The sequence below is a fragment of the Streptomyces sp. NPDC002104 genome, assembly GCF_053593795.1.
Genome location: NZ_JBSFDF010000002.1, coordinates 1 through 225,003, shown reverse-complemented (window position 1 = coordinate 225,003; position 225,003 = coordinate 1). Strand labels below are relative to the sequence as shown.

220 protein-coding genes, 6 tRNA genes, 1 other RNA gene and 4 pseudogenes (1 of these 231 only partly in view) are annotated in these 225,003 nt (G+C 71.3%); 142 read left to right on the top strand and 89 right to left on the bottom strand.

Annotated features, from left to right (window positions below):
- From ACWCP2_RS03340 to ffs, 4 genes are all read right to left on the bottom strand, one after another.
- Positions 1-1,015: the 5' portion of a hypothetical protein gene (locus ACWCP2_RS03340; RefSeq protein ID WP_450906880.1), read on the bottom strand. Its footprint begins 590 nt before the window's first position; only the first 1,015 of its 1,605 coding nucleotides appear in the window; its start codon is at positions 1,013-1,015; its stop codon lies off the left edge, out of view.
- A gap of 310 nt (positions 1,016-1,325) precedes the next feature.
- Entirely contained in the window at positions 1,326-2,579 is a 1,254-nt protein-coding gene (gene purD, locus ACWCP2_RS03335) for a phosphoribosylamine--glycine ligase (protein ID WP_450906879.1), read from the bottom strand.
- A 60-nt stretch (positions 2,580-2,639) separates the two neighbouring features.
- On the bottom strand, positions 2,640-4,892 hold the full coding sequence (locus ACWCP2_RS03330; RefSeq protein WP_450906878.1) for a DNA polymerase III subunit gamma and tau: 2,253 nt from the start codon (positions 4,890-4,892) through the stop codon (positions 2,640-2,642).
- A gap of 162 nt (positions 4,893-5,054) precedes the next feature.
- An RNA gene (gene ffs / locus ACWCP2_RS03325) (signal recognition particle sRNA small type) lies at positions 5,055-5,153 on the bottom strand.
- Between the two features lie 141 nt (positions 5,154-5,294).
- Between ffs and ACWCP2_RS03320 the strand changes: the two genes are divergently transcribed.
- From ACWCP2_RS03320 to ACWCP2_RS03285, 8 genes and pseudogenes are all read left to right on the top strand, one after another.
- Positions 5,295-5,382 (top strand) — tRNA-Ser (locus tag ACWCP2_RS03320).
- A 57-nt stretch (positions 5,383-5,439) separates the two neighbouring features.
- Complete coding sequence (locus ACWCP2_RS03315) at positions 5,440-5,604, top strand: hypothetical protein (protein WP_450906877.1); 165 nt, start codon at positions 5,440-5,442, stop codon at positions 5,602-5,604.
- Positions 5,605-5,684: 80 nt separating this feature from the next.
- Complete coding sequence (locus ACWCP2_RS03310) at positions 5,685-6,416, top strand: histone deacetylase (protein WP_450906876.1); 732 nt, start codon at positions 5,685-5,687, stop codon at positions 6,414-6,416.
- Between the two features lie 9 nt (positions 6,417-6,425).
- The gene (locus ACWCP2_RS03305; RefSeq protein WP_450906875.1) at positions 6,426-7,319 is read left to right on the top strand and encodes an RNA polymerase sigma-70 factor; all 894 of its coding nucleotides are present in this window, start codon (positions 6,426-6,428) and stop codon (positions 7,317-7,319) included.
- Positions 7,320-7,392: 73 nt separating this feature from the next.
- A complete protein-coding gene (locus ACWCP2_RS03300) occupies positions 7,393-8,172 on the top strand; it encodes an SDR family oxidoreductase (protein WP_450906874.1) in 780 nt (259 codons plus the stop codon).
- A gap of 101 nt (positions 8,173-8,273) precedes the next feature.
- Entirely contained in the window at positions 8,274-9,974 is a 1,701-nt protein-coding gene (gene aspT, locus ACWCP2_RS03295) for an aspartate-alanine antiporter (protein ID WP_450906873.1), read from the top strand.
- A gap of 82 nt (positions 9,975-10,056) precedes the next feature.
- Positions 10,057-10,140: pseudogene (locus ACWCP2_RS03290) on the top strand (type II toxin-antitoxin system VapB family antitoxin); the annotation flags it as partial.
- A 20-nt stretch (positions 10,141-10,160) separates the two neighbouring features.
- On the top strand, positions 10,161-10,934 hold the full coding sequence (locus ACWCP2_RS03285; RefSeq protein ID WP_450906872.1) for an ATP-grasp domain-containing protein: 774 nt from the start codon (positions 10,161-10,163) through the stop codon (positions 10,932-10,934).
- Here ACWCP2_RS03285 and ACWCP2_RS03280 read toward each other — a convergent pair.
- Positions 10,931-11,812: a universal stress protein gene (locus tag ACWCP2_RS03280; RefSeq protein WP_450906871.1), complete on the bottom strand. Its 882-nt coding sequence runs from the start codon at positions 11,810-11,812 to the stop codon at positions 10,931-10,933. The two genes, ACWCP2_RS03285 and ACWCP2_RS03280, sit on opposite strands and share 4 nt — an antisense overlap.
- Before the next feature lie 132 nt (positions 11,813-11,944).
- Here ACWCP2_RS03280 and ACWCP2_RS03275 point away from each other — a divergent pair, with 132 nt between their 5' ends.
- Positions 11,945-12,346, top strand: a complete 402-nt coding sequence (locus ACWCP2_RS03275; protein ID WP_450906870.1) for a TOBE domain-containing protein — start codon at positions 11,945-11,947, stop codon at positions 12,344-12,346.
- A 20-nt stretch (positions 12,347-12,366) separates the two neighbouring features.
- Here the strand turns inward: ACWCP2_RS03275 and ACWCP2_RS03270 are convergent, their stop codons facing one another.
- Positions 12,367-13,854 carry a helix-turn-helix domain-containing protein gene (locus ACWCP2_RS03270; protein WP_450906869.1) on the bottom strand — a complete coding sequence of 496 codons (1,488 nt, stop codon included), beginning with the start codon at positions 13,852-13,854 and terminating at the stop codon, positions 12,367-12,369.
- 279 nt (positions 13,855-14,133) lie between these two features.
- On the opposite strand from ACWCP2_RS03270, the gene ACWCP2_RS03265 reads away from it, so the two are divergent.
- The 4 genes from ACWCP2_RS03265 to ACWCP2_RS03250 all read left to right on the top strand — a co-directional run bounded on the left by ACWCP2_RS03265 (position 14,134) and on the right by ACWCP2_RS03250 (position 18,818).
- Positions 14,134-14,970 carry an FAD binding domain-containing protein gene (locus ACWCP2_RS03265; protein ID WP_450906868.1) on the top strand — a complete coding sequence of 279 codons (837 nt, stop codon included), beginning with the start codon at positions 14,134-14,136 and terminating at the stop codon, positions 14,968-14,970.
- Positions 14,967-17,771 carry a molybdopterin-dependent oxidoreductase gene (locus tag ACWCP2_RS03260; RefSeq protein ID WP_450906867.1) on the top strand — a complete coding sequence of 935 codons (2,805 nt, stop codon included), beginning with the start codon at positions 14,967-14,969 and terminating at the stop codon, positions 17,769-17,771. The genes ACWCP2_RS03265 and ACWCP2_RS03260 overlap by 4 nt, the downstream gene beginning before the upstream one ends.
- Positions 17,772-17,887: 116 nt before the next feature.
- Positions 17,888-18,334, top strand: coding sequence for a molybdopterin-dependent oxidoreductase (locus ACWCP2_RS03255; protein ID WP_450906866.1), 447 nt, complete (start codon positions 17,888-17,890; stop codon positions 18,332-18,334).
- A gap of 136 nt (positions 18,335-18,470) precedes the next feature.
- Positions 18,471-18,818: a DoxX family protein gene (locus ACWCP2_RS03250; RefSeq protein WP_450906865.1), complete on the top strand. Its 348-nt coding sequence runs from the start codon at positions 18,471-18,473 to the stop codon at positions 18,816-18,818.
- A gap of 40 nt (positions 18,819-18,858) precedes the next feature.
- Here the strand turns inward: ACWCP2_RS03250 and ACWCP2_RS03245 are convergent, their stop codons facing one another.
- The gene (locus tag ACWCP2_RS03245; RefSeq protein WP_450906864.1) at positions 18,859-19,671 is read right to left on the bottom strand and encodes a VOC family protein; all 813 of its coding nucleotides are present in this window, start codon (positions 19,669-19,671) and stop codon (positions 18,859-18,861) included.
- A 108-nt stretch (positions 19,672-19,779) separates the two neighbouring features.
- Between ACWCP2_RS03245 and ACWCP2_RS03240 the strand changes: the two genes are divergently transcribed.
- Positions 19,780-20,454 carry an HhH-GPD-type base excision DNA repair protein gene (locus tag ACWCP2_RS03240; RefSeq protein ID WP_450906863.1) on the top strand — a complete coding sequence of 225 codons (675 nt, stop codon included), beginning with the start codon at positions 19,780-19,782 and terminating at the stop codon, positions 20,452-20,454.
- Positions 20,455-20,508: 54 nt separating this feature from the next.
- Positions 20,509-20,985: a cupin domain-containing protein gene (locus ACWCP2_RS03235; protein WP_450906862.1), complete on the top strand. Its 477-nt coding sequence runs from the start codon at positions 20,509-20,511 to the stop codon at positions 20,983-20,985.
- Here the strand turns inward: ACWCP2_RS03235 and opcA are convergent.
- Both opcA and ACWCP2_RS03225 read right to left on the bottom strand, forming a co-directional pair.
- A complete protein-coding gene (gene opcA / locus ACWCP2_RS03230; RefSeq protein WP_450906861.1) occupies positions 20,931-21,866 on the bottom strand; it encodes a glucose-6-phosphate dehydrogenase assembly protein OpcA in 936 nt (311 codons plus the stop codon). The two genes, ACWCP2_RS03235 and opcA, sit on opposite strands and share 55 nt — an antisense overlap.
- A gap of 77 nt (positions 21,867-21,943) precedes the next feature.
- Entirely contained in the window at positions 21,944-23,527 is a 1,584-nt protein-coding gene (locus ACWCP2_RS03225) for a helicase HerA-like domain-containing protein (protein ID WP_450906860.1), read from the bottom strand.
- A gap of 88 nt (positions 23,528-23,615) precedes the next feature.
- Between ACWCP2_RS03225 and ACWCP2_RS03220 the strand changes: the two genes are divergently transcribed.
- Both ACWCP2_RS03220 and ACWCP2_RS03215 read left to right on the top strand, forming a co-directional pair.
- Entirely contained in the window at positions 23,616-23,912 is a 297-nt protein-coding gene (locus ACWCP2_RS03220; RefSeq protein WP_112446725.1) for a type II toxin-antitoxin system VapB family antitoxin, read from the top strand.
- A 133-nt stretch (positions 23,913-24,045) separates the two neighbouring features.
- Positions 24,046-24,699 carry a LytR C-terminal domain-containing protein gene (locus ACWCP2_RS03215; RefSeq protein WP_450906859.1) on the top strand — a complete coding sequence of 218 codons (654 nt, stop codon included), beginning with the start codon at positions 24,046-24,048 and terminating at the stop codon, positions 24,697-24,699.
- A gap of 62 nt (positions 24,700-24,761) precedes the next feature.
- On the opposite strand, the gene upp is transcribed toward ACWCP2_RS03215, so the two are convergent.
- Positions 24,762-25,397 carry a uracil phosphoribosyltransferase gene (gene upp / locus ACWCP2_RS03210; RefSeq protein WP_450906858.1) on the bottom strand — a complete coding sequence of 212 codons (636 nt, stop codon included), beginning with the start codon at positions 25,395-25,397 and terminating at the stop codon, positions 24,762-24,764.
- Positions 25,398-25,590: 193 nt separating this feature from the next.
- Between upp and ACWCP2_RS03205 the strand changes: the two genes are divergently transcribed.
- The 10 genes from ACWCP2_RS03205 (at position 25,591) to ACWCP2_RS03160 (ending at position 32,828) form a co-directional block, all read left to right on the top strand.
- Complete coding sequence (locus tag ACWCP2_RS03205; RefSeq protein WP_450906857.1) at positions 25,591-26,589, top strand: universal stress protein; 999 nt, start codon at positions 25,591-25,593, stop codon at positions 26,587-26,589.
- 137 nt (positions 26,590-26,726) lie between these two features.
- A complete protein-coding gene (locus ACWCP2_RS03200; RefSeq protein ID WP_405490721.1) occupies positions 26,727-26,900 on the top strand; it encodes a hypothetical protein in 174 nt (57 codons plus the stop codon).
- A 345-nt stretch (positions 26,901-27,245) separates the two neighbouring features.
- A complete protein-coding gene (locus ACWCP2_RS03195; protein WP_450906937.1) occupies positions 27,246-27,821 on the top strand; it encodes a tRNA adenosine deaminase-associated protein in 576 nt (191 codons plus the stop codon).
- A gap of 77 nt (positions 27,822-27,898) precedes the next feature.
- Positions 27,899-28,327, top strand: coding sequence for a tRNA adenosine(34) deaminase TadA (tadA, locus tag ACWCP2_RS03190; protein ID WP_450906936.1), 429 nt, complete (start codon positions 27,899-27,901; stop codon positions 28,325-28,327).
- A gap of 89 nt (positions 28,328-28,416) precedes the next feature.
- Positions 28,417-28,503: transfer RNA gene (locus ACWCP2_RS03185), tRNA-Ser, on the top strand.
- Between the two features lie 155 nt (positions 28,504-28,658).
- Positions 28,659-28,946 carry a hypothetical protein gene (locus tag ACWCP2_RS03180; RefSeq protein WP_450906856.1) on the top strand — a complete coding sequence of 96 codons (288 nt, stop codon included), beginning with the start codon at positions 28,659-28,661 and terminating at the stop codon, positions 28,944-28,946.
- Between the two features lie 367 nt (positions 28,947-29,313).
- The gene (locus tag ACWCP2_RS03175) at positions 29,314-29,475 is read left to right on the top strand and encodes a hypothetical protein (protein ID WP_450906855.1); all 162 of its coding nucleotides are present in this window, start codon (positions 29,314-29,316) and stop codon (positions 29,473-29,475) included.
- A 217-nt stretch (positions 29,476-29,692) separates the two neighbouring features.
- Complete coding sequence (locus ACWCP2_RS03170; protein ID WP_450906854.1) at positions 29,693-30,748, top strand: SigB/SigF/SigG family RNA polymerase sigma factor; 1,056 nt, start codon at positions 29,693-29,695, stop codon at positions 30,746-30,748.
- 246 nt (positions 30,749-30,994) lie between these two features.
- A complete protein-coding gene (locus ACWCP2_RS03165; protein WP_450906853.1) occupies positions 30,995-31,861 on the top strand; it encodes an RNA polymerase sigma factor SigF in 867 nt (288 codons plus the stop codon).
- 112 nt (positions 31,862-31,973) lie between these two features.
- Entirely contained in the window at positions 31,974-32,828 is an 855-nt protein-coding gene (locus tag ACWCP2_RS03160; RefSeq protein WP_450906852.1) for a hypothetical protein, read from the top strand.
- 6 nt (positions 32,829-32,834) lie between these two features.
- On the opposite strand, the gene ACWCP2_RS03155 is transcribed toward ACWCP2_RS03160, so the two are convergent.
- Positions 32,835-33,074 (bottom strand): hypothetical protein, encoded by a 240-nt coding sequence (locus ACWCP2_RS03155; protein WP_450906851.1) that lies wholly within the window; start codon positions 33,072-33,074, stop codon positions 32,835-32,837.
- Between the two features lie 194 nt (positions 33,075-33,268).
- Here ACWCP2_RS03155 and ACWCP2_RS03150 point away from each other — a divergent pair, with 194 nt between their 5' ends.
- Together ACWCP2_RS03150 and ACWCP2_RS03145 are read left to right on the top strand one after the other, a co-directional pair.
- Entirely contained in the window at positions 33,269-33,727 is a 459-nt protein-coding gene (locus ACWCP2_RS03150; RefSeq protein ID WP_450906850.1) for a MarR family winged helix-turn-helix transcriptional regulator, read from the top strand.
- Between the two features lie 14 nt (positions 33,728-33,741).
- Complete coding sequence (locus ACWCP2_RS03145; RefSeq protein WP_450906849.1) at positions 33,742-35,346, top strand: MDR family MFS transporter; 1,605 nt, start codon at positions 33,742-33,744, stop codon at positions 35,344-35,346.
- Between the two features lie 9 nt (positions 35,347-35,355).
- On the opposite strand, the gene ACWCP2_RS03140 is transcribed toward ACWCP2_RS03145, so the two are convergent.
- The 12 genes from ACWCP2_RS03140 to ACWCP2_RS03085 all read right to left on the bottom strand — a co-directional run bounded on the left by ACWCP2_RS03140 (position 35,356) and on the right by ACWCP2_RS03085 (position 46,002).
- Complete coding sequence (locus tag ACWCP2_RS03140) at positions 35,356-36,003, bottom strand: TetR/AcrR family transcriptional regulator (protein ID WP_450906848.1); 648 nt, start codon at positions 36,001-36,003, stop codon at positions 35,356-35,358.
- 60 nt (positions 36,004-36,063) lie between these two features.
- On the bottom strand, positions 36,064-38,265 hold the full coding sequence (locus tag ACWCP2_RS03135; protein ID WP_450906847.1) for an ArnT family glycosyltransferase: 2,202 nt from the start codon (positions 38,263-38,265) through the stop codon (positions 36,064-36,066).
- On the bottom strand, positions 38,265-39,530 hold the full coding sequence (locus ACWCP2_RS03130; RefSeq protein WP_450906846.1) for a glycosyltransferase: 1,266 nt from the start codon (positions 39,528-39,530) through the stop codon (positions 38,265-38,267). The genes ACWCP2_RS03135 and ACWCP2_RS03130 overlap by 1 nt, the downstream gene beginning before the upstream one ends.
- 25 nt (positions 39,531-39,555) lie before the next feature.
- Positions 39,556-41,274 carry a sensor histidine kinase gene (locus tag ACWCP2_RS03125; RefSeq protein ID WP_450906845.1) on the bottom strand — a complete coding sequence of 573 codons (1,719 nt, stop codon included), beginning with the start codon at positions 41,272-41,274 and terminating at the stop codon, positions 39,556-39,558.
- Positions 41,274-42,041, bottom strand: a complete 768-nt coding sequence (locus ACWCP2_RS03120; protein ID WP_450906844.1) for a response regulator transcription factor — start codon at positions 42,039-42,041, stop codon at positions 41,274-41,276. The genes ACWCP2_RS03125 and ACWCP2_RS03120 overlap by 1 nt, the downstream gene beginning before the upstream one ends.
- Before the next feature lie 76 nt (positions 42,042-42,117).
- Positions 42,118-42,999 (bottom strand): amidohydrolase family protein, encoded by an 882-nt coding sequence (locus ACWCP2_RS03115; protein WP_450906843.1) that lies wholly within the window; start codon positions 42,997-42,999, stop codon positions 42,118-42,120.
- Entirely contained in the window at positions 42,980-43,321 is a 342-nt protein-coding gene (locus ACWCP2_RS03110; RefSeq protein ID WP_450906842.1) for an antibiotic biosynthesis monooxygenase family protein, read from the bottom strand. Before ACWCP2_RS03110 ends, ACWCP2_RS03115 begins: the two co-directional genes overlap by 20 nt.
- Positions 43,322-43,496: 175 nt before the next feature.
- Positions 43,497-44,390, bottom strand: coding sequence for a DUF2797 domain-containing protein (locus ACWCP2_RS03105; RefSeq protein WP_450906841.1), 894 nt, complete (start codon positions 44,388-44,390; stop codon positions 43,497-43,499).
- On the bottom strand, positions 44,387-44,821 hold the full coding sequence (locus ACWCP2_RS03100) for an Lrp/AsnC family transcriptional regulator (protein ID WP_450906840.1): 435 nt from the start codon (positions 44,819-44,821) through the stop codon (positions 44,387-44,389). The genes ACWCP2_RS03105 and ACWCP2_RS03100 overlap by 4 nt, the downstream gene beginning before the upstream one ends.
- Positions 44,822-44,935: 114 nt before the next feature.
- The gene (locus tag ACWCP2_RS03095) at positions 44,936-45,301 is read right to left on the bottom strand and encodes a PH domain-containing protein (RefSeq protein WP_254381969.1); all 366 of its coding nucleotides are present in this window, start codon (positions 45,299-45,301) and stop codon (positions 44,936-44,938) included.
- A gap of 249 nt (positions 45,302-45,550) precedes the next feature.
- Positions 45,551-45,623, bottom strand: a tRNA-Arg gene (locus tag ACWCP2_RS03090).
- Positions 45,624-45,911: 288 nt separating this feature from the next.
- Positions 45,912-46,002 (bottom strand) — tRNA-Ser (locus ACWCP2_RS03085).
- Between the two features lie 185 nt (positions 46,003-46,187).
- Between ACWCP2_RS03085 and ACWCP2_RS03080 the strand changes: the two genes are divergently transcribed.
- The 3 genes from ACWCP2_RS03080 to ACWCP2_RS03070 all read left to right on the top strand — a co-directional run bounded on the left by ACWCP2_RS03080 (position 46,188) and on the right by ACWCP2_RS03070 (position 50,813).
- Positions 46,188-46,631, top strand: a complete 444-nt coding sequence (locus ACWCP2_RS03080; RefSeq protein ID WP_450906839.1) for an SSI family serine proteinase inhibitor — start codon at positions 46,188-46,190, stop codon at positions 46,629-46,631.
- A 119-nt stretch (positions 46,632-46,750) separates the two neighbouring features.
- Entirely contained in the window at positions 46,751-50,221 is a 3,471-nt protein-coding gene (locus ACWCP2_RS03075) for a PAS domain-containing protein (protein WP_450906838.1), read from the top strand.
- A gap of 13 nt (positions 50,222-50,234) precedes the next feature.
- A complete protein-coding gene (locus ACWCP2_RS03070; protein ID WP_399451783.1) occupies positions 50,235-50,813 on the top strand; it encodes an antibiotic biosynthesis monooxygenase in 579 nt (192 codons plus the stop codon).
- A 19-nt stretch (positions 50,814-50,832) separates the two neighbouring features.
- Here ACWCP2_RS03070 and ACWCP2_RS03065 read toward each other — a convergent pair whose 3' ends face one another.
- From ACWCP2_RS03065 to ACWCP2_RS03050, 4 genes are all read right to left on the bottom strand, one after another.
- The gene (locus tag ACWCP2_RS03065) at positions 50,833-52,482 is read right to left on the bottom strand and encodes a long-chain fatty acid--CoA ligase (protein WP_450906837.1); all 1,650 of its coding nucleotides are present in this window, start codon (positions 52,480-52,482) and stop codon (positions 50,833-50,835) included.
- 71 nt (positions 52,483-52,553) lie between these two features.
- Positions 52,554-54,305, bottom strand: a complete 1,752-nt coding sequence (locus ACWCP2_RS03060; protein WP_450906935.1) for a recombinase family protein — start codon at positions 54,303-54,305, stop codon at positions 52,554-52,556.
- Positions 54,306-54,413: 108 nt separating this feature from the next.
- On the bottom strand, positions 54,414-54,815 hold the full coding sequence (locus tag ACWCP2_RS03055) for a hypothetical protein (protein ID WP_450906836.1): 402 nt from the start codon (positions 54,813-54,815) through the stop codon (positions 54,414-54,416).
- A 19-nt stretch (positions 54,816-54,834) separates the two neighbouring features.
- On the bottom strand, positions 54,835-55,251 hold the full coding sequence (locus ACWCP2_RS03050; RefSeq protein WP_450906835.1) for a helix-turn-helix domain-containing protein: 417 nt from the start codon (positions 55,249-55,251) through the stop codon (positions 54,835-54,837).
- A gap of 344 nt (positions 55,252-55,595) precedes the next feature.
- Between ACWCP2_RS03050 and ACWCP2_RS03045 the strand changes: the two genes are divergently transcribed.
- The 22 genes from ACWCP2_RS03045 (at position 55,596) to ACWCP2_RS02940 (ending at position 68,857) form a co-directional block, all read left to right on the top strand.
- Positions 55,596-55,808, top strand: a complete 213-nt coding sequence (locus ACWCP2_RS03045; protein WP_450906834.1) for a helix-turn-helix domain-containing protein — start codon at positions 55,596-55,598, stop codon at positions 55,806-55,808.
- Positions 55,805-56,023 carry a hypothetical protein gene (locus ACWCP2_RS03040; protein WP_450906833.1) on the top strand — a complete coding sequence of 73 codons (219 nt, stop codon included), beginning with the start codon at positions 55,805-55,807 and terminating at the stop codon, positions 56,021-56,023. Before ACWCP2_RS03045 ends, ACWCP2_RS03040 begins: the two co-directional genes overlap by 4 nt.
- Before the next feature lie 24 nt (positions 56,024-56,047).
- The gene (locus tag ACWCP2_RS03035) at positions 56,048-56,377 is read left to right on the top strand and encodes a hypothetical protein (protein ID WP_450906832.1); all 330 of its coding nucleotides are present in this window, start codon (positions 56,048-56,050) and stop codon (positions 56,375-56,377) included.
- Positions 56,374-56,610 carry a hypothetical protein gene (locus tag ACWCP2_RS03030; protein ID WP_450906831.1) on the top strand — a complete coding sequence of 79 codons (237 nt, stop codon included), beginning with the start codon at positions 56,374-56,376 and terminating at the stop codon, positions 56,608-56,610. Before ACWCP2_RS03035 ends, ACWCP2_RS03030 begins: the two co-directional genes overlap by 4 nt.
- Positions 56,607-57,722, top strand: a complete 1,116-nt coding sequence (locus ACWCP2_RS03025) for a Rad52/Rad22 family DNA repair protein (protein WP_450906830.1) — start codon at positions 56,607-56,609, stop codon at positions 57,720-57,722. The genes ACWCP2_RS03030 and ACWCP2_RS03025 overlap by 4 nt, the downstream gene beginning before the upstream one ends.
- On the top strand, positions 57,719-58,333 hold the full coding sequence (locus ACWCP2_RS03020) for a hypothetical protein (RefSeq protein ID WP_450906829.1): 615 nt from the start codon (positions 57,719-57,721) through the stop codon (positions 58,331-58,333). The genes ACWCP2_RS03025 and ACWCP2_RS03020 overlap by 4 nt, the downstream gene beginning before the upstream one ends.
- A complete protein-coding gene (locus ACWCP2_RS03015) occupies positions 58,330-59,016 on the top strand; it encodes a hypothetical protein (RefSeq protein ID WP_450906828.1) in 687 nt (228 codons plus the stop codon). Before ACWCP2_RS03020 ends, ACWCP2_RS03015 begins: the two co-directional genes overlap by 4 nt.
- Before the next feature lie 220 nt (positions 59,017-59,236).
- Positions 59,237-59,470 carry a hypothetical protein gene (locus ACWCP2_RS03010; RefSeq protein ID WP_450906827.1) on the top strand — a complete coding sequence of 78 codons (234 nt, stop codon included), beginning with the start codon at positions 59,237-59,239 and terminating at the stop codon, positions 59,468-59,470.
- The gene (locus tag ACWCP2_RS03005) at positions 59,467-60,282 is read left to right on the top strand and encodes a helix-turn-helix domain-containing protein (RefSeq protein ID WP_450906826.1); all 816 of its coding nucleotides are present in this window, start codon (positions 59,467-59,469) and stop codon (positions 60,280-60,282) included. Before ACWCP2_RS03010 ends, ACWCP2_RS03005 begins: the two co-directional genes overlap by 4 nt.
- A gap of 5 nt (positions 60,283-60,287) precedes the next feature.
- Entirely contained in the window at positions 60,288-60,986 is a 699-nt protein-coding gene (locus ACWCP2_RS03000; RefSeq protein ID WP_450906825.1) for a zinc finger domain-containing protein, read from the top strand.
- Positions 60,983-61,135 (top strand): hypothetical protein, encoded by a 153-nt coding sequence (locus ACWCP2_RS02995; RefSeq protein ID WP_450906824.1) that lies wholly within the window; start codon positions 60,983-60,985, stop codon positions 61,133-61,135. Before ACWCP2_RS03000 ends, ACWCP2_RS02995 begins: the two co-directional genes overlap by 4 nt.
- Positions 61,136-61,236: 101 nt before the next feature.
- Positions 61,237-61,764 (top strand): single-stranded DNA-binding protein, encoded by a 528-nt coding sequence (locus tag ACWCP2_RS02990; RefSeq protein ID WP_450906823.1) that lies wholly within the window; start codon positions 61,237-61,239, stop codon positions 61,762-61,764.
- A 164-nt stretch (positions 61,765-61,928) separates the two neighbouring features.
- Positions 61,929-62,144, top strand: a complete 216-nt coding sequence (locus ACWCP2_RS02985) for a hypothetical protein (RefSeq protein ID WP_450906822.1) — start codon at positions 61,929-61,931, stop codon at positions 62,142-62,144.
- The gene (locus tag ACWCP2_RS02980; protein WP_450906821.1) at positions 62,141-62,275 is read left to right on the top strand and encodes a hypothetical protein; all 135 of its coding nucleotides are present in this window, start codon (positions 62,141-62,143) and stop codon (positions 62,273-62,275) included. The genes ACWCP2_RS02985 and ACWCP2_RS02980 overlap by 4 nt, the downstream gene beginning before the upstream one ends.
- On the top strand, positions 62,272-62,820 hold the full coding sequence (locus tag ACWCP2_RS02975) for a hypothetical protein (RefSeq protein WP_450906820.1): 549 nt from the start codon (positions 62,272-62,274) through the stop codon (positions 62,818-62,820). Before ACWCP2_RS02980 ends, ACWCP2_RS02975 begins: the two co-directional genes overlap by 4 nt.
- 51 nt (positions 62,821-62,871) lie before the next feature.
- Positions 62,872-63,666, top strand: a complete 795-nt coding sequence (locus ACWCP2_RS02970; RefSeq protein WP_450906819.1) for a hypothetical protein — start codon at positions 62,872-62,874, stop codon at positions 63,664-63,666.
- Between the two features lie 145 nt (positions 63,667-63,811).
- Positions 63,812-64,591: a hypothetical protein gene (locus ACWCP2_RS02965; RefSeq protein WP_450906818.1), complete on the top strand. Its 780-nt coding sequence runs from the start codon at positions 63,812-63,814 to the stop codon at positions 64,589-64,591.
- 66 nt (positions 64,592-64,657) lie between these two features.
- The gene (locus ACWCP2_RS02960) at positions 64,658-64,951 is read left to right on the top strand and encodes a helix-turn-helix domain-containing protein (RefSeq protein ID WP_450906817.1); all 294 of its coding nucleotides are present in this window, start codon (positions 64,658-64,660) and stop codon (positions 64,949-64,951) included.
- A gap of 68 nt (positions 64,952-65,019) precedes the next feature.
- Positions 65,020-65,433, top strand: coding sequence for a hypothetical protein (locus tag ACWCP2_RS02955; RefSeq protein ID WP_450906816.1), 414 nt, complete (start codon positions 65,020-65,022; stop codon positions 65,431-65,433).
- A 113-nt stretch (positions 65,434-65,546) separates the two neighbouring features.
- A complete protein-coding gene (locus ACWCP2_RS02950) occupies positions 65,547-66,059 on the top strand; it encodes a helix-turn-helix domain-containing protein (RefSeq protein ID WP_450906815.1) in 513 nt (170 codons plus the stop codon).
- 9 nt (positions 66,060-66,068) lie between these two features.
- Entirely contained in the window at positions 66,069-67,319 is a 1,251-nt protein-coding gene (locus tag ACWCP2_RS02945; protein ID WP_450906934.1) for a PBSX family phage terminase large subunit, read from the top strand.
- Positions 67,320-67,378: 59 nt separating this feature from the next.
- Complete coding sequence (locus ACWCP2_RS02940; RefSeq protein ID WP_450906814.1) at positions 67,379-68,857, top strand: phage portal protein; 1,479 nt, start codon at positions 67,379-67,381, stop codon at positions 68,855-68,857.
- Between the two features lie 37 nt (positions 68,858-68,894).
- On the opposite strand, the gene ACWCP2_RS02935 is transcribed toward ACWCP2_RS02940, so the two are convergent.
- On the bottom strand, positions 68,895-69,470 hold the full coding sequence (locus tag ACWCP2_RS02935) for a hypothetical protein (protein WP_450906813.1): 576 nt from the start codon (positions 69,468-69,470) through the stop codon (positions 68,895-68,897).
- A 148-nt stretch (positions 69,471-69,618) separates the two neighbouring features.
- Between ACWCP2_RS02935 and ACWCP2_RS02930 the strand changes: the two genes are divergently transcribed.
- The 20 genes from ACWCP2_RS02930 to ACWCP2_RS02835 all read left to right on the top strand — a co-directional run bounded on the left by ACWCP2_RS02930 (position 69,619) and on the right by ACWCP2_RS02835 (position 85,713).
- The gene (locus tag ACWCP2_RS02930; protein ID WP_450906812.1) at positions 69,619-71,571 is read left to right on the top strand and encodes a phage minor capsid protein; all 1,953 of its coding nucleotides are present in this window, start codon (positions 69,619-69,621) and stop codon (positions 71,569-71,571) included.
- Positions 71,572-71,832: 261 nt separating this feature from the next.
- A complete protein-coding gene (locus tag ACWCP2_RS02925; protein WP_450906811.1) occupies positions 71,833-72,513 on the top strand; it encodes a hypothetical protein in 681 nt (226 codons plus the stop codon).
- Between the two features lie 12 nt (positions 72,514-72,525).
- Positions 72,526-73,374 (top strand): N4-gp56 family major capsid protein, encoded by an 849-nt coding sequence (locus ACWCP2_RS02920; RefSeq protein WP_450906810.1) that lies wholly within the window; start codon positions 72,526-72,528, stop codon positions 73,372-73,374.
- A 3-nt stretch (positions 73,375-73,377) separates the two neighbouring features.
- On the top strand, positions 73,378-73,518 hold the full coding sequence (locus ACWCP2_RS02915; RefSeq protein WP_450906809.1) for a hypothetical protein: 141 nt from the start codon (positions 73,378-73,380) through the stop codon (positions 73,516-73,518).
- Positions 73,519-73,521: 3 nt separating this feature from the next.
- Entirely contained in the window at positions 73,522-73,911 is a 390-nt protein-coding gene (locus ACWCP2_RS02910) for a hypothetical protein (protein WP_450906808.1), read from the top strand.
- 2 nt (positions 73,912-73,913) lie between these two features.
- Complete coding sequence (locus ACWCP2_RS02905) at positions 73,914-74,225, top strand: hypothetical protein (protein ID WP_450906807.1); 312 nt, start codon at positions 73,914-73,916, stop codon at positions 74,223-74,225.
- The gene (locus ACWCP2_RS02900; RefSeq protein ID WP_450906806.1) at positions 74,222-74,572 is read left to right on the top strand and encodes a hypothetical protein; all 351 of its coding nucleotides are present in this window, start codon (positions 74,222-74,224) and stop codon (positions 74,570-74,572) included. Before ACWCP2_RS02905 ends, ACWCP2_RS02900 begins: the two co-directional genes overlap by 4 nt.
- Positions 74,565-75,011 (top strand): minor capsid protein, encoded by a 447-nt coding sequence (locus ACWCP2_RS02895; RefSeq protein WP_450906805.1) that lies wholly within the window; start codon positions 74,565-74,567, stop codon positions 75,009-75,011. The genes ACWCP2_RS02900 and ACWCP2_RS02895 overlap by 8 nt, the downstream gene beginning before the upstream one ends.
- Positions 74,992-75,456, top strand: a complete 465-nt coding sequence (locus ACWCP2_RS02890) for a phage tail tube protein (protein WP_450906804.1) — start codon at positions 74,992-74,994, stop codon at positions 75,454-75,456. The genes ACWCP2_RS02895 and ACWCP2_RS02890 overlap by 20 nt, the downstream gene beginning before the upstream one ends.
- Positions 75,453-75,932: a hypothetical protein gene (locus ACWCP2_RS02885; RefSeq protein WP_450906803.1), complete on the top strand. Its 480-nt coding sequence runs from the start codon at positions 75,453-75,455 to the stop codon at positions 75,930-75,932. The genes ACWCP2_RS02890 and ACWCP2_RS02885 overlap by 4 nt, the downstream gene beginning before the upstream one ends.
- 68 nt (positions 75,933-76,000) lie before the next feature.
- A complete protein-coding gene (locus ACWCP2_RS02880; RefSeq protein WP_450906802.1) occupies positions 76,001-76,138 on the top strand; it encodes a hypothetical protein in 138 nt (45 codons plus the stop codon).
- 54 nt (positions 76,139-76,192) lie between these two features.
- Positions 76,193-78,586 carry a phage tail tape measure protein gene (locus tag ACWCP2_RS02875; RefSeq protein WP_450906801.1) on the top strand — a complete coding sequence of 798 codons (2,394 nt, stop codon included), beginning with the start codon at positions 76,193-76,195 and terminating at the stop codon, positions 78,584-78,586.
- Between the two features lie 3 nt (positions 78,587-78,589).
- Positions 78,590-79,483, top strand: coding sequence for a phage distal tail protein (locus ACWCP2_RS02870; protein ID WP_450906800.1), 894 nt, complete (start codon positions 78,590-78,592; stop codon positions 79,481-79,483).
- A gap of 13 nt (positions 79,484-79,496) precedes the next feature.
- Entirely contained in the window at positions 79,497-80,498 is a 1,002-nt protein-coding gene (locus tag ACWCP2_RS02865) for a hypothetical protein (RefSeq protein ID WP_450906799.1), read from the top strand.
- A 10-nt stretch (positions 80,499-80,508) separates the two neighbouring features.
- Positions 80,509-81,612 (top strand): hypothetical protein, encoded by a 1,104-nt coding sequence (locus ACWCP2_RS02860; RefSeq protein ID WP_450906798.1) that lies wholly within the window; start codon positions 80,509-80,511, stop codon positions 81,610-81,612.
- Positions 81,612-82,460 (top strand): hypothetical protein, encoded by an 849-nt coding sequence (locus tag ACWCP2_RS02855; protein ID WP_450906797.1) that lies wholly within the window; start codon positions 81,612-81,614, stop codon positions 82,458-82,460. Before ACWCP2_RS02860 ends, ACWCP2_RS02855 begins: the two co-directional genes overlap by 1 nt.
- Before the next feature lie 17 nt (positions 82,461-82,477).
- The gene (locus ACWCP2_RS02850; protein ID WP_450906796.1) at positions 82,478-84,214 is read left to right on the top strand and encodes a hypothetical protein; all 1,737 of its coding nucleotides are present in this window, start codon (positions 82,478-82,480) and stop codon (positions 84,212-84,214) included.
- 67 nt (positions 84,215-84,281) lie between these two features.
- On the top strand, positions 84,282-85,196 hold the full coding sequence (locus tag ACWCP2_RS02845) for an N-acetylmuramoyl-L-alanine amidase (protein WP_450906795.1): 915 nt from the start codon (positions 84,282-84,284) through the stop codon (positions 85,194-85,196).
- A 23-nt stretch (positions 85,197-85,219) separates the two neighbouring features.
- The gene (locus tag ACWCP2_RS02840; protein WP_450906794.1) at positions 85,220-85,453 is read left to right on the top strand and encodes a hypothetical protein; all 234 of its coding nucleotides are present in this window, start codon (positions 85,220-85,222) and stop codon (positions 85,451-85,453) included.
- The gene (locus tag ACWCP2_RS02835; RefSeq protein WP_450906793.1) at positions 85,450-85,713 is read left to right on the top strand and encodes a hypothetical protein; all 264 of its coding nucleotides are present in this window, start codon (positions 85,450-85,452) and stop codon (positions 85,711-85,713) included. Before ACWCP2_RS02840 ends, ACWCP2_RS02835 begins: the two co-directional genes overlap by 4 nt.
- A gap of 60 nt (positions 85,714-85,773) precedes the next feature.
- Here the strand turns inward: ACWCP2_RS02835 and ACWCP2_RS02830 are convergent, their stop codons facing one another.
- Together ACWCP2_RS02830 and ACWCP2_RS02825 are read right to left on the bottom strand one after the other, a co-directional pair.
- Positions 85,774-85,992, bottom strand: a complete 219-nt coding sequence (locus ACWCP2_RS02830; protein ID WP_450906792.1) for a DUF397 domain-containing protein — start codon at positions 85,990-85,992, stop codon at positions 85,774-85,776.
- Complete coding sequence (locus ACWCP2_RS02825; protein WP_450906933.1) at positions 85,989-86,834, bottom strand: helix-turn-helix domain-containing protein; 846 nt, start codon at positions 86,832-86,834, stop codon at positions 85,989-85,991. The genes ACWCP2_RS02830 and ACWCP2_RS02825 overlap by 4 nt, the downstream gene beginning before the upstream one ends.
- A gap of 258 nt (positions 86,835-87,092) precedes the next feature.
- Here ACWCP2_RS02825 and ACWCP2_RS02820 point away from each other — a divergent pair, with 258 nt between their 5' ends.
- The 5 genes from ACWCP2_RS02820 (at position 87,093) to hemC (ending at position 90,034) form a co-directional block, all read left to right on the top strand.
- Positions 87,093-87,545 (top strand): ATP-binding protein, encoded by a 453-nt coding sequence (locus tag ACWCP2_RS02820; protein ID WP_450906791.1) that lies wholly within the window; start codon positions 87,093-87,095, stop codon positions 87,543-87,545.
- Positions 87,542-88,012 carry a hypothetical protein gene (locus ACWCP2_RS02815; protein ID WP_450906790.1) on the top strand — a complete coding sequence of 157 codons (471 nt, stop codon included), beginning with the start codon at positions 87,542-87,544 and terminating at the stop codon, positions 88,010-88,012. The genes ACWCP2_RS02820 and ACWCP2_RS02815 overlap by 4 nt, the downstream gene beginning before the upstream one ends.
- On the top strand, positions 88,009-88,488 hold the full coding sequence (locus ACWCP2_RS02810) for a hypothetical protein (protein WP_450906789.1): 480 nt from the start codon (positions 88,009-88,011) through the stop codon (positions 88,486-88,488). Before ACWCP2_RS02815 ends, ACWCP2_RS02810 begins: the two co-directional genes overlap by 4 nt.
- Positions 88,489-88,628: 140 nt before the next feature.
- A complete protein-coding gene (locus ACWCP2_RS02805; protein ID WP_450906788.1) occupies positions 88,629-89,069 on the top strand; it encodes an NUDIX domain-containing protein in 441 nt (146 codons plus the stop codon).
- Entirely contained in the window at positions 89,066-90,034 is a 969-nt protein-coding gene (gene hemC / locus ACWCP2_RS02800) for a hydroxymethylbilane synthase (RefSeq protein WP_450906787.1), read from the top strand. Before ACWCP2_RS02805 ends, hemC begins: the two co-directional genes overlap by 4 nt.
- 100 nt (positions 90,035-90,134) lie before the next feature.
- Here hemC and ACWCP2_RS02795 read toward each other — a convergent pair.
- The 9 genes and pseudogenes from ACWCP2_RS02795 to ACWCP2_RS02755 form a co-directional block, all read right to left on the bottom strand.
- Positions 90,135-90,365 (bottom strand): annotated as a pseudogene (locus ACWCP2_RS02795) (AMP-binding protein); the annotation flags it as partial.
- A 153-nt stretch (positions 90,366-90,518) separates the two neighbouring features.
- On the bottom strand, positions 90,519-91,052 hold the full coding sequence (locus tag ACWCP2_RS02790; RefSeq protein ID WP_250738541.1) for a SigE family RNA polymerase sigma factor: 534 nt from the start codon (positions 91,050-91,052) through the stop codon (positions 90,519-90,521).
- 194 nt (positions 91,053-91,246) lie between these two features.
- On the bottom strand, positions 91,247-92,413 hold the full coding sequence (locus ACWCP2_RS02785; protein WP_450906786.1) for a lipid-transfer protein: 1,167 nt from the start codon (positions 92,411-92,413) through the stop codon (positions 91,247-91,249).
- Positions 92,410-92,808 carry a MaoC family dehydratase gene (locus ACWCP2_RS02780; RefSeq protein ID WP_450906932.1) on the bottom strand — a complete coding sequence of 133 codons (399 nt, stop codon included), beginning with the start codon at positions 92,806-92,808 and terminating at the stop codon, positions 92,410-92,412. Before ACWCP2_RS02780 ends, ACWCP2_RS02785 begins: the two co-directional genes overlap by 4 nt.
- A gap of 86 nt (positions 92,809-92,894) precedes the next feature.
- Entirely contained in the window at positions 92,895-93,941 is a 1,047-nt protein-coding gene (locus ACWCP2_RS02775; protein ID WP_450906785.1) for an acyl-CoA dehydrogenase family protein, read from the bottom strand.
- A complete protein-coding gene (locus tag ACWCP2_RS02770) occupies positions 93,941-94,912 on the bottom strand; it encodes a bifunctional MaoC family dehydratase N-terminal/OB-fold nucleic acid binding domain-containing protein (RefSeq protein WP_450906784.1) in 972 nt (323 codons plus the stop codon). Before ACWCP2_RS02770 ends, ACWCP2_RS02775 begins: the two co-directional genes overlap by 1 nt.
- Entirely contained in the window at positions 94,909-96,066 is a 1,158-nt protein-coding gene (locus tag ACWCP2_RS02765; protein WP_450906783.1) for an acyl-CoA dehydrogenase family protein, read from the bottom strand. The genes ACWCP2_RS02770 and ACWCP2_RS02765 overlap by 4 nt, the downstream gene beginning before the upstream one ends.
- Before the next feature lie 181 nt (positions 96,067-96,247).
- Positions 96,248-96,559 (bottom strand): hypothetical protein, encoded by a 312-nt coding sequence (locus ACWCP2_RS02760; protein ID WP_250738547.1) that lies wholly within the window; start codon positions 96,557-96,559, stop codon positions 96,248-96,250.
- 847 nt (positions 96,560-97,406) lie between these two features.
- On the bottom strand, positions 97,407-97,817 hold the full coding sequence (locus tag ACWCP2_RS02755; RefSeq protein WP_450906782.1) for a DUF6344 domain-containing protein: 411 nt from the start codon (positions 97,815-97,817) through the stop codon (positions 97,407-97,409).
- 351 nt (positions 97,818-98,168) lie between these two features.
- Between ACWCP2_RS02755 and ACWCP2_RS02750 the strand changes: the two genes are divergently transcribed.
- Positions 98,169-99,377 carry an FAD-dependent monooxygenase gene (locus tag ACWCP2_RS02750; RefSeq protein ID WP_450906781.1) on the top strand — a complete coding sequence of 403 codons (1,209 nt, stop codon included), beginning with the start codon at positions 98,169-98,171 and terminating at the stop codon, positions 99,375-99,377.
- A gap of 104 nt (positions 99,378-99,481) precedes the next feature.
- Positions 99,482-100,252, top strand: coding sequence for an alpha/beta fold hydrolase (locus ACWCP2_RS02745; protein WP_450906931.1), 771 nt, complete (start codon positions 99,482-99,484; stop codon positions 100,250-100,252).
- Between the two features lie 95 nt (positions 100,253-100,347).
- On the opposite strand, the gene ACWCP2_RS02740 is transcribed toward ACWCP2_RS02745, so the two are convergent.
- The 5 genes from ACWCP2_RS02740 to ACWCP2_RS02720 all read right to left on the bottom strand — a co-directional run bounded on the left by ACWCP2_RS02740 (position 100,348) and on the right by ACWCP2_RS02720 (position 104,838).
- Positions 100,348-100,435: transfer RNA gene (locus tag ACWCP2_RS02740), tRNA-Ser, on the bottom strand.
- A gap of 85 nt (positions 100,436-100,520) precedes the next feature.
- Positions 100,521-101,579: a YeiH family protein gene (locus ACWCP2_RS02735; RefSeq protein ID WP_450906780.1), complete on the bottom strand. Its 1,059-nt coding sequence runs from the start codon at positions 101,577-101,579 to the stop codon at positions 100,521-100,523.
- Entirely contained in the window at positions 101,579-102,133 is a 555-nt protein-coding gene (locus tag ACWCP2_RS02730; RefSeq protein ID WP_450906779.1) for a cysteine dioxygenase, read from the bottom strand. Before ACWCP2_RS02730 ends, ACWCP2_RS02735 begins: the two co-directional genes overlap by 1 nt.
- 118 nt (positions 102,134-102,251) lie before the next feature.
- Positions 102,252-103,157 (bottom strand): LysR substrate-binding domain-containing protein, encoded by a 906-nt coding sequence (locus tag ACWCP2_RS02725; protein ID WP_450906778.1) that lies wholly within the window; start codon positions 103,155-103,157, stop codon positions 102,252-102,254.
- An 85-nt stretch (positions 103,158-103,242) separates the two neighbouring features.
- Positions 103,243-104,838, bottom strand: coding sequence for a S1C family serine protease (locus ACWCP2_RS02720; RefSeq protein ID WP_450906777.1), 1,596 nt, complete (start codon positions 104,836-104,838; stop codon positions 103,243-103,245).
- A 259-nt stretch (positions 104,839-105,097) separates the two neighbouring features.
- Between ACWCP2_RS02720 and ACWCP2_RS02715 the strand changes: the two genes are divergently transcribed.
- The 3 genes and pseudogenes from ACWCP2_RS02715 (at position 105,098) to ACWCP2_RS02705 (ending at position 107,702) form a co-directional block, all read left to right on the top strand.
- Positions 105,098-105,886, top strand: a complete 789-nt coding sequence (locus ACWCP2_RS02715; RefSeq protein WP_450906930.1) for a glycerophosphodiester phosphodiesterase — start codon at positions 105,098-105,100, stop codon at positions 105,884-105,886.
- Positions 105,887-105,970: 84 nt separating this feature from the next.
- Positions 105,971-106,572: pseudogene (locus tag ACWCP2_RS02710) on the top strand (ATP-binding protein).
- A gap of 155 nt (positions 106,573-106,727) precedes the next feature.
- Positions 106,728-107,702: a DUF5926 family protein gene (locus tag ACWCP2_RS02705; RefSeq protein ID WP_450906776.1), complete on the top strand. Its 975-nt coding sequence runs from the start codon at positions 106,728-106,730 to the stop codon at positions 107,700-107,702.
- A 221-nt stretch (positions 107,703-107,923) separates the two neighbouring features.
- Here ACWCP2_RS02705 and ACWCP2_RS02700 read toward each other — a convergent pair whose 3' ends face one another.
- A complete protein-coding gene (locus ACWCP2_RS02700; RefSeq protein WP_450906775.1) occupies positions 107,924-108,526 on the bottom strand; it encodes a hypothetical protein in 603 nt (200 codons plus the stop codon).
- 127 nt (positions 108,527-108,653) lie between these two features.
- Positions 108,654-109,352 (bottom strand): bifunctional DNA primase/polymerase, encoded by a 699-nt coding sequence (locus ACWCP2_RS02695; RefSeq protein ID WP_450906774.1) that lies wholly within the window; start codon positions 109,350-109,352, stop codon positions 108,654-108,656.
- Positions 109,353-109,759: 407 nt separating this feature from the next.
- On the opposite strand from ACWCP2_RS02695, the gene ACWCP2_RS02690 reads away from it, so the two are divergent.
- Both ACWCP2_RS02690 and ACWCP2_RS02685 read left to right on the top strand, forming a co-directional pair.
- A complete protein-coding gene (locus ACWCP2_RS02690) occupies positions 109,760-111,367 on the top strand; it encodes a PP2C family protein-serine/threonine phosphatase (RefSeq protein ID WP_450906773.1) in 1,608 nt (535 codons plus the stop codon).
- Between the two features lie 173 nt (positions 111,368-111,540).
- Positions 111,541-113,007, top strand: coding sequence for an aminopeptidase P family protein (locus ACWCP2_RS02685; RefSeq protein WP_450906772.1), 1,467 nt, complete (start codon positions 111,541-111,543; stop codon positions 113,005-113,007).
- Between the two features lie 121 nt (positions 113,008-113,128).
- Here the strand turns inward: ACWCP2_RS02685 and ACWCP2_RS02680 are convergent, their stop codons facing one another.
- Positions 113,129-113,617 (bottom strand): ATP-binding protein, encoded by a 489-nt coding sequence (locus ACWCP2_RS02680; protein WP_450906771.1) that lies wholly within the window; start codon positions 113,615-113,617, stop codon positions 113,129-113,131.
- Positions 113,618-113,864: 247 nt separating this feature from the next.
- Here ACWCP2_RS02680 and ACWCP2_RS02675 point away from each other — a divergent pair, with 247 nt between their 5' ends.
- The 9 genes from ACWCP2_RS02675 to ACWCP2_RS02635 all read left to right on the top strand — a co-directional run bounded on the left by ACWCP2_RS02675 (position 113,865) and on the right by ACWCP2_RS02635 (position 123,745).
- Entirely contained in the window at positions 113,865-114,668 is an 804-nt protein-coding gene (locus tag ACWCP2_RS02675; RefSeq protein WP_450906770.1) for a hypothetical protein, read from the top strand.
- Positions 114,669-114,777: 109 nt separating this feature from the next.
- A complete protein-coding gene (locus ACWCP2_RS02670; protein ID WP_450906769.1) occupies positions 114,778-115,509 on the top strand; it encodes a YcnI family copper-binding membrane protein in 732 nt (243 codons plus the stop codon).
- 103 nt (positions 115,510-115,612) lie between these two features.
- Positions 115,613-116,266 (top strand): SCO family protein, encoded by a 654-nt coding sequence (locus tag ACWCP2_RS02665; RefSeq protein WP_450906768.1) that lies wholly within the window; start codon positions 115,613-115,615, stop codon positions 116,264-116,266.
- Entirely contained in the window at positions 116,263-116,763 is a 501-nt protein-coding gene (locus tag ACWCP2_RS02660; protein WP_450906767.1) for a copper chaperone PCu(A)C, read from the top strand. Before ACWCP2_RS02665 ends, ACWCP2_RS02660 begins: the two co-directional genes overlap by 4 nt.
- Positions 116,764-116,785: 22 nt before the next feature.
- Positions 116,786-118,786 carry a copper resistance CopC/CopD family protein gene (locus tag ACWCP2_RS02655; protein WP_450906766.1) on the top strand — a complete coding sequence of 667 codons (2,001 nt, stop codon included), beginning with the start codon at positions 116,786-116,788 and terminating at the stop codon, positions 118,784-118,786.
- Positions 118,787-118,791: 5 nt separating this feature from the next.
- Complete coding sequence (efeB, locus tag ACWCP2_RS02650; protein WP_450906765.1) at positions 118,792-120,153, top strand: iron uptake transporter deferrochelatase/peroxidase subunit; 1,362 nt, start codon at positions 118,792-118,794, stop codon at positions 120,151-120,153.
- A gap of 42 nt (positions 120,154-120,195) precedes the next feature.
- On the top strand, positions 120,196-121,131 hold the full coding sequence (gene pheA / locus ACWCP2_RS02645) for a prephenate dehydratase (protein ID WP_450906764.1): 936 nt from the start codon (positions 120,196-120,198) through the stop codon (positions 121,129-121,131).
- A 527-nt stretch (positions 121,132-121,658) separates the two neighbouring features.
- Complete coding sequence (gene serS, locus ACWCP2_RS02640) at positions 121,659-122,936, top strand: serine--tRNA ligase (RefSeq protein WP_450906763.1); 1,278 nt, start codon at positions 121,659-121,661, stop codon at positions 122,934-122,936.
- Positions 122,933-123,745 carry an HAD family hydrolase gene (locus ACWCP2_RS02635; RefSeq protein WP_450906762.1) on the top strand — a complete coding sequence of 271 codons (813 nt, stop codon included), beginning with the start codon at positions 122,933-122,935 and terminating at the stop codon, positions 123,743-123,745. The genes serS and ACWCP2_RS02635 overlap by 4 nt, the downstream gene beginning before the upstream one ends.
- 141 nt (positions 123,746-123,886) lie before the next feature.
- On the opposite strand, the gene ACWCP2_RS02630 is transcribed toward ACWCP2_RS02635, so the two are convergent.
- The 5 genes from ACWCP2_RS02630 to ACWCP2_RS02610 all read right to left on the bottom strand — a co-directional run bounded on the left by ACWCP2_RS02630 (position 123,887) and on the right by ACWCP2_RS02610 (position 128,196).
- Positions 123,887-124,528, bottom strand: coding sequence for a rhomboid-like protein (locus tag ACWCP2_RS02630; RefSeq protein WP_450906761.1), 642 nt, complete (start codon positions 124,526-124,528; stop codon positions 123,887-123,889).
- A 112-nt stretch (positions 124,529-124,640) separates the two neighbouring features.
- Positions 124,641-125,360 carry an ABC transporter permease gene (locus ACWCP2_RS02625; RefSeq protein WP_450906760.1) on the bottom strand — a complete coding sequence of 240 codons (720 nt, stop codon included), beginning with the start codon at positions 125,358-125,360 and terminating at the stop codon, positions 124,641-124,643.
- Positions 125,361-125,373: 13 nt separating this feature from the next.
- Complete coding sequence (locus tag ACWCP2_RS02620) at positions 125,374-126,285, bottom strand: ABC transporter ATP-binding protein (protein WP_450906759.1); 912 nt, start codon at positions 126,283-126,285, stop codon at positions 125,374-125,376.
- Positions 126,282-127,169: an ABC transporter permease subunit gene (locus ACWCP2_RS02615; RefSeq protein ID WP_450906758.1), complete on the bottom strand. Its 888-nt coding sequence runs from the start codon at positions 127,167-127,169 to the stop codon at positions 126,282-126,284. The genes ACWCP2_RS02620 and ACWCP2_RS02615 overlap by 4 nt, the downstream gene beginning before the upstream one ends.
- Entirely contained in the window at positions 127,159-128,196 is a 1,038-nt protein-coding gene (locus tag ACWCP2_RS02610) for an ABC transporter ATP-binding protein (RefSeq protein WP_450906757.1), read from the bottom strand. The genes ACWCP2_RS02615 and ACWCP2_RS02610 overlap by 11 nt, the downstream gene beginning before the upstream one ends.
- Positions 128,197-128,423: 227 nt before the next feature.
- Here ACWCP2_RS02610 and ACWCP2_RS02605 point away from each other — a divergent pair, with 227 nt between their 5' ends.
- The 4 genes from ACWCP2_RS02605 (at position 128,424) to ACWCP2_RS02590 (ending at position 132,997) form a co-directional block, all read left to right on the top strand.
- Positions 128,424-129,293 (top strand): M24 family metallopeptidase, encoded by an 870-nt coding sequence (locus tag ACWCP2_RS02605; RefSeq protein ID WP_450906756.1) that lies wholly within the window; start codon positions 128,424-128,426, stop codon positions 129,291-129,293.
- Between the two features lie 5 nt (positions 129,294-129,298).
- A complete protein-coding gene (locus tag ACWCP2_RS02600) occupies positions 129,299-131,071 on the top strand; it encodes an SDR family oxidoreductase (RefSeq protein WP_450906929.1) in 1,773 nt (590 codons plus the stop codon).
- A 74-nt stretch (positions 131,072-131,145) separates the two neighbouring features.
- On the top strand, positions 131,146-132,072 hold the full coding sequence (locus tag ACWCP2_RS02595) for a metal-dependent hydrolase (RefSeq protein ID WP_450906928.1): 927 nt from the start codon (positions 131,146-131,148) through the stop codon (positions 132,070-132,072).
- A 10-nt stretch (positions 132,073-132,082) separates the two neighbouring features.
- Positions 132,083-132,997, top strand: a complete 915-nt coding sequence (locus ACWCP2_RS02590) for a MerR family transcriptional regulator (RefSeq protein ID WP_450906755.1) — start codon at positions 132,083-132,085, stop codon at positions 132,995-132,997.
- A 105-nt stretch (positions 132,998-133,102) separates the two neighbouring features.
- On the opposite strand, the gene ACWCP2_RS02585 is transcribed toward ACWCP2_RS02590, so the two are convergent.
- Complete coding sequence (locus tag ACWCP2_RS02585; protein WP_450906754.1) at positions 133,103-133,915, bottom strand: aquaporin; 813 nt, start codon at positions 133,913-133,915, stop codon at positions 133,103-133,105.
- A 135-nt stretch (positions 133,916-134,050) separates the two neighbouring features.
- On the opposite strand from ACWCP2_RS02585, the gene ACWCP2_RS02580 reads away from it, so the two are divergent.
- From ACWCP2_RS02580 to ACWCP2_RS02565, 4 genes are all read left to right on the top strand, one after another.
- Positions 134,051-134,590, top strand: coding sequence for an RNA 2'-phosphotransferase (locus tag ACWCP2_RS02580; RefSeq protein ID WP_450906753.1), 540 nt, complete (start codon positions 134,051-134,053; stop codon positions 134,588-134,590).
- A 162-nt stretch (positions 134,591-134,752) separates the two neighbouring features.
- Positions 134,753-136,675 (top strand): HSP90 family protein, encoded by a 1,923-nt coding sequence (locus ACWCP2_RS02575; protein ID WP_450906752.1) that lies wholly within the window; start codon positions 134,753-134,755, stop codon positions 136,673-136,675.
- Positions 136,672-139,740, top strand: coding sequence for a tetratricopeptide repeat protein (locus ACWCP2_RS02570; RefSeq protein ID WP_450906751.1), 3,069 nt, complete (start codon positions 136,672-136,674; stop codon positions 139,738-139,740). Before ACWCP2_RS02575 ends, ACWCP2_RS02570 begins: the two co-directional genes overlap by 4 nt.
- 108 nt (positions 139,741-139,848) lie before the next feature.
- Entirely contained in the window at positions 139,849-140,751 is a 903-nt protein-coding gene (locus tag ACWCP2_RS02565) for an LLM class flavin-dependent oxidoreductase (protein ID WP_450906750.1), read from the top strand.
- Positions 140,752-140,810: 59 nt separating this feature from the next.
- On the opposite strand, the gene lepB is transcribed toward ACWCP2_RS02565, so the two are convergent.
- Complete coding sequence (gene lepB, locus ACWCP2_RS02560) at positions 140,811-141,596, bottom strand: signal peptidase I (RefSeq protein ID WP_450906749.1); 786 nt, start codon at positions 141,594-141,596, stop codon at positions 140,811-140,813.
- 101 nt (positions 141,597-141,697) lie between these two features.
- A complete protein-coding gene (locus ACWCP2_RS02555; RefSeq protein WP_450906748.1) occupies positions 141,698-141,877 on the bottom strand; it encodes a hypothetical protein in 180 nt (59 codons plus the stop codon).
- A gap of 137 nt (positions 141,878-142,014) precedes the next feature.
- Here ACWCP2_RS02555 and ACWCP2_RS02550 point away from each other — a divergent pair, with 137 nt between their 5' ends.
- Positions 142,015-142,950 carry an HAD hydrolase family protein gene (locus ACWCP2_RS02550; protein WP_450906747.1) on the top strand — a complete coding sequence of 312 codons (936 nt, stop codon included), beginning with the start codon at positions 142,015-142,017 and terminating at the stop codon, positions 142,948-142,950.
- A gap of 63 nt (positions 142,951-143,013) precedes the next feature.
- Here ACWCP2_RS02550 and ACWCP2_RS02545 read toward each other — a convergent pair whose 3' ends face one another.
- From ACWCP2_RS02545 to ACWCP2_RS02530, 4 genes are all read right to left on the bottom strand, one after another.
- Complete coding sequence (locus ACWCP2_RS02545) at positions 143,014-144,693, bottom strand: sensor histidine kinase (RefSeq protein ID WP_450906927.1); 1,680 nt, start codon at positions 144,691-144,693, stop codon at positions 143,014-143,016.
- A gap of 79 nt (positions 144,694-144,772) precedes the next feature.
- Positions 144,773-148,339, bottom strand: coding sequence for a thiol reductant ABC exporter subunit CydD (gene cydD, locus ACWCP2_RS02540; protein ID WP_450906746.1), 3,567 nt, complete (start codon positions 148,337-148,339; stop codon positions 144,773-144,775).
- A gap of 67 nt (positions 148,340-148,406) precedes the next feature.
- Positions 148,407-149,408 (bottom strand): cytochrome d ubiquinol oxidase subunit II, encoded by a 1,002-nt coding sequence (cydB, locus tag ACWCP2_RS02535; protein WP_450906745.1) that lies wholly within the window; start codon positions 149,406-149,408, stop codon positions 148,407-148,409.
- Between the two features lie 18 nt (positions 149,409-149,426).
- Positions 149,427-150,932, bottom strand: a complete 1,506-nt coding sequence (locus ACWCP2_RS02530) for a cytochrome ubiquinol oxidase subunit I (RefSeq protein ID WP_450906744.1) — start codon at positions 150,930-150,932, stop codon at positions 149,427-149,429.
- A gap of 189 nt (positions 150,933-151,121) precedes the next feature.
- On the opposite strand from ACWCP2_RS02530, the gene ACWCP2_RS02525 reads away from it, so the two are divergent.
- Positions 151,122-151,490: a cyclophilin-like fold protein gene (locus tag ACWCP2_RS02525; RefSeq protein ID WP_450906743.1), complete on the top strand. Its 369-nt coding sequence runs from the start codon at positions 151,122-151,124 to the stop codon at positions 151,488-151,490.
- 42 nt (positions 151,491-151,532) lie between these two features.
- Here ACWCP2_RS02525 and hisC read toward each other — a convergent pair whose 3' ends face one another.
- Positions 151,533-152,615, bottom strand: a complete 1,083-nt coding sequence (gene hisC, locus ACWCP2_RS02520; protein WP_450906742.1) for a histidinol-phosphate transaminase — start codon at positions 152,613-152,615, stop codon at positions 151,533-151,535.
- A 362-nt stretch (positions 152,616-152,977) separates the two neighbouring features.
- Between hisC and ACWCP2_RS02515 the strand changes: the two genes are divergently transcribed.
- The 3 genes from ACWCP2_RS02515 (at position 152,978) to ACWCP2_RS02505 (ending at position 156,537) form a co-directional block, all read left to right on the top strand.
- On the top strand, positions 152,978-154,093 hold the full coding sequence (locus tag ACWCP2_RS02515; RefSeq protein ID WP_214954921.1) for a LacI family DNA-binding transcriptional regulator: 1,116 nt from the start codon (positions 152,978-152,980) through the stop codon (positions 154,091-154,093).
- 214 nt (positions 154,094-154,307) lie between these two features.
- Entirely contained in the window at positions 154,308-155,576 is a 1,269-nt protein-coding gene (locus tag ACWCP2_RS02510; protein ID WP_450906926.1) for a metallophosphoesterase, read from the top strand.
- 148 nt (positions 155,577-155,724) lie between these two features.
- A complete protein-coding gene (locus ACWCP2_RS02505; RefSeq protein ID WP_450906741.1) occupies positions 155,725-156,537 on the top strand; it encodes a hypothetical protein in 813 nt (270 codons plus the stop codon).
- Between the two features lie 7 nt (positions 156,538-156,544).
- Here the strand turns inward: ACWCP2_RS02505 and ACWCP2_RS02500 are convergent, their stop codons facing one another.
- The 3 genes from ACWCP2_RS02500 to ACWCP2_RS02490 all read right to left on the bottom strand — a co-directional run bounded on the left by ACWCP2_RS02500 (position 156,545) and on the right by ACWCP2_RS02490 (position 159,229).
- Entirely contained in the window at positions 156,545-157,429 is an 885-nt protein-coding gene (locus ACWCP2_RS02500; protein WP_450906740.1) for a hypothetical protein, read from the bottom strand.
- A gap of 247 nt (positions 157,430-157,676) precedes the next feature.
- Positions 157,677-158,726 carry an aldo/keto reductase gene (locus ACWCP2_RS02495; protein WP_450906925.1) on the bottom strand — a complete coding sequence of 350 codons (1,050 nt, stop codon included), beginning with the start codon at positions 158,724-158,726 and terminating at the stop codon, positions 157,677-157,679.
- A gap of 113 nt (positions 158,727-158,839) precedes the next feature.
- Positions 158,840-159,229 carry a hypothetical protein gene (locus tag ACWCP2_RS02490; protein ID WP_450906739.1) on the bottom strand — a complete coding sequence of 130 codons (390 nt, stop codon included), beginning with the start codon at positions 159,227-159,229 and terminating at the stop codon, positions 158,840-158,842.
- 1,565 nt (positions 159,230-160,794) lie between these two features.
- Here ACWCP2_RS02490 and ACWCP2_RS02485 point away from each other — a divergent pair.
- Positions 160,795-161,907, top strand: a complete 1,113-nt coding sequence (locus ACWCP2_RS02485) for a glycosyltransferase (protein ID WP_450906738.1) — start codon at positions 160,795-160,797, stop codon at positions 161,905-161,907.
- Positions 161,908-161,976: 69 nt separating this feature from the next.
- Here ACWCP2_RS02485 and thiC read toward each other — a convergent pair whose 3' ends face one another.
- Positions 161,977-163,764: a phosphomethylpyrimidine synthase ThiC gene (gene thiC / locus ACWCP2_RS02480; protein WP_450906737.1), complete on the bottom strand. Its 1,788-nt coding sequence runs from the start codon at positions 163,762-163,764 to the stop codon at positions 161,977-161,979.
- A 210-nt stretch (positions 163,765-163,974) separates the two neighbouring features.
- Between thiC and ACWCP2_RS02475 the strand changes: the two genes are divergently transcribed.
- Complete coding sequence (locus ACWCP2_RS02475) at positions 163,975-165,411, top strand: YibE/F family protein (protein ID WP_450906736.1); 1,437 nt, start codon at positions 163,975-163,977, stop codon at positions 165,409-165,411.
- 209 nt (positions 165,412-165,620) lie between these two features.
- On the opposite strand, the gene ACWCP2_RS02470 is transcribed toward ACWCP2_RS02475, so the two are convergent.
- From ACWCP2_RS02470 to ACWCP2_RS02455, 4 genes are all read right to left on the bottom strand, one after another.
- Positions 165,621-166,070: an SsgA family sporulation/cell division regulator gene (locus ACWCP2_RS02470; RefSeq protein WP_450906735.1), complete on the bottom strand. Its 450-nt coding sequence runs from the start codon at positions 166,068-166,070 to the stop codon at positions 165,621-165,623.
- Positions 166,071-166,167: 97 nt separating this feature from the next.
- Complete coding sequence (locus ACWCP2_RS02465; RefSeq protein WP_450906924.1) at positions 166,168-166,905, bottom strand: IclR family transcriptional regulator; 738 nt, start codon at positions 166,903-166,905, stop codon at positions 166,168-166,170.
- Positions 166,906-167,195: 290 nt separating this feature from the next.
- Positions 167,196-167,423, bottom strand: a complete 228-nt coding sequence (locus tag ACWCP2_RS02460; RefSeq protein ID WP_450906734.1) for a DUF5326 family protein — start codon at positions 167,421-167,423, stop codon at positions 167,196-167,198.
- A gap of 155 nt (positions 167,424-167,578) precedes the next feature.
- Entirely contained in the window at positions 167,579-167,896 is a 318-nt protein-coding gene (locus tag ACWCP2_RS02455) for a cupin domain-containing protein (protein ID WP_450906923.1), read from the bottom strand.
- Between the two features lie 90 nt (positions 167,897-167,986).
- Here ACWCP2_RS02455 and ACWCP2_RS02450 point away from each other — a divergent pair, with 90 nt between their 5' ends.
- The 4 genes from ACWCP2_RS02450 (at position 167,987) to ACWCP2_RS02435 (ending at position 170,632) form a co-directional block, all read left to right on the top strand.
- Positions 167,987-168,370 carry a phage holin family protein gene (locus tag ACWCP2_RS02450; RefSeq protein ID WP_450906733.1) on the top strand — a complete coding sequence of 128 codons (384 nt, stop codon included), beginning with the start codon at positions 167,987-167,989 and terminating at the stop codon, positions 168,368-168,370.
- Positions 168,371-168,382: 12 nt separating this feature from the next.
- A complete protein-coding gene (locus ACWCP2_RS02445) occupies positions 168,383-168,874 on the top strand; it encodes a low molecular weight protein-tyrosine-phosphatase (RefSeq protein ID WP_450906732.1) in 492 nt (163 codons plus the stop codon).
- Entirely contained in the window at positions 168,871-170,034 is a 1,164-nt protein-coding gene (locus ACWCP2_RS02440) for a cystathionine gamma-lyase (RefSeq protein ID WP_450906731.1), read from the top strand. The genes ACWCP2_RS02445 and ACWCP2_RS02440 overlap by 4 nt, the downstream gene beginning before the upstream one ends.
- A 118-nt stretch (positions 170,035-170,152) precedes the next feature.
- Positions 170,153-170,632 carry an NUDIX domain-containing protein gene (locus ACWCP2_RS02435; protein WP_450906730.1) on the top strand — a complete coding sequence of 160 codons (480 nt, stop codon included), beginning with the start codon at positions 170,153-170,155 and terminating at the stop codon, positions 170,630-170,632.
- A gap of 29 nt (positions 170,633-170,661) precedes the next feature.
- On the opposite strand, the gene ACWCP2_RS02430 is transcribed toward ACWCP2_RS02435, so the two are convergent.
- Positions 170,662-171,876 (bottom strand): globin domain-containing protein, encoded by a 1,215-nt coding sequence (locus ACWCP2_RS02430; RefSeq protein ID WP_450906729.1) that lies wholly within the window; start codon positions 171,874-171,876, stop codon positions 170,662-170,664.
- Positions 171,877-172,018: 142 nt separating this feature from the next.
- Complete coding sequence (locus ACWCP2_RS02425; protein WP_450906728.1) at positions 172,019-172,669, bottom strand: HAD family hydrolase; 651 nt, start codon at positions 172,667-172,669, stop codon at positions 172,019-172,021.
- A gap of 157 nt (positions 172,670-172,826) precedes the next feature.
- Here ACWCP2_RS02425 and ACWCP2_RS02420 point away from each other — a divergent pair, with 157 nt between their 5' ends.
- From ACWCP2_RS02420 to ACWCP2_RS02410, 3 genes are read left to right on the top strand one after another with little or no spacing between them, the layout of a single operon-like run.
- Entirely contained in the window at positions 172,827-173,714 is an 888-nt protein-coding gene (locus ACWCP2_RS02420; RefSeq protein ID WP_450906727.1) for a GNAT family N-acetyltransferase, read from the top strand.
- Between the two features lie 17 nt (positions 173,715-173,731).
- Positions 173,732-174,196, top strand: a complete 465-nt coding sequence (locus ACWCP2_RS02415; protein ID WP_450906726.1) for an N-acetyltransferase family protein — start codon at positions 173,732-173,734, stop codon at positions 174,194-174,196.
- 51 nt (positions 174,197-174,247) lie between these two features.
- Positions 174,248-175,423, top strand: coding sequence for a winged helix DNA-binding domain-containing protein (locus tag ACWCP2_RS02410; RefSeq protein WP_450906725.1), 1,176 nt, complete (start codon positions 174,248-174,250; stop codon positions 175,421-175,423).
- 10 nt (positions 175,424-175,433) lie between these two features.
- Here ACWCP2_RS02410 and ACWCP2_RS02405 read toward each other — a convergent pair whose 3' ends face one another.
- Both ACWCP2_RS02405 and dnaB read right to left on the bottom strand, forming a co-directional pair.
- A complete protein-coding gene (locus tag ACWCP2_RS02405; RefSeq protein WP_450906724.1) occupies positions 175,434-176,819 on the bottom strand; it encodes a serine hydrolase domain-containing protein in 1,386 nt (461 codons plus the stop codon).
- Between the two features lie 10 nt (positions 176,820-176,829).
- Positions 176,830-178,293, bottom strand: coding sequence for a replicative DNA helicase (gene dnaB, locus ACWCP2_RS02400; protein ID WP_254382415.1), 1,464 nt, complete (start codon positions 178,291-178,293; stop codon positions 176,830-176,832).
- A 452-nt stretch (positions 178,294-178,745) separates the two neighbouring features.
- Here dnaB and ACWCP2_RS02395 point away from each other — a divergent pair, with 452 nt between their 5' ends.
- A complete protein-coding gene (locus ACWCP2_RS02395) occupies positions 178,746-180,083 on the top strand; it encodes an MATE family efflux transporter (protein ID WP_450906723.1) in 1,338 nt (445 codons plus the stop codon).
- A 92-nt stretch (positions 180,084-180,175) separates the two neighbouring features.
- On the opposite strand, the gene rplI is transcribed toward ACWCP2_RS02395, so the two are convergent.
- From rplI to rpsF, 4 genes are all read right to left on the bottom strand, one after another.
- Positions 180,176-180,622 carry a 50S ribosomal protein L9 gene (rplI, locus tag ACWCP2_RS02390; RefSeq protein WP_243331152.1) on the bottom strand — a complete coding sequence of 149 codons (447 nt, stop codon included), beginning with the start codon at positions 180,620-180,622 and terminating at the stop codon, positions 180,176-180,178.
- 18 nt (positions 180,623-180,640) lie between these two features.
- Positions 180,641-180,877 carry a 30S ribosomal protein S18 gene (gene rpsR, locus ACWCP2_RS02385; protein ID WP_005315025.1) on the bottom strand — a complete coding sequence of 79 codons (237 nt, stop codon included), beginning with the start codon at positions 180,875-180,877 and terminating at the stop codon, positions 180,641-180,643.
- A gap of 43 nt (positions 180,878-180,920) precedes the next feature.
- Entirely contained in the window at positions 180,921-181,523 is a 603-nt protein-coding gene (locus ACWCP2_RS02380) for a single-stranded DNA-binding protein (RefSeq protein ID WP_266956744.1), read from the bottom strand.
- 72 nt (positions 181,524-181,595) lie between these two features.
- Entirely contained in the window at positions 181,596-181,886 is a 291-nt protein-coding gene (gene rpsF, locus ACWCP2_RS02375; protein WP_015034882.1) for a 30S ribosomal protein S6, read from the bottom strand.
- A gap of 249 nt (positions 181,887-182,135) precedes the next feature.
- On the opposite strand from rpsF, the gene ACWCP2_RS02370 reads away from it, so the two are divergent.
- From ACWCP2_RS02370 to ACWCP2_RS02360, 3 genes are all read left to right on the top strand, one after another.
- Positions 182,136-182,447: a hypothetical protein gene (locus tag ACWCP2_RS02370; RefSeq protein ID WP_450906722.1), complete on the top strand. Its 312-nt coding sequence runs from the start codon at positions 182,136-182,138 to the stop codon at positions 182,445-182,447.
- Positions 182,448-182,575: 128 nt separating this feature from the next.
- Positions 182,576-183,694, top strand: coding sequence for a lipid II:glycine glycyltransferase FemX (locus ACWCP2_RS02365; RefSeq protein ID WP_243331146.1), 1,119 nt, complete (start codon positions 182,576-182,578; stop codon positions 183,692-183,694).
- Between the two features lie 84 nt (positions 183,695-183,778).
- The gene (locus ACWCP2_RS02360; RefSeq protein WP_450906721.1) at positions 183,779-184,810 is read left to right on the top strand and encodes an alanine racemase; all 1,032 of its coding nucleotides are present in this window, start codon (positions 183,779-183,781) and stop codon (positions 184,808-184,810) included.
- 1 nt (position 184,811) lies between these two features.
- On the opposite strand, the gene ACWCP2_RS02355 is transcribed toward ACWCP2_RS02360, so the two are convergent.
- Both ACWCP2_RS02355 and ACWCP2_RS02350 read right to left on the bottom strand, forming a co-directional pair.
- Positions 184,812-186,272, bottom strand: coding sequence for a glycosyltransferase family 87 protein (locus ACWCP2_RS02355; RefSeq protein ID WP_450906720.1), 1,461 nt, complete (start codon positions 186,270-186,272; stop codon positions 184,812-184,814).
- A gap of 113 nt (positions 186,273-186,385) precedes the next feature.
- Entirely contained in the window at positions 186,386-188,926 is a 2,541-nt protein-coding gene (locus tag ACWCP2_RS02350; RefSeq protein WP_450906719.1) for a transglycosylase domain-containing protein, read from the bottom strand.
- Between the two features lie 274 nt (positions 188,927-189,200).
- Between ACWCP2_RS02350 and ACWCP2_RS02345 the strand changes: the two genes are divergently transcribed.
- The 3 genes from ACWCP2_RS02345 to ACWCP2_RS02335 all read left to right on the top strand — a co-directional run bounded on the left by ACWCP2_RS02345 (position 189,201) and on the right by ACWCP2_RS02335 (position 192,321).
- A complete protein-coding gene (locus tag ACWCP2_RS02345; RefSeq protein ID WP_250738617.1) occupies positions 189,201-189,803 on the top strand; it encodes a PadR family transcriptional regulator in 603 nt (200 codons plus the stop codon).
- Positions 189,804-189,852: 49 nt separating this feature from the next.
- Complete coding sequence (locus tag ACWCP2_RS02340; protein ID WP_450906718.1) at positions 189,853-190,935, top strand: inositol-3-phosphate synthase; 1,083 nt, start codon at positions 189,853-189,855, stop codon at positions 190,933-190,935.
- Between the two features lie 105 nt (positions 190,936-191,040).
- Positions 191,041-192,321, top strand: a complete 1,281-nt coding sequence (locus tag ACWCP2_RS02335; protein WP_450906717.1) for an MFS transporter — start codon at positions 191,041-191,043, stop codon at positions 192,319-192,321.
- Positions 192,322-192,371: 50 nt separating this feature from the next.
- On the opposite strand, the gene ACWCP2_RS02330 is transcribed toward ACWCP2_RS02335, so the two are convergent.
- Positions 192,372-193,814: a CCA tRNA nucleotidyltransferase gene (locus tag ACWCP2_RS02330; protein WP_450906716.1), complete on the bottom strand. Its 1,443-nt coding sequence runs from the start codon at positions 193,812-193,814 to the stop codon at positions 192,372-192,374.
- A 187-nt stretch (positions 193,815-194,001) separates the two neighbouring features.
- Here ACWCP2_RS02330 and ACWCP2_RS02325 point away from each other — a divergent pair, with 187 nt between their 5' ends.
- From ACWCP2_RS02325 to trxA, 7 genes are all read left to right on the top strand, one after another.
- Positions 194,002-196,269, top strand: a complete 2,268-nt coding sequence (locus ACWCP2_RS02325) for a DUF6049 family protein (protein WP_450906715.1) — start codon at positions 194,002-194,004, stop codon at positions 196,267-196,269.
- Positions 196,270-196,315: 46 nt separating this feature from the next.
- A complete protein-coding gene (gene murJ, locus ACWCP2_RS02320) occupies positions 196,316-198,493 on the top strand; it encodes a murein biosynthesis integral membrane protein MurJ (RefSeq protein WP_450906714.1) in 2,178 nt (725 codons plus the stop codon).
- Positions 198,494-198,610: 117 nt separating this feature from the next.
- Positions 198,611-200,335 (top strand): protein kinase family protein, encoded by a 1,725-nt coding sequence (locus tag ACWCP2_RS02315; protein WP_450906713.1) that lies wholly within the window; start codon positions 198,611-198,613, stop codon positions 200,333-200,335.
- A gap of 25 nt (positions 200,336-200,360) precedes the next feature.
- Positions 200,361-201,062: an RNA polymerase sigma factor SigM gene (gene sigM / locus ACWCP2_RS02310; RefSeq protein WP_450906712.1), complete on the top strand. Its 702-nt coding sequence runs from the start codon at positions 200,361-200,363 to the stop codon at positions 201,060-201,062.
- Complete coding sequence (locus ACWCP2_RS02305; protein ID WP_450906711.1) at positions 201,059-202,012, top strand: anti-sigma factor family protein; 954 nt, start codon at positions 201,059-201,061, stop codon at positions 202,010-202,012. The genes sigM and ACWCP2_RS02305 overlap by 4 nt, the downstream gene beginning before the upstream one ends.
- A gap of 125 nt (positions 202,013-202,137) precedes the next feature.
- The gene (gene trxB, locus ACWCP2_RS02300) at positions 202,138-203,097 is read left to right on the top strand and encodes a thioredoxin-disulfide reductase (protein ID WP_450906710.1); all 960 of its coding nucleotides are present in this window, start codon (positions 202,138-202,140) and stop codon (positions 203,095-203,097) included.
- Between the two features lie 53 nt (positions 203,098-203,150).
- Positions 203,151-203,489: a thioredoxin gene (gene trxA / locus ACWCP2_RS02295; protein ID WP_450906709.1), complete on the top strand. Its 339-nt coding sequence runs from the start codon at positions 203,151-203,153 to the stop codon at positions 203,487-203,489.
- Between the two features lie 105 nt (positions 203,490-203,594).
- Here the strand turns inward: trxA and ACWCP2_RS02290 are convergent, their stop codons facing one another.
- The 9 genes from ACWCP2_RS02290 to rpmH form a co-directional block, all read right to left on the bottom strand.
- Positions 203,595-204,212: a GNAT family N-acetyltransferase gene (locus ACWCP2_RS02290; RefSeq protein WP_399376024.1), complete on the bottom strand. Its 618-nt coding sequence runs from the start codon at positions 204,210-204,212 to the stop codon at positions 203,595-203,597.
- A 102-nt stretch (positions 204,213-204,314) separates the two neighbouring features.
- Complete coding sequence (locus ACWCP2_RS02285) at positions 204,315-205,409, bottom strand: ParB/RepB/Spo0J family partition protein (RefSeq protein WP_450906708.1); 1,095 nt, start codon at positions 205,407-205,409, stop codon at positions 204,315-204,317.
- Complete coding sequence (locus ACWCP2_RS02280; protein WP_450906707.1) at positions 205,406-206,497, bottom strand: ParA family protein; 1,092 nt, start codon at positions 206,495-206,497, stop codon at positions 205,406-205,408. Before ACWCP2_RS02280 ends, ACWCP2_RS02285 begins: the two co-directional genes overlap by 4 nt.
- Positions 206,498-206,749: 252 nt before the next feature.
- Positions 206,750-207,460: a 16S rRNA (guanine(527)-N(7))-methyltransferase RsmG gene (rsmG, locus tag ACWCP2_RS02275; protein ID WP_450906706.1), complete on the bottom strand. Its 711-nt coding sequence runs from the start codon at positions 207,458-207,460 to the stop codon at positions 206,750-206,752.
- A 146-nt stretch (positions 207,461-207,606) separates the two neighbouring features.
- Positions 207,607-208,116 carry a Jag family protein gene (locus ACWCP2_RS02270; protein WP_450906705.1) on the bottom strand — a complete coding sequence of 170 codons (510 nt, stop codon included), beginning with the start codon at positions 208,114-208,116 and terminating at the stop codon, positions 207,607-207,609.
- 15 nt (positions 208,117-208,131) lie between these two features.
- Positions 208,132-209,241, bottom strand: a complete 1,110-nt coding sequence (gene yidC / locus ACWCP2_RS02265) for a membrane protein insertase YidC (protein WP_450906704.1) — start codon at positions 209,239-209,241, stop codon at positions 208,132-208,134.
- Between the two features lie 3 nt (positions 209,242-209,244).
- Positions 209,245-209,526 (bottom strand): membrane protein insertion efficiency factor YidD, encoded by a 282-nt coding sequence (gene yidD, locus ACWCP2_RS02260; RefSeq protein ID WP_076043740.1) that lies wholly within the window; start codon positions 209,524-209,526, stop codon positions 209,245-209,247.
- Complete coding sequence (gene rnpA / locus ACWCP2_RS02255; protein WP_382748376.1) at positions 209,523-209,897, bottom strand: ribonuclease P protein component; 375 nt, start codon at positions 209,895-209,897, stop codon at positions 209,523-209,525. Before rnpA ends, yidD begins: the two co-directional genes overlap by 4 nt.
- Before the next feature lie 22 nt (positions 209,898-209,919).
- Positions 209,920-210,057 carry a 50S ribosomal protein L34 gene (rpmH, locus tag ACWCP2_RS02250; protein ID WP_008741645.1) on the bottom strand — a complete coding sequence of 46 codons (138 nt, stop codon included), beginning with the start codon at positions 210,055-210,057 and terminating at the stop codon, positions 209,920-209,922.
- Between the two features lie 769 nt (positions 210,058-210,826).
- On the opposite strand from rpmH, the pseudogene dnaA reads away from it, so the two are divergent.
- From dnaA to ACWCP2_RS02195, 11 genes and pseudogenes are all read left to right on the top strand, one after another.
- Positions 210,827-212,233: pseudogene (gene dnaA / locus ACWCP2_RS02245) on the top strand (chromosomal replication initiator protein DnaA); the annotation flags it as partial.
- A gap of 891 nt (positions 212,234-213,124) precedes the next feature.
- Positions 213,125-214,255 (top strand): DNA polymerase III subunit beta, encoded by a 1,131-nt coding sequence (gene dnaN, locus ACWCP2_RS02240; protein WP_243331110.1) that lies wholly within the window; start codon positions 213,125-213,127, stop codon positions 214,253-214,255.
- Positions 214,256-214,584: 329 nt separating this feature from the next.
- The gene (gene gnd / locus ACWCP2_RS02235) at positions 214,585-215,460 is read left to right on the top strand and encodes a phosphogluconate dehydrogenase (NAD(+)-dependent, decarboxylating) (protein WP_450906703.1); all 876 of its coding nucleotides are present in this window, start codon (positions 214,585-214,587) and stop codon (positions 215,458-215,460) included.
- 126 nt (positions 215,461-215,586) lie between these two features.
- The gene (gene recF / locus ACWCP2_RS02230) at positions 215,587-216,723 is read left to right on the top strand and encodes a DNA replication/repair protein RecF (RefSeq protein WP_450906702.1); all 1,137 of its coding nucleotides are present in this window, start codon (positions 215,587-215,589) and stop codon (positions 216,721-216,723) included.
- The gene (locus ACWCP2_RS02225; protein WP_450906701.1) at positions 216,720-217,265 is read left to right on the top strand and encodes a DUF721 domain-containing protein; all 546 of its coding nucleotides are present in this window, start codon (positions 216,720-216,722) and stop codon (positions 217,263-217,265) included. Before recF ends, ACWCP2_RS02225 begins: the two co-directional genes overlap by 4 nt.
- A 406-nt stretch (positions 217,266-217,671) precedes the next feature.
- A complete protein-coding gene (gene gyrB / locus ACWCP2_RS02220) occupies positions 217,672-219,729 on the top strand; it encodes a DNA topoisomerase (ATP-hydrolyzing) subunit B (RefSeq protein WP_450906700.1) in 2,058 nt (685 codons plus the stop codon).
- 40 nt (positions 219,730-219,769) lie between these two features.
- Complete coding sequence (gene gyrA / locus ACWCP2_RS02215; RefSeq protein ID WP_450906699.1) at positions 219,770-222,385, top strand: DNA gyrase subunit A; 2,616 nt, start codon at positions 219,770-219,772, stop codon at positions 222,383-222,385.
- Between the two features lie 86 nt (positions 222,386-222,471).
- On the top strand, positions 222,472-223,014 hold the full coding sequence (locus ACWCP2_RS02210) for a DUF3566 domain-containing protein (protein ID WP_450906698.1): 543 nt from the start codon (positions 222,472-222,474) through the stop codon (positions 223,012-223,014).
- A gap of 107 nt (positions 223,015-223,121) precedes the next feature.
- Positions 223,122-223,195 (top strand) — tRNA-Ile (locus ACWCP2_RS02205).
- A 145-nt stretch (positions 223,196-223,340) separates the two neighbouring features.
- Positions 223,341-223,475 carry a DLW-39 family protein gene (locus tag ACWCP2_RS02200; RefSeq protein WP_208809277.1) on the top strand — a complete coding sequence of 45 codons (135 nt, stop codon included), beginning with the start codon at positions 223,341-223,343 and terminating at the stop codon, positions 223,473-223,475.
- A 124-nt stretch (positions 223,476-223,599) separates the two neighbouring features.
- On the top strand, positions 223,600-224,907 hold the full coding sequence (locus tag ACWCP2_RS02195) for a hypothetical protein (RefSeq protein ID WP_450906697.1): 1,308 nt from the start codon (positions 223,600-223,602) through the stop codon (positions 224,905-224,907).
- Here the strand turns inward: ACWCP2_RS02195 and ACWCP2_RS02190 are convergent.
- Positions 224,904-225,003: integrase core domain-containing protein (locus ACWCP2_RS02190; RefSeq protein WP_450906922.1), on the bottom strand; the 100-nt coding region annotated here is incomplete at its 5' end. The two genes, ACWCP2_RS02195 and ACWCP2_RS02190, sit on opposite strands and share 4 nt — an antisense overlap.

The following is a 225,003-nucleotide window of genomic DNA, read 5'->3' as shown; positions in this document are numbered from 1 at the left end:
CCACCGCGCCCGGCTGGTCCAGCAGATCGCACGCCGGGCGCTCGCCGAGGCGGGAGGTGAACCCGTCGGCCAGCCGGTCGCGCCGGGACAGCTCGGTCAGTGCGGAGACGACCCCCGCGTCCAGGTGCGCGGGCCAGCGGCCCATCCGCCAGGCGGGCAGGGCGACACGGGTCAGCAGCCGGTCCCAGCCGGCGTACGCCAGCCCGACCTGCTCCTGGGCGGCGATGCGCAGCGCGTAGTCCACACCCTGTGCGCGGTCCGAGGCGGCGGCGGCGACCCCGCGCTCCATCTCGGCGGCGTCCACCCGGCACAGCCGCAGCAGCAGCCGGGCGGGGGCGGCGATCCAGCCGAGGAAGCGCCGGCCGCCCACGTCCAGGGCGGCGTCCAGGCCCCGTACGAATCCGCGCGCGTCGGCTATGTCCGGGTGCGCGGAGGGTCCCGTACCGGCGACGACGGGCGCGAGGACGGCGCGGAGCTCCGCGACCCGCATCCACCACAGGAACGGCGAGCCGATCACCAGCACGGGGGCCGCGCCGGGCTCGGACTCCGGGCCGCCGGCTCCACCGGATATGTGCGCCCGGCCGCGGGCACGGCGGTGCGCCGGGTGCGTGCGGTCCTCCAGCCAGCTGTCGCAGTCGGGGGTCAGGGCTATCGCGGAGGGCGCCGGAACGTCCATCCGGTCCGCCAGGTCGCGCACGAGCCGGTAGAGATCGGGGGCGGCGGCTTCCGACAGCGGAACGGTCGGGGTCATGGCGGGGCTCGCCCGCAGCACGACGGCGGCGAAGATCCCGCCGACGAGCAGGACGAACGCGGCGACGGCGCACACGGCGAGGGTCACGGCGGGCCAGGGGTCACCGGCGAGCCGGCCCGTCGAACGGGCGCTCACCAGCACCACGGCCACGGCGGCGGGCAGCAGCCCGACGGCCAGTGCCCTGCTGCGCACACGCAGCACGGCCAAGGCACGGGAACGCGCGGACGGCGTACCCACTTCAGCGATCGAACCTGTTCCGGACACGGCCGGACCTCACCCCCTTTGCCATGCGGCGGCGTTGCTCACTCCCCCACTGTGACACCAGCCACTGACATCGCAATGCCGGTGGGCCATGTGCCGGAAATGAGTGCCGGAATGCTTGCGCCGCACCCTAGTTGGGGCGCGGGCGAACGTCAGGCAGACGGGGTGACGATCACCCGATGGAATGGCTTTGGGTAAAGCTGGGTGCGTTCGAACGCGGCTGGATGCACTCGTACGCGAGCATGCGCGCGGGCCCGGCCGCACCGAGTGCGCACCGGGCCCGCTTGCGTGGAATCGCGCCGAACGCCGCCGGTCAGCGGGATTCGGCCGCCTTGGCCGCAATGTCCGTGCGGTACTGCGAGCCGTCGAGCCCGATCCGCGCGACGGCCTTATACGCCCTGTCCCGGGCCTGCGCCAGATCGGAACCGGTCGCCGTCACCGACAGCACGCGTCCGCCCGCGCTGACGACCTCGTCGCCCTCGGTACGGGTGCCCGCGTGCAGGACGTACGCGTACGGGGCGTCCTGCTCGGCCACCTCGGCCAGGCCCGTGATGGGGTCCCCGGTGCGCGGGGTCTCCGGGTAGTTGTGGGAGGCGATGACCACGGTGACGGCCGCGTCCTCGCGCCAGCTCAGCGGCGGCAGGGTGTCCAGGGTGCCGTTGGCGGAGTTCAGCAGCACGCCGGCGAGCGGGGTGCGCAGCCGGGCCAGGACCACCTGGGTCTCGGGGTCGCCGAAGCGGGCGTTGAACTCGATGACCCGTACGCCGCGCGAGGTGATCGCGAGGCCCGCGTAGAGCAGCCCGGAGAAGGGGGTGCCGCGGCGGCGCAGCTCGTCCACGGTCGGCTGCAGGACGGAGGCCATGACCTCGTCGACGAGCTTCGGGTCGGCCCAGGGGAGGGGGGAGTACGCGCCCATGCCGCCGGTGTTGGGACCCGCGTCCCCGTCGAGCGCGCGCTTGAAGTCCTGCGCGGGCTGGAGCGGGAGCACGGTGACGCCGTCGGTGATGGCGAAGAGGGAGACCTCGGGGCCGTCGAGGAACTCCTCGATGACCACCCGGTCGCAGCCCAGCGCGTGGGCGCGGGCGGCGGCCCGGTCGTCGGTGACCACGACGCCCTTGCCGGCGGCGAGCCCGTCGTCCTTGACCACGTACGGGGCGCCGAAGGCGTCGAGGGCCTCGTCCACCTCGTCCGGGGTGGTGCACACGTAGCTGCGGGCCGTCGGGACGCCGGCCGCGGCCATCACGTCCTTGGCGAAGGCCTTGGAGCCCTCCAGCTGCGCGGCTTCGCCGGACGGGCCGAAGACGGGGATGCCGGCCGCGCGCACGGCGTCGGCGACACCGGCGACGAGCGGGGCCTCCGGGCCGACGACGACCAGGTCGGCGCGGAGCTCGGTGGCCAGGCGGGCGACGGCTTCGCCGTCGAGCGGGTCGACGGGGCGGAGCTCGGCCACCTCGGCGATGCCGGCGTTGCCGGGAGCGCAGTACAGCGCGTTGACGTCGGAATCGAGGGACAGAGAGCGGCACAGGGCATGTTCGCGGGCGCCGCCGCCGATGACGAGGACCTTCACGCCATGAAGACTAGCCCGGGTTCCCGGGCGGGCTTCGTGCGGGCACCCAAGTCGGACCCCCTAGTCGTTCGTGTATTCCTCCACAACGGTGGCTCCGAGCTCGCGCACGATCAGGTCGTGTCCGCTCAGTGCGGTGTCGACGAGGTCCGGGTCGTCGGCCTCCGCGACGTCGTCCTCGGGGGCGACCGGCGGGGGTGCCTGGTGGCTGGGCGGCTGGTGCTGCTGGGACTGCTGCTGGTACGACTGCTGCGGCTGCTGGGATTGCTGTGACTGCTGCGGCGGCTGCTGCTGGTACGACTGCTGGGGCTGCTGCGCCTGCTGGGACTGCTGGTACGACTGCTGCGGGGCCTGCTGGGCCGGCGGCTGGTGGTGGGCGGGCGCGGGCGGAGCCCCGTAGGAGGACGCGGACACGGGTGCCATGGGCTGGGCTCCGCCGCCGACCACGGCCTCGATCTTCCAGGTGACCTGGAACTGCTCGGCGAGCACCGCCTTGAGGACGTCCTCGCTGCCGCTGCTCGCGAAGTTGTCGCGGGCGCCTGCGTTGGGGAAGCCCAGCTGGAGGGTGGTGCCGTCGAATCCGGCGACCTGGGCGTTCTGGCTCAGCAGGATCCAGGTGAAGCGGCGGCGGTTCTTGACGGCGTCCAGGACGGCCGGCCACATCGCCTGGATCTGCCCGGCGCCCGCGGCCATACCGGGGTCGGGGGCAGCGGCGGCCGCCGGAGCGGAGCCCTGGCCGCCCTGGGCCGGGGCGGCCGGGGGAGCGGCCGGGGCCGCCGGGGCGCCGGGGGTGGCCGCGCCGGGCCAGGCACCCGCGACGGGGGCGGCGGCCGGGGCCGGGGCGGGAGCCCCGGGGGTCGCGGCGCCGGGCCACGCACCGGGGGCGCCGCCACCGGGCTGCGCGGCGCCGGGCCAGGCGCCGGGGGCGGCGGCCGGGGCCGGAGCCGCGGCGGGGACGGGGGCGGCGGCGGGGGCGGCGGGCTCGGGCGGAGCCACGGGGGCCGGTGCCTGCTGCGCGGGAGCCTGGTGCGCCGGGGCCGGCTGCGCGGGGGGCCGTACCGCCGCGGGGGCCATGGCGTGGGCCTCCGGCCCGGGTACGTAGCCCATGGCGGGGGCGGCCGGGGCCGCGGCGAAGGCGGCCGCGGCGGCCGAGGCCGCGCCTCCGCGCTCCAGCCGGTCGAGCCGCGCCTGCACGGAACGCTCGTCGTCGAAGGCGGCGGGCAGCAGCACGCGGGCGCAGATCAGCTCCAGCTGCAGCCGCGGCGAGGTGGCTCCGCGCATCTCCGTGAGCCCCGTGTTGACGAGGTCGGCGGCGCGGGACAGCTCGGCGGCCCCGAACACGGAGGCCTGGGCCTGCATCCGCTCGACCACGTCGTTCGGGGCGTCGATGAGCCCCTTCTCCCGGGCGTCGGGCACGGCGGCCAGGATCACCAGGTCGCGCAGCCGCTCCAGCAGGTCGGCGACGAAGCGGCGCGGGTCGTTGCCGCCCTCCACCACCCGGTCCACGATCTCGAACGCGGCGGCCCCGTCCCCGGCGGCGAACGCGTCCACGACGGCGTCCAGCAGCGTCCCGTCGGTGTACCCGAGGAGCGAGGTGGCCATGGCGTACGTCACACCCTGATCGGTGGCGCCGGCCAGGAGCTGGTCCATGACGGACATGGAGTCACGGACGGATCCGGCGCCGGCGCGCACGACGAGCGGCAGCACGCCCTCCTCGACGTGGGCGCCCTCGCGGCCGCAGACGTCGCCGAGGTAGTCCCGCAGGGTGCCGGGGGGCACGAGCCGGAAGGGGTAGTGGTGGGTCCGGGACCGGATGGTCCCGATGACCTTCTCGGGCTCGGTCGTGGCGAAGATGAACTTGAGGTGCTCCGGCGGCTCCTCGACCACCTTCAGCAGGGCGTTGAAGCCCGCCGGGGTGACCATGTGCGCCTCGTCGATGATGTAGATCTTGTACCGGCTGGAGGCGGGGCCGAAGAAGGCCTTCTCGCGCAGGTCACGGGCGTCGTCCACACCACCGTGCGAAGCGGCGTCGATCTCGATGACGTCGATGGACCCCGGTCCGTTGCGCGCCAGGTCCCGGCAGGACTGGCACTCGCCGCAGGGCGTGGGCGTGGGGCCCTGCTCACAGTTCAGGCAGCGGGCGAGGATGCGCGCGCTGGTGGTCTTGCCACAGCCTCGCGGCCCGCTGAACAGGTACGCGTGATTGACCCGGTTGTTGCGCAGGGCCTGCATCAGCGGGTCAGTGACATGCTCCTGCCCGATGACCTCGGCGAACGACTCGGGGCGGTAGCGGCGGTACAGCGCAAGGGACGACACGTATACGAGGTTATCCGGGCCCACCGACAACGGTGGCCCGCAGACCCGCCGGGTCCGCCGAGGGGGCGCCATGGAGCGCTGCGGGGCGCCGGAGGACGCCGTGGAGCGCCGGAGGGCGCCGGAGTGCGGCAGAGCGGCCCGGCCGGCCCGACCCGTCCCGGAACGCAAAGCGCCCCCCACGCACCCACCAGAGCTCACTTACCCTTGCTGCCTTCCGGCCCTGGGGGAGTTGGGTGAGATAGCGCCACGTGAGGGGCTGGGCCCCACCCTAGCGGATGGAAGCCCCCGGAATCGACCCGCACCCCGACCCGGACCCCGCCGCGGACCCGACCCGGCCCCCGCCCCGGTCCTCCCGACGATCACGTTCGCGAGCACCCCTCAACGTCTTGTATTGTTTGCCCCGGAGGATTCGCCTAGTGGCCTAGGGCGCACGCTTGGAAAGCGTGTTGGGGGCAACCCCTCACGAGTTCGAATCTCGTATCCTCCGCCATTGCTCTCACCGGGCAATACGTCGAAGAGCCCCACCGCTTGCGGTGGGGCTCTTTGCGTGCGCCGCCCCGTGGGTTCCGTTGCCGCCGACGGGACGGGGTTCGATCCCTGGGCGCTCCAGGTCCTCGACGTCCGCGCCGACCGGGTCACCGGCATCAGCTTCTTCCGCGACACCGGGCGGCTGTTCCCGCTTTTCGGGCTGCCCGCCCGCGTGGACGGATAGGAATCACCTGGTGCGTGCCGGCCGGGCCGCCCGCGGCCGGCCGGGCCGGTGCCGCTCCCTTCCCACAGGCGAGGAACTGCATGGTCGTCCACAGCGTGGTCCCGCTCGGCGCCGAGGCTCCCCGTGTCCACGGGCGGGTCTGGTACGCCTCGTACGGCTCCAACATGCACATGGACCGGCTGGCGGCCTACATCGCCGGAGGGACGCCGCCCGGCGCGGCGCGCTCGTATCCCGGCTGCCGGGACCGCCGGGCGCCGGAGCGGTCGATCGGCGTGCAGCTCGCCGGCTGCCTCTACTTCGCCACCGAGTCCCCGGTGTGGACGGGTGGGAGGGGCTTCTACGATCCGACGGCGCCGGGCCGCCTGCTGGGGCGCGCCCACCTCGTGACGGTGGGCCAGGTGTCGGACATCGCCGCGCAGGAGATGTACCGGGAACCGGGAGCGGACCTCGACCTCGGCACGGTGCTGCGCGAAGGCCGTGACGCGTCGGGCCCCGGCCGGTACGAGACCCTGGTCTGCCCGGGGACGGTCGAGGGCATCCCCGTGCTGACGTTCACCGCCCCGTGGTCCCTCCGGGACGTCGAGCCGCGCGTGCCGTCCGCCGCGTACCTGCGGTACCTGGCGGGCGGGCTGCTGGAGTCGGGGCCGTGGGGGGAGCGGGAGATCGCCGACTACCTGGCCGGCTGCCCGGGCGCGGCCGGGCACTGGACCGCGGCACAGGTGCTCGGCCTGCTGTTCGCGGCGCGGCCCGGCGCGGACGCCGACGGCCGTCCGCCGGGGGCCCGGTGGGGAGTCGGCGGGCCCCCGCACTAGCGTGGCGCCATGGACACGGCACAGGGTTTCGAGGAGCACCGGCCGCGGCTCTTCTCGCTGGCGTACCGGATGCTCGGCTCGGCCGCCGAGGCCGAGGACGCCGTGCAGGACGCGTACCTGCGCTGGCACGGGACCGAGCCCGGCCAGGTGGCGGCGCCGGGGCCGTGGCTGTCCAAGGTGGTCACCAACCTGTGCCTGAACCGGCTCACCTCCGCCCGGGTGCGGCGCGAGGAGTACTTCGGGCCCTGGATCCCGGAGCCGGTGGAGACCGGTGCCGGGGTGCTGGGGCCGATGGAGACGGCGGAGCAGCGGGACTCGGTGTCGTTCGCCGTGCTGACGATGATGGAGCGGCTGTCGCCGCCCGAGCGGGCCGCCGTAGTGCTGCGCGACGCCTTCGGCTACAGCCACCGGGACATCGCGGGCGTGCTGGACTGCACCGAGGCGAACGCCCGCCAGCTCCACCGCCGGGCCAGGCAGCACCTGGCCGACGGCCGGCCCCGGTTCAGCAGCTCGCGGGAGCAGGACGACGAGCTGCTCGCCCGCTTCCTGGCCGCCGCGTCCGAGGGTGCGATGGACCGGCTGGAGCAGCTGCTCTCCGAGCAGGTGGTCGTCTGGTCGGACGGCGGCGGCAAGGCGAGCGCCTCGACCCGGCCTGTGGCCGGGCGGGACAATGCGGCCCGGTTCCTGGCCGGGCTCTTCGCCCGGTGGGTCGACGCCGCGCGGATCTCCTTCGCCGAGGTCAACGGCGTTCCGGCGGTGGTCGGCTGGGCGGACGGCGAACTCACCGCGTTCGGGGCCCTGGAGCTCGGCGAGGGCGGGATCACCGGCGTCCGGCTCGTCCTGAACCCGGACAAACTCGCCTTCCTGGCGACTCAGCTCCGAAAGCTGTCACAGAACGGCTGACCCGTCGGTTCTTCCCCGGTGACGGCGGCCGCGGCGGCCGCGGCGGCGGCTTCGGCCGGGAAGGCTGGGACTGATGGAGAACGACACGATCATGGTGACCGGTGCGACGGGCATGCTCGGCCGCGAGGTGCTGGAGCGGGTCCGGCGCACCGGCCGTCCGGTCCGTGCGCTGACGCGCCGGACCGCCCTGCCGGAGGACCCCGGGGTGGACTGGTGCACCGGAGACCTGACCACCGGCGCCGGGCTCGACGCGGCGCTCGCGGGCGTCGTCACGGTCATCCACTGCGCGAGCGACATCCGGCACCACAAGAACGACCTCCCGGGCCTGCGGCACCTGGTGGAGGCCGGGAAGCGGGCCGGCGTCGAGCACGTCGTCAACATCTCGATCGTCGGTGTCGACCGGATCCCCTACCCCTACTACCGGGTCAAGCTGGAGGGAGAGCGGCTGCTCGCCGGCTCGGGGATCGGCTGGACCACCCTGCGGGCCACCCAGTTCCCGGGGCTGCTCGACCTCGCCCTCGGCGCCCTGTCCAAGCTCCCGGTGGTCCTCGTACCGTCCGGCACCGACTGCCAGCCGGTCGACGCGGGCGAGGTGGCGGACCGGCTGGTCGAGCTGGCCCTCGGCGCCCCGGCCGGCCGGGTGCCCGACGTCGCCGGACCGGCCGTGCACCCCGCCGGCCGGCTCGCCCGCGACTGGCTGCGTGCCGCCGGCAAGCGCCGCGCCGTGCTGCCCGTCCGGATCCCCGGAAAGGTCGGGGCCGCCTGGCGGGCCGGCCACCTGACCGCCCCCGCGAACGCGGTCGGGGTGCGCACCTGGGAGCAGTACCTCGCCGAGCGGGTCGCCGCCCGCTGACCCGCCGCGGCCCGGGTTGCTGGACGTGCGGGGGGACATACCCGCACATACCGTTGCCCGAGACGGCCGAGGAGGCACGGGAGGCACCGGAGGAGGCAGGGATGGACTGGCTCAGGAAGGAGATCTTCCAGCCCTATCCCGAGCTGCTGATCTTCCTGACCATCGCCGTCGGCTTCCTGCTCGGCCGCGTCCGGTACAAATCCATCGCGCTGGGCGCCGTCACCGGCTGCCTCGTCGCCGGCCTGGTCATCGGCTCCCAGGCCAAGGTCGAGATCGACGGTCCGATCAAGTCCGTCTTCTTCCTCATGTTCCTCTTCGCCCTCGGCTACGACGTCGGCCCGCAGTTCTTCCGCGCCCTGCGCAAGGACGGCCTCCCCCAGGTCGTCCTCGCCCTCATCGTCTGCGTCACCGGACTCGCCGCCGCCTGGGCCTGCGCCACCCTCGCCGGTTACGGGACCGGCCTCTCCGCCGGTCTGCTCGGCGGCGGCCTCACCCAGTCGGCCGTCATCGGCGTCGGCTCCGACGCCATCGCCCACCTGCCCGGCGTCAGCGCCGCCGAGGCCCGGGACCAGTCGCATCTGATCGCCGTCGCCTACGCGGTCACGTACCCCCTCGGTACGGTCCTGCCCGCGCTGCTCCTCGCCGGGATCCTGCCCCGCCTGCTGCGCCGCGACCTGGCGGAGGAGAGCGTCGTGCTCGCCGCCGACCTGGAGGCCGCCGAGGACGACCCCGACGCCGGGGAGGGCTACTACAAGCACGTGCTGCGCGCGTACGCCGTCGACGTGGCGGCCTTCGCCGGGCGCACGATCGGGGACTTCGAGGCGGAGCAGAAGGCCGCGGGGCGGCGGCTCTACATCACCCGGCTGCGCCGCGCCGGGGAGATCCTGGAGCACACGCCCAGCACCCGGGTGGAGCTGGGCGACATCCTGGCCGTCAGCGCGGTCCGCGGCGACCTCGTCGCGTACGACGCGCGCACGCACATCGGGATGGAGACGGACGACTTCGAACTGCTCGCCTACCGCACCGAATCCCTCCACGTGGTCATCACCGACCGCAACCTCAGCGGCCGCACCATCCGCACCCTGCGCCACGAGGAGTTCATGCCGGGCGTCTTCGTCGAAGGGCACTGGCGGGCCGGCGCCGACCTGCGGGTGCGGCTCGACAGCACCGTGGAGCGGGGCGACACCCTGGTCCTCACGGGGCCGCGCAACCGGGTGGACGCGGCCGCGGCGGTGCTGGGCAAGCCGGTGCCGACCAGCTTCGCGACGGACATGGTGTGGATCGCGCTCGGGCTCTTCCTCGGCGGCTGCCTCGGCATCCCGGCGCTGCACGCGGCCGGCGCGCCGCTGTCGCTGTCCACCTCCACCGGGGCGCTGCTGATGGGGCTGGTCTTCGGCTGGATCCGGAGCAAGTACCCGACCTACGGGAACCTGCCGTCGGCGGCGCAGTGGCTGATGGGCACGCTCGGGCTGTGCGTGTTCGTCACGGTCGTCGGCCTCAACGCCGGCCCGAGCTTCGTCCCGGGCCTGCGCGAAGCCGGCTGGCCGCTGCTGCTCTGGGGCGCCGCCGTGACGACCGTGCCGCTGCTGGCCGGATTCGCCTACGGGCACTTCGTGCAGCGCCTGCCCCTGCCGATCCTGCTCGGCGCCCTGGCCGGGGCCCAGACCACCACGGCCGCGCTGGGCGCCCTGACGGAACGCGCGCGCAGCCAGATCCCGGCCCTGGGGACGACGGTCCCGTACGCCCTGGGCAACGTCCTGCTGACGATGTGGGGGTCGGTGATCGTGCTGCTGCGGCGGTGAGGGTTTCCGCCACGCCACCCTCCCTCGGCAGGCACACTCGGAGACGTCGACCGCATCCCCGCCACGGTGAAGGAGGTGGCACGTGAGCCGGACCGTCATCGACCTCGACGACGAACTGCTCGCCGGCGCCGCACGAGCACTCGGCACGAGCACCGCGCAGGACACCGGCAGAGGGACCCGTCGGTGGTGAGCCGCCCCGTGGACGACCCGGTGTTCCTGGTGCCCGCGCAGCGCACCACGACCGCCGGGCTGCTCGCCGGGGCGGCCGGGCGGCGGGGGATGGAGGTGCGGGGGCTCGACGAGGGTGCCGGGGGGCTGGCCGGGCGCCGGGTGCACTGGTGCGGCGGGCCCGCGGCCGGGGCGCGGGTGGCCGGGGCGCTCGCGATCGGGCTGCTCGAGCCGCCGGACGGCTGGCTGGCCGGGCTGCCGGAGTGGGCCACCGGGCGCGGGATCCGGCTGACGAGCCTGGGCGAGGCCCGGGAGACCCTGCGCGAGCCGGCCTTCGTGAAACCGCCGCGCGAGAAGTCCTTCCCCGCCGCCGTGTACGCGGACGGCGCCGCGCTGCCCGAACTGCCGCCGGACACCCCGGTGCTGGTCTCCGGGGTGGTGGACTTCGCCGCCGAGTACCGGCTGTTCCTGCTGGACGGGGAGATCGCCGCCGGGAGCCGCTACGCCGTGCACGGGCGGCTGGACCCCGCCGCGCTGGACGAGGATCCGCGGGCCGGGGAGGTACGCGCCTTCGCGGCCCGGCTGCTCGCGGTGGCGGGTGCGGCCCTGCCGAGCGCCGTGACCGTCGACATCGGCTTCGCGGGCGGGACCGTGGTGGCCGTGGAGGCCAACATGGCGTGGTTCTCGAACTGTTACGCCGCCGATCCGGAGCGCGTCCTCGACGTGGTGCTGCGCTCGGCCGGCCCCCGGAACCTGGTCACGGAGGCCGACCTCGGGTTTCTGACGGCCTAGCCGTGGGGGATCAGGGCGACCGGGCTGTGGGCGTGGTGGGCGGCCGCGTGGTCCGTGGGGCCCATGCCGTGGAGGGGGCGGTGGTGGCGGCGGCCTACGACCAGGAGGTCGGCCCCGTCGGACTCCTCGAGGAGGAGCTTCGCCGGGTCGCCGGGGCGGGTCACGCAGGTGGCCGCCACCCGCGGGTGGCGCGCGCCGGCCGCGGCCACCGCCGCTTCGAGGGGCTCCGGGTCCGCCGGGCCCGAGGGCACCGCGTGCACCGCGCGCAGCGGGAGGGCGTGCCGGGCCGCCCAGGCGTACGCGAAGTCGAGCACCGCGCCGTGGTCGCCCGCCGGGTCCACCCCGACCACGACCCCGCGTCCGTGGGGTGCGCGCGCGACGGGCTCCCGTACCAGGACGACCGGCACCTGGGCGTGCCCCGCGACGTGCAGCGCGGTGGAGCCGAGCTGCGGCACCACGTGCCGGTCCTCGCCGCTCGCGCCGAGCACGATCAGCCCGGCCTTCGTCTCGGCGGCCGCGCGGGGGATCTCGTTGCCGGGTCCGCCCTCGGCGGTGGCCGTCTCGACGGTCAGGCCCGGGTGGGTGGCGCGGAGTTCCTCGGCGAGGGCCGACAGCGCGGTCCGCGCCGCGTGCTCGCTCGCGCCGAGCACGGGCTGGAACTCCATGGAGATCGGCTGCACGGTCGGCCAGGCCTGGCCGACGTGCAGGAGCCGCAGCGGCGCCCCGGCCGTCAGGGCCTCACGGGCGGCCCACCGGGCGGCGGCGAGACTGCGCGGCGACCCGTCGAACCCGGCGAGGACGGGGAGCGCGGGGAGCCCCGGCGGAGTGGTCGGGGTGGGCGGGGTGGTCGGTTCAGGCTGGGCGGACGGGACGGACATCGGCGGCACCCTCTTTCGCATTTCCGGTCGCTCCTACGACGCTACGCTCATTGCCCCCTTTGCCCCGTGAGGTGACGTTTGCTCCTGATCGGAGCGGCCCGCCGGGGCCGGGCGCGCCACTAGGCTGCGCGCGTGCCTTCGTACTCGATGGGGCAGGCCGCCGGCCTGCTGTGCGTGAGCCCCGAAACCGTCCGCCGATGGGCCGACGGGGGGCGTCTGCCCGCCCTCCGGGCGCCCGACGGGGCGCGGACCGTCGACGGGGTGGCCCTGGCCGCCTTCGCCAAGGAGCGGGCCGCCGGACTGCATCCGGTGCCGCGGAAGGCGGCCGCCACCTCCGTGCGCAACTCCTTCGCCGGGATCGTCACCGCCGTCCGGGTCGACGAGGTCGCGGCCCTGGTCGAGATCCAGTCGGGCCCGCACCGCCTGGTCTCCGTGGTGACCCGGGAGTCGGTCGAGGAGCTCGGCATAGCGGTCGGGGTCACCGTGACGGCCCGGGTGAAGTCCACGGACGTGCACATCGACCTGGCCTTCTAGTCCGCCGTCCTGCTCACGGCCTAGCAGCGCAGCGCCGCGTACAGGTCCAGCTTGTGGTCGAGGCGGGACAGGTCGCGGCCGGTCAGGGCCTCCACGCGCTCGATCCGGTAGTGGACCGTGTTCACGTGCAGGTGCAGTGCCTCCGCCGTCCGCGTCCACGAGCAGTTGTTCGCGAGGAACACCTCCAGGGTCTCCCTCAGCATCCCGTCCCCGAGCGAGCCCAGCGTCCGCGCGCCGAACACCCCCCGGACCTCCGGCGGGACGCCCGACAGCAGTTCGGCCAGGGTGTCCAGCTGCTCGACCCCGCGGACCGCGACCTCCGCGTCCGCCGCCGTCAGCGCGAAGCGCGCCTGGCACAGTGACGCGCGTAGCCCCTCGGCCGAAGCCGTCCGCGCGCCCACGCCGAGCCGCAGGTCGGCCCCCGGTGCCGCGCACGCCTGGAGCAGCGGCCACACCGCGCGCAGCCGGTCGGCGACGGCATCGGCCGCACCGGCCCCCGCGGCATCGGCCGCGTCCGGGCACCCCTCCGGGCCCTCGTACAGCACCGCCCCGCCCGGGCCCGCCGCCCACCGGGCGCCCTCCAGGTGCTCCAGTGCCTCCGCCAGCGCGTCCCCGTCGGTGGCCGTCACCACGCGGTACGGGCCCCCCGCGGGCAGACCGGCCGCCTGGAGGGCTGCGCCGAGGAGGTCCGGTTCGGCCTCGGCCGCCACCAGGGCGAGCAACTCCCCCGCGGCGGCCCGCCGCGCGGCCGCCGGGCGGGCCCGGCCGTCGCGGTACTGCGCGAACACCTCGGCGATCTCGTGCAGCACCCGCGGCGGCGCCGCGTCCGCGTCCGGGACGTGCAGCAGCCAGGCGTCGTACGGGGAACCCTCGCTCTCGACCCCCAGCGAGACCCCGCCCTTGGCGGCGGAGGCGGCCCGCTGCGCCGGGATCGCGGGCGCCGAGGGGGTACGGGCCACCGTGCGGCCGCTCGCGGTCAGCAGGTAGCAGGGCAGCCGGCCCAGGTGCGCGCACGCCCGGTCCAGCAGCTCCGCCGGCCCGGCCCCGCCCTCCAGGAGCCGGCTGAGCTCGCTGCGCACGTTCTCGGGAAGCGCGAAGTGCCGGGTCGGGCGCCTGCTGAGGTCGCCCCACTGGCGCAGGTACACCGCTTCGGTGACGGCCCGGAAGCTGGTCTGCGCGGGGACCGCGACCAGCGGCATGCGGTGGGCGCGGCAGGCGGCGACGAGTTCCTCGGGCACCCCGCCGTGCGTCTCCTCGCCGGCCAGCAGCGCCCGTGCTCCGGCGTCGGCGAGTGCGGCGACGAACCGGTCGGTCCTGGCGGCGGCCGAGGCCCCCGGACGCCACCAGACGAGGCCGCTGAGCACGAGCTCCCCAGGGCCCAGGAACCGGCCAGGGTCCTCCAGGTCGGTGGCGGTCACCCCGCTGACCTCCTGGCCGAGAAGGGACTGCTCGCCCCACAGCAGGGTGAGGCCGAGGTTGTCGGTCTGGAGTAGGTCGAGGACGTGCATGGCGGGGACTCCTTGCGGCGGGTGGCAGCCCACAATCGCGAGGCGAATATGAGGCTTGCCATGGTAAATGCAAGGGCAACCATCCGAACAGCCTCTTGGATGATCCACCAGGGACACCCCGTCGGCCCTGGTGTTTTTCCGTGCCGGGGACCAGTCGTCCCGGAGCCCGGCCCGTTGTTTCACTGAAGCGGGCGGCGAGAACGGCGAGAAAACGACGGCGGACCGCAGCGGCCCGCGAGACGGCGGACGACGAGACGGCGACGGAAAGGTTGGCGGGAAATGGATCTCAATACGGTGCTCGACGTACGCGACGCACGCCGCCGCGAACCCTGGCGTCCGGGTGACGCCTGGCTCGGCGGCGGGACGTACCTCTTCTCCGAGCCCCAGCCCCACATCCGCCGCCTCGTCGACCTCTCCCGGATGGGCTGGCCGCCCCTGTCCTGGCAGCCCGACGGCTCCCTCGACATCGCCGCCACCTGCACCATCACCGAGCTGTCCCGCTTCGCCCGGACCCTGCCCACCACGGCCGCGCCGCTCTTCGAACAGTGCTGCCGGGCCTTCCTCGCCAGCTTCAAGATCTGGAACATGGCGACCGTCGGCGGCAACCTCTGCAACGGCCTCCCCGCCGGGCCGATGATCTCCCTCACGGCCGCCCTCGACGGAACCGTCCTCCTCCAGGGCCAGGACGGCTCCACCCGGCGCCTGCCCGTCACCGACTTCATCCTCGGAGCCGGCGTCAAGGACCTGCGCGACGGCGAGCTGCTGCGCTCGGTGCGGCTGCCCGCCCGCGCCCTGGATTCCCGTACGGCCTTCCGGCAGGCCTCCCTCTACGGACTCGGCCGCTCCGGCGCCCTCGTGACCGGCGCCCACGACCCCCAGGACGGCTCGCTCGCCGTCACGGTCTCCGCGGCCACCACCCGCCCCTTCCGCTTCTGGTTCGCGCTGCCGCCCACGGCGGCCGAACTGCGCCGGGCGATCGACGACACCGTCCGACCCGACGAGTGGTACGACGACATCCACGGACTGCCCGCCTGGCGGCGCCACATGGGCCTACGCCTGGCCGAGGAGGTCCGCCGCGAACTGACGGGCGACGACGCTCCGGAGGGACTGCGATGACCAGCAGCAGTAGCAACAGCCGCAGCAGCGACTACGCGATCGACATCAACGAGCAGCGTTTCACCGAGGAGCCCCGCGCCGGCCAGTGCCTGCGCACCTACCTGCGCGAGCGCGGCTGGTTCGGCGTGAAGAAGGGCTGCGACCAGGGAGACTGCGGCGCCTGCACGGTCCACGTCGACGGGCAGCCGGTCCACAGCTGCCTCTACCCGGCCGTCCGCGCCGAGGGCCGCTCCGTCACCACCGTCGAGGGACTCTGCTCGCCCGGCGGCGAACTCCACCCCGTCCAGCAGCAGTTCCTCGACGCCCAGGGCTTCCAGTGCGGCTTCTGCACCGCCGGGTTCCTGATGACCACCTCCGCCCTCCAGGCCGAGCGGGGCAGCGCCCACGACGACGGCAAGCTCGACGACCTCCCCCGCGCCTTCAAGGGCAACATCTGCCGCTGTACGGGGTACCGCGCCATCGAGGACGCCGTACGCGGCGTGAAGCACGTCGAAACCCCCGAGGCGGGCCAGGCCGTCGGCAAGTCCCTCGGCGCTCCGGCCGGCCCGCAGGTGGTCACGGGCACGGCCCGCTACACCTTCGACGTCAACGTCCCCGGCCTGCTCCACATGAAGCTGCTGCGCTCCCCGCACCCGCACGCCCGCATCGTCTCCATCGACACCGCCGACGCCCTCCAGGTCCCCGGCGTGCACGCGGTCCTCACCCACCACGACGCCCCCGACCACCTGTATTCCAGTGCCCGCCACGAGCACCCCACCGAGGACCCGATGGACACCCGTGTCCTGGACGACGTGGTCCGCTTCGTCGGGCAGCGCGTGGCGGCCGTCGTCGCCGACTCCGAGCAGGCCGCCGAGGAGGGCTGCCGCCGCGTGGTGGTCACGTACGAGGAACTCCCGCACGTCATCGACCCGGAGGAGGCGATGCTGCCCGGTGCGCCCGTCATCCATCCCAAGGGACCCGAGTCGGGCATCTTCCGCGCCGAGAACAACGTGTGCGGCGAGGTCCACAACACGCTCGGCGACATGGAGAAGGGGTACGCGGAGGCCGACGTCGTCTACGAGGAGACCTTCCAGACGCAGCGCGTGCAGCACGCCAGCCTGGAGACCCACGGCAGCGTCGCGTACTTCGAGCCGAAGGAGGAGGGTGACGGCGAGCGGATCACCGTCCGCTCCTCCACGCAGGCGCCGTTCCTGACCCGGCGGGCGCTGTGCGCCCTCTACGGCCTGAACGAGGACGAGGTCCGCGTCGTCGCGGGCCGCGTGGGCGGCGGGTTCGGCGGCAAGCAGGAGATGCTGACCGAGGACATCGTGGTCCTCGCCGCCCTGAAGCTGCGGCGCCCGGTGAAACTCGAATTCACCCGGGCCGAGCAGTTCTACGGTGCCACCACCCGCCACCCCTTCAAGATCACCATCAAGATCGGGGCCAAGGCCGACGGCACCCTGACCGCGCTGCGCATCCGCGTGCTCTCCAACACCGGCGCCTACGGGAACCACGGCCCGGCCGTCATGTTCCACAGCGTCGGCGAGTCCTTCGCGGTGTACAAGGCGCCGAACAAGGAAGTGGAGGCGTACTCCGTCTACACCAACGGCGTGCCCGCGGGCGCCTTCCGCGGCTACGGACTGGGCCAGGTCCTCTTCGCCCTCGAATCCGTCATGGACGAGCTCGCCATCCGGCTCGGCATGGACCCGCTCGAACTGCGCGAGAAGAACGTCATCGGCCCGGGCGACCACATGGTCACCCCGATCGGCCACGAGGAGGACCTCTTCATCGCCTCGTACGGCATGAAGCAGTGCATGGACGTCGTGCGCAAGGCCATCGCCGAGGACCGCAGCCACGAGGACGTCCCCGCGGGCTGGCTCACCGGCACGGGCACGGCCGTCGCGATGATCGCGACCGGCCCGCCCGGCGGCCACTACGCCGACGCCCGGATCAGCCTGCTGCGCGACGGCACGTACGACATCGCCGTGGGCACCGCGGAGTTCGGCAACGGCACCACCACCGTCCACAAGCAGATCACCGCCGGCGCACTGAACACCACGGTCGACCGGATCGCGGTGCGCCAGTCGGACACGGACGTGGTCCGCCACGACACGGGGGCCTTCGGCTCGGCCGGCACGGTGGTGGCGGGCAAGGCCGTGATGCTGGCCGCCGACTCCCTCGCGGAGCGCCTCAAGACCTTCGCGGCCCGCCACACCGGCGTGGCCCGGCACCTGTGCACGCTGGGCGCCGAGGCCTTCGACTGCGCGGGCCGGGTCGTCACCCTCAAGGAGCTGTACGAGGCCGCGTACGACAAGGGCAGGCTGGACGAGATCGCCGCCGACGGCCACTGGGGCGGCTCCCCGCGCTCGGTGGCCTTCAACGCCCAGTGGTTCCGCCTCGCGGTCGACCCGGACACGGGGGAGATGAAGATCCTGCGCAGCGTCCACGCGGCGGACGCCGGCAAGGTCATGAACCCGATGCAGTGCCGCGGCCAGGTCGAGGGCGGCGTGGCCCAGGCCCTGGGCGCCACCCTCTTCGAGACCGTACGGGTGGACGAGCGCGGGGAGGTCACCACGGCCGCCTTCCGCCGCTACCGCCTCCCGCAGTACGCGGACGTCCCGCGCACGGAGGTCCACTTCATGGAGACCTCCGACTCGATCGGCCCCCTCGGCGCCAAGTCCATGTCCGAGAGCCCCTTCAACCCGGTGGCCCCCGCCTTCGCCAACGCGCTGCGGGACGCGACGGGGATCCGTTTCACGGAGATGCCGGTGACGCGGGACGTGGTCTGGCAGAAGATGCACGCGGCGGGCGGCCGATCCTGATGCGTGCGTGATCTGCCAGGCAGATGTGACCAACTCCCGCATAGTTGCGGCTCATATCATGCCACCAACCTTGCAGATGAGGTTCCGCGGGACACGGCGCCGGGAATGAGTGACCCATGGCCAAACTCATGCTGCACGGAGACCTGGACCACCCGGCGACGCTCAGCGTCGCGGACCTGCGGGACTGGGCACAGCACCGTGCCGCGGTCACGTTCGACTGCGCGACGAACGGTCCGCAGCACCACGTGTTCGAGGGCCCGCTGCTCCGGGAGGTCATCTCGGACGCCGGCCCGGCCTTCGACGCCCGCCGCCGCAAGGACCGTTCGCGGTTCCTGCTCGCCGTGACGGGCGGGGACGGACACCATTCGATGCTGTCCTGGGCCGAGCTGGACGCCGACTTCGGCGCGAACCCGGTGCTGCTGGCGACCCGCCTCGACGGTGAGGACCTCGACGAGGCGGGTGCGCAGCTGGTGGTCCCGTCGGACCGGTGCGGGGCGCGCTACGTCAGCGCGGTCACGCACGTGTGGTTCGGCGCGCTGTCACCGCCGAGCCTGGGCCTGTAGGGGGTAGGCCACGGAGGGCACGTAGGGCGCGGAGGGCAGAGGGCGGGAAAAGAATTCTCGCGGTTCCTGTCACACCCGTGCGGCGGCGCGGGTCAGTGCGGTGAGGAACGAAAAAGCACCCACCAAGGAGCCCGCCATGCAGATCGCCGCCACCGTCGTCACCGTCCTCGCCGCCGCCATGTCGGGCTTCTCGGGCTACTCGCTCCTGCGCCGCGCCCCCTGGGTCGTGGAGGCCATGGAGCAGTACCGGGTCCCCCGGGCCTGGTGGACCCCGCTCGGCGCGGCCAAGGCCGCCGGAGCCCTGGGCCTGCTGGCCGGCCTGTTCGTCCCGGCCCTCGGCGTCGCCGCCGGCATCGGCCTGGTCCTCTACTACACCGGGGCCGTGATCACCGTGGTCCGGGCCCGGGCCTACGCCCACGTCCCCTTCCCGGTGATCTACGCGGCCCCGGTCGTCGCCGCCTTCGCCCTCGGCCTCGCCGCGTAGGGCTCCGCCGGACGAGGGCTCCGTCAGGCGCGGGGGTCCATCAGGCGAACTTCGGCATCTCGCCGACCGTCTTCGCCACGTCGATCACGGCGAAGGCGGCGCCCTGCGGGTCCGCCACCGCCGCGAAGCGGCCGAAGGGGCTGTCCATCGGGCCGAAGTGCAGCGTGCCGCCGTGGGCCCGGGTCTTCGCGACCGCCTCGTCGCAGTCCGGGACGGCGAAGTAGACCTGGACGTACGAGGGGATCTCCGGCGGGAAGTCGGTGCCCATGTTCATCCGGCCCAGCACCGGGTTCTCCGGGCCGCCCAGGCTGAAGACCTTGAAGTCCATCCCGGCCGCCTCGGGGTCGTCACCGAGGTCCATCTGCTGGGCCCCGTACGGGAAGACCTGCGGGAGGAACGCGTCCGGCTTGGCCACGTCGCGCGAGAAGAACTCGGCCCAGCAGTACGCGCCCGGCTCGCCCATCTTCTCGAAGCCCTTGTGGTCGCCCGGCTGCCAGACCCCGAAGACGGCGCCGCTCGGCTCCTGCGCGATGGCCATCGAGCCGAAGGAACCGACCTGCATCGGCTCCATCAGGACCTGTCCGCCGGCCGCCTTGATCTTCGCCGCGGTGGCCTCCGCGTCGGGCGAGGCGAGGTAGAGGCACCACTGCGACTGGCCCTCCGCCCCCGGCATCGGCGGCACCACGGCGGCGACGGCCTTGCCGTCGGAGTAGGCCTGCGTGTAGTTCCCGTACTCGCTGCTGGACTCCCCGAAGGTCCAGCCCAGCACGTCGGCGTAGAAGGTCTTCGCGCCCTCCAGATCGGAGAACATCGCGTCCACCCAGCAGGGCGCGCCTTCCGTGAACTCAGCCATGATCGATCGACTCCTGTGTCGTGTACGACGTGACCCGTCTCGGTACTCACGCTAGGCGCGGGGTCCGACAATCGCGCGGGGAGCACCCGCGCGCGGGACCCTGGAGTCATGAACGACAGCGACAGCAAGAACGGCAAGGACACGACCGTCACCATCCGGCTCGCCCAGCAGCCGGAGGCCGACGAGCTGCTGGGGCGCAGCCCGCTCGCCGCGCTGGTCGGGATGCTGCTGGACCAGCAGGTGCCCATGGAGTGGGCGTTCTCGGGGCCGTACACGATCGCCCGGCGCCTGGGCTCCGACGACCTGGACGCGCACGCGATCGCCGCCCACGACCCGGAGGCCTTCGCCGCGCTGCTCTCCGAGAAGCCGGCCGTGCACCGCTACCCGGGCGCGATGGCGAAGCGGGTGCAGCAGTTGTGCGCGTACCTGGTGGAGCACTACGAGGGGGACGCGGCGGCGGTGTGGGCCGACGCGGGGACCGGCGCCGAGCTGCTGGCGCGGCTGCGGGCGCTGCCCGGCTTCGGCGAGCAGAAGGCGCAGATCTTCCTGGCGCTGCTCGGCAAGCGGTTCGGGGTGCGGCCGCGCGGCTGGCGCGAGGCGGCCGGCGGGTACGGAGCGGCGAACGTCCACCGGTCGGCGGCCGACATCACCGGCCCGGAGTCGCTGGCCAAAGTACGGGCGCACAAGCAGGAGGCGAAGGCCGCCGCGAAGGCCACCGCGAAAGCCGGGCACGCCGAGAAGGCCGAGAAGGCCGCCACCAGCCGTACCGCCAAACGGAATTGACGGTTCGTGCGCGTTCCGCGCCCGTTGTCAGACCCTGCCCCTAAGCTCGTGATCATGACTGAGAACCTGACGCGCGCCGCCGCTGCCGAGATCATCTCCGACGGCCCCGGCAGCCTGATCACGCTGCTCACGGACACCGCCGAGCTCACCTGCAACACGGCCACCTTCGAGGTCGGTGCGGCGGGTGCCCCGGTGCACTACCACACCAAGGCGACCGAGTTCTTCCACGTCACGGACGGCACGCTCGACGTCCTGCTCGGCGACGAGATACACACCCTGACCAAGGGCGACTTCCTTGCCGTGCCCCCCGGCGTGAAGCACGCCTTCGCCCCGGCCGCGGACAGCACCGCCGAGGTCTTCGTCGGCTTCACGCCCGGCATGGGCCGCTTCGACTACTACCGGCTGCTCGGCCGGGTCCGGGCCGGCGAGGCCACGGTGCAGGACATCATCGACAGCCAGCCCGTCTACGACAACCACTACGCGGAGAGCGACGCCTGGGCCGGCCGCCTGAAGCGCAGCGCCGAAGCGTAGATCTCGTCGGCGTCGAGCCTGCGCAGTTCCTCGGCTATCAGCTCGGCGCTGCTGCGGATCTTCAGCGCGACCTTGCGGTCGGGGCTGCCCGGCAGGAGCAGGGTGGCCAGGACCCCGTCCGGGCGGTCCACGCGGATCTCCCCGGCCGAGGTCGTCAGCCGGACCCGGGTGATGACCGGGCCCCCGGTCTCCACCCGCTCCACGGGCACGCCGAGCCGGTCCTCCAGCCAGCGGGCCAGCAGCTCGGAGCTCGCGTTGCCCGGCTCGCTCTCCACCGCCGCGCCGGTCACCGGGAGCGGCTTCTGGTCCAGGGCGGCGGCCAGGAGCGAGCGCCACGGGGTGAGCCGGGTCCAGGCCAGGTCGGTGTCCCCGGGCTCGTAGGCGCCGGCCCGGGCGTCGAGCGCGGCGACCGGGTCGGCGGCCGCCTCGGCGTCCGTGATCCGCCGCTGCGCGAGCGCGCCCAGCGGATCCCGGCCGGGCGCGTCCGGGGCGTCGGCGGGCCACCAGGCCACCACGGGCGCGTCCGGCACCAGCAGCGGGAGCACCACGGAGCCCGCGTGCTCGGTGAGCGTCCCGTGCAGCCGGAGCAGCACGATCTCCCCGGATCCGGCGTCGGCGCCGACCCGCAGCTCGGCGTCGAGCCGGCTGCGGCGCAGCCGGTGCGAGCCGCGCGCGGTGCGCTTGATGACCGCGATGATCCGGCAGGGATGCTCGCGCGAGGCCTCGGAGGCCGCGCGGACGGCGTCGTAGGCGTTCTCCTCGTCCGTGACGACGAGGAGGTTGAGCACGAGCCCCATCGTGGGGCTCCCGACGGCTCGTCGCGCGTCGAGCAGGGCCCGGTTGACCTTGCTGGAGGTCGTGTCCGTGAGTTCGGTCCGCATGCTCCGAGTCTCGCAGGCCCCGCGGGGCCCCGGAGCGGGAATGCCCCGCGAGCGGGGAATCCCCGCCCGCGGGAGCGTCAGCGGCGCCGCCTGGCCGTGCCGAAGATGGAGCGGGAGATCTCGCGGCCCAGTTGCGTACCGATCGACCTGGCCAGGGAGCGGAAGAGGCCGCTGCCCACCACCTGTTCCGCCAGCGAGGGGTCCGGCTTCGGAGCGGCCTTCGCGGCCGCCTTCGCCTGCTTCTCGGCCTCCGCCGCGGCCGCCGCCGCCTCGGCTTCCGCCTCCGCCGCCGCCTGCTCGGCGCTGATCTTCTCGTACGCCGATTCCCGGTCGACGGGCTCCGCGTAGCGCGAGTAGAGCAGCGAGGACTTCACCGCCTGGTCCAGCGCGCCGGCGTCGATCGGCCCCATCAGCGACTGGGGGGCCCGCAGCCGGGTCGCCGCCACCGGGGTCGGCGCGCCGTTCTCGCTGAGCACGGTGATCACCGCCTCGCCCGTCCCGAGCCGGGTCAGCAGCTCCTCCAGGTCGTAGGCGGAGTTCGGGAAGGTCTTCACCGTCGCCTTCAGCGCCTTCGCGTCGTCCGGGGTGAAGGCGCGCAGGGCGTGCTGCACCCGGTTGCCGAGCTGCGCCAGCACGTCGGCCGGCACGTCCTTGGGGGTCTGGGTGACGAAGAAGACGCCGATGCCCTTGGAACGGATCAGCCGGACGGTCTGCGTGATGGCTTCGAGGAAGGCCTTGGATGCGCCGTTGAACAGCAGGTGCGCCTCGTCGAAGAAGAAGACCAGCTTGGGCTTCTCCAGGTCGCCGACTTCCGGAAGGTCGGAGTACAGGTCCGCCAGCAGCCACATCAGGAAGGTGGAGAAGAGCTGCGGTTTGTCCTGGACCGCCGGGAGTTCCAGGACGGAGACCAGTCCGCGCCCGTCCGCCCCCGTCCGGAGGAATTCACTGGTGTCGAATTCGGGTTCCCCGAAGAATTCCGCGGCCCCCTGCTGTTCGAAGGCGGTGAGCGCCCGCAGAATCACTCCGGCGGTCACCGTGGAGAGTCCGCCGATGCCCTTGAGCTCCGGCTTTCCCTTGTCCGACACGAGGAAGGCGACGACGGCCCGCAGGTCCTTGAGGTCGATCAGCTCCAGGCCCTTGGCATCGGCGTAGTGGAAGATCAGTCCCAGCGACTGCTCCTGCGTCTGGTTGAGCTGGAGCACCTTGGACATCAGGACCGGGCCGAAGCTCGTCACGGTGGACCGCAGCGGGATTCCGGGGCCGATCCCGCCGAGCGAGTAGAACTCGCTGGGGAATCCGGTGCCCTCCCATTCCTGGGCCACCTCCTCTGCGCGTTCCCCGATCTTCTCGTTGGCCGCGCCGGGCGCGGAGATCCCCGAGACGTCGCCCTTGATGTCCGCGAGGAACACCGGAACGCCGTTGGCCGACAGCTGCTCGGCGATCAGCTGCAGCGTCTTGGTCTTACCGGTTCCCGTGGCGCCCGCGACCAGTCCGTGCCGGTTGAGCATCGACAGCGGGATGCGGATCTGGTGCTCGGGCAGACAGGCCCCGTCCCAGAGCAGTGCCCCCAGATCGAGCGCGGGTCCGGTGAAGGCGTACCCCGCGGCGATCTGGTCGGCGGGGGACGTGGCAGGGGACGCGGAGTCGGTGCTCTGGCTCATTTATCACTCCCGAAATAGCACTGTCTGCCACCTTTGCACCGTCATCGCAAGGCTGCGCCCGCAGGCCCGTGCCCGGTAGGCTTTCCGTGTGATCTTCAAGCGCATCGGAAATAGGCGGCCGTACCCCGACCACGGCAGGGAAACCACCCGTCAGTGGGCGGATGTCGCCCCGCGCCCGGTCCGGCTCGACCAGCTTGTGACCACCAAGGGCCAGCTCGACCTCGAAACGCTGCTCGCCGAGGATTCGACCTTCTACGGGGACCTCTTCGCCCACGTCGTGAAATGGCAGGGCGACCTCTACCTGGAGGACGGACTGCACCGCGCCGTCCGCGCCGCGCTCCAGCAGCGCCAGGTCCTGCACGCGCGCGTCCTCGAACTGGGCTGAACCGCCCCCACGGCCGGGCCGACCCACCCCGTCCGGTTGTCGGATAGGTCCCGGTTGCGCCTTTCGGGTCAGCCTTGCCCTATCAACAGATGATTCGGTGGGCATCGGCAGCGGTCGGCATTACGCTGCGCACATGAGCATGCTCACTCCCCCTGGCATGGGCGGAAAGTACAAGGTCACGGGAGCGGCTTACCCCCGCATGACCCGCCCTCGACGCCGCCGCCGGATCGTCCTCGTGGTGCTCGGATCGATCATCGGGCTCGCCCTGATCGCTTACGGGGCCGTGCAGCTCATCGACGTGTTCGGCGGTGACGCGGACAAACGCAAAACCGCCGCCGCGGCCAAGGACTGCGCCACCCCCGCCCCCAAGGCGGGCTCCTCCGCCGCGCCGGCCTCCGCCGCGCCGCAGGTCGCCCTCCCGCCGCCCGGCGGCATCACGGTCAACGTCTACAACGCGACCCCGCGCGCGGGGCTCGCCAAGGCCGTGGGCGATGAGCTCAAGAGCCGCGGGTTCACCATCGGCAAGGTCGGCAACGCCCCCGCCGACTTCGACAAGAAGGTCCCGGGCGCCGGGATACTGGTCGGCTCGCCGCAGACGGACAAGGCCGCCTTCTCCGTCCTGGGCACCAACCTCGCCGGCGCCACCCAGCAGACCGACACCCGCGAGACCGGCGACATCGACCTGATCCTCGGCGACGCCTTCAAGGAACTCACGCCGAAGGCCGACGCGGACAAGGCCCTCGCCCTCCTGGCCAACCCCAAGCCCGCGCCCGCCAAGAAGTGCTGACCGCATGACGAAGCCCGGCCCCCTCGGGGACCGGGCTTCCTCACAACTGCCCCGCTACTGCGCTACTCCGCCGAGCCGTACATGCGGTCGCCCGCGTCGCCCAGCCCCGGCACGATGTAGCCCTGCTCGTTGAGCCGCTCGTCCACCGCGGCCGTCACCACCGTCACCGGCGTGCCCGCCAGCTCGCGCTCCATGACCTCGACGCCCTCCGGCGCGGCCAGCAGCACCACCGCGGTCACGTCGTCCGCACCGCGCTTGATGAGCTCCTGGATCGCCGCGACGAGCGTGCCGCCGGTGGCGAGCATCGGGTCCACCACGTAGACCTGGCGGCCCGAGAGGTCCTCCGGCATGCGCGTCGCGTACGTGGAGGCCTCCAGGGTCTCCTCGTTGCGGACCATGCCGAGGAAACCGACCTCGGCGGTCGGCAGCAGCCGCACCATGCCGTCGAGCATGCCGAGACCGGCGCGCAGGATCGGTACGACCAGCGGCCGCGGGTAGGAGAGCTTCACACCGGTGGTCGGGCCGACCGGGGTGACGATGTCGGCCTGCTCGGTGCGCACGTCCCGGGTGGCCTCGTACGCGAGCAGGGTCACCAGCTCGTCCGCGAGGCGCCGGAAGGTGGCGGAGTCGGTGCGCTTGTCGCGCAGAGTGGTGAGTTTGTGCGCCACCAAGGGGTGATCCACGACCTGCAAACGCACAACATCCTCCAAGACTTGGCTGCCGCGGCAAAAGCTGCGACCCGCACCGCCGCTACCTGCGAAAACGGCCGCAAACACGCGACCCACACCCAAAAGGCTACGCGCTGCGCCCACCCCTTCGCGCCCGAAGCGGCGGCCACGCCCGGAAAGCGCTGGAGATGCGACCCGCCCGGACCCCCAGCACGCTGGACTGATGACCCACGCAATGGTGATCGCCGCCGTAGACGGATCCGAACACAGCCTCAAGGCCCTGGAGTGGGCAAGGGCTGCGGCAGTGCGCCACGGCACCGGGCTCGTCGTCGCCCACGTGCTGTCCGACAGCGCGCAGTTGTACGCGGCACGCCGTTCCTCCCTGCAGGACCGCACCGAGCCGGAAGAGACCGAGGACCCCGTCAGCGTACGGATACGGGCCCATCTGGCCAAGGGGGGCGAGCTGCCCTCCGAAGTCCGCTACGAGTCCCTGGAGGGCTCCGTCCCGGAAGCCCTGCGGGACATCGGGGAGGGCGCCCGGATGCTGGTGATGGGCTCCCGCGGCCGCGGCGGTTTCGCCGCCCTGCTGCTCGGCTCCAACAGCCGGGCCGTGGCCACCAGCGCGGCCTGCCCCGTGGTCGTGGTCGCGCACGAGGCGCGCGGGGTGGACGCGGCCGCCGAGGCCTCGGCGGGGCGGGTCGTGGTGGGGCTGCACGCCGCGGAGACGCCCGACAACGTACTGGAATTCGCCTTCGCCGAGGCCGCCGCGCGGGGCACCACGCTCCAGGTGGTCTCGGCGTACAGCATCCCGCCGTCGCCGACGATGGTGATCGACAGCCCCTTCGCGGTGATCCCGCCGGAGGCGCTGGTGGGGGAGGACGAGAACGCGGTGCCGGCCGAGCGGGAGATGCTCCGCTCCCAGACGGAGCGCCTCGCGCCGTTCCGGGCGCGGCACCCGACCGTGCCCGTCGAGCAGGCCGCGGTGCCCGGGGACGCCGCCGGGCGCCTCGTGGCCACCTCGAGATCGGCGGCCCTGGTCGTCGTGGGCCGCCACCACCCGCGCCGGCACATCCGGTCCCTGATGATCGGCTCCGTCGCCAACGCGGTGCTGCAGCACGCGCACGGGCCGGTGGCGATCGTCCCGACGCTGGCGGAGTCTCCGGAGGCGGCCGAGGGGTCCACGGGGCCGGCGGAATCGACGGAGTCCACGGAAATCCGCTGAGTCCGCCGAGCCGGGTTTGTCGGAATCCGACTGAATTCCTGCCGAGCCGTGGCAGAAGGTGGCATCAAACGGCCGGTCCGAGGGAAGGTGGGGTTCGGGGGGACGGACCGGACCGGACCAGCCAGGGGCGGTGACCCATGCCCGACGACGATCACGAGCCACTGGAGACGACGGCGCAGCGCAGAGCCCGGCGCGCGCAGTTCCTCCGTGACCTGAACGAGGCACGGGAACTGCGCGACCGGGTGCAGCCCAGGCGTGCCCGCGCCGCCCGCATGCGCCAGCAGATGCGCATGCGCACCTTCCGCTGGTGAGACCTGGTGAGCCCCGTGGTGAGCCGTGTCGTGCGCCCTAACGTGCGCCCTGTCGTGGGGGCCGTCGTGAAGGCTGCGGTGAGCCCCGCCGAGGGCCCCGCCGGGGTCCCTCCCGGCCGCCGCCCGGCCCCCGCCCGGCCGCCGTCCCGCCCCCCGCACGAGGCCCCGTACAACACGCGCGGCCAGCGCCACGGCGCGGAAGACCTCTCGCATTGGCTCCGTTTCTGCCACGATGCCGACTGGGCGGGGTACGAAACGGTGAGCACGGCGACCGTTCCACCCCCCACCCACCTCCGGCCGGGGGGAACTCCAACCGGCACGCCTATGACCAGTGGGAGAGTCACGGTGTATTTCGCCGCACTGCTCGCGCGCACCGAAGACGGGTGGGAAGCGAGCGACATGGAACTCGACGATGTCGAGTCTCTGAGTGATCTGATCGATCTCGCCCGCTCCGCCTCTGTCGACGACGACACGGTGGTAGCCCTCATCGAACAGGAGGACGCCTGGTTCGGGGTCGTCCGGGTGGACGGCGAGGAGGACCCGCGTTTCTACGTGTCCAACGCCTCCGCCGCCTCCCGCAGCTCCTACGGCTCGATGCTGACCGACGAGCTGCTGGGCAAGGACGACGAGGACGACGAACTCGACGAGCTGGACCTCGACGGCACCGAGGACGGCGAGGACGAGGTCGTCGCCTCCTACCCGGACGGCGGATCCGCCGACAGAGACCAGGAGGATGACGACGAAGACGCGGACGACGTACGGGCCGGGGCCGAACCGGCGCCCGCCGGCCCGCTCGGCGACCCCAGGCTGCTCGACGACCTCGGGGTGAGCAACAAACAACTGATGACCCTGGACGGGGACGCGCTCTCGGAGATCGCCGAATCGCTCGGCGCCACCGAGGTCCTGGAGGCCGTCCGCTAGTGATCCCCGCGCACCACCACACCCCGCACCCCACCCCGTACACGCCCGATCCCGTACGGGACCCGTGGCAGGACTCCATGCGCCTGGCGCTCCGGGAGGCCGCCCGGGCGGTGCCGGCCGGCGACGTGCCGGTCGGCGCCGTGGTGCTCGGCCCGGACGGCACGCTCCTCGCCACCGGGCACAACGAGCGGGAGGCGACCGGAGACCCGACGGCACACGCCGAGGTACTGGCGCTGCGCCGGGCCGCCGCCGCCCTCGGGGAATGGCGGCTCCCCGGGTGCACCCTCGTGGTGACCCTGGAGCCGTGCGTGATGTGCGCGGGCGCCCTCGTGCAGTCACGGGTGGCGCGGGTCGTCTACGGGGCGTCCGACGAGAAGGCGGGCGCGGCCGGGTCCCTGTGGGACCTCGTACGGGACCGCCGGCTCAACCACCGGCCCGAGGTGATCGCGGGCGTGCTCGCGGGGGAGTGCGCGCGCCGGCTCACGGACTTCTTCCGCGACCTCTGAGGGGTCCGGAGGGGTTCCGGGCGGGTTCCGGGCGGGTTCCGGGCGAATGGATTTCAGAGCACGGGTCTCCTTGGGCTAAGCTCTCTCTCGGTAGCGTGTCCGAGCGGCCGAAGGAGCACGCCTCGAAAGCGTGTGATGGTGCAAGCTATCCGTGGGTTCAAATCCCACCGCTACCGCTCTGATCGAGAGCCCCGCCCCGCAAGGGTCGGGGCTCTCGGCATTTCCGGGGTGCACGGGGTGCCTGGGGTGCACGGGGTTCCCGGGGTTCCCGGGGATATGGCGTCCGAGGGACATCCGCGTGACCGCCCGCGCCCTGGGCCGTTGTCACGGCATGACCAAGACCAAGCGCATCCTCGCCGCCCTCGCCCTCGCGGGGGCCGCCGCGGGCCTCGCGGCTCCCGCCGCCTCCGCCGCCCCGGTCTCCCCGCTCACCCTCCCGGACCTGCCGGCCCCGCAGGGCATGCCGGAGGGGGCCAGCCCGTCCTCGGTGCAGGAGATCGGCGGACAGGTCAGCGGCGGCCTGAACCAGCTCAACCAGCTGATGGAGCTGCCGAACCAGCTCGCGCCCGTGATCGCCCCGGTCCAGCCGATCGCGGACCTGGCCGGCGGGCTGGAGTAGCGGACCGTCCGGACAACGCGAAGAAGGCCCCGGCCTGAGCCGGGACCTTCAACGGTTGGGACGGGGGAAGTGGCATCGGGGGGACAAGCCACTTCCCCCGATGAGGACGGAACCTGCCAGTCCAAGCCGCAGTCAGGGGGGAAGCTTGCGGCTCGGACCCCGCAGTGAGGTCCTGTCCCTCGCTCACCGATTTCCTGCCAGAACCGGTGGGCTTGTGTTCAATCCTGCGCCTTCCGGGGCCGCCGGCACACCGGCAAAGGGCCTGTGCGGCGAGGCCATTGGTCCTTAAAGGCCAGGTGAGTGTTCGAACACGACGGGCTAGACTCTGCCGACCTTGCAGGACCGGTTGGGGAGGCCGACAGCGCACGTGGAAACCAAGAAGCTGATCTCGGGGGCCCTCGTCGTCTTCGTCCTCTTCGTCATCATCACTCAGCCCGAAAAAGCCGCCGATATGGTGAAAATAGGCTTCCAAGGAATCTCGGATGCCGCAACGGCGATCGGCGAGTTCATGACCGAACTGGTGCGCTGAACCCGTACGCTGAAGCGGTTTCCGGACTTCCCGGCCCCCCACTCCGACGGGTGGGGGGCTTTTTGCGTTCCCGCACACGGGGCAAGATGCCCTGTTACGCCCAACTTGCCCTCAACACGGCGATATACGGTGCTTGCACACAGTGCACATGTCTTGTGATGCTATGACCGCTTTTGACGGATGAGTTGATGACGTGAAGTGAAGGGGTGGCGTGACCGTGCCGGCCAGTACTGCGCCCGAGGTGCCGCCCCAGCAGGATCCGCAGCAGGAGCAGCCCCACACACCACACGAACCGCCCAGGGACTCCACTCAGGCCCCGCACCAGGGCGCGCACCAGACACCGCACCAGGCCTCGCCGCAGGGCCCGCACCAGGGCCCGAACCAGGCTCCGCACCAAGGCGCCCCCCAGGCCCCGCACCAGGCCTCCCCGCAGCCCCAGCCGCAGGAGTCCCACGTACCGCCCCAGCAGGAGGCTCCGGAGGAGCCCCCGGTCGCCCCCAGGCCGCAGAGCCGGGGCGCCGACACCCGGGCCCTCACCCAGGTGCTGTTCGGGCAGCTGAAGGACCTCCAGCCGGGCACCAGCGAGCACACCCGGGTCCGCGGGGCCCTCATCGAGGCCAACATCCCGCTCGTCCGGTACGCGGCCGCCCGCTTCCGCAGCCGCAACGAGCCGATGGAGGACGTGATCCAGGTCGGCACGATCGGGCTGATCAACGCGATCGACCGGTTCGACCCCGAGCGCGGGGTGCAGTTCCCGACCTTCGCGATGCCGACCGTGGTGGGCGAGATCAAGCGGTACTTCCGCGACAACGTCCGCACCGTGCACGTCCCGCGCCGCCTCCACGAGCTGTGGGTCCAGGTCAACGCCGCCACCGAGGACCTCACCACCCTGCACGGCCGCACCCCGACCACCCCCGAGATCGCCGAGCGGCTGCGCATCAGCGAGGAGGAGGTGCTCTCCTGCATCGAGGCCGGCCGCAGCTACCACGCGACCTCCCTGGAGGCCGCCCAGGAGGGCGACGGACTCCCCGGCCTGCTCGACCGCCTCGGCTACGAGGACCCCGAGCTGGCCGGCGTGGAACACCGCGACCTGGTCCGCCACCTCCTCGTACAACTGCCCGAGCGCGAGCAGCGGATCCTGCTCCTGCGGTACTACAACAATCTGACCCAGTCGCAGATCAGCGCCGAGCTCGGGGTCTCCCAGATGCACGTCTCGCGCCTCCTCGCGCGGAGCTTCGCCCGGCTGAGATCCGCAAACAGGATCGAGGCCTAACCGGATCGAGTGGAGATCAATCTCCGCGTTTCCTGACAGAGCGGCAGATTCCCGTCCTAGAGCAGGCCTAACGTGTTCTGTCGCTGGAGATACTTGTCGACATGGCGCTACAGCGTGTTGCCGACATGTGACATTCTGCTGGAACCGCGTTTGCCGCAGCCCCGCCTCCGGTATTCAGGTGGAGGCTGCGTTCCTCCGACGGGCGCGCAGATGAAGCGCGACCGTCCGCGACCTCAAGGGGGTGGCATGTCCGTAGACCAGGGCAGCTCACAGGTGCTCACGCTCGTCAAGCAGCGTGAAGTGCCGGCAGTGTCCCACCGCTCGGAAGCCATCGACACCCGGATCGACACCCGGATCGACACCCGCACGCTCTCCCGCTCGCTCTTCAAGCGGCTCGCCGGCCTCGACGCCGACAGTCCCGAGCGGACGTACGTGCGCGACACCCTGATCGAGCTGAACCTCCCCCTCGTGCGCTACGCCGCGGCCCGCTTCCGGAGCCGCAACGAGCCCATGGAGGACATCGTCCAGGTCGGCACGATCGGTCTGATCAAGGCGATCGACCGGTTCGACTGCGAACGCGGGGTGGAGTTCCCGACCTTCGCCATGCCGACGGTCGTCGGTGAGATCAAACGGTTCTTCCGGGACACCTCCTGGTCCGTGCGCGTCCCGCGCCGGCTCCAGGAGCTGCGGCTCGCCCTCACCAAAGCCAGTGACGAGCTCGCCCAGAAGCTCGACCGCTCGCCGACCGTGCCGGAGCTCGCGGCCGTGCTCGGGGTCTCGGAGGAGGACGTCGTCGACGGCCTCGCCGTGGGCAACGCGTACACCGCCTCCTCGCTCGACTCGCCCTCCCCCGAGGACGAGGGCGGCGAGGGCTCGCTCGCGGACCGGCTCGGGTACGAGGACACCGCGCTGGAGGGCGTCGAGTACCGCGAGTCGCTCAAGCCCCTGCTGGCCAAGCTCCCGCCCCGGGAACGGCAGATCATCATGCTGCGGTTCTTCGCGAACATGACGCAGTCGCAGATCGGCGAGGAGGTCGGCATCTCCCAGATGCACGTCTCCCGGCTGCTCACGCGCACGCTCGCGCAGCTCCGCGTCGGCCTGATCGGCGAGTAGCTTCCGCCGGCTGCCCCGCAGACTACCCCGCGGGCTGTCCCGTGGGCTGTCCCGTGGGGACGATCCTCCCCGTCCGCTTCACAATTGACGGCACGTCAGTAAAACTGCCGGGATGCGAAAGGTATCCCGGCAGGCCGCCGTCCTCGCCCTGTGCGCCACGGCGTGCGCCGCCGCCCTGACCGGCTGCGGCGGACCGGCGCGCGAGGGCTACGTGGCCGTGGGCGCGGCCGCACCGGGACCGGAGCGGGGCGCCGGGGAGAACGTCGCACCCGGGGCCCGGGTCGAGTTCCAGCCGCTTCCGCAGGCCTCGCCCGGATCCTCCGCGCCCGGCAGCGGCACGTCGGGGAGCACCTCGGCGGACATTCCGGCCGGCGTCCCGGGCACCACCCCCGGCGGGGCCTCGGGCAGCGCCTCGGGCGGGGTCCCCGGCGGTACGCCGCCCGGCGCCCCGGGGTCGCAGCCCCCGGCCGGCTCCGCCTCGGGCGGAGGCACGGGGGGTGGCACGGGCGGAGGCGCGGGGACGCCTTCCGGGGGCCCGGGGAGCCCGCCCGGCACCGCACCGGGCACCACGCTCCCGACCGCCCCGGGCGGCAGGCCCGGGACACCGTCCAGCCCGCCCCCGAAGCCCGGGCCGTCCGCGCCGCCGAAGCCTCCGGCCACGCCGGCGAAGCTGAGCATCGGCGCGCCGACCCGTACCGCCACGGCGGAACGCTGGTGCGAGCAGGTCACGGTGGCCTTCACCAACACCGGCGGCACGGCGGCCCGTTCGGGCACGGTCGGCTTCGCGACGCACATCATCGGCGCCCTGGGCGTCGACTGGAACACCATCGAATCGACCCAGCCGCTGCCCGCCCCCATCGCGGGCGGCACGACGAAGACGCAGACCTACCGGATCTGCGTCGAGGCCTGGCGCGTCCCCCTGGGCATGCACGTGGAGACCCAGAGGGTCACGGCCACCTGGAACTGACGGCCCTCAGAGCGCCAGCCAGGCCACCACGGCGATCAGGACCACCGCGGCGAGGCCGACGCCGATCCACAGGCCGGCGCCCGGGCCCGACTTGCGCGCGGCGCGGTTCTGCATGCGGGAACCGGGGACGGCGGGGGCCGGTACCGGCTCCTCGACGAACGCCCGGAACATCTGGGTGCTGCCCGCGGGGTCGTAGTCACCAGCGGGAGCCTGTGAGTTGTGGTTCGAGTCGTGATTCGCAGCCATGCGCAGGACCCTAGCCGGTTTTCCGATTCCTTTACCGCCCGGGCCCCCGATTCATTTGCCTGTAACAACCATCTGCTTCTATGGTTGCCCGAAGCAACGACATTCGGAGGGGAGTCCCGGTGACCACAGCGCCCGCAGCGCCCGCAGCGCCCGCAGCAGCCGTAGGGCCAGTAGCTCCGGCTCCCGTGGCCCCAGTGGCTCCCGAAGAGCCCGCGGCGGCGACGCCCGCCACGCGTTACGCCGAGCTGGCCCGCCAGCTCACCGGCATCGGCGCCGTCAAGCGTGACCTCGCCCGGCTCCTGCCCTCCGACTGCCCGCCCGGCTCGGCGGCCGTGCTCACCGTGCTCGACCGGCACGGCGAGATGCGGCTCGGGCGCCTGTCCGAGTACCTGGCCATCGACATCTCCGTGACCAGCCGGCACGTCGCGCACACCGCCGACCGCGGCTGGATCACCCGCGACACCGACCCCGTCGACGCCCGCTGCCGGATCCTGCGCCTGACCCCGGCCGGCCGCGCGCTCCTCACCGAGCTCGGCACCCGCCACACCACCGCGTTGGCGAAGGCCCTGGCCGACTGGTCCGACGCGGACGTCGACCACCTCAACGTCCTGCTGGCCCGGCTCCGGTCGGGCTTCACGCTTCCAGACAGCTAGACCGAAGGAAACACATGGCTACGACCACACCCACCGGTGTGCGGGGAGGCGGCCGGCCGGAGACCACGTCCGACAGCGCGCCCATGACCCACCCGCAGATCATGAAGGCGCTCTCCGGGCTGATGCTCGGCATGTTCGTGGCGATCCTGTCCTCCACGATCGTCTCCAACGCCCTGCCCCAGATCATCGGCGACCTCGGCGGCACCCAGTCCTCCTACACCTGGGTGGTCACCGCCGCCCTGCTCTCGATGACGGCGGCGACCCCGCTGTGGGGCAAGCTGTCCGACCTCTTCAGCAAGAAGCTGCTGGTCCAGATATCCCTGGTGATCTACGTCCTCGGCTCGATGGTCGCGGGCATGTCCCAGAACACCGGCATGCTCATCGCCTGCCGCGTGGTCCAGGGCATCGGCGTCGGCGGGCTCTCCGCCCTCGCCCAGATCGTGATGGCCGCGATGATCTCCCCGCGCGAGCGCGGCCGCTACAGCGGCTACCTCGGCGCCGTCTTCGCCGTCGCCACCGTCGGCGGCCCGCTGCTCGGCGGGGTCATCACCGACACGAGCTGGCTCGGCTGGCGCTGGTGCTTCTACGTCGGCATCCCCTTCGCGATCATCGCGCTGATCGTCCTCCAGCGCACCCTGCACCTGCCGGTCGTCCGGCGCGACGTCAAGGTCGACTGGCTGGGCGCCTTCCTGATCAGCGGCGCCGTCTCGGCCCTGCTGATCTGGGTGACGCAGGCCGGCACCTCGTACGACTGGATGTCCTGGCAGACCGCGGCGATGACCGGCGGCGCCGTCGTGCTCGGCCTGCTCTTCCTCCTGGTCGAGTCCAAGGCGAGCGACCCGATCATTCCGCTGCGCCTCTTCCGCAACAAGACCATCAGCCTCGCCTCCGCGGCCTCCCTCTTCGTCGGCATCGCGATGTTCTCGGGGACCGTGTTTTTCAGCCAGTTCTTCCAGTTGGCCCGCGGTGAGTCCCCCACGATGTCCGGAATCCTCACGATTCCGATGATCGGCGGGCTCTTCGTCTCCTCCACCGTTTCCGGTCAGGTGATCACCAAGACCGGAAAGTGGAAGGCCTGGCTCGTCTCCGGCGGCGTGCTCCTGACGGCGGGCCTCGGCCTGCTGGGCATCCTGCGGTACGACACCCCGTACTGGCACATCGCGATCTTCATGGCGCTGACCGGCCTCGGCCTCGGCATGATGATGCAGAACCTGGTGCTCGCCTCCCAGAACCAGGTGGCCCCCGAGGACCTCGGCGCCGCCAGCTCGGTCGTCACCTTCTTCCGCTCGCTCGGCGGCGCGGTGGGCGTCTCCGCCCTCGGCGCGGTCATGGCCAACCGGGTCACCCACTACGTCAAGGACGGCCTCGCCGAGCTCGGCCCGAAGGCCGCGGCCATGGGCCACGGCGGCACCGGCGGGGGCGGGATCCCCGACCTCGACAAGCTGCCCGCACCCTTCCGCACGGTCGTCGAGTCCGCGTACGGGCACGGCGTCGGCGACGTCTTCTTCTACGCCGCCCCCACCGCGCTGCTCGCGCTGGTGCTCGTGGTGTTCATCAAGGAGGTCGCCCTCCGGTCGAAGCCCGCGGCCCACGCTCCGGTGTCCACCTCGGCAAAGTAGCGGGCCGCCCTACGGGGCCGCGCCCGGGGCGGCCGCCCCGGGCGCGGTGTGGGCCTGGATCCCGGCGATCAGGACGTCGAGCGCGAGGCAGAACTCCCCGTCGGGCGGCCGCCGGACCGTGCCCCCGCAGCCGTGCAGGAACTGGGAGACGGCCAGCCGCGCCCCGGCACGGGTGGCGTCCGGCAGGCCCGTGGCGTCCAGCAGCCGGTGCAGGGCTGCGTCGAAGGCCCGCGCGTGCGGGCCGATGTTCGGATAGGCGGCGGTGAGCGGAGCCACCCACGGGTGGGCCACGAGCAGCTTCCGGTAGCCCCGGGCCAGCGAACGGAGCCGGCCGGGCCAGCCCTCCACGGGCGGCCCGGCCGGCTCCTGCCGTTCACCGAGCTCGCCCAGGGCGCTGTCCAGGGCGAGTTCGAGCAGATCGTGCTTGGTGTCGACGTACCAGTACAGGGACATCGCGCTGACCCCGAGCCCGGCGGCGAGCCGCCTCATGGAGAACCGGGCCAGCCCCTCGGCGTCCAGCAGCCGCACGGCCGCCTCCGTGATCCGTTCCCGGTCCAGTCCGGCGGGGGCCTCGCTGCGCCGCCGGGCGGGTGCGGCCAGCCGCACCGCCAGCCAGACGCTGGTCCGGGCCGTGCCGGAATCGGCCGGGGTGACCATGGAGGCATCCTCCTCACGCGCACGGGACCGGCCCGCAATGTCCGGTCCGCCCCCTTGATGCTAGGGGGTGGACGTGAGGTCGTAGAAGGTGGCTCCGCCGATCGTGGAGGCCTTGAAGGTGGCCTTGACCCAGGTCTCGATGGAGCTGCTCACGCCCCCGCCGGGGCCGCCTCCGCCGCGGGCCGCCGCGGGGGTCCCGGCGCCGGCGCCGGTTTCGCCGCCGGCCGTGGCGCCGGCGGCCCCCGCAGTGCTCTGGGCGATGAAGTAGTGGATCTTCCCGGCGCTCACGTACGCCTTGAACTGCTCCAGGGTCGGAGAGGGGTCGCTGCCGTTGAAGCCTCCGAGGGCCATCACCGGCCGCTGCGAAGCCAACTGGTAGCTCGCCGCGTTCTGCGAGCCGATGGCGGCCGCCGCCCACGTGTACCGGTCCGCGCCGGCGCGCAGCGCGGCCGTGGCCTCGGCGCTGGTCCGCGTCCCGCCGAGCAGGCCGCCCATGCCGCCTCCGCCCATGCCGCCTCCGCCGGGGCCTCCGGGGCCGCCGCCGGTCCTCGTGCCCCGGCCGCCGTCGGTGGGCCGGCTGCCGCCGGGAGCCTGGCCGCCGGGGGCCTGGCCGCCCGGGGGCATGCCCTGCGGTGCGGCTCCGCCTCCGGGCATCCCGCCGCCGCCCGGCATCTCGAAGCCGCGCATCCCGCCGCCGGGGCCGCCGCGGCCGCCCGCGACCGCGGGGCCCGCCGTGACGATCGAGCCCGTGTGCGGGGTGGTCACCGTGGTCAGGCAGTACGCGAGGGGTCCGGCCAGGGCCGCGCCCAGGCCGACTGCCGCCACGCCGAGTGCGGTACGGCGGCCCAGCCGCGCGGTGAACGGCAGCAGCAGGGCGGTGCCGAGTCCGACGGCGAGGACCGACCAGCGCAACCACGGCACGTACTCCGCGGAGCGACCGAGCAGCACGAAGGCCCAGTACGACGTGAGAGCGAGGGTCCCCGAGAGCGTGAGGGAGGCGGCCCGGCTGCCCCGCTCCTCCCACAGCACGGCGATGCCCATGCCGGCCAGGGCGGCGATGTACGGCGCCAGGGCGACGGTGTAGTACTCGTGGAAGATGCCCTGCATGAAGCTGAAGACCACCGCGGTGATCAGCAGCGCCCCGCCCCAGGCCAGGAAGGCCGCGCGGGCCATGCCCTCCAGGGTGTCGGTGGCCCGGCCGGCCCGCCAGGTGACCACGAGGCCCGCGACGAGCAGGATCAGCGCGGCGGGCAGCAGCCAGCCGATCTGGCCGCCGATGGAGGCGGAGAACAGCCGGTCGATGCCGGTCTCTCCCCAGGCCGTTCCGCCACCGCCGCCGCCGGGGCCGCCGCCGGTCATGCCCTCGGCGACCGCCCTGCGGGCTCCGCCGCCGACGCTGCCGGTCTCCTCGCCGTTGATCCGGCCGAGGCCGTTGTAGCCGAGGGTCAGTTCCAGGAAGGAATTGGTCTGTGAGCCCCCGATGTACGGGCGCGAGGAGGCGGGCCACAGTTCGACGATCGCCACCCACCAGCCGCCGGCCAGCACCATGGCGAGGGTGGAGAGCAGAAGCTGGCCGAGGCGCCTGCGCAGCCCGGTCGGCGCGCAGACCGCGTAGAGCAGGGCGAGGGGCGGCAGGATGACGAAGGCCTGCAGGGTCTTGGTCAGGAAGGCGAAGCCGACCGCGACCCCGGCCCAGACCAGCCACTTGGTGTGCGCGCCGTCCAGGGCCCGGAGCACGCAGTACACGGTGACCGTCATGAGGAGGGTCAGCAGCGCGTCGGGGTTGTTGAAGCGGAACATCAGCGCGGCCACGGGTGTGAGCGCGAAGACGGCTCCGCTGATGAGGGCCGCCACCGGGCCGAACTGGCGGCGTACGGCCGCGTGGAGCACGGCGGTCGTACCCACGCCCATGAGGGCCTGCGGGACGAGGATCTGCCAGGCCCCGAGCCCGAAGAGCCGGACGGACAGCATCATCGGCCACAGGGCGGCCGGGGGCTTGTCGACGGTGATGGAGTTCCCGGCGTCGGAGGAGCCGAAGAAGAAGGCCTTCCAGCTCTCGCCGCCCGCCTGGACCGCGGCGGAGTAGAAGGAGTTGGCGTAGCCGGAGGCGCCCAGGTCCCACAGCAGCAGGACGGCGGTGGCCAGGAGCAGCCCGAGGAGGGCGGGGCGTTCCCAGCCGGCCCTCGCGGTGTGCGCGCGGGCGGCGCCGTGGGACGGGGCGGCCGGGGAGGGCGGGTGGAGCGGCAGGGCTGCCGTGGTCATCAGGAGTGGTCCTTCGCGGGAGTGGCGCGCCGTTCGGGGAAGACCCAGGCGCGGAAGAGCAGGAACCGCAGCACCGTGGCGGCGAGGTTGGCGGTGACCAGGACGGCCAGCTCGGTGCTGTGCCCCGGGGTGGAGCTGGCGGCCCCGAGGGCGGCGAGCGATCCGCTGGTCAGGGCCAGTCCGATGGCGAACACCACGAGCCCCTGGGCCTGGTGGCGCACGGCGCGGGCCCGGCCCCGGACGCCGAAGGTGAGCCGGCGGTTGGCGGCGGTGTTGGCGACGGCGGAGAGCAGCAGCGCGGCGGCGTTGGCGAGCTGGGGTCCGGCGGCGGTCCGTGCCGCGGAGTACAGGAGCAGGTAGAGGAGGGTGGACAGGGTGCCGACGGCGCAGAAGCCCAGGAGCTGGCGGGCGAGCCCGCGCGGGACCCCGGGCAGGGCGGTGCGGTCGCGCGGGTCGTCCCCGAAGGGGCGGGCGAGGCGGTCCAGCGGGAGCGCGCCGACGGCCAGCGCCCTGCCCACCCGCCAGACGCCCTTGAGGTCCTCGGCGGCGGTGCGGGCGATGTGCACGGTGGAGTCGGGGTCGTCGACCCAGTCGACCGGGACCTCGTGGATCCGCAGCCCGGCCCGCTCGGCGAGGACCAGCAGCTCGGTGTCGAAGAACCAGCCGGAGTCCTCCACGAGCGGCAGCAGCCGGCTCGCGACCTCGCTGCGGATCGCCTTGAAGCCGCACTGGGCGTCGCTGAAGCGGGCGGAGAGCGAGGAGCGCAGCAGCAGGTTGTAGGCGCGGGAGATGAACTCCCGCTTCGCGCCCCTGACCACCCGCGAGGAGCGGGCCAGGCGGGTGCCGATGGCGAGGTCGGAGTGGCCGGAGATCAGGGGGGCGACCAGGGGCAGCAGGGCGTTGAGATCGGTGGAGAGGTCCACGTCCATGTACGCCAGGACGGGGGCGTCCGACTCCCCCCACACGGTGCGCAGGGCCCGGCCGCGGCCCTTCTGCTCCAGCCGGGTGCTGCGTACCCCGGCCACGGAGGCGGCGAGGGCGGCCGCGACCTCGGGGGTGCGGTCGGTGCTCGCGTTGTCGGCGATGGTGATGCGGAAGGGGTACGGGAAGGTCCGGGTGAGGTGCTCGTGGAGCCTGCGCACGCAGGGGCCGAGGTCCGTCTCCTCGTTGTAGACCGGGATCACCACGTCGAGGACGGGCTCTCCCGGTACGGGCGCGAGGGGCGCCCGTACCGGGAGCGCTCCGGGAGAGGTGTCGGTAGGCATGCCCCGACCCTCCCGGTCCGGGCTGTCACCGCTGTGTGCTGACCCTGTGGCCCGTCTGTGAGTGCGGCGGCGCGGCGGCGATGGGGGCTCCGCCGGCCAGGGGGAGCAGGACCTCGAAGGAGGTGTGGCCGGGGGCGCTGCGGACGTCGACGTGGCCGCCGTGGGCCGAGACCACGGCGGCCACGATGGCCAGGCCGAGGCCGGTGGAACCCGCCGAGCGGGAGCGCGATGCGTCGCCGCGGGCGAAGCGTTCGAAGACGTGGGGCAGCAGCTCGGGCGGGATACCGGGGCCGTCGTCCTCGACCCGGAGCCGGACGAGCGATGTTTCACGTGAAACATGGGCCGTGACGGTGGTGCCGGGCGGGGTGTGCGTCCGGGCGTTGGCCAGCAGGTTCACCAGCACCTGCTGGATCCGCGCCGGGTCGGCGTGGACCGGCGCCGGATCCTCGGGCAGTTCCAGGCGCCAGTGGTGGTCGTGGCCGGCGGCCCGGGCATCGCTGACGGCGTCCACGACCAGCGGGGCCAGATCCGTGTCGCAGGTGGACAGCGGGCGGCCCGCGTCGAGCCGGGCCAGCAGCAGCAGGTCCTCCACCAGCCCGGTCATCCGGGTGGCTTCGGACTCGATCCGCCCGAGGGCGTGCCGGGTGTCGGGGCCCTGCTCCTCGCGGCCCCGGCGGGTCAGTTCGGCGTAGCCGCGGATCGAGGCGAGGGGGGTGCGCAGCTCGTGACTGGCGTCGGCGACGAACTGCCGGACCCTGGTCTCGCTCTGCTGGCGTGCGGTCAGGGCCGAGGAGACGTGGCCCAGCATCCGGTTGAGGGCGGCGCCGACCTGCCCGACCTCGGTCCGAGGGTCGGCCTCGGCGTCGGGGACCCGCTCGTGGAGGGCGGGCTCGCCGCTGTGCAGGGGGAGTTCGGAGACCCGGGTGGCGGTGGCGGCGACCCGGCGCAGGGGGCGCAGGGCGACACCGACCAGGACCTGTCCGGCGAGGGAGGCCGCGATCAGCCCGGCGAGGGTGACGAAGACCTCCACCGCGATCAGGGTGTGCACGGTGGAGTCGACCTCGGTGAGCGGGAATCCGAGTACGACGCGGCCGCCGCTGCCGGGGCTGCTGGGGTTGCCGCCGTCGCCTTCGCCGGCGGCGTTGGCGTTGGCGTTGGCATTGCCGGCGGCCTTGAGGGGTGAGGCCAGCACCCGGTAGTCACCGAGACCGGGCAGGTGCAGGTCGACCGGATCGCCGGCCCGGCCGTCGGCGGCCTTGCGGGCGGCCCCGGCGAGGGCGGAGGCCTGCCCCTCGGTGAGATGCGGATGGTCGGAGACCCCGGGCCCGGACCCGTACCCGCCGACGCCCGCGCTGCGCTGGCTGCGGACGCTGTCCACGGCCTTGCCCGCGGCGTCGAGGCGGACCCCGACGGCCGCCAGCGGCGATCCGGGGCCCGTGACGACGCCGAGGACGTTCTCCCGGGGGAACTTGCCCGCGCCGGGGCGGGCGGTCATCTCGACGGCGGCGCGCAGCTGCTCGTCGACCTTGTCGACCAGGTACGAGCGCAGCGCGACGGTGGTGACGGTGCTGATGGACGCGCCGACCACGGCGATGAGGGCCACGGCCGAGACGACGAGCCGGGTCCGCAGCGACCAGGGCCGCCGGCTCCACCGGCTCCACCGGGGGCGGCGGGGGCCGGGGGGACGCGCCGGACGGGCCGGCGGGCGCGGACGGCGGGAGCGCCGGGGCTCGCCGGCCGCCACTAGTCGGCCGGCTTGATCAGGTAGCCGGCGCCGCGGCGGGTGTGGATCATCGGCGGGAGGCCCGTACCGCCCTCCAGCTTGCGCCGCAGGTAGGAGATGTACAGCTCGACGACGTTGGCCTGGCCGCCGAAGTCGTACGACCACACGCGGTCCAGGATCTGCGCCTTGCTCAGCACCCGGCGCGGGTTGCGCATCAGGTAGCGCAGCAGCTCGAACTCGGTGGCGGTCAGGTGGACGTCCTGACCGCCCCGCGTCACCTCGTGACTGTCCTCGTCGAGCCGCAGGTCGCCGACCTGCAGCACCGACCCGCCGCGCGCGGCCTGCGCGGCCCCGGAGCGCCGGACCAGGCCGCGCAGCCGGGCGACGACCTCCTCCAGGCTGAACGGCTTGGTGACGTAGTCGTCGCCGCCCGCCGTCAGGCCCGCGATGCGGTCCTCGACCGAGTCCTTCGCGGTCAGGAACAGCACCGGGACCTGCGGGAGCTCCCGCCGCAGGCGGCCGAGGACGGCGAGGCCGTCCATGTCGGGGAGCATGATGTCGAGCAGGACGACATCGGGGCGGAACTCCCGTGCCGCGCGGACCGCACCCGCGCCGTCGCCCGCACTGCGGACCTCGCAGCCCTCGTAGCGCAGGGCCATGGAGAGCAGTTCGGAGAGGGCTGCCTCGTCGTCCACGACGAGGACCCGGCAGGGGCTGCCGTCGGGCCGGACGAGGGCCGTGTGGCTGCCGGTGGACGTGGACGCGTGGGATGTGGTCGTCGCAGTCATGCGTACACGCTGGCCGCCGCCCGTGAGAGGGCTCTTGCCTGAAGCTGTGAATTCCCTGAGAAACCCCTCCCGCTCCTCAGGCCAGGCGGAAGAGCCGGGCTCCGTTGTCGTGGCAGACGGCCCGCAGCCAGGCGTCGCCGAGGCCGAGGCGTTCCAGGGCTTCGAGCTGGTGCTCGTAGGGGTAGGGGATGTTCGGGAAGTCGGTGCCCAGCAGGATCCGGTCGCCGAGATCGGCGAGGCGGCCCCGGTCCTGCGGCGGGAAGCCGCTGAACTGCTCCGAGAAGTCGGTGAAGGCCATGGTGGTGTCGAGGCGGACCTCGCAGTAGCGGTCGGCGAGGTCGAGGAAGTCGGTGTACTCCGGCATCCCCATGTGCGCGACGATCAGTGGCAGCCGGGGGTGGCGGGCCAGCAGCCGGGCGATCGGCTCGGGGCCGGTGTGCTTCCCGGGGACGGGCCCGGAACCGCAGTGCACCACCGTGGGGATCCCGGCCTCGGCGAGGAGCCCCCAGACCGGGTCGAGCCGGTCGTCCGTGGGGTCGTAGCCGCCCACCTGGAGATGTGCCTTGAAGACCCGGGCCCCCGCGTCGACGGCCTGGGCGACGTACTCCCGCACCCCGTCCTCCGGGAAGAAGGTCGCGGTGTGCAGGCAGTCGGGGGTGCGCGCGGCGAAGTCGGCGGACCAGGAGTTGAGCCAGGCGGCCATGGCGGGCTTGTGCGGGTAGAGCATGGCGGTGAAGGCCCGGACCCCGAACTCCCGGAGCAGCGCGACCCGCTGCTCCTCCTCGTGCCGGTAGGTGATGGGCCACTCGACCCCGGTCAGCGGGCCCACCGCGTCGAAGTAGTCCCACACCTTGTCCAGTACGCGCTCCGGCATGAAGTGCGTGTGCACGTCGACCAGCCCGGGCACCCCGAGCCGTTCCCGGAACGCCCGGACGGCCTCAGCCGTCTTCGCGGACAAAGCCGTGGCTCCGCTCGACCGTCGCGACGTGCAGGGTGTAGCTCTCGTACCAGTCGGCGCGGCCCTGCTTCATCGCCGCCTGGTGCTCCATGTCCTTGCGCCACAGGGCCATGGACTCGTGGTCGCGGAAGTAGGCGACGGTGATGCCGAGCCCGCCGGGGGTGCGCGCGGACTCGTAGCCGAGGAACCCCGGATTGCCGCTGACGAGCTCGCTCATCCGGTCGAGCGTCTCGGGATAACCGCCGTCCTCGGCGGTCCGGACACTGGTGAACACGCTCATGACATAGGGCGGTTCGAAGGCCTGTACGGGCTGGATGCTCATGCCCACCACCCTCTGCGGCCGATACGTGGCATGTCCACTGGAAAACGGCCCGGAGAGTCAAAGGGATCCAAGTTTTGACCATGCCCCCTCCCCTCCCGGTCGGCGCGGACCGGTCGGTGTGGACCGATCGGTGTGGATCAGTCGGTGTGGATCAGTCGGGGGCGGACCGGTGGGGTCAGAACAGCCCGTCCTGCGCCGCCGAGGCGTCGCGCCCCGGAGCCGGGATCGCCGCCACCGGAACATCAGTGACACCGCCCTCCCCGGGCGCCACCAGCTCCCACCCCGCGAGCAGCCGGGTGTCCACGACCAGCCCGTCGGCGAAGTGCAGATCGGGCCCGGCCGCGCCGACGAGCCGGCCGGTGACGCTCCCGCCGGGCACCATCTCGGTGAGCACCCGGGCAGGCGCGGGCAGCGCGTCGAGCCCGAACACCCCGGCGTGGTCGGTCACCTCGCACTCCAACCGCTCCAGCGACTCCGGCCACCCCTCCAGCGCGGCCGCCCGCGCGTGCAGTGCCGCGACCTCCGCCGCCCGCTCGGGCGCCGGCGGCACGTCCCCCCGCACGGACCGCTTACGGGCATAGGCGATCCGGTCGGGCACGCCCAGCGCGGCCCGCAGCAGCTCCTCGGTCCGGCGGGTGGCCATCAGCGGCCCGCGCCCCAGCCAGGCCCAGGCCAGCGCGCCCTGCTCCAGCAGCCGGACGGAGCCGCGCTCCTCGGCGGTGATGCCCACCTTGACCAGCCCGGCCCCGAACCAGGCGAGGTACACCCGGTAGGTGCGCGGATCACCGGCGTTGGTGTCGGCCGCCACCGAGAACGACCGGTCCAGGCCGGCGCACTCGGGGCACTGGGCGTTCCCGGCCCGGCCGGGCACGGCCCGCCCCGCCGGGCACGGCGTCCGCCGTCCGGCCCGCCGGATGCCCAGGCAGTGCCGCTCCCCCCGGGCGGCGAAGGCGAGCGGCTGCCCGTACCCGAGGAGGCTGGTGCGCTCGATCCGTCCCGGCCCCTGCCCGTACCAGCCCATGGCGGGCCGGCCGTCGTTCCACCGCAGGCCGGTGCACCACCAGGTCACAGGGGGAGCGGTCGCTCGAAGAAGGTTTTCACGACGACGGTGGCCTGCGTCCCGCTGACACCGTCGATGGCGTAGAGGCGGCGCAGGACGTCCTGCAGCTGCTCGGTGGTTCCCGTGCGGACCTTGACCATCACCGAGGCGCTGCCGGCGATGATGTGCGCCTCCTGGATCTCCGCGATCCCCTCGAAGGCGGCCCGCGAGTCGCCCATCCAGGCTGTGGAGTCGACCATCACGTAGGCCAGCACCCCGCTGCCGACGGCCGCCGGATCCACCTCGACCGTGGTCCGCCGGATGACCCCGCGCTCGCGCAGCTTGCGCACACGCTCGTGGGTGGCGCCCGCGGAGAGCCCCACGGAGGCCGCCAGCGCCGCATACGGCTGGGCCGCGTCCTCCTGGAGGCACTGGATCAGCGCCCGGTCGATGTCGTCCACCGAACTCCTCCCACGTCCCTGCACACCCTGGCGGAGACGCTACCGGATCCTGATTTCACCCCCTGCGGCCGAACAGCATTCGGCCACCCTTGTCCTCGGTCTCCCCCGGACGGGCTAGCGGGCGACGAACTGCGTCAGGATCGCCTGCACCTCGTAAATGTCGACGCCCTTGGTGAAGGTCTTCGCTATCGGCGCCGAGCTCCCGGACAGCCATATCTTCAGCTCCGCGTCCAGGTCGAAATGGCCTGCGGTCTCCACGGAGAAGTGCGTGATGCTCCGGTACGGAATCGAGTGGTACTCGACCTTCTTGCCCGTGAGCCCCTGCTTGTCGATGAGCACGAGCCGCCGGTCGGTGAACAGGATCGTGTCGCGGATCAGCAGGTACGCCGCGTGCACCTGCTCCCCCTGCCCCAGCAGCCGCGCGTACTCACGGTGCGCCGACGCCGGATCCACCGCGTGCGCGTTCCCGAACAGTCCCATGTGAGCTCCCCCTGCTTTCCCGGTGGACCGATCTCCGGTGAGTCGATCTCCGAGAAACCGTAGCCGCGCCCTTCCTCACCCCGCGTCCCCCGGCAGAGCCATCTCGTCCCCTAACCCCCCGGAGCCAGGCCTCATCACTGAGGAGGAGAAGACGGCGAGGGAGGAACGGAGAGGGAGGAAGAGGAAGAAGGAAAAGGAGGAAGGGCAACGCAAGAGGCCCCCCGGTGAACCGGGGGGCCTCTTGGGCTGTGCACTCGGCAGGATTCGAACCTGCAACCTTCTGATCCGTAGTCAGATGCTCTATCCGTTAAGCTACGAGTGCTTGGCTGGCCGGGGTTTTGCGCCCCGTTGGCCTTGCGAGAACAACAATACATGGACCTCGCCGGGACGCGAAATCCATTAGGCCCACACGGCCTGACCTGCGGAAACAGCCTGGAAGAAGATCATCCGGTTGGGTGTCGCGGTGTCCTTGGCGCGGCTCCGCGCGGGCAGATCGCAGGCAGATCCCGCCCTCTCCCGGATCCCGAACACAAAGACGGACCCCGAACGCACTGGCGGGCCCCGAACGCACCAAAGCCCCGGTCCGCAAGGACCGGGGCTTCGTGAAGTGCGGAGGCGGAGGGATTTGAACCCTCGATGGGGGGTAAGCCCCAAACCGCATTAGCAGTGCGGCGCCATAGACCGGACTAGGCGACGCCTCCAGCACACCCCCGCGTACGAGGGTGCGTGCAGATGATGACACAGGCCAGGGGCCGGTCACCAATCCGCTCCCACGGTACAAGGAGGGCGGCCCGCAGAGCAAAGCCTTAAGCACCCCGTGTGCGGAACGTCGGAGCCGGCTCGTCGTTGGGCTGTCGTACGACGTACGGACGACCTGGAGTTCCCCATGCTGCGTCTCGCCGCTTTCGCCGTCGCCTCCGCTCTGGCCGCGGGGGCGGCGGGCCCCCTGCCCCCGCTGCCGCCCCTGAGCCGGCTCCTGTCCGCCCCACCCGCACCCGCACCCGACCGGCTCACCATCGTCGTGGCCGACACGGGCAACCCGCGGGCCGACGGCGAGTACCGGCTGGAGTGCGGCCCGCCCGGCGGGAACCACCCGCAGGCCGAGGACGCGTGCGCCCGGCTCGAAGCCCTCGCGCGCGAGGGGAAGGATCCCTTCGCTCCCGAGCCCGCGCATCAGCTGTGCACCATGCAGGACGGCGGCCGCGCCACCGCCCGGATCACCGGAACGTGGCGTGGCGACAAGGTGGACTCCCGGTTCCGCCGGACGAACGGATGCGAGATCCGCCGGTGGAACGACTTGGAACCTGTGCTTCCGAGTGGGCGTTCCTGACCTGGGAGGATGCGCCGCTCGGGCGGTATGCGCCGGACATCCGCCCCCTTGCCGGGAGCCCGTGCGCATAGACTCCTCCCGTGACATGCCGGTAGTTGTGGTCAGGGAGGAAGCTCGTCGTGAGCAGCAGGCCATCCCGAGGCGCTGCTCGCCTCGCAGCAATACTCGACGCTCTTCCGGACGCGCTGTTGCTCGTCAACGCCAACGGCACGGTCGTCAACGCCAATTCGATCGCCCTCGAGGTCATGGAGAGCCCCGGAACGGGGCTCGTCGGACGGGGCGTGCTCGACCTCCTGCCCGAGTTCGACTCCAAGCTGATCCCCGGCTCCATGCGCCGGCCCGGCGAGGACGAGGGCGGCCGTGCCCGCCCGAAGCGGATGGTCGCCCGCCGCACCGACGGCAGCGAGTTCCCGGTCGAGGTCACCGCGGCCCATCTCGACGGCCGTGACGCCTACCGCGAGCCGCAGCCCTCGTACACCGGCGACGAGCTGCTGATGCTCGTCGTACGGGACCTCTCGCAGACGGTGGACACCGAGGCCGAGCTGGCCCGCTCCCAGCGTCAGACCGAGATGATCCTGCGCGCCGCCGCCGAGGGCGTCGTCGGCACGGACACCGACGGCAGGGTCGTGCTGGTCAATCCGGCCGCCGCCCAGATCCTCGGCTACCGCGCCACCGACCTCGGCAACCGCGAACTGCACGGGCTGGTCCAGCACTCACGGGCCGACGGTTCGCCGTTCCCCTTCGAGGAGTCCCCGCTCGCCGACACCCTGCGCAGCGGTCGCAAGCACCGGGTCCGCGGCCAGGTGCTGTGGAACAAGTCCGGGCAGCCCGTCGCCGTGGACCTGACCACCTCTCCCGTACGGGACGGGGAGCAGCTCGTCGGCGCCGTCATGACCTTCACCGACCGGCGTTCCTACGACGCCCTGGCCGCGCGCCACGCCCAGCTGCTGTCGGTCCTCGGCGACTCCCTGCGCGGACCGCTGGAGGAACTGCGCGGCGAGCTGGCCACCCTGGCCGCCGACGACGCGGGACAGCTGTGGCCCGAGGCCAACCAGCTCCTGCACCACCTGGCGGCCGGCTACTCGCGGATGACCACGCTGGTCGACAACGTGCTCTCCTTCCAGCGCCTCGACGCGGGCGGCGAGAAGCTCGACAAGAAGAAGGTGCTGATCGACGGGGTCGTCAAGGCCGGTGTCGACGGCGCGGTCGAGCTGATCGGGCCCGGGCGGGCGCAGTTCGCCGTGCACGCCCCGACCATCGAGGCCGAGGTGGACGCGGAGCGGATCGCGACCGCCCTCGCGCACCTGGTCGCGGACGTCGCCGGGGTGGACGCCACCGGCAAGACCCCGCAGGGCAGCGGGTACATGGACTCGACGATCGTGGTGGCCGCCGCGCAGCGCGGCGAGGTCGTACGGATCGAGGTGCGCGGCCCGTACGAGGGCGGCAACCCGGTGCACGAGCCGATCGTTCGGGGCATCGTGGAGGCGCACGGCGGTGTGCTGCAGACGGTGGAGGTGCCGGGCGCGCCCGGCGGGGCGTACGTGCTGGAGCTGCCGCTGGGTGCGGGAGCCGGGACGGTCACCCTGCCCGAGCCGGAGGAGGCTCCCCCGGCCGAGCCGGGTACCGAGGGCGGCCCGGGGCAGGTCTCCGGCGGCCGGCGGGCCCGGCGCGGCGTGGACGCGTTCCTCGCCGACGACACCGACGAGGCCGCGGGCTCCGAAGCGGCCACCGGGAAGGGCAGCGGCTCCGGTACCGGCACCGCGAAGGCGGGGCAGGCTTCCGACGGCGGGAGCGCGCTCGCGCTGCCGTCCGGGCGGCGCCGGGGCGGCGAGGCCACAGCCGTGGCCCGGCCCGGCGACGGCGCTCCCGCGGAGCTCGCCCAGTCCCCCGTGAACCCGGCGGGTCTGGGCGGAAGCGGCACGGGGCGGCGGCGTGGCCAGAACGGCGACGGCGGCAGTGGCGCCGACTCCGGTGGCGGCGACGAGCGCCCGGGCGGTTCCGGGCGGCCCGTGCCCCCGCAGGGGACCGGCGTGCCCGCGCTCCCGCCCATGCCGGTGGCTCCCGTGCCGGTGCCCCCGTTCCCCGGGCTTCCCGTTCCGCTGACCGAGCACCCCGCCGGGCGGCGGCGTGCCCTGGGCGCGGCGGGACCGGCGCAGCAGCCGGGCGGTCCGGTGCCGGCGACCGGGCTCGGGCCGACGCCCGCATCCCCGCCCGCGCCCCCGTCCTCCCCCGCTCCCGCACGGCCCATCGCCCCGGAGGGCGGCTTCGCGCTGCCCGCCGGGCCGACGCCGGCCCCGCAGCCGCCGCAGGCCCCCGCCATGGCCGGCTCCGCCACCGCCACCGCTGCCGACGCCGAGGCCGACGCCGCGGGCGGGCGGCGCGGGCGCCGGGTCCTGGGGGCCCCGCCCGTCACCGACTCCGAAGGCGCCGAAGCCGCCGCCGGGGGGCCGGACGCGGGCGCGCAGGGCCCCGTAGCCCCCGAGACGCATCCCACCGGGCGGCGGCGTGCGCTGCCCGCCACCCCGGCCTGGCCGGTTCCGGCGGCCCGTACGGCGCCCGAGGACTCCGACGGCAGCGGGCAGATCGCCGTCCCCGGAGCCCGGCAGCCGCAGGACGCCCCCGCCGAGGCCACCGGGGCGCCGATCAGCGTCCGCGCGCTGGGCAGCCTCGGCCAGGGCGGCGGGGCCGGCGACACCAACGGCTCCGGCCGGCGGCGCCGGCTCGCGGAGCCCGCGCCCGAGGGCCGCGCCTTCGCCATAGGAGCCCCCGAGGAGGGCTCCGCCGAGGGCCCGGAGCCGCTGGACGGGCCCGGTGGCGCCGTCGAGGTGGTCAACCGGACCGTGCCGCGTCCCGTGGACGACGAACTGCCGCCCGAGCCGCTGGACAACCCGCGCCGGCTCCTGGTGTGGCCGGCTCCGGACGCGCAGACGCAGGCCGCGCTCAGCGACCGCGGCTACCGCCCGGTGATCGTGCACTCCCGCGAGGAGGTCGACGCCCAGATCGCCGCCTTCCCCGCCGCGCTGTTCGTGGACCCGCTGACCGGGCCGATCACCCGGACCGCCCTGCAGTCGCTGCGTCAGGCCGCGGTGGCCGCCGAGGTGCCCGTGCTGGTCACGGCCGGGCTGGGGCACGCCACGCGCGAAGCCGCGTACGGCGCCGATCCGGCCGTGCTCCTGAAGGCGCTCGCGCCGCGCGACAGCGAGCAGCACCCTTCCCGGGTGCTGCTGATCGAGGAGCACGACGAGATCGCGACCGCGCTGACCGCCGCCCTGGAGCGCCGCGGCATGCAGGTCGCCCGCGCCGACGCCGATACGGACGCCGTGGAGCTGGCGACCAGGATGCGGCCGAACCTGGTGGTGATGGACCTGATGCAGGTGCGCCGACGCCGGGCCGGGATCGTGGACTGGCTGCGCGCCAACGGGCAGTTGAACCACACCCCGCTGGTGGTCTACACGGCCACCGGGATCGAGCCGTCCGAACTGCCGCGGCTGGCCTCGGGCGAGAGCGTGCTGTTCCTCGCCGAGCGGTCCACCACGGCGGACGTGCAGGGCCGCATCGTGGACCTGCTGGCCAAGATCGGCACCAACTAGTCATTCTGGCCGCATGGCCATCACCGACACGAGCGAGCAGACCGTCCCCGCCGACAACGGGGAGGTCAGCCTGCTCATAGCCCGGCAGGTCGACCCGGGCCACGAGGAGAACTTCGAGGCCTGGGCCCACGGGATCCTGGAGACGGCCGCGGCCTTTCCCGACCACCTGGGGTACGGCCTGTTCCGCCCGGCCGTGGAGGGCGGGCCCTGGTTCCTGGTGCACCGGTTCCGCAACCAGGCGGCCTTCCAGCGGTGGCAGGACTCCGCCGAGCGCGCCGCCTGGTTCTCCAACTGCCTCGGGCACCACCACACCGAGATAGCCCGGCGCGAACTGCACGGGATGGAGACCTGGTTCGCGAAGCCGGGTACGGCCCGGCCCGCGCCGCCGCGGTGGAAGATGGCGATCAGCTCGGGGCTGGCCATCTTCCCGATCTCGCTCGCGGGCAACGCGCTGCTCGGGCCGTACCTGGTGAACCTGCACTTCGTCCTGCGGACGGCCGCGTTCGCCGTCGTCTTCAGCACCCTGATGACCTACGTGGCCATGCCCGCGATCAGCAAGCTGCTGCGGCCCTGGCTCACGCGCGGGCAGTAGCCGCGCGGGGGCCGGTGACTCAGTCGAGCTTCGTGACGTCGAGGACGCCGTCCGCGTACTGCTTGCGGATCACCTTCTTGTCGAACTTGCCGACGCTCGTCTTCGGGACCGCCTCGACGAACGCCCAGCGCTCCGGCAGCTGCCATTTGGCGATCGACTGGCCGAGGAAGGCGCGCAGTTCCGCGTAGTCCACGGTGGCGCCCTCCTTCAGGACGACGGTGGCCAGCGGGCGCTCGTCCCACTTGTCGTCGGGGACGGCGACGACCGCCGCCTCGGCGACGCCGGGGTGGGCCATCAGCGCGTTCTCCAGTTCCACGCTGGAGATCCACTCGCCGCCGGACTTGATGACGTCCTTGGCCCGGTCCGTGAGGGTGAGGAAGCCGTCGGGGCTGATCACGCCGACGTCGCCGGTCTTGAGCCAGCCGTCCGCGCTGAACTTGTCCTCGGGGCGGAAGGGTTCGCCGGCCGCGCCGCCGTAGTAGGCGCCCGCGATCCAGCTGCCGCGGACCTCCAGCTCGCCCGCGGACTCGCCGTCCCAGGGCAGGACGCCGCCACCGGGGCCGACCAGGCGGGCCTCGACGCCCGCCGGGAAACGGCCCTGGGTGATGCGGTACGGCCACTCCTCCTCGGGGGTCAGACCGGCCGGCGGGTGGGCCATGGTGCCCAGCGGGGAGGTCTCGGTCATCCCCCAGGCGTGGTTGAGGCGCACGCCCAGCTTGTCGTAGGCCTCCATCAGGGCCGGCGGACAGGCGGCGCCGCCGATGGTGACCTGCTTCATCGAGGTCAGATCGCGCGGGTTGGCGGTGACCTCGGCGAGCAGTCCCTGCCAGAGGGTGGGGACGGCCGCGGCATGCGTGGGCTTCTCGCGCTCGATCATGTCGGCGAGCGGTGCGGGCTGCAGGAAGCGGTCCGGCATCAGCATGCTGATCCCGGTCATGAAGGTGGCGTGCGGCAGGCCCCAGGCGTTGACGTGGAACTGCGGGACGACGACGAGGGAAGTGTCCTTGTCGGTCAGGCCCATCGACTCGGTCATGTTGACCTGCATCGAGTGCAGGTAGATGGACCGGTGGGAGTAGACGACGCCCTTGGGTTCCCCGGTGGTGCCGGAGGTGTAGCACATGGCCGCGGCCTGGCGCTCGTCCAGCTCGGGCCAGTCGTAGGTGTCCGGGCGGCCCGCCAGGAGCTCCTCGTACTCGTGCACGCGCACGCCGAGGCCCTCCAGGGCGGAGCGGTCGCCGATGCCCGCGACCACGACGTGCTCGATCGTCGGCAGGTGCGGCAGGAGCGGGACGAGCAGCGGCAGCAGGGTGCCGTTGACCAGGACGACCTTGTCGGCCGCGTGGTTGACGATGAAGACCAGCTGCTCGGGAGGGAGCCGCAGGTTCAGGGTGTGCAGGACGGCGCCCATGGACGGGATCGCGAAGTACGCCTCGACGTGCTCGGCGTTGTTCCACATCAGAGTCCCTATAACATCCGACTCTTGGACTCCGCATTCGTCGCGCAGGGCGTTGGCAAGCTGAGCAGCGCGGGCGCCGATCTCCGCGAAGCTGCGCCGGTGTGGCTCAGCCTCGCCCGTCCAGGTGGTCACCTGCGACTTTCCGTGAATCGTCGACCCGTGGGTCAGGATTCGCGAGATCAGCAGTGGTACGTCCTGCATCGTGCTGAGCACCGGAGCGCCTCCCAGTCGTTACGCGACGGTAAGTTACCGGTGATTCTGCGGCCGTACTGGGTGGTATGTCACTACCCAGCGTCGACCAATTCCGGGATCCGGCCGTTGTGCTTGCCGAACACCTGTCCCGACTGTCCCTCGCCCTCCTTCGGCGCCCAGGGATCCGCCTCCCAGACAGGGTGAACGGTCACGGTGACGGCGGCGGCCCCGACGCCTGAACTGGTCAGGACGACGCGGCGTACGAGCTGCCGGATGATCGCGTTGCGCTCGATGGTGAGCAGCGTGTCCCACTCGTCGAGCAGCCCAACCATGATCGGCCGGAACGTCTCGATACCGGGTCCGGTCTGTTCGCTCGGTACGAGCTTGGAGATGGAAGCCGTTACCGCGTCTCGTTCGGCGACGAACTGATCGCGGGCCCCTTCGTATACGCCTTCCGGGTACTTGTCCGGGTTGAGCGCGTTGTCCATGGCGAGCCGCTTCAACGCCTCTTCGAGCTTGGTGTGCTCGGCTTGCAGCTTGACCCGCTGCGCGCTGCGCCGGGCTTCATCGGCCTTGGTGTCTCGCTGCTCCTGTTCTGTCGGTGGCATGAGGTCGATGGCGGGGGCTGCCTTCGTGGCCAGCCACTTTTTGACCTCCTTTTCGACCTTGTCGCGCTGGATGAAGAGTCCCGGGCACGAGTGGACCGTCGATCCGGTTCGGCCTCGCGAGTTGCACTTGTAGGCGTGTCCGGGGATGTAGACGCGTTCACCGTTGATCGTCGTGTTCTTCGGGTTGATGGACGTGCCGCCGCGGCAGAGTCCGCAGCAGGTCGTACCGGTGAGGGTGTAGAGCCCTTGGCGCTGCCGCGGGTGCTTGGTTCGCACCTCGGCTCGCTTGTCGAGGTACTGCTGCCAAAGGTCGATCGAGATGCATTCCTCGTGAGCGCCCTCGGCGAGGTAGTGGCGGGGGCATCCTCCGTTCGTCGTCTTGCACATGCAGTTTTCGTCGTGGAAGCGGAGCAGGCCGGCGGCGAACCCCGAGTCCATGTACCGCTTGAGCGTCTCGGCTGACCACAGGGTGTTGCGGGTGGTGCGGTAGCCCTCGGCGTTGAGCCATCCGGTCAGATCGGCGAAGCCATGTCCGGACAGGTACTGACGGAACAGATGGGCGACGATCGGCCCGATTTCGGGGTCGATCTCGTACCACTCTTTCTGAGTGGTCCATGATCCGTTGGGGAGCAGGACCCGCCGCGGGTGCCAGATGTACCCCCAGCGGGCGCGCCCGGTCGCGGGCAGGCCCGCGTCGCGGCGCAGGCGGTGCGTCTCCTTCCACTGCTCGCCGGCGCGGTCGCTCTCGTAGGCCGCGAACTCGAACAGGATTCCGCGCTGGAACTTGCCGAGGGCGGTTCGGGCGTCGATCTGCTCGGTTGCCGATTCGAGCTGTCCGCCGACATCCTCGACGCGCTTGAGATTGACGGCGATGCCGTTGCGGTTGCGGCCGAATCGGCTGTACTTCCACACGGCGATGCCGGCGGCGTCGCCGCGCTCTACTGCCTCGATGGCGCGCATCACCTTGCGTTTGAAGGTGCGGCCCGTCTGGTCGAGGTCGTAGATCCATCGGGCGATCCGCCGTTTGGTCCGGCGGGCCCATTCCTCGATGGCTACTTTCTGGAGCTGAGGAGAGATTTTCTCCTCTTTCCAGGTGCTGACCCTGATGTATCCGATGTACGGCTCAAGGCCGGACAGGTCATCAGGGACGATGACGTCTGCGAGGAACGTTGCGAGTCCGTTCGCCTCGACGTCGTTCTGCTGGTCCTCGGTGGTGAGGACCGGTGCACGCTGCATCACGTGCGCCCCTCCCTTCGTTGTGGGCGCGCAGGGTGCGCTACCCCCCGCGGTAGCGCGCAGGCGCCCTGTGGGTCGTCATGGCTCCTTCATGTGGGGCGTGAGGGGTCAGAGTGCGCGGCGTTGGCGCATGCTTTCGTCGCCCTGGTCGTCGTTGTTGGTCTCGGCGAGGTTGGGTGCGGCGAGGTGGAGACGATGGATCGTGGCCCCTTCCGCGGGGGCCGTGGCTGCTCCGTCGTTGACCGGCGGTGGGGTGATCAGGCCGCGTGCGGCGTGTTCGAGGCCGAGCCGGTAGCCCTCCCGGCGGATGGTCTCTGCTGCGTCGCGGGTGATGCTCTGCTGCCGACGCATTACGGCGAGGATCACGACGGGCAGACAGCCCAGGGTGATGCCGGCGCCGATGTCGGCGAGGCGGGGATAGGGGCCGGCGGCGCCGGCGATGATCAGGGCGAGGCCGCCGAGAAAGACGGTGGTAGCAGTGACGGCGGCGAGCTGCTCGCGCGTGATCATCAGTTTGGTGCCTCCTGTGCTAGCCGCTGGCAGTGCGGCGTTGGGTTGGTTCTGTGGCGCGTAGGCCGTCGACCATTCGCTCGAAGGTCTCGATGCCGGATTGGCTTGTGATGCCAAGTTCGGCGGCGGCCTGTGCGGGCGTGATGCCGGCGGGGTCGAGGGGACGGGAAGCGGCGGCGAGGTCGTCCGGGGTGAGGACGCCGGCACGTACGAGGATTTCGCCGAGCGGGACGCGCAGCGCTTCGGCGAGGGTGCCGAGTGTGCGGATGTCGGGCAGTCCTTCGCCGCGGAGAAGTCGGGAGACGGTGGGCGTGCTGATGCCCGAGTCAGTGCTGAACTTCTTCTGTCCGCCGTGGTCGGGGTAACCCCTGAGGCGGAGCTGCTCCCGGAGCCAGGCTGCAAACGTGGCTGGGGTGTGGACAGCGTCTTGTGTCATGCGTGAAAGATATCGCGCATGAAAGAAACACACACCACCAACGGCAAAACGACATGACTAGCCCCCTCCCCCTGGTGGCGCGCGACAGGCCCCCCTGCCCCCTCGTACTCGAACTGGTTTTCGAGTCGAGCATATGACGAGGGCGTTTGCCCTGTCACTCCCGTAACGGTACCGCCACCCTCCGACAGGACGTTGTCCCTGGTTGAACGGTTCTACCCGATTTTTCAGGACCCCCACCACCCCTGAAAGGTTGTACGCGAAACTGATTTCACGGATGAAACGTTAGTGCTATGTTTCAACCACGAACGAGATCACAGCGAATCGTTTCGTGAAAGGAACTTGCCATGACGTATGCCCCTGCCGCCCTGCTCGCCGCCGCGCAGGCCCGGGGTGACCACACGCCCGCCGACATGGCCCGCCGTTTGGGTCTGCCATACCTCGCCGTTTACCGGTGGGCAACGGGCCGCCACGCCCCCAGCCCGGCCGGCCTCGCCGCCATCGAGCAGGCGTACGGCCTGACGACCGCCGCCCTGTTCCGCCAGGAGGCCGCCGCATGAACACCGTGATTCCCCGCGGGCAGGCCCTGCTCGGCGCCCGCCGCATCCTCGACGCCGCCCGGGCCCGCCGCGACGCTCTGCCCGTCCGCGTCGCCGCCGAGCAGGCCGCCGTCGGTTCTTCGCTCACCGCCGACGAAATCGAGCTGACCCTGCGCCGCCTGCGCCGGATCGCCGCGCAGAGCCCCGCGCCCTCGGCGCCCGCCGCCGCGGCCTGACCCCTCCGCATCCGAGAGGCACCAATGACTCGCCGTCCTAACGCCGTTGACGCCGTCCGTGCCGTCATGGTCGCCCGCGACCTGCGACGGATCAGCCCGCACGCCGACACGGTCCGCATCACGCCCGTCTACACCGACGCCGGCCCCCGCGGCCCGCGCATCGCCGTACGGGTCAACCTCGCCGACGTCCTGCACCAGCCCCTCGCCGCCGACCCTGGCACGTACCGAACGGCGTACGCCGTCCTGTGCCGCGCCTACCCGCAGGCCCGATGGATGACCGACGACCACCGGTACGACGTGCGCGCCGGCCGCCTGCTCGCCAGGCCCCCGCTCCCGTCCGGGGCCGCCGGGTGACCGCCGAGACCCTGCTCGACGCCCTCGCCGAGGCATTCGCCGACGACCCGGCCGCGGTCGAGCTGCTGCTGATCGACCTTGCCGCGGCCCGATCGCATGCCGACCACATGCGGCACTACGCCGACGCCACCGACTACGGACGCGAGTCGGCCGCCGCGTGCCTCGACCGTGCCCGCGAGGACCTGCTCGACGTCCTCGACCTGCCCCTCACCTCGAATGGAGCCCCCGCGTGACCGTCATCCCGCTTCACCGCCCCGACCCGGCCGCCGCGGGCCCGGCCGATCTCACCGTCGAGCAGGTCAAGACGCTGCTTGCGCCGATCAACCCGTCGCGGGTGCAGAACCTGCGCGGGCAGTCCCACCTCGAAGCGTGGGACGTGCGCCGATGGTTGAACCGCATCTTCGGTTTCGCCGGTTGGTCCGACGAGACGCTCGAACTGGTGTGCGTTTCTGAGCGGGAGATCAGCCCCAACCGCTGGACCGTCATCTACCGGGCGCAGGTCCGCCTCGCCGTCAAGGCCGTTGACGGACGCCTGCTCAGCACGTGGGATGACGCGGCCATGGGGGACAGCCGCAATCAGCCGTCGCTCGGCGATGCCCACGACCAGGCCATGAAAACGGCCCTGTCGCAGGCTCTCAAGCGCACGGCTCACAACTTGGGCGACGCGTTCGGCCTGTCCCTCTACAACGACGGATCCCGCGCGGCCGTCGGCCTGTGGTCGGCCGCGCATCCCGTGCCGAAGGACGACGCCGAGACGCCCGCGGTGCCGGACGACGTACCGGTGAAGCCGGAGCCGGCCCCCGCCGTCGAGGCGGCCCCGGCCGCAGCCGAGCAGCAGATACAGCGGAGCAAGCGCGCCGAGGGCGGCCCGTGGGAGGCGCCCGAGCGGGAGCAGCGTCCCCGGCCGGTTCCGCAGCAGGCCCCCGGGCCGTCGCGGGACTATCTCGCCGATGCGCGCGCCGCGGTTTCGCGAGAGCGGTTCGACCAGGTGCGTGCCGCGGCCGTGGCCGAGGGTGCTCCGCAGGACTACCTCGACCAGCTCGACGCCGTAGCGCGGGAACGGGAAGCCGGACAGCAGCAGACGCCGCCGCGGAAAACCGCCACCCGTCGACCCCGTGCCGCCAAGACGGGCCCGAACGCTCCGGCCGCGGACACCGCACGGGAGCAGCACGCCGTTGCCCTCGCCGAGTTGCTCGCCGTCGGGGCGTCCCTCGACCTCACCCCGTTGCACGTCGACAACATCGCCGTTGCCGAAGTCGGCCGCCCGGCCGCCGACTGCACCGTCGAGCAGCTCGCCGGCCTGACCGCCGACCTGCGGGCAGCATCCGAAGGAATGGCCGCATGACGACCCAACCCACAACCAGTGCACCGAAGTTCAGCCCGGATGAGATCAGGGCCGCCGCGACCCGTGAGGCCGTCCTTAAAGCCCTGCTCGACCAGATCGAGGCCGCGTACGAGACGGCCCGCACGGACATGCAGGCCATGCTCGACGAGCAGCAGAAGACCACCGGCGGCACGAAGTTCGAGGCGACCCTGCCCGACGGTACGAAGGTGGCCGACATCGGCCTGACCGGCGGGGAGCCGGCCGCCAAGGTCACCGACGAGCGCGCGTTCGCCGCGTGGGCCCGCGCGCGGTTTCCGTCCGAGGCCGTAACCACGCTGGTCAAGTCCGTGCAGCCCAAGTTCGTTGAGCTGCTGCTCGACCAGATGACCGCGGCCGGCGTCGCGCAGATCGTCGACGAGGACACAGGGGAAGTCCTCGACGTGCCCGGCGTCGAGATTGCGGCAACACGGCGCCGTTCGCACTCGGTTCGGTTCCTGCGCAAGAGCAAGGCCCGGCCGACGGACGGCCGCGCCCTGGTCGGCGCCGCGTGGCGCTCTGGCTCCCTTGCCCCGATCGTGTGGCCCGCCCTCGCCCCGGCACCGCCGGCCGACGAAAGCGAGGCCGCCGCATGACCCGCATTGTGCGCGGCCTCGACCTGTCCCTGACCGGTTCCGGTATCGCCGGCGCCGGATGGGCGCAGACCCTCGGCAGCAAGGGCCGCAGAAACGATTCGTACGCGGTGCGCCGTACGCGGCTGGACCGCCTCGCCGGCCTGATCCTCGACACGGTCGGCGCGTGCGACCTCGCCGTCGTTGAGGGGCCGTCCTACGGGTCTCGCGGTGCCGGAACGTGGGACCGTGCCGGCCTGTGGTGGCTGGTCGTCGACCGCCTCGCCGCCCGCGACGTCCCCGTCGCCGTCGTCTCCCCGACGGCCCGGGCGAAGTACGCGACCGGCGACGGCCGCGCGGGGAAGCAGGCCGTCCTCGACGCGACCGGCGCCCGGTACGGCGTCGCCCTGCGCGACGACAACCAGGCCGACGCGTACGTGCTGCTCGCCATGGGGCACGACTGGCTCGGCGCCCCCCTTGCCGAGGTACCCGCCCGCAACCGGGCGGCCCTCGACCGCGTCGAGTGGCCGCTGCTGCTGCCCCCGCCCGCCGTGCAACTGGGCATCGAGGGGGCCGACATGCCGTACCCCGACACCCTGCCGGTCTCCCCTCGCCGCCGCCGTCGGCGGAAGTCCGGGCAGGCCGAGCAGGCCGCGGTCGTCGACGGGCAGGTCGACGCCCTCGCCCTGGTCGAGGCCGCCGCATGAAGTGCGAGCACTGGATAGGGCCCCGGGGCCGGTACTGCCGGATCCCGGGCGCCCGGGCCTACATCCAGGGGCCCCGATGCCCGCTGCACACCCCGGCCGCCCTCGCCGGTAGGGCCGAACCGGGAAGCCCCGGGCCGGCGCCCGTCGAGGAGCCGGCCGCCATCGAGGGCGGCCCGCCCTGACCCCCTCGACAACGCCCTGCCCGGCATGCGGCGTCCCCGTGATCCGTACCCCCGGGGGTGGCCTGCTCGACCCCACCCCGCACCCCCTCGCCATCACCCGGGCCAACGGCCGCCGGATGCGCCCGGCCGACGTGATCGCCTGCGCCACCGGCCGCCGGCCGCCCACCGGGCATCACCCGCACCGGCCCGGCCTGCTCCCCCCGTACGACTGCCGCCCCCCGAAGGTCGAGCAGCTCGCCCTCGACCTCGACCTGAGAGAGATCACCCGATGAGCTACGACGCCCGCGAATGGGTGTGGGACCACAGCAGCAGCAAGGGCACCGCCCGCATGGTCCTGGTCCTGATCGCCGACCGGTGCGTCGACCGCCGATGCACCGCGTACGCGTCCGTAACAGCCCTGATGAAGCGCGCCAACGCGTCCCGTACTGCGGTGCGCGACGCCCTCGACAAGCTGCTCGCAGGCGACGAGCTTGTGCTGCTCGCCGGCCGCAAGGGCCCGCGCGGAGAGACGTACTACTACCTCCCCGCCGCCGCCCGATTCCTCGCCGAGCAGCCCGCGGAGGGGGACCGGAATGCGGCCCCCGGGGGACCGGAATCCGACCCGGCCGACCCCGTCGAGGGGGGACCGGAATCCGACCCGGGGGACCGGAATACGGCCCCGAGGGGGACCGGAATGCGGCCCGGCGCAGGACCGGAATCCGACCCCCAGAACAGAAGAGAACCGAAGGTGAACGGTAAGAGAGCTGCTGCTCTCTTGCCCGCCGCCGAGTGGCAGGTCGACGAGGACACCCTCGCGTGGGCCCAGCAGCAGGGCCACCTCGACCGACTAGGCGAGGACGGGATCGACGCGGCCGACGGGAAGTGGCGCGCCTACCGGGCCCCGGCCGCCCCCAGAGCCGCCGCCGGATGGGCCGCTGACTGGCGCGCATGGATCGCCCGGGAGCGCACGCCCACCCCCGGCCGGCCGAACCTCTACGCCCTGCCCGGCGGATCCCCCGCCCCCGCGGCCGGCATGACCCGCGCCGAAGCCCACACCGCCGCCCTGCTCGCGGCCCTCGACGACACCCCTACCGGAACGGAGTAACCCCCATGGAACGACGCGAAGTTGCCGCCCTGCTCGCCTACGCCGGCCGATGTGACCCCCGGACCATGCGCACCAGTACCGCCGAGGCACGCGACCAGATCGACCAGTGGCACGAGCTGCTCGGCGACGTGCCGCTCAGCACCGCCGACAACGAGTGGGACGCCCGACGGGTGATCAAGGCGCACGCGCTCAGCAGCCCCTACCCGGTACTCCCCGCCGACGTCGGCCGGGAGTGGCACACCTACCGACGCGCCCGTATCGCCGTGCACTGCGACCCGACGCCGGCCGCCGACCCGGACGACCCGGCCGCATGGCGTGCCGAGCTGCTCGGCACCCGGCATGCCGTCATGAGCGGAGCAGCCTCCCCCGCAACTCAGCGGGAGATCACCAGCGGCGGCCCGCACCCGGACCTCGCCGACCGCATCGCGGCCATCGGTTCATGCATACCGCCGGCCGTCCGGTCACAGCTCGCTCCCTTCCGGACCGTGCGCGCCGCACGCGAGGCCGCCGTCGCCGAGGGACGCCCGGACCCGCTCAGCGTGCCCTGCCCGTGCGAGTGGTGCCGCGCCCCCGCGGGCAAGCCGTGCCGCAACCGGCGCGCGGACCGCCACGGTGCCGCCCGCAGCAACGCACCGCGCCCGCCCCACCCGACCCGCGTTGACGTCGCCGCCATGGCCCTCGCCCGACAGGAGCACGCCGCATGAACCGTCCGCAGCCGGACCGCACGCCCGACGAGGACCCGCTCGACGACCTCGACCTGTACGAGCAGCTCATGAGGCAGGGCCCGACCAGCGGGGACAGCCGCGGACGGGTGGCGTGCCGTCACGTTGTTAACGGCCGCGGGATCCGCTGACCCCCCGGTTTTCTGGGACGACAACGCCGACCCATACCCACTAGATTTCACGTACGATTCGTTTTCACTCGATTCGTTTCACATTCGAAAGAGGAGAGCCGTTGTCCGGCGAGACCGTCATCACCCTTGTTGGAAACCTGGTCGACGACCCCGAACTGCGGTACACGCCCGCCGGCGTCGCCGTCGCAAGTTTCCGCGTCGCCTCGACCCCCCGCACGTTCGATAAGACCGCCAACGAATGGAAGGACGGGGAAAGCCTGTTCCTGACCTGCTCGGCATGGCGCACCCTCGGCGAGAACGTCGCCGCATCCCTCGGCCGCGGAGCACGCGTCATCGTGCAGGGCCGACTCAAGCAGCGCAGTTACGAGGACCGCGAGGGCGTCAAGCGCACCGTTTTCGAACTCGACGTCGAGGAAGTCGGGCCGTCCCTACTCCGCGCCTCGGTCACCGTCACCCGCACCACGGGCAACAACGCCACCAATGGCCAGCAGCAGCCCCAGCAGCCCGCCGCCGACCAGTGGAGCACCCAGCAGCCGCAACGCCCCGCACAGCGCCCCCAGCAGCCGCAACAGCAGTACGCACAGCAGCAGTACCCGGGCCAGAGCTACAACGACGAGCCCCCGTTCTAACCCTCGCCCGCGACCGGTCGATGCCGCCCCCGCGCGCAGGGGGCGGCGCCGCCGGCGGCCCACGTGCAGTGGTTCACCGCCAACACCGTGAAACCCGCGTTCGTTGCCGTGCACTTCCGGCTGACCGTCAACACCAACAACCGACTGATGAGGAGAAGGAAGCCATGCCGACGCCCACCCGCCGAACCGTCCACCTCACCCGTACCGAGCACGCCCTCGCCCTGCCCGCGTCCCTGCTCGACGTCGCCGCCCTGGTCGACACCGTGCGCGCCGAACTCGACCGCGCCGACCGCCCCGCGGCCGACGCCGCCCTGCGCGTCGCCGAGGGGGAGCTGCTCGCGTTCTACGACGTCCCCCGCGCGGCCGTCGTCACCCGATGACCCCCGAAGCCGTCGCCCTGGTCGTCCTGCTCGCCACGGCCACCGGAACCGCCCTTGCCCTCACCGTCCGCCGCGGTGACCCCCTCGACCGCGAACTGCGCAACCTCGCCGGAAGGACCGACCGCACATGAGCCGCCGCACGGACCGCAACGCCACCCGCACCACGTACCGCGCACAGGCCGACATCCTGCTCGCCCGGTACGCCCGGCACGCCCCCATCGAGGCCGACGCCCTGCGCGTCCTGGTCGAGGCCGAGCGCGCCGAGGGCGACCGCGCCCGACGCGAGGCAGCCGGGCAGCAGGCCGCCGTACGCCGGGAGCAGCAGCGCCTCGCCGCCGCCGAGCAGGCCATCGTCGAGGCCGAGCAGCGCGCCGAGGACGCCGAGCAGGCCCTCGCCGCCATCGAACGGCACCCCGCCGTCGAGGAGCAGCTCGCCGAATCCGAGGCCGCCGGCCTGCGATGGGCCAACTACCTCGTTGCGGCGCAGAACGCATGCGGCGCCCCGAACTGGCCAGCCCTGCCCGACACCATCCGGGCGAGCGTGCCCGAGGCCACGCGGGAGCGGGCCCGCTACCGCCTCGCATGGCGCAGCGCCCGCCGCCGTGCCCTCGCCGCCGAGGGCGCCCTCGCCGCCGAACTCATCACCTGCGCTCCGCTCGACCAGGCCGCCGCCTAGAGCAGGCACCGGCCCGCACATCAGCCCCACCTCGCCGAGGAGAGATCAGCCGTGCAGCACCCTGTTGCCATCCACACCGCCGCCCGCCTGCGCACCATCCGGGAGCAGTGGGGCGCCCTGCTCGCCGCCATCGAGACGCCGCCCGCATCCCGCGAATGGCCCCCGGCCGAGACCCGCGCGTTCCTGAACACCGGGGGCGACGAGGGCGCCAGCCTGGTTGAGGACCGCGCCCCCCTCACACTCCGGCAGCACCCCGCCCCCGCCAACCTCGACGCCCTCGACGTCGCCCTCGCCGTCGAGCGGCAGGTGTTCGACCTCGCCGACACCCTCGCGGTTGCGGCAGTACAGCGCACCGCCCCGGACGACCCGCGCAGGTGGACCTACCAGGACCCGGGCGCAGCGGACGCGCGGACCGCCGCCGGATCCCGCGCGCACGGCCTGCATTGGGCCGCCCTGTTCGTCGAGGGACGCGTACTTGACGAGGACACCGAACCCGAGCTGCTCGACGACACCCTCGTATCCGCCCCGTTTGCGGCCCTGCCCGAGTGGGCACTGCACGAAGCCGCGCGGGTGGCCCGGGCCTGCGAGCAGCGCATCGCCCGCATCGTGGCCCCGGACGCGATCACCAGTGCGCGCACGCTGCCCACCCCGTGCCCGGCATGCGGGGGCGCCCTCACCGTGCGCGCGGCCCCGGCCGACCCGCCGACCGTCACGTGCCGAACGGGCGAGGCGTGCGGAGCCGACACAGGGCGCGACTTCCGGGGCCGGCGCGTGTGGGAGTGGCCGGCCTGCCTCCCCCTGCTGCTCGGCCCCGGGATACCCGCCGCGGTACCCCGCGCCGCGTAAGCGTCAACGTGCCGAGCAGGGCCCGGAATTGACCCCGGGCCCTTTCCTCGACCCTCTTGTGTACTGAGTTCAGAACCCAGTACAGTCGATCATGTCCTCGCCGGACTGCACATCCGGCCCCACGACGACCACGGGAGCTAACCCCATGGAGATCACCGCACGCGTCCGCCAGTCCTCCCACCCGCACCAGGGCATCGAGCAGGCCAAACTCGCCCGGCACCTGGTCCTCGACGTTCCCCTCGACGGCCGCCTGCGCCGCGACGCCGGCGACGCCCTGTGCCGTCCGGCCGTCGACTTCTACGAGCTGGAGCGCGCCGACGTCGAGGGCGACGCGACGTGCCGGAAGTGCTTGGAGCGCGCCACCCGCTACGGCGTGCGCGTCATCCCGGCAGTGGCGCCCGTCAAGGTCGCCCGTACCGCGTTCGACCAGGGCGCCGACGGCCTGCTCGCCGAGCCGACGGCCGGCCGCTACGCCCTGCGCGTGTGCGAGGCACCCCGCGACGTCTGCAACCGCGGCAGGTGCAGCACGTCCTCGACCCGCGCCGCCGGAAGCCTCGACGACGTCACCGCCGCCGGCGCCGCGTTCCGGCACGCGTGGGCCGTCGACCAGCACGGGCGTACCACCGCCATCACGTCGCCGCAGCAGCCCACCGCCGCCGACGAGCAGCTCGACCGGGCCGTCGCCGAGGAGGCCGCACACTTCACCCGCGCGGCCCGGGCCCTCGACGCCGTCGAATACGCCGAGGGGGCCGAGGCCGGAGTCGAGTCCCTTGTCGACGCCGAGGCCCTTTACGCCGCGCGACTCGTGACGGAAGCCGACGCGACCGCCGGTACGTGGCGCGGCCAGTGGATCGGCGCCGATCCGAGCGACGCCGCCCTGTTCCACCTGCCCCACCCAGCCGAGCAGGGAGCTTTGTTCGCCTGACCGCCAGTACCGTTCCACCCGCCCCCGCGACAGTGCGGGGGCGGGCCCACCGAAGGAGAGTCACCCATGAGCAGCGCGCCGCCGTCGACGCCCGACGACCACCTCGCCGAGCACATGCGCGCGGCCCTGCGTGAGTACGACGTCCGCAAAGCCGCCGAACAGGCCGCCGCCGAGTCCCTCGACCACCGCTTGTTGCGGGCCGCGTCTGCGCGCCTGATTTGGAAGGCCATCGAGCCGACCCTGCCCGCGCTGATGACCGAGGCAAGCGCAGACGGCTGGACTCCCGACCGTATCGCGGACGCGTTCGGCGTGACCCCCTCGTATGTGTACCGAAAGCTGCGCGAGCAGCCCACCGACTGACCACATGAAGCGGGCCCGACCGATGACTGCACATCATCAGCGGGCCCTGACCAACGGGAGCTAACCCCATGGCTAAGAGGAACCCTACCCAGACCACCCGGCCGACAGCGCCGGCCCCCGGCACCCGTCCGTCGATCCGCGTTGATGACGCCCTGTCCGACGACCTCGCCGTCATCATGAGCGCTGGCGTCAACATGTCCGACGCCGTACGCGAGGCCGTCACCGTGTGGGCCGACATGCACCGGGCCGCGTGGGCACACGGCATGTCTCCGCAGGGCTCACCGCCGCGCCTGCTCGCCTACGAGCTGGAGCAGCTGACATTCGCACCCCCTGCGACCAGGGATGTTGACGACCTGTCCGACAGGGCCCCGCGCCTGCGCAGGGTGGCGCCGCGCCTGCCAGCGCCCCCGCCCGGGCCGCACATTCCCGCGCAGACGCAGGCCGCGGCCGAGCACCGGTTGCGCGCCGTTATCAATCCGTGATCTAATCGGGGTGTCCCCGGCGTGCCCGGAAACCGACACCCCCCTTTACTCGACGCCCCGCTGTCATCCCCCCCCGACCGCGGGGCGTCGTCATGCCCACGGGAGGTGAGACCGTGCGCGAACCGATCACCGACGCCGACCGCGACCAGGTCCGCCGCCTGCACGCCGAGGGCAAGACCCGCAACCAGATCGCCCGGGAAATCGGGCGCAGCGGCTCGACCGTCACGAAGATCGCCCGCGAATTCGACCTGTCCTTTGAGCGCGGCCCGGAAGTCGTTGCCGCCACCGAAGCCCGCCGCATCGACCTCGCCGCCCGCCGCCAGCAGCTCGCCGAGACGCTGCACCAGGACGCCGAGCGCCTGCGCGCACAGCTCTGGGAGCCAACCGTGATCGGGGCGTTCGGAGGCAAAGACAACGTGTGGTCCGAGCAGCCGCTCGACCGGCCCACCTTTTCCGATCAGCGGCAGATCCTTGCCGCTACCTCCATAGCCCTCGACAAGTCGTTGAAGCTCGCACCCGCCGAAGGGGGCGAGGGCACCGACGACGTCCGTTCGATGCTCGGCACCCTCGGCGCCGCCCTTGCCGACGCGTTCGCCGACGACGAGGAGGCCGACGACGGGGGGTGAGCCGTGCGCCTGCCCCTCGACCTCGACCTGCCCCTGTCCCGCAAGCAGCTACGCAGCATCGGCCGCGCCCGCGCCCGCATCAACATTTGGCACGGGTCAGTTCGCAGCGGCAAGACCGTTGCCTCGCTGCTCGCATTCGTCATCGCGATTGCCGAGGCCGGCCCGTCGGGACTCATCCTGATATGCGGCAGAAGCTTGCAGACCATCGAGCGCAACGTGTTCGAGCCGTTGCAGGATGCCGCCCTGTTCGGCCCCCTCGCCCGCCACGTGCACCACACCCGCGGCGCCACCACGGCCGTCATTCTCGGCCGCACCGTCCACCTAGTCGGCGCATCCGACGTCCGGGCCGAGGGACGCCTGCGCGGCCTGACCGCACAGCTCGCCTACGTCGACGAGGCCACCCTCGTACCCGAGTCCTTTTGGACTCAGCTACTGGCACGCCTTTCCGTGAGCGGCGCGCGACTGCTCGCCACTACGAACCCCGATTCGCCGAGGCATTGGCTACGCGCTCAGTACCTCGACCGGGCCCGCGAACTCAACCTGCGGCACTGGCATTTCAAGCTCGCCGACAACCCCAGCCTGACCCGGCAGTACGTCGCCGACCTGACCGCGGAGTACCGCGGCTTGTGGCGCCGGCGCATGATCGACGGGCAGTGGGTTGTTGCCGAAGGCGCCGTATTCGACATGTGGGACGAACAGGCCCACGTCGTCGATGCCCTGCCCCCGATGCTCCGTTACTGGGCAGCAGCGGACTACGGAACGACGAATCCGTTTGCGCTGCTGACCCTGGGATTGGGTGCCGACGGCCGCCTCTACATCACGTCGGAATGGCGCCACGACAGCCGCGCCGCACACCGGCAGATGACCGACGCCGAGTACAGCACGGCCGTACGCGCCCACCTCGCCGCGCAGCAGATCGAACCGGAGTGGACCTTTATCGACCCGAGTGCGGCGTCGATGATTACGCAGCTTTGGGCCGACGGACACCCGGGCATCACCCGCGCCGACAACGACGTGCGGGGCGGCATCAGGTCCGTGTCGAGCCTATTGGGCGCCGGCCTGCTCCGCGTGCACCGGTCCTGTACCGGCCTGCTCGACGAGATCCCCGGTTACGCATGGGACCCGGCCGCCACCGCCAAGGGCGAAGATCGCCCGATCAAGACGGCCGACCACTCCGTCGACGCCCTGCGCTACGTCGTCCACTCGACTGCGCACGAGTGGCGCCACCTGCTCACCGCACCGCGCGACCTCGCCGCATAGCCCCCGCCACCTGCCACCGCGCCCACGCGTCGGCCTGATCAACGAGCGGGGGTGATCCTGTGCCCCTGCCCGAGAACGGGACCACGTGGCCGCCGCGGGACATCGCCCCCTTGTACGCCGATATCAAGATCGACGACGCGTGGTACAGCGGTGACCCGCAGCGCCTCGCCAAGGTCTACCGGACCGGACAGGCCCACCGGGCCGACGGGCGCCGCCGCCTGTGGGGCCGCCACCGGGAGCCGGGCAAGCCCGACCGCCGCCTGCACATCCCGCTCGCCGGCGAAATCTGCCAGACGTCCGCCGACCTCTTGTTCGCCGACAGCCCCATCGTCACCGTCGAGGACACCGACACGCAGGACCGCCTCGACGAACTGCTCGACGTAGGCGGCGTGCCCGAGCTGCTGCTCACCGCGGCCGAGACCGCCGCCGGCCTGTCCGGCGTTTTCCTGCGCGTCACGTGGGACCGCGACGCCGCGCCCGACCGCCCCCTGCTCACCGCCGTACACCCCGACCAGGCCGTGCCCGAGCACCGGTTCGGGATCCTGACCGCCGTCACGTTCTGGCGGGCCCTGCCCTCGACATCGTCGACCGTATGGCGCCACCTCGAACGGCACGAGCGCGGCCGGATCCTGCATGGCCTGTACGAGGGAACCGACGACCAGCTCGGCCGCCGCGTCCCCCTCACCGAACACCCGGGCACGGCCGGCCTCGCCGTATCCCTCGGCCCCGAGGGCGACGCCATCGACACCGGCGTCGACCTGCTCACCGCGGTATACGTCCCCAACATCGCACCCAACCGCCGCCACCGCGGATCCCCCTGGGGGCGCAGCGACCTACAGGGCGTGCACGACCTGCTCGACGCCCTCGACGAAACGTGGTCGAGCTGGATGCGCGACATCCGCCTCGCCCGCTCCCGGATCATCGTCCCCGACGGGTACCTGCGCAGCCGCGGGCCCGGGCGGGGAGCCGAGTTCGACGAGGACCGGGAGGTGTGGCAGACCCTCGCCATCCCTCCGACCGAGCAGGGCAACGGCATCACGTTGTCGCAGTTCTCCATCCGCGTTGAAGAGCACCGCACGACGGCCGAGGCCATCGTGCGGCAGGCCACGACCGCGGCCGGATACTCCCCGACATCGGTCGGCCTCGACGGAGACGGAGCCGCCGTCACCGCCACCGAGATAGCCGCCCGCGACCACCGGTCGATGGTGACCCGCGCGAAGAAAGCGAGGTACTGGCGCCGCGCCATCGCCGAAATCCTCCGCGTCCTGCTCGCCGTCGACCGCGCCCAGTTCGGCGCCCGCACCGCCGACGAGCGGCCGACCGTCGACATCGGCGACGGCGTCGCCGAGGATCCCGGCAGCACCGCACAGACCCTGTCCCTGCTCGCCCAGGCACAGGCCGTCAGCACCGACACGAAGGTGCGTCTACTCCACCCGGATTGGGACGACACGGCCGTCGCCGAGGAAGTCGCCCGCATCCACGAGGAGACCGGGCAGGCCGCCCCCGACCCCGTCGGGAGTTTCCCGCTCGCCGCCTGATGAATGCCAAAAAAGTCCGACCCATGCTAATTCAGAGTCAGGCCACAGGCAGCAGCGTGAAACCAGCTTCTCCGTGATACACGTGATGAGTCTTCCTATACTCCACCGTATAGAGGTCGTCAGGCCCGAGAGGGCGAAATGTCTTGAACATCCACAAAACCTCGGGCTGATTGTCTTGATCGAAAGGCATTTTGACCGTCGGGTGGTAAATGAACGTGTAGCCGTTACTGTTCCTACCTGCAACCCATCGCTGATCAGCGGCGTCGTCCGCGCAGTCAGCAGTTCCGGGCTGCAACCCAAAGAAGTTCTCATAGCGGCCCATGCATTTTCCCTCTTGATTCACGAGCTGCCGCGTTTCAGGCTTATACGTCCACACGTAAACCTTGTCACTATCGCAGGAAATTCCAGTGAAGTCCTTCTTGTCGAGGCCCCGTGCCAGACAATCCTTGTTCCTGATCTTGAATTTTCCGGTTGGGAAACCATTACTGTCGGCAACTACGGCAGGTGAAGTGGCGGTGGTACTGGTGGTCGCGCTGGCAAGAGTGGCGCCAAACGCGATTACTCCCGCAGTAGCCGCGGCCAGACAAGCGGTTGTCCTACCAAGGTTGCTCATGAGTTCCTCTACTTCCTGTCGATGATGCGAAGCGGGCAAGCAATCGGATGCCCACCGCCGACCAACGAGCAAGGCAGCGGGTAGCTACGGGGACGATCGGGTGATCGCCGCAACAGACCTGCCCGGCCTCGGCCATTGGGGGTGCACCATGCCTGTGTCCCCCGATCAGGTCGAGTACCTCGCCGCTCACACCGCGGACCTGTACGCCGACGTCGAGCGGCGCCTGCTCGCCCTGTGCGCGCGGCAGCTCGCCGTCGGCATGGAAGCCCCGGGGTGGGCCGTCGCCAAACTCGGCGCCGTCGCACCCCTGCGCCGCGCGGCCGACATGCTGCTCGACTCCCTCGCCGGACCCGTCGACAAGGAAGTGCGGCGCGTCGTCGCCGAGGCGTACGAGTCCGGCCGGCATTCCGCCCTCGCCGAGCTTGGAGTGCTTGGCGACGACGACCGCCGCACGGTGGCCGAGCGCACCCCGCAAGCGCAGGCCGTCGACCGCCTCGCCGCCGAAACCATCGAGACCGTCACCGCCACCCACCGCGGGATTCTCCGCGCGACCGAGGACGGATACCGACGAGTCGTCGCCGAGGTCACCGCGGCACCCCTGCTCGGCACCGAATCACGCAGGCAGGCCACACAGCAGGCCATGCAGCGTTTTGCCGACCGCGGCGTATCGAGCTTCCGCGACCGCTCCGGCCGCCGATGGCAGCTCACCAGCTATGCCGAAATGGCAGTGCGCACCAGCGTGGCCCGGGCCGCAACCGAAGCCCACATGACCACCCTTGCAGCCGCCGGCGTCGACCTGGTCGTCGTCAGCAGCAGCCCCCGCGAATGCCCCCTGTGCCGCCCGTGGGAACGAAAGATCCTGTCCATCGGCGGCCCGGCCGGCGCCCGCACGGTCGACGTCGAGCACGCCACTATCGACGGCCGCATGATCCGCGTGGACGTCGCCGGAAGCCTCGACGAGGCCCGGACCGCCGGCCTGCAACACCCCAACTGCCGGCACAGCGTGTCGTCGTACAGCGTCGGCATCACCCGTATCGAGGACGCCGAGCAGGACCCCGCCGGATACGACGCCGGACAGAGGCAGCGCGCCATCGAGCGGAAGATCAGGCAGTACAAGCAGCGCGCCGCCGCGGCCGTCACCCCCGAGGGCAAGCGCGCGGCCGAGGCCAAGGTGCGCCAGTGGCAGGGCGCACAACGTCTTCACCTAGCGTCACACCCCGACTTGCGCCGCCTGCGCCACCGCGAACAGCCCGGCGCATCGAACCTCCCAGACCCGCAGGTCAGAGCACCCGAAGACGTTCTGCAGGCTGCTCGCGTACGCTCCGGCGACAACGTCACCCTGCGCGAAATGAGCGACGAGCAGCTCGCCCTCGCCACCCGGCCGGGAGTCCTCGACGACCGCGACATCGCCCGCATCGGCGCCGAGGCAGACCGCCGCGACGCCGCCAACCTGCGCGCGGCAGTCTTCCCCGACGGCCGCCTGCGCGCCGACCTCGCCGACACCGGCGACGACGTCCTCTCATGGGCGCAGGCCCACGCCACCGACGACGAGCTGCTGCGGATCGCCGAGGAACTCGACCGCCGGTACCCGGGCCCGATCCCCGAGTTCCCCCTGCCCATGGGGAACGACGTCGACGACGTCCTCGCCGCGTCCGCCGCCCTCGACGACGCCCTCGCACCGGGGGCGCCGCCGACGGAATGGGGCCGGTACGCGGACGTCGCCGACGACGACCTGCCCGCCGCCGCGCACCTCGCCGACCAGGACCCGGCCGATACGCCCGTGCACAAGGTCACCCGACGCGAGGCCCGAGAGATGCATTTCGAATGGGCCATGCTCCAGATGCAGGCCGCCGAGGACGCGACAAACGGGTACCTACTCAACCGCCGCGGCCTCGCGGCCGGCGTCGATCCGGGGTCCCTGTTCACCGGCCCGGCACGGATCGCCTACGCCTACGCGTCCGACGAGCTGAAAAGCTTCTGGCGGGCCCAACCACGCAAGACGCAGCAGGAGTTCGTTGCCGAGGTCACAGGCCAGAACATGGCCGATGTCCGGGCGGCACAACAGGCCATGTGGGACGCTCGGAACAAGCACGACGGGTGATCAAAGGGGGCAGCATGGGAAGCCGCGTGCAATTGACGCAGGCACTGCTCGCCGGCCGTACCGCGGCCCGCGACAACGAACCCATGACCGCCTGTCCCCACCCGCCGCGGACACTGCTACGGACCGCATGGCTACGCGGATACGGGCAGGCCACCGCGCCCACCGAGTAACAGCCCCCGCAGCACCCGCACACCCCGAAGGGCCCACCGACCGGTGGGCCCTTTCGCATGTCCCCACACCATCACGGAGGGCCGACCAGCCATGCCCGAAAGCCAGACCCCCGCCACCCCAGCCGCACCCGCCGCGGACCCGAGCACGGCCCCCGGCACCACCGCCGCACCGGCACCCCCGGCACCGGCACCCCCGGCACCGACGCCGGCCGCACCCGCAGCCCCGGCCGCCGACCCGGCCGTCGAGCAGCGCGCGACCGTCGCCGAGCAGGCAGCCGAGCAGGCCAAGGCCGAACGCGACGAGCTGCTCGCCGGCCTGCGCCGCGTCCTCGACCCGAGCGGCGCCGCCACCGAGCAGGACCCGGCCAAGCTCGCCGAGCAGGCCACCGCCGAGCGCGACAACGCCGTCGCGGAAGCGCAGCGCCTGCGGGTGGAGCTCGCGGCGCACCAGGCCGCGCACGCGGCCGGCGCCGACCCGGGCCGCCTGCTCGACTCCCGCACCGTCGAGCGGCAGCTCGCCGCCCTCGACCCGGCCGCCGAAGGGTTCGCCGACAAGCTCGCCGCCGTCATCACGTCCGCGGTCGCCGCGGCCCCGCACCTGCGCGCCGCGACCAGCCCGGGCGGCCCGCCGTCGGGCGGCGCCGACTTCACCCCGGGCAGCACCCCGGATCCGACCGCCGAGCAGTTCGCCCGCATGGGCTACGGCGAACGCGTCGCGCTCCACCAGTCCGACCCCGCCCTGTACGCGCGGCTGTCCGCCGCCAACGAGTAAGGAGGGCAGCCGATGCCCGCAGGAAAGACCACTTCCGCACAGATGATCGTGCCCGACGTCTGGGCCGACATGGTGCAGGCCAAGTTCAAGGGCGCAATGATCCTCGGCACCCTCGCCGAGGAAGACAGCACCCTCGAAGGCAAGCCGGGCGACAGCGTCCAATTCCCCAAGTGGAAGGCCCTCGGCGAAGCCGAAGACCTGACCGAGGGAACCCCGATGACCACGGAGCAGCTCGGCACCGACCCGGGCGCAACGGCCACCATCAAGGAAGCCGGTAAGGCCGTCGAGATCACCGACAAGGCGAGGCTTGTTGCCTACGGGGACCCGTTCGCGGAGACGCAGCGGCAGCTCGGCGTCCTGATCGCCCGGAAGATCGACAAGGACCTGACCGCCGCGGCCGAGGCCGCGGGCGTGATCACCGTGGACGCGTCCACCAAGGCCCTGAGCTGGGACGTCATGGTGTCCGGAGTCGAGAAGTTCGGGGATGAGTGGGACCCGGAGAACATGGCCGGCCTGGTCATCCACTCCATCCAGCGTGCGGCCCTGCTGCGCGACCCCCTGTTCATCAGCGCCGACAAGCTCGGCGCCAACGCCGTCATCCCGCGCGGCGTGATCGGGCAGATCGGCGGCGTGAACATCTTCGTGTCGGACCGCGTCACCGTCACCCCGGGCGCGACCCCCACGTACAACGCCCTGCTGATCCGGCGCGGCGCCCTCGGCCTGCTCTACAAGCGCCGCCCCTTGGTCGAGACCGACCGCGACATTCTCGCCCGCACCACCGTGGTCACGACGCACCTGCACTACGCAACGCACCGCCTCGACGACGAGGGCGTCGTCGTACTCAAGACCAAGGGTGCGTGACGTGTGATCCTGCGCCGCCACCACCCGCGGGGAAACGATTCCCCACCCGACGACGAGCAGCCCACCGACGCCCCGCCGGCCGACCAGCCGACGGGGCGTTCTGCTGCCGCCAAGAAGGACGCCGAGCAGGCCGACGGGGGGTGAGCCGTGGCGCGGATCTATGCCACCCCCGAACAGCTCGCCGCCTACACCGGGGCACCTGCGCCCGAGGGCGTCGAGCGCCTGCTCGCCCGCGCCAGTGAGGACGTCGACGCCGCCCTGCTGACCGCCTGCTACGCCACCGACGACGACGGAGACCCCACCGACCCGGCCGTCGTCGCGGCCCTGTCCGCCGCCTGCTGCGCTCAGGTCGAGTACCAGCTCGCCACCGGCGACGACGGCACCGGCGCAGCCGGGCAGTGGGACGCCGTATCCATCGGCCCCGTCAGCCTGTCCGGCCGCAAGTCCGGCCCGCCGGCCGCGTCCGGCGTCGACCTCGCCCCCCGCGCGCACCGCGCCCTACGGGCCGCCGGTCTACTTCCGGGGGTGATCTGGTGAGGGTGCCCGACTCCCTGCTGCGCCACCGCGTCACGGTCGAGCCTTACCGGGGCGACTCGGCGTACGGCCCGATCTACGACCCGCCCGCACAGGTGCGCGCCCTGGTCATTGCCAGCGTGCGGCAGGTCCGCCGCGCAAGCGACGGCCGGGAAGTCGTCAGCTCGGCGCAGGTCATTGCCGCCCCGGGCCTCGACTGCCCGCCCGGATCCCGCCTCACCCTCCCCAGCGGCCGGACGACGACCGCCATTTCGACCGCGGACCACAGCGCCCCGGGCCTGCCCGTCCCTGCCTGCACGGAGGTGGTGTGCGAATGACCGCCCGCGCCCGCCTCACATGGAACGGGGCCGCCCTGCGCGGCACCCGCGCAGGCGCCGCCCTGGGCCTACGCCTCGCCGCCGAGCACGTCCTCGAAGTCTCCCGCCGTCGCGTCCCGATCGAAGAGGCCACCCTCGAACGCTCCGGCGTCGCGTCCGTTGACGAGGACTCCCTCACCGCCGGCGTGTCCTACGACACCCCGTACGCGGTCCGCCAGCACGAGGAACTCAACTACCGCCACGACAACGGGCGAAGCGCCAAGTACCTCGAAGGGCCCTTGACCGAAGAGGCCGACACCGTCGCGGAGATCATCGCCGCGCAGGTGCGCAGGTCCCTCCGTGGCTGACCTGCTCGACGGCATCGCCCGTCACCTCGCCGCCGCCGGCCTGCTCACCTACGACCCCACCGGCCGCACCGGCGACACGTTCGTCGAGGCCATGCCCCCGGCGCCCGACCGCGCCGTATCGCTCGCCCTGTACGACGGGCCCGCCCCCGACGCCCGCGACGACGTCGAGCAGCGGCGCCTACAGGTCCGCGCCCGAGGCACTGCCGACCCCCGCGTTTCCCGCGCCCGCGCCGAGGCCCTGTACCGCGCGCTACACGGCACGGCCGGCGTCGAGCTGCCCGACGGTACGTGGCTCATCCTCGCCGCCGCCCGCGGCACCCCGGCCCCGATAGGGCCCGACTCCACAGGCCGACACGAGCACGTCGTCTCTTTCGACCTCGACGTCGCCGGCCCCACAACAGACACAGGAGGCACCCCCCATGGCCGGACGGCCGATTGACGCCCGCGGCTGGATTTTTGAAGTCCAGGACGAGGACGCGCAGACCGACACGTGGTTGCCGATCACCGGCGTTACGACGTTCACCCACAACCCGGGGGAGAACGAGGAGACGGTCGAGACCGTCACGTTCGACAGCGACGGGCAGTACGAACAGGACGTGATGCAGCGCGGCGCCTCGCTTGAGATCGAGGGGCAGTACCGCATCGACAAGACCACCAAGAAGCAGGATCCCGGGCAGGCGTACATCGACCACGTGTGGGCGCAGCGTCTCGGAATCGACTCCCGCAACAAAGTGCGTTGGCGCCACAACACCCAGACCACATGGGTGATTTGGGAGGCCACCGTGACCCCGGGCGAGCAGGGAGGCGGAACGAACGACAAGACGAGTTGGTCCGCCACCGTGACCCGTTGCGGCGCCGCGACGTCTGCGCAGGTGGCCCCGTGACCGAGACCGAGTACGACGTCGTCGACCAGGACGACGAGCAGCTCGACCAGGCGGCCCCGGCCGACTTTGACGCGTTCTTCGCCGAGGAGGCCGGCACCCGGCCGCGCGAGCAGCTCACCCTCTACAGCACCACGTACACCCTGCCCGAGTCCCTCCCGCTGCTCTTCACGCTCCAGATGGAGCGGGTCCAGACCTCCAGCGACCCGGCCGACGTCCGCCGGATGCTCTCCACCCTGTATGGCCTCGACGTCCTCGATGTCTGGGCCGACCACGGCATGACCGACCGGCAGCTCGGCGTCGTGCTGATCTACTCGGCCGCCAACATCCGCCGGCCGGGCAGCGTCACCATGGCCAGGGCCGCGGAGATGTACGCCGAGCAGGAAGCGGGAAAAGCCGCGGCGCCGAACCGGGCGGCCCGACGGGCGAAGCCGAAGAAGAAGGCGAGGACGGCGCCGGTTTCTGGCGCGCGATCCTGACCCATTGGGCCGCCGTCGAGGGTGACCTCGCCGAGCAGTACGGCACGAGCGCCCGCGACCTCGCCCGCATGTCCACACGCCGGTTCCTGGTCCTGGTCGGCGGCCTGAATTCCGAGTCCCGGTTCGCCCGGGCCTGGTCGCGCACGCCCCGGGCCGTCACGGACCCGGCCGAAATCGCAGCAATCACCGGCATTCCTGCTGGCTGATCAGTAAGCCCCGGCGCCTTTCCGCCGGATGACCCCCCGACGGGAGGTGATCCGGTGGCCCTCACTGTTGGCGAGCTGCTCGCCACGATCACAGTGGACGACAGCCCGGCACAGGCCGGCATGGACCGGGCCGAGGCCGCCATGCGCGCCACCGGCGACACCATCGTCGCCGAGGCCGACCGTGCCGGAGAGCAGGCCGGGGCCGCCCTCGGCGACGGCATGGCCGAGGGAAGCGACCAGGCCGCGGACAAGGGCGCCGGCGCACTGGCCGCGTTCGGATGGGCCGCCGTCGGCGCCACCATCGGCGCCTCGCTCATGGCCGGGGTCGGCGAGGCCCTCGAACAGGGCAAGGTGCCCGGGAAGCTACAGGCTCAGCTCGGCACCACGGGAGCCGTCGCCGAGCAGTACGGGAAAGTTGCCGGCGACCTGTACGCCGGCGCGATCGTCGACAGCGTCGAAGAGGGCGCCGAGACCATCAAGGGAATTGCCCAAAATGGGTTGCTCCCTCCGGAGGCAACTAACGCGCAAATCCAGACGATGAGTAAGCGTGTTGCGGATACCGCATCCGTGATGGGTGAGGACGTCGGAAAAGTCAGCCGGGCCGTCGGCGTGATGTTGAAAACAGGCATCGCGAAATCAGCCGATGAAGCAATGGACGTCCTCGTAAAGGGGACACAAAAGGGCACCAATTCCGCCGAGGACCTACTCGACACCTTCACGGAATATCCGACGCAGTTTCGCGACCTTGGGCTCGACGCTCAGACCGCAATGGGCATGATGCAGCAGGGTCTACAGGGTGGAGCACGGGACGCCGACACGGTCGGCGACGCGTTGAAGGAATTCGCGATCCGGTCGAAGGACATGTCAAAGGGAAGCATCGAGGCTTTCAAGGGCATCGGCCTGAACGCCGACAAGATGGCGAAGATTTTCACCAAGGGTGGCCCGGAAGCCAGCAAGTCACTTAAGGATGTACTAGAGCGCATTAAGGCAATCAAGGATCCGGCCGAACGCAACGCCACGGCCGTGGCCCTGTTCGGCACCAAGGCCGAGGATTTGCAGGCCGCTCTATTCAAGCTCGACCCGTCGACCGCCGTGCAGGCACTCGGCAACGTGAAGGGCGCCACGGACAGCGCCGGCGACGCAATGCGCGACAACGCCGGAACGAAGTTCGAGGCATTCAAACGCGGCCTGATGCAGAACGCCGTCGAGGTCATCGGCAAGTACGTGATCCCCGCCCTGGTGACGGGCGCCGAGTACGCCCTGCGGTTCGGGCGCGGCGTCGCCGCCGCGGCCGGATACGTCTCCGAGCACAGCACCGCATTTAAGGTTGCCGGCGGCCTGATCCTGGTGTTTTTCCTGCCCACGCTCATTGCGTTGGCCGCGCAGGCTTGGGCGACGTCAACGGCCGTCGTCGCCGGTTGGATCGCTCAGGGCGTCGCCGGAGCCGGCGCACTCGTGTCCTTCCTCGCGACCAACGTTGCCATCTTGGCCGGATGGGTGGCGCAGGGCGCAGGGGCCGCCGCCGCTGCTCTACGTGTCGTCGGCGCATGGCTGCTGATGGGCACGCAAAGCCTGATTCAGGCCGCGCGCATGGCCGCCGCATGGCTTATCGCCATGGGGCCGATAGGGCTGATTATTGCGGCCGTAGTTGGCATCGTCGCGCTTATCGTTGCCAACTGGGACACGATCGTCTCGGCTACGGCCGCCGCCTGGGATTGGGTTTGGGAGAAAATCAAGGGTATCGGGCAGTTCCTGCTCGACCTGTTCCTTAATTTCACCCTCGTCGGAATCATTATCAAACATTGGGATTCCATTAAGGAAGGAACGTCCCGAGTCTGGAATTCCATTGTGGATTGGGTCCGCGGGATTCCTCAGACGCTCGTAAACTTCTTCCTCAACTGGACTCTGCCGGGGCTGATTTTCAAGCACTGGGATTCAATCAAGGAAGGCAGCATTCGGAAGGCGCAGGAACTCGTCAACTGGGTTCGCGGCCTGCCGGATCAGATCGCGTCCGGAATGGGCGACCTCGGAAATCTCCTGTACGACAAGGGATCCGACGTCGTCCGCGGACTGTGGAACGGCATACGGTCGATGGGTTCATGGCTGAAAGGCCAGCTAATTTCATTCGCGAAAAGCGCGATTCCCGGACCCATCGCTAAGGCCCTTGGAATTCACAGCCCGTCCAAGGTGATGGCGCGCGACATCGGCCGATGGATTCCTGCCGGCGTCGTCGCCGGTATCCGGTCCGGGCAGGGTGCCCTCGACCGCACCATGTCGAATCTCGTGAAGCCTGTACCCGCGCCGGCGTTCGCCGGAACCGTCGGGGGCGCCCCGACGTTCGGCATGTCCCCGCGTGCGTCCGTGCACATCGAGCATTGGCACGGCGGGGAGCAGACCCCGCAGCAGAACGCGGCGGCCCTCGAATGGCGCATGAAGGCGAGGGGGTGAGCCGTGGCGATCGGCGATCAGGTCCGCGCCCCCGGGCACGTACAGCTCGGCTCGCTCCTCCTCGGCCGTGGCACCGCCTACCGGTGGCGCTCCCTGTCCGGGTGGGAGGATCTTCCGCCCCTCGACTCAGGGAGCACACCGCGGTCGGACGCACACGGCGCGATCCTGGGGCGCCTGCTCGCGCAGTCCCGCGTCGTCACCCTCGACGGGATCCTGATCAGGGCCAGCCGCGGGAAGCTAGGCGGCGTCGTGCAGCAGCTCGGCGCCGCAACCGCCATCACCGAGGGCGAGATCCCGTTCGTGGTGCAGCTCGACGAGCGCGGGCCCCTGCTCGCATGGGTCCGGGTCACCGCCCGCTCCGTCCCGGTCGAGCGCGGGTACAGCGTTGGCACCATCGACGGGGCCGCCGTACAGGTCACCGCCGACGACCCCCGCCGGTACGAGCTGCTCGAACGCTCGGCCCGGGCCACCCTGCCGAGCGCCGAACCGGGCCTCGACTGGCGCGGCCAAACGGGCATCGCGTGGGACCTCGACTTTGGGCCCCCTGGCAGCACCGGCACCCTGACCGCCCACAACGCGGGCAACGCCCCCGCCCATCCGCTGATCACGATCCGTGGGCCCGTGTCCATGCCGAGCCTGACCAACATGGCCAACGGTGACGTACTCGAATACGACCTCGACCTCGCCGCGGGTGACGTCCTGGTCGTGAACACCGCCGACGGCACGGTCACGCTCAACAACTCGGCGTCGCGCCTCTACACCGCGACCGCCCGCAGCGTGCCCGAGCAGTCGTTCGCGCTCTGGCCCGGTACGGCCGGCATGGCCTACCGCGCCGCGCCCGGATCATCCCACCCCGCCGCATCCGTCACCGTCCGGTGGCGCGGCGCCTACTGGTAAGGAGGCACCCCGCATGACCGTGCGCGCCGCATGGCTACTCACCGGCCCCCCGAACGGACAGACCCGCACCGACACCCGCCTCGCCCCCCTCGGCACGATGGTGCCCACCGGCGAACTCACCTCCCGCGACGGCGTGATCGCCGGCGGATCCCCGCTGCTCGCCACGGGCGCAGGCCCGATGAAAGTCCAGATCGCCACCGGCCGGGCCATAGTCCAGGGGACCACCGCACAGGGCGCCTACCCGATCGCCGTCACGGTCCCCGAAACCCTCACCATCGGCGACGGACACGCCCAGCATCCCCGGACCGACTCGGTTGTGCTCCGCGTGTACGACGGCCTGTTCGACACGTCCGGACAGACCACGGTCGCCGTCGAAATCATCGTCGGCACCCCCGAACCCAACCCCGCCGAGCCAACCCTGCCCGAGGCGGCCCTGCGCCTGTGGTCGATCTACGTACCCGCCGGAGCGTCCGCCGGTACGGGCGGGATCAACTGGACGACCGCCCTGTCGGACCGCCGCCGGTACACCGCGTCGCTCGGCGGAATCATCCCCCGCGGTTGGGGCACCTCCTTCACCGGCGCCTACGACGGGCAGTACCGCGACGTCGCCGGCGTCCTCGAACGATGGGACGCCACCCTGTCCCAATGGGTCGTCTACCGGCCCCCGCTCGACATCGAAGCAACCACGGCCGGGGCCGCCGCCGCCACGGGCTACGCACTGAGCGCATTCAACGCCCGCCGTACGAGCGGAGTCTGCTCCTTCACCGTCGAGGTCAACCGCACCGGCGCCGTCATCGCCGTACCCGTCGGGGGCAACCTCGCCGACCAGACCCTTGCCACCCTGCCCGCCGGATGGCGGCCCCCATTCGACGTCGAGGGCGCCGCATCCGACGGATTCGGCGAGGGCGGCGTACGGATCACTACGGCCGGCCTGGTCATCCTGCGAACGTGGGAACCCGGCGGAAGTATCGCCCCGGGCCGAGCCATCCGCGTGAGCGCCTGCTACGTCCTGTGAGGGGGTGAGCGTGCTCTCACCCCCGTACCGCCTGCTCCTGTGCGACCTGCGCAGCGACCAGGTACTCGACGCCCTGCCCGTGCAGTCCCTCGCCCTCGACGACTACATCGGCAAGCCAGGCAGCATGTCGGGCAACATTCCGATCCCCAACGCCGCCGTAGCCGCGCGCGCCCGCGCCGCCGTCGTCCCCGGCCGCACCGCCGTATGGCTGGAGCGAGGCCGCGACGTTTGGTGGGGCGGGATCCTGTGGACCGCCGCCATCCAGTCCGACGCCCGCGGGTACCTCTCGCTCGCCGTGCAGGCCGGCACGTGGGACACCTACCTGTCCCACCGGATGCTGTACGACACCCTCGAAACCAGCGCCCCGACCGATCAGTACGACATCGTCCGGAACCTGCTCGACTACGTCCAGTCGACGCCCGGGGGCGACATCGGCATCGAGTACCCGACCGAGACGTCGGGCATCCTGCGCGAGCGGAAGTACAGCCGGTTCGACCTGCCCGTCGTCCGCGACCTGCTCGACCAGCTCGGCGCCGTCGAGGGCGGTTTCGAGTGGCGCATCGCGTCGTACCGGGACGCCGACGGCCGGCGCGTCAAGCGGCTGCAACTGGGCACGCCCACCATCCGCACCGGGCACAGCGACATCGTCCTCGACCACCCCGGCCCGGTCACCGCCTACACGTGGCCCGTCGACGCGACAAAGCGCGCGAACGCGTGGCAGACCCGCGGCGCAACGAACAACCAGAACCAGGCCGCCGACAGCGTCCCGCGTACGTCCGAGCTGCAAGTCGCCGAGCAAGACCTCGCCGACGGGTGGCCGCGCCTCGACGGGAGCAGCGATTACTCGACGATCACCGAGCAGGTCACCCTCGACGCGCACGCCGCCGCCGACCTCGCCGCCGCCCGCGCCGGCACGGTCATCCCCGAAATCACGCTCGACATGTCCCGGGCCCCGGTATCCCCCGCGCTGCTCGGCGCCACCGTGCGCGTTCGGATTCGGGACATCTGGCACCCCGTCCCCCTCGACGCCCGGTACCGGATCGTCGGCCTGTCCATCAGCCCGGCCGAGCGCGGCCGGCCCGAGTCCGCTCGGCTCATTTTGGAGGTCCCTTAGTGGCAGCGATTCCGCAGGACTTGCTCGATCGGATCCGCACCCTAGAGCGGCAGGTCCGCGAACTGAGCGGCCGTGCCCAGACGCGCCCGGCCATGGACAAGATCCTGCACGGCGACATCGTCATCGGGGAGGGAGGGCAGTTGATTGCCCAGACGCCCGAAGGTGTCGCCACTCTCAAGATCGGCCAGACCCCCCAGGGCGATTGGGGCGTTTTCATCCGCAGGGCCGACGGGTCCCGTGCCCTGACCGTGGGCGACGACATCCTCGAAGACGACCAGATGGTGCGCCTGTGGTCACGCGACAAGGACGCCCCCGACAAGATCCTCGTCATGGACGATGCCTATTCGGATCGCTTCCTTGGCCGTCCCCTGCTCCCGCTCCAGCTCCACCCCACCGAGAGGCAGAACACCGCCTCGACCAGTTGGGAACCGGCCTGGTGGGGCACCGGTCCAGCCACGCACGCCGTGCAGCACCTGTTCATCAGCACCTACGCCAACACAGGCGGAGGACAAGTCAAGATCACGATGCAGCCCGACGGCATGGCCCCGGTCGTCGTCGCCGAGTACACCTGTCCGGCCGGTCAGTGGACAGATCGCGAAATCGTGCAGCCCATGCACGGCATTGAGTACCTGCAATGGGTCGACTGGACGATCGAGCACCGCAACGTGCAGGCCGGCCGAGACATCGAGACCAGGCTCTTTTACGCAATCAACCGGCACACGATGACGCCCGCCGAGGCCCCCAGCCCGCCCGTTCGCACGCCCCCCGCCGCCGCCCCCTTGGCCGCGCCGCCAACAGCGATGACGCCCCCGCCCCCGTCCCCGGGCCTGCGCCGCGTCACTGACTAAGGAGGCACCTCCCGCACGTGCTGCCCGACTCCATACCCACCGTCACCGTCACCGGTACCTACCTCGCCCCCAACGGCCGACCGCTTACCGGAACGATCACGTTCCGGGCGCCGGCCGTCCTGACCTTCCCCCTCGCCGACGTCATCCTCGGCGGCCCCGTCACCGGCGTTCTCAATACCGCCGGACAGCTCGAAGTCGACGGGGCCCCCGTCGTCCTGCCCGCCACGGACGCGCCCGGCATGGAGCCGACCGGGTGGAGCTACACGGTCACGGAGCAACTTGTCGGCGTCCCGAGCAATCGCTCGTACAACATCGTCCTGCCAGCCGAAAAGCCCGAGGTCGACCTCGCCGACATCGCCCCCCGCGACCCGAGCAAGCCGAATTATGTGGGCGTCAAGGGCGACCCCGGCCCCCAGGGACCGCCCGGAAGCCGCATCTACAACGGCACCGCCACCCCCGATCCCACGCTCGGCGTCGACGGAGACATCTACGTCAGGTACGACGCGTTCACCCTGCTCGGCGTCACCTCGACCACGGTGTCGACCTGGACCCGCAGCGCCGGAACGTGGACACAGCGGCCCGGAGACATCCGGGGTGCTGCCTGGTACCTGAACACCGGAGCCACCCCCAGCACCGGCACCAAGCCGGGCGACCTGCTGCTGCGAACCGATACCGGCGACCTCTACCAGCGCAGCACCTCCGGGTGGGGCAGCGCCGTTGGGAACCTCCGCGGCCCGACCGGAGCGGCCGGAGCCAACGGCGCCACCGGATCGACCGGCGCCGCCGGCGCCCCGGGCGTCGTGCAGTCCGTCAACGGCAAGTCGCAGGCCGCCGTCGTCCTCGCCGCCGCCGACGTCGGAGCAATCCCCACCACCGCCGCCGGCACCGCGGGGGGCGTCGCCCAACTCGACGCCGGCGGAAAGGTCCCCGCCGCCCAACTCCCGGCCACCGGGGGCGCCGTCGCGTCCGTCAACGGACAGACCGGCGCCGTCGTCCTCGCCGCCGCCGACGTCGGCGCCGCAACGACCAGCCACACCCACACGGCCACAGCCGTCGGCGCCCTCGCCACCACCGCCCGCGGCGCCGCCAACGGCGTTGCCTCCCTCGACGCGAGCAGCAAGGTCCCCATAGCCCAACTCCCGGCCGCCATCGGCCGGAACGTCTGGACGCCGCAGGCACTCGGATTTCAGGCATGGTCCGTCGACCCTGCCCACGTGGCCAACCCCACCACCCCGCCAAAGGCCGCAGTCATTCAGCGCCTCTACATGTCCGGCATCAACATCACCGAGGCCACACAGGTCAACACGGTGGCGATCTTCGCCCGAGGGTGGGCCGGATCCACCGCGGTACCCGCGGCCAGGTTCTATGCCGGCGTCTACAACGATGCGGGAAGCCGCGTTGCAACATCGGGCCTGGTGTCCACTCTGCCCGCAGCCGGACAGATCAGCGGCACCGCACCGGGCGCCGCCAACAACCACATGGGCGCCGTCCCCGTGCCGCTTACCGCACCGATCACCTTGCAGCCCGGCCGCTACTGGGCCGCGTTCCTCGTGTCGGCCGGCGCCGCCACCGACTTCTATTACGTGCACTGCCAGAACGAGGCCCCCAGCGCGCCGGCGAACTTCTTTCTCGGCGCCACGGCATTCCAGCGCGCATGGTGCCTGAACTCGCAGACGTCCCTGCCAGCGACCGTCAATCAGACCGTCGGAGAGGTAGGACTCGACCCCGCGATCATGGCCCTAGCCATGGTCTAACCCCGCCCCACCCCGCACGCCCCGGCACCCGCCGAGGGCGTTTTTTCATGCCCGGAGGACACCCACCATGGCAACACCCCTCACCGCCGACCGCTTCCTCGCCGCCCTGCGCGGCGAGCAGGTCACCGTCGAGGAAGTCGGATCGTGGCGCACCCACAACCGCAACCACAAGGGATCGTGGGGCCCCGTTCACGGGGTCATGATCCACCACACCGTCACCAGCGGCACCGACTACTCGGTCGAGCTGTGCCGCACCGGATACGACTCCCTTCCGGGGCCGCTGTGCCATGGCGTGATCGACAAGGCCGGCACCACGCACGTCATCGGATACGGCCGCACGAACCACGCCGGATCCGGAGACCCGGACGTCCTCGCCGCCGTCATCGCCGAGCGCGCCGTGCCCACCGACGATCAGGCCACGGTCGACGGTAACCGGCACTTCTACGGTTTCGAGTGCGTCAACCTCGGCGACAACGACGACCCGTGGCCCGAGGTACAGGTCGAGGCCATCGCCCGGGCCGCCGCCGGCCTGTGCCGCGCCCACGGGTGGGGCGCCGCTTCCGTGATCGGGCACTCGGAATGGCAGCCGGGCAAGGTCGATCCCCGCGGCCCGATCGGCACCGAGGACGGCCCCGCCCTCACCATGGGCCGGATCCGTGCCCGCGTCGCCGAGCTGCTCGGCAACGCCCCCACCTCGCCGAGCAAGCCCACCCCGCCGGCCTACACCCCGCCGTCGTTCCCGGCCGGCCTCGCCCCGAACAAGGCGACACCGTCGGCCCGCCCGCTACAGCGCGCCCTTAAGGCCACCGGATACATGCCGCGCGACGTCGTCGAGTCCGACAACTACGGCCCCGTAACGCAGGCGAGCGTCGCCCGCTTCCACAACGCCCACCCCGCCTACCGCGGCGCCGGCACGTCCTACGACCCCGCCATCGGCCCCCGCGGGTGGGCGTACCTGCACCGCCTCGCCTACGGCCAGTAACCCCCACCACGAAGGAGCCCCCCATGACCCCCGAGAACAAGCGCAGTATCCGCACTGCCATGCAGACCGCCGTCGCCCTCGCCCTCGCCCTGCCCGCCATCGTCGCCGCGGCCGGCATCCCCGACGCCCTGCCGTACGTCGCCGGCGCCCTCGCCGTCGCCGGTGGCCTCGCCCGAGTCATGGCCCTGCCGAGCGTCGAGGCCCTGCTCGACCGCGTCGGCCTGGGCCTGGTCGACAACGACGGGCCCACCGAGTGAGCACCCTGCCCCCGAGCGACTCCGACGTCGCACTCGAACTCGAACGCCTGCGCGCCGTCGTCGAAGTGGGCATGACCCGCATCGACGGATCCCTCGCCCTGCTCGTACAGCGCAGCGACCAGACCGACACCAAGCTCGCCGACCACGAGCAGCGCCTCGACAACCTCGAACGCACACGGTGGCCGCTCCCGTCCGTGGCCGCCCTGGTCGCCGCCCTCGGCCTGCTGCTCGCCCTGTGGCAGGCCGGTACCGCCCGCTGAACAACAACGCCCCCCGCCCGGCCACACGGCCGGACGGGGGGCGGTTTCGTCGTGTCTGGATTACAGCTCTGCGGACTTGAGGCCGCCGACCAGGGCGCCAAGGGCGGCATAGGACAGGAGCAGAGCGGGCCCGGTCGGTTCCTTACTGTCCCGCACGGCAACTACCTGCTTGCCGGCGTCGACGATGCCCAGCTCGACGCACTGTGCCCCGGTGTCGGACCTCGACGACTTCCACCAGGTGACGGGCAAGGTCGAGGCGTCGGCAACGTGGTGGGTCATAGGGCTTTCCTTATCTCTGTGATCAGTTCCGCGGACGCCTGTACTGACTCCGCCGCCGAGGTCAACCGCTGCATGGCATCCCGGTAGACGGACACCTGTTCGCGTTCCTCGACGTACAGGGCTGCCGTCAAATTCTCAGTGTGGACAACGTCGAGGTCTGCGTGCTCGCCGAACGACAACAGGCTGAAACTCCCAAGCTGTCCAACGTGCAACGGGGCGTTCGACCGTACGACCGCAATGTTCACGTTGTCCCGCTTGCCCATGGACAGCAGCTTTCCGAGCTGCTCGTGCATGACCTCGCCGTCGACGTCCTTAGTTCGCAGCGCGCCCTCAGCGATGATCGCCCACAGGGTAAGTGGATCCGTCGAGCGCGTCAGTACGGACTGTCGCGCAAGACGAACCGCGACCAATGCGTCGACCTTGGCCTCGACCGCTTCAGACATCGCCGTCGCACGGATGATTGTCCCTGCATACTCACTGGTGTGCAGGAGGCCCGGGACTGCTCCAAGGTTCCAGGTCTTCACGGTGGAAGCTTCCGCTTCCATGCTGATCAGGTCCTCATACGTTGGCGTGAGGATCCCTCGGTAGGAGTGCCACCAGCCACGTTGCGCACCCTCGCGGGTCATGCTCACCAGGGCTGACGCCATCTCGTCATCGTCCGCCCCGTACAACCCGAGCAGCATGTCGACGTCTGCGGGCTTGGCCGCCGACTTGGCCAACTCAAGCCGCGAAAGCTTCGCAACGGTCATCCGGCCCTCTGACCGCTCTGCCACGTCTTCCATCGTCAAGCCGAGGTCGTCCCGAAGTTCGCGCAGCTTCGTTCCGAGCCTGCGCCGGCGCACTGTTGGCGCACTCAACTTCGTCCCCTCCCTGTCGGCCTACGTTCCCGACAGTCTGCCGTGCCCCATCAGGCCGTGTCACCTGTCGATCTATCACACCATCATCGTTCGCGGGGGCATATGCGAATTCGCACGACTCTGTGAGAACGGTTGCACCAGTGGGGACCAAAGGAGGAAGCTGACGGTACGAAATGCGATTGTGCCTGCACTGGCGCGATGGATTCTTGCGCCGGTCAGCACCCGTGCCCCGAGAGGATTCGCATGGTGACCCTGCTACCAAGGCACTTAGTCGTGCCGTGTTGCCGCCCACCTGTCGACCCGCCGCCGCAACTGCTGCTCGCCAAAGACCCCGAGTCCACGCACGCCGCACGCAAATACGCACGTGAGTTCATCAGCTACCACGTTCCGGGCATCCCGGATGGCCCGATGGACGATGCCGTACTGCTCGTTTCGGAACTCGTGACCAACGCACTCCGATACGGCACCGAACCGGGCGACTCCCTGCGCGTCGTCCTCGCTGCCGACCCCGGGCACATCCGCATCGAGGTCCACGACCCCTCACGCCGTCGACCACATTGCAAGCCTGAAAGCGACGAACGCCAGCGAGGCCGCGGCCTGTTCATCCTCGACGCGCTCGCCGCCGCATGGGGCGTCGACGAACGCCCCATGGGCAAGGCCGTGTGGGCTGAACTGCAATGGAGGCAGGCCGGGTGAACGCGATTCTCAACCACCTTCTTGCCGGGCCCCGGTTCCTCGGCGAGATGGTCGTCTCGTCAACGATCGACCTCACCAACTACAGGCGCCCCCTCGCGCTTACGCTCCTCGGCCACCCAGAAGCACGGCCCACCGAATCGCCCGCCGACATCGAGGCGACCCTCGGCTACATCGCGTCTGGCCTCGGCCTCGCACGCGGCTCCCTCCGCATGCCCGCACGACAAGCACTCATCCGCCGGGGCGTCGGGTGGACCCTCAACTACGGGCACCCCGAATGCGACCTCCTACTACCGGACCCCGGCCCTGAGTGGGGAGTCACCGCCCGTACGACAGGCGGATGCATCGTGGTCGTCACCCTTGACCCCCTGCTGCCAGGCGCACCCGCCATTGCGCACTACCAACGCGCAACCGAGACCCGCCGCTACTACGCCGGATACTGCGCCCTCGCAGGGGTGACAACATCGTGACCGTTCCCCCTCTCAGCATCACGCCCGGCGTTGGCTTCCTTGCCGGCGTCACGTTCACCCACGGAATGCACTACCCGACCGACAGCGGACCCGTGGCACAGGTCCTCCTGACCCACGCGCCGCCCCGCCGGGCCGGTGAAACCCTGGAGACGATCGAGGCCGGCATGCGGGCCCTGTCGTTCTGCCTCAGCCTGGGGCCGGTAGAAGAGGAACCGCGCTACGTCGGAGCCCGAATCTCGCTGCACCGAGGAATCGCCTCGCTCGACTACGGCGACGACCGGTGGGTGCTGCGCATCCCGGCAACCGGGCGGGAGTGGCAGCGGCACGTCGCCCTCGGCGGTCCGGTGCGCCTCACCCTCTCGTTCACCCCCACCCCCGCAGGCAGGACACAAACGGACCTGTCGCAGTTCATCGAGCAGGGGATCGCGGCCGGCCTTGTCCGGTGGGCAACCACGGATGCCCGCCGCAGGTGGTAGGCGGACGCGCGGACGGGCCGCCCCGGAGTGGGAAAGACCCCGGGTCGGCCCGCCGCGGTCCGAGCGTACAAGCACCCACCCGACCCAAACGGAAGGTCTGCGCCATGCCCCCGCCCGCTTCACCCGCCCCCGGCCACCCAATGACCGCGGGCATCCTCATAACCGACCCGAACGACCGACTGCTCATCGTCCACCCCGCCAAGGGCGGCCCGTGGCAGGTCCCCGGCGGAATCGTTGAACACAACGAGTCCCCCCTCGACGCCGCCCTCAGGGAGGTACGCGAAGAACTCGGCCTCGACCTCGACGTCACCGAACACGATCTGTTCGCCGTCGAATGGCTCCAAGCCACCCGCCCCGGCCGCCGCGCCCGCGTCGCCTTCCTGTTCGCCGGCCCGGTCATCGACCCCGCCGACACCGACCCCATCACCTTGCAGGCCGACGAACTCGACATGTGGCGCTGGGCCGCCCGCAACGAACTCGACAGCCTCTTACACCCAGCCGTCGCACGGCGAATCGTGGGACCACTCCAGACCCCCGGCGCCGCGACATACCGTGAAACCCGAACCGAGAGGACGACATGAACGACTTCCCCGACCGGAAACTGCGTATCGGCACCCGGAGTTCCCCGATGGCCCTCGCGCAGGTCGATCTCGTCTCTGGCCTACTCCGCAAGATCGAGCCCGAACTCGACATCGAGGTCGTGCCCGTCACGACCGAGGCGGACAAGTGGCAGGGCGACCTCGCCCAGCTCGGCGGGAAGGGCTTGTTCGTCCGCGAGATCGACCAGATGTTGCAGCGCGGACAGGTCGATATGGCCGTGCACTGCATCAAGGACGTACCCGGCGACGTACCCATGCCCAAAGGCCTGATCTTCGCCGCCTACCTTCCCCGCGACGACGTCCGCGACGTACTGCTCTTCCCCGAAGGCTCCGACATGCAGACCCTCGACGACCTGCCTTCCGGCGCGTCTGTCGCCACGTCTGCCGTACGCCGCAAAGCTCAGATCAGCCGCGTCCGCCCCGACCTGAATGTCGTACGCGTCCGCGGCCTGGTCGGCACGCGCATCGACAAGCTCGACGGTAAGAAGTCGATCGACCACAAGCTCGACGCCATGGTGCTTGCCATGTCAGGACTCGAACGCCTCGGCATTCCGGAGCGTGCACGGCAGGTCTTCACCGTGGACGAGATGCTGCCGGCCGTCGGCGCCGGAGCACTCGGCCTCGAATGCCGCAAGGACGACGACGCCGTCGCCTACCTGCTCCAGCAGCTCAACCACGAAAAGACCATGACGGAGATCACCGCCGAGCGCGTGATGCTGCACGGCCTGCGTGGACACTGCAACTCGCCGATCGCTGGGTACTGCATCACCGAGCCCGACGGACAGCTCAGCCTGCGCGGGATGGTGTTCTCTCGCGACGGCTCCAAGTTCGTCAACGCCCACGACTGGGGCGAGAGCATGAACGACCCCGCGGTACTCGGCTCCCGCGTCTGTGCTGAGCTGCTGCGCCAGGGTGCCCGCGACATCATCGAGGGCATTCCCCACTGATCACCTGAACGCAGAAGCGCCCCCGGCCGGGAACCGGGGGCGCTTCGTGTTTCCGCAGGTCGTACCGCCTGCACTGCTCAGATCAAACGCCGGGTGCAACAGATACGTTGTTCCACATCAGGGTCGCGACGCGGTCGTCCTGCCGGACGCCCAGCTCGTCGCGCAGGGCGTTGGCCAGGCGCGTGGCACGGGTCCCGATCTCGGCGAAGCTGCGGCGGTGCGGCTCGGCCTCCCCGGTCCAGGTCGTGACCTGGGACTTCCCGTGGATCGTCATCCCGTGCTGCAGTATGCGGGTGACGAGGAGTGGTACGTCCTGCATGGTGCTCAGCAAAGCGTCCTCCCGGTGAGCGCTGCGGCGCTGCGGCGGCTACGGATGCTGCGATTCTGCGCACGTACCGGTCGGCATGTCACTACCCAAGAGTAGAAACGCGGGCGTTGTTTCACGTGAAACATCGCCGGGGAGGGGCCGGGAATCGGCCCGGGCTCAGCGGACGGGCGTCAGTTCCGGGTCCTCGCGGAGTTTGACCAGCGCCCGGGAGACGGCGCTCTTGACGGTGCCGACGGAGACCCCGAGCAGTTCGGCGGTCTGGGCCTCGCTCAGGTCCTCGTAGTAGCGCAGGACGACCATCGCCCGCTGCCGGTCCGGCAGCCGGGTCACCGCGCGCCACATTGCGTCGCGCAGCGCCTGCGCCTCGGCGGGGTCGGCGGCCGGCGGCTCGTCGGCCTCGGGGAGCTCGTCGCAGACGAACTCGTCGACCTTGCGCTTGCGCCACTGGCTGGTGCGGGTGTTGACCAGGGCCCGGCGGACGTACCCGTCCAGGGCGCGGTGGTCCTCGATGCGGTCCCACGCGACGTAGGTCTTGGCCAGCGCCGTCTGGAGCAGGTCCTCGGCGTCGCAGGGGTTGGCGGTGAGCGAGCGCGCGGTGCGCATCAGGACCGTGCCGCGGGTCCGGACGTACGCCGAGAACGACGGGTACGGCGTCGGATTCGAGGCGAGCGTGCACACAGGCGTGGTCATGCCTCCACGCTAGGAGCGGCGCGGCCCCGTGGGATCGGCCGCAAGTGCCGAAGCGGGGTCCCCCTCAGGTTGTAGGGCCGGGGCCCGCCCCACCTCCTGAAGGTGGAGGAGGCGGGGCTTCCGCACGGGGGTGACGCACGGGGTGACGCAGAGGCTGATGCCCGGGGTGATGCCCGGGGTGATGCGCGGGGCGATCAGCCGTCCGCGCCCAGGATCAGGCCGGAGGTCGGGACCCCGGTACCGGCCGTGACCAGGGCGTGGGCGGCGCCGGAGACCTGGTTGACGGAGGTGCCGCGCAGCTGGCGGACCGCCTCGGCGATGCCGTTCATGCCGTGCAGGTACGCCTCCCCGAGCTGGCCGCCGTGGGTGTTGAGGGGCAGCGCGTCCGCGGCCACGAAATCGGCCGCCTCCCCCGGCGCGCAGAAGCCGAACTCCTCCAGCTGCATCAGCACGAACGGCGTGAAGTGGTCGTAGAGGATGCCGACGTCGATGTCCGAGGGCCTCAGCCCGCTGGTCCGCCACAACTGGCGGGCGACCACGTCCATCTCCGGGAGCCCGGTGAGGCCGTCCCGGTAGAAGGAGGACATGGCCTCCTGCCGGCGGCCCGCGCCCTGTGCCGCCGCCGTGATCACGGCGGGCTTCTGCCGCAGGTCGCGGGCCCGTTCGGCGGTGGTGACGACGAGGGCCTGGCCGCCGTCCGTCTCCTGGCAGCAGTCGAGCAGCCGCAGGGGTTCGACGATCCAGCGCGAGGCCGCGTGGTCGGCGAGGGTGATGGGCTTGCCGTAGAAGTACGCGGCCGGATTGTTCGCGGCGTGCCGGCGGTCGGTGACCGCGACGTGTCCGAAGGCCTCCGGGGTCAGGTTGTAGGCGTGCAGGTAGCGCTGGGCCGTCATGGCCACCCAGGAGGCCGGGGTGAGCAGCCCCCAGGGCAGCGACCAGCCGAGCGCCGCGCCCTCCGCCGAGGGTTCGCGCTGCTGGACGCCGGAGCCGAAGCGGCGGCCGGAGCGTTCGTTGAAGGCGCGGTAGCAGACCACGACCTCCGCGACCCCGGTGGCGACGGCGAGGGCGGCCTGCTGCACGGTGGCGCAGGCGGCCCCGCCGCCGTAATGGATGCGGGAGAAGAAGGAGAGGTCCCCGATCCCGGCCGCCTGGGCGACGGTGATCTCGGGGCTCGTGTCCATGGTGAAGGTGACCATGCCGTCCACGTCGGCGGGGGTGAGCCCGGCGTCGTCGAGGGCCGCGTGCACGGCCTCGACGGCCAGCTTGAGCTCACTGCGGCCGGAGTCCTTGGAGAACTCGGTCGCGCCGATGCCGGCGATGGCGGCGCGGCCGCCGAGCTGGTCACGGGTGCGGACGCTCATGCGGCGGCCTCCGGGGAGCCGAGGGTGACGGTGACGGTGCCCGTGACGTGGTGGCCGACGCCGTTGGCGCCGATCACGCGGATCTCGGCGGTGTCCCCGTCGACGGCGGTGACGGTGCCGGTCAGCGTCATGGTGTCGCCGGGGTGGTTCGGGGCACCGAGGCGGATCGCCACCTTGCGCAGGACCGCGCGCGGGCCGAGGCGGTCGGTGATGTACCGGCCGACCAGGCCGTTGGTCGTCAGGATGTTCATGAAGATGTCCGGGGAGCCCTTCTCCCGCGCGAGCACCGCGTCGTGGTGCACGTCCTGGTAGTCGCGGGAGGCGATCGCGCCCGCGACGATCAGGGTGCGGGTGACCGGTATCTCCAGCGGCGGCAGCGCGTCGCCGGGACTCAGGCTCGCGACGTTCGGGCCTGCGGTGTTCGGGCCTGCGACGTTCGGGCCTCCGGTGTTCGGGCCTCCGGTGTTCGGGCCTGCGGTGTTCATGCCTCGTCCCCCTCGGGCGCGTCTTCGGACAGGACCGCGCCCAGCTCGGCCAGCAGTTCGCTGCCGCAGCCCAGGTACGCGTCGAGCTGGCGTCCCCACAGGAAGTGGCGGTGGACGGGATGGTCGAGGTCGGCGCCCATGCCGCCGTGCAGGTGCTGGCCCGCGTGGACGACCCGCTTGCCCGCTTCCGAGGCCCACCAGGCCGCCGTCAGCGCGTGCTCCCCCGCCGGCAGGCCCTCGTCCACGCGCCAGGCCGCCTCGTACGCGGTGACCCGTATCGCCTCGGTGTCCATGTGGGCGTCGGCCGCGCGGAGCATGACCCCCTGGTTGGTGGAGAGCGGCCGGCCGAACTGCTCGCGGGTGGAGGTGTACTCCACGGCGCGGGCCAGCGAGCCCGCGCAGACCCCCGCCTGGAGGCCCGCGAAGGCGGTGCGGGCGACGGCCAGCACGTCCGCGCAGGCGCCCTCCCCGCCGACCCGTTCCGCCTCGGCGCCGGTCAGCGTCAGGGCGGCGGCCGCCCAGGGCGCCGTGGTCTCCACCGGCTCCGTACGCACCCCGGGCGCGTCCGTCCGTACGAGCCACAGGGCTCCCGTCCGGTCCGGCACCAGGACGTGCGTGGCCTCGCGCAGCCAGGGCACGGCCGGGGCGCTGCCGGTGAGCCTGCCGTCCGGGGAGGCGGTGATCCGGCCGCGGTCCGGGAAGGCTCCGGTGGCGACCGCCTCGCCGGAGCCCAGCGCGGGGAGCAGCCGGGCACGCTGCTGGTCACTGCCGTGCCGGGCCAGGGCGAGGATCCCGTAGACGCAGGTGGCGGCGTACGGGACCTGCGCGGTCGTGCGGCCCTGTTGCTCCAGCAGGAGCACCAGGCCGAGCAGGCCGATGTCCTCGACGGCGGCGGTCAGCCCGGCCGTGGTGAGCGCCTTCCACAGTTCGGCGTCGCTGCCGGTGCCTGCGGCGCCGAGGCGGTCGTGGGTGGAGAGGTCGCCGAAGATCTGGGCGGCGAGTCCGGCCGCGGCGGCCTGTTCCTCGGTGGGGTGGAAGTCCATCAGGCCTCGCTCCCCCGGAAGACGGGCAGTTCCAGTTCCTCGTCCACCCGCAGGAACTCCAGGCGCACGGGCAGCCCGATGCGGACCTTGTCGTACGGGACGCCGGTGATGTTGCTGACCATGCGGACCCCTTCGGCGAGCTCGACGAGGGCCACCGCGTAGGGCGGGTCGAAGGCGGGGAAGGGCGGGTGGTGCATGACCACGTAGCTGAACACCGTGCCGGCGCCGGATGCCTCGACGGTGTCCCAGTCCGGGCTCCCGCAGGTGTTGCAGCCGGGGAGCCAGGGGAAGCGGAGCGTCGCACAGGCGGTGCAGCGCTGGATCAGGAGCCTGTGCTCGCGGACGCCGTCCCAGAAGCCCTGGTTGTCGCGGTTGATCACGGGGCGGGGGCGCCGGGCGGGGGTGGCGGGCTTGGCGGGGGTGACGGGCTTCGCCGCCGGGGTGTACTTGAGGATCCGGAAGCGGTGGGTCCCGGCGAGTTCGCCGTTCGCATGGACGTCCATGCGAGTGGTCACGAAGTGGCCGGTGCCCAGCTTCGTCGTCTTGCGCGGCGACACCGACTCGATCACGGCGTCGAAGGTGATGGCGTCGCCGGGGCGCAGCGGCCGCAGGTACTCCTGCTCGCAGTCGGTGGCGACGACGGAGGTGCAGCCCGCGCCGTCGAGCAGCGCGAGGAGCTCGTCGTAGGCCGAGGAGCGCCCGGTGTGTCCGGAGAGCCCGCCCATCGTCCATGCCTGGAGCATGGTCGGCGGCGCGATGGCGTCCGGCCCGGTGTAGGCGGGGTTGGCATCGCCCATCGCCTCGCACCAGTGGCGGATCATCGGCTCGTTGACCGGGTCCTTGCCCTGGCCGGCGGTGGCGGCGGGCTGCCCTTCGAAGGAGGCGAGGAGGGTGTGGAAGCGCGCCGTTTCCGCTTCCGCTTCCTCGTCCGCTCCTGGTGGTGTGGCCTCGGTGGCGGGCCTGGCGGTCATCGCTTCCTTCCCTTCATACCGAGCCGCATCATGGCGACGATCTCCCGTTGGACCTCGCTGACGCCGCCCCCGAAGGTGTTGATCTGGGCGGCCCTGTTCATCCGCTCCAGCTCGCCGCCCGCGAAGACCCCGGGGCCGGTTCCCCGGATGAGCGCCTCCTCCCCCACCACCTCCTGGCAGATCCGGTACACCTCGACGGTGGACTCGGTCCCCAGGAACTTCACGCCGCTCGCGTCGCCCGGCGCCAGGGTGCCGGCGCCGACGTCCTGGACGAGGCGCCAGTTGAGGAGGCGTACGGCGGCGAGGCGTGCGTGGGCCTCGGCGAGCCGCGACTGCACCCAGGGGCGGTCGGCGGGGCGCTCGCCGGTGACCGGGTCGGGGGTGCGGGCGTGGTCCAGCGCGCCCCGGTAGAAGTCCTCGGCCTGCATGCCGATGGCGGCGAGGGCGACGCGTTCGTGGTTGAGCTGGTTGGTGATCAGGCCCCAGCCGCCGTGCTCGGGGCCGACGAGGTTGCCGGCCGGCACGCGGATGGAGTCGTAGTACGTGGCGGTCGTGGTCAGGCCGCCGACGGTGTCGATCGGGGTCCAGGCGAAGCCGGGGTCGTCGGTGGGCACCAGGATGATGGAGATGCCCTTGTGCTTGGGGGCCTCGGGATCGGTGCGGCAGGCGAGCCAGATCCAGTCGGCGTTCTGGGCGTTGGACGTGAAGATCTTCTGGCCGTCGATCAGCCAGCCCTCGTCGTCGCGGACGGCCCGCGTGCGCAGGGAGGCGAGGTCGGTGCCCGCCTCCGGCTCGGAGTAGCCGATGGCGAAGACGAGCTCGCCCTTGAGGATCCGGGGCAGGAAGAAGTCCTTCTGCTCCCGCGTCCCGTACTTCATCAGGGTCGGTCCCACGGTGTTGAGGGTGACCATGGAGACGGGGGCGCCGGCCCGGTAGGCCTCGTCGAAGAACACGAACTGCTCGTCGGGGCCGCGGCCCTGGCCTCCGTACTCGACGGGCCAGCCGAGGCCGAGCAGTCCGTCGGCGCCTATCCGGCGCAGGAGTGCGCGCTGCTCGGCGGGGTCTTCGGGCACCCCGTCCGGCAGCAGGTTTCCGAAGTACTCCCGCAGCTCGGAGCGGAGCCGCAACTGGCCTTCGGTCGGGGCGAGGTGCACGGCGCTGGCCTCCCGGCATCGCATCGTCAAGTGGACCTGACTGTCCGTCAGATTCCAGGTCGATGTCAAGGCCGGAGCACTGTGACGGAGCACGGGAACGCCCGAGGGCGCCCGCACTACCGGACCCCAGCCGGTCCGGTCGCGCAGGCGCCCTCGTCAGTCGGTGCGGATCAGGCCGCGGCTACCACCAGGGGTAGAAATTCACCGCGACGGTGGAGTTGTGCTGTTCGATGGCGGTGAAGGCCGAGCCGTTGACCTGCGCGGTGTTGTTCTGGTTGGACGCGCCGGATCCGGTGGCCACCTGCTGCGAGGTGGAGGAGTTGCCGTGGTTGTTGCCGCCCACGCCGCTGCCGATGATGCTGGCGACGCTCGCATTCGATCCGTCGTTCGCGAAGGAGCCGTTGTCGGCCGATGCCACCCCGCCGAAGAGGGCGACGGCGAGGGGGAGAGCGGCGACGGCGGCGATGACGCGGGCGGTACGGATGCTTGCCATGTCTGTATCCTCCAGAAAACCGAAGTGGGGTTTGCTCCAAGGCAGTTGGCCGACCGCCTCGGTCGTTCCGTGTGGTGACGACGTCGCGGAACCAGAGTTGCCCACCGAATCCCCGGCGAACCACCCCGGAGCCCTCGATTCCCCCGCAAGCATGACCAACATCGGATAAACCCCATTCGCGCCCCCGACGCCCCAGGTCAGGGGCTTGAGATCCGCTGAAACCCCCGCCGGGCAAGGGGCGAACCGATTCGCCAAACCGGCCGGCCCCGGACATGCCGAAAAGGGCCGCGCCGTCCGGGAACCCCACCGTCTCCCGGGCCTGCGGCCCTGCGCTGCCAAGCTTCACGCCCCCTGCACGCCCCCGGCGCTCGCCGGGGCCTTCCCACTGTGCCCCGCTCCGGGGCACCTTCTCGACGCGATCCGCGGTCGCGGCCTGCTCACACCGACCGACCGGGCTCCAGCGCCTGCGTGTGGTGCGTGCGCGTGCGCTGTTGTGTGCTGATCTGCTCTGCGTTGCTCTCGCGTACTGCTGCGTTTCTCCTGCGGTGCTCCTGCGGTGCTCCTGCGGTGCTCCTGCTTGCTGCCGCGTACCGGGGTGCGGGTACTGCCTCTGGTACACGTACTGCGTGCTGCTGTGACCTACGTACCGGGCGCCGCGCACTGGGCCCTACGGCTTGCACCTGCGCGCACTGCGTCCTGATGTCAGGGGTCCTGCGTCCTCGGTCCTGCGTGGTGCGTCCTGGGTCCTGCGTCCTGCGTCCTGCGTCCTGCGTCCTGCGTCCTGCGTCCTGCGTCCTGCTGTCAACGGATCCCGCGTCTGCGCGGTACGAGTGCTCCGTGCCGCGCACTACGCGGCGAGCGTCATATCCCGGCGAGCTGCTCCGACGCGGGCCGCTGCGGCGATCGTGGCGTTACGGACGCTGTCGTTCACTCCGGGCTCGGCATCGGCTCCGGAGCCGGCGGCCAGGGCGGTGGTGGAGCGGCGGACGGACGGGGTCTTGCCGTGGGCCTCGGCGCGGATGCGCTGCTTGATGGTGGGCGGGAGCGAACCACCGCGCATCATCGCCCTCCAGGTCCGCCGGGCCATGAAGGCCGGCCGGTTCGCCGCGGCGGCCGCGGGGGCGGCGGCGGGGGAGGAGGAGAGCGGGGCGGCGGCGGCCTGGGCGACCTTGGCGCCGAAGCCGAGGGAGGCGAGGAGGGCCACGAGGGCCGCGAGGACGGTGGTCCAGATCGACGTGATGGTGCTGCGGTGAGCCATGACGGGTCCCTCATTTCGCGATGTTCCGACGGGCGGATCTGAATACATTCGTCATGATGCGGGCGCAACCGGAACGCCTCCACGACGCGCGCCGATCTTCCGACAAACACCACTCAAAGGGGCTAATCGCATAATTCCCGCCCCTTGAATCCCCCGTCGGATCCCCCGTCGGATCCCCCGCCCATCCCCCTGCGGACTCTCCCGCGGACCCCTCCCGGACCCGGGCCGCACGCCCGCCCGACATCGCCATCTCCCCTTCCACACAAGGATGTTGACAACCACCCAGCCCACCACCATGCTCCATCGACGGCGCGGCGGATCTTCTTCTCATGGTCGGGGGACCAGGTTTCCATGCAGAACCGAGACGTACTGATATCCGGTGCAGGCATCGCGGGCACCGCGCTGGCCCACTGGCTGCGCCACCACGGTTTCCGGCCGACCGTGGTCGAGCGGGCCTCCTCCCTCCGGGAGGGCGGCTACAAGATCGACATCCGGGGTGCCGCGCTCGACGTGGTCTCCCGTGCCGGGGTCCTCGACACGGTGCGCGCCCAGCGGACCGACGTCCAGGGCGGCTCCATCGTCAACGCGGCGGGCAAGCGGGTGGCGACCCTTGACGGAGACACCTTCGGCGGCCGCGCGGGCCACGACGCGGAGATCCTGCGCGGCGACCTCAACCGGATCCTCTACGACCTCTCCGTCGAGGGGGCCGACGGAGTCGAGTACCTCTTCGGCGACTCCATCGCCTCCGCCACGGAGACCCCGGACGGCATCGAGGTGGTCTTCGACAGCGGTGCGCGCCGCGTCTTCGATCTGGTCGTCGGTGCCGACGGGCTGCACTCCCACACCCGGGCCCTCGTCTTCGGCCCGGAGGAGCGCTTCATCCGGGACCTCGGCTACTACGTCTCGATCTACAGCGTCCCCAACCACCTCGATCTCGATCGCTGGGAGCTGACCTACGTCTCCCCCCTGCGCACGGCCCTGACGTACAGCACGGCCAAGGACACGGGCGCGAAGGCGATGTTCCTCTTCGCATCGGAGCCGCTGGAGTACGACCGCCACGACGTCGCCCAGCAGAAGAAGCTGCTGGCGGAGGCCTACGCGGGCGAGTCCTGGGAGGTGCCCAGGCTCCTCGCGGCGCTGGACGGGGCCCCGGACTTCTACTTCGACTCCCTCAGCCAGGCCCACCTGGACCACTGGTCGAAGGGCCGCACCGCCCTGGTCGGCGACGCCGCGTACTGCGCCTCGCCCGCCTCCGGGCAGGGTACGAGCCTGGCCCTGGTGGGCGCCTACGTCCTGGCGGGCGAGCTCGCCGCGGCCGGAGGCGACCACACGGCCGGCTTCGCGGCGTACGAACGCGAGATGCGCCGCTTCGCGGAGGAGAACCAGAAGCTCGGCCCGTCGAACATCACGCACATGGTCATGCGGACCAAGCGCCAGATCTCGATCCAGCTGACCCTGCTCTCCCTCCTGGGCCGCCTTCCGGGCAAGGAGCGGATGATGAACAAGGTCATGGAGCCCATCCAGAAGGCCGCGAACTCCATCACGCTCAAGGACTACTGACCCGGCTGATCCGACTGGCCCCGCTGACCCCGCTGACCCCATGGCCGGTACACCAAGGTGCCCCCACTACGCTCGTGACCCGTATCGATGTGGGGGAGTTCAGGATGCACAGTGCCGTCGTCACAGCAGGTGGTGACCGGATCCGCTGGGTCGAACTGCCCGGGGGCGGACCCGTGCGGGTCTACCTGCACGGGCTGGGGTCCACCTCGCCCGCGTACTTCGCGGCGAGCGCCGTGCATCCGCTGCTCACCGGACGGCGGTCCCTGCTGATCGACCTGCTGGGGCACGGGCACAGCGACCGGCCCGAGGACTTCTCGTACACGCTGGAGGCGCACGCCGACGCTCTCGCCGCCGCGCTGGAGCAGACCGGTACCGGTCCCGCCGAACTCATCGCGCACAGCATGGGCGGCGCCGTCGCCATCGTGCTGGCCGACCGGCACCCCCACCTCGTCTCCCGGCTGGTGCTGATCGACGCCAACCTGGACCCGGCCCCGCCCAACCGCGCCGTCGCGGGCAGCAGCGGGCTCGCCGGCTACACCGAGCAGGAGTTCCTGGCCGGCGGCTGGACCGAGGTGCGCGACCGGGTCGGCGCCCACTGGTGGTCCACGATGCGGCTGGCGGGCCGCGTCGCCCTGCACCGCAGCGCCGTCCACCTGGCGGCGGGTACGACGCCGACGATGCGGGAACTGCTGTTGCGGCTGGAGATCCCGCGCAGCTTCCTGTTCCCGGCCGATGACGGCAGCCTTCCCGGGACCGAGGCCCTGGAGGCGGCCGGAGTGGCGGTCGTTCCCCTCCCGGACTGCGGGCACAACATCATGCTCGACAACCCCGAGGCCTTCGCCCGGGCCACCGCCGAGTCCCTGGCCAGGGACTGAACGGCCCGCGGCAGCAGCCTGACGGAAACAGGGCAAGCGGAGAGGGCGGGCACCCGGATCGGGTGCCCGCCCTCTGACCTGCTACTTCACTGAACTGGCGGTGGGTGTGGGATTTGAACCCACGGTGACTCGCGCCACGACGGTTTTCAAGACCGTTCCCTTAGGCCGCTCGGGCAACCCACCTGGCGGGTACAGAGTACCGGGCGGTGGGGGCGGGCGGCGCTGGGGATTCCCGGGGTCGGGGTGATCGTCCGGAGGTGCTCCGCGGTCAGGTGGTGAGCAGGACGCCCGCGTACGAGGCTCCGGCCACGACCACCCAGGCCGCGAGGCCCAGGAGGGCAGCCCGGCCGCCCGTACGGGCCAGGGTCGGCAGGTGGACCGCGCTCCCGAGGCCGAACAGGGCGGCGGCCAGCAGGAGTTCCTGAGCGGTGTGCGCCCCTTCCAGCGCCGCGTCGGGCAGTGTCCCGGTGGCGCGCAGTGCGGCCGCCGCGAGGAAGCCGGCCACGAACAGCGGTACGGGAGCCGGCCGGCGGCCCGAGGGCGTGCGCACTCCGCGCCGGCGGGCCCGTACCGAGAAGGCCACCGCCGCGACCAGCGGGGCCAGCAGGGCCACGCGCATCAGCTTGACGAGCACCGCTTCGCCGAGGGCGCCGGGGCCGGCCGTCTGGGCGGTCGCCACCACTTGGCCGACGTCGTGGACGCTCGCACCCACCCAGCGGCCGAACTCCGGGTCGGAGAGACCGAGGGGGGACTGGAGGAGCGGGAGCACGGCGATGGCGAGGGTTCCGCACAGGGTGACCAGGGCCACCGAGGAGGCCACGTCCTCCTCGTCGCTGCCCGACACCTGACTGACGGCCCCGATGGCCGAGGCCCCGCAGATCGAGTACCCGGTGGCGATCAGCAACGGCTGGTCCCCGGGGAGTCCGAGCCGCCGGCCGAGCCAGAGGGTGCCGAGGAAGGTGGCCGCCACCACCCCGGCCACCATCGCCACGGTGGCCCAGCCCAGCCCGAGCACCTCGTCCAGCCCCAGGGCCAGGCCCAGCAGGACGATGCCGATGCGCATCAGGCGACGCCCGGCCAGGGAGAGCCCCGGGCGCGCGGGGCCGCGTACGAAGCTCCGCAGGCCGGGGAGATGGGTCGCGGCGATACCGAGCACCACCGACACCGTCAGCATCGGCGCCCAGGGCGCCAGCCGGTGCACAGACCAGGCGACCAGGACTCCCGCCATCGCGAGGCCCAACCCGGGCCAGGGTGACGATGTTTCACGTGAAACATCGACCGGAACCGGTGATCCCGCCCCGCGCACCGGGCGGTTGAGGATGGCCATCAGTCGGTCGGCAGCGTGTAGACGCGGCGGACACTGCTGCCCAGGCGTATGACGTCCGCCCCGTAGACGTGCAGGGATATCGCCTTCGTACGACAGGAGTTGCGGACCTTGTGGATGTCGCCGGGCGGGGCGAACCCACAGACGTCACCGGGCCCGTTGACCACGTGCTCGGTCGCCACCAGACGGGCTCCGGTGGTGGCCGTGGCGGGGGCGAGGCGGTAGCGGAGTTCGCTCTCCTCGCCCTCGTGCACCCCGGCCACGCACCAGGAGACGTGATCGTGGATGGCGGTCTCCTGGCCCGGCAGCCAGACCAGGGCCACCACGGAGAAGCTCCCGTCCGGCTCCGCGTGCAGGACGTGCTGCCGGTAGCGGTCGGGGTGTCCCTCGCGCTGCCCGGCGGTGAGCAGACCGGGCCTTCCCAGGTGCGGGGCGAGGCGTTCGCCGACCAGGTAGGCGGTCAGGTCGGGGGCCAGCCCCCGGTCCACGACCGTACGGATCTCACTGACGAGGGCGGCCGTCCTCGCGGTCGTGCGGGCCGGCGTGGTGGTGGTCATAGGGGGAGCGTCGAGGAGCCCACCCATCACGTCCAACGACAGTTATGAGCTGAAATCCCAAGCCCGGCTTATGGGTTGGGGGAGGAGAGAAGGAGGGCGGGAAGCGGCGGTGGAGCGGTCAGCAGCCGACGCGGTTCGAGGCCGCCTGCTTCAGGGCCTCCAGCACCACCGCCGTCGCAGGGACGCGCAGATGGTCCCGGTACACGTGTGCGGCGATGTGGCGCCGGGCGGCCGGCTGCAGGGCCCGCCCGCACACCTTGCTCAGCGAGAGCGAGGGCAGCACCAGCGCGGGCATCATGGCCACGCCCAGGCCCTGTGCGACCAGGCTCTGGACCACCAGGTTGTCATCGGTGGCGAAGCGGATGTCGGGGACGAAGCCGAGTCCCGCGCATTCGTGCAGCAGGTTCGCCCGGCAGCGCGGGCAGCCGGCGATCCACCGCTCCCCGGAGAGGTCCGCGAGGTGCACGGCCCGCCGCCGGGCCAGCGGGTGTCCGGTCGGCAGTAGCACGGTCAGCTGGTCCTCCATGAGCCTGACCTCGGCGACCTCCTCCGGCACCTCCTCGTGCAGGCCGGGGTAGGTGAAGGCCAGGGTGATGTCGCAGTCGCCCCGCTCCAGCCTGCGCAGGGAGTCCGGGGGCTCCCCCTCCAGCAGCTCGACCTGGATGCCCGGATGCTCCTTGGCCAGGCTGCTGAGGGCTTCCGGGACCAGGGTGACGTTGGCGCTGGGGAAGCCGCACAGCCGGACGCGGCCGGTCCGCAGCCGGGCGTAGGCCTTCAGCTGGGCCTCGGCGGCGGAGAGGCTGCCGAGGATGGTCTCGGCGTGCCGGGCCATGGACTCCCCGGCTTCGGTGAGCTGCATGCGGCGTCCCACGCGGGTGAACAGCGGGGTGCCGACGGCGCGTTCGAGCGCCTTCATCTGCTGGGTGATCGCGGGCTGGGTGTACCCGAGGACCCGGGCGGCGGCCGAGTAGGACCCCGAGGCGACCACCTCGTGGAACGTCCGTATGTGCCGCGAATCGAACACGGTCGAAGCATAAGCGGACGTTGGGAGGGGCCGCAGGCACAATCGCGCCTACGGCCCCTCGCCATCAAGCCAGTTGGTACCGCGGCTACTTGTCGCCGACCCGCGAGCCGAGCGTGATGTCCACCGTGGTCGGCTTGCCGCCGCGCACGTAGGTCAGCTTCACCGTGTCGCCCGGCTTGTACGTCCAGATCTCACTGATCAGGGTCGGGCCGCTGTCGATCGGCTTGCCGCCGAACTCGGTGATGAGGTCGCCGGGCTTGAGACCCGCCTTGCCCGCCGGGCCGCTCGGGTCGACCAGCTCGTTGGCCGACGCGCCCGTCTCGGAGATCTTCGCGCCGTCGGCCTTGGCCGCGAGGTCCACGGAGACCGAGATCACCGGGTAGACCGGCTTGCCCGTCTTGATCAGCGATTCGGCGACGTTCTTCGCCTGGTTGACCGGGATGGCGAACCCGAGGCCGATGGAACCGGCCTGGCCGCCGCCGAAGCCGCTGTTGCCCGCCGACTGGATCGCGGAGTTGATGCCGATGACCGCACCCCGGCTGTCGAGCAGCGGACCGCCGGAGTTGCCCGGGTTGATCGAGGCGTCCGTCTGGAGGGCGCTCATGTACGAGTTCTTGCCGCTGGAGCCGTCACCCGAGGCGACCGGGCGGTTCTTGGCGCTGACGATTCCGGTGGTGACCGTGTTGGACAGGCCGAACGGAGCGCCGATCGCGATGGTCGAGTCGCCGACGGCGACCTTGTCCGAGTCGCCGAGGGGCAGCGGCTTGAGCCCGGACGGCGGGTTCTTCAGCTTGATGACGGCGACGTCGTACCCCTGGGCCCGGCCGACGACCTCGGCCTCGTACTTCTTGCCGTCCGAGAAGGTCGCGCTGAGCTTGCCGCCGTTGGCCGCGGAGGCGACCACGTGGTTGTTCGTGAGGATGTGGCCCTGCTGGTCGTAGACGAACCCGGTGCCGGTGCCGCCCTCGCCGTCGCCGGCCGAGGCCTCGATCGTGACGACGCTGGGCAGCGCGCCGGCGGCCAGGCCCGCGACGGAGCCGGGATCGCGCTTGAGGTCCTTGGGGGTGTTTCCGGCGCTGACCGTGGTCGAGCCGGAGCCGTTGGCGCTGCGGTCGGCGGCCCAGTAGCCGACACCGCCGCCGACGCCGCCCGCGATGAGGGCCGCGGCGAGCACGCCGGCGATCAGGCCGCCCTTGCCCTTCTTCTTGGGCTGCGGAGCGCCGTCGGTGGCCAGGGGCACGCCCCAGCCGCCACCGCCGTGGCCGTCACCGGCCCCGTACGCGGGAGCCGCGGGCGGCGGGGGCGGCCAGCCCTCGGCGCCCATCGCCTGCGGCGCCGGAGCGGGGGCCTGGGCGTAGGCCGGGGTGACCGGCGGGGCCGGGTTCTCGGCGTACGCGGGAGCAGGAGCCGGGTACGCGGCCGGGGGCTGGGCCGCCGGGGCCTGAGCCGGCTGGGGCTGGGCCGGCTGGGGCTGGGCCGCCGGAGTATGGGGGAGCTGCTGGGTCGGCTCGGCGCCGGGCGCGTGCGCCGACGGCAGCTGCTGCGTCAGCGGCTCCGCGGACGTCGGCGCGGCGGGGGCGGCAGACGTGGCCGGCGCGGCGTCGACGGGCGCGGCCACCGGGGGTACGGGCGGGGCCGCGGGGGGCGTCGGGGCCGCGGTGCCCTCGTTCTCGGTGCTCACAGCACTCTCTCCTCGTCACACACGGCTTCAGAAATACGGGCGATATCGGTCCGGCTGAACGTTCGACGTGCCGTACAAGTTCCTGACAAGTTCCAGGGCAAAGCCTTTCCCATGCCCCGTCAGAGCACTGTAAGCCGGACCTGTGAGTCTCCCCCATCCTTTATCTCCGACATTTCGGGCGCATCCCCAGAAGCGTCCACCGAGCGCTCCGCCACACCCTGCCCCCTCTCGGTGGCACCATGAGCCGGTGACCCACGCAATGCCGCGCCCCATCCAGGTCGTCGCCCACCGCGGCGCCTCGGAGGATGCCCCCGAACACACGCTGGCCGCCTACCGCAGGGCCATCGAGGACGGGGCCGATGCCCTCGAATGCGATGTCCGGCTCACGGCCGACGGCCACCTCGTCCTGGTCCACGACCGGCGGGTGAACCGTACGTCCAACGGCCGCGGCGCCGTCTCCGCGCTGGAGCTGTCCGATCTGGCCGCCCTGGATTTCGGCTCGTGGAAGGACCGCGAGGAGTCCCCCGACTGGGACTCGGACCCCGAGCGCACCTCCGTGCTCACCCTGGAGCGCCTGCTGGAGCTGGTCGCGGACGCCGGGCGGCCGGTGCAGCTGGCGATCGAGACGAAGCACCCGACCCGCTGGGCCGGACAGGTGGAGGAGCGCCTGCTCTTCCTCCTCAAGCGCTTCGCCCTGGACGCACCGCCCGCCGAGGGGCCGCACCCGATCCGGGTGATGAGCTTCTCCGCGCGCTCCCTGCACCGGATGCGGGCGGCCGCGCCGACGGTCCCGACCGTGTACCTGATGCAGTTCATCTCGCCCCGGATGCGGGACGGCCGGCTGCCGGCCGGCGTACGGATCGCCGGGCCCGGGATGCGGATCGTGCGCAACCACCCGGGCTTCATCCGCAAACTTCAGGCCGCGGGGCACTCCGTTCACGTATGGACCGTGAACGATCCGGAAGACGTTCAGCTCTGCGCTGATCTGGGTGTGGAAGCGATCATCACCAACAGACCGCGACAAGTTTTGTCACAGCTGGGCCGCTGACGTCCCGCTTTGCGCATACGCCTCATGCGAAACACCCGTTACGGGGTGTGCACCGGCGCATCCACTCCGCGTTCGTCGCCGCGAATGCGTCAGAGGGCGCCGGTCCGGCGGTTTCCGGTCCAGGCCATTGGGGCATCCAGACCATGCGTGGGGCTAAGGAGGTTCCGGGGGTGGCGTTGATGGTGGCACAAGAAGTGCCCACGTCGTCGTGCATGGACGTGTCCCATGGTCCTGCGGGCGTGGGCGAGGCGAGGCACCGGATGCGCGAGCAGTTGCGCATCAGCGGGGTGTCCGAATCGATCGTGGATGACGCCGTACTGATCCTTTCCGAACTGCTCAGCAATGCCTGCCGGCACGGCCGGCCGCTGGGCCTGCGGGAGATCGGCGACGGCGGGATCCACGCGTCGTGGCGCGTCGACAAGGCGGGGCGGCTGACGGTCGAGGTCACGGACGGCGGCGGACCCACCCGCCCCATCCCGGCCAAGCCCTCGGTCACCGCGCGGGGCGGGCGGGGGCTGAACATCATCAGCGCCCTGGCCCAGGACTGGGGTGTCCGGGACGGAGCGGCGGGTGAGGTCACCGTCTGGGCGACCGTTGCCTGTGGGCCCCGGCACGAGGATTTCGCTACGCGCGTCGCGCCCCCGGCGATCGATTTCAGTACGGTCTTCGAGGATCTGGATCCCTGATCCGACCGGTCCCCGACCGCGGGTGGACGGATCGCGGCCGTCCGGGAGCGCACGCCGACCGTGCTCCCGGCCGCACCCCACCGGTTGTGGCGGTACGAACGGCTAGGCTCGCGCCCAGACCGACGCCGTACCGCCGCAACCGGGAGACACCCACGATGGCCAAGAAGCGCCCCGCCGCGAAGTCCGCAAAGCCGCAGCTCAACAACGGGGAGATCCCGGTGGTGGGCGCTCGCGAGCCCTGCCCCTGCGGATCCGGGCGCCGTTACAAGGCCTGCCACGGCGCGGCCGCCGCGCACGCAGTGACCGAGCACGTGGCCCGCCCGTTCGAGGGCCTGCCCGGCGAGTGCGACTGGGTGGCGCTGCGCGAGCTCGTCCCCGCCGCCACCGTGCCGCTCACCCTCAAGGGCGGACTGCCCGAGGGCGTCCCCTCCGTCACGCTGGTGACCGTACTCCCGCTGGCCTCGCCGGCGCTGCGCCGCGAGGACGGCTCCGTCCTGCTCGGCCTGCAGAACGACTCGACCTCCGGCGACCTCGCCCGGGACATGGCCGACACCCTGGAGCGCGCGCTCGTGGCCGAGCCCGGCACCGTCGTGACGGCCCGCCGGGTTCCGGCCGAGGGTCCGCGACTTCAGGATCTCCTGTCCGCGGACGGCGGTTTCGAGCCGGTTGTCCACAGCGGCTTCGAATTCTGGATTCCGGAAGCCGAGGGCGCCCAGAACGCCTCCCCGGAGGTCGCTGCCTCCCTGGAGCGCGCCAACGCGGCCGCCATCCCGACCGTCAAGCTGACCGGCGTGGACGCCGCCTACTGGTGCGAGACCCCGGACAAGAACCACCTGCGCTGGGTCATGCCGCACCCCGAGGAGAAGCTGCTCGACGCGCTCGCGCGGCTGTCCGCCGCGGGCACGTCCTCGCTCGGCGAGGGCACCAAGCTCGTCGGTTCCTTCCGCGCCCACGGCCTGATGGTTCCCGTCTGGGACCTGCCGACCGGGGTCTCGGCCGAGGACGTGGAGAAGCCCGCCGCCGAGCTCGCGGAGCGCCTCGCCGCGGCCCTCGCCACGGACGCGCCGCTGACCGCGGAGGAGCGCCGGGCCCGCGGCGGCCTCACCAACCGCCAGGTCACCCTGAGCTGACCGGCGCTCCCCCGAGGGAGCGCGAGGGGGAGCACGAGAGGGTCACCGGTGACCTGTCACCGGTGATCGGAGTCACAACTCCCGCTAATCGCCTGCAAATCGGTGTCCGAATATCAGAGATCGAATTTGCGAACAGGCGATCTCTTGTTACCGTTCTTGTAGCCCGGTCGCTGGTGCATCCCCCGTCGCCAGCGACCGGGCCCTTGATTTTCCGGTGACGCTCAACCGTCGCCCGGTACCGGTGAGTTGCTCCCGGACCGCAGGAGCAGGGCCCCTTCATCATCCGGAACTGCAAATTCCGCTACGGCCGAGTAATCGGCCGGGACCCCGGCGGACTCCTCCCTCGGCGTCTCGCACATCCCCGGCTCGTCGCCCGCACCGACCCCGCAGCGGATCTGCACCGTGCGCCCCGCCGGACCCATCACCGTGAGCACCGCGTCGAGCGCGCGCCCGCTGGTGTTCCGGTAGTAACTGCGCCCCCACGTCCGGCCCTCGCCCGACAGGACGCAGGTCTGCGCCTCCACCCCCTGCGGGGAGGACAGTTCGGGGCCGCAGCGGGCGTCCGTACGCGGCTGCTCGGCCGGACCCGGACGGGCCGGCGCCGCCGCGGAGTCCTGCGTACGGGACCGGCCCGGGGCGGAACTCGCGCCTAGGCCGCCCGAATCGGCGGAACCGGATGCGCGCCCGAGGCCGAGGGTGGAGAGCAGGCCGCCACCCTTTCCGTCGCTCTGACCGGCGAAATCCGGCCCGGCGATCGCTCCCGCCAGCGGGAGCGACAAGATGATCAGCACACCGGCGCCGATACCGATCAGGCGGAGATTCATTCGCCGAAGATAGCGACGCGGGAATGGGGCACGGAGATCCCCGCGCCCAATTCCCTTGGAAACCCGTCTCGCTGACACCCGTACGAGTGATCCGTCCGTACGCGAGCCGGCTTCCGCGAGTGATCCGTCAGTACGCGAGCCGGCTCCCGCCGCCCGACGCCCCGCTGCTCTCCTCCACCAGCGCGTCCACGACCGCCTCCACCTCGGGCAGCCAGATCTCCCCGGACCGCTCCGGCTCGCGCTCCCACCGCACCTGGCCGCCGCCGATCGCGGCGGAGGGCGGGAGGAGCAAGTAGCCGCCCTCGCCGTGGAAACGCAGCGAGGAGGGCACGTGGTCCTTGGCGTAGAGGATCTCGCCGAGCCGCTCCAGCGAGTACGGCGCCACGAGCAGCGACCACCGCGTGGGCGTGGCCACGACCGGCCCCAGCCGCATCCCCTCGGCGTCCAGCCGTACGACGGCACGCGCGGCGGCCGCCGCGGGCAGGCTCACCGCGCAGGGTGCGCTCCCGCCGGTGGCCAGCAGGATCGGGGCGCCCGCCCGCTTGGCCCACCACCAGGCCACCATCCGGGGGTCGGTGGTGGCCGCGAGCAGCCCGGGGTCGAAGGGGTGCGCGCCGGGTACGACGCAGTCGGGATCGGGGCAGGCGCACCGGTCGCTGTCGGCGCCGGAGCATCCGACGCCCGGCAGCACGGGCCAGTGCCAGGTCTCGGCGCAGGTCAGCGCCGCGTCGAGAAGGGCCGGCGCATCACCCTGCGGCGGGGCGGGGCGCAGGGATTGCAAGCGATTGCGGAGCCGCTGGAGACGCCTTCCGAGGATCTCGCGCATGAGCGCTCGTTCCTTTCCGTTGAACGCCGAGGGCCACATCACACCATGTAAGCGGTGGTTCACCACACGTACACGTTTCGCGTCACTGTCCGCTTGAAGCAGGTTCACACGGTTCGTGCAGTTTTCTTACGGGTCCATGAAACGTCCGTCGGGGGCGGTGCGCGACCCGGGACCGTACGGGGGACGGCTGCCGTCGATGGGGACGACGGGCCGTGCCCGGCGGTTCCCGGCGGGCACCGGTCTGCGCCAACTCTCCCCGGGTGCAACGGATTACGTACCCGGACCGGCCGACTGACTCGCCCAGTCGACCGCAAAAACCGTCCGCTTCCCGCTTTTTCCGGCCAAGTTCTAGCCCCGGCCGAACCGTGAGTTGCCGCCCCACGGACACCAGTATTCCCACCTGGGCAATGCTGGACATCGCTCCTCGTGTGCGTGTAGATGTGGATTCATTGATAGCGGCGCAGCATGATCTGGGGGTTTGCGATGCTATATGGCGAATCGCACCAGCTGGAAAGGCGGACGCCATGAGCGCCCCGCATCTGCCGAAAGTGGCTGGAATCGATCCAGCTGTCACAGCGTCCCCGCACACTGTGGCGCCCACACCGGCGCCCACGGCCGTGTCCACCTCGACGAGCCCGCGACCGGCCCACACGCCGGCTCAGGGACCCGCCGCGAGCTCGGTCATTCAGGACCGTCTCGCCGGCATGGTCTCGGACCTCACCACCCTCCACGAGCTGACCGAGCGGCTCGCCCGCGCCGGTGACCTCACCTCCTCCCTCCAGGAGTTCCTGCGGGCGGGTGCCGCCCTCGTCGGCGCCCGGCGCGGTCTGATCGTCCTGGAGCCCTCCGACGGACTCGGCCCCACCAGCACGATCGGCCTCGGCCTCGGCCACGCCGACCTCGGCCACATCGAGACGGTGCCGCGCAGCGCCACCTCCTACGGCCGCATCCTCGACGGTCTGCCCGACGCCCACGGCGGCTCGGAGGTCCTGCCGGAGCCCGGTACGAACCCCGGCGCCGGCGCCGGCGGGTACGCCACCCCCGTCGACCCCCGTCACCGCGAGGTCGCCGCCCGCCTCGGCTACGCCGCCAGCTACGCGCTGCCGCTGACCGCCGAAGCCACCGGCCGGCTCGGCGCGGCCGTCTGGCTCTACGACGAGCAGGCCGAGCCCAACGACCGCCAGCGCGACCTGGCCGGGCTGTACGTCCGGCACGCGGCCGAGCACCTGGCCCGGATGCTGGAGGTGGAGCGCGCCCGGGCCGGCCTCGCCACCGTCGCCGAGGAACTGCTGCCCAGCCGGCTCCCCCGGATCTCCGGGGTCCAGCTCGCCGCCCGGCACCACACCGGCCCGCACGGCGGAGGCGACTGGTACGACGCGCTGCCGCTGCCGGAGGGCGCCCTCGGCCTGGCCGTGGGCTCCGTCACCGGCTCCGGGCCGAGCGCCGTCGCCGCGATGGGCCGGCTGCGCGCCTCGCTGCGGGCGTACGCCGTCATGGAGGGCGAGGACCCCGTCGCCGTCCTCTCCGACCTGGAGCTGCTGCTGCGCCTGACCGAGCCCGCGCGCTCGGCGACCGCGCTCTTCGCCTACTGCGAGCCCGCCGGCGGCCCGAACGGGAACGGCCGGGGCAGGAAGCTCGTCCTGGCCGGGGCCGGGCACGCCCCGCCCCTGCTGATCGGCGAGCGGCGCACCGAGTACGTGGAGACCACCCTCTCCGCGCCGCTCGGGATGCTGTCCTGCTGGGAGGCACCGAGCGTGGAGATCGAGCCCGCGCCCGGAGAAACGGTGCTGCTCTACACGGACGGGCTGCTCCGGCGCACCGGCGACCCGATGGACCGGGCGTACGCGCGGCTGCACGCCGCCGCCGCCGGGATCCCGCGCAGCGCCCGCGAGGACCCGGGCGCCATCTGCGACCACATCCTGCGCACGGTGCTGCCGGACGGCGAGGGGGACGGCCCGGCCGCCCCGGCGGACGCCCCCGAGGACATCGTGCTGCTCGCGGCGCGGTTCGAGTGACGAGAACACCCAGAACCCCGGGGACGCCGGGGACGCCAAGGTCGTGAGGGCAGGGCGGGGCGTGTGGCCCTGGTTTGGTGGATTTGTCACACGACCCGCCGGGGGGCGTCCGCTCGCACATACGATGGATGAGGTCCATACCCGGTCCGTGTCCGCCGTACTGAGGAGAAGACGTGGCTGACGAGCTCACCCCGGAGACCCCGGAAGAAGAGCAGCCCAAGAAGAAGCACAAGCAGCGCAAGAACGGGCTGTACCCGGGTGTCAGCGAGGAGCTCGCCGCGAGCATGCGCACGGGCTGGGCCGACACCGAGCTGCGCGGGCTGGAGCCGATCGCCCAGGCCGCGCACACCGCCGCCCGCCGCTCCGCACTGTCCCGGCGCTTCCCCGGTGAGCGCCTCGTCGTCCCCGCCGGGCGGCTGAAGACGCGCTCGAACGACACCGAGTACCCCTTCCGCGCCTCGACCGAGTACGCGTACCTCACCGGCGACCAGACCGAGAACGGCGTCCTGGTCCTGGAGCCCACGGGGGAGACCGGCCACCACGCCACCGTCTACCTGCTGCCCCGCTCCGACCGCGAGAACGGCGAGTTCTGGCTGTCCGGCAGCGGCGAGCTGTGGGTCGGCCGGCGCCACTCCCTCACGGAGGCCGAGCAGCTCCTGGGCATCCCGGCCAAGGACGTGCGCAAGCTCGCCGAGGAGCTGGCCGAGGCCGAGGGCCCGGTCCGCGCCGTCCGCGGCCACGACTCCGTCATCGAGACCGCCCTGACCGACAAGGTCACCAAGGAGCGGGACGAGGAGCTGCGCGTCTACCTCTCCGAGGCCCGCGCCGTGAAGGACGCCTTCGAGATCGGCGAGCTGCAGAAGGCCGTCGACTCCACCGTCCGCGGCTTCGAGGACGTCGTGAAGGTGCTCGACAAGGCCGAGGCCACCTCCGAGCGCTACATCGAGGGCACCTTCTTCCTGCGCGCCCGCGTCGAGGGCAACGACGTCGGCTACGGGTCCATCTGCGCCGCCGGCCCGCACGCCTGCACCCTGCACTGGGTCCGCAACGACGGTGACGTCCGCTCCGGCGACCTGCTGCTGCTCGACGCCGGTGTGGAGACCCACTCCCTCTACACGGCCGACGTCACGCGCACGCTGCCGATCAGCGGCACGTACACCGACATCCAGCGCAAGATCTACGACGCGGTGTACGCCTCCCAGGAAGCCGGCATCGCCGCCGTCAAGCCGGGTGCGAAGTTCCGCGACTTCCACGACGCCTCGCAGCACGTGCTCGCCGAGAAGCTCGTCGAGTGGGGCCTGCTGGAGGGTCCGGTCGAGCGCGTCCTGGAGCTCGGTCTGCAGCGCCGCTGGACCCTGCACGGCACCGGTCACATGCTCGGCATGGACGTCCACGACTGCGCCGCCGCGCGCACCGAGGCGTACGTCGACGGCACGCTGGAGCCCGGGATGTGCCTGACGGTCGAGCCCGGTCTGTACTTCCAGGCCGACGACCTGACCGTGCCCGAGGAGTACCGCGGCATCGGCGTCCGGATCGAGGACGACATCCTCGTCACCGAGGACGGCAACCGGAACCTGTCGGCCGGGCTGCCCCGCACCTCGGACGAGGTCGAGGCCTGGATGGCGCGGCTCAAGGGCTGACGCCACCGACGCCACCGCTCGTACGCGCCGATGGGCGGGACCCTGCACGGGTCCCGCCCATCGGCGCGTCCACGGCGTGCCATCGGCGCGTCCACGGCGTGTTCGGCTACGACTCGTTCGGCTACGACACCTTCAGCAGGGAGTCGTCCCGCCACTTCAGCATCTTGTCGAAGCTGACGACGGCGCCCCGGCCCGGCCGGTTGCGGAAGCGGACGTGGTCGGCGAGCTCCTCGATCAGGTGCAGGCCCCGGCCGTGCTCGGCCAGGGAGGGTCTGCGCCGGGCCACCGTCGCGGCCGGGAACCCCGGCCCCGAGTCGCTCACCTCGATGCGGCAGCGGTCCCCGTCGAGATAGGCCGTGACGTGGTACGCCCCGGTCCCGTCGGGGGACCCTGCGCCCGGGGCCGTTCCGTCGGCGGGGCCGGAGCGCGGGACGGCTTCGCGGCCTCCGTGCTCCACGGCGTTCGCGCACGCCTCGCTCAGCGCCACCGACAGGTCGAAGGAGATGTCCGGGTCGACCCCCGCCGTCTCCATCGTCCCCAACAGCAGTCGCCTCGCCAGGGGCACACTCGCTGCTTCGCGCCTCAAGTGGAGAGACCACCAGATGCTCATACGGTTACCTATTGCCGCCAAGGGCCAGGGCTAAGCCCCCGAGGGCCGACGGAGCCCTCGTTCGGCCGATGCGACGCTCCCGGGCGGCGGTGTATGCGGGTGCGGGCCGCCGGGTCCGCGCCGCGGCCGGGGGAGTGGCCGGGGCCGCCCGGCCGGAGGCACGCCGGACTTCCGTGCGCGGGATTGCAAAGCTGCTGTCGCACCTGCCGTATGCGCCGCCTAAGGCCAGTGCGATGATGGCCCGGCCATGACTGCCCCCCACGCGACGCAGGCCGGACCCGGCCTCAGGCTGATCCGGGCCGCGGTGTTCACCGCGGTCTGTGTCGTGCTGTCCGCGGCCGGGCACGCACTGGCCTCCTGCGCGACGGTGCCCTGGTGGTCCCTCTGCGCCGGCTTCCTCGCCGTCTTCGCGGGTGCGGCCGCCCTCGCCGGGCGCCGCCGCTCGCTGCCCGGCATCGCCGCCGCGCTGGCGGGCGGACAGCTCGCACTGCACACGCTGTTCGGCCTCGGCCAGCACAACGCCACGCCGGGCGGCGGCACCTCCCCGGACACCTCGCTCGCGGCCCTGGCCGCGCAGCTGGTGTGCGGGGGCAACTCCGTCCCGATCCACCCGGCGGACGCCCGGCGGATCGTGGAGAGCGCCGGGCTCGCCCCGGACGCCATGGCCGCACAGGGGCACATGGCCCACGCCCACATGGGGCAGGGCCTGGCGGAACCGGCCGGCGCACTGGTGGGGCTGCTCAGCCCGGCCATGCTGATCGGGCACCTGCTGGCCGCACTCGCCGCCGGCTGGCTGCTCGGACGCGGCGACGCCGCGCTGTTCCGTCTCCTCGAACTGTCCAGGCTCTCCGCCGGAGCCGGGCCGGTGCGTCCGCTGCGCGCCGCGCTGGCCTACGTACGAGCCCTCGGTGCGGGCCTTCAGGACCGGCCCGCCCGTACCCCCCGGGCAGCGGGCACCGGGACCGGACCCGTGTCGTCCACGGGCCGGGACGCACTCCAGCACACGGTGATCAGGCGCGGGCCGCCGGCGGCATTCGCCCTCGCAGCCTGAAGCGGCACCCTCCTCCCCGGGACTCACGACGGGAGCACCGGTGCCGCGAACTCCGTGCGCGCCGCGCGCGGAGCCACCGTCACCACAGCTTCCGTGGAGTGTTTCTGCCGTGAAGACCTCTCGCGTCTCCTTCGCCGCCGCCCTCGCCGCCGGTTCCGTCCTCCTCCTCTCCGGTACCGCCTTCGCCCACGTCGGCGTGCAGCCCATCGGGGAAGCCGCCAAGGGCGGTTACGCGACCCTCAACTTCAAGGTCCCCAACGAGCGCGACAACGCCGCGACCACGCAGCTCGAAGTCAACTTCCCCGTGGACCAGCCGCTCACGTCCGTCATGCCGCAGGACATCCCCGGCTGGACCTCCACCGTCGAGAAGACCAAGCTCGACAAGCCGCTCACCGTGCACGGCAAGCAGGTCAACGAGGTCGTCACCAAGGTGACCTGGACCGGCGGCAAGATCGAGACCGGCAAGTTCCAGCAGTTCCCGGTCTCCGTCGGCAAGCTCCCCGAGAACGCCGACCAGATGGTCTTCAAGGCGATCCAGACCTACGACAACGGCGAGGTCGTCCGCTGGATCGAGGAGTCCAAGGAAGGCGCCGCCGAACCGCAGAACCCGGCCCCCGTCCTGAAGCTGACCGCCGCCGCCGCGGGTGACCACCACGACGACGACGCCAAGAAGCCGGCGGACGAGGCGAAGAACTCCGAGGCCGACCACAAGGACGGCCACGAGGAAGCCGCGGCCAAGAGCGGCTCCGACACCACCGCGCGGGCCCTCGGCATCGCCGGCATCGTCATCGGGCTCGGCGGCGTGGCCTTCGGTGTCGCCTCGCGCCGCCGCACTTCCTGACCGCCCGGCATCCCGAACCGGGGATCCGCGCAGCCGGCCGGCCGTCCGGGCCGGCCGGGCTCGCGGATCCACCCGTACCACCCCCGATCTCAGGGACTTTCCCATGCGCACCACACGTGTGACGCTCGCCGCCCTCGTGGCGGCGGCCGCCCTCACCCTCACCGCCTGCGGTGGTGAACCGGCCAAGAACGGCCAGGTCACCCAGATCAGCGAGAGCCAGGCGAAAGCCGGGTCCGCCACCGTGCTCGACCGCCCCTTCGACAAGCCGGACGTCGTCCTCACGGACACGACCGGCAAGCCGTTCAACCTGCGCGAGCAGACCAAGGGCAAGCCGACGCTCATCTACTTCGGCTACACCCACTGCCCCGACGTGTGCCCCCTGACGATGAGCAACATCGCCGTCGCCAAGAAGGCACTTCCCAAGGCCGACCAGGACAAGCTCCAGGTCGTCTTCATCACCACCGACCCGGAGCGGGACACTCCCGAGTCCCTCGGCACGTGGCTCAAGGGCCTGGACCCGGCCTTCACCGGGCTCACCGGGGACTTCGCCACCATCCAGGCCGCCGCACGCACGCTCGGCATCGGTATCGAGGCAGCCAAGAAGGACGCCTCCGGCAACGTCGTCTCCATGCACGGCGCCCAGGTCATCGCCTTCTCGCCCAAGACCGACGAGGGGTACCTCCTCTACGGCGAGAGCACCACCGTCGATGACTACACCAAGGACCTGCCGAAGGTCGTCAAGGGAGAGAACCCGTGAACACCCGCACCACCCGCACCCTCGCAGCCGCCCTCTCCCTGACGGCCGCGCTCGCCATATCCGGCTGCTCCTCGGACTCCGACTCCGCGTCCGCTTCGGGCGGCGCCCCGAAGCTGACGGTCAGCGGCGGTTACATGCCGGAGCCCGTGAACAACGAGATGGCCGGCGCTTTCATGGTCATCAAGAACGATTCCAAGACGGCCGACAAGCTGACCGGTGCCACGAGCCCGCTCTCCGACGATCTCCAGGTCCACGAGACCAAGGACCAGAAGATGCAGCAGGTTCAGTCCATGGACGTGCCCGCGAACGGCGAGCTGAAGCTGGCGCGCGGCGGCAGCCACATCATGTTCATGGGGCTCAAGAACACCCCCAAGGTCGGCGACAAGGTCACCGTCGAACTGCGCTTCGAGAAGTCCGGCCCGGTCAAGGTCGAGCTGGACGTCAAGGAGCGGACGTACAAGGCTCCGACATCCTCCACCGATGGCAACGCCCACTGACGGACCGAGGGACTGACACGCCATGACGGCCACCGCCCCGACCCCATCCACGGCCCGCGTCCGCGCCACGGCACTCCTGCCGCGGCTCACGCTGGTCCTCGCCGCACTGCTGGCAGCCTTCTTCGCCGCTGCCGGACCGGCTTCGGCACACGCCGCGCTGACCGCGAGCGACCCCACGGACGGGGCGGTGGTCGCCACGGCGCCCGCCCAGATCACCCTCTCCTTCTCGGAAGGGGTCGCCATGAACGGCGACTCCATCCGCGTCCTGGACCCGCAGGGCAAGCGAGTCGACACCGGTGAACTGCGCGACCTCTGCAGCGGGAACCTCATCCGCTACGGCACTGCCCTGCGCCCCGGACTGCCGGACGGCACCTACACCGTCGCCTGGCAGGCCATATCCGCGGACAGCCACCCGGTCTCGGGCGCCTTCACCTTCTCCATCGGAGCCCCCTCCGAGACCAACGTCTCGCTGCCCTCGCGGACGGCGGGAGACGGTCCCGTCGCCGTGGCCTACGGCATCGCGCGCTACGTGGCCTACGCCGGATTCGCCGTGCTCGTCGGCGCCGCCGCCTTCATCCTCCTGTGCTGGCGCCGGGGCGCCGCGCAGCGGCCGATGCAGCGGCTGGTCGTCCGTGCCTGGGTCGCGCTCACCGTGGCCACGCTGGTGATGCTGCTGCTCCGCAACCCCTACACGGGGTCGGGGAACTTCGCCGACGCCTTCGACCTGGCCGGGCTGAAGGCCGTCCTGGAGACCAAGTCCGGGGCCTCGCTCGTCTCGCGGCTGCTTCTCCTCGGCGCCGCCGCGCTGTTCATCACCGTCCTGTTCGGCTCCTACGCCCGGCGCCACACCTCGGGGGACACGGACGGGACGTCCGGGACGGACGGGACGGACCGTACGGATACCTCCGGCGTGTCCGAGGAGGACGCCAAGGGGGAGAGCGACCTCGTCTTCGGACTCGGCATCGGCGGGACCGTCGTCGCCGGCGGCATCGCCGCCACCTGGGCGTTGTCCGAGCACGCCTCGACCGGCATCCAGCCCGCCCTCGCCATGCCCGTCGACATCCTGCACCTGCTGGCCGTCGCCGTATGGCTCGGTGGGCTCACCGCGCTGCTCGTCGCACTGCACAAGGTCCCCGGGATCGAGCGCACCGCCATCCGGCGCTTCTCCACCGTCGCCTTCACCAGCGTCGTCGTCCTGGCCGTCACCGGGACCTACCAGTCCTGGCGCCAGGTGGGCAGTTGGTCCGCGCTGACCGGGACCGACTACGGCCGGCTGCTCCTCGTGAAGATCGGCCTCGTCGCCCTCGTCGTCGCCATCGCCTACACCTCCCGGAAGTGGACCGCACGGCTGGCCGGGGAACGGGGCGAGAGCGAGGGGGAGCGGGAGGGCACCTCCGATGTTTCACGTGAAACATCGACCGTGACCGTCCCCGACACCCTCTCTTCCGACCCCCGGCGCGCCGCGCAGCTCGCGCGCCAGGGCGCCGCCCGGCGCACCGCTCGGGAGAAGCAGGTCCGCGACGCCGACCCCGACCGCACCGGCCTGCGCCGCTCCGTCCTCGCCGAGGCCGGAGTCGCCGTGGTCCTGCTGGCCGTCACCACCGTCCTCACCAGCACCGAGCCCGGCCGTGCCGCGGAGCTGGAGGCCGGCCGCGGCTCCACCGCCACGGCCGTGCCCGACCGCGCGGTCAAGGTCACGCTGCCCTTCGACACCGGCGGCCAGAACGGCAAGGGCTCGGTCAGGCTCCAGCTCGACCCCGGCCGGGTCGGCGCGAACTCGCTCCACGTGTGGGCCGAGACCCCCGACGGCAAGCCGCTCGACCTGCCCGAGCTGAAGGTGTCGTTCACCCTGGAGGCCAAGGAGATCGGCCCCCTTCCGGTCCTTCCCGAGCGCGCCGCTCCCGGGCACTGGACCGCATCGGGGGTCCAGCTCCCGCTGACCGGCGACTGGCGGATCGACGTGACGGTCCGCACCTCCGACATCGACCAGACGACCGTCCAGAAGAACGTGAAGATCGGCTGACCAGCGTGACCCAGAACAGCGGGACGACCCGGAGCACCAAGAGCGCCAAGAGCGGCGAGAGCAGTGAGAGCGCCGCGAGCGGCGAAAGCGGCGGAAGCGGCGGAAGCGGCACCGAACGCCCCGGCATCGAGATCTCCCGGCGCCGCCTGCTGGGCACGGTCGGCGCCGCGGGCGCGGCCGGGCTCGCGCTCGGCGCCGCCGGCGGAGCCCTCGTCCAGTCCGGGATCTCCGGGTCCGGTACGGCAGGCACCGGCGGCGCTCCCGGCAGTCTCGGCGCGACCCGGGTCGCCTTCCACGGGGATCACCAGGCCGGGATCACCACCCCCCTCCAGGCCAAGGGGCACGTACTCGCCTTCGACCTGGCGCCCGGTGCCGGGCGCACCGAGGCCGCCGCGCTGATGCGGCGCTGGTCCGACACCGCCCGGCGGCTGACCGCGGGCGAGACCGCCCCGGTCGCCGACACCGGCATCGCGCTCGGCTCCGGCCCCTCCTCCCTCACAGTGACCTTCGGCTTCGGTCACTCCTTCTTCGAGCGCACCGGCCTCGCCGCGCGCCGTCCCGCCGCCCTCGACCCACTGCCGGACTTCTCCGCCGACCGGCTCGACCCCCAGCGCAGCAACGGCGACCTCTGGGTCCAGATCGGCTCCGACGACGCGCTGGTCGCCTTCCACGCGCTGCGCGCGCTGCAGAAGGACGCCGGCGAGGCCGCCCGGCCGCGCTGGCAGATGAACGGCTTCAACCGTTCTCCCGGTGCCACCGCCTCCCCGATGACCGCCCGCAACCTCATGGGCCAGGTCGACGGCACCAACAATCCGAAGCCCACCGAAGCCGACTTCGACCGGCGGATCTTCGTCCAGGGCGGCGGGCCCCCGGAGCACGCCTGGATGGCCGGGGGCTCGTACGCCGTCGTACGCCGCATCCGCATGCTCCTCGACCACTGGGACCAGCAGTCGCTGGCCCAGCAGGAACAGGTCATCGGCCGTACGAAGGCCACCGGCGCCCCGCTGACCGGGGGCGGGGAGACCACCGCACCGGCCCTCGACAAGATCGGCGCCGACGGGAAGCCGGTCATCCCCGCGAACGCGCATGCCCGGATCTCCGCACCCGCCCAGAACGGCGGAGCGGCCATGCTCCGGCGTCCCTTCTCCTTCCACGACGGGATCGCCGCCGACGGAACCCCCGACGCGGGGCTGCTCTTCATCTGCTGGCAGGCCGACCCCTCCCGCGGCTTCGTCCCCGTCCAGCGCAAGCTCGACCGCGGCGACGCCCTGTCCGAATTCATCCGGCACGAGTCGAGCGGTCTGTACGCGGTGCCGCCCGGCGCACGCGCCGGGGAGTACGTGGGGCAGCGGCTGCTCGAAGGGTGAACAGCCCGGGTGGCGTCCGGGTCCCGGCATTAGGCTGATCGCATGTCGGCCACCCGCTTCACCTATCTCGGTCCCGAGGGCACGTTCACCGAAGCCGCCCTTCGCACCCTCCCCGAAGCCGCGACCCGGGAGCTCGTCCCGATGGTTTCGGTCCCGGCCGCTCTGGACGCCGTGCGCAACGGCGAGGCCGCCGCGGCCCTCGTCCCGATCGAGAACTCGGTGGAGGGCGGGGTCACCTCGACCCTGGACGAGCTGGCCGCCGGCGTGCCGCTGATGATCTACCGCGAGGTGCTGCTCCCCATCGCGTTCGCGCTCCTGGTGCGGCCCGGCACCCAGCTGTCGGACGTCAAGACGGTCACCGGGCACCCGGTCGCCCAGCCGCAGGTGCGCAACTGGCTGCGGTCGAACCTGCCCGACGCCCTGTGGGAGTCGGCGGCGTCCAATGCCGACGGTGCCCGGCTGGTGCAGGAGGGCCGCTTCGACGCAGCCTTCGCGGGAGAGTTCGCGGCCGCGACCTACGGGCTGGTTCCGCTGGTCACCGAGATCCACGACGCGCAGAACGCCGAGACCCGCTTCGTCCTCGTCGGACGTCCGGCCCGTCCGGCCGCGCCGACCGGCGCGGACAAGACCTCCGTCGTGCTGTGGATGGGCGACGACCGGCCCGGTGCGCTGCTGGAGCTGCTCCAGGAGTTCGCCGTCCGCGGGGTGAACCTGATGCTGATCCAGTCCCGGCCGACGGGTGCGGGGATCGGCAACTACTGCTTCGCCGTCGACGCCGAGGGGCACATCTCCGACCGCCGGGTCGGCGAGGCCCTCATGGGCCTCAAGCGCACCTGTCCCCAGATCCGGTTCCTCGGCTCCTACCCGCGCGCCGGTGTCGCTCAGGGTGACGTCCAGGCCGCCCGGGCCGGAACCTCCGACGGCGACTTCACCGCGGCCTCGGACTGGCTGACGCGGTGCCTCGACGGGCGCCCGTAGCGCTCCGTCCACTGTCCACAGAGTTATCCACAGGGATCGGTGCAGACCTGGGGACAAGTCGACAGAGCAACACGACAAGGTCGACAAATCGGTCGGGTGGCACAGGTTTCGCGCTGACGAGCGGGAGGTGAACGGCGTCACCCGTGTATCACCGATCAACTCTTTGGGGCGAGTCATTCCCACCCGAATGAGTGTGTGAGGGTGGTTTGAACCCTGATTGGGTCCGCTCGCCCCGCAGTCGGGATTGAACTATTCCTGTGTCCACAGATCCCGCGCACAGCCTGTGGATAAGCCGGTCGCCTGGGGAATTCCTGTGGACAAGGAAGACCCGTCCACCCTGCTCAGGGGCTGCCCGATCGCTACCCCGGTGCCCCTTTTCAGGGAATGGGGCCGGTTTTATCGGGCCCGGCGGAACGGATGCTTCCGGTCCCGCTCCCGAAGTTTTCCATTCGCGGCAATTAGGACAAAGCGACACGCAGCGTGATATCGGTGCGATCCCCCGAAGCCCGGCCCGGTAGCCTGGAGGGGTGATTGACCTCCGGCTGCTCCGTGAAGACCCTGACCGTGTCCGCGCCTCGCAGCGCGCCCGTGGAGAGGACGTCGCCCTCGTCGACGCACTGCTCTCCGCCGACGAGCGCCGCAGGTCCTCCGGCATGCGATTCGACGAACTCCGCAATGAGCAGAGGTCGCTCGGCAAGCTGATCCCCAAGGCCTCTCCGGAGGAGCGGGCCGAGCTGCTGAAGAAGGCCGATCTGCTCAAGCAGGACGTCAAGGCCGCCGAGGCCGAGCAGAACGAGGCGGACGAAGCCGCCAAGCAGCTGCTCCTGAAGCTCGGCAACATCGTCCACACGGACGTGCCCGTCGGCGGCGAGGAGGACTTCGTCGTCCTCGAGACGCACGGCACCATCCGCGACTTCGGAGCCGAGGGCTTCGAGCCCAAGGACCACCTGGAGCTCGGCGAGTCCCTCGGCGCCATCGACGTCGAGCGCGGCGCCAAGGTCTCCGGCTCGCGCTTCTACTACCTCACCGGCATCGGCGCCCTGCTGGAGCTCGCCCTCGTCAACGCGGCCATCGCACAGGCCACCGAGGCCGGCTTCACCCCGATGCTCACCCCGGCGCTGGTCCGCCCGCGCGCCATGGAGGGCACCGGCTTCCTCGGCCAGGCCGCGGAGAACGTGTACCACCTGGAGGGCGACGACCTCTATCTGGTCGGCACCTCCGAGGTCCCGCTCGCGGCGTACCACATGGACGAGATCATCGACGCGGACAAGCTGCCGCTGCGCTACGCCGGCTTCTCCCCGTGCTTCCGCCGCGAGGCCGGCACGTACGGCAAGGACACCCGCGGCATCTTCCGCGTCCACCAGTTCGACAAGGTCGAGATGTTCTCGTACGTCGCGCCGGAGGAGGCCGAGGCCGAGCACCAGCGTCTCCTCGACTGGGAGAAGCAGTGGCTGACCAGCCTGGAGCTGCCGTTCCAGGTCATCGACGTCGCCACCGGCGACCTGGGCTCCTCCGCCTCGCGCAAGTTCGACTGCGAGGCGTGGATCCCCACCCAGGGCAAGTACCGCGAGCTGACCTCCGCCTCGAACTGCGACGGCTTCCAGGCGCGCCGCCTGTCGGTCCGCTACCGCGACGGCAAGAAGACCGCTCCGCTGTCCACGCTGAACGGAACGCTGTGCGCGGTCCCGCGCACGATCGTGGCGATCCTGGAGAACCACCAGCAGGCCGACGGCACGGTCCGGGTTCCCCCGGTGCTCCGGCCCTACCTGGGCGGTCGGGAAATCCTGGAGCCGATCGCCAAGTGAGCACGGCCCCGTTCCCGTACAAGCTCGTCGCGACCGACCTCGACGGGACGCTGCTGCGCGGCGACGACACCGTCTCGGAGCGCACCCGTGAGGCCCTCCTCGCGGCCACCGCGGCGGGCGCAGCGCACATCATCGTCACCGGCCGCGCCGTGCCGTGGACGCGGCACGTCCTCGACGACCTCGGCTACAAGGGCATCGCCGTCTGCGGCCAGGGTGCGCAGGTCTACGACGCGGGCGCGCACCGGCTGCTGACCTCGGTGACGCTCGACCGGAAGCTGGCCGCGCTGGCGCTGGAGAAGATCGAGGCCGAGGTGGGTCCGCTGGCGCTCGCCGCCAGCCGGGACGGAGTCGAGGGCGAGGTGCTGTTCGGCCCCGGCTACCAGGTCCAGGAGGGCCTTCCCGCGATCTACCTGGAGGACACCGCCGAGGTCTGGTCCGCTCCGCTGAACAAGCTGTACATCCAGCACCCCGAGCTGGACGAGGACGCCCTGGTCCAGGTGGCCCGGGCGACCGTGGGCAGCCTGGTCGGCATCGTCATGGCCGGTCCGGGCATCGTGGAGATCCTGCCGCTGGGGCTGACCAAGGCCACCGGCCTCTCGCTGGCCGCGCGCCGGCTGGGGGTGAAGGCGGCGGAGACGATCGCCTTCGGCGACATGCCCAACGACATACCGATGTTCGGCTGGGCCGCGCACGGAGTGGCGATGGCGAACGCGCACGCGGAGCTCAAGGCGGTGGCCGACGAGGTCACCACCTCGAACGAGGAGGACGGCATCGCCGTGGTCCTGGAGCGTCTGCTGGGCGCCGCGTAACCCGGCGGAAGACGAACGGAAGGTCCGGAACGGCCCGCGCCGCGAGGCGCGCTCGAAGTGGCTGTTCCGGACCTTCTTGTTGCTCCCCGCACGGCTCACTCTGCCCCTGCCGCACGCCTCGTACCAGTGATTTTCCGTGCGTCAGCGGGGCTCGTGGTGCGGGTTCGGGTGGCGGGTCAGCGGCCAGGCGAGGAGGCCGACGGCGAGCGCGATGGCGTGGCCGAAGTCGGTGAAGGTGCCGTCGCTGGCGAGCGGGAGCCCGAAGAAGGCCACGACCCCGGCCAGGTAGAGCCAGCGCCAGGGGCCGGGCAGGCGGTACGTGAGCACGCCGACGGCGGTCGCGAGCCCGTAGCTGACCCCGATGTCGACGACGTGGACCATGCTGCGCGGGGCGCGGTGGTCCTGGATGGCCATCAGGACCAGCTTCTGGCTGATCAGCGTGGCCGTGATGTGTCCGGTCGCGACGATGAAGAGCCAGCGCAGGGTGCCGAGCCAGCGTTCGACATTGGCCTGGAAGACCTCGAAGAGGACGAAGTAGAGCGGGAGCGAGGCCGGGTCCTCGATCCAGAACGCGCTGCTGAGCAGCGCCCGTATGGGGTGCCGGGCGAGCTCGTGGATATTGCTGCTGTTGCGGTGGAGCAGGACGTGCTCGAGATGGTCGGGCACGATGACGACCACGATGCTGGTGACCACGATGATCAGCAGCCAGATGTGGGTACCGGGCGCGGAACGTATCCAGGACCGTACCGGCCTGGACGCTTCGGGCTCCGTGTACTCGATCATGCACCGATGGTCTCGCGCAAAGCTGTGCCCCGCCTGGCCGGTGGGCCGGGCGGGGCACTGTTTCACGTGAAACATCCGCTGCCGGCGTCGCGGGGACGCCGGTGCGCGGGTCCTACTCCTCGCCCGCCAGGGACAGGCGGCGGAGCTTCTGGCCGGCGTAGAAGGTGGCGCCGACGGTGACCGTGACGAGCAGGATCACCGCGGTGGGCAGCCCGACGGTGGCGTCCACGTAGCCCTCACCGGCGACCTTCTGCGCGAGGGCCAGCGACCACTGCTGGACGCTGAGGGTCTTGGCTCCGTCGACCAGGCTGCCGAAGAGCGACTCCCAGATCAGGGCGTAGACCAGGCCGAAGACGACGGCGTGCCGGCTGACGGTGCCCAGCAGCAGGAACAGGGCGCTGTAGGCGACCGAGGCCACGAGCGCGGCAATGGTGTAGGCGACGGCGATCTGCTGGCCGTTGCCGTTGAGGATGTAGCCGGCGATCAGGGTGGGGATCGCGGAGAAGACCATGGTCACGGCGATCGCGACGGTCAGCTTCGTCAGGATGATCGTCGGGCGCTTCACCGGCTTCGAGAGCAGGTAGACGATCGAGCCGTCGTCGATCTCCGGGCCGATGGCGCCGGTGCCGGCGATGACGCCGATCAGCGGGACCATGGTGGCCAGGGCGAATCCGCCGAGGAGATCGGCGGCGACCTTGTCGTCGACCCCCGCGAAGGCGCGCACGGCGATGGAGATGGCGATCAGCAGGACGGGCAGCGCACACAGGATCAGTGCGCGGCGGCGGCCGAGCAGGGCCCGGTAGGTGAGCCGGGCAACGGTGGGGTTGTACATGGTGCCAGCTCCTTCAGGCCGCGACGAGGTAGGAGAAGACCGACTCGAGGGACTCGTCGGAGGGCGAGACCGTCAGCAGCCGGATGCCGTGCTCGCGGGCGACCCGCGGCAGCAGCTCGGTGAAGCGCCCGAAGTCGACGGCCTGGATGCGCAGGGCGCCCTCCTTGAGGTCCACCTCGATCCCGGCGGTGGACGGGTCGGCGATCAGGGCCGCGGCGAGGGCCCGGTCGTCGGAGGAGCGGACGAGGTAGCGGTGCGGGCGGTCCGTCATCAGGCGGCGGATCTTGCGGAAGTCGCCGGAGGCGGCGTGCCGGCCGGCGACGACCACCTCGATGTGGGAGGCGAGCTGTTCGACCTCCTCCAGGATGTGGCTGGAGAAGAGCACGGTGCGCCCGTCGTCGCCCATGCGCCGCAGCAGCTCCATGAGCTGCATGCGCTGGCGCGGGTCCATGCCGTTGAACGGCTCGTCGAGCAGGAGCACCGAGGGGTCGTGGACCAGGGCGGAGGCCATCTTGACGCGCTGGCGCATGCCCTTGGAGTACGTCGAGATCTTGCGGTCCTGGGCGTACTCCATCTCGACCGTGGCCAGCGCCCGCTGGGCTGCCGCCTCGTCGAGACCGTGCAGTTCGGCGTTGGCGACGACGAACTCCTTGCCGGTGAGGAAGTCGTACATGGCCTCGCGCTCGGGCACGACGCCGATCTGCTTGTAGACCTGCTCGTTCTGCCAGATCGGGGTGCCGTCGAGGGTGACGGTGCCCGTGGAGGGGGCGAGGAAGCCGCCCATCATGTTGATGAGGGTGGACTTGCCGGCGCCGTTGGGGCCGAGCAGGCCGGTGACTCCGGGACCGATGCGCATGGTCACGTCGTTGACGGCGACGACGTTCCCGAACCAGCGGGAGGTGTGGTCGATGTCGATGATGGTCACAGCCCGGCCTTCCGGTAGCGGGCCATCAGGGCGGCGTAGGAGCCGGCGATGAGGCCGAGGATGACGAGCAGGTAGACGAAGCCGGCGGCGGTTCCGGGGCCCTCGCTGCCGGGGAACCCGGAGTCGGCGCCGAGGAAGGCGGTCTGCAGGCCGTCGATCAGGCTCATCGGGGAGAACAGGCCCAGCCATTCGATGACCCCGGTCGAGCCCGTCTCGTAGGCGATGGCCTGGACGACCGACACGGCGCCGTAGGGGATCAGGAGCACCGCGATGATGGCGGCGACGCCGAAGCCGCGGCGCGGGGTGAGCGCGGCCATGACCAGGCCGAGGCCGGAGAAGAGCAGCGACAGAAGCAGTACCGACACCAGTGCCTGCCCGAATCCCTTGGTCTGGTCGGCGAAGTCGAACTTCGCCAGGAGCGAGCCGATCCACATGATCAGCAGCGGGGTGGCCGTGAGGACGAACAGGGCCGAGGCCATGGCCGCGAACTTGGCCAGGACGTAGTCGACGCGCTCGATGGGCCGCGAGAAGTAGAGCGGCACCGTCTTGAAGCGCAGGTCGCGCGAGACGGACTGCGGCGCCTGGGAGGCCAGGTAGAGGTAGACGATCACCTGGGTGGTCATCGCGTACGTCGTGTACTTGATCGGCAGCGCGGTGGAGCCGGGCACCGTGATGGCGACCGCGACGAGGATCAGCGCGGGCACGCACATCACCGCGAAGAGCAGCATCGGCAGCACCTTCGACTTGGCCGAGCGGCCGAGTCCGTAGGCGCCGCGCAGGGACTGCGCGAAGAGCGACGTGCGGGCGTAGGAGCGGCCGAGCCGGGGGCCGTCGTAGGACCGGTAGCCGATGTTGTGGATCTGGGTCGAGGTGTCAGGCGCCATCGGAACCGGCTCCCTTCTGCTGGGTGGCGGCCCAGGCGGCGGCCTGGGCGGACTGGGCTGCGAACTGCTCGGACCGGGCGGCCGCCGCGTCGCTGTCGCGGAAGACCTCCGCGATGTGGTGGCGGCGCTGTTCCATGCGGACCAGCCCGATGCCGAGGTCGGCCACCGTGTCGCGGACGGTGTCGTACGTGGCCTCGCCGGTGGCTTCCACGAGGAGGATGTGGCCGGCTCCGGGCAGGCCCTCCTCCTCGCCCGCGTGCAGGGTCAGTCCGGCCTCGGTGAGCGCCTTGCGCAGGGCGGCGGTGCCGTCCGGGTGGGCGTCGGAGTCGGTGACCTCGACCGCGAGGGTCGTGGTGGTCTGGGTGAAGTCGCTGGTGGAGCTGGAGCGCAGCAGCTTGCCGCCGTCGACGACCACGACGTGGTCGCAGGTCCGCTCCAGCTCACCGAGGAGGTGGGAGGTGACCAGGACCGAGATGCCGAAGTCGGTGTAGACGCGTCGGATCAGGCCCAGCATCTCGTCGCGGCCGACCGGGTCGAGGCCGTTGGTGGGCTCGTCGAGGAGCACCAGCTGCGGGTCGTGGACCAGCGCCTGGGCGAGCTTGACGCGCTGCTTCATGCCGGTGGAGTAGCCGCCGATGGGGCGGTAGCGCTCCTCGTACAGCCCGACGTGGCGCAGGGTGTCCGCGGTGCGCTCACGGGCGGCGGTCGGCGGGAGCCCCGACATGCGCGCCATGTGCACGACGAACTCGGTGGCCGAGACGTCGGGGGGCAGGCAGTCGTGTTCGGGCATGTAGCCGACGCGCTCGCGGATCGCGCTGCCATGGGTGGCTACGTCGAGTCCGAGCACGGCGGCGGTGCCCTCGGTGGCGGGGGACAGTCCCAGCAGAATCTTGATCAGCGTGGACTTGCCGGCTCCGTTGGCGCCCACGAGCCCGGTAACTCCGGGTCCGATGTCCAGGGAGAGCCGGTCGAGGGCGGTCACTCGGGGGTACCGCTTGCTCAGGCTTTCGGTCGCGATGACAGTCACGTGAACGACGTTAGTGGCGCGCCGGGCCCGGATCGTCAGACCTGGAGCTCGATCCTTTCTCCGCCTTCAGGACTACGGACCCCGACATAAGGCTGACGTGAGGCTGATGCGTACCGGACAAGTTTGTCCACAGGTCCGTGCACGGGCCTTGACGTGATCTCCGGTCATTGTCACATTCATCAGTGTCAAGTTACGGGCGCGTACGGCTACATGGACGGACGGCTGGCATGGCTGGGGACACCAGGCAACGCACGAAGCGACGCACCACGGAACTCTCCGCCGAACTGCGCGGGTTCAAAGAGGTGCAGCGCCTCTCCTACGAGTGCGCAGAGGCGGTCGCGGCGCAGCTGCGTCCCGGCGTGACCGAGCGCGAGGCCGCGCGGATGCAGCGCGACTGGCTGCGCGAGCGCGGGGTGCGGGACTGGTTCCACATGCCGTTCGCGTGGTTCGGGGACCGGACCGCCTTCACCGGCTTCAAGATCCCCCTGCAGTTCTTCCCGACGAACCGGGCCCTGGAGCCGGGGATGCCGTTCATCCTCGACATGGCCCCGGTCTACAAGGGCCACACCGCCGATATCGGGTACTCGGGCAGCCTCGGCCTCAACCCGGTGCAGGACCGGCTCATGTCCGACCTGCGGGCGCACCGCGCGCTGATCCTCGACCAGGTCCGCGAGCGCCGCTCCCTGCGCGACATCTACGAGGAGGTGGAGCGGCTGATGATCTCCCAGGGGTACGCGAACCGGCACCGGGCCTACCCCTTCGGTGTCATCGCGCACAAGATAGACCGGGTCAAGGAGCGGAGCTGGGCACCGACCGCGTTCGGGTTCGGCACCCAGGCCCTGAAGGGGCTGGCCTCCGACGCCCTGCGCGGCCACCGCGAGGGCTGGTCCCCGCTGTGGAGCCCGTACCGCTTCTCCGACCACCCGCCGCAGCCCGGTCTGTGGGCGGTGGAACCGCACCTGGGCTTCCGGGGCACCGGCGCGAAGTTCGAGGAGATCCTGGTCGTCACCGACTCCCGGGACCCCGAAGAGAGCGCGTACTGGCTGGACGACGATCTGCCGCACGTGCGGCGCTGGGCTGAGGAGAAGGCGGCATGAGCGCAATGACGGACGCGGGCCTGGCGGGCGCGCGCGAGCGCTGGGTGAGCACCGGCGGGGTGGAGCTGTGCGTCGTCGAGCTGGGCGACGCGGACCGGCCGACCGTGGTCCTGGTGCACGGATACCCGGACAGCAAGGAGGTCTGGTCGCAGGTCGCCGAGCAGCTGGCCTCCCGGTTCCACGTCGTGCTCTACGACGTACGGGGACACGGGCGCTCGACCGCGCCGCAGCCGCTGCGCGGCGGGTTCACCCTGGAGAAGCTGACGGACGACTTCCTCGCGGTCATAGACGCGGTCAGCCCGGACCGCCCGGTGCACCTGGTCGGCCACGACTGGGGTTCCGTACAGGGCTGGGAGTTCGCGACGGTCGCCCGGACCGAGGGCCGGATCGCCTCCTTCACCTCCATGTCGGGGCCCTCCCTGGACCACTTCGGGCACTGGATCAAGAAGCGGATGGCCCGGCCCACCCCGCGCCGGGCGGCCCAGCTGCTGAACCAGGGCGCCAAGTCCTGGTACGTGTACATGCTGCACACCCCCGTGCTGCCGGAGCTCGCCTGGCGCGGGCCGCTCGGCAAGCGCTGGCCGAAGATGCTGGAGCGGCTGGAACAGGTCCCGGCCGGGAACTACCCGACGGCCTCCCTGCCCTCCGATGCCGCGCACGGTGCCTGGCTCTACCGGGACAACGTCCGGCCCCGGATGCGCCGGCCGCGCGCCGACGCGTACGCCCACGTACCGGTGCAGCTGATCACCCCCACCGGGGACGCCTTCCTCTCCGAGCGGCTCTACGACGAACTGGAGCTGTGGGCCCCCGATCTGCTGCGCCGCACCCTGCCGGCCAAGCACTGGGTGCCGCGGACCCGGCCCGACCAGCTGGCCGCATGGATCACCGAGTTCGTCACCTCCCGGGAGGAGCCCGCCGCGCGGGCGCCGGAGCAGAGGGCCCCGGGCCGGTACGCCGACCGGTTCGGCGGGCAGCTGGTCCTGGTCACGGGAGCCGCCAGCGGCATCGGCCGGGCCACGGCCTTCGCGTTCGCCGAGGCCGGCGCGCGCGTGGTGTGCGTGGACCGGGACGCCGAGGGCGCCGCCCGTACCGCCGACATGGCGCGGCTGGTCGGCGCGCCGCAGGCCTGGGGGGAGTGCGTCGACGTCAGCGACGAGCAGGCCATGGAGAAGCTCGCCGCGAAGGTCGCCTCCGAGTACGGGATCGTGGACGTCCTGGTCAACAACGCCGGGATCGGGCTGTCGGGCCCGTTCCTGGACACGACCGCCGAGGACTGGAAGAAGGTCCTCGACGTCAACCTGTGGGGCGTCATCCACGGCTGCCGGCTCTTCGGCAAGCAGATGGCCGAGCGCGGTCAGGGCGGGCACATCGTCAACACCGCCTCCGCCGCCGCCTACCTGCCGTCCAAGACGCTGCCCGCGTACAGCACCTCCAAGGCGGCGGTGCTGATGCTCAGCGAGTGCCTGCGGGCGGAGCTGGCCTCGAAGTCGATCGGGGTGTCGGCGATCTGCCCCGGCATCGTCAACACCAACATCACCGCCACCTCCCGCTTCGCCGGAGTGGACGAGGCCGAGGAGAAGCGGCGCCAGCAGAAGTCCTCGCGCCTCTACGGGCTGCGCAACTTCCCGCCGGAGAAGGTCGCGGACGCGATCCTGCTCGCGGTCGTGAAGAACCAGGCCGTGGTGCCGGTGACTCCCGAGTCCAAGGGGGCCCTGTGGATGTCCCGGTTCGCGCCGGGGACCCTGCGGCGGTTCGCGAAACTGGAGCCCAAGCTGTGAGCGGGGCGGCGGGCGCGGGCGCGGGCGCGAGCGCGGCGGCAGGCGCGGGGGCGGCGGCGGGCGCGGGCGCGGGGGTGGGCGGGGCGGCGGACGTGGGCAGGCCCGCCCGGTACGCGATCGCGCCGCGCCGGGTGGCCTTCGACTGGAAGACCACCCCTCTGCACTGGATACCGGACGAGCCCACCGCCACCCACGTCATCAACGTGCTGCACCTGCTGCTGCCGGCCGGTGAGCGGTGGTTCGTGAAGGTCTTCAAAGAGGGCCTTCCCCTGATCACGGACCCGAAGCTGCGCGGCGACGTGAAGGGGTTCATGGGCCAGGAGGCCACGCACAGCGTGCAGCACTCCTGCGTCCTGGACCACCTCGCCGAACAGCGGCTGCCCACCGAGGCGTACACGAAGTACGTGGACTTCCTCTTCGAGAGGCTGCTGGGGGAGACCCCGCCGTTCGGTGCCCCCGTCACGGCGCAGGAGTGGCTGCGCTTCCGGCTCTCGCTGGTCGCCGCGATCGAGCAGTTCACGGCCGTCCTCGGGGACTGGGTGCTCGGCGCCGAGGGGCTGGACGCGGCCGGAGCGGACGAGATCATGCTCGACCTGCTGCGCTGGCACGGTGCGGAGGAGGTGGAGCACCGCTCGGTCGCCTTCGACATGTACCAGCACTGCGGCGGCGCGGGCCTGCCCCGCTACGCCCGCCGCGTCGGGGGCATGCTCGTGGTCGCGCCGGTGATGGGCTGGCTGTGGATCGCCGGGGCCTCGTACCTCCTGCGCAACGACCCCGAACTGCGCGGACGGACCCGCTATTCGCTGCGCGAGCACCAGCGGGCCGTGGCCAAGGGTCTGCTGCCGACTTGGAGAGAGCTCGGCACGGCCATACCCCGCTACCTGCGGCGGTCGTACCATCCCTCGCAGGAGGGCTCGCTGCGCAGGGCGGTCGAGTACCTCGCGGCTTCACCTGCCGCCCGGTCAGCTGTGGGCGCGGTCGGCCGAGCCGCCATGTCGTAGGGAGCCGGGATTGTCCGAGCAGGCAGTAGCCGAGTACCGGATCGAGGATCTGGCGCACCACAGCGGTGCGACCGTCCGCACGATCCGGGCGTACCAGGACCGCGGTCTGCTGCCGAAGCCGGAGCGGCGAGGCCGTTCCAACGTCTACCGGGACACGCATCTGGCGCGGCTGCGCCAGATCGCCGACCTGCTCGACCGCGGGTACACCCTGGCCTCCATCAAGGAACTCCTGGAGGCCTGGGACGCGGGCCGCGGGCTCGGCGGGGTCCTCGGGCTGGTGGCCGAGGTGCACGGGCCGTGGACGGACGAGGAGGCGGCCCGGATCAGCCGGGACGAGCTGAACGAACGGTTCGGCGGGAAGCCCGACGACGAGGCGGTCGGCGAGGCCTGCGAACTGGGCGTGCTGGAGCGGATCCCGGGACGCCCCGACCAGTTCCTCGTGCCGTCCCCGCAGGAGCTGTCCGTGGCGGCCGAGCTGTATGCCGCGGGGGTCCCGCTGCCCGCGATCACCGGTCATCTGCGGGAGCTGCGCGGGCAGGTGGAACTCATCGCCTCGCGGTTCCTGGAGTTCACCACGGAGCACGTCTTCGCCCGGTACCTGGGGGCCGTGCCCCCCACGGACTCCGACGCGGCCGAAGCGGCGACGATGGTGCGCAGACTGCGGCCGCTGGCCCAGCAGACGGTGGACGCGGAACTGGCCCGGGCGATGCGCCTCTTCGCGACCCGGCACCTGCAGCAACACCTCGGGGCCCTCGGAAGCACCCAGCCGTCGGGGCCGGCCCCGGTGGCACTGCCGGCGGCGACCGTGCGGGCGGTGCAGGAGCTGGTGGGGCCCGACCATGTGGCGGAGTTCGTCCGGGCCGCCACGGAGCGGGAGTTGCAGGCCCGGACGATGAACGATCTGGCCAGTCGCGGCGGCCGGTAGTGCTCGCTCAGTAGTCCACAGGCCGGATCACGCTTTTGCCGTCGAAACCGGGCCAAAGGGCTGTGGACAAGTCCGGCCGACCTGTGGGGAACTCGTACCGGAAGGTCAGACGACGGCCTGGAACGCCGCTCCCGGCGTGCTGGTTTCGGCCACCGGGACGGAGCCGGCAGCGGGAGCCGCGGCGACGACCCGGCCCGTGGTGACGACCGCGTCGGCCGTGTCGGCGGCCGCCCGGCGGGTGCTCCCGTAGAGCACGGCCGCGAGGACCAGGCCGAGGATCCCCCCGACGAGCTGTGCGGCGACGAACCCCGGCAGCGACTGCGGTGCGATACCGGTGAAGGAGTCGCTGAAGCTGCGCCCGATGGTGCCGGCCGGGTTCGCGAAGGAACCGGAGGAGGTGAACCAGATCGCGGCGGCGATGTAGGCGGCGACCGCGGCCGGGATCAGCTTCGGCCGGCCGATGCGGCCGAGGCCCTGGATGACCAGGACCAGCCCGGCGGTGGCCACGACCTCCCCGATGAGCAGGTGTCCGCCGTCGCGGACCTGGGTGGAGAAGGTTCCGGGGACGCGGCCGAACATCGCTTCCGCGAGGACCGCGCCGCCTATGGCCCCGGCGGTCTGCGCCGCGACGTAGACCAGGGCTTCCCGGCCTTCGACCCCTTCGCCGCCGCCGCGCCGCCCCCACCAGTCCGTGAGGGTGACCACCGGGTTGAGGTGGGCGCCGGAGAGCGGCCCGAAGAGCGTGATGATCAGCCCGAGCCCGATGGCCGAGGCGAGCGAGTTGGCGACCAGGGCGACGCCCGTGTCGGAGGTGAGTGCCGCGGCCTGGATTCCCGATCCGATGACGACCACGAGGAGGGCGGCGGTGCCGACGAGCTCGGCGGTCGCACGCCGCAACAGAGACGCACTGTTTGTCATACTTTTCTTCCCCTTGAGTGGCAGTTCAGCGGAAAATGTATTCCGTATCTTGGAAACGCGATAGAGGGAGTCCAGGTTCGGGAGAAGGGCGAAAAATCGCTGCGCCGGACCCGGCCGAGCCGTCACGCTGGGCGAATGGATGACAAGCGCACCGTCAAGGTGTCCAAATACGTCTCGAAACACCTCCGTCATCAGCCGGAACGCATCGGACTGGTGCTCGACCCGCAGGGCTGGGTGGAGATCGACGATCTCCTGAGTGCCACCGCCGCCCACGGCTTCCCCATCAGCCGGACCGAGCTCGACCACGTGGTCGCCGCCAACGACAAGCAGCGCTTCGCCGTCGACGGCAGCCGGATCCGCGCCAGTCAGGGGCACACCGTCCCCGTGGACCTCGGCCTGCCGGAGGCCGAACCGCCGGCGTACCTCTACCACGGCACCGTCGCGGCCGCCCTGGACGCGATCCGCGCCGAGGGACTGCGCCCGATGGCCCGCCACCACGTCCACCTCTCCCCGGACCGGGAGACCGCGACCCGCGTCGGCGCACGGCGCGGCCGGCCGGTCGTCCTGGCCGTCGACGCGGGGGCGATGCGCGCCGCGGGCCACGTCTTTCGGATCAGCGCCAATGGAGTGTGGCTGGCGGACTCAGTGCCGCCGCAATTCCTTCGCTTCCAATAAACGGAAGGATCCACGGAAGGATCTTCGAAGGAGCCCCTCGGGCCCGGAATTCACGGAGGGATTGTCAGATCATCCCCCTACGCTGTTCCTCACTCCGGGATCTGTGAGGGGGGTACCTCGCGGTCGCCGAACACCCCTTACCTGCACGCGAGGTGACACCCCATGATGTCCGAAGAGCCGCATCCGAACACCTTCCAGGTCGATCTGCGCGGCCTGGTCGACCTGCTCTCCCACCACCTCTACTCCAGCCCCCGCGTGTACGTCCGCGAGCTCCTCCAGAACGCCGTCGACGCCGTCACCGCACGCCACGCCCTGGACCCCGCCGCCGCGATCCGCATCCGGCTGTCGGCGACCGGGAACCGGGTGACCATCGAGGACAGCGGCATCGGCCTGACCGCCGACGAGGCCCACTCCCTCCTCGCCACCATCGGACGCAGCTCCAAGCGCGGCGGCCCGCACGGACTGGAAACCACCCGCCAGGAGTTCCTCGGCCAGTTCGGCATCGGCCTGCTCGCCTGCTTCGTCGTCGCCCGCGAGATCCGCGTGATCACCCGGTCCGCCCGCGATCCGCTGGCCGCGCCCGTCGAATGGCTGGCCACGGACGACGGCTCCTACACCGTCCGCGAACTCCCCTCCGAAGCCCGCCCGGAGCCCGGCACCACCGTCGTCCTGGAGGCGCGCCCCGGCGCCGAGGAGTGGACCATCCCGGCCAAGGTCGAACAGCTGGCCCGCGACTACGGCTCCCTGCTGCCCTACGACATCACCTTCGACGACGGCTCCGCCTCCGGACCCCGCCCGGTCACCGACCGGCCGGCCGTCTGGGACCGGCCCTTCCCCACCCCCGCGGCCCGCCGCGTCGCGCTCGCCGGGCACTGCGCGCAGCTCTTCGGTTTCACCCCGCTCGACAGCATCGACCTCGACCTGCCCGTGGCCGGAGTGCGCGGGGTCGCGTACGTCCTGCCCGAGCCGACCAGTCCCGCCCACCGGTCCGGACACCGCGTCCACCTCAAGGGCATGCTGCTGACCGACAAGGCCGACAACCTGCTGCCCGACTGGGCGTTCTTCGTCCGCGCCGTCCTCGACACCGACACCCTGCGGCCCACCGCCTCCCGCGAGAACCTGTACGACGACGAGACCCTGGCCGCCGTCCGCGAGGCCCTCGGCGCCCGCGTCCGCGCCTGGCTCGCCGAGCTCGCCACGGCGGAACCCGACCGGCTGGCCGCCTTCCTGGCCGTCCACCACCTCGGGGTGAAGTCCCTCGCCCGGCACGATGCCGAGCTGCTCGGCCTGATGCTGCCCTGGCTCCCGTTCGAGACCAGCGACGGTTCGATGAACCTGGAGGAGTTCAGCTCCGCGCACACCGAGATCCACTTCACCCGGACCGTGGAGGAGTTCCGCCAGATCGCCCCGATCGCGGCGGCCCACGGGCTCGGAGTCATCAACGCCGGCTACACCTACGACGCCGACCTGCTGGCCCTGCTGCCCTCCGTACGGCCGGAACTCAAGGTCACCGAGCTCGACGCGGGAGCGGTCACCGAACGGCTCGATCCGGTACCGACCTCCGCCGAACTGGCCCTGGCCCCCTTCCTGGCCACCGCCCGCACCCGGCTGGAACCCCAGAGCTGCGACGTCGTCCTGCGCGCCTTCCAGCCCGCCGCCGTCCCCGCGCTCTACCTCGACGACCGCCAGGCCCGTCAGGAGCGGGACCGCACCGCCGCCCTCGAAACCGCCGACTCGCTGTGGAGCGGCATCCTCGGTTCGCTGCGCGGCTCCGCCCCGCGCGCCCGCCTCGTGCTCAACCACAACAACCCGCTCGTCCGCCGGATCGCCGCCCTCCCCGACGAGGCCCTGACCGCCACGGCCGTCGAATCGCTGTACGGCCAGGCCCTGCTGAGGTCGCAGCGGCCACTGCGCGCGGCCGACACCACCCTGCTCAACCGGGCCTTCCTCGGACTCCTGGAATGGGCGACGCACCCGGCCGGCGGCACGGACGGCGCGAACTCCACGCACAGCACCGGCAGCACCGACGGCACCGGCAGCACCGACGGCACGGACACCACCGGCACCCAGGAGGAGCAGAAGTGAGCACGATGACGCGCGAGGAGATCGAGCGCGCGCTGGCCGAGAACCGCCAGGCTCCGGGCGGGACCGCGCGCAACGCGCACGCCGAGGCCCTGTCCACCGCCGCCGAAGCGACCGGGGACCGCCCGCTGTTCCGTGCGGCGCTGGACAACCTGATCAACGCCTACCTGTACAGCTCCGAGTCGCCGAAGATGCTCGTCCCCTTCGCCCGGCTGCTCCAGGAGTACGACAAGGACCCCGGCGCCTTCGACGAGTGGGACGCCCACTCGCTGTTCTGGCAGTTCAAGTGGATCGCCGGCGCCATCGGCAACTCGCCGGAGATCCCGCTGGAGTCGGCCGCCGGCTGGCTGGACGAGATGGAGCGCCGCTACCGCATCGCCGGCTACGGCGAGCGCCCCGTGCGCGAGGCCGAGCTGTGGTTCGCCGACGGGATCGGCGACGACGAGCGGGCCGCACGCGCGTACGCCCGCTGGCAGGCCGCCGACCGCGACGACATGAGCGACTGCCACGCCTGCGAACTCAACAGCCAGGGCCAGTACGCCATGCTGCGCGGTGACGACACCGAGGCCCTGGAGGTCTGGCAGCCGGTGCTGTCCGGCGAGCAGACCTGCGCCGAGGAACCCCACCGCGTCCTGGCCACCTCGCTGCTGCCGCTGGTGCGGCTCGGCCGGTTCGACGAGGCCCGCTCGGCGCATCTGCGCGGATACCGGCTGGCCCGGGACAAGGAGAGCCTGCTGCCCTCGGTGGGGCGGCACATCGAGTTCTGCGCGCTCACCGGGAACGAGTCCCGCGGTCTGGAGATCCTCGCCGAGCACGCGGCGCACGTGGCCCCGCTCGCCAACCTCTCCGACCAGCTGGCCTTCCACGGCGGGATCCTCGTCCTGCTGCGCCGGCTGACGGAGCTGGGCCACGGCCGGAGCCCCGCCGTCCCCTACGAGGGCACCCCGCGCACCGTGACCGAGCTGTACGAGGCCCTGCGCGCGGGCTCCCTCGGCATCGCCCGCCGGTTCGACGCGCGCAACGGCTCCACCCGGGTCTCGGAGCGGTTCCTCGCGCGGATCGGCGCGGCCCCGCTGACGGCGTCCCTGCCGCTGGGCGTACGGAGCTCCGCGCTCGCGGCGCTCCCGCGGCCGAACCCCGCCCCGGCCCCGGCCCCCGTCCCCACGGCGGCCCCGGCCGAGGGCTTCGCGGAACTCGTGGCACGGGCCCGGGCCGCACGCGACCTCGGGCACCCCGGCGCGGACGCCCTCTGGGAGGAGGTGGCCCTGCGCCCCGAGGCGGCGGACGGATCCGATCCGCTGGCCGCCGCCGACGTGGCGGACCACCGGGCCCTGGCGGCCGCCCGGGCCGGCGCCGCGAACGCGCCCGAACTGCTGGCCGGCGTACGCGAGCGGTACCGGGAGCTGGGGCTCGCGGAGCGGGCGGCCCTCGCCGAGCTGCGGCTGGCGACCGTGGCCGCGCAGTCGGGCACCGCGGCGGGGGAACTGCGCGCCCTGCTGGCCGTCGCCCTGCGCGCCGCCGAGGCGCTGGACGCGACCGAGCCGCTGCGGACCCGGCGGATCGCCCTCGCGGAACTGACCGGGATCCGGGTGGAGTCGTACCTGCGCTCGGTCGAGGCCTCCGAGGCCGAACACGGGCACGGTGACGGTGAGGGCCACGGCCACGATCACGGGAACGGCCACGCCGCGGGGCACGGGCACGGCGAGCTGGCCGCCTTCGCCGATGCCTACGCCGCCGCCCTGCCCGACCTGGCGGCGGAGGCCGAGGAGATGCAGGGCCGGCTCGCCCTCTCGCAGGGCGACCCGGAACGTGCCGTGGCCCTGCTCGCCGGATCCGCCGGCCGGTCGGTGGCCTCGGGCCGGCCGTGGCTCGCCGTGGATCCGCTCGTGCTGCGGGCCGGCGTGCTGATGTCGCTGGACCGCGCGGCGGAGGCGGAGGAGTCGGCCCGCGCCGGGCTGGCGCATGCCGCCGAGGTGACCGACCCCGAGGCGCAGGGCGTCGTACGGCTCACCCTCGCGGACATCCTGCTGGGGCGCGGCGAGGCCGACGCGGAGGCCGCGCGGCACGCTCTGGAGGCGGCGCACTGGTTCGACCAGGCCGGGCTCACCGCCGACGGCGGCGCCCAGGCCCGGCTGCTGCTCGCCCGGTGCCACGCCCGCGAGGGCCGTACCGCCGAAGCGGCCGAGGTGCTGCAGTCGACGCTGCCGGACCTGCTGGAGCACGGTGAGGGCCAGGCCGTCTCGGTACGGGAGTTCCTGGGCGACCTGCTGCGCGAACTGCACGACCCCCGGGGCGCGGCCGAGCAGTACCTGCTGGCGGCGGAGCTCGCCGAGGACTGGGAGGACCCGCGCCCGCAGGCGAACTTCGCCCAGGCCGCCGCCGATCAGCTCTCCGAGGCGCGGCTGCTGCCGGAGGCGGTCGCCGCGTACGAGCGGGCCCTGGACCTGCGCAGGCGGTCGAAGGACGCGCCGGTCGCCGAGGTGCGGATCCTGCGGTCGCTGGCCTGGCTGGGGCTGCGCGAGGAGGTCACCGACGCGGCGGTCGCGGGGGCCCGGGCCCGGATGGAGGAGGCGGCCGGGGTGCTGACCGCCGCACTGGCGCAGGCCCCCGACGCCCCCGGGGCCCCCGACGCACGGGCCGAACTCGCCGAGACCTGGAACCAGCTCGCCCAGGTTCTCGACCGCCGGGTCCGCGCCGACGAGGAGGCTGATGAGGAGGCGGACGACGCGGCGCACGAGGGCGAGGTGCACGGGGACGAGGTGCACGAGGGGTCGCCCGAACCGCTGGGCGCCGCGGAGCTGGAGGCGCTGCGGCTGGAGGAGATCGTGCTCTGGGAGCGGGCCGCCGCCCTCCACGCGGAGCTCGGCCCGGAGCACCTGCAGGCCCGGTTCCAGTGCGTGAACAACGCCGCCTGGACCGAGCACGAGCTGGGCCGGCCCGAGGACGGCGCCGCCCGGGTCTCGGCGCTGGCGGCCGAGGTCCGCGCGCTGCCCGAGGGCGTGGCCCCGGAGTGGCTCCTGGAAAGCGCCGAACGCACCGCCGAGCACCTGCTGCGCGCCTCGTCCTGAGGCGGCGCCCTGCCGTCGCCCCGGAGTACGGGGCGACGGCGGCGGCAGCGAGCGGCGCGGATCGGCTGCCACGCGAGGACCCGGCCCGACAGTCGTAGGCTCACAGGTATGACCTTGCGCCTGAGCACCGTGATCCTTCCCGTCAACCGCTGGCACGAGGGCGGCCGTGACCGCTGGCAGCGGGCCGAGGAGCTGGGCTTCCACACCGCGTACACCTACGACCACCTGTCCTGGCGGACCTTCCGGGACGGCCCGTGGTTCGGCGCCCTGCCCACGCTCACGGCCGCCGCGGCGGCCACGGAGCGCCTGCGCCTGGGCACGCTCGTCACCTCGCCGAACTTCCGGCACCCCGTGACGCTCGCCAAGGAGCTGATCTCCCTGGACGACGTCTCGGGCGGCCGGATCACCCTCGGCATCGGGGCCGGCGGCAACGGCTTCGACGCCACCGCCCTCGGCCAGGAGGCGTGGACCCCGCGCGAGCGCGCCGACCGGTTCGCGGAGTTCGTACCTCTCCTGGACCGCCTCCTCACCGAGGACTCCGTCACGCACCGGGGCACGCACTACTCCGCCGACGAGGCCCGCAACATCCCCGGCTGCGTCCAGCGCCCCCGGCTGCCCTTCGCGGTGGCCGCCACGGGGCCGCGCGGCATGAAGCTCGCCGCCCGGCACGGCCAGGCGTGGGTGACCACCGGCGATCCGAAGCTGTTCGCGGAAGGCACCCCGGAGCAGTCGGTGGAGGCCATCCGCGGCCAGATCCAGCGGCTCGGCAAGGCCTGCGCCGAGATCGGCCGGGACGCGGCCGAGCTGGACAAGATCCTCCTCACCGGCTTCACGCCGGAGCCGGGCCGCCCCCTGGAGTCCCTCGACGCCTTCGTGGACTTCGCGGGTACCCACCGGGAGCTGGGCATCACCGAGATCGTCATCCACTGGCCGATCCCCGATTCGGACTTCGCCTCCGACCAGACCGTCTTCGAGAAGATCGCCACCGAGGCCCTCGCCCAGCTGGGCTGACCACGAGGAGGCCGGGGGACGCCAGGGCGATCCCCGGCGCTCCCCGGCGCTTGCGGGTGTCACGGTGTGGGAGCGAGACCCGGCTGGTCGAAGGTGTCCGGCACGGGCAGGGTCGTCCAGCGGTCCACCGGCCAGGCGAGCACCACGGCACGGCCCACCACGTCCGTCACGGGCACCATGCCGCCGCGGGGGTCGCGCTGGTGATAGCGGGAGTCCTGCGAACTCTGCCGGTGGTCGCCCATCACCCAGATGTGGCCGCTGGGCACCGTGACCTTGAACTGACCGTCCGCATCCGTGCTGCAGGCGGTGTTCCCCTCGAAGACGTACGGCTCGGTGAGCGGCTTGTCGTTCACCTTCAGCGGTCCGGTGCCCTCGCATTCGACCGTGTCGCCGGCGACGCCGATGACCCGTTTGATCAGGTGGTTCTCTCCCGCCGCGGGCATCAGCCCGATGGTGCTCAGGAACTTCTGGGCCACATTCGGTTCCTGCACCGGCTGCCCCTCCAGCCAGTCGCCGGGATCGCGGAAGACCACGACCTCCCCCCGGGCGGGCTGCGAGCCGAACCACGGGGTGAGCTTGTCGACCAGGACCCGGTCGTCCTTCTGCAGGGTGTTCTGCATGGAGCCCGAGGGGATCAGGAACGCCTGGAGCAGGAACGTCTTGATCAGAAAGGCCAGTACCAGGGCGACACCGAGGAGGAGCGGCAGCTCCATCCAGAAGGGGCGGCGGCGCTTCGGCCCGCGACCCGCGGCAGGTGCGGCCTCGTCCGCCGGTGCGGCCCCGCCCGCAGGCCCGTCCTGGGGACCCTCCCGGTCGGATCGCGCCACGCCCACCAAGTCCCCCATGCCGCCCCCGCCTTCGTTGCATTTCCGCCGTGTCCACGGACCCTACGCCCGATACCTCCCGGTGGAGGGCGCCGTTGGTCCCGCCGCCGCGGCCGGAGGACCTACGGCGCGTAGAGCAGCACGCGCAGGACCTCGCCCAGCAGCACCGGTTCCCGCTCCGGGTGGTGGGTGCCCTCCCGGTCGCACACCGTGCACAGGAGCATCGCCAGGGTCGCGACCCACTTGGCGTGCGGGCCGCCGCAGGCTTCGCAGTCCCGCGTGCGGGCTGAAGGGATGAGCACGTCGCCCCCGAGTGATGTGGTCGGAACCGGCACCGGGCCGGCAGCGCGAAGGGGAGCGGAACCGGCGATGAGATCCTTCCACCGCCCACTGACAACCATGTGGCGATGTTTCACGTGAAACATCGCCGACCGCCGGCATGGGCGAAGATGGAGCCGTGACCTCGGCTCCCCAGCGCCCGGACGGGCCAACCCCCGCGACCCGGCTCATCGCCACCGACCTCGACGGCACCCTGCTGCGTGACGACAAATCCGTCTCGGAGCGCACCGTCGCCGCACTCGCCGCCGCCGAGGAGGCCGGCATCGCGGTGTTCTTCGTGACCGGACGCCCGGCCCGGTGGATGGGCGTGGTCAGCGACCACGTTCAGGGCCACGGCCTCGCCATCTGCGCGAACGGCGCCGCCGTCGTCGACCTGCACGCCATGGACCGGCACGCCGCCGACGGGCACACCTCCGAACGGCAACCCGCGGGCCGGGAGTTCGTGCAGGTCAGGCCGCTGCCCCGGATCACCGCGCTCAAGGTGGTGGAGGCCCTGCGGGCCGCCGCCCCCGGTTCTTCCTTCGCCGTCGAGCTGACCACCGGCATCAACTACGAGCCCCAGTACCCGCAGTTCTTCCAGGACCCGGGCGCCAATGTCGCCACCGCCGAGGCGCTGCTCCTCGAGACCACGGACGACGATGCGGCGCCCGTGCTCAAGGTGCTCGCGCACCACTCCGAGCTGGCTCCGGACGAGTTCCTGACCCTGGCGCGCTCCGCCGCCGGCGCGTACGCCTCGATCACCCGCTCCAGCCCGACCTCCCTGCTGGAGATCAGCGGCCCGGGTGTCTCCAAGGCGAGCACCCTGGCCCTGTGCTGTGCGGAGCGCGGCATCTCGCCCGCCGAGGTGGTCGCCTTCGGCGACATGCCGAACGATGTGGAGATGCTCGGCTGGGCCGGCACCTCCTACGCGATGGGCAATGCCCATCCGGATGTGATCGCGGCCGCCTCGGGCCGTACGGTCGCCAACAACGAGGACGGCGTCGCCCTGGTCATCGAGCGCATCCTGGCCGACCGGACGCCCCCCGCCGGGGCATAGCCCGGCAGGGCTTGGCTCCCGCGGGGCTATGCCCCGGCCGGGGGCGGCTACAGCAGGACGGGACTACAGCGGGGCCTCCCACACCAGGGTGGTCCCGCCGCCCTCCTCGCCGAGGCCGGGGCCGTACGAGCTGGACCCGCCGAGCGATTCGGCCCGCCGGCGCAGGTTCCGCAGCCCGCTGCGCCGTCCGCCCTCCGGGATGCCCACCCCGTCGTCGGCCACCTCCAGCCGGACCCCGGGCCGGCCGTCGGCCAGGCTGACGGTGGAGTCGAGCACCACCTCGATCCGGGACGCCTCCGCGTGCCGGAACGCGTTCGACAGGGCCTCGCGCAGGGCGGCGATCAGGTTCTTGCCGACGAGTTCGCCGACGACCGCGTCGATCGGTCCCAGGAAGCGGTGCGCGGGCTTGAAGCCCAGCGGCACGGCGGCCATGTTGATCTCGCGCAGTACCCGGGTGCGCAGACCCGAGGGGGCCTCCGCCGGTCCCTGCTGGAGCGCGAAGATCGCGGTGCGGATCTCCTGGATCGTCACGTCGAGCTCGTCCACGGCCTTGCCGACGCCGTCGCGGACCTCGGGCACGATCGACCGGCGCTGGGCGCCTTCGAGCATCATCCCGGTGGCGAAGAGCCGCTGGATGACGAGGTCGTGGAGGTCCCGGGCGATCCGGTCGCGGTCCTCGAACACCGCGAGGCGCTCCCGGTCCCGCTGCGCCTCGGCCATCATCAGCGCGAGGGCCGCCTGCGAGGCGAACTGGGTGGCCAGGGTCCGCTCCGCCTCGGTGAAGGGCCGCTTTCCGCGCGCCCGCGGCGTGACGAGGGCTCCCAGCACGCGGCCCCCGCTCTGCAGCGGAAGCATCATGCAGGCCCCGTACTGGCTGGTCAGGCGGCTGATCATGCGCGGGTCGGAGGAGGCGTCGTCCACGAAGACCGGTTCGCCCGCCAGCAGCTGGGCCACCACCGGGCTCTCGGCCGGGATGACGATGCCCAGGGAGGTCGCCGGGTTCTCGGCGGAGACCGCGACGATCTCCATGCCGCCCTCCTCGGCCGGCAGCATGACGATCCCGGCGGCGGAATCGGCGAGGCGGCGGGCCTGCTCGGCGACGACCGCGAGCGCGTCGTCCGCGTCCCCGCCCGACAGCAGGGCCGTGGTGACGGCGACCGACCCGTCGATCCAGCGCTCCCGCTGGGTGGCGGCCTCGTAGAGCCGGGCGTTGCCGATGGCGATGCCCGCCTCGGTGGCCAGCACCCGGACCATGTGGACGTCGTAGTCGTTGAACTCGCCGCCGCCGTTCTTCTCCGCGAGGTAGAGGTTCCCGAAGATCTCTCCCTGGACCCGGATCGGCACTCCGAGGAAGGTCTTCATCGGCGGGTGATGGGCGGGGAAGCCCGAGGAGCGCGGGTCCTTGGTCAGGTCGGCGAGGTGCACCGGGTCCGGGTTCGAGATCAGCGCGCCCAGCAGGCCGCGCTTGCCGTCCGGGCGGTGCCCGATCTTCCTCGCCACCGAGTCGCTGATCCCGAAGGTGACGAAGTCCGAGAGCCCCCGGCCCTCGGTGTCGACCACGCCGATGGCGGCGTAGCGGGCGTCCGCGAGCTCGGCGGCCGTCTCGCAGATCCGGTCCAGCGTGGAGTGCAGTTCGAGGCCGGTGCCGACCGACCGCATGGCCTCCAGCAACTGCGGCACCCGGGCCGTGAGCTCCGTGGACAGCCCCTGGAGACTCCGGGTGGCCGCGGTCGCGGCCTCCATCGGGTCGGGCGTTTCCGGTGAGGACTCCGGCGGGTACTCGGGCGATTCCTGGGACTCCTGCGCTGACATGCCCTTGAGCCTAGTTAGTCCCGTTTAGCGAGGAAAGTCGAGCCTGCACGGAGTCGCCCGTCCCGTCCGCTTCCCGCTCCCGCCGCAGCAGGGCGCGCAGCGGACCGGGGGCCTCCGCCAGCTCCGCGTACGGACCGCGCTGGACCACGGTGCCGCCGTCCAGGACGAGCACCTCGTCGACCTCCTCCAGCCCGGCCAGCCGGTGCGTGATCAGCACGGTGGTGCGGCCCTCGGTCGCGGCCAGCAGGTCCGCGGTCAGCGCGTCGGCCGTGGCCAGGTCCAGGTGCTCGGCGGGCTCGTCCAGGACGAGGACCGGGAAGTCCGCGAGCAGCGCCCGCGCCAGGGCGAGGCGCTGTCGCTGCCCCCCGGAGATCCGCTCGCCGTGCTCGCCGACCAGCGTGTCCAGCCCGTCCGGGAGCCCCTCGGCCCACTCCAGCAGCCGGGCCGCCGCGAGGGCCTCCCGCAGCCGCGACTCGTCGGCTCCCGGGGCGGCCAGGCGCAGGTTCTCCCGTACGGAGCTGTCGAAGATGTGCGCGTCCTGGGCGCAGAGGCCCACGATCCGGCGCACGTCGTCCCCGTCGAGGGCGCGCGCATCGGTCCCGCCCAGGGTGTACGTGCCTTCGTGCTGGTCCAGGAAGCGCAGCAGGACCTGGGCCAGCGTGGTCTTGCCGGCCCCCGAGGGCCCGACGACCGCGATGCGGCGGCCCGCCTCCAGGGTCAGGTCGAGCCCGCTCAGCGCGTCCCTCTCCTGCCCGGGGTGGCGGGCGGCGAGCCCCGTCAGCCGCAGGGGGAAGGGAGAGGCGGGCAGGGCTTCGGGCCGCTCCGGCTCGGTGACCGGGGCGGGCGTGTCGATGACTTCGTAGACCCGCTCGGCGCTGCGCCGCACGCGCTGGCGGTACTGGACGGCCTGCGGAAGCCCGCTGACGGCCTCGAAGGCGGCCAGCGGGGTCAGGACGACCACGGCCATGGCCACCCCGGACAGCCGGCCCCCGGCGACGGCATCCGCCCCGACGGCGGCCGCGCACACCACGGTCACTCCGGTCACCAGGGCCGACAGCCCGCTCCCGAGGCCGGTGACGGCGGCCGCGCGGGCCGCGATCCCGGTCAGCGTGCGGTCGCTCTCCTTGGCGGCGGCCCGGCGCCCGCCGAGCGCTCCGGCGACCGTGAGCTCGGCGGTTCCGGTGAGGAGATCCGCCACACGGGTGGCGAGCTCGCCCCGGGCGGGCGCGAGCCGTCGCTCCGTCCGGCGGGCGCAGACCGCGCTGACGAGCGGTACCCCGACACCGGCGGCCAGCAGCCCCGCGGCGAGGACCGCCCCGGCCCCGGGCAGCAGCCAGGCGGTGAACGCCACCGAGCCGGTGCCCACGAGCAGTGCGGTGCCGACGGGCAGCAGCCAGCGCAGCCAGTAGTCCTGGAGGGCGTCGGCGTCGGCCACCAGCCGGGTCAGCAGATCCCCGCGCCGGTGGCTGCGCAGCCCGGCGGGCGCGATCCGCTCCAGCCGCTGGAACACCGAGACGCGCAGGTCGGCGAGCATCCGCAGGACCGCGTCGTGGGAGACGAGGCGCTCGGCGTAGCGGAAGACGGCCCGTCCCATGCCGAAGGCCCGTGTCGCGGTGACGGCCACCATCAGGTAGAGCACGGGCGGCTGTTCGGAGGCGCGCGAGATCAGCCATCCGGAGACGGCCATCAGCCCGACGCTGCATCCGACGGCCAGCGCTCCGAGGAACAGCCCGAGCCTGAACCGTCCCTGCCAGGCCTTGGCCACACCGCGCACCCGCTTGAGCGGATCGCCGCCGCCGGCATCGCCGCCGCCCGGACCGGCCGCCCGCTCCGGGGCGTCTCCGAGGATCCATTCGCCGGGATCGCGCGGCGCCGGTCCCGGCGCCGGCTGCCCGGCCCGCGCGGCCGGGAGGGGTGCGGCCGGGGAGGGCCCGGCGGGGCCGGCCCCGACCCGTACGACCCGGTCGGCCAGCGCCAGCAGGGCCGGCCGGTGCACCACCAGCAGGACGGTCCGGCCGACCGCGAGGCGGCGTACCGCCTCCACCACGGCCGCCTCGGTCTCGCCGTCGAGGGCCGCCGTCGGCTCGTCGAGCAGGAGCACCGGCCGGTCCGCCAGGAACGCCCGGGCCAGCGCGAGCCGCTGTCGCTGTCCGGCGGACAGTCCGGCCCCGCCCTCACCGAGCAGGGTGTCCGCCCCCCGCGGCAGGGCCCGTACGAACTCCCAGGCCCCGGCGTCCACCAGCGCGGCGGTCACCTCGGCGGCGTCGGCGCCGGGCCGCGCCAGCCGTACGTTCTCCGCGATCGTCCCCGCGAACAGGTGCGGCCGCTGCGGCACCCACGCGATCCGCTCCCGCCACTGTTCGGGCGCCAGAGCGGCCAGGTCCGTACCCCCGACGCGGACCCGGCCCGCACTCGGCGTCACGAAGCCCAGCAGCACCTGCAGCAGCGTGGACTTGCCCGCGCCGCTCGGCCCGGTGAGGGCCACGCATTCGCCCGGTTCCACGGTCAGGGAGACGGGGCCGGGGGAGTCCTCGCCCCGGCCCTCGTACCGGACGGCCACCCCGTCGAGCTCGATCCGCAGTCCCGACACCGCCACGGCAGCGGATCCCGGCGATGCGGCGGCCGGGGTCTCCAGCACCTCGAAGATCTCTTCCGCGGCGGCCAGTCCCTCCGCCGCGGCGTGGTACTGCGCCCCGACCTGGCGCAGGGGCAGGTACGCCTCGGGCGCCAGGACCAGGATGACCAGCCCGGTGTAGAGGTCCAGTTCCCCGTGGACGAGCCGCATGCCGATGGTCACGGCGACCAGCGCCACCGACAGGGTCGCCAGCAGTTCCAGGGCGAACGAGGACAGGAACGCGATGCGCAGCGTGCGCATCGTGGCCTGCCGGTAGTCATCGGTGATCTTGCGGATGGACTCCGCCTGGGCCTTCGCGCGGCCGAAGACCTTCAGGGTCGGCAGGCCGGCCACCACGTCCAGGAAGTGTCCCGAGAGCCGGGACAGCAGCCGCCACTGGCGGTCCATCCGGGACTGGGTGGCCATGCCGATCAGGATCATGAACAGGGGGATCAGCGGGAGCGTGACCACGATGATCGCCGCCGACACCCAGTCCTCGGTCACGATCCGCGCGAGCACCGCCACGGGGACGACGATCGCGAGCCCCAGCTGGGGCAGGTACTTCGAGAAGTAGTCGTCGAGCGCGTCCACTCCCCGGGTGGCCAGGGCCACCAGGGAACCCGTCCGCTGTCCGCTCAGCCAGCCGGGTCCGAGGTCCGTCGCACGCTCCAGGAGCCGGCCGCGCAGTTCCGACTTGACCGCCGCGCTCGCCCGGTGTGCGGCCAGCTCGGTCAGCCAGGCGACCAGGCCCCGGCCGAGTGCCACTGCCGCGAGCAGCAGCAGGGGCGTGCGCAGGGCCCCGCCGTCCAGTCCGTCCTCGAAGGCACCGACGACGATCTCGGCGATCAGCATGGCCTGGCCGACGACCAGCCCCGCCCCGGCGAGCCCGAGGGCCACCACCGCTCCCAGGAAGAGTCGGGTGGACCGGGCGTACCGAAGCAGGCGCGGGTCGATCGGTTTCACGTGAAACATCCCCCAGGCAGGATCGGGCGGGGCGGGGCGGGCGAGTCGGCCGGGGCCGGGCTTCGGCTCAGTGCACGTCGACGATGTGCTGCGTGCCGATGCGCTTGCGGAACACCCAGTACGTCCAGCCCTGGTAGAGCAGGACGAGCGGGGTCGCCACCGCCGCGCACCAGGTCATGATCTTCAGGGTGTACGCGCTGGACGAGGCGTTGGTGACCGTGAGGTTCCAGGCGTCGTTCAGCGAGGACGGCATGACGTTCGGGAACAGCGTCAGGAAGAGCATCGCGACGGCCGCCGCGATGGTGACGCCCGACAGGCCGAACGACCAGCCCTCGCGGCCCGCGAGGTTGAAGCCGAGGGCTCCGACCAGGGCCAGTACCGCCACGATCATGGCGATCAGGCTCCAGCCGTCACCGCGCGAGACCTGGGTCCAGATCAGGAAGGCGAGCGCCAGGACGGCGGTCACCACCCCGAGCTGCGTGGCCAGCTTGCGCGAGCGGTCCCGGATGTCCCCGACCGTCTTGAGCGAGGTGAACACCGCGCCGTGGAAGGTGAACAGGGTCAGCGTGACCAGGCCGCCGAGGATCGAGTAGACGTTGAGCAGGTCGAAGAAGTTTCCGACGTACTCCATGTCCTGGTCGATCTTCACTCCGCGCACGATGTTGGCGAAGGCCACGCCCCACAGGAACGCGGGGATCAGCGAGGTCCAGAAGATCGCGTGTTCCCAGTTGGTCTGCCACTTGTCCTCGGGCCGCTTGTGCCGGTACTCGAAGGCGACCCCGCGGATGATGAGGCAGATCAGGATGATCAGGAGCGGCAGGTAGAAACCGGAGAAGAGGGTGGCGTACCACTCGGGGAAGGCGGCGAACGTGGCACCGCCGGCCGTGAGCAGCCAGACCTCGTTGCCGTCCCACACGGGCCCGATCGTGTTGATCAGGACCCGCTTCTCCGTACGGTTGCGGGCCAGCAGCTTGGTCAGGACGCCGACTCCGAAGTCGAAGCCCTCCAGGAAGAAGTAGCCGATCCACAGAACGGCGATGAGCACGAACCAGACGTCGTGGAGTTGCATGGTGTGGTCTCCTCAGCCTCAGTACGAGAAGGCCATCGGCCGGTCGGGGTTCTTGTCGTCCCCGCCGATCTTGGTCGGCGGGTTGAGGTCGGCCTCGGTGAGCTCGGGCGGGCCGGCCTTGACGTACTTCACGAGGAGCTTGACCTCGATCACGGCGAGCACGGCGTAGAGCAGCGTGAAGCCGATCATCGAGGTGAGCACCTCACCCTGGGAGACGTTCGGCGAGACCGCGTCCCGGGTGCGCAGGACCCCGTAGACCACCCAGGGCTGGCGGCCCATCTCGGTGAAGATCCAGCCCCAGGAGTTGGCGATCAGCGGGAAGCCCATGGTCCAGAGCGCGATGATCCAGTACCAGTTCGTGAACTTGGGGCTCAGCGCCTTCTTGTAGAGGACCAGGTGCGGGACCTCTTCCTCGCCGGTGCGCAGACCCGGCGGCAGCATGAACTTCCTGCGGGTCAGCCAGAGCCCCAGCATGCCGACGCCGAGGGAGGCCATCCCGAAGCCGATCATCCAGCGGAAGCCCCAGTAGGCGACGGGGATGTTGGGCCGGTAGTCGCCGGGCCCGAACTTCTCCTGCTCGGACTTGTTGACGTCGTTGATGCCCGGGACGAAGGAGCTGAAGTCGTCGTTGGCCAGGAAGGACAGCAGGCCCGGGATCTCTATGGCGACCTTGTTGTGGCCCTTTTCGACGTCGCCGTAGGCGAAGACGGAGAAGGGCGCCGGCGCCTCGCCGTCCCAGAGGGCCTCGGCGGCGGCCATCTTCATCGGCTGCTGCTTGAACATGACCTTGCCGAGCAGGTCACCGCTGATCGCGGTGCCCAGACCGGCGATGATCATGACGACCAGGCCGAGCCGCAGCGAGGTCCGCATGACGGGGATGTGCTTCTTGCGGGCGAGATGGAAGGCCGCGATGCCGACCATGAACGCGCCGCCGACCAGGAAGGCCGCCGTGATGGTGTGGAAGAACTGGGTCAGCGCGGTGTTCTGCGTGAGCACCAGCCAGAAGTCCGTGAGCTCGGCCCGGCCGCGCTCGGTGTTCATCCGGTAGCCGACCGGGTGCTGCATCCAGGAGTTCGCCGCGAGGATGAAGTACGCGGACAGGATGGTGCCGATCGAGACCATCCAGATGCAGGCCAGGTGGATCTTCTTCGGCAGCTTGTCCCAGCCGAAGATCCACAGGCCGATGAAGGTGGACTCGAAGAAGAAGGCGATGAGCGCCTCGAAGGCCAGCGGGGCTCCGAAGATGTCACCGACGAACCGCGAGTAGTCGGACCAGTTCATGCCGAACTGGAACTCCTGGACGATGCCGGTGACGACACCCATCGCGATGTTGATCAGGAAGAGCTTGCCCCAGAACTTGGTGGCCTTGAGGTACTTCTCCTTTTCCGAACGCACCCAGGCGGTCTGCAAGATCGCGACGAGCGCGGCCAGAGAGATCGTCAAGGGAACGAAGAGGAAGTGATAGACGGTCGTAATACCGAACTGCCATCGCGCCAGGGTCTCTGGCGCCAAAGCTAGGTCCACGTCGTCGTCTCCTTCGTTTCGCCGTGGTCACAGCCGCAGTTTGCCTCTTGTATCCCACTCAATCCGGGAGGAAGCAGGACACGCTTGTGAACGCGTTCACATTCACAAGCATTATGTCGTACTGCTGTCGGGATCTTTCAGGGGGGTACCCCCTAGCGGAGAAATTCAACAGATTGTTGAATGCGACCCATGAAGATTCGATTCCTCTGGCCCGCCGGCCAGCTCACCGCAACCCTCGACGAGACCCCGACCGCCAAGGCCCTGGCCGAGGCGCTCCCCCTTTCCGCATCCGCGAACACCTGGGGCGAGGAGGTCTACTTCGACACCGGCGTCTCCGTGGCCCTGGAGCACGACGCCCAGCAGGTCGTCGAGCCCGGCACGGTCGCGTTCTGGACCGAGGGCGACGCGCTCGCGCTGCCCTACGGCCCCACCCCGATCTCCCGCGGGGGCGAGAGCCGCCTCGCGAGCCCGTGCAACGTCCTCGGCTCGTTCGACGGCGACCCCCGCCTGCTGGCCACCGTCCGCGACGGCGACCCCATCCGCGTGGAACTGGCCTGACGCCGGTTCCGGGGAGCTCTGCGGCGCTGTGAAGCAGGAGCCCTACAGCTCCTTGAAGAACGCCTCCGCCGTGTGCAGGAAGAGGTCGTTCGCCTCGGGCTCACCGATCGTGACCCGCAGGCCCTCGCCAGCGAAGGGCCGGACCACCACGCCGGCCTTCTCGCAGGCAGCCGCGAAGTCGGCGGTGCGCTCCGCGAGCCGCATCCACACGAAGTTGGCCTGCGTCTCGGGCACCACGGTCCAGCCCTGGGCCAGCAGCGCGCCGTAGACCCGGGCGCGCTCGCTCACCAGCGACCCGACCCGGCCCATCAGCTCGTCCTCGGCCCGCAGCGAGGCGACCGCCGCGTCCTGGGCGAGCTGGCTGACGCCGAAGGGCACCGCGGTCTTGCGCAGCGCCGCGGCCACCGGCTCGTGCGCCACCGCGAAGCCGACGCGCAGGCCGGCGAGCCCGTACGCCTTGGAGAACGTACGCAGCACGGCGACGTTGGGGCGGCTGCGGTAGAGCTCGATGCCGTCCGGGACCTCCACGTCGCGGACGAACTCCTTGTAGGCCTCGTCGAGCACGACGAGGATGTCGGAGGGCACCCGGTCCAGGAAGCGCTCCAGCTCGGCACGGCGCACGGCGGTGCCGGTGGGGTTGTTGGGGTTGCAGACGAAGATCAGACGGGTCCGCTCCGTGATCGCGTCGAACATCGCGTCCAGGTCGTGCACGTCGCCCTCGGCCAGCGGGACCTGGACCGACGTCGCACCCGAGATCTGAACGATGATCGGATAAGCCTCGAAAGACCGCCAGGCGTAGATGACCTCGTCGCCCGGACCCGCCGTCGACTGGATCAGCGACTGGGCGACACCGACCGAGCCGGTGCCGGTGGCGATGTGCTCGACGGGGACCCCGAACCGCTCGGCGAGCTCGTTCACCAGGCCCGTGCACGCCATGTCCGGGTACCGGTTGAACTGGCCGGCCGCGGCGACCGCACTCTCCAGCACCCCAGGCAGGGGCGGGTACGGGTTCTCGTTCGAGGACAGCTTGAACGCGACCGGACCGCCCGCCGCGGCGGGCTTCCCGGGCTTGTAGGTGGGGATGCCGTCCAGCTCGGCGCGCAGCTTCGGGCTCTTCTCGCTCACCGCAGGTCCTCCTCGACCGTCCCGTACGACGTCGCCGTCGACTCAATACTCCTCACCTTATGAGGATTCCGCCCATCCGAGAACGGCGGGCGCCTGGAATGCGGGAGAGCGCACGCATATATGCGTGCGCCGGTGGCCTGCGCCGTGGCGCGCGTCCCTCGTACAGGTGAGTTGGGCAGGGCCCGAGAGCGCTCCGTTTTGGCATGCACGGTCCCGTCGACAAGGGCACCAGACAGCCTTCGCAACCAAAGGCCTTCATTTCCAAGGTCATTGGGGGTGGCGAACCGTGCAGAAACGTGCCTGTCAACGCGTGCATATGCATCCAGACCGCCCTGCCCACCGAGCCCTACTATCGGCTCGCCATGACAGCAGCAGGGAAGCATCAGGTGAGCCGGACCGAGACCACCCGGCGGGCCGCCGGCCGACAAGGCCGGGCGGGCATCAGGGACGTGGCCGCCGCGGCGGGCGTCTCGATCACGACCGTCTCCGACGCCCTCAACGGGAAGGGACGGCTGCCGGACGCCACCCGCCGCCACGTCCGCGAGGTCGCGGACCGGCTGGGCTACCGCCCTTCCGCGGCGGCCCGGACCCTCCGTACCGGCAAGTCGGGCCTCATCGGCCTGACCGTGACGACGTACGGGGATGAACCTTTCACCTTCACCGAATTCGCGTACTTCGCCGAGATGGCCAGGGCCGCCACCTCCGCCGCGCTCGCGCGCGGCTACGCCCTCGTCATCCTCCCCGCCACCTCCCGACACGACGTCTGGTCCAACGTGGCCCTCGACGGCACCGTCGTCATCGACCCCTCCGACCACGATCCCGTCGTCACCGAGCTGGTCCGCCAGGGTCTGCCCGTCGTCTCCGACGGACGCCCCGCCGGCTCACTCCCCGTCACCGCCTGGGTCGACAACGACCACGAGGCCGCCGTCCTCGGGCTCCTCGACCACCTCGCCGCCGCCGGAGCCCGCCGTATCGGCCTCCTGACCGGCACCACGACCGACACCTACACCCGCCTCTCGACCACGGCCTACCTGCGCTGGTGCGAGCGCGTGGGCCAGGACCCCGTCTACGAGTCCTACCCCGCCCACGATCCCTGCGCCGGCGCCGTCGCCGCCGACCGGCTGCTCGCCCGGCCCGACCGGCCCGACGCCGTCTACGGCCTGTTCGACCCCAACGGCACCGACCTGCTCGCCGCCGCCCGGCGCTACGGCCTGCGCGTTCCCGAGGATCTGCTGCTCGTGTGCTGCAGCGAATCCACCGTGTACGCCAACACCGAGCCGCCCATCACCACCCTGTCCCTCAAACCGCGCCGCATCGGCACCGCCGTCGTCCAGCTGCTCATCGACGCCATCGAGGGCGTCGACACGGGCGGACCCGTCGAACAGGTCATCCCGACCGAGCTGATCATCCGTACCTCGTCCCAGCGCAGGCAGCCCCGTACGACCGTCAGCCCGCCCCGATCCCCGGCACAGGACTGACCGCCACGCCGCCCAATGGCGGGGCCGCCGGCCCCGCCGAGGATTTCAGCAACACCCATATCGGGAGGAATCAGCAGGAAGTGCCAGCTCCGGCCAGGATTCACCACCCCTGGTGCGTCACAGAGCGCGAGCTGCATTCCTATGATGGGCGCACGACATCACGGACCCTCCGCCCAGGAGGCGGAAGGGTCCGCAGGTGTACGGCAGCGCGACGGTGGTGGAGGGGTCGATGACTCAGGGGGCCGGTCAGGGACCCGCGGTGCGGACGGACACCGAGCGGGACTTCCGGGTGCCGGTCGCCGAACCCGCCTCGCATACCGCTCTCCCGGGATTCGCAGAAGCCGCACCAGCGGCAGCGGCCGGCTCCGCGGGGCTCGGGCAGGACGCCCCCGTCTACGGCGCGTACCCGGCGTACTACGACGCGGGCCCGGCTCCCGTCCCCGCACAGCACGGGTACGGCCACGAGGCCCCGTACGCCTCCCCCGGCGTCCACGGCGAGCCCGTCGGCCGCCCCATGGGCCACGCCTCCGAGGAGAGCGACCCCGAGGGGTACACACCGACCCAGCGCGACCTCCCCGTCATCGGGCGCGGCGCGCTCGGCGGCCCCGGCGACACCGTCCAGATCCAGTACGTCCCCCAGGAGACGCCCGGAGAGGGCCCCGGCCCGCTCTACGTCGTCGGCGACGTGCACGGCTACATCGACGAACTGGTCGCCGAACTGCAGTTCCAGGGGCTCATCGACGCCGACCGCAACTGGTCCGCCGGCAACGCCCGGCTCTGGTTCCTCGGCGACTTCACCGACCGCGGCCCCGACGGCATCGGCGTCATCGACCTCGTCATGCGGCTCTCCGCCGAAGCCGCCGCCGCGGGCGGCTACTGCAAGGCCCTCATGGGCAACCACGAGCTGCTGCTCATCGGCGCCAAGCGGTTCGGGGACACCCCCGTCGTCTCCGGCGCCGGCACCGCCACCTTCCAGGCCGCCTGGCTCCTCAACGGCGGGCAGCGCACCGACATGGACCGGCTGCAGGACGTCCACCTCCAGTGGATGTCCCGGCTGGACGCGGCGGTCCTGGTGGAGGACCACCTGCTCCTCCACTCGGACACCACCGCCTACCTCGACTACGGCGACTCGGTCGAGGACGTCAACGACACCATCCACGAGCTCCTCAACCGCAACGACGCCGACATCACCTGGGACCTGTTCCGCAAGTTCACCAAGCGCTTCGCCTTCCGCGACGAAGAGACCGGCCCCCAGGCCGTGCGCGAGCTCATCGGCACCTACGGCGGCAGCCGCGTCGTTCACGGCCACAGCCCCATCCCGTACCTGCTGGGCGAGGTGGGCACCGAGGACGGTGACGGCGCGCACGGCCCCGAGGCCGTCGTCGGCCCGCACGTCTACGCGGAAGGGCTGGCCATCGCGATGGACGGTGGCGTGACGATGGCGGGCAAACTCCTCGTCGTACAACTCCCGCTGAACGACTGAGGCTTCCCGGAGCTGGGTATTTCCGGAAAGCCCCTGTCGACGTACGGCGTGGGCGCTCTACCATCGCTCTATCCGTAGCAGGCTCTCCTCCGTTTGTGCCGGCGCCCCGTTCAACACGGACATACCGGTCCCCACGGAGCATCGGGGGATGCACATGACCAGCGCTCCGCACCTGCTCACCGAAGACCGACCGGAGTTCGATCGGCTCCTCGACGAGGCGCTGCGCACGGCGAACGCCAGGCCCGAGCTCGCCGCCCTGGGCGAACGGCTGAACGCCGAACAGTTGCGCACCATGGCCATGGGGGCCACCGGGCTGCTGACGGCCGCGGCCGCAGCCGAGTACGACCATTACGTGAAGGTCCGCAAAGAGCGGCAGGACGAGATCCTGTCCACCCCCGGAAGCACGGGGGAGGAGGGCGACGGGCAGGACGGCGGCGCGGGCGTCAGCGCCGTGGTCGCGGTCCTCGCGCCGGTCCTGGCCGGCACGGCCATGCTGATCTTCCTGCTGGTCGGCTACATCCTGAAGATGATCGAACCCGAACCGGCCTTCGCCGACACCATGCTGACGGCGGGCTGGCTGTTCGGCGGTCTCACCGCCGCCGCACTGCTCTTCGCCGTGATCGGGCTGCTCGTCACGGCCGTCCGCAACAGTTCCACCGAGGTGGCGGCGGACGAGACCGAGGCGGTGCCCGACGAGGTGGCGCGGGCCCGCGAAGCCTGGCGCAACGCCCTGCTGGAGCGTGGCATCGTGCCGTTCCTCCGGGACGCGCTGGCGGATCCCAGCGCCGGCGCCGGACTCCCGGCGCCCCGAAAGCCGGGAGCCGGGCGCATCCCCAACCTGGGATACACCCGGCCCGACTTCACCAGCCCGGGAACCCCCGCGGAGGGGCCCCGTCCCGGTTACTCGTCTCCGGACTTCACCAGTCCGGACTTCGGCGGGCCGGAGCCCGCGCCGGAGTAGACCACCGCTACTTGATCGCCATGGGTTTGATGTTGCGGTCTTCCCTGCTCAGAGCCTTGTGCGCGAACTGGGCCAGGCCGTTCGCACCCGGGGCGGGCTGAGGGCTGGCGGCCGCCCACACGCCGGTGCAGTCGAGTGCGTCCGGGGTGCCGGGGTCGATGTCACAGGAGGTCTCGTAGACGAGGCCGCCCGTCGTCAGCACCTCGACGTTGACGATGTTGGCCTGCTCCGAGATCGACACCGCACAGGCGTCCTCGGGGTAGGTGTCCCCCGTGGTGGTCAGGTCGTACCAGCGCCAAGGGGTCACCGTGGGCTGCAGATCGCGGATGCCGGCGTAGGTGACGCCGGCCGAGAGCACTGCCTTCACCTCACGGGAGGCCGCGGGCCGGTGGGCGTCGACGTCGTAACACACGCCGCTGGCGCCCCGCGGACCCGTCGGACCGGTGGGGCCGGTGGGGCCGGTGGGGCCGGTCGCGCCCGTCGCCCCGGTGGCACCCGCACCCGTAGCACCCGTGGGGCCGGTGGCGCCCGTGGGGCCGGTGGGGCCGGTGGCGCCCGTCGCCCCCGGGTAGCCGCGCGGCCCGGTCGGGCCCGTCGCTCCGGTGGCGCCCCTGGGCCCGGTGGGACCCGTCGCACCCTTCTGACCCTTGGGTCCGCGCGGGCCCCGCGGGCCCACGTTGCAGTCGTCGCCGTGACCCGCCGCCGGCGCACCCGCCCTGTGGCGCTGGGCCTTGCAGTGGTCCGGACCGCCCGCCGCCTCGGCCAGCGCGACCGCCGGAGTCGTCAGGCCCGCCAGCAGCAGCGCCACCGAGGCGAGCGTGCCTCCCGCCAGCCAGCCGGCTCGTCGGGGCAACGGCCCCAGGTAGGCACGGGCCTTGTTCTCAGAACTCATGTACAGCTCCTCGCACACACCGGATCGAATCGATCTGCGAAGCCCGGACACAGAGCCGGTCTTCGCGGGTCATCCTGAAGACCCCGCCCCCGAGCGTCCGATCGGCGCGCCCATCCGTCAGCGGAACGGATCAGCCCGAACAGCCACTTGGCCGCCTGCCGCACGGCCACACGGGTCTGCGCATGCGCCATGTTTCACGTGAAACATCCGTCGCTGTTTCACGTGAAACATCGGAGCGTCCGCCCGGTCAGCCGGCGGAGCGGTCCCCCAGCACCCGCCTGCGCTGTGCGACATCCGCCAGCGCCGGCACGCGCCAGGCGCCGTCCGGGTGGTACAGGTTCCGGCCCGGCTCCACGATCTCGTCGATCCGGTCGAGGGTCGCGTCGTCAAGGACCAGGCCGGCGCCCTTCACCAGTGCTTCCAGCTGCTCCATGGTCCGCGGCCCGGTGATCACCGAGGTGACAGCGGGATGCGCCAGCGGGAAGGCCACCGCCAGCTCGGGCAGCGTGCAGCCAATGGAGTCGGCCAGCTCCACCAGCTGCTCCACCGCCTCCAGCTTCGCGACATTGCCCGGAATCGCGGGATCGAAGCGGGCCGGAGTCAGCGCCGGACGCCCCGAGGCCATGTCGACGGCCCTGCCGAGCCGGTACTTCCCCGTCAGGAATCCGGACGCGAGCGGGCTCCAGGTCAGGACGCCCATCCCGTATCTCCGGGCCACCGGCAGCACACCGCTCTCGATCCCGCGCGCGAGGATGGAGTACGGCGGCTGCTCGGTCCGGAACCTCGGCAGAGCCCGCCGCTCGGCGACGTGGTGCGCCTCGACGATCTCCTCGGCCGGGAAGGTGGAGCTGCCGAAGGCGCGTATCTTCCCAGCCCGGACCAGATCACCGAGAACGGACAGGGTCTCCTCGACGTCCGTGCCCTGGTCGGGGCGGTGCACCTGGTAGAGGTCGATCCAGTCCGTGTCCAGCCGGCGCAGGCTGTCCTCGACGGCCCGCACGATCCAGCGCCGGGAGTTTCCGCTGCGGTTGCGGCCCTCGCCCATCTGGAAGTGCACCTTCGTCGCGAGGACGACGTCGTCGCGCCGTCCCTTGAGTGCCTTGCCCACGATCGTCTCGGACTCCCCGGCGGAGTACATGTCCGCGGTGTCCACGAAGTTGATCCCGTGATCGAGCGCGGCGTGGATGATCCGCGCACACTCCTCGTGATCCGGATTGCCCACCGCACCGAACATCATCGTGCCGAGGCAGTGCGTGCTGACCTCGATGCCGGTCCCACCCAGAATTCGGTATCGCATGCTCATGCGTCCGGACTCTAGGAGTTGGAGCGCGCTCCAGCGCAAGCACCAAAAAAAGCCGGCCGCCCCATCGGGAGCGGCCGGGTGTTCGGTGTCAGGTCAGACGCCCCAGGTCACTTGCGCGGCTTGGCCGCGTGGTTGGACTTGGACTTGAGACCCGGCGGGATCCTGTGCGGGGACGCCGGCGCCGTGAACCCGCTCATGGACCCGCCTCGGACGAGCACGGCGGGGGTGGGCGTCGTCTGCTGGACCCAGGGCTCGTTCCAGATGAAGTTGTTGCCGTTGACGTCACCGTGCGTCTGCCACACTGTCCCGGACGACGTCACCACCTTGACGAACGCGTCATTGCCCTGGGCTTCGATCGCGACGCCGCAGACGTTGGCCGGATAGTTGGGGTTCGCGGGGTCGGTCATGGTCGCGACCGTGTTGGTGAGGTCCTGCCAGACGATCGTCCCGCCCGGCGTCGAGGCCTTGCCGACGTACGTCTTCCCGCCGGTGAGCACAGTCTGGAAGTCCTCGGTGTTCGAGGGACTGTAGGCGTCGATGTCGGAACACGGACCGGTCGCACCCGTGGCACCGGTGGCACCCGTCGCACCGGTGGCACCCGTCGCGCCGCTCGCACCTGTGGCACCCGTGGGGCCCGTCGCACCGCTCGCACCTGTGGCACCCGTGGGGCCCGTCGCACCGCTCGCACCCGTCGCACCCGTGGGGCCCGTCGCACCGCTCGCACCTGTGGCACCCGTGGGGCCCGTCGCGCCGCTCGCACCCGTCGCACCGGTGGGGCCCGTCGGACCGGTCGCGCCCGTGGCACCGTCAGTGCCCGGAGCACCCGTGGCGCCCGTCGCGCCGTCAGCACCTGTCGGACCGGTCGGACCGGTCGCGCCCGTGGGACCGTCAACGCCCGTGGCGCCCGTCGCACCATCGGCACCGGTGGGGCCGGTCGCGCCGGTCGGACCCGTGGCACCGTCAACGCCCGGAGCACCCGTTGCGCCCGTCGCGCCGTCAGCACCCGTCGGACCGGTCGGACCGGTCGCGCCCGTAGCACCGTCAACGCCCGTGGCACCTGTAGCGCCGTCAGCACCCGTCGGACCGGTCGGGCCAGTCGGACCCGTGGCACCGTCAACGCCCGTGGCGCCCGTCGCGCCATCGGCACCCGTCGGACCCGTCGGACCGGTCGGACCGGTCGCACCATCGGCACCCGTCGCGCCCGTCGCCCCGGTGGAGCCCGTGGCGCCCGTCGCCCCGGGGTAGCCTCGCGGCCCGGTCGGACCCGTCGCACCGGACGGACCCGTCGGACCTGTCGCACCTGTCGCACCGTCGGCGCCCGTCGCACCAGAGGGCCCCGTCGGTCCCGTGGGACCGGTTGGGCCCGTCGGGCCGACCGGCGGGCACCCGTGGCCGTGGTCGTCGTGGGGGTCGCGCCCTTCGTGAGGGTCTCGCCCTTCGTTCGGGTCGCGCCCTTCGTTCGGGTCGCGGCCCTCGTGCGGGTCCCGGCCCTCGTGCGGGTCTCGGCCCGCGTTCGGGTCGCGGCCCGCGTCGTCTCTCCAGTCGCCGTGTCCCTCGTCGTCCCCGCCGCCCCGGGTCCAGTCCTGTGGCGGTCCGTCGTGCGGCTCGCAGTCCTCGCCTCCGCCGCCGCCCGACGGCGCGGCGGATCTCACTGCCGCCACCGCGGGATTGACCGCCGCGGTGACCGGGGTGGACATGCCCACGAGTACGAGGGAAAGCGAGGCCAGGGCACCTCCCGCGATCCAGGCACGATTGCGGGGTACGGGACCAAGGCGGAGCTTGGTCTGGTGCTCACGACTCATCTGCAGCGCTCCTTCGGAACGGAATGCGAGCCGGAACGGGTGTCGCCCCGGCTACGGGTTCGAACGTCCTTGGGAGCTACGGATGGAGCCGCCCCGATCTTGAGACGGCCCGGATCTTTATCAGCACAACGGCTTATCGGACGCCCCCGAACGGCTCCGCCGAGGCCCATCGGGTGCCGACGCGACCGGCGTGCCGCCGACCCATCAGCGGCCGCACTCCCTAACGTCGCCCGCGATCCGTCCGACGAGAGGGTGCTGCGGTGAGGCCGACCATCTGCCTGAACATGATCGTCAAGAACGAGGCGCCGACGATCCGGAAGTGCCTGGAGTCGGTGCGCCCCCTGATCGACACCTGGGTGATCGTGGACACGGGCTCCACCGACGGCACCCAGGACGTCATCCGGGACTGCTTCGCCGACCTGCCCGGCACGCTCCACGAACGGACCTGGAAGGGTTTCGACGGCAGCCGCACCGAGGCGGTGGAACTCGCGCGCTCCAGCGCCGACTACCTGCTGTTCATCGACGGCGACGACGAGATGCAGATCCGGCCCGGGTTCCGCATGCCGGACCTCACGCTCAACGCGTACCAGGTCGCGCTGCACGACGGTCCGATCGTCCACTGGCGGCCGGCACTGGTCTCCACCCGGCTGCCGTGGCGGTACGTGGGCGTGCTCCACGAGTACATCGACTGCGGCACCGAATACGGCCGCGACGTGATCGAGGGCTTCAACATCCTCTCCGTCGGCGGCGGGGCGCGCTTCCGGGAGGAGGGGCAGCGGTCGAAGTACCTGCGCGACGCCCAGGTACTCACCGAAGGCCTCACGAAGGAGCCCGACAACACCCGTTACGCGTTCTACCTGGCCCAGAGCTGGCGCGACGCGGGCGAGCCGGAGAAGTCCCTCGACGCCTACGACCGCCGGGTCGCCATGGGCGGCTGGGCCGAGGAGACCTACTGCGCGCGGCTCTATGCCGCCCGGCTCGCGGTCACCCTCGACAGGCCGTGGGCCGAGGTGATGGACCGCTACCTGTGCGCGCACGAGAGCCGGCCCTCCCGCGTGGAGGCACTCGGCGACCTCGCCCGCCTCTGCCGACTCGAAAGCCGCTGGCCCCTCGCCCACCTGTTCGCCCGGCAGGCGGTCAGGGTCCCGCGCCCGGACGACATCCTCTTCGTCGAGTTCGCGTGGCACGACTGGCGCGCGCTCGACGAACTCGCGGTGGCCGCCTACTGGACGGGGGAGTACCAGGAGTCCGCGGACTCCTGCGAACTCCTGCTCCAGGACGGCAGACTGCCCGACGACCAGCAGGACCGGGTCCTCGCGAACCTCGAGTTCGCACGGCGCAAACTGGGCGTGGGCTCCCGGACGTTCGCCTGACCGTCCGCGACGGCGGCCCGCGACTCCCCCTCGGTGTCGCGGGCCGTCCTTGTGTGCCGGAGCGGGAGGTCAGTCCGCCAGCGGCAGGTACACGCGGTTGCCCGCGGCCGCGAACTCGGCGGACTTCTCCGCCATGCCGGCCTCGATCTCCTCGGCACCCAGGTCGCCACCGTGCTGGCGGCGGATGTCCTGGGAGATCTTCATCGAGCAGAACTTCGGACCGCACATGGAGCAGAAGTGCGCGGTCTTGGCCGGCTCGGCCGGGAGGGTCTCGTCGTGGAACTCACGGGCCGTGTCTGGGTCGAGGGCCAGGTTGAACTGGTCCTCCCACCGGAACTCGAACCGCGCGTCCGACAGCGCGTCGTCCCATTCCTGGGCACCGGGGTGACCCTTGGCCAGGTCCGCCGCGTGCGCCGCGATCTTGTACGTGATGACACCGGTCTTCACGTCGTCGCGGTTCGGCAGGCCCAGGTGCTCCTTGGGCGTGACGTAGCAGAGCATCGCGGTGCCCCACCAGGCGATCATGGCGGCACCGATGCCCGAGGTGATGTGGTCGTACGCGGGCGCGACGTCGGTGGTCAGCGGGCCGAGCGTGTAGAACGGCGCCTCTTCGCAGATCTCCTGCTGGAGGTCGATGTTCTCCTTGATCTTGTGCATCGGGACGTGCCCGGGGCCCTCGATCATCGTCTGAACGTTGTACCGCTTGGCGATCGTGTTCAGCTCGCCCAGCGTCTTCAGCTCCGCGAACTGCGCCGCGTCGTTCGCGTCCGCGATGGAACCGGGACGCAGGCCGTCGCCCAGCGAGTACGTCACGTCGTACGCCGCGAGGATCTCGCAGAGCTCCTCGAAGTTCGTGTAGAGGAAGTTCTCCTTGTGGTGCGCCAGGCACCAGGCGGCCATGATCGAGCCACCGCGCGAGACGATGCCGGTCTTGCGGCGGGCGGTCAGCGGGACGTACGACAACAGCACGCCGGCGTGGACCGTCATGTAGTCGACGCCCTGCTCGGCCTGCTCGATGACCGTGTCCTTGTAGATCTCCCAGGTCAGGTCCTCGGCCTTGCCGTCGACCTTCTCCAGCGCCTGGTACAGCGGCACGGTGCCGATCGGCACGGGGGAGTTGCGCAGCACCCACTCGCGGGTGGTGTGGATGTTGCGGCCGGTGGAGAGGTCCATGACCGTGTCGGCGCCCCACTTGGTCGCCCAGGTCATCTTGTCCACCTCCTCCTCGATCGAGGAGGTGACCGCGGAGTTGCCGATGTTGGCGTTGACCTTCACCAGGAACCGCTTGCCGATGATCATCGGCTCGATCTCGGGGTGGTTCACGTTGACCGGCATGACCGCGCGACCTGCGGCGATCTCCTCGCGGACGACCTCGGGGGAGACGTTCTCGCGGATCGCGACGTACTCCATCTCCGGGGTGATCTCGCCCCGGCGGGCGTACGCGAGCTGCGTGACGGCGGCGCCGCCACGGCCCCGGCGGGGCTGGCGCGGACGGCCCGGGAAGACCGCGTCGAGGTTCTTGAGGCCGCCGCGCGGCGAGGTGTGCTTGATGCCGTCGTCCTCGGGGCGCACGGGGCGGCCCGCGTACTCCTCGGTGTCACCGCGGCTGATGATCCAGTGCTCGCGCAGCGGCGGCAGGCCCCGGCGCACGTCGGTCTCGATCTGCGGGTCGGTGTACGGACCGGACGTGTCGTAGAGCGTCACGTCCTTGCCGTTGGTGAGGTGGACCTGGCGAACCGGCACCCGGATGTCGGGGCGGGAGCCCGCCACGTATCCCTTGTGCCAGCCGGGCTGGCGCTCGTTCTGGCCATCGGCGTCCTGGCTGACGGCAGGCGTGCGTGCGTCCTGAATGGTCATGAGACCTAATCTCCCTACGCCGGCATTACCCGGTAACAGGTTCGGCGGTCGACGCAGCCTCTTCCCGTACGCATTTTCGAATGCGACGGTGATCAGCGCCCTCTCAGCCCGGTGCTCCGAGCTCCCGCGTTGTGCAAAGTAGCCCCCACGCTAGCGTCATGTGTGGCGTGCTGAACAGTGGGCCCCCTCATCTGTTGCGATGATCAGCCAGTGACGTCCTCGCCGCAGCCCCCCACCGACCCCACGGATCCCACTGGTCACGCCGGCCACGCGGAGCACGCCGACCACGCGGGCCACGCGCACGCCGGCCCCGGTCAGCCGCCCGGCCACACGCCAGGCCACGCGCCCGGTCACTCCCACGGCCACACGCACAGCCATGGCCCGGCGGCCCCCGTCTCGAAGCACCTGCGCAAGGTGATCGCGGCCGTCCTGATCCCCTTCGCCGCCGCCGTCGTGATCGGCATGGCGGTGCTCTGGCCCGGCGGCGCGCCGGACCACGCACGCACGGGAGTCGGCTTCGACCGGCAGACCCAGCAGGGAACGGTCGTCGCGCTCCAGCAGGTCGACTGTAAATCCGTGAACGCCGCGCAGGTGCCCGCCACCGGCGACACCTCCACCCCCGAGGGGCGGGAAGCCCTCGCCTCGCAGACCGGCGAATGCAAGAAGGCCACCATCAGGGTCGGCAGCGGGCCGGACAAGGGCCGCGAGTTCTTCGAGATCCTCCAGCCGGGCGCACCGCGGCAGTTGACGGACGGCCAGGGCGTGGTGGTCGCGTACGCCCCGGACGCGCCCCGGGATCTCCAGTACTCCGTGATCGACGTGAACCGCAAGCTGCCGATGGCCCTGCTCGCCGGGATCTTCGCCGTCGCGGTCGTCCTCGTCGGGCGGATGCGCGGGCTGTTCGCGCTCATCGCCCTCGTGGTCAGCTTCGCGGTGCTGACGCTGTTCATCCTCCCTGCCATCCTGCAGGGGTCGAATCCGCTGGTCGTGGCCGTGGTCGGCGCGAGCGCGATCATGCTGATCGCGCTCTACATGTGCCACGGGCTGACGGCCCGCACCTCGGTCGCGGTCCTCGGCACCATCATCTCGCTGCTGCTGATCGGCCTGCTGGGTTCGCTGTTCATCGACTGGGCGTTCCTCAGCGGCAACACGGACGACAACACCGGGCTGATCCACGGGCTCTACCCGAACATCGACATGAGCGGTTTGCTGCTTGCGGGTGTCATCATCGGATCGCTCGGCGTACTGGACGACGTGACCGTCACTCAGACCTCCGCGGTCTGGGAACTCCACCAGGCCGACCCGTCGATGGGCCCGCGCGGTCTCTACCGGGCGGGCATCCGCATCGGGCGCGACCACATCGCCTCGGTGGTGAACACCCTGGTACTGGCGTACGCGGGCGCGGCGTTGCCCTTGCTTCTCCTGTTCTCGATCGCGAACAGCAGCATGGGTTCGGTGGCCAACAGCGAGCTGGTCGCGGAAGAGATCGTACGCACCCTCGTGGGCTCGATCGGACTGGTCGCCTCGGTACCCGTGACGACGGCACTGGCCGCACTGGTGGTGTCCGCCGACCGCGCGGAATCCCCGGCGGCCACAGCGGCCTCGGGGCCGCTCCGCGGCGGCCGGGGCCGGCGGCGCAAGCGCTGAAGAGGGGCGGACCGGCGGGCGCGACAGGTCGGTTCGCGCGCACGGCCGGCCGTGGGGAACGGCAGGGTGGAGCACTCAGCGCGTCGGCACGCTGAGCCGTGGTGCGTGGATGCGGTGATGCGGTGATGCCGCAGTCCTGCGGATGGTGCCTGTGATGCCGTACTGATCGCCGGTACGCCGTGGTCAGCAGGCGTCCGGCCGGGCTTCGGTCAGCCCGCGTTCTGCTCGTTCTGCTGCGACTCCGCGAGGATCTTGTCGAGCGCCTCGTCGAGGTTCTCCTCGAAGTCCCCGAGGTTGCGCTCCTGGCCGAGTGGAACGATCCGGTCGGTGCGGTCGAGGAACGCCACGAGTGGCGCCGCGCTCACACGGAAGAGAGCCCGGTCCGCGCCTACCTGCAGCCGGATGTGGACATCGGACAGTTCCTCCGGATCGGTCGGAGCGATGTGGACGTCTCCGTCACCGCACGGCTTGTTGATGCCGTCCAGAAGGAGTTCCCGGCCGAACGCCCACGTCACGGGCGCATCCCCGGGAAGGTGAAAGGTCAGGCGGACCGCGTAGGGGTCACGAGCGTCGTACCGGAGTTCCACCGGAATCCGGAACGAAAGCTCCTCGGAAACGAGGAAACTCATCATGACCTCTGCCTGTACCGACTCGCGCATTGCCTACCCCGCTGTAGTGGAAGTGGCCAGGAATGATCCCCCAAGGCCCTCTTGACAAGAGTGGTGGAAGGGCTAGCAGATCACAAGGAGTGAGTTTTCAGATACTGATAGAGAACGAGAGGGTGCTCAACAGCGCGCCTACTTCACTCCGTAGCCGATCGACCGCATACAGCAATCGCTGTTCCTGGTGCAGAGGGAGAGAAATCGCCATCGTCGCAGCGGTGTCGCCGGCCGTGATCGGGATGGCCGCGCACACGGTGCCCAGGGCGTATTCCTGCCGCTCGGTCACCGGCTGCATCCGCTCCATGGAGCCGATCCGCTGCTCCAGAGTCCCCAAGTCCCGCACGGTGTACTGGGTGATGGCCTCGACCGGGTGCCGGTCGTAGTAGTCCTTGCGCGTCTTCTCGTCGAGCTGGCCCAGCAGGCACTGCCCGATGGCGTGCGCGTGGCCGGTCTCGCGGAAATCGGCCCACTCCTCGCAGGCAGGGTTCGCCGGGGTGTCCGAGACACCCACGACCTCGATTTCACCCTCGCGGTAGACCGCGAAGTAGACGGGGGCCCCGACCGCGTCGCGGAAGTGCGCGAGGGAGTCGAGGATCATGCTGCGACGTTTCTGCTGAAGCCCCCCACCGGCCAGCCGGCCGGCGGCGTCCCCCAGGACGAAGACTCCGCTCTCCCGGCGCAGATAGCCCTCGTGCGTCAGGGTGCGCAGCAGGTGGTACGCGGTGGGAAGCGGGAGCCCGGCCTCGCGCGCCAGTTGTTTCGCCGGGGCTCCCTCGCTATGGGAACCCACCGCTTCGAGCAGCCTCAGTGCCCGCTGCACCGAACCGATCAGAGTCGGCACACCGGCATTGTGAACCGAAGACAAAGCTCACCCCCAGGCGTGGCGGCGGGCCTTGGGGGGGCCCGCCCTGCGGGGGCCGCCCCCGCGTGTGCCGTGACTCCTGGGGGTCGTGCTCGGTGGCTGTCAAAAAGAACCGCAGGTCAGAGCGGTACTACCGGCGTTCGGTGCCCAGGGAACGGCACAGATTGCCACTCTATCCGCCGATTCCCGGGCTGTGAGCGGTTTGGCGGTTCACGTTCCCTCAGCTGGGTTAATCCCGCTGTGCCCTGGTTGCGCCAGTTCTACCACTGTCCGGCGGAGGACTTCGACCCGGTGCCCTTGAACTTCCTGACGAGGAAGATCAGGCCTCCGACGAGGGCCGCGAGGAGCAGGGCCTTGAAGAGGAAGCCGATCAGCGCACCGATGATGCTGGTGATCACACCACCGAAGACGAACAGCACGAGCAGCGGAACGGCGACCCACTTGACCCACCAGGGCATGCCCTCGAATATCCCTCGGATGCCTTCCATGTCCTCGACCTCTTCTTCCTAGTCCGTCTTGCCGGTGAACTCCTGCTCTCGATGCTAGGAGCCCACGGCCCCGGGCGGGGCTCCGCGAGCCCCCGTACTCCCCTGATCCGCCCCCTAGGGGGACCGGGCCGCGGACCCTCAGTCCCGGGGTCCTTTCACCCTTCCGGCGGAGAGAAGACGACCATGATCTTCAGGTTCTCGGTGATGTGGTGGAACTTGTGCGGCACCCCGGCCGGCACGTAGACCACGCTGCCGTTGGCGACCGTCGTCGTCTCGTCTCCGACGGTGATCGAGGCCCGGCCGCTCACCACGAAGTACACCTCGTCCTGGGCGTGGGGCTGTTGGGGGTCGCTCTGCCCGGCGTCCAGCGCGTACAGCCCGACCGACATGTTCCGCTCGCGCAGGAACTGCAGGTAGGCGCCCTTGTTCGCGGCCCGCTCGGCCTCGAGCTCGTCCAGCCGGAAGGCCTTCATCGTCTTCGCACCCCTCGTGTTCTCTCGCCCGGTGAGCATGCGCAGATCAGCTGATGTTCCACCGGGGCCATCTCTGCAACGATCAGACACATGACGAATTTCGTAGTCAAGACCCTGGCCAACGCGGCAGCCCTGGGCGTCGCCATCTGGCTCGTCTCGGGCATCACACTGGAAGACGGCAGCAGCACGGGCCACCAAGCGCTCTCCCTGATCCTGGTCGCGCTGATCTTCGGCCTGGTCAACCTGATCGTCAAGCCCGTGGTGAAGCTGCTCTCGCTGCCCCTGTTCGTCCTCACCCTCGGCCTCTTCACCATCGTGGTGAACGCGGCGATGCTGCTGCTGACCTCCTGGCTGGCGAAGCAGTTCGACCTCAGCTTCCACGTCGACAACTTCTTCTGGTCGGCGATCGCCGGCGCCCTGATCGTCTCCATCGTCTCCTGGGCCCTGAACGTGGTCCTGCCCGACAAGAACTGAGGCCGGGCGCCCATGTACCGCGTGTGCTTCGTCTGCACCGGCAACATCTGCCGCTCGCCCATGGCCGAGTCGGTCTTCCGCTCCCACGTCGCCGACGCGGGCCTCTCGGGCCTGGTGGAGGTCGACAGCGCCGGCACCGGCGGCTGGCACGAGGGGGACGGGGCCGACCCGCGCACCGTGGCCGTACTGGAGGCCGCGGGGTACGAACCCGGCCACCGTGCCCGGCAGTTCCGGGCCTCCTGGTTCGCCGGCCTCGACCTCGTCATCGCACTCGACGCCGGGCACCTGCGTGACCTGAGGGCGCTCGCCCCCACCCCGCAGGACGCGGCCAAGGTCCGGCTGCTGCGGTCCTACGACCCGGCGGCCTCCGCCGCCGAGACCGACGTACCGGACCCTTACTACGGGCCCCTCGACGGATTCGAGGAGTGCCTGCACCTGGTCGAGGCGGCGAGCCCCGGCCTGCTGGCCGCCGTCAGCGAAGCCGTGAAGGAGCACACCCCATGAGCGCCCCCGACCCCGTGACCCCGCGCCAGGAGCGGCTCGGCGACGGCACCGTCGCCGTCCGCGCCGGTCTGCCGGAGCCCGTCAAGAACGAGCCTCCGCTGCCCGGCCCCGTCTTCGCCGCCCACTTCCACCTTCCCGGCGACGTCGACGGCCCCTACGCCTACGCCCGCGACTCCAACCCCACGTGGACCCTGCTGGAGCGGGCCATCGGGGAGCTGGAGGCCCCCGGCCTGGACGGGGTCGAGACGGTCGTCTTCGCCTCCGGCATGGCCGCGGTCTCCGCCGTACTGCTCTCCCAGGCACGCTCGGGCGACACGGTCGTCCTGCCGGACGACGGCTACCAGGTGCTGCCCCTCGTACGGGAACAGCTGGAGGCGTACGGGGTCCACGTGCGCACCGCCCCCACGGGCGAGGACGGCCAGCTCCCGGTCCTCGACGGAGCCCGGCTGCTGTGGCTGGAGACCCCGTCCAACCCCGGTCTCGACGTCTGCGACGTGCGCCGCCTCGTGGACGCGGCGCACGCCGGCGGCACCCTCGTCGCCGTCGACAACACCCTCGCGACCCCGCTCGGCCAGCGCCCCCTCGAACTGGGCGCCGACTTCTCGGTGGCCAGCGGCACCAAGGGGCTGACCGGCCACGGCGACCTGCTGCTCGGTTACGTCGTCTGCCGCGACGCCGAGCTCGCCGCGGGCATCCGCCGCTGGCGCAAGGTGGTCGGCGCGATCCCCGGCCCCATGGAGGCCTGGCTCGCGCACCGCTCCCTGTCCACCATCCAGCTGCGCGCCCAGCGCCAGTGGGCCAACGCGCTCGCCGTCGCGGAGGCCCTCGCCGACCGCGCCGACGTCACCGGGCTGCGCTACCCGGGCCTGCCGTCGGACCCGTCCCACAAGACGGCCGCGCGGCAGATGCGGGGCTTCGGCTCCGTGGTCTCCTTCACCCTGGCCGACCGCGCGCACGCGGAACGGTTCATGGCCGCCCTGCGGCTCGTCGAGGACGCCACCAGTTTCGGCGGGGTCCGGTCCACCGCGGAGCGCCGCCGGCGGTGGGGCGGCGACGCCGTTCCGGAGGGGTTCATCCGCTTCTCCGCGGGCGCCGAGGACACCGAGGACCTGGTCACGGACGTCCTGCGGGCGCTCGATCTGGCGGCCCGCACGAGCTGACCGGCCGGCCGGAGGCGGTCCGGGCACGCCCTGCGGCGGCTCGGTCCGCCCGGCTCCCGGAGCGGCGGGTTTCACCGGCACGCGTTTCAGAAGCGGAAGTCTGGGCCACTCTTCTCCCATGACCGAACGTCCAGTGGTCAAACGCACCGCCCGCGCGATCCTGCTCGACGGTGACGACCTGATCCTCATCAAGCGGACCAAACCCGGCATCGACCCGTACTGGCTCACTCCCGGCGGGGGCGTGGAGCCCTCGGACCTGACCGTGGTCGACGCCCTCCACCGAGAGCTCCACGAGGAACTCGGCGCCAAGATCACCGACGTCGTGCCCTGCTTCGTCGACACCGTCGAGCACATCGCCGACAGAGGCGTGACCGGCGTCAAGGTGCAGCACTTCTTCGTCTGCCATCTCGAATCCATGGACCTCAGCCAGCGGCACGGCCCCGAGATCGACGAGCCCGAGGGCGAGTACGAGATCGTCCGCGTGCCCTTCAGCCGCGTCGGCATCGCCGCGGTGCACCTCGTCCCGCTGTCCCTGCGTCACTACCTCGACGGCAACATCGAGGGCGTGCGCGCGATGCACGCCCCCGACCTGGGCTGACCCACCGCACGCGGGCGCCGCCGCCGACATCAGCCGGCGACGCCCGCCAGTTCCTCCACCTCGTCGTGCCGGATCCGCTCATCGGGGATCCCGATCCTCTTCAGCGCGTCCACCCCGCTGCGGATCATCGCGGCCGGCCCCGAGACGAACGCGTCGTACGAACTCCAGGGCCCGTGGGTGCCGACGGCCTGCGGCAGTTGCCCGGCGAGGCCCTCGTCGCAGACCACCGGGCGCACCGACAGCCAGGGGTGCGAGCGCTGCAGCCCCAGCAGCGTGTCCTTGTCGTACAGGTCGTCGTCGCTGCGCGCCCCGAAGAACACCTCCACCGGGCGCCGCTCCCCGTGCTCGGCCACGTCCTCGATCAGCGCCTTGATCGGGGCGATCCCCGTGCCGCCTCCCAGGCACAGCATTCCGTTGTCGGTGCTGTGGTCGACCACCATCGAACCCGCCGGGGGCCCGAGCCTCAGCACGTCACCGGGCCGGGCGTGCCGCACGAGCGCGTTGGAGACCCATCCCGCGGGAACGGCCTTGACGTGGAAGGACAGCAGCCCGTCCCCGCGCGGGGCCGAGGCGAAGGAGTAGTGCCTCCAGATCCGCGGCCACCAGGGGGTCTCCAGGGTCGTGTACTGGCCCGCGAGGAAGGGGTAGGGCTGGTCGGGACGGACCGTGATCACCGCGATGTCGGAGGTCCGCAGATCGTGGGAGACCACCTCCGCGTGCCACCACGGCGGCGCCTTGGGCTCGTCCTCGGCCGCCGCGTCGATCATGATCTGGGAGATGGCGGTGTAGGCCCGGACCCAGGCGGCCTCGGTCTCCGGCCCCCAGGCGTCGTGCGCGTACTTGGCCAGCGCCCCGATCAGGGCCTCACCCACCGGCGGATAGTGCTCGGGGCGGGTGCCGTACTTGCGGTGCCCCGTACCCAGCCGGCGCAGGTAGGCGGTGAGCACCTCGGGGTCGTCGATGTGCTCGGCGGCCGTCAGCAGCGCCTTCAGCAGCCGGTCGCGCTGCACGTCCATCGCGGCGGGGAACAGCCCCCGCAGATCCGGGTGTCCGGTGAACACGACGGCGTAGAAGTACGAGGTCACCCTGTCGGCGACGGGCGCGATCTCCGCGAGGGTCCGGCGGATGAGGACGGCATCGGGAGAGGGCTCGGGGGAGGGCTCGGGGGAGGGCTCGGGATCACCGTCCCCGGACGGTATCCGGGACGGCCCCCGTCTTGCCGATCTGGTGGGCGGAGCGTCCATGCGGTGCCTCGCTTCGAGCATCTCGGTAGGTCTGCACGCGCCACGGCCTTCGAATCCGTGGTTCCGGGTTTCACAGCGTGCCAGTCCGCCCAAGAGCCTGCGGGGAAATGCGGGAAATCCGCGTTTCGAACCCACTTTCCCCTTAAGATGCCTCAACTCCCGTGCGCGCCACCCCTGTCAGCTGGTATGCCTCGCGCAGGTCCCGCCCCTCATAGGCATACGTCGCCCGCTCCACCAGGCGGGGGTGGGCATTCACCGCGACCGAGAGCGGGACCACCTCGAACAGCGCCACGTCGGTGCTGGAGTCCGCGTACGCGACACAGTCGGCCCGGGTCACCCCGAACCGCGCGCACAACTGGTCGGCGACCGTGACCTTGCCCTCGGGTGTCAGGATCCCGGTGACGTCCACCGGCCGGGTGAAGGGCACCTCCGGGAAGACCGAGCCGTGCGCGGCGTGCGCTCCCCACTCCAGGAGGAGCTCCACGAAGAACGACGGCGACAGCGAGATCACGGCGCAGTAGTCCCCGCGCCCCCGGATCTCCTGCCAGACCTCCTGGATCCCCAGCAGCCACGGAGCCGCATCGAACGCCGCCCGCACGTGTGCCGGGGTCAGATCCGCCCAGAGCGCCTGGACCGCCCTCGCGAACTGGTACGGCTGGAGCTCCAGCGCGGCGAAGGACCGTTCCAGGGCAACGATCTCGTCGCTCAGTCCGAGCTGCCGGGAGATCTCGACGGGCGACGAGGTGCCGTACATCAGCGTTCCATCGAGGTCGAACAGGTGAAGACGGGTCATAGCCGTCGAGGCTAGTACGTATGTTTCACGTGAAACAGTGCCTCTCCTCGCGGAGGGACAGAGCGGGCGGGTGGATGTTTCACGTGAAACATCCACCCCGAAACATCCATCCCAAATCCTCTGGACCGGGTCCCGGTCCATGAACCACTCTGAGGCCGTGACACCACCCCATCTCACCGACCTCCCCATCCGCGCACTGACCGTGGACGACCTCCGCCACTGCGCCGATCTCTCCGAAGACCGCGGCTGGCCCCGCGAGGACCACAAGTGGGGGCTGCTCCTGGCGGCCGGACACGGCTACGGCATCGACGCCCCCGACGGCCTGGGACTCGCCACGGCCTGTGTGGTCACCCGGTACGGACCTCCGATGGCCGACCCCGAACTCGCCGCCATCGGCATGGTCCTGGTCGCCGAGCGCTACGCCCGCCAGGGTCTGGGCCGGCGCCTCATGACGCACGTCTGCGACGACGTCCTCAAGGGCGTTCCGCTCACGCTGCACGCCACCCCGTACGGCCGCCCCCTCTACGAGGAGCTCGGCTTCGAGACCACCGGCCGCGCCGAGATGCTCGTGGGCGCCTTCAGCCCGGATGCCGCCGCTCCCGCGCAGGACACCTTCCGCGTCCGGCCCGCCGGCGCCGGGGACATCCCCCGGATCCTCCGGCTGGACGCCGAGGTCTTCGGCGCCGACCGGACCCATCTGGTCACCCGCCTGCCCGCCTTCACGGACCGGTTGCTCGTCGCCGAGGACCTCTCCGGCGAGCTGATCGGCTACGGCGCCATCTGGCCCAACATGGACACCCATGTCATCGGACCGCTGGTGGCCCGGGACACCGGCACGGCCCAGGCCCTCGTCACCGCCCTCGCGGCGGCCACCGACCGGCACCTGCGCACCGATGTCGACGTACGCCACGAGGAACTGCTCGGCTGGCTCAAGGACTGCGGTCTCGGCTCGGTGGCCTTCAACGCCGTCATGACCAGGGACCTCCCCGGTCCGCCCGGTGACTGGACCCGCCGGTGGGCCCCGCTCACCGTCGCGGCCGGCTGAGCCGGGAGGACCCACATATGACCGACACCACCTCCGGCCTGCTCATCCGTCCGGCCACCGAGGAGGACCTGCCCGCGATCGTCGCGATGCTCGCGGACGACCCGCTCGGCGCCACCCGGGAGTCCCCGGACGACCTCGCCCCGTACGTGGCGGCGCTCAAGCGGCTGACGGACGATCCCCACCAGCACGTGGTCGTCGCCGTCCGGGCCGGCCGCGTCGTCGGCACCCTCCAGCTGACGATCGTCCCCGGACTCTCCCGCAAGGGGAGCACCCGTTCGATCATCGAGGGCGTACGCGTTCACGCCGACGAACGCGGCAGCGGACTGGGCACCCGGTTCATCGAGTGGGCGATCGAGCGGTCCCGTACCGAGAACTGCGCGCTCGTCCAGCTCACCTCCGACGTGACCCGCACCGACGCCCACCGCTTCTACGAGCGGCTCGGCTTCACCGCGTCCCACGTCGGGTTCAAGCTCCAGCTCTGAACCCGGGCGCAGGCCGGGCCGCTGTACGCGGCCCGGCCTACGATCGGGAGGATGAGCAGCCTTCCCCTCATCAGCACCGCGGAACGCCGGCGTCGCCTCGGCCGCCGGCACCGCCTCGCGCCGTCGGCCCACGCGACGAGCGTGCCCGAGGCCGCGGACGCCGTGATCGGTCTGCACGCCACCGACGCCTCGACGGTCTTCCTCTCGGCCCGGGCCCGGCTGCGCGAAGGCGGACCCGAGGATGTCGAACGGGCCCTGTACGAGGACGTGAGCCTCGTACGGCTGCTCAGCATGCGCCGCACGCTCTTCGCCGTCTCCACCGAACTCGCCCCGTACGTCGACTCCTCCACCGCGCGGGCCATCGCCGCGAAGGAGCGCCGGAACTTCCTCAAGCGGCTCGCCGAGGACGGTCAGGGCCTCGATGCCGACTGGCTCGCCGCGGCGGAGGGCGCCGCGCTCGACGCCCTGGACAGCCACGGCCCCTCCACCGGCAGCCAGCTCTCGGCGGCCGTACCGCTCCTGCGCCGGAAGGTCACCGTCGAGCGGGGCGGGAAGTACGAGGCGAAGGTGGGCGTCGCCACCCACGTCATCCGGCTGCTCGCCTGCGACGGCCGCATCCGCCGGGACCGGCCCCGGGGATCGTGGACCTCCAGCCAGTACCGCTGGGTCCACACCGAGCCCTGGCCCGCCCTGCCCCCGGCCGAGGCCCGCGCCGAGCTCGCCCGCCGCTGGCTGCGGTCCTACGGTCCGGCCACCGAGGCCGACTTGAAGTGGTGGACGGGGTGGACCCTCACCGATGCGCGCAAGGCCCTTGCCGCGGTCGGTCCCGACACGGTCCGGCTCGACGACGGCAGCACCGCGCTCGTCAGCCCCGGCGACACCGCGCCCGAACCCGGCCAGGAACCCTGGGCCGCCCTGCTGCCCGCCCTCGACCCGAGCGCCATGGGCTGGGCGGACCGGGGCTTCCACCTCGACCCCGGCCACCGCCCGGTCCTCTTCGACTACGCCGGCAACATCGGCCCCACCGTGTGGTGGAACGGCGAGATCGTCGGCGGCTGGGCCCAGCGCGGCGACGGCGAGATCGTCCACCGGCTGCTGGGCGACCCCGGCAGCGAGGCCCGGGCGGCCATCGAGGCCGAGGCCGCACGGCTCGCCGCCTGGGTGGGGGAGGCCCGCATCACCCCCCGCATGCGCACCCCGCTGGAGCGTGAACTCGTAGCGGGCTGAGGGCGCTCCGCTAGCCGATGCCCCGCCAGCCCTGCGGGTCGACCCCGCCGGGCACCGGGGACTGCGGGTCGTAGGGCTCGCGGGTGAACACGAACGAGCCGAGGTCGAGGTGGCTCACCGATCCGTCGGGCCGCCGAACGGCCCGCAGCGACTCGCCCGCGTAGTAGCCGCCCAGCCCGGTCCAGCTGCCGTCCGGTTCCGCCCGGAAACGGGCGGAGCGGCCGCTCCCGCCCACCGGACCGAGCTCCAGGAACCCGTCGTAGGTCAGCCGTACGGCCTGGGCCGAGGTGCCCCAGTACCAGGGGCCGCAGAGCTCCAGCGCGACGGGATCGGACTCCCGCAGCGGCCGCCAGGGCTCGGGGATCCGCGGCTCGGCCTCGGCGACGATGCCCACCAGGTCGGCCGCGAGCGTCGAAGCGGGCAGCCCCGAGGTGCAGTTGGCCAGGACCACCGCGGCCACGTCGTCCTCCTCGCTCAGCCACAGCCCGGCGACGAATCCCGGCAGCGAGCCGCTGTGACCCGCGAGCCGGCGCCCACCGCTCTGCGTCAGCTGCATCCCGAGCCCGTATCCGAGCTCGGCGAGACCCGGCTCCGGGGGAGTGGCCGACGTCCGCATCTCGCGCACCGACCCCGCGCTCAGCACGCGCGCGTCGCCCCGTACGAGGAACGCGGCGAACGCCGCCAGATCGCCGGTGGTGGACCACAGCTGGCCGGCCGGGGCCATGAGCCCGAGATCCTCCATGGGTTCCGGCATCATCACGTCCGCCCACGGGTGCACCGCCCAGCCACCGGCGTGCGGGGCCACCGGCTGCGCCGTCGTGCGTTCCAGCCCCAGCGGCTCCAGCACCTCGGCGCGGAGCACGTCCTCCCACGGCTTTCCGCGGACTGCCTCCACGAGCGAACCGAGCAGGGTGTAGCCGGGGTTGGAGTAGTGATGGCGCCGACCGGGCTCGAAGCGGAACGGGTGCGCGCCCAGGACGTCCGAGAGCTCCGGCCGCAGCGTGCCCGCCGTGCGCTCCCACCACTCGCCGGGCGTCTCCGCCGCCAGACCGGAGGTGTGGGACAGCAGTTGTCCCACCGTCACCTCGCCGACGCCCGTACCCGGAAGGAACTTCTCGACCGGGTCGCCCAGTTCCAGCAGGCCCTCGTCCCGGAGCCGCAGCACCAGCACGGCGGTGAACGTCTTGGTGATCGACCCGATCCGGTACTGCACGTTTGCGTCGGGGCCGTGCCCCTCGACCATGGTCCGGGACCCCTCCCAGACCACCTCACCGCCCCGCACCACGGCCGCCACCAGCGACGGAGACCGGCCTTCGCGCTGCGCGACCGCGATCCGGTGACTCAGCGCCCGCCGGGTCGCGGGCAGCAGGACAGAATCGTTCAATGCGGCATCCATGGTGCGGATGCTACGTGTTGGCCATGTCCACGAACCGCGAATAGTGGCCCTGGAAGGCCACGGTGATGGTGGCCGTCGGGCCGTTTCGGTGCTTCGCCACGATCAGGTCCGCCTCGCCCGCACGGGGGGACTCCTTCTCGTAGGCGTCCTCGCGGTGCAGCAGGATCACCATGTCGGCGTCCTGCTCGATCGAGCCGGACTCACGCAGGTCGGAGACCATCGGCTTCTTGTCGGTGCGCTGCTCGGGGCCACGGTTCAGCTGGGACAGCGCGATCACCGGGACCTCCAGTTCCTTCGCCAGGAGCTTGAGGTTTCGGGACATGTCGGAGACCTCCTGCTGGCGGCTCTCGGGCCGGCGCGAGCCGCCCGACTGCATCAGCTGGAGGTAGTCGATGACGACGAGCGACAGGTCGCTGCGCTGCTTGAGGCGGCGGCACTTCGCCCGGATCTCCATCATCGACAGGTTCGGGGAGTCGTCGATGTAGAGCGGGGCCGCGGAGACGTCCGGCATCCGGCGGGCCAGCCGGGTCCAGTCGTCGTCCGTCATCGTGCCGGAGCGCATGTGGTGCAGGGCCACCCGGGCCTCCGCCGACAGCAGGCGCATCGCGATCTCGTTGCGCCCCATTTCGAGGGAGAAGATGACGCTGGGCAGGTTGGCCTTGATGGAGCAGGCACGGGCGAAGTCCAGCGCGAGGGTGGACTTGCCCATGGCGGGGCGGGCGGCGATGACGATCATCTGTCCGGGGTGCAGACCGTTGGTCAGCGAGTCCAGGTCCGTGAAGCCGGTCGGGACGCCCGACATCTGGCCGCTGCGCGAACCGATCGCCTCGATCTCGTCGAGGGCGCCTTCCATGATGTCGCCGAGCGGCAGGTAGTCCTCGGAGGTCCGCTGCTCGGTGACGGCGTAGATCTCGGCCTGGGCGCTGTTGACGATCTCGTCGACGTCCCCGTCGGCGGCGTAGCCCATCTGCGTGATCTTCGTACCCGCGGCGACCAGCCGGCGCAGGACCGCCCGCTCGTGGACGATCTCCGCGTAGTACTCGGCGTTCGCCGCCGTGGGGACCGACTGCACCAGGGTGTGCAGGTAGGGGGCCCCGCCGACCTTGCTGATCTCGCCGCGCCGGGTCAGCTCGGCGCTGACGGTGATCGGGTCGGCCGGCTCTCCCTTGGCGTAGAGGTCGAGGATGGCCTGGTAGATCGTCTCGTGCGACGGCCGGTAGAAGTCGTGGCCCTTCAGCACCTCGACCACGTCGGCGATGGCGTCCTTGGACAGCAGCATGCCGCCCAGGACGGACTGCTCGGCGTCGAGGTCCTGGGGCGGGACCCGCTCGAAGCCGCCGCCACCGCCGTCCCAGGAGCCGCCCTCGCGGCCCCGGTCGCTCTGTTCGTCCCCGCGGCCACGGCCTTCGCCGCCGCGGCGCGGACGGGCGGGCAGACGGTCACCTGGACCGCTGTCGGCCCAGGGGTCGTCCATGGGCTCGGACATGCTCACCGGGCCGCCTCCTCCCGTCCGCAACGCGGACCTTGCCGTGTCACTCTTTCTACGACACGGCTCTGACATTTGGGGCACCCGAATCGGCTTTCGGCGAGTCGGACAACGCACCACGGTAGGGCCGGGAGCGACGTCAGCCAATCTTGTTATCCACAGGCTGTGTGGATGAGGTGTGGATGACGGCGCCAATGCTGTGGGTAACTCCCCGGAAGCTGTGCACGGACCGGGGGACGGTGCTGTGGACAAAATCACCTGCCCCACCCACTTACCCCATCTGACCTGCAATTTCCTCCTCCACCGGCTGTGGGGGAGAAAATTTTTCGCCACTGTCTCGAGATCGCCTCCAACGAGGTGGGACGAACGCTCGAATCGGCGTATCGGTAAGACTCCCAGGGGCCTTGCGTCTATTACCTGTGGAAGATTAGATTGAGCACATGAGACAGGCCCCCACCGCACCGAAGGCTGCCCCGAGACGGCACGACCGCGAGATCCTCGCACTCGCCGTCCCCGCCTTCGGCGCCCTCGTCGCCGAACCCCTCTTCGTGATGGCCGACAGCGCCATCGTGGGGCACCTCGGCACACCCCAGCTGGCCGGTCTCGGCATCGCCGCCGCACTGCTCACCACGGCCGTGAGCATCTTCGTCTTCCTCGCCTACGCCACCACCGCGGCCGTGGCCCGCCGCGTCGGCGCGGGCGACCTCCAGGCCGCCATCCGGCAGGGCATGGACGGCATCTGGCTCGCCCTGCTCCTCGGTGCGCTCGTCGTCGCCGTCGTGCTCCCCGCGGCGCCCACCCTGATCTCCTTCTTCGGAGCCTCCGACACCGTCGCCCCGTACGCGATCACCTATCTGCGGATCTCCACCCTCGGCATCCCCGCGATGCTCATCGTCCTCGCGGCCACCGGCGTCATCCGCGGCCTCCAGGACACCCGTACCCCGCTCTACGTGGCGATCGGCGGCTTCGCCCTCAACGGAGCCCTGAACGTCGCCCTCGTCTACGGGGCCGGCCTCGGCATCGCCGGCTCCGCCTGGGGAACGGTGATCGCCCAGTGCGCCATGGCCGCCGCCTACCTGGTCGTGGTCGTCCGGGGCGCCCGCAGGCACGGCGCCTCCCTGCGACCCGACACCGAGGGCATCCGGGCCTGCGCTCAGGCAGGCGCGCCCCTGCTGGTCCGCACCCTGTCCCTGCGGGCCGTCCTGCTGATCGCGACCGCCGTGGCCGCGCGCCTCGGGGACGCCGACATCGCCGCCCACCAGATCCTGCTCTCCCTGTGGAGCCTGCTCGCCTTCGCGCTCGACGCGATCGCGATCGCCGGGCAGGCCATCATCGGCCGCTACCTCGGCGCGGGCGACACCGAGGGGGCCAAGGCCGCCTGCCGGCGCATGGTGCAGTGGGGGATCGTCTCCGGCATCGTCCTGGGCCTCCTGGTGATCGCGGCCCGGCCGGTGTTCATCCCGCTCTTCACCAGCGACCCCGCCGTCGAGGACGCCCTGCTGCCGGCCCTGCTCGTGGTGGCCGTCTCCCAGCCCGTCTCGGGCATCGTCTTCATCCTCGACGGCGTCCTGATGGGTGCGGGCGACGGGCGCTACCTGGCCTGGGCCATGCTGCTGACCCTCGCGGTCTTCACCCCGGCCGCCCTGCTCGTACCGGCCCTGGGCGGCGGTCTGACGGCCCTCTGGTGCGCCATGACCCTGATGATGCTGGTCCGGATGGTCACCCTCCAGCTGCGGGCCCGCTCGGGCCGCTGGCTGGTCGCCGGAGCCACGCGGTAGGACCCTCCGGCCACCGCGGCCGGGCGATGTTTCACGTGAAACAACGAAGAAGGGCCGCACCCCACAGGGGTGCGGCCCTTCATGCGCAGCCCTTAGGCGGCGACGACCTCGATGCCGACGGTCGCGGCCACGTCCGCGTGCAGACGCACGGAGACCTGGTACGAGCCGAGGGTCTTGATCGGGGAGCCCAGCTCCACGCGGCGCTTGTCGACCTTCGGGCCGCCGGACGCCTCGATCGCCGTGGCGATGTCGGAGGGCGTGACGGAACCGAAGAGACGACCGGCGTCACCCGCGCGGGTGGCCAGACGGACCTTGACGTTCTCGAGCTTGGCCTTGAACTCGTTGGCCTGCTCGATCGTCGCGATCTCGTGGATCTTGCGGGCGCGGCGGATCTGCGCCACGTCCTTCTCGCCACCCTTGGTCCAGCGGATCGCGAAACCACGCGGGACCAGGTAGTTGCGAGCGTAGCCGTCCTTGACGTCGACGACGTCGCCAGCGGTGCCGAGGCCAGAGACCTCGTGGGTCAGGATGATCTTCATTATTCGGTCACCCTTTCCTTATCGCGCGGTGGACGTGTAGGGCAGCAGTGCCATCTCACGGCTGTTCTTCACAGCCGTGGCGACGTCACGCTGGTGCTGCGTGCAGTTGCCGGTGACGCGGCGGGCACGGATCTTGCCACGGTCGGAAATGAACTTCCGCAGCATGTTCGTGTCCTTGTAGTCCACGTACGCGGTCTTGTCCTTGCAGAACGCGCAGACCTTCTTCTTAGGCTTGCGCACAGGCGGCTTCGCCATGGTGTCTCTCCTGTGAAATCAAGAAGTGGGGGTGCGAGCTGCCCTAGAAGGGCGGCTCGTCCGAGTAGCCACCGCCGGAGCCGCCGGAGCTTCCGCCCCAACCGCCACCGCCGCCGCCCTGCTGCTGGCCGCCGGCCGGCGCACTGGACGCCCAGGGGTCGTCGGAAGGTGCTCCGCCGCCCTGAGGGGCGCCGCCACCGGGGGCTCCGCCCCAGTTGCCACCGCCGCCGCCCTGCTGCTGACCGCCGCCACCGCCGCCGTATCCACCCTGGCCACCGCGACCCGTGGTCTTGGTGACCTTGGACGTGGCGTTCTTCAGGCTGGGGCCGACTTCCTCGACGTCCAGCTCGTAGACCGTGCGCTTGACACCCTCACGGTCCTCGTACGACCGCTGCTTCAGCCGGCCCTGCACGATGACGCGCATGCCCCGGGTAAGGGACTCGGCGACGTTCTCGGCCGCCTGGCGCCAGACCGAGCAGGTGAGGAACAGGCTTTCGCCGTCCTTCCACTCATTGGTCTGCTTGTCGAAGGTGCGGGGAGTGGACGCGACACGGAACTTCGCGACCGCCGCACCCGAGGGGGTGAAGCGCAGCTCGGGGTCGTCGACGAGATTGCCGACGACCGTGATGACGGTCTCGCCTGCCATGGATGAACCTCTCGGCGGGGATTGCTGCTGGGCTGCTGTGCTACTCGGTCCCGATTACCGCTGAACCGAAGTTCAGTGGGTCTCGGGGCGAAGGACCTTGGTCCGGAGAACCGACTCGTTCAGGTTCAGCTGTCGGTCAAGCTCCTTGACGACCGCAGGCTCGGCCTGAAGGTCGATGACCGAGTAGATGCCCTCGGGCTTCTTCTTGATCTCGTAAGCGAGACGACGACGGCCCCAGGTGTCGACCTTCTCGACCTTTCCGTTGCCCTCACGGACGACAGAAAGGAAGTTCTCGATCAGCGGGGAGACAGCGCGCTCCTCGAGATCGGGGTCGAGGATGACCATCACTTCGTAGTGACGCATGTGGAACCCACCTCCTTTGGACTCAGCGGCCACGGTCGTTCCGTGGCAGGAGGGTCGTGATGCGTGCGCACGGCATCTGCAGAGCAGACACCGCGCAGCTGTACAGACTACCTCCTCGACTCCTTCCGGTTGAAATCCGGCGCCAGGAGGCCACAATCTGTATGCATCGGGTGTTCTCGGTGCTAAGCCCCCGGCCCCTGCCGGAGGCCGCCCGCAGCACCGCTCTGCTGCAGCCAGGAGGTGCCTCCCATGGCACAGGCAATGCAACGCCAGTCCATCTCGCTCTTCGCGACCGACGGCAAACCCCATCCGCTCCAGGACACCCTGGTGGCGGTCACCCTGGTCCTCGGCGCCGTGGCGTTCATCACGGCGTTCTTCCACCATCTGCACCTGCTCAGCTCGTGGGCCGGGCTGATCGGGATCGTCACCGGGCTCTACGGCCAGTTCATCTCCGTCACGACACGCGAGCGCACAGCACTGATCATCGGCCTCGGAGCCTCGGCCATCGGCTTCTTCCTCGGCATGGCGCACGGCGGTCTCTTCGGCGGCTGGCTGGGCTGACCGGGTGTCTCCGCGACCGGGCGCCGGCCTCCACCGGCCCAGGCACGGCCTGTCCCCCAGATGGGTGGCGCCCCCGTCGCAGTAGGCTTCGCGCCATAGCCAGCGAAGCCGCCGAGGAGACGCCCCGCATGAGCCTGTCCCTGAGGACCATCAGCCGAGAGCAGCACCTGGGCTACCTCCAGAGCCTGCCCTCGGCTAGCCACTGCCAGGTCCCGGCGTGGGCCGACGTGAAGAACGAATGGCGATCCGAGAACCTCGGATGGTTCGACCAGTCCGGCGAACTCGTCGGCGCCGCACTCGTGTTGTACCGCCAGCTGCCCAAGGTGAAGCGGTACCTCGCGTACCTCCCCGAGGGCCCCGTCATCAACTGGTACGCCCCCAATCTCGAGGAGTGGCTCCAGCCGATGCTGGCGCACCTCAAGCAGCAGGGCGCCTTCACCGTGAAGATGGGCCCGCCCGTCGTCATCCGCCGCTGGAACTCGACCGCCATCAAGGCCGGTATCCAGGACCCGGAGGTCAAGCGCCTGCGTGACGTGGAGGCCTCCGTCATCGAGCCCCGCGCCTTCGAAGTCTCCGACAAGCTGCGCCGGATGGGCTGGCAGCAGGCCGAGGACGGCGGCGCCGGCTTCGGCGACGTCCAGCCCCGGTACGTCTTCCAGGTACCGCTCGCCAACCGCTCGCTGGACGACGTCCTCAAGGGCTTCAACCAGCTGTGGCGCCGCAACATCAAGAAGGCCGAGAAGGCCGGCGTCGAGGTCGTCCAGGGCGGCTACGAGGACCTGCCGACCTGGCAGAAGCTGTACGAGGTCACGGCCGAGCGAGACAAGTTCCGCCCGCGCCCGCTCAGCTACTTCCAGCGCCAGTGGACGGCCCTCAACTCCGAGGACCCCAACCGGATGCGGCTGTACATCGCCACGCACGAGGGGGAGCCGCTGGCCGCCGCCACGATGCTCACCGTCGGCCAGCACGTCTGGTACTCGTACGGCGCCTCCGCCAACCACAAGCGCGAGGTCCGCCCCTCGAACGCGATGCAGTGGCGCATGCTGCGCGACTCCTACGCGCTCGGCGCAAGCGTCTACGACCTGCGCGGCATCAGTGACACCCTGGACGAGAACGACCACCTGTTCGGGCTGATCCAGTTCAAGGTCGGCACGGGCGGCGAGGCCGTCGAGTACGTCGGTGAGTGGGACTTCCCGCTCAACAAGCTGCTGCACAAGGCGCTCGACATCTACATGTCGCGTCGCTGACCGCGGCGCGATCCCCACCGCACCGCATCCACACACACCGCACCGCTGCACCACGCAGCTTTTCGAGAGAGGCTCCGGACGGGCATGGCGCTCACGCTCTACGTCGACACCGCGCGCTGGCGTGCGCACCAGAAGCAGATCCAGGACCAGTTCCCGGGGATGATCCCCGTCTGCAAGGGCAACGGCTACGGCTTCGGTCACGAGCGGCTCTGCGAGGAGGCCACCCGGATGGGTGCCGACGTCCTCGCGGTCGGCACGACGTACGAGGCCGCCAGCATCAAGGACTGGTTCGGGGGCGACCTGCTCGTCCTCACCCCGTTCCGGCGCGGTGAGGAGCCGGTGCCGCTGCCGGACCGGGTCATCCGCTCGGTTTCCTCGCTGGACGGGGTGCGCGGGCTGGTCGGCGCCCGTGTGGTCATCGAGTGCATGAGCTCGATGCGCCGGCACGGCATCTCCGAGCAGGAGCTCGGCCAGCTGCACTCGGCGATCGAGGACGTCCGGCTGGAGGGCTTCGCCCTGCACCTGCCGCTGGACCGCCCGGACGGCTCGGACGCCGTCGAGGAGGTCATCGCCTGGATGGACCGGCTGCGCGCGGCGCGGCTGCCGCTGCACACGATGTTCGTCAGCCACCTGAAGGCCTCGGAGCTCGGGCGGCTGCAGCAGCAGTTCCCGCAGACCCGCTTCCGGGCCCGCATCGGCACCCGGCTGTGGCTCGGCGACCACGAGGCGACCGAGTACCGCGGCGCGGTGCTCGACGTCACCCGCGTCGCCAAGGGCGACCGGTTCGGCTACCGGCAGCAGAAGGCCGCCTCCGACGGCTGGCTGGTCGTCGTGGCCGGCGGTACCTCGCACGGAGTCGGCCTGGAGGCCCCCAAGGCCCTGCACGGGGTGATGCCGCGCGCCAAGGGCGTCGCCCGCGCCGGTCTGGCCACCGTCAACCGGAACCTGTCGCCGTTCGTGTGGGCGGGCAAGCAGCGCTGGTTCGCCGAGCCGCCGCACATGCAGGTGTCGATCCTGTTCGTGCCGTCGGACTCTCCGGAGCCGAAGGTCGGCGACGAACTGGTGGCGCATCTGCGCCACACCACCACGCAGTTCGACCGGGTGCTCGACGCCTGAGTCACTCCCCGGGGCGTGCGCCCCAGTCGACCCGCAGACCTTCCGAAGGCGCCGCGTCCTGCGGCGCCTTCGGCGTCTGCACGAGCGTGAAGACGTCCTCGGCGCCGTCCAGGACGCCCCCCGAGGGGTCGTCCGAGCCGTCGCGCCGCACCACGTCCCGGTCGGGCAGCAGGATGTCGCGTACGACCACCGCGCACAGGTAGAGCGTGCACAGCAGGTGCGCCGCGATCGACAGCTGGTAGCCCTCCAGCGGCAGGCCCTGGTGCTTGTCGCCGCTGGTCGTGTAGGCGAGGTAGAACCAGATGCCCAGGAAGTAGATGACCTCGCCGGTCTGCCAGATCAGGATGTCCCGCCAGCGCGGCCGGGCCAGTGCGGCGAGCGGGATGAGCCACAGCACGTACTGGGGCGAGTAGACCTTGTTGACCAGGATGAAGGCGGCCACCAGCAGGAAGGCCAGCTGGGCGAAGCGGGGGCGGCGGGGCGCGGTGAGCGTGAGCAGGCCGATGGCCGCGCACAGCAGCAGTGTCAGGCCGGTCGCGTAGGTGTTGGCGTCCTCGAGCGGGTTCCCGGAGCGCTGGGAGATCAGCAGCCACACGGAGCCGAAGTCGATCGGCCGCTCCTGGCTGAAGGTGTAGAACTTCTGCCAGCCCTCCCAGGCGAAGAGCATGACGGGCAGGTTCACCACGAGCCAGGAGGCCACGGTGCCGCCGACGGCCGCGCCGAAGGCACGCCACTTCCCGGCCCGCCAGCAGAGCACGAACACGGCCCCGAGCAGCAGGAGGGGATAGAACTTGGCCGCGGTGGCCAGGCCGAGCAGCACGCCGAAGGCCAGCGGCCGGCTGCGTGACCACATGAGCATCGCGGCGGCGGTCAGGGCGATCGCCATCAGGTCCCAGTTGATGGTGGCGGTCAGCGCGAAACCGGGCGCGAGGGCGAAGAGCAGGGCGTCCCACGGCCGGCGGCGGTGGGTACGGGCCACGCACACCGCGATCACGGCGGCGCAGACCATGAGCATGCCGGCGTTGACCATCCAGTACATCTGCTCGCGGTGCTGCATGGAGCCGGAGCCGGGGGTCATCCAGGAGGCGACCTTCATGAAGAGCCCGGTGAGCACCGGGTACTCCAGGAACTGCATGTCGCCGGGGAGCCGGTCGAAGTACGGGACGAGGCCGTCGGCGAAGCCGCGTACGACGAAGAGGTGCGGGATGTCCGAGTAGCAGGCGTGGGTGTACTGGGAGCCCGCCCCGCGGAACCAGGCCCAGTTGTAGCAGGGCAGCTTCTGCGCCATGCCGAGCGCGAACATCCCCAGCGTCACGAGGACCACGACCCGTACCGGGTTCAGCCAATGGCCGCCCAGCCGGGCGTAGCGGCCCAGGGGGCCGCCGATGAGCTCGCTCCCCGCGGCGGCCACCTCGTCCTGCTGGGTGGGCAGTACGGGGCTTTCCTCGTGCACCTTCGTCATGCGCACATCCTGCCGTACGGCGCCGCCCTCGCCCATGGACAGCGTGCGAGAGGGCCGCCGCACTCGGTGCGACGGCCCTCTCGTGCCGTGTCGTGGGGCGTCCGGCCGGCCGCTCAGCCGCCCGTGGAGCCCCCTATCGGGAAGCCTCCGCTCCCGCCGTTCGTCGCTCCGCCCGGCCGGCCGCCGCCCGATTTGCTGGGCGAGGGCGAGGGCGACCGGGAGGAACTGGGGCTCGGGTCCGGGTTGCAGATGGCCCACGGCTTGCAGGTCGGCTTGCCACCGGTGCGCGACGGGCTCGGGCTGGGGGACGGGCTCGGGGAGGGCGAGCTCGACGGGGACGGCGAGGGGGACGGGGACGGCGAGGGGGAGGGCGTGGGCGAGGGGGCGCCGGAGGCGTCCGCGACGACCCCGATGTCCTCGGGCTCCGGGAACTTCTTCTCCGGGACGCCCGCCAGCGCCTCCTTCATGTACTTCGTCCAGATCTCGGCCGGGATGTCACCACCGTGGAGGGAGGGAATGCCCGCCACGCCCCTCATGGAGATCAGTTCCTTCTTCTTCGCGCTCGGGTCCGAGCGGAACAGCGCCACGGAGGTGGACAGCTGCGGGGTGTAGCCGACGAACCAGGCCGACATGTTCTTGTCGGTGGTACCGGTCTTGCCCGCGGCCGGCCGGCCCAGCTTCTTGGCCTTCGTACCGGTGCCGTTCTCGACGACGTTCTCCAGCACCTTGGTGACGTTGTCCGCGATCGAGTCGTCCATGGCCCGCTCGTCCTTGGGAGGACCGAAGTCGGGCAGGTCCTTGCCGGACTTCTGGACGCTGGTCACCGAGTACTGCTCGTGGTGGACGCCGGAGGAGGCGAAGGTGGCGTACGCACCGGCCATCCGGATGGCGCTGGGGGTCGAGGTGCCCAGGGCGAAGGAGGCGTTGTCGTTCGGGTCGAAGGAGTCCGGCAGGATGCCGGTGGCCTCGGCGACCTTCCGCACCTTGTCGTGGCCGACGTCGAAGACGAGCTGGGCGAAGGGGACGTTGATGGACTTCTCCATCGCCTCGTTCAGGGTCACGTAGCCGTAGGCGGTCGGGCTCTCGTTCTTCTGCCGGAAGGGCTTGCCTGAGCCGTCGCGCAGCGGATCGCCCGCCCGGTTGTTGATCACCGTGAGGTCGTTCGCCTGGTACTTGCTGTCGGCCGAGATGCCCCGGCCCTTGGAGTTCTGGGTGCCGTACTCCATGGCCGCGGCCAGTACGAACGGCTTCCAGGTCGAGCCGACCTGGACACCGGACGTGTTGGCGTTGTTGTTGAAGTGCTTCTTGTCGATGCCGGGACCGCCGTACAGGGCGACGAGGGCTCCGGTCTTCACGTCCACCGAGGCCGCGCCGAACTGGACGAAGGTGTCGGTCTCGGGCCGCTTCTTCTCGTCGAGCATCCCGTCGCGGGTGTTCTCGACGGCCTTGACCAGCGCGTCGACCCTCTTCTTGTTGAAGGTGGTGTGGATCCGGTAGCCGCCCTTGGCCAGGTCCTCGGCCTTGATGCCCTTCTTCGCCAGGTACAGGTTGGCGGTGTCGACGAGGTAGCCGATCTGCCCGGACATGCCGGCGGCCTGGGCGGATTCGACGAGGGTGGGGAAGGTCGTGTACTTCTCCCGCTCCGCCTTCTCCATGCGCCCGACGGTGACCTGGCGGTTCAGGACCCATTTCCAGCGCTCCTGGGCCCGCTGGGTGTTGAGCTCCGGCGTGGCCAGGGGGCCGATGCCGCCGTCGGGGTTGTAGAGGTTCGGGCCCTTGAGCACGGCGGCGAGGAAGGCGGTCTCGGAGGGGGTGAGCTTGTCGCAGTCCTTGCCGAAGTAGGCGCGCGCGGCCGCCTGGATCCCGTAGGCGTCGCGGCCGTAGTAGGCGGTGTTCAGGTAACCGGCGAGGACCGTGTTCTTCTCCTCGCTCACCCCCAGCTTTATTGCGATGAAGAGCTCGGTGACCTTTCGCTTGACCGTCTGGTCCGAGTCCAGGTACTGGTTCTTCACGTACTGCTGGGTGATCGTGGAGCCGCCCTGGGTGGATCCGCCCTTGGCCATGTTCCACACGGCGCGGGCGATGCCCATCGGGTCGACGCCCTTGTCCGAGTCGAAGGACTCGTTCTCCGCCGCGATCACGGCGTTCTGCATGGACTTGGGGATCTTGTCGATGGGGACGATCTGGCGGTTGACCGACCCGCCCGTCGCGACCATCTGGGTGTTGTCGTCCCAGTAGAAGACGTTGTTCTGCGCCTCGGCCGTCTTGTTCACGTCGGGCTTGTTCACCATGGCGATGCCGATGCCGGCGCCTGCCGTGATGATCGCGAAGAAGCCCAGCACGGTGCCGCACACGAGCTTCCAGGAGGGGACGAAGCGCTGCCAGCCGGTCTTTTCGCCGCGCGGGTAGTTGACGAACCGCTTGGGGCGGCCGGCGCCCGCGGCGCCCCGGCCCCGGCCCGCCGGGGCGCGGCCGGCGGCTCTGCGGGCGTCAGCCCGGCCTCCGGGCCCCGGCTGCTGTCCGTACGGCCCGCTGGACGACGCGGTGGGGACGTCGCGCCCGGCGCCCCTGGACGGGCGCTGCTGGGCAGCCCTACGGGCGGCGGCGCGGCCACCGCTCTGGGGCTGTTGCGGTTTGCGGCGGTGCTCGCTCATCGAACGACTACTCCTCGGGCAGGCGAGTGGCCTGGAAGCGGCAGGTGAGTTCCGGTCCCCCCGGTGTCATGGCGCACAGACTACGCAGGCACAAAAGCCAATCACTGCCGAAGTTCACCCCAAATCAGGCAACTTGCCCCGAGCAATTCGATGATGTGACGCCGGTCACCGTGTCACCACTTGTAGCTGACGGCCACCCGTTCTATCGTCTGGATGTATCGAGTCGATACATCAGCTCGACATAAAGACTCCGAGGCAGGGGAAGGGCAAGCGGATGAGCAGGCGCTCAGGCATCCTTGAGTTCGCTGTTCTCGGCCTGCTTCGCGAATCCCCCATGCACGGTTACGAGCTGCGCAAGCGGCTCAACACCTCGCTGGGGGTGTTCAGGGCGTTCAGCTACGGGACGCTCTACCCCTGCCTCAAGACGCTCGTCACCAACGGCTGGTTGATCGAAGAGCCGGGCAATGCCCCGGAAGACGCTCTCGCCGCTTCACTCGCAGGGCGCCGCGCCAAGATCGTCTACCGGTTGACGGCAGCAGGCAAGGAGCACTTCGAGGAGCTCCTCTCCCACACGGGCCCCGATGCCTGGGAGGACGAGTCCTTCGCCGCCCGCTTCGCCTTTTTCGGCCAGACCGAACGAGACGTACGCATGCGGGTGCTGGAGGGCCGCCGCAGCCGCCTTGAGGAGCGCCTGGAGAAGATGAGCGCCTCGCTGGCTCGCACACGCGAGCGGCTCGACGACTACACGCTCGAGCTGCAACGCCACGGCATGGAATCCGTGGAGCGCGAAGTGCGCTGGCTGAACGAGCTCATCGAGAGTGAGCGGGCGGGACGGGATCAGAGACGACCCGGTCCGTCCGACGAAACTGCAAAGTGAGGTCTGCATCTCGCAGGCCTCGTCCGAGAACAAACAGGGAGCAACCGGAATGGGTTCGGTTCGCGTAGCCATCGTCGGCGTAGGCAACTGCGCCGCCTCGCTGGTGCAGGGCGTCGAGTACTACAAGGACGCCGACCCGGCGGCCAAGGTCCCCGGTCTGATGCACGTCCAGTTCGGCGACTACCACGTGAGCGACATCGAGTTCGTCGCCGCGTTCGACGTCGACGCGAAGAAGGTCGGCCTCGACCTTTCGGACGCCATCGGCGCCAGCGAGAACAACACCATCAAGATCTGTGACGTCCCGAGCAAGGGCGTGACCGTCCAGCGCGGCCACACCCTGGACGGTCTGGGCAAGTACTACCGCGAGACCATCGAGGAGTCGGCCGAGACCCCGGTCGACATCGTCCAGATCCTCAAGGACCGCCAGGTCGACGTCCTGATCTGCTACCTGCCGGTCGGTTCCGAGGCTGCGGCGAAGTTCTACGCCCAGGCCGCCATCGACGCCAAGGTCGCGTTCGTCAACGCCCTCCCGGTCTTCATCGCCGGCACCAAGGAGTGGGCGGACAAGTTCACCGAGGCCGGTGTCCCGATCGTCGGCGACGACATCAAGTCGCAGGTCGGCGCCACCATCACGCACCGCGTGATGGCGAAGCTGTTCGAGGACCGCGGTGTCCGTCTTGAGCGCACCATGCAGCTCAACGTCGGCGGCAACATGGACTTCAAGAACATGCTGGAGCGCGACCGCCTGGAGTCGAAGAAGATCTCCAAGACCCAGGCCGTCACCTCGCAGATCCCCGACCGTGAGCTCGGCGAGAAGAACGTCCACATCGGCCCGTCCGACTACGTGGCGTGGCTCGACGACCGCAAGTGGGCCTACGTCCGCCTCGAAGGCCGCGCCTTCGGCGACGTCCCGCTGAACCTCGAGTACAAGCTCGAGGTGTGGGACTCCCCGAACTCCGCCGGTGTCATCATCGACGCCCTGCGTGCGGCGAAGATCGCCAAGGACCGCGGCATCGGTGGCCCGATCCTGTCGGCTTCGAGCTACTTCATGAAGTCCCCGCCGGTGCAGTACTTCGACGACGAGGCCTACGCGAACGTCGAGAAGTTCATCAAGGGCGAGGTCGAGCGCTAGTCGAACCCCGGCGTCCGCGAGGACACCTGGACTTCGGCAGTTCTTCCGCGGAGGGTCCCCGGGCAATATGCCCGGGGACCCTCCGCGTGTGTGACCCTTTCCCTCATGGCTGTCGTACGTGATCTGCGCGTACTCCTGCGTCTGCGGGACTTCCGCAACCTGCTCGCCGTACGGCTGCTGTCCCAGGCCGCCGACGGGGTCTACCAGGTCGCGCTGGCCGCCTTTGTCGTCTTCTCCCCGGAGAAGCAGGCCTCGCCCGCGGCCATCGCCTCGGCCATGGCGGTACTCCTGCTGCCCTATTCGGTGATCGGCCCCTTCGCGGGGGTCCTGCTGGACCGCTGGCGCCGCCGCCAGGTCTTCCTCTACGGCAACCTGCTGCGCGCCTTCCTCGCCTGCATCACCGGCATGCTGATCGTCGCGGACGTTCCCGACTGGCTCTTCTACGCCTCGGCCCTGTCCGTGACCGCGGTCAACCGCTTCGTCCTGGCCGGGCTCGCCGCCTCCCTGCCGCGGGTCGTCGCACCCGGCCAGCTCGTCACCGCGAACGCCCTCTCACCCACCGCGGGAACGCTCGCCGCCGTCGCCGGCGGGGGTCTGGCCTTCCTCGTCCGGGTACTGGCCGACGAGTCCGACGCCCTGGTCGTGCTCCTCGGAGCCGGCCTCTACCTCTGCGCGGCCCTGGCCTCCCTGCGCCTGGCCCTGGGCCTGCTGGGGCCCGACCATCCTCCCGGCCGGATCAACCCGACCGTGGCCCAGGGGATCGCCCTCACCGTGCGGGGCCTGGCCTCGGGACTGCGCCACCTGGCCTCCCGGCGCGAGGCGGCCCGGGCTCTCACCGCCATGACCGTCATGCGGTTCTGCTACGGGGCCCTGTTCGTGACGCTGCTCATGCTCTGCCGCTACGCCTGGTCGGACAACGAGGCCGACGGGCTCGCGCTGCTGGGCGTCACGGTCGGCGTGTCCGGGGCCGGGTTCTTCGCGGCCGCCGTCGTCACTCCCTGGCTGGTGGGCCGGCTGGGCGCACTCGGCTCCATCACCCTGTGCGCCGCGGGCGCCGCCGTGCTGGTGCCGGCGCTCGGCCTGTTCTTCGCGCCCGGACCGATGCTGGCGGCGGCCTTCGTGCTGGGCCTGGCCACCCAGGGCGCCAAGATCTCCACGGACACCGTCGTGCAGTCCCAGGTGGACGACGCCTTCCGCGGCCGCGTCTTCTCGCTCTACGACGTGCTCTTCAACGCCGCCTTCGTCGGCGCCGCCGGGGTGGCCGCTCTCGTGCTCCCCCTCGACGGGCACTCCGTCACCCTGATCCTCGGGGTGGCGCTGCTCTACGCCGCGACCGCGGCACTCCTCATGCGTCAGGGCGATGTTTCACGTGAAACATCGCCCTGACCGCCGCCCCGCACCGATGTTTCACGTGAAACATCGGGCCCCTTCGGCCCTCAGGCCTGTGCGGCCCACCACTCCTTGAGCGCCGCGACCGCCGCGTCGTGCTCCATGGGCCCGTTCTCCAGCCGCAGCTCCAGCAGGAACGCGTAGGCCTTGCCGATCACCGGACCGGGGCCCACGTCGAGGACCCGCATGATCTCGTTGCCGTCGAGGTCGGGCCGGATCGCGTCCAGCTCCTCCCTCTCCTGCAGCTGGGCGATGCGCTCCTCCAGCCCGTCGTAGGTCCGGGAGAGCGCGTTCGCCTTGCGCTTGTTGCGCGTGGTGCAGTCGGAGCGGGTCAGCTTGTGCAGCCGGTCCAGCAGCGGACCGGCGTCGCGGACGTAGCGCCGCACGGCGGAGTCGGTCCACTCGCCGTCCCCGTAGCCGTGGAAGCGCAGGTGCAGCTCCACCAGCCGGGACACGTCCCTGACCATGTCGTTGGAGTACTTGAGCGCGGTCATGCGCTTCTTGGTCATCTTCGCGCCCACCATCTCGTGGTGGTGGAAGGAGACCCGTCCGTCGCTCTCGAACCGGCGGGTCCGGGGCTTGCCGATGTCGTGCAGCAGGGCCGCGAGCCGCAGGACCAGGTCCGGGCCGTCGTCCTCCAGCGCGATCGCCTGCTCCAGCACGATCAGCGAGTGGTCGTAGACGTCCTTGTGCCGGTGGTGCTCATCGCTCTCCAGGCGCAGCGCCGGCAGCTCCGGGAGCACGTGCTCGGCCAGCCCCGTGTCCACGAGGAGGCCCAGGCCCTTGCGCGGGTGCGCGGACAGCAGGAGCTTGTTCAGCTCCCCCTGGACCCGCTCGGCCGAGACGATCTCGATGCGGCCGGACATCTCCGTCATCGCCGCCACCACGTCCGGGGCGACCTCGAAGTCGAGCTGGGCGGCGAACCGCGCCGCCCTCAGCATCCGCAGCGGGTCGTCGGAGAAGGAGTCCTCCGCGGTGCCCGGGGTGCGCAGCACGCCCGCGTGGAGGTCCTCCAGACCGCCGTGCGGGTCCACGAACTCCTTCTCGGGAAGCGCGACGGCCATCGCGTTCACCGTGAAGTCGCGGCGCACGAGGTCTTCCTCGATGGAGTCGCCGTAGGAGACCTCGGGCTTGCGCGAGGTCCGGTCGTAGGACTCCGAGCGGTACGTGGTCACCTCGATCTGGAAGCCATCCTTCTGCGCACCGACCGTGCCGAAGGCGATGCCGACGTCCCAGACCGAGTCGGCCCACGGCCTGACGATCTTCAGGACGTCCTCGGGACGGGCATCGGTGGTGAAGTCGAGGTCATTGCCGAGACGCCCGAGCAGCGCGTCGCGGACGGACCCGCCGACCAGGGCGAGACGGAAACCCGCCTCCTGGAAACGGCGGCCGAGCTCGTCGGCGACAGGGGCGATCCGCAGCAGTTCGCTCACTGCGCGGGCCTGCCCGTGATTCAGGACACTGGGGTTGTCTTCGTTGGCGTTCGGCACAACAGAAAAGGGTACGTGCCCGGCCCGCCCGGAGCGCCCGCGTTTTGCGGCCACCCCGCCCCTCGGCCGCTCCGGGGCGGACCCGATCATGTGGAGCAAGGCGCGGCACTCGCGCACAGCGGGCCTCGTTACCATGCGTGGACGCACAAACGACGACCACTGACACTCCGAGGGACGGGCGAGCGCGTTGGCCGAGGCGGCAGACATCCAGGGGGCGCCCGCTCCTGCCCGGCGACGCTGGCTGCGGCGCGCGGTCGTCCTGCTCGCCGGGACCCCGGTGCTCGCCGGCCTGGTCTACTCGCACGCCCCCGAAGCCCAGGCCGCCGACACGGCGGCCGCCGCCGTCGACGTCCAGCTCGACGGCCTGACGCCGAGCGCACCGGTCAAGGGCGACACGCTCACCATCTCGGGCACCGTGATCAACAACGGCTCCGAGAAGATCACCGACGCGCACGTGGGTCTGCGGGTCGGGCCGGCCCTGGGGGACCGCAGCTCCATCGACGAGGCCGCGGAGCGCGGAGCGTTCCGGGCGGGCACCGACCCGGCGGAGGTCGGCGCCGAATTCGCCGTGAAGATCGATGCGCTGCCCTCCAAGGTCAGCCGGCCCTTCACCCTGAAGGTGCCGGTGAACAAGCTGGACCTGGACGAGGACGGCGTCTACCAGCTCGGCGTCTCCCTGTCCGGGGAGACCGAGAGCCGCCAGTACGAGCAGGTCCTCGGCATCAAGCGGACCTTCCTGCCCTGGCAGCCGGAGACCGCCGCCAAGCGTTCCCAGCTCGCCTACGTCTGGCCGTTGATCTCCACCACGCACCTGACCTCGGAAACCGGCTCGGACGAGGTGCAGACCCCGGTGTTCCTCGACGACGGCCTCGCCGAGGAGCTCAGGCCCGGCGGCCGCCTGGAACAGATGGTCACCCTCGGGAAGGACCTTCCCATCACCTGGGTCATCGACCCGGACCTGCTCTACACCGTCGACGCCATGACCAAGGGCTACCGGGTCCGCACCCCCGACGGCAAGACCGTCCAGGGCAAGAACAAGGCCGTCGCCGAGCAGTGGCTGAGCGCGCTGGAAAGCGCCGTCCAGGGCAAGAAGGTCGTCGCCCTGCCCTTCGCGGACCCGGACATCGCCTCGCTCGCCCACCGCGGCAAGGACGTCTCCGGCACCCTGGGACAGCTGCGGCCCGCCACCGACAAGGCGAGGGACGCCGTCGAGACGGTCCTGCACGTCCCCGCGAGCACCGACTTCTCCTGGCCCGTGGACGGGGCGATCGACCCTTCGATCGTGAACGTCGCGACCTCGGCCGGCGCCCACAACGTCCTCACCCGCAGCGACAGCCTCCAGGAGACCGGCGCCCTGGGCTACACCCCGTCGGCCGCGCGGCCCATCGGCGCGGGCACCACGGCCGTCGTCGCCGACGCCGATCTCTCCACCGCCTTCCAGGGCGACATGCTCCGCGCCGGGACCTCCACCCTCGCGGTGCAGCAGTTCCTCGCCCAGACCCTCGCCCTGAACCTGCAGGAGACCGACAGCCAGCGCAGCTTCGTCGTCGCCCCGCAGCGGATGCCCAGCGCCAGCCAGGCCCAGACGATGGCCGCCGCCGTACGGGGCCTGCAGTCGGGCCGCTGGAGCCAGGCCGTGGACCTGGAGGCGGCGGCCGCCGCGACGCCCGACCCCCGCGCCGCCACCCAGGTCCCCGGGGCCGGCCAGTACCCGGAGTACCTGAGCAAGCAGGAACTGCCGGTCTCCGCCTTCGAGAAGATCCGCACGACCGAAACCACCCTGGACCACTTCAAGGTGATCCTGTCCGCGCCCGACCGCGTGGAGATCCCCTTCGGCAACACCACCAACCGGGAGATGTCCTCCTCGTGGCGCAGCCGCCCCGACGCGGCGCGGGAGTACCGGGACCAGGTGCAGGAGTACCTGATCCGGCTCACCGAGAAGGTCAAGATCATCCCCAAGTCCGACGCGACGCTCTCCGGACACAGCGCGACCATCCCCGTCACCGTCCAGAACAGCCTCGTCCAGGACACCCACAACCTGGTCCTGCGGCTCCGGTCGGCCAACCCGACCCGTCTGATGTTCGGCGACAGCGGCGAGGCCCAGCAGGAAGTCGCCATCCAGGGCGGCCACAGCCAGACCGTGAAGTTCCCCGCCAACGCCACCGCGAGCGGCCCCGTCGAGGTGACGGCGCAGCTCTTCACCACCGACGGCGTGCCCTACGGCAAGGCCCGCAAGTTCACCGTCGAAGCCACCGAGGTGACCCCGACCGTCATGCTCGTCATCGCGGGTGGTGTCCTTCTCCTCGTACTGGCCGGCATCAAGATGTACGCCAGCCGCAAGCGTGTCGCGGCACGTGCCGCCGCCGAGGAGAGCACGCAGCAGAGTGACGAGTCCCCGGACACCGGACCGCAAAGCGCGGACCCGTCCGGCACGGGTGAGACAGTGGACCGTTGAGCGATGCCGTGGCCGGTCGGCCTGGGGACGATGAGGTGGGGTTTCGATGAACGCGCCGTACGAAGGTGACCGTGCGCAGGGCGCTGGCGGGCCCGCGCCCTCCCAGGGCACTGCCCCCGGCGCCCCGGTGCCGGGACAGGCTCCCGCGCCCGAGCAAGCGCCGGACCACGACCCCTATGTCCAGGACGCCTACGCCTACGACCCGTACCGGGCGCAGGACCTCTCCGCCCAGGACCCGGTGGCGGAAGTCCTCTACGACCGGGCCTCGCACCCGCCGCCCCCGCCCGGCACCTTCCAGGAGCCCGGCCCGCTCTACGCGGCCCCGCCGACCCCCTCGTACGCCCCGGACCCCCGGGTGTGGGCCCAGACGCCGCCGCCCGAACCGGACGGCCCGTCCCGGCACCTGCCCTACGGCGACCACGCGACGACCACGCAGTTCGTCGGCGTGGACTCCCTCGTGACCAAGGCCGCCGACGAGGACCCCCGCCCCGACGCCTTCGCCCACCTGTACCGGGACCAGGACGCGGCGCCGCGCACCCCCGCCGAGGACGCCCCCGTGGCCGCCCCCGCACCCAGCAAGCCCGCCGGACGCGCCTCCAACCTGCTCAAGTCCAGCGCCCTGATGGCCGCCGGCACCATCGTCTCCCGCATCACCGGCTTCATGAAGACCCTCATGATCGCCGGGGCCATCGGCGTCGCCACCCTCAACGACAGCTACCAGGTCGCCAACACCCTGCCGACGATGATCTACGTCCTGGTCGGCGGCGGCGCCCTCAACGCCGTCTTCATCCCGCAGTTGGTACGCGCGATGAAGAACGACGAGGACGGGGGAGAGGCGTACGCCAACCGCCTGCTGACCCTCGTCATGGTCCTGCTGGGCGCCGTCACCGTCGTGTGTGTGCTCGCGGCCCCGCTGTTCATCGGCATGATGTCGCAGAAGATCGCCGACGACCCGGCCCGGCTGGACGTCGCCGTCGCCTTCGCCCACTACTGCCTGCCCACCATGTTCTTCATGGGCGTGCACGTGGTCCTCGGTCAGATCCTCAACGCCCGCGGCCGGTTCGGCGCGATGATGTGGACCCCGGTCCTCAACAACATCGTCGTCATCGCCACCTTCGGCGCCTTCATCTGGGCCTTCGGCGGCTTCACCACCACGGGTGTCACCGAGGCCGGCATCACCCCCGAGGGCGTGCGGCTGCTGGGTCTGGGCACCTTGCTCGGACTGGTCGTCCAGTCCCTGGCGATGATTCCCTACCTGCGCGACGCCGGCTTCAGGCCGCGCCTGCGGTTCGACTGGAGGGGCCACGGCCTCGGCAAGGCCGCGGGCCTGGCCAAGTGGACGTTCTTCTTCGTCCTCGCCAACCAGCTCGGCCTCATCGTCGTCACCCAGCTCGCCACCTGGGCGGGCGAGGTGGCCGACAAGCAGGGCCACGGCGGTACCGGCATCACCGGCTACAACTACGCCCTCCTGCTCTGGCAGATGCCCCAGGCCATCATCACCGTCTCCGTCATGACCGCCGTCCTGCCGCGCATCTCCCGGTCCGCCCACGACGGCGACGCCGCCGCCGTCCGTGACGACATCTCCTACGGACTGCGCACCTCGGCCGTCGCGATCGTGCCCTGCGCCTTCGCGTTCCTGGCCCTGGGCGTCCCCATGGCGGGCCTGCTCTACGCCGGTTCCGGCTCCCAGAGCGCCCAGAACATCGGTTTCATCCTGATGGCCTTCGGCCTCGGACTGATCCCCTACTCCGTCCAGTACGTGGTCCTGCGCGGCTTCTACGCCTACGAGGACACCCGGACCCCCTTCTACAACACGGTCATCGTGGCCGCCGTCAACGCGAGCATGTCCGCCGTGGCCTTCTTCGTGCTCCCCGCCCGCTGGGCCGTCGTCGGCATGGGCGCCGCCTACGGCCTCGGCTACGCCGTGGGCGTCGGTGTCGCCTGGCGCCGGCTGCGCACCCGCCTGGGCGGCGACCTCGACGGGGCGCACGTGATGCGCACCTACACCCGCCTCATCGGAGCCTGCGTGCCCGCCGCGGCGGTGGCCGGCGCCGTCGCCTTCGCCGCCCTGCACTACATCGGCAGCGGAGCGCTCGGTTCACTCACCGCCCTGGTGGCCGGCGGCATCGCCCTGGTGGCGGTGTTCCTCGTGGCCGCCAAGCGGATGCGCATCGAAGAACTCAACGCCATGGTCGGGATGGTCCGCGGACGTCTGGGTCGCTGATGCGTACAACCTTCCCCCCCTCTGGCGTGTCGTGCAGATCGGTGGACTGTGGGCACAATTGGCATGGCTTCGCAGACTGGCCGACAGCGCGCAACGGATGGGGAGGCGGGGACGACGGTGGCGGAACGTAGCACGGCTGCCGTCGACGTGGCCGACAACGGCGGCGACGAGCCGCTGGCCGCGGAGACGGCCCAGGCCACGGCCGACGGGGTGGACACCCAGAACGGACAAGCCGCGGACGGAACCATGCCCGAGAAGGACGGCGATCGCAGGAACGCGGCACCCGCTGCCGCGCCCGAGCTGCACAGCGGCCACAAACTGGCCAGACGCTACCGGCTCGAGGAGTGCGTCACCCGTCTGGACGGATTCAGCAGCTGGCGCGCGATGGACGAGAAACTGCGCCGGGCCGTGGGCGTCCACCTGCTGCCCGCCGACCACGCACGCGCCCGCGCCGTCCTGGCCGCCGCCCGCTCCTCGGCCCTGCTCGGCGACCCCCGGTTCGTCCAGGTGCTCGACGCCGTGGAGGAGAACGACCTCGTCTACGTCGTCCACGAGTGGCTCCCCGACGCCACGGAGCTCACCGCGGTCCTCGCCACGGGCCCCATGGAGCCGCACGAGGCCTACCAGCTCGTCAGCCAGGTCTCCCAGGCCATGGCCGCCGCACACCGCGAAGGACTCGCACACCTGCGCCTGACCCCCAGCGCGATACTGCGCACCTCCTCCGGCCAGTACCGCATCCGCGGCCTCGCCGTGAACGCCGCCCTGCGCGGCATCACCAGCGAGACCCCGCAGCGCGCGGACACCGAGGCCATCGGCGCCCTGCTGTACGCCTCGCTGACCCAGCGCTGGCCGTACGAGAGCGACGCCTACGGACTCACCGGCCTGCCCAAGGGCGTCGGCCTGATCGCCCCCGACCAGGTCCGCGCGGGCGTGCACCGGGGTCTGGGCGAGCTGGCCATGCGTGCCCTCGCCAACGACGGGGCCACCGCCTCGCGTCAGGAACCCGCCTGCACCACTCCGGAGGAACTCTCCAAGGCCGTGGCCGCGATGCCCCGCATCCGTCCCCCGGAGCCCACCTTCACCGCGCCCCCGGAGTACCAGCACACCACCTACCAGCAGGGCAGCTACGGCAGGCCCCAGGGCCCCGGCAGGCCCACCACGCAGGTCACCGTCGTCCCCCCGCCGCCGCCGCTGCAGAGCCGGACCGGCCGCGTCCTCAAGTGGGGCGTCGCGGCCCTGCTGATCGCCGCCCTCGGACTCGGCAGCTGGCAGCTCGCCGACACCCTGCTCAACCGGAACAACCAGGGCAGCACCAGCGGAAGCCAGACCACGCACGAGAAGAAGGCCGACGACACCCCGGAGAAGGTGACCCCCGGCCCCCTCACCATCTCCCGGGCCCGCGAGTACTCCCCGGACGGGAAGGACCAGGACGCCGACGGCGTCAAGAACACCTTCGACAGGGACTCCTCCACCTACTGGCGGACCAAGTTCTACGTCGACGGCCCCGACATCACGGACTACAAGGGCGGCGTCGGCATCGTCTACGACCTCGGCGCCGAACACGAGGTCACCAGCGCCTCCATAGCGCTGCGGTTCGCGGGCAACCACACCACCACCACGCTCTACGCGGCCGACTCCCTGAACCCCTCGGGCAAGATCTCCGCAATGCCGAAGATCGGCACGGCCACGACCTCGGACAGCAGCTTCAACCTGACCGCGGACAAGCCGGTCAAGACCCGGTACGTGCTGCTCTGGATCACAGCGATGCCCTGGGCACCCTCCGACACCTACACCGGAGCCGGGTACAAGCAGGCCATCACGGACGTGAAGTTCACGGGCTGACGGACAGCAGGGGAGGGGGCCCGCATTGAACGAAGCCACACCCGGCGGCCGCAGCGACCAGGAACTCCTGTCACTGCACGCCGCCGGAGACCCGGACGCCTTCGGTGAGCTCGTACGCAGGCACCGGGACAGGCTGTGGGCCGTGGCCCTGCGCACCCTCGGCGACCGTGAGGAAGCCGCCGACGCCGTGCAGGACGCCCTCGTCTCCGCCTACCGGGCCGCCCACACCTTCCGCGGCGAATCCGCCGTCACGACCTGGCTGCACCGCATCACCGTGAACGCCTGCCTGGACCGCGCCCGCAAGGCTGCCTCCCGCAAGACCTCCCCCCTCGACGACACGGACCGCCTGGAGCGCCTCCTGGAGCCCCACGAGTCCGCCGAGGCGCCCGCGGAGCGCCAGGACCTCCACCGGCAGCTCCTGGCCGCCCTGAGCACGCTCCCGGCCGATCAGCGGGCCGCCCTCGTCCTCGTCGACATGCAGGGCTACCCCGTCGCCGAGGCCGCCGCCGTCCTCGACGTCCCCGTCGGCACCGTGAAGAGCCGCTGCGCCCGCGGCAGGGCGAAACTCGTACCGCTCCTCACTCATCTGCGCACGCAGACCGGGGATAACACCGACATCGAGCGGGGAAGGAACCGGACACCGGGGACAACCGTCCCACCGGCGGCAGACCGCGGGGACCCGGCCCCGGACCCCAAGGCAGTGAAGGGCGGAGGTGGACGAGCGTGAACCCCACAACCGGCGCGACCGGCACGGTCGGGCACCCCGACGTCTCGGAGATCTCCGAGCTGGCGGAAGGCCTCCTCTCCCCGTCCCGCACGGCGGAGGTACGCAGCCATCTCTCCGGCTGCCCCCTGTGCGCGGACGTCCGTGCCTCCCTGGAGGAAATCCGGGCCCTGCTCGGCACCCTCCCCGGTCCCGCCCGGATGCCCGTCGACATCTCCGGCCGGATCGACGCGGCCCTCGCCGCCGAAGCCCTCCTCGACGCCACCACCCCGCACGGGGAACCCGGGCCCGCCGGCCCCGCCCCCGATGGCGAGGTGGGATCCGGGCCCGGTGTTTCACGTGAAACCACCCCCGACCCGCTCGGCCGCGGCGGAGCCCTGCGGCCCTCCGGTCACCCGACCGGCCCAACCGGCCCCGGACGCCGTCGCGCACGCCGCCGGATCGCCCTCGCGGGCGGACTGCTCGCGGCGTGCGCCGCCGGCGTCCTGGTGTTCGGCCTGATGTCCGGCGACCGCACCGGGCAGGACATGTCCGCGCGGAGCGACGCGGCCACCGGACAGTCCCGGTCCGGCTCGCCCGAGTACACGGCCCAGGGGCTCCCCGGCACGGTGCGCGAGCTCCTCGCGACCGCCGCCGGCGGAGACAGGACGGCGGGGGAGCGGAACAACACCTTCGGAGTGGAGAACAACCCCCCGTCCCGGCCGAGCCCCGCCCCGGCCGACGGCCTGGCGGCCCGCGCACCCGCCTGCGTCCAGCGGGCAACCGGCCGCACGGACGCCCCCCTGGGCCTCGAGTCCGGCACCTACCAGGGCAAGGACGTCTTCCTCCTCGTCCTGCCCCACCCCGGGGACCCCGCCTCCGTGGACGCCTATCTCATCGGCTCCGCCTGCGTCTCCGACCCCTCCGGCGCCCCCGGAAAGCCCCTGCTCACCAGCACCTACCCGAGGAGCTGAAAGGCCCGCGAGCTCTGGGGGACAACTCGGGAATGCAGGCGCCGTAGGATCCGTTGGGTGGGGTGAGAGTCCACACCGGCCCCCCGGTAGGCAGCAGGCAGTCCGCAGAGACGAGGAATCAACCCGTGAGCGACGTACGAAACGTGATCATCATCGGCTCCGGGCCGGCCGGTTACACGGCCGCCCTGTACACCGCACGCGCTTCGCTCAAGCCCCTGGTCTTCGAAGGCGCCGTCACCGCCGGCGGCGCGCTGATGAACACCACGGAGGTCGAGAACTTCCCCGGCTTCCAGGACGGCATCATGGGGCCGGACCTCATGGACAACATGCGTGGCCAGGCCGAGCGCTTCGGCGCCGAGCTGATTCCGGACGACGTCGTGTCCGTGGACCTCACCGGCGAGATCAAGACCGTCACCGACACCGCCGGCACCGTGCACCGCGCCAAGGCCGTGATCGTGACCACCGGTTCCCAGCACCGCAAGCTCGGCCTGCCCAACGAGGACGCCCTCTCCGGCCGCGGCGTCTCCTGGTGCGCGACCTGCGACGGCTTCTTCTTCAAGGACCACGACATCGCCGTGATCGGCGGCGGTGACACCGCGATCGAGGAAGCAACCTTCCTCTCCCGGTTCGCCAAGTCCGTCACGATCGTCCACCGCCGCGACTCCCTGCGCGCCTCCAAGGCCATGCAGGACCGCGCCTTCGCCGACCCGAAGATCTCCTTCGCCTGGGACAGCGAGGTCGCGGAGATCCACGGCGAGCAGAAGCTCACCGGCCTCACCCTGCGCAACACCAAGACCGGTGAGACCTCCGCGCTGCCCGTGACCGGCCTCTTCATCGCCGTCGGCCACGACCCGCGCACCGAACTGTTCAAGGACCAGCTCGACCTCGACTCCGAGGGCTACCTCAAGGTCGACGCCCCCTCCACCCGCACCAGCCTCACCGGTGTGTTCGGCGCGGGCGACGTGGTCGACCACACCTACCGTCAGGCCATCACCGCCGCGGGCACGGGCTGCTCCGCGGCCCTCGACGCCGAGCGCTTCCTCGCCGCCCTCGCGGACGCCGAGAAGGCGCACGCAACGGTCTGACACCCTCAAGCAGCACCACACCCCACTCCCCGCAGGAAGAGAAGGAGGCCGCTGTGGCCGGCACCCTCAAGGCCGTCACCGACGCAAGCTTCGATGACGACGTGCTCAAGAACGACAAGCCCGTCCTGGTGGACTTCTGGGCCGCCTGGTGCGGTCCGTGCCGCCAGATCGCTCCGTCCCTCGAGGCCATCGCCGCCGAGTACGGCGACGAGATCGAGATCGTCAAGCTCAACATCGACGAGAACCCGGAGACGGCGGCCAAGTACGGCGTCATGTCCATCCCGACCCTGAACGTCTACCAGGGCGGCGAGGTCGTCAAGACCATCGTCGGCGCCAAGCCGAAGGCCGCCATCCTGCGCGACCTCGACGGCTTCGTCACCGCCAAGGCCTGACGCACCCGCGTCCGGCCGGACGCGATCGCGTGACACGGGGCCGCTCCCTGCCAGGGGCGGCCCCGTCCCCGTGCCCGGCCGGTACGGGACCGGGCCGCACCCGCCCTACAGCGGACGGAGCGCCGGTTCCTTCCGGGCCCCGCCCAGCAACCGGTCCAGGGCCAGCTCCACGTCTTCCTTCCACGACAGCGTGGACCGCAGCTCCAGCCGCAGCCGGGGACGCGTCGGGTGCGGGCGTACCGTCTTGAAGCCCACGGCCAGCAGATGGTCCGCCGGCAGCAGACAGGCCGGCCCCTCCCACCGGGCGTCACCGAACGCCTCGATCGCCCGGAACCCCCTGCGCAGCAAGTCCTTCGCCACCGTCTGGACCATCACCCGCCCCAGCCCCTGGCCCTGATACCCCGGCATGATCCACGAAGTGATGAGCTGGACGGCGTCCGGAGACACCGGACTGGTCGGAAACGCGGTCGCACGCGGCACGTACGCCGGCGGCGCGTACAGAACGAACCCCACGGGAACCTCGTCCACATAGACCACCCGGCCGCACGAGCCCCACTCCAGGAGCACGGCGGAGATCCACGCCTCCTTCTCCTCGGCAGGGTTCCCCGCCTTCACGGCTGCCTCGCCGCTGACGGGGTCCAGCTCCCAGAAGACACAGGACCGGCAACGCCGGGGCAGGTCTTGAAGGTTGTCCAGCGTGAGCGGTACCAGCCGACGACCCATGACCGCATCGTATCCACAGCTCGAATCACCCGAAACCGCGACAAGGCAAAGGGGGCGGTCCGCCCCGGAGCACACCGGCACGACCCGCCCCCGGCCCGGGGGTTACTCCCCGGCAGCGCCCTGGTCCAGCACCCGGCCCTCACCCGGCGCCAGCGTCCCCAGAATCCGCTCCAGATCCTCCATCGACGCGAACTCGACGGTGATCTTGCCCTTCTTCTGACCCAGATCCACCTTCACCCGCGTCTCGAACCGGTCCGACAGCCGCGTCGCCAGCTCGTTGAGCGCGGGCGCGACCCGGGCCCCCGCCCGCGGACCCTTGGGCTTCACCGCACTCGGCGACTCCGAACCCATCAACGCCACGATCTCCTCGACCGCACGCACCGACAGCCCCTCGGCCACGATCCGGTGCGCCAGACGGTCCTGCTCCTCGGAGCTGACCACCGACAGCAGGGCCCGCGCGTGCCCCGCCGACAGCACACCCGCCGCCACCCGGCGCTGCACGGGCGGGGAGAGCTTCAGCAGCCGCAGCGTGTTCGAAACCTGCGGACGGGAACGCCCGATCCGGTCCGCCAGCTGGTCGTGCGTGCAGTTGAAGTCCTGGAGCAACTGGTCGTACGCGGCCGCCTCCTCCAAGGGGTTCAGCTGCGCCCGGTGCAGGTTCTCCAGGAGCGCGTCCAGCAGCAGCTTCTCGTCGTCCGTCGCCCGAATGATCGCCGGAATGCGCTCCAGGCCGGCCTCCCGGCACGCCCGCCAGCGCCGCTCACCCATGATCAGCTCGTAGCGGCCCGGACCGGACTGGCGCACCACCACCGGCTGGAGCAGACCCACCTCCTGAATGGAGGTCACCAGCTCGGCCAGCGCGTCCTCGTCGAACACCTCGCGCGGCTGGCGCGGGTTCGGCGTGATGGAGTCCATCGGGAGCTCCGCGAACGTGGCCCCCGCGACCTCACCGGCCGCCGGAGCGGCAACCGGCTCCGGCTCGCTCACGGACGCGGCCACCACCGGTGTTTCACGTGAAACATCGGCCTGCGCCAGAGCAGCCAGCTTCGCCGCCGCGACACCCCGCTCCGAGGGCAGCACCGGCACCGCCGACGGAGACGTCGACCCGGCACCGATCACCGGCGGCACCTTCTCCTGGGGAGCCGCGGGAATCAGCGCGCCGAGCCCCCGCCCCAGCCCCCTACGTCGCTCACTCACTGGATCCCCTCCGCCATGCTCTGCGTGTTGTTCATGCCCGCACCCAGATGGGGGTGCTGGGGGTCGTACTGGAATCCGGCCCCGCGCAGCGCGATCTCCCGCGCCGCCTCCAGGTAGGAGAGGGAACCGCTGGAACCCGGGTCGTAGGTCAGCACCGTCTGCCCGTAGCTCGGAGCCTCCGAGATGCGGACCGACCGCGGGATGCTCGTGCGCAGCACCTCCTTGCCGAAGTGGGTGCGCACCTCCTCCGCCACCTGCGAGGCCAGCCGGGTCCTGCCGTCGTACATCGTCAGCAGGATCGTGGACACGTGCAGCGTCGGGTTCAGGTGGGCCCGCACCAGGTCCACATTGCGCAGCAGCTGGCCCAGCCCCTCCAGCGCGTAGTACTCGCACTGGATCGGGATCAGCACCTCCGCGCCCGCGACCAGGGCGTTCACCGTCAGCAGGCCCAGCGAGGGCGGGCAGTCGATCAGGATGTAGTCGAGCGGCTGCTCGTACGCCTGAATGGCCCTCTGGAGCCGGCTCTCCCGTGCGACCAGGGACACCAGCTCGATCTCGGCACCCGCCAGGTCGATCGTGGCCGGCGCGCAGAAGAGGCCCTCCACGTCGGCCACCGGCTGGACGACCTCCATCAGCGGGCGGCTGTCCACGAGCACGTCGTAGATGGACGGCACGTCCGCGTGGTGGTCGATGCCCAGCGCCGTCGAGGCATTGCCCTGCGGGTCGAGGTCGACCACCAGGACCCGCGCACCGTGCAGGGCCAGGGAGGCCGCCAGGTTCACGGTCGACGTGGTCTTGCCCACGCCGCCCTTCTGGTTGGCCACCACCATGATCCGGGTCTTCGGGGGCCTGGGCAGGCCTTCACCCGCACGTCCCAGGGCCTCGACCGCGATCTGGGCGGCCCGGCCGATGGGCGTGTCCTCGTTGTCGACCAGGGGCGGGGCCGATGTTTCACGTGAAACATCGTCGCCCGGGGATTCAGAGCGGGGACCGGGGACCGGATCGGCCATCGGCCCCGCAAGGTTGGCGTCTGACCGCACGGTGTCACTCTCCTCGGCAGCTGGCTCGCGATGAACAGAGCCTGCCATGTCACCGGGGTCGCGAACCAGCGGGGCCCGTACTCCTGTGGATGAATCCACCGATGTGGACAACTCCGTCCCCCCTTCGCCCTTGAGGAGACGGGGGGACGTGGCCGCACGACCGCGGCTGATGATTCCGTGCAGCAGAGAGCGACGTTTCACGTGAAACACGATGCCCGGACGGAGTCATCCGGCCGCTACGACACTCCGAAATCCATACCTATAGGGCTCAAACCCCTGTGACGTGCCTGCGGAAGGGGCTCAGCGACGCCGGCGCGTACGGCTCGTACGGGCCGCCTTGGCCCGCTTCGCCGCGAACCGCACCCCGCCGGGGCTTTCCCCGACCTCGACCCGCACCACGGTGGACAGCGGGTCCACGACCCCCTCGCCGACGTGCAGCACCGAGGTCTTGACCACACCGAGCTTGGTCAGCGCGGCCTTCGCCGCCACCAGCTCCTCCTCGGCGGTGTCGCCCTTCAGCGCCAGCATCTCCCCATACGGGCGCAGCAGGGGCACGCCCCAGCCGGCCAGCCGGTCCAGCGGGGCCACCGCGCGCGCCGTCACCACGTGCACCGGCGGGAGCTTGCCGAGGACTTCCTCGGCCCGCCCGCGCACCACCGTCACATGGTCGAGCCCCAGCAGCTCCACGACCTCCTGAAGGAAGTTCGTACGGCGCAGCAGCGGCTCCAGCAGCGTGATCTTCAGGTCCCGCCGCACCAGGGCCAGCGGAATGCCGGGGAGGCCGGCGCCCGAACCCACGTCGCACACGGTGACGCCCTCGGGCACCACTTCCGAGAGCACCGCGCAGTTCAGCAGGTGCCGCTCCCAGAGCCGCGGCACCTCGCGCGGCCCGATCAGGCCACGCTTGACCCCCGCGTCCGCCAGCAGCTCCGCGTAGCGCACAGCTTCCGGGAAATGCTCACCGAACACCGTGCGCGCCTCTTCGGGTGCCACAGGTGCTTCTTCGGGCATCGGGGGAAGCTCAGCTGCCTCCGTCACGGGGACCGTCCTTCCGTACCGCATGGTTCTGAACCCACGTCGACACTGCCGTCACTGCCAGGCTGACAAAGATCGGCCCCGCCTGCGAGACAGACGGGGCCGGACACGCACGCTTCCGGTCAGGCCGGAAGCACGACGACGAAGCGCTGCGGCTCCTCGCCCTCGGACTCGCTCCGCAGACCGGCCGCGGCCACCGCGTCGTGGACGACCTTCCGCTCGAAGGGGGTCATCGGCTCCAGCTTCAGGGGCTCGCCGGACGTCCTCACGTCCTCCGCGGCCTTGGCGCCGAGCGCCGTCAGCTCCTCGCGCTTCTTCGCACGGAAACCGCCGATGTCCAGCATCAGCCGGCTGCGGTCCCCGGTCTCGCGGTGCACGGCGAGGCGGGTCAGCTCCTGCAGAGCCTCCAGCACCTCGCCGTCGCGGCCGACGAGCTTCTGCAGGTCGCGCGCGGACTCGCTGACGATGGAGACAGAGGCGCGGTCCGCCTCGACATCCATGTCGATGTCGCCGTCCAGGTCGGCGATGTCCAGCAGGCCCTCGAGGTAATCGGCCGCGATCTCACCCTCCTGCTCGAGGCGGGTCAGGGTGTCGCCACTCTCAGCGGCGGCGGTGGTGGTGCCTTCCGTCACGGGAGGGACTCCTTCTTACTTCTTGGGAGAGGGCTTGCTGGGGGGCGTCTGGCGCTGAGACTTCGACTGCCGCTTGGGCTGCTGCCGCTTCTGGGCACCACCACCGCCGGCCGCATCGGAGTCGACCGTCGCCTCGACGCTCTTCGCCACGGAACCGTCCGCCTGCGCGGCCAGGCCCTGCTTGCTGAGACCGGTGATGAACTTGCGCTCGTTGTCGTTGCGGTCCGGACCCTTGGCCACGATCGCCGCGACGATCTTCTTCTTGCCCCGGCTCTTGAGCTCGCCGTGCGTGGAGATCTGCTTCAGCAGGCGCGTCAGGTACTGGTCCTGGGCCAGGCTGCCCGGGGTGGGGTTCCGGTTGATCACGAACATCTGCTGGCCCATGGTCCACAGGTTCGTGGTCAGCCAGTAGACGAGGACACCGACGGGGAAGTTGATGCCCATGAACGCGAAGATCAGGGGGAAGACGTACATCAGCATCTTCTGCTGCTGCATGAACGGCGTCTTGACCGAGAGGTCGACGTTCTTCTGCATCAGCTGGCGCTGCGTGTAGAACTGCGACAGCGACATCATCACGATCATGATCGCGGTGACGATCCGGACGTCGGTGATCGAGGCGCCCAGAGCGGCGACCTTGTCCGCACTGTCCGTGAACTTGGACGCGAGCGGGGCACCGAAGATGTGCGCGTTGCGCGCGCTCTCCAGCAGCGGGCCGTCGATCTCGCCGATCGGCTTGCCGTTGGCGATGCCGGCGAGCACGTGGTAGAGCGCGAAGAAGAACGGAGACTGCGCCAGGATGGGAAGGCACGAGGAGAGCGGGTTGGTACCCGTCTCCTTGTACAGCTTCATCATCTCTTCGGACTGGCGCTGCTTGTCGTTCTTGTAGCGCTCCTGGATCGCCTTCATCTTCGGCTGGATCGCCTGCATGCCGCGCGTCGCCTTGATCTGCTTCACGAAGAGCGGGATCAGGCAGATACGGATCAAGACCACCAAGGAGACGATGGACAGGCCCCAGGCCCAGCCACTGTCCGCGCCGAACATGGCGCCGTACACCTTGTGGAACTGGACGATGATCCACGAGACAGGCGTGGTAATAAAGCTGAACAGACTGGCAATCGTGTCCACTAATCAGGCTCCTTGAGCATTGCGAGATCTACGCAACGCACTGCGCAGCTGCTCGTGCCAACGCGGGCGTTTCCGGGGTGGGACGTGGTCCACGCCGCCCGGGGACCACGGATTGCACCGCAGGATCCGCCAGGCGGTCAGAGCCGTCCCCTTCACCGCACCATGCCGGTCGATGGCCGTGTACCCATAGTGCGAGCACGAGGGGTAGTAGCGGCACACCGGCCCGAGCAGCGGACTGATCGTCCACTGGTACAGCTTGATCAATGCGAGCAGCGGGTACTTCATCGAGCCACGCCTCCCAAGAGCCGCAGCAGTGCGGCGTCGAGGTCCCGGGCCAGCTCGTCGAGACCGGCATCACCCGCTCCGGGCAGAGCCCGTACCACCATCAGGCTACCTTCGGGCAGCTGAGACAGCCGCTCGCGGACGAGATGGCGCAAACGGCGCTTGACCCGGTTGCGTACCACGGCGATGCCGACAGCCTTGCTGACGACGAAACCCGCACGCGTCGAGGGATCGATCTCCCCCGACTCGTGCGGGTCCGTTGCACCGCTTGTACGTAGGTGGACGACGAGGAGCGGGCGACCAGCCCGACGACCTCGACGTACCGCGCTCGCGAAGTCCTCGCGCCGCCTCAGCCGATTTTCGGGAGACAGCACGACGTCACGATCCGCCCGTCAGTTACGCGGAGAGGGCGGCGCGGCCCTTGCCACGACGGTTCGCGAGGATCGCGCGACCGGCACGGGTACGCATCCGCAGGCGGAAGCCGTGGGTCTTGGCACGACGGCGGTTGTTCGGCTGGAAGGTGCGCTTGCTCACTCGGGGGCTCCAGAGAATAAATCGTTTAGGCGGGACATCGCCTGGCTGTCACCGTGCGCCCACGAGGAGAAAACTCGCGTGTTCGCCCGAGTGGCACCGCAAAACGATCACAACCAGTGATCTTCGCCCATCGGTAGGCAGGCGGCAGCAGCCATCGACAACTCGACCTCGTTACGGTACGCGCGGCTACGCCATCCGGTCAAACCGAGGCGGCGGTGCCCCACACTGTGCACAGGCTGTGGACAACGACTTGAACCGTACCCGCTGGCCTGACTACCGTTGCCTGACCCTGGATTTTTTGTCCCGACCGTCCCAAAGAACCACACATTCGTGGGACGGGACCCCCTCTGAGAGAGCGTGCTCTGTGGCTGACGTACCTGCCGATCTTGCCGCAGTGTGGCCAAGGGTGCTCGAAGGCCTCCTCGGGGAGGGACAGAACAGCATCGAGCCCAAGGACAAGCAGTGGGTCGAGCGCTGTCAGCCCCTGGCCCTGGTGGCGGACACCGCGCTGCTCGCCGTCCCCAATGAGTACGGCAAGCGCATCCTCGAGGGCCGGCTCGCCCCGCTGATCAGCGACGCCCTCAGCCGCGAGTGCGGCCGGCCCATCCGGATCGCGATCACCGTCGACGACTCCGCCGGCGAACCCTCGCCCCCGGCCCCCTCCGCGTCTTCCTCACGCGAGGGCTACGAACCGTACGGCGGTCAGCGCCCCGGCGGTCACACCGGGCCCATGGGCCACACGGGCCCCGGCGGTCACACCGGCCCGGCCGACGACCAGCTCCCCAATGCCCGTCCCGCCTACCCGGACTACCAGCAGCAGCGCTCCGAGCCCGGCGCCTGGCCCCGCGGCGGCCAGCAGGACGACTACGGCTGGCAGCAGCCCCGCCTCGGCGGCTTCCCTGAGCGCGATCCGTACGCCTCCCCGCAGCCCGGCTACATGCAGCAGTCGGAGCCCTCCTCCTACGACCAGGGCTCCTACGAACAGCAGAAGTACGAGGACCAGGGGTACAACGGTCAGCAGCAGCGCTCCGCCCGCCCGTACGAGCAGCAGGGTTACGAGCAGCAGTCCGCCCCGCGGCCGGCGCCCAGCCGGCCCGCGCCCTCGGCGCCGTCCGGCGGTTCCACCTCGGGCCCGCTGGAGCCGACCGCCCGGCTGAACCCCAAGTACCTCTTCGACACCTTCGTCATCGGCGCCTCCAACCGCTTCGCGCACGCCGCCGCAGTGGCCGTCGCCGAGGCGCCGGCGAAGGCGTACAACCCCCTCTTCATCTACGGGGAGTCGGGCCTCGGCAAGACGCACCTGCTGCACGCCATCGGGCACTACGCGCGGAGCCTCTACCCCGGCACCCGGGTGCGGTACGTGAGCTCCGAGGAGTTCACCAACGAGTTCATCAACTCGATCCGCGACGGCAAGGGCGACGCGTTCCGCAAGCGCTACCGCGAGATGGACATCCTGCTCGTCGACGACATCCAGTTCCTCGCGAGCAAGGAGTCGACGCAGGAGGAGTTCTTCCACACCTTCAATACGCTCCACAACGCCAACAAGCAGATCGTGCTCTCCTCCGACCGGCCGCCCAAGCAGCTCGTCACCCTGGAGGACCGGCTCCGCAACCGCTTCGAGTGGGGTCTGATCACCGACGTCCAGCCGCCCGAGCTGGAGACCCGCATCGCGATCCTGCGCAAGAAGGCCGTGCAGGAGCAGCTCAACGCCCCGCCGGAGGTGCTGGAGTTCATCGCCTCCCGGATCTCGCGCAACATCCGCGAGCTGGAGGGGGCGCTGATCCGGGTCACGGCCTTCGCGAGCCTGAACCGGCAGCCGGTGGACCTCGGCCTGACCGAGGACGTGCTGAAGAACCTGATCCCCGGCGGCGAGGACAGCGCACCCGAGATCACGGCGACGGACATCATGGCCGCCACCGCCGACTACTTCGGCCTGACCGTGGACGACCTGTGCGGCTCCTCGCGCAGCCGCGTGCTGGTCACCGCCCGGCAGATCGCCATGTACCTGTGCCGGGAGCTCACGGACCTCTCGCTGCCCAAGATCGGCGCGCAGTTCGGCGGCCGCGACCACACCACCGTCATGCACGCGGACCGCAAGATCCGCGCCCTGATGGCGGAACGCCGGTCCATCTACAACCAGGTGACCGAGCTCACCAACCGCATCAAGAACGGCTGACGCCGGCTCCGTGGACGTGCCGTACGGGCGCCGCCGAGCCCTTCGCCGAGCCCTTCCAAACGCTTTAAGAGGGCGCTCCCGGGTCACTTCGGGGGCGCCCTTCTTCATGTGCGCGCCCCCAACCTGTTCGAATACGCCCCCTGGGAGGCAACTCATCCACAGATTGGGCGACTTTCTTCCGTCCACACCCTGGGGACGGGGTCCGCTACCCACAAGACTGTCCACAGGCCCCAGGTGTGAGGCACCATCAGGGCTGGTCAGACCCCTGTGGATTTGTGCGCAACGACTGTCCACAGCCTGTGGACGAAATATTCATCCACAGGCCTGTCCACCGCGTTGTCCACCGCCGGTCCACAGCTTCCCGGGTCCTGTGCACAGGATCAGACGACTTCCCCACACCGTTGTCCACTGTTCGGCAACGGGGAACCCTCCATCACCGCCCCGAGTGAAAGCCGTCACACCGAAGTCGACGTTTGGGTTGTGGAGTACTCGGGAAAACCTGGGGACACACCTGTGGAGTAGTCGGGGTCATCTGGGGATGGCCTGTGCAGAAGTTTTCGTTCTCCACAGAGACACGAGGTTGTCCACCGGTGTCGCCCACAGGGTGTGTGCATAAAAAACCGGGGCTGACCTGTGGAAACACTGTTATCCACCGTTTCCACAGGCCCTACTACTACCCCCATAGAGAGTTAGCCCGGTTTCGGTTTTCAAGCAGGACCTGTGCACAACTCGGTGGATCGCCCTCCCCGACACCTCGCTCCCGACTTGACCGCCAGCAGCCACGACTGTCGGCGCCGTACGTCAGACTGGTCCCCGGCATCGGTCGAGGCATCGACGAGCCGACGACGAAGGCCGGCAGGACGAGCGAGCAACAGCAGGAGGCGGTTTCCGGTGAAGATCCGGGTGGAGCGCGACGTACTCGCGGAGGCGGTGGCCTGGGCTGCCCGTAGCCTCCCGGCCCGGCCGCCGGTGCCCGTTCTCGCGGGCCTGCTGCTGAAGGCCGAGGAGGGCAAGCTGTCCCTCTCCGGCTTCGACTACGAGGTCTCGGCCCGCGTCTCCGTCGAGGCGGACGTCGAGGAGGACGGCACGGTCCTGGTCTCCGGCCGGCTGCTCGCCGACATCTGCCGCGCCCTCCCCAACCGCCCAGTGGAGATTTCCACAGACGGTGTACGGGCGACCGTGGTCTGCGGCTCCTCGCGCTTCACCCTCCACACGCTGCCCGTGGAGGAGTACCCGGCGCTGCCGACGATGCCCACCGCGACCGGCACCGTGCCCGGTGAGGTCTTCGCCTCCGCCGCCGCCCAGGTCGCCATCGCCGCGGGCCGCGACGACACGCTGCCCGTGCTGACCGGTGTGCGCATCGAGATCGAGGGCGACAAGGTCACGCTGGCCTCCACCGACCGCTACCGCTTCGCGGTCCGCGAGTTCCTGTGGAAGCCCGAGGACCCGGAGGCCTCGGCCGTGGCCCTGGTGCCCGCCAAGACCCTCCTGGACACCGCCAAGTCGCTCACCAGCGGCGACACGGTCACCATCGCGCTGTCGGGCTCCGGCCAGGGCGAGGGCCTCATCGGCTTCGAGGGCGCCGGCCGCCGCACCACCACCCGCCTCCTCGAGGGCGACCTGCCGAAGTACCGCACGCTCTTCCCGACGGAGTTCAACTCGGTCGCCGTGATCGAGACCGCCCCGTTCGTCGAGGCCGTCAAGCGCGTGGCCCTCGTCGCCGAGCGCAACACCCCGGTCCGCCTCAGCTTCGAGCAGGGCGTGCTGATCCTGGAGGCCGGCTCCTCCGACGACGCACAGGCTGTGGAGCGCGTCGACGCGAAGCTGGAGGGCGACGACATCTCGATCGCCTTCAACCCGACCTTCCTGCTGGACGGCCTGAGCGCGATCGACTCCCCGGCCGCGCAGCTGAGCTTCACCACGTCCACCAAGCCGGCGCTGCTCAGCGGCCGCCCGGCGGTCGACGCCGAGGCCGACGAGGCGTACAAGTACCTGATCATGCCGGTCCGCCTCTCCGGCTGAGCCCGGACACGACGCGGCAAGCCCCCTCGGGCCCGTCCCCGCTCCCCGCGGGACCGGGCCCGAGGGCGTTCCGCCTCCCGCCCGCGAAGCCCCGTAAAGGCCTTGCAGCGGCCTCGCAGCGGGCTCGCAGCGGGCTCGCAGCGGCTCCTGGCGGCCGCGCGGGAGCCCGTACGGAGCCTCGTGCGCGGCCCGCCGCGCACCCCGGAGCCGACACCCGGAGTGCCCGTGGCGCCGGGCGCCGCGGCCCGGCGTAGGCTCGGCACGGGGGGATGTCCCCGGGCAGGGGAGCACCCCGGCACAGACGGCCACAACGGTTAAGGAACCACCTGATGGAGCTTGGTCTCGTCGGTCTCGGCAAGATGGGTGGCAACATGCGCGAGCGCATCCGCCGCGCCGGCCACACCGTCATCGGATACGACCGCAACCCGGACCTCGCCGACGTCCACAGCCTGTCGGAACTTGTGGACAGCCTGCAGGCCCCCCGCGTGGTGTGGGTGATGGTCCCCGCCGGCGCGGCGACGCAGTCCACCGTCGACGAGCTCGCGGGGCTGCTCTCGCCCGGCGACATCGTCGTCGACGGCGGGAACTCCCGCTGGACCGACGACGAGAAGCACGGCGCCGAGCTGGCGGCCAAGGGCATCGGCTTCGTGGACTGCGGAGTCTCCGGCGGCGTATGGGGCCTGGAGAACGGCTACGCGCTGATGTACGGCGGCGACAAGGAGCACGTCGCGGCCGTCCAGCCGGTCTTCGACGCACTGAAGCCCGAGGGCGAGTTCGGCGCGGTGCACGCGGGCAAGATCGGCGCGGGGCACTTCGCGAAGATGGTCCACAACGGCATCGAGTACGCCATGATGCAGGCCTACGCCGAGGGCTGGGAGCTCCTGGAGAAGGTCGACTCGGTCACCGACGTCCGCGAGGTCTTCCGGTCCTGGCAGGAGGGCACGGTCATCCGTTCCTGGCTGCTGGACCTGGCCGTGAACGCGCTGGACGAGGACGAGCACCTGGAGCAGCTGCGCGGTTTCGCGCAGGACTCTGGCGAGGGCCGCTGGACGGTCGAGGCCGCGATCGACAACGCCGTGCCGCTGCCCGCGATCACGGCCTCGCTCTTCGCGCGCTTCGCCTCGCGCCAGGAGGACTCCCCGCAGATGAAGATGATCGCCGCGCTGCGCAACCAGTTCGGCGGCCACGCGGTCGAGAAGAAGTAATCCACAACCGCTCCACAGGCTCCACGGTCCACCGGTGCACAGTCCGCCGGATCACGGTCCGCCGGTGCACAGCCTGTGGAGCGGAGCACGGCAGAGCAGCAGGAAGCCGGGGGAGGTCGGCGCCACATGCACGTTTCCCATCTCTCGTTGGCCGACTTCCGCTCGTACGCCCGGGCCGAGGTTCCGCTCGACCCGGGCGTCACCGCTTTCGTGGGCCCCAACGGCCAGGGCAAGACCAATCTCGTCGAGGCGATCGGCTACCTCGCGACGCTCGGCAGCCACCGCGTCTCCGCGGACGCCCCGCTCGTGCGGATGGGGGCCGAGCGGGCCGTCATCCGGGCCGCCGTCACCCAGGGCGAGCGGCAGCAGCTCGTGGAGCTGGAGCTGAACCCGGGCCGCGCCAACCGGGCCCGGATCAACAGGTCCTCGCAGGTCAGGCCGCGGGACGTGCTGGGGATCGTGCGCACGGTGCTGTTCGCCCCCGAGGACCTGGCTCTGGTCAAGGGCGATCCGGGGGAGCGGCGCCGCTTCCTCGACGAGCTCGTCACGGCCCGCTCGCCGCGCATGGCGGCCGTCCGCTCGGACTACGAACGGGTGCTCAAGCAGCGCAACACCCTGCTGAAGTCGGCGGCGATGGCCCGCCGGCACGGCGGCCGCTCGCTGGACCTGTCCACCCTCGACGTGTGGGACCAGCACCTGGCGCGCACGGGCGCGGAGCTGCTGGCCCACCGGCTCGACCTGCTCGCGACGCTGCTGCCGCTGGCGGACAAGGCGTACGAGCAGCTCGCGCCCGGCGGCGGCCCGCTCGGGGTGGCCTACAAGTCCTCCGCGGGCGAGCAGGTGGACCGCGGGGAGGCGCGCACCCGCGAGGCGCTGTACGAGGTCCTCCTCGGCTCCCTGGCCGAGGTGCGCAAGGGCGAGATCGAGCGCGGGGTGACCCTGGTCGGCCCGCACCGCGACGACGTGGTGCTGCGGCTCGGGGAGCTGCCGGCCAAGGGGTACGCGAGCCACGGCGAGTCCTGGTCGTACGCGCTGGCGCTGCGGCTGGCCTCCTACGAGCTGCTGCGCGCGGAGGGCAGCGAGCCGGTGCTGATCCTCGACGACGTGTTCGCGGAGCTGGACGCGCGGCGCCGGGAGCGGCTGGCGGAGCTGGTGGCGCCGGGCGAGCAGGTGCTGGTGACGGCGGCGGTGGACGACGACGTGCCCGGGGTGCTGGTCGGGACCCGGTTCGCGGTGTCGGGCGGGGAGGTGACCCGGCTGTGAGCGGCAAGAAGCAGGAGCCGGCCGCGCAGGAGCCGCCGCGCAAGGTGCCCGAGCCCTCGGGCGTGGACCTGGCGCGCCAGGCGCTGGCGGCGGCGCGCGAGCAGGCGCGGGCCCGCGGCAACGCGGCGCAGAACAAGAAGGGCCGCTACCAGCCGGGTCTGCGCTCGGGCGCCCGCGCGGACGGCCGGGACCCGATGCCGCTGATGGCGGCGCTGGACCGGCTGCGCACGGAGCGCGGCTGGGAGATGCCGATGGCGGTGGCGGGCGTGATGGAGCGCTGGCCGGAGATCGTCGGCCAGGACATCGCGACGCACTGCGTGCCGGACCGGTACGAGGACCGCGAGCTGGTGGTGCGCTGTGATTCCTCGGCGTGGGCGGCGCAGCTGAAGCTGCTGGCCCCGCAGCTGGTGGCGCGGCTCAACGCGGACCTGGGGCAGGGCACCGTCAGGCTGATCAAGGTGCACGGTCCGGGCGGCGGGCCGAAGCGGTACGGGCCCTGGCGGGCGCCGGGGAGCACCGGCCCGGGGGACACCTACGGGTGATCGGGGGGAGTCCGGCCCGGCGTGGTGCGACCGCGCGCGGGGGACTTCGTACGCCTGCCCGCGCGCACACCCGTACGGGTGAGTAGGGGTCGGGCGGTCACCCGTACGGACGCGGTCGCGGGTGGTGTCCCTCACGGTAGCGGGAGGTTGACAGCCCGAAGCTCTCAATGCCCGTGTGAGCCTCTTTGGGCCCCTGCCCGTATATGGGGAGTCGGAGAGAGGAGTTTCCGGGCGGCACATGCGGACTCAGGTACCGGCAAACGCCCATTCATGGGGGTGATACCGGTAGACTGAACGAGAATCCCGCGCACGCGCGGGATCCAGTCGAGTAAAGCTGACCACCGCTGACAACGCAGATCGACGCAGCCGCTCCCGCTTGCATGCATGCCGGCCCGGAGTACGGCCTGTGCTGTGCCAGAAAGGGCGCTTCGTGGCCGATTCCGGCAACCCCAACGACAACCAGTCCACAGTCGGCCAGAACGGCGAGGTCACGTCCTCGTACGACGCCAGTGCCATCCAGGTCCTCGAGGGCCTGGACGCGGTCCGCAAGCGGCCCGGCATGTACATCGGCTCGACCGGTGAGCGCGGGCTCCACCACCTCGTGTACGAGGTCGTCGACAACTCGGTCGACGAGGCCCTGGCCGGGCACGCGGACACCATCGACGTGACGATCCTCGCCGACGGCGGCGTACGCGTGGTCGACAACGGCCGCGGTATCCCGGTCGGCATCGTGCCGTCCGAGGGGAAGCCGGCCGTCGAGGTCGTGCTGACGGTGCTGCACGCGGGCGGCAAGTTCGGCGGTGGCGGCTACGCCGTTTCCGGCGGTCTGCACGGCGTCGGCGTCTCCGTCGTGAACGCCCTGTCCACCAAGGTGGCCGTCGAGGTCAAGACCGACGGTTTCCGCTGGACCCAGGACTACAAGCTCGGTGTCCCCACCGCGGCCCTGCTGAAGAACGAGGAGACGTCCGAGACGGGCACCTCGGTGACCTTCTGGGCCGACGGCGACATCTTCGAGACCACCGAGTACTCCTTCGAGACGCTCTCGCGCCGCTTCCAGGAGATGGCCTTCCTCAACAAGGGCCTGACCCTCTCGCTGACGGACGAGCGCGAGTCGGCGAAGGCCACGATGGGCGCGGACACCGCCGAGGAGACCGACGACCAGCAGGCGCGGACGGTCAAGTACCACTACGAGGGCGGCATCGTCGACTTCGTGAAGTACCTGAACGCGCGCAAGGGCGAGCTGATCCACCCGACCGTCATCGACGTCGAGGCCGAGGACAAGGAGCGCATGCTCTCGGTCGAGATCGCGATGCAGTGGAACTCGCAGTACACCGAGGGCGTCTACTCCTTCGCGAACACGATCCACACGCACGAGGGCGGTACCCACGAAGAGGGCTTCCGCGCGGCGATGACGGGTCTGGTGAACCGCTACGCGCGCGAGAAGAAGTTCCTGCGCGAGAAGGACGACAACCTCGCCGGTGAGGACATCCGCGAGGGTCTGACGGCGATCATCTCGGTGAAGCTGGGCGAGCCGCAGTTCGAGGGCCAGACGAAGACCAAGCTGGGCAACACGGAGGCGAAGACCTTCGTGCAGAAGGTCGTGCACGAGCACCTCAACGACTGGTTCGACCGCAACCCGAACGAGGCCGCGGACATCATCCGCAAGTCGATCCAGGCGGCCACGGCGCGCGTCGCGGCCCGCAAGGCCCGTGACCTCACCCGTCGCAAGGGTCTGCTGGAGTCGGCCTCGCTGCCGGGCAAGCTGTCGGACTGCCAGTCCAACGACCCGACCAAGTGCGAGATCTTCATCGTCGAGGGCGACTCGGCCGGCGGCTCGGCGAAGTCCGGCCGCAACCCGATGTACCAGGCCATCCTGCCGATCCGCGGCAAGATCCTGAACGTCGAGAAGGCGCGCATCGACAAGATCCTCCAGAACACCGAGGTCCAGGCGCTGATCAGCGCCTTCGGCACGGGTGTGCACGAGGACTTCGACATCGAGAAGCTCCGCTATCACAAGATCATCCTGATGGCGGACGCCGACGTCGACGGCCAGCACATCAACACCCTGCTGCTGACCTTCCTGTTCCGCTTCATGCGGCCGCTGGTCGAGGCCGGGCACGTGTACCTGTCGCGTCCGCCGCTGTACAAGATCAAGTGGGGCCGCGACGACTTCGAGTACGCGTACTCGGACCGCGAGCGCGACGCCCTGGTCGAGCTCGGCAAGCAGAACGGCAAGCGGATCAAGGAAGACTCGATCCAGCGCTTCAAGGGTCTGGGCGAGATGAACGCCGAGGAACTGCGCATCACCACCATGGACGTGGACCACCGCGTGCTCGGCCAGGTCACCCTGGACGACGCCGCGCAGGCCGACGACCTGTTCTCGGTGCTGATGGGTGAGGACGTCGAAGCCCGGCGCTCCTTCATCCAGCGCAACGCCAAGGACGTTCGCTTCCTCGACATCTGAGTCGGCTCAGCTGACCGCCTGAAAGGACCTTTGACCAGCAATGGCCGACGAAACCACGCCCACCGCCGCTGAATCCGCCGAGGAGCAGCCCGTCGTGCGCATCGAGCCCGTCGGGCTCGAGACGGAGATGCAGCGCTCCTACCTCGACTACGCGATGTCCGTCATCGTCTCGCGCGCGCTGCCCGACGTACGGGACGGCCTCAAGCCGGTCCACCGTCGTGTGCTGTACGCGATGTACGACGGCGGTTACCGGCCCGAGAAGGGCTTCTACAAGTGCGCCCGCGTCGTCGGTGACGTCATGGGCACGTACCACCCGCACGGTGACTCCTCGATCTACGACGCCCTGGTCCGTCTGGCCCAGCCGTGGTCGCTGCGCATGCCGCTGGTGGACTCCAACGGCAACTTCGGCTCCCCGGGCAACGACCCGGCGGCCGCGATGCGGTACACCGAGTGCAAGCTCATGCCGCTGGCCATGGAGATGCTCCGGGACATCGACGAGGAGACCGTCGACTTCACGGACAACTACGACGGCCGCAACCAGGAGCCGACCGTCCTTCCGGCGCGGTTCCCGAACCTGCTGATCAACGGCTCCGCCGGTATCGCGGTCGGCATGGCCACCAACATCCCGCCGCACAACCTGCGCGAGGTCGCGGCCGGCGCCCAGTGGGCGCTGGAGCACCCGGAGGCCTCGCACGAGGAGCTCCAGGACGCGCTCATCGAGCGGATCAAGGGCCCGGACTTCCCGTCGGGCGCCCTGGTCGTGGGCCGCAAGGGCATCGAGGAGGCGTACCGGACCGGTCGCGGCTCCATCACGATGCGCGCGGTGGTCGAGGTCGAGGAGATCCAGAACCGCCAGTGCCTGGTGGTCACGGAGCTTCCGTACCAGACCAACCCCGACAACCTGGCGCAGAAGATCGCCGACCTGGTGAAGGACGGCAAGGTCGGCGGCATCGCCGACGTCCGCGACGAGACCTCGTCCCGGACCGGCCAGCGCCTGGTGATCGTCCTCAAGCGCGACGCCGTCGCCAAGGTCGTGCTGAACAACCTGTACAAGCACACCGACCTGCAGACGAACTTCGGCGCGAACATGCTGGCGCTGGTGGACGGCGTGCCGCGCACGCTGTCGATCGACGCGTTCATCCGCCACTGGGTGACGCACCAGATCGAGGTCATCGTCCGGCGCACGCGCTTCCGCCTGCGCAAGGCGGAGGAGCGCGCCCACATCCTGCGCGGTCTGCTCAAGGCGCTGGACGCGATCGACGAGGTCATCGCGCTGATCCGGCGCAGCAACACGGTCGAGATCGCCCGCGAGGGCCTGATGGGCCTGCTGTCGATCGACGAGATCCAGGCGAACGCGATCCTGGAGATGCAGCTGCGCCGCCTGGCGGCCCTGGAGCGGCAGAAGATCGTCGCCGAGCACGACGAGCTCCAGGCCAAGATCAACGAGTACAACGCGATCCTGGCCTCCGAGGAGCGCCAGCGTCAGATCGTCAGCGAGGAACTGGCGGCCATCGTCGAGAAGTTCGGCGACGACCGGCGTTCCAAGCTGGTGCCCTTCGACGGCGACATGTCCATGGAGGACCTGATCGCCGAAGAGGACATCGTCGTCACGATCACCCACGGCGGGTACGTCAAGCGCACCAAGACCGAGGACTACCGCTCGCAGAAGCGCGGCGGCAAGGGCGTGCGCGGCACGAAGCTGAAGCAGGACGACCTCGTCGACCACTTCTTCGTGTCCACCACGCACCACTGGCTGCTGTTCTTCACGAACAAGGGCCGGGTCTACCGGTCCAAGGCGTACGAGCTGCCGGACGCCGGCCGCGACGCCCGCGGGCAGCACGTGGCGAACCTGCTGGCCTTCCAGCCGGACGAGAAGATCGCCCAGATCCTCGCGATCCGCGACTACGAGGCCGCCCCGTACCTGATCCTGGCCACCAAGGGCGGCCTGGTGAAGAAGACGGCGCTCAAGGACTACGACTCGCCCCGTTCGGGTGGCGTCATCGCCATCAACCTGCGGGAGACCGAGGACGGCAGCGACGACGAGCTGATCGGCGCCGAGCTGGTGTCCGCCGAGGACGACCTGCTGCTCATCAGCAAGAAGGCGCAGTCGATCCGCTTCACGGCGACCGACGACGCGCTGCGCCCGATGGGCCGCGCCACCTCGGGCGTGAAGGGCATGAGTTTCCGCGGAGGGGACGAACTGCTGTCCATGAGCGTGGTCCGGCCCGGTACGTTCGTCTTCACCGCGACCGACGGCGGCTACGCCAAGCGGACGCCGGTGGACGAGTACCGCGTCCAGGGCCGTGGTGGCCTGGGCATCAAGGCGGCGAAGATCGTGGAGGACCGCGGCTCGCTCGTCGGGGCGCTCGTGGTCGACGAAACGGACGAAATCCTCGCCATCACGCTCAGCGGTGGTGTGATTCGTACGCGCGTCAACGAAGTACGGGAGACCGGCCGTGACACCATGGGCGTCCAGCTGATCAACCTGGGCAAGCGCGATGCCGTCGTCGGCATCGCCCGCAACGCGGAGGCCGGTCAGGAAACTGACGAGGCCGACGACAGCGAGAACGAGATCGGGACCGAGGCGGCCGCCGAAGGGCTGACCGCCGAGGCTGCCGGGGGCACGGAGCCCTCGGCTGGGGAGCACGAGGAGTAAGCGTGAGCGGAGCCACGGGCGCCGGACCGGCCCACACTGGAGCGAACGGTGCCCGTGGCCCCGCCGCGGACGCGCAGGGGGGAACCGTGACGGACACCCGAGGACCGCAGCCGCCCCAGCCTCAGGCGGGGGCCGGCCCTCAGCAGCCCTACCACCCGCCGCAGGCGTACTCGGCGCCCCAGGGCCCCGGGGCGCCGCGCGGGGCCGGCGACGCCGGTGCGCAGCGCAAGCCGCGCACGGGGGCCCGTACGGCGCCCAGGACGCGCAAGGCGCGGCTGCGGGTGGCCAAGGCGGACCCCTGGTCGGTGATGAAGGTCAGCTTCCTGCTGTCGATCGCGCTGGGCGTGTGCACGATCGTCGCGGCGGTGGTGCTGTGGATGGTCATGGACGCCATGGGCATCTTCTCCAGCGTCGGCGGCACGATCAGTGAGGCCACCGGCTCGAACGAGAGCAACGGCTTCGACCTCCAGACCTTCCTGTCGCTGCCGCGCGTTCTGATCTTCACGACGGTGATCTCGGTCATCGACGTGGTGCTCATGACGGCGCTGGCGACCCTGGGCGCGTTCATCTACAACCTGTCGGCGGGCTTCGTCGGCGGTGTGGAGCTGACGCTCGCCGAGGACGAGTAGAGCTTCCGGGAACGGGGCTGGTGACCTGCGCAGACGGGTCACGGGAACCGATTTTGGAGTCACCGGGTCTGTGCGCTAACCTTCAGAAGTCAGCGCGCAGCGCGGATGGGGCTATAGCTCAGTTGGTTAGAGCGCATCCCTGATAAGGATGAGGCCACAGGTTCAAATCCTGTTAGCCCCACAGTGTCGAAGACCCCCAGGCCCATGGCCTGGGGGTCTTTGCCGTTGGGCCAGTTGGTGGGGTGACAGGTCACCGATCGGTATCGGTCGGTGTGTATTGTTGGGCGCCAGAAGTCCCCTACGTCAACGAAAGACGAGGTCGCGCGGTGAAGAAGCTGCTCCTGGTCGCACTGGCCGCCATCGGCGGGCTCCTCGTGTACCGCCAGATCCAGGCGGACCGTGCGGAGCAGGACCTGTGGACGGAGGCAACCGACTCCGTGCCTTCTGGTTCCGGTGTGTGAGACCCGAGGTTGATCCCAGAGCCCCGACTGCCGCTGCGGTCGGGGCTTTGTGCTGCTCTGTGACGAATTATTGCGGTATGCAAAGAAGTTGCTTGCGTTGGCAAACTCGGGGTGGGTGCGTGTGATGGGTGGGGTACGTCGGGTACGGACGGCCGCCGCGGCGGCGCTGGCCGCCCTCGGGCTGGCCCTGGCCCTGCCGGGAGCGGCGGGCGCGGCCGGGACCCCGCAGCCGGTGCCCGCCTACCGGGGCGCGGACGGTGCGCTCGCGGTGGCGGGGAAGTCCTCCACGGCCGGTGCGCCGGAGCTGAAGGCCGGCTCGGTCTACAAGGACACGCTCGCCCCCGGGGAGCGGTACTACCGGCTCAACCTCGACGACCGGTCGAGCGTGTACGTCTCCGCGGTGCTGCAGCCCCCGCACGGTGCCAAGGTGAGCTACGGCGACGGCCTGGAGGTGGACGTCCTCAGCATCGAGAACCGCTCCTGCCAGAGCGGTCCGGGACGGGCCTCCTTCGGGTACGACGCCGTCCCCATCAGCGCGGTGGGCGGCCGGATCATGCAGGAGGACGCCGCCTGCCAGGGGACCGGCACCTACTACGTCAAGGTCGCGCGCGAGACGGCCAAGGACGGGGACCCGGCGCCCTGGCCCCTGGAACTGCGGGTCCAGCGCGAGCCGAAGCTCGGCGGCAGCAACGCACCCACCGCCGCCCCCAGCGTCTGGCCCTCCGCCTCCCCGACCCTGCCGGGCAGCGACGCGGCCGCGCGGGCCGGCGGGACCGGCTTCAACGACGCGCGGGCCCTGGACAGCGGGGTGTGGAGCGACGAGCTGCGGCCCGGGCAGACCCGGTACTACCGGGTGCCGCTCGACTGGGGGCAGCAGCTGGGCCTCGCGGCGGAACTCTCGGCGGCGACGATGACGAAGGACTCCGGGTACGCCTCGCCCGGGCTCTCCGTCGCGCTGTACAGCCCGTACCGGTCCCTGATCGACAGCGAGGACGCCTCGTACGACGGGAAGCAGGCGGGGCTCATGCTGCCGCGGACACCGCCGGTGGCCTACGAGAACCGCTTTGCGTCCGACCGCAAGCTCGGGGCGGTCCGGGTGGCCGGCTGGTACTACGTCGCGGTGACCATGGCGGGGAAGGCCGGGGAGTTCACCCAGGACGCGGTGCCCGTCCCGCTGACCCTGCGCACGCAGATCATCGGGGCCCCGGGCAAGGCTCCGGCGTACGCGGAGGACCTCGCGGCGGCCGGGTTCGGGGTGGGGGCCGAGGACCGTACGGCCGCCAAGGAGGGCACCACGGCGGTGGAGGCCGGCGTTGCCGCGGAGAACCGGTCGGTGATGCGGATGGTCGCGGGCGCCGGCTTCGGCACGGGGACGCTGCTGCTGCTCGTGCTCGGCGGCTGGACCCTGCTGGCCCGGCGGCGCACGGCCTAGGTGTGTTGTCCGGGCAGGTTGGTGACGCGGCTGGCGGGTGTTTGGCTTTGGATGCCGGTGTGGGGTCGGTGGTAGTTGTACCAGTCGATCCAGTCG

What these genes read in the sequence shown, in the direction of transcription:
- ACWCP2_RS03310 (WP_450906876.1), top strand. Translation starts at nt 5,685, where the DNA reads ATGGTCGTCCACAGCGTGGTCCCGCTCGGCGCCGAGGCTCCCCGTGTC.
- ACWCP2_RS03305 (WP_450906875.1), top strand. Translation starts at nt 6,426, where the DNA reads ATGGACACGGCACAGGGTTTCGAGGAGCACCGGCCGCGGCTCTTCTCG.
- ACWCP2_RS03300 (WP_450906874.1), top strand. Translation starts at nt 7,393, where the DNA reads ATGGAGAACGACACGATCATGGTGACCGGTGCGACGGGCATGCTCGGC.
- aspT (WP_450906873.1), top strand. Translation starts at nt 8,274, where the DNA reads ATGGACTGGCTCAGGAAGGAGATCTTCCAGCCCTATCCCGAGCTGCTG.
- ACWCP2_RS03280 (WP_450906871.1), bottom strand. Translation starts at nt 11,812, where the DNA reads ATGTCCGTCCCGTCCGCCCAGCCTGAACCGACCACCCCGCCCACCCCG.
- ACWCP2_RS03270 (WP_450906869.1), bottom strand. Translation starts at nt 13,854, where the DNA reads ATGCACGTCCTCGACCTACTCCAGACCGACAACCTCGGCCTCACCCTG.
- ACWCP2_RS03265 (WP_450906868.1), top strand. Translation starts at nt 14,134, where the DNA reads ATGGATCTCAATACGGTGCTCGACGTACGCGACGCACGCCGCCGCGAA.
- ACWCP2_RS03260 (WP_450906867.1), top strand. Translation starts at nt 14,967, where the DNA reads ATGACCAGCAGCAGTAGCAACAGCCGCAGCAGCGACTACGCGATCGAC.
- ACWCP2_RS03255 (WP_450906866.1), top strand. Translation starts at nt 17,888, where the DNA reads ATGGCCAAACTCATGCTGCACGGAGACCTGGACCACCCGGCGACGCTC.
- ACWCP2_RS03250 (WP_450906865.1), top strand. Translation starts at nt 18,471, where the DNA reads ATGCAGATCGCCGCCACCGTCGTCACCGTCCTCGCCGCCGCCATGTCG.
- ACWCP2_RS03245 (WP_450906864.1), bottom strand. Translation starts at nt 19,671, where the DNA reads ATGGCTGAGTTCACGGAAGGCGCGCCCTGCTGGGTGGACGCGATGTTC.
- ACWCP2_RS03240 (WP_450906863.1), top strand. Translation starts at nt 19,780, where the DNA reads ATGAACGACAGCGACAGCAAGAACGGCAAGGACACGACCGTCACCATC.
- ACWCP2_RS03235 (WP_450906862.1), top strand. Translation starts at nt 20,509, where the DNA reads ATGACTGAGAACCTGACGCGCGCCGCCGCTGCCGAGATCATCTCCGAC.
- opcA (WP_450906861.1), bottom strand. Translation starts at nt 21,866, where the DNA reads ATGCGGACCGAACTCACGGACACGACCTCCAGCAAGGTCAACCGGGCC.
- ACWCP2_RS03225 (WP_450906860.1), bottom strand. Translation starts at nt 23,527, where the DNA reads ATGAGCCAGAGCACCGACTCCGCGTCCCCTGCCACGTCCCCCGCCGAC.
- ACWCP2_RS03215 (WP_450906859.1), top strand. Translation starts at nt 24,046, where the DNA reads ATGAGCATGCTCACTCCCCCTGGCATGGGCGGAAAGTACAAGGTCACG.
- ACWCP2_RS03205 (WP_450906857.1), top strand. Translation starts at nt 25,591, where the DNA reads ATGACCCACGCAATGGTGATCGCCGCCGTAGACGGATCCGAACACAGC.
- ACWCP2_RS03200 (WP_405490721.1), top strand. Translation starts at nt 26,727, where the DNA reads ATGCCCGACGACGATCACGAGCCACTGGAGACGACGGCGCAGCGCAGA.
- tadA (WP_450906936.1), top strand. Translation starts at nt 27,899, where the DNA reads ATGCGCCTGGCGCTCCGGGAGGCCGCCCGGGCGGTGCCGGCCGGCGAC.
- ACWCP2_RS03180 (WP_450906856.1), top strand. Translation starts at nt 28,659, where the DNA reads ATGACCAAGACCAAGCGCATCCTCGCCGCCCTCGCCCTCGCGGGGGCC.
- ACWCP2_RS03165 (WP_450906853.1), top strand. Translation starts at nt 30,995, where the DNA reads ATGTCCGTAGACCAGGGCAGCTCACAGGTGCTCACGCTCGTCAAGCAG.
- ACWCP2_RS03160 (WP_450906852.1), top strand. Translation starts at nt 31,974, where the DNA reads ATGCGAAAGGTATCCCGGCAGGCCGCCGTCCTCGCCCTGTGCGCCACG.
- ACWCP2_RS03155 (WP_450906851.1), bottom strand. Translation starts at nt 33,074, where the DNA reads ATGGCTGCGAATCACGACTCGAACCACAACTCACAGGCTCCCGCTGGT.
- ACWCP2_RS03145 (WP_450906849.1), top strand. Translation starts at nt 33,742, where the DNA reads ATGGCTACGACCACACCCACCGGTGTGCGGGGAGGCGGCCGGCCGGAG.
- ACWCP2_RS03140 (WP_450906848.1), bottom strand. Translation starts at nt 36,003, where the DNA reads ATGGTCACCCCGGCCGATTCCGGCACGGCCCGGACCAGCGTCTGGCTG.
- ACWCP2_RS03135 (WP_450906847.1), bottom strand. Translation starts at nt 38,265, where the DNA reads ATGACCACGGCAGCCCTGCCGCTCCACCCGCCCTCCCCGGCCGCCCCG.
- ACWCP2_RS03130 (WP_450906846.1), bottom strand. Translation starts at nt 39,530, where the DNA reads ATGCCTACCGACACCTCTCCCGGAGCGCTCCCGGTACGGGCGCCCCTC.
- ACWCP2_RS03120 (WP_450906844.1), bottom strand. Translation starts at nt 42,041, where the DNA reads ATGACTGCGACGACCACATCCCACGCGTCCACGTCCACCGGCAGCCAC.
- ACWCP2_RS03110 (WP_450906842.1), bottom strand. Translation starts at nt 43,321, where the DNA reads ATGAGCATCCAGCCCGTACAGGCCTTCGAACCGCCCTATGTCATGAGC.
- ACWCP2_RS03095 (WP_254381969.1), bottom strand. Translation starts at nt 45,301, where the DNA reads ATGGGACTGTTCGGGAACGCGCACGCGGTGGATCCGGCGTCGGCGCAC.
- ACWCP2_RS03080 (WP_450906839.1), top strand. Translation starts at nt 46,188, where the DNA reads ATGCTGCGTCTCGCCGCTTTCGCCGTCGCCTCCGCTCTGGCCGCGGGG.
- ACWCP2_RS03070 (WP_399451783.1), top strand. Translation starts at nt 50,235, where the DNA reads ATGGCCATCACCGACACGAGCGAGCAGACCGTCCCCGCCGACAACGGG.
- ACWCP2_RS03060 (WP_450906935.1), bottom strand. Translation starts at nt 54,305, where the DNA reads ATGCAGCGTGCACCGGTCCTCACCACCGAGGACCAGCAGAACGACGTC.
- ACWCP2_RS03055 (WP_450906836.1), bottom strand. Translation starts at nt 54,815, where the DNA reads ATGATCACGCGCGAGCAGCTCGCCGCCGTCACTGCTACCACCGTCTTT.
- ACWCP2_RS03050 (WP_450906835.1), bottom strand. Translation starts at nt 55,251, where the DNA reads ATGACACAAGACGCTGTCCACACCCCAGCCACGTTTGCAGCCTGGCTC.
- ACWCP2_RS03045 (WP_450906834.1), top strand. Translation starts at nt 55,596, where the DNA reads ATGACGTATGCCCCTGCCGCCCTGCTCGCCGCCGCGCAGGCCCGGGGT.
- ACWCP2_RS03040 (WP_450906833.1), top strand. Translation starts at nt 55,805, where the DNA reads ATGAACACCGTGATTCCCCGCGGGCAGGCCCTGCTCGGCGCCCGCCGC.
- ACWCP2_RS03035 (WP_450906832.1), top strand. Translation starts at nt 56,048, where the DNA reads ATGACTCGCCGTCCTAACGCCGTTGACGCCGTCCGTGCCGTCATGGTC.
- ACWCP2_RS03020 (WP_450906829.1), top strand. Translation starts at nt 57,719, where the DNA reads ATGACGACCCAACCCACAACCAGTGCACCGAAGTTCAGCCCGGATGAG.
- ACWCP2_RS03015 (WP_450906828.1), top strand. Translation starts at nt 58,330, where the DNA reads ATGACCCGCATTGTGCGCGGCCTCGACCTGTCCCTGACCGGTTCCGGT.
- ACWCP2_RS03005 (WP_450906826.1), top strand. Translation starts at nt 59,467, where the DNA reads ATGAGCTACGACGCCCGCGAATGGGTGTGGGACCACAGCAGCAGCAAG.
- ACWCP2_RS03000 (WP_450906825.1), top strand. Translation starts at nt 60,288, where the DNA reads ATGGAACGACGCGAAGTTGCCGCCCTGCTCGCCTACGCCGGCCGATGT.
- ACWCP2_RS02995 (WP_450906824.1), top strand. Translation starts at nt 60,983, where the DNA reads ATGAACCGTCCGCAGCCGGACCGCACGCCCGACGAGGACCCGCTCGAC.
- ACWCP2_RS02985 (WP_450906822.1), top strand. Translation starts at nt 61,929, where the DNA reads ATGCCGACGCCCACCCGCCGAACCGTCCACCTCACCCGTACCGAGCAC.
- ACWCP2_RS02980 (WP_450906821.1), top strand. Translation starts at nt 62,141, where the DNA reads ATGACCCCCGAAGCCGTCGCCCTGGTCGTCCTGCTCGCCACGGCCACC.
- ACWCP2_RS02975 (WP_450906820.1), top strand. Translation starts at nt 62,272, where the DNA reads ATGAGCCGCCGCACGGACCGCAACGCCACCCGCACCACGTACCGCGCA.
- ACWCP2_RS02965 (WP_450906818.1), top strand. Translation starts at nt 63,812, where the DNA reads ATGGAGATCACCGCACGCGTCCGCCAGTCCTCCCACCCGCACCAGGGC.
- ACWCP2_RS02960 (WP_450906817.1), top strand. Translation starts at nt 64,658, where the DNA reads ATGAGCAGCGCGCCGCCGTCGACGCCCGACGACCACCTCGCCGAGCAC.
- ACWCP2_RS02955 (WP_450906816.1), top strand. Translation starts at nt 65,020, where the DNA reads ATGGCTAAGAGGAACCCTACCCAGACCACCCGGCCGACAGCGCCGGCC.
- ACWCP2_RS02935 (WP_450906813.1), bottom strand. Translation starts at nt 69,470, where the DNA reads ATGAGCAACCTTGGTAGGACAACCGCTTGTCTGGCCGCGGCTACTGCG.
- ACWCP2_RS02930 (WP_450906812.1), top strand. Translation starts at nt 69,619, where the DNA reads ATGCCTGTGTCCCCCGATCAGGTCGAGTACCTCGCCGCTCACACCGCG.
- ACWCP2_RS02925 (WP_450906811.1), top strand. Translation starts at nt 71,833, where the DNA reads ATGCCCGAAAGCCAGACCCCCGCCACCCCAGCCGCACCCGCCGCGGAC.
- ACWCP2_RS02920 (WP_450906810.1), top strand. Translation starts at nt 72,526, where the DNA reads ATGCCCGCAGGAAAGACCACTTCCGCACAGATGATCGTGCCCGACGTC.
- ACWCP2_RS02900 (WP_450906806.1), top strand. Translation starts at nt 74,222, where the DNA reads ATGACCGCCCGCGCCCGCCTCACATGGAACGGGGCCGCCCTGCGCGGC.
- ACWCP2_RS02890 (WP_450906804.1), top strand. Translation starts at nt 74,992, where the DNA reads ATGGCCGGACGGCCGATTGACGCCCGCGGCTGGATTTTTGAAGTCCAG.
- ACWCP2_RS02880 (WP_450906802.1), top strand. Translation starts at nt 76,001, where the DNA reads ATGTCCACACGCCGGTTCCTGGTCCTGGTCGGCGGCCTGAATTCCGAG.
- ACWCP2_RS02865 (WP_450906799.1), top strand. Translation starts at nt 79,497, where the DNA reads ATGACCGTGCGCGCCGCATGGCTACTCACCGGCCCCCCGAACGGACAG.
- ACWCP2_RS02845 (WP_450906795.1), top strand. Translation starts at nt 84,282, where the DNA reads ATGGCAACACCCCTCACCGCCGACCGCTTCCTCGCCGCCCTGCGCGGC.
- ACWCP2_RS02840 (WP_450906794.1), top strand. Translation starts at nt 85,220, where the DNA reads ATGACCCCCGAGAACAAGCGCAGTATCCGCACTGCCATGCAGACCGCC.
- ACWCP2_RS02830 (WP_450906792.1), bottom strand. Translation starts at nt 85,992, where the DNA reads ATGACCCACCACGTTGCCGACGCCTCGACCTTGCCCGTCACCTGGTGG.
- ACWCP2_RS02820 (WP_450906791.1), top strand. Translation starts at nt 87,093, where the DNA reads ATGGTGACCCTGCTACCAAGGCACTTAGTCGTGCCGTGTTGCCGCCCA.
- ACWCP2_RS02805 (WP_450906788.1), top strand. Translation starts at nt 88,629, where the DNA reads ATGACCGCGGGCATCCTCATAACCGACCCGAACGACCGACTGCTCATC.
- hemC (WP_450906787.1), top strand. Translation starts at nt 89,066, where the DNA reads ATGAACGACTTCCCCGACCGGAAACTGCGTATCGGCACCCGGAGTTCC.
- ACWCP2_RS02790 (WP_250738541.1), bottom strand. Translation starts at nt 91,052, where the DNA reads ATGACCACGCCTGTGTGCACGCTCGCCTCGAATCCGACGCCGTACCCG.
- ACWCP2_RS02785 (WP_450906786.1), bottom strand. Translation starts at nt 92,413, where the DNA reads ATGAGCGTCCGCACCCGTGACCAGCTCGGCGGCCGCGCCGCCATCGCC.
- ACWCP2_RS02775 (WP_450906785.1), bottom strand. Translation starts at nt 93,941, where the DNA reads ATGGACTTCCACCCCACCGAGGAACAGGCCGCCGCGGCCGGACTCGCC.
- ACWCP2_RS02770 (WP_450906784.1), bottom strand. Translation starts at nt 94,912, where the DNA reads ATGACCGCCAGGCCCGCCACCGAGGCCACACCACCAGGAGCGGACGAG.
- ACWCP2_RS02760 (WP_250738547.1), bottom strand. Translation starts at nt 96,559, where the DNA reads ATGGCAAGCATCCGTACCGCCCGCGTCATCGCCGCCGTCGCCGCTCTC.
- ACWCP2_RS02755 (WP_450906782.1), bottom strand. Translation starts at nt 97,817, where the DNA reads ATGGCTCACCGCAGCACCATCACGTCGATCTGGACCACCGTCCTCGCG.
- ACWCP2_RS02750 (WP_450906781.1), top strand. Translation starts at nt 98,169, where the DNA reads ATGCAGAACCGAGACGTACTGATATCCGGTGCAGGCATCGCGGGCACC.
- ACWCP2_RS02745 (WP_450906931.1), top strand. Translation starts at nt 99,482, where the DNA reads ATGCACAGTGCCGTCGTCACAGCAGGTGGTGACCGGATCCGCTGGGTC.
- ACWCP2_RS02735 (WP_450906780.1), bottom strand. Translation starts at nt 101,579, where the DNA reads ATGGCCATCCTCAACCGCCCGGTGCGCGGGGCGGGATCACCGGTTCCG.
- ACWCP2_RS02730 (WP_450906779.1), bottom strand. Translation starts at nt 102,133, where the DNA reads ATGACCACCACCACGCCGGCCCGCACGACCGCGAGGACGGCCGCCCTC.
- ACWCP2_RS02715 (WP_450906930.1), top strand. Translation starts at nt 105,098, where the DNA reads ATGCCGCGCCCCATCCAGGTCGTCGCCCACCGCGGCGCCTCGGAGGAT.
- ACWCP2_RS02705 (WP_450906776.1), top strand. Translation starts at nt 106,728, where the DNA reads ATGGCCAAGAAGCGCCCCGCCGCGAAGTCCGCAAAGCCGCAGCTCAAC.
- ACWCP2_RS02700 (WP_450906775.1), bottom strand. Translation starts at nt 108,526, where the DNA reads ATGAATCTCCGCCTGATCGGTATCGGCGCCGGTGTGCTGATCATCTTG.
- ACWCP2_RS02695 (WP_450906774.1), bottom strand. Translation starts at nt 109,352, where the DNA reads ATGCGCGAGATCCTCGGAAGGCGTCTCCAGCGGCTCCGCAATCGCTTG.
- ACWCP2_RS02690 (WP_450906773.1), top strand. Translation starts at nt 109,760, where the DNA reads ATGCTGGACATCGCTCCTCGTGTGCGTGTAGATGTGGATTCATTGATA.
- ACWCP2_RS02680 (WP_450906771.1), bottom strand. Translation starts at nt 113,617, where the DNA reads ATGAGCATCTGGTGGTCTCTCCACTTGAGGCGCGAAGCAGCGAGTGTG.
- ACWCP2_RS02675 (WP_450906770.1), top strand. Translation starts at nt 113,865, where the DNA reads ATGACTGCCCCCCACGCGACGCAGGCCGGACCCGGCCTCAGGCTGATC.
- ACWCP2_RS02665 (WP_450906768.1), top strand. Translation starts at nt 115,613, where the DNA reads ATGCGCACCACACGTGTGACGCTCGCCGCCCTCGTGGCGGCGGCCGCC.
- ACWCP2_RS02655 (WP_450906766.1), top strand. Translation starts at nt 116,786, where the DNA reads ATGACGGCCACCGCCCCGACCCCATCCACGGCCCGCGTCCGCGCCACG.
- pheA (WP_450906764.1), top strand. Translation starts at nt 120,196, where the DNA reads ATGTCGGCCACCCGCTTCACCTATCTCGGTCCCGAGGGCACGTTCACC.
- ACWCP2_RS02630 (WP_450906761.1), bottom strand. Translation starts at nt 124,528, where the DNA reads ATGATCGAGTACACGGAGCCCGAAGCGTCCAGGCCGGTACGGTCCTGG.
- ACWCP2_RS02625 (WP_450906760.1), bottom strand. Translation starts at nt 125,360, where the DNA reads ATGTACAACCCCACCGTTGCCCGGCTCACCTACCGGGCCCTGCTCGGC.
- ACWCP2_RS02615 (WP_450906758.1), bottom strand. Translation starts at nt 127,169, where the DNA reads ATGGCGCCTGACACCTCGACCCAGATCCACAACATCGGCTACCGGTCC.
- ACWCP2_RS02605 (WP_450906756.1), top strand. Translation starts at nt 128,424, where the DNA reads ATGGCTGGGGACACCAGGCAACGCACGAAGCGACGCACCACGGAACTC.
- ACWCP2_RS02600 (WP_450906929.1), top strand. Translation starts at nt 129,299, where the DNA reads ATGACGGACGCGGGCCTGGCGGGCGCGCGCGAGCGCTGGGTGAGCACC.
- ACWCP2_RS02585 (WP_450906754.1), bottom strand. Translation starts at nt 133,915, where the DNA reads ATGACAAACAGTGCGTCTCTGTTGCGGCGTGCGACCGCCGAGCTCGTC.
- ACWCP2_RS02580 (WP_450906753.1), top strand. Translation starts at nt 134,051, where the DNA reads ATGGATGACAAGCGCACCGTCAAGGTGTCCAAATACGTCTCGAAACAC.
- ACWCP2_RS02575 (WP_450906752.1), top strand. Translation starts at nt 134,753, where the DNA reads ATGATGTCCGAAGAGCCGCATCCGAACACCTTCCAGGTCGATCTGCGC.
- ACWCP2_RS02565 (WP_450906750.1), top strand. Translation starts at nt 139,849, where the DNA reads ATGACCTTGCGCCTGAGCACCGTGATCCTTCCCGTCAACCGCTGGCAC.
- lepB (WP_450906749.1), bottom strand. Translation starts at nt 141,596, where the DNA reads ATGGGGGACTTGGTGGGCGTGGCGCGATCCGACCGGGAGGGTCCCCAG.
- ACWCP2_RS02550 (WP_450906747.1), top strand. Translation starts at nt 142,015, where the DNA reads ATGGGCGAAGATGGAGCCGTGACCTCGGCTCCCCAGCGCCCGGACGGG.
- ACWCP2_RS02545 (WP_450906927.1), bottom strand. Translation starts at nt 144,693, where the DNA reads ATGGAGGCCGCGACCGCGGCCACCCGGAGTCTCCAGGGGCTGTCCACG.
- cydB (WP_450906745.1), bottom strand. Translation starts at nt 149,408, where the DNA reads ATGCAACTCCACGACGTCTGGTTCGTGCTCATCGCCGTTCTGTGGATC.
- ACWCP2_RS02525 (WP_450906743.1), top strand. Translation starts at nt 151,122, where the DNA reads ATGAAGATTCGATTCCTCTGGCCCGCCGGCCAGCTCACCGCAACCCTC.
- ACWCP2_RS02515 (WP_214954921.1), top strand. Translation starts at nt 152,978, where the DNA reads ATGACAGCAGCAGGGAAGCATCAGGTGAGCCGGACCGAGACCACCCGG.
- ACWCP2_RS02505 (WP_450906741.1), top strand. Translation starts at nt 155,725, where the DNA reads ATGCACATGACCAGCGCTCCGCACCTGCTCACCGAAGACCGACCGGAG.
- ACWCP2_RS02500 (WP_450906740.1), bottom strand. Translation starts at nt 157,429, where the DNA reads ATGAGTTCTGAGAACAAGGCCCGTGCCTACCTGGGGCCGTTGCCCCGA.
- ACWCP2_RS02495 (WP_450906925.1), bottom strand. Translation starts at nt 158,726, where the DNA reads ATGCGATACCGAATTCTGGGTGGGACCGGCATCGAGGTCAGCACGCAC.
- thiC (WP_450906737.1), bottom strand. Translation starts at nt 163,764, where the DNA reads ATGACCATTCAGGACGCACGCACGCCTGCCGTCAGCCAGGACGCCGAT.
- ACWCP2_RS02470 (WP_450906735.1), bottom strand. Translation starts at nt 166,070, where the DNA reads ATGCGCGAGTCGGTACAGGCAGAGGTCATGATGAGTTTCCTCGTTTCC.
- ACWCP2_RS02460 (WP_450906734.1), bottom strand. Translation starts at nt 167,423, where the DNA reads ATGGAAGGCATCCGAGGGATATTCGAGGGCATGCCCTGGTGGGTCAAG.
- ACWCP2_RS02455 (WP_450906923.1), bottom strand. Translation starts at nt 167,896, where the DNA reads ATGAAGGCCTTCCGGCTGGACGAGCTCGAGGCCGAGCGGGCCGCGAAC.
- ACWCP2_RS02450 (WP_450906733.1), top strand. Translation starts at nt 167,987, where the DNA reads ATGACGAATTTCGTAGTCAAGACCCTGGCCAACGCGGCAGCCCTGGGC.
- ACWCP2_RS02445 (WP_450906732.1), top strand. Translation starts at nt 168,383, where the DNA reads ATGTACCGCGTGTGCTTCGTCTGCACCGGCAACATCTGCCGCTCGCCC.
- ACWCP2_RS02440 (WP_450906731.1), top strand. Translation starts at nt 168,871, where the DNA reads ATGAGCGCCCCCGACCCCGTGACCCCGCGCCAGGAGCGGCTCGGCGAC.
- ACWCP2_RS02435 (WP_450906730.1), top strand. Translation starts at nt 170,153, where the DNA reads ATGACCGAACGTCCAGTGGTCAAACGCACCGCCCGCGCGATCCTGCTC.
- ACWCP2_RS02430 (WP_450906729.1), bottom strand. Translation starts at nt 171,876, where the DNA reads ATGGACGCTCCGCCCACCAGATCGGCAAGACGGGGGCCGTCCCGGATA.
- ACWCP2_RS02425 (WP_450906728.1), bottom strand. Translation starts at nt 172,669, where the DNA reads ATGACCCGTCTTCACCTGTTCGACCTCGATGGAACGCTGATGTACGGC.
- ACWCP2_RS02415 (WP_450906726.1), top strand. Translation starts at nt 173,732, where the DNA reads ATGACCGACACCACCTCCGGCCTGCTCATCCGTCCGGCCACCGAGGAG.
- ACWCP2_RS02410 (WP_450906725.1), top strand. Translation starts at nt 174,248, where the DNA reads ATGAGCAGCCTTCCCCTCATCAGCACCGCGGAACGCCGGCGTCGCCTC.
- ACWCP2_RS02405 (WP_450906724.1), bottom strand. Translation starts at nt 176,819, where the DNA reads ATGGATGCCGCATTGAACGATTCTGTCCTGCTGCCCGCGACCCGGCGG.
- dnaB (WP_254382415.1), bottom strand. Translation starts at nt 178,293, where the DNA reads ATGGACGACCCCTGGGCCGACAGCGGTCCAGGTGACCGTCTGCCCGCC.
- ACWCP2_RS02395 (WP_450906723.1), top strand. Translation starts at nt 178,746, where the DNA reads ATGAGACAGGCCCCCACCGCACCGAAGGCTGCCCCGAGACGGCACGAC.
- rplI (WP_243331152.1), bottom strand. Translation starts at nt 180,622, where the DNA reads ATGAAGATCATCCTGACCCACGAGGTCTCTGGCCTCGGCACCGCTGGC.
- rpsR (WP_005315025.1), bottom strand. Translation starts at nt 180,877, where the DNA reads ATGGCGAAGCCGCCTGTGCGCAAGCCTAAGAAGAAGGTCTGCGCGTTC.
- ACWCP2_RS02380 (WP_266956744.1), bottom strand. Translation starts at nt 181,523, where the DNA reads ATGGCAGGCGAGACCGTCATCACGGTCGTCGGCAATCTCGTCGACGAC.
- rpsF (WP_015034882.1), bottom strand. Translation starts at nt 181,886, where the DNA reads ATGCGTCACTACGAAGTGATGGTCATCCTCGACCCCGATCTCGAGGAG.
- ACWCP2_RS02370 (WP_450906722.1), top strand. Translation starts at nt 182,136, where the DNA reads ATGGCACAGGCAATGCAACGCCAGTCCATCTCGCTCTTCGCGACCGAC.
- ACWCP2_RS02365 (WP_243331146.1), top strand. Translation starts at nt 182,576, where the DNA reads ATGAGCCTGTCCCTGAGGACCATCAGCCGAGAGCAGCACCTGGGCTAC.
- ACWCP2_RS02360 (WP_450906721.1), top strand. Translation starts at nt 183,779, where the DNA reads ATGGCGCTCACGCTCTACGTCGACACCGCGCGCTGGCGTGCGCACCAG.
- ACWCP2_RS02355 (WP_450906720.1), bottom strand. Translation starts at nt 186,272, where the DNA reads ATGACGAAGGTGCACGAGGAAAGCCCCGTACTGCCCACCCAGCAGGAC.
- ACWCP2_RS02350 (WP_450906719.1), bottom strand. Translation starts at nt 188,926, where the DNA reads ATGAGCGAGCACCGCCGCAAACCGCAACAGCCCCAGAGCGGTGGCCGC.
- ACWCP2_RS02345 (WP_250738617.1), top strand. Translation starts at nt 189,201, where the DNA reads ATGAGCAGGCGCTCAGGCATCCTTGAGTTCGCTGTTCTCGGCCTGCTT.
- ACWCP2_RS02340 (WP_450906718.1), top strand. Translation starts at nt 189,853, where the DNA reads ATGGGTTCGGTTCGCGTAGCCATCGTCGGCGTAGGCAACTGCGCCGCC.
- ACWCP2_RS02335 (WP_450906717.1), top strand. Translation starts at nt 191,041, where the DNA reads ATGGCTGTCGTACGTGATCTGCGCGTACTCCTGCGTCTGCGGGACTTC.
- murJ (WP_450906714.1), top strand. Translation starts at nt 196,316, where the DNA reads ATGAACGCGCCGTACGAAGGTGACCGTGCGCAGGGCGCTGGCGGGCCC.
- ACWCP2_RS02290 (WP_399376024.1), bottom strand. Translation starts at nt 204,212, where the DNA reads ATGGGTCGTCGGCTGGTACCGCTCACGCTGGACAACCTTCAAGACCTG.
- ACWCP2_RS02280 (WP_450906707.1), bottom strand. Translation starts at nt 206,497, where the DNA reads ATGGCAGGCTCTGTTCATCGCGAGCCAGCTGCCGAGGAGAGTGACACC.
- rsmG (WP_450906706.1), bottom strand. Translation starts at nt 207,460, where the DNA reads ATGCCCGAAGAAGCACCTGTGGCACCCGAAGAGGCGCGCACGGTGTTC.
- yidD (WP_076043740.1), bottom strand. Translation starts at nt 209,526, where the DNA reads ATGAAGTACCCGCTGCTCGCATTGATCAAGCTGTACCAGTGGACGATC.
- gnd (WP_450906703.1), top strand. Translation starts at nt 214,585, where the DNA reads ATGGAGCTTGGTCTCGTCGGTCTCGGCAAGATGGGTGGCAACATGCGC.
- recF (WP_450906702.1), top strand. Translation starts at nt 215,587, where the DNA reads ATGCACGTTTCCCATCTCTCGTTGGCCGACTTCCGCTCGTACGCCCGG.
- gyrA (WP_450906699.1), top strand. Translation starts at nt 219,770, where the DNA reads ATGGCCGACGAAACCACGCCCACCGCCGCTGAATCCGCCGAGGAGCAG.
- ACWCP2_RS02195 (WP_450906697.1), top strand. Translation starts at nt 223,600, where the DNA reads ATGGGTGGGGTACGTCGGGTACGGACGGCCGCCGCGGCGGCGCTGGCC.